Origin of the sequence: Pseudoxanthomonas sp. Root65 (assembly GCF_001427635.1) — a bacterium.
GTDB lineage: Bacteria > Pseudomonadota > Gammaproteobacteria > Xanthomonadales > Xanthomonadaceae > Pseudoxanthomonas_A.
Genome location: NZ_LMHA01000001.1, coordinates 1 through 230,686, shown reverse-complemented (window position 1 = coordinate 230,686; position 230,686 = coordinate 1). Strand labels below are relative to the sequence as shown.

Here is a 230,686-nt window from a genome sequence, read left to right as displayed (position 1 = left end):
GCGCGCTGCAGGATGTTCTTGGTCAGTCCGGCCCACTCGGCCGCCTTCTGCTGCAGCGGATCGACGAACTCGGTCATCGACGCATCGTCCTTGTGCTGCTGCACGAAGGCGTGCACGTCGGCCAGGAACAGCTTGAGCCCGGCGGCCTGCGTGGCGGCGGTCTTGCGACCCATCAGGTCGAGCGCCTGGATGCCGGTGGTGCCTTCGTACAGCGTGGTGATACGGGCATCGCGCGCGAGCTGTTCCATGCCGTGCTCGTGGATGTAGCCATGGCCGCCGAAGCACTGCAGCGCGTGGTACGTGTTCTCGATGCCCCATTCGGTCTGGCACGCCTTCGAGATGGGTGTGAGGAAGCTCACCAGCGTGTCGGCGCGCTCGCGTTCGGCAGGATCCTCGGCGTGGGTGGCCACATCGATCAGGCTGCCCGCATGCAGCGCCAGCAGGCGGCTGCCTTCGATCAGCGACTTCATCGTCAGCAGCATGCGGCGCACGTCGGGATGCACGATGATCGGGTCGGCCGGCTTGTCGGGGTACTTCGGGCCGCTGAGCGCGCGCGTCTGCAGGCGCTCGCGCGCGTAGCGCAACGCGTTCTGGTAGGCGCGCTCGCTCAGGCCCACACCCTGCAGACCCACGCCGAGGCGTGCGGTATTCATCATGGTGAACATCGCCTGCAGGCCCTTGTGCGGCTGCCCGACCAGATAGCCCTGCGCGCCGTCGAAGTTCATCACGCAGGTGACAGAGGCCTTGATGCCCATCTTGTGCTCGATCGAGCCGCAGGCCAGCGCGTTGCGCTCACCGACCGTGCCGTCGCGGGCGACCTTGAACTTCGGCGTGACGAACAGCGAGATGCCCTTCGCGCCGGGTGGCGCGTCGGGCAGCTTGGCCAGTACCAGATGCACGATGTTGTCGGTCAGGTCGTGCTCGCCGGCGGTGATGAAGATCTTGGTGCCGGTGATGGCGTAGCTGCCGTCGGCATTCGGTTCGGCCTTGGTCTTCAGCAGGCCGAGGTCGGTGCCGCAATGCGGTTCGGTCAGGCACATGGTGCCCGTCCAGCGGCCGTCGACCAGCGGCTTGAGGAAGACCTCCTGCTGCCAAGCCTCGCCATGGTGCTTGAGCGCTTCCACCGCGCCGTGCGACAGCAGCGGGAAGTTGCCCCAGGCCAGGTTGCTGGCGTTGACCAGTTCGTTGAGCGGCACGCCCATGGTGTGCGGCAGGCCCTGGCCGCCGAAGTCGGGCGACGAGGTCAGGCCGGTCCAGCCGCCTTCCACGAACTGCGCATACGCGGCCTTGAAGCCGGGCGGCGTGGTGACCTCGCCGGTCGCCTTGTCGAGCTGGCTGCCGATCTCGTCGCCCACGCTGTTGAGGGGCGCGAGCACGGTTTCGGTGAAGCGCGCTGCCTCATCGAGTACGGCGTCGAGGATGTCGCGGGTGGCCTCGGTGTAACCGAGGCGCTGGAACAAGGCTTCGACGCCCAGCACGTCGTAGAGCGCGAAGCGGAGATCGGTCAGGGGAGCTTTGTAGGACGCGGGCATGCGGGTTCTCGGAAACGCGGATGAGGGGAAGCGCTGCGCTCAGCGCAGCACGCCGTCCAGGCCGGGGACGGGGTTGAGGGTGTTGCGGGTATCGATGTCGAAGGTGCGCTGCTTGGCTTCTTCCGGGGTCGCCCCGGCGCTGCCCTTCAACGTGTACGGCAGGGTACGGCGACTGGCGAGCGCGTCCGCCACCGCGATGCGGCCGGCGCTGGTGGGCGAGAAGGCGACCGTGACCACGTCCGCCGACTCCGGGCCGACCGACAGGCCGGGCGAGGCGCGCAGCTTGCCGGCCTCCTGCTCGCCGACCTGCACGTCGACCTCCACGGTGTCGAAGCGCATCGGGATGCTGCTGTAGTTCTGCAGGCGCAGGTCTACCGCCCACTGGCCATCGGCCTTCACGGTCAGCTGCTGCACGCTCACCGCGGGATCGGAGACCCGCCGGACCATGCCATCGCCGCAACCGGCCAGCAGGGCCGTCGCCGCCAGAAGTGCCAGCAGGGAAGTACGTCGCATCATGCCGCTGCTCCATAGGGGATGCGGCAGGATACTACGGCGTATGGCAGCCGGAATGGTGCGTCGGGGGAGGAATCGTCACGCAGGAGGATGTTGCGATGCAGCGAATCCGATAGGCCGCGGTGAGCCTCGATCCCGCCAATCCGGCACTACCCTCGCCGACGCGGCGCCTGGAACGGGAATCTGGTTGACACCCCTCCGTGGCTTGGATATGACAGCGCTGTCAACTAAGTGGGGCCGGGCAGGTCTGCACGCGGTTGTCGGTGTCGCCGACTCGGACCGAGGGGTTGCAGAAGGTCTTTGTCGGCGCCGGAGCGCGCGTGGAGATGCACGCGCCCGGCATCCATCAGGTGTGCTACGCGAAGATGCGAGGTGCGCCGTCATCCAAGGGAGAAGTGAGTGAATCCGATCCGAGTGACCCTGCTGGGGGCCAGCCTGCTGGCCTGCCTGTCGTGTAGCGCCCAGAAGGAACCCGAACAGGCGTCCGCCGCTGCGGCCACGCGCGATGCCGCGGAACTGAAGGACTGGCCGGCGCTGAAGAGCAGCTTCGCGCGGGATCCTGCCGTCGAAGCGCGCGCCGCCGAGATCCTCGCCAGCATGACGCTGGAACAGAAAATCGGTCAGATGGTGCAGCCGGAGATCAAGTCGATCACGCCGGCCGAGGTGCGCACGTACTACATCGGTTCGGTGCTCAACGGTGGCGGTTCGTGGCCGGCGATGAACAAGCGCGCCAAGGTCGAAGACTGGGTGAAGCTGGCCGATGCCTACTACGACGCGTCGATGTCCACCGATGCGAAGATCCCGGTGCCGGTGATCTGGGGCACGGACGCCGTGCACGGGCACAGCAATGTGTACGGCGCGACGATCTTCCCGCACAACATCGGTCTGGGCGCCGCGCACGACGTCGAGCTGATCGAGCGCATCGCCGAAGCCACCGGGCAGTCCACCCGTGCCACCGGTGTGTCGTGGACGTTCGCGCCCACGGTCGCGGTGGCGCAGGATGCGCGCTGGGGCCGCACGTACGAAAGCTATTCCTCGCAGCCGGCGCTGATCCGCGAATACGCCGCCGCCTACGTCAAGGGCATGCAGGGCCTGCTGGACAAGGACGGCAACGTCGTCGCCACCGCCAAGCATTTCATCGGCGACGGCGCCACCGACGGCGGCAAGGACCAGGGCAATGCCACGGTCACCCAGTCCACGATGATCAACGTCCACGGCCAGGGCTACTACGGCGCGATCGAAGCCGGCGTGCAGACCGTCATGGCGTCCTTCAACAGCTGGAACGACGTGGCCGCCGGCAAGGACTACGGCAAGATGCACGGCACACGCGATCTGCTCACGGTCGCGCTGAAGGAGAAGATGGGCTTCGACGGCTTCGTCGTTTCCGACTGGAACGGCATCGGCCAGGTCACCGGCTGCAGCGACGACCGCTGTGCGCAGGCGATCAACGCCGGCATCGACATGGTGATGGTGCCGGACAAGTGGAAGTCCTTCATCACCAACACGATCGCCCAGGTGAAGTCCGGCGAGATTCCGCAGGCCCGCATCGACGACGCAGTCATGCGCATCCTGCGCGTCAAGCTGCGCGCCGGCCTGTGGGAACACAAGCCGTCGGCCAGCCAGCATGCCGGCAAGCCGGAGGCGTTGGTGCATCGCGACCTGGCGCGGCGCGCCGTGCGCGAATCGCTGGTGCTGCTGAAGAACGACGGTGGCGCACTGCCGTTGAAGAAAGGGCAGCGCGTGCTGCTGGTCGGCAAGAGCGCCGACAGCATTTCCAACCAGACCGGCGGCTGGTCGCTGACCTGGCAGGGTACCGACAACACCAACGCCGACTTCCCCAACGCCGACAGCATCGCCGCCGGCCTGCGCGAGCAGCTGGGTGAGGCGAACGTGCAGTTGCGCGACAGTGCCGAAGGCGTGGATCCGACCACGTATGACGTCATCGTGGCCGCGATCGGCGAAACGCCATATGCGGAAACCAATGGCGACATCGTGCCGTCCGACACCGTGGCGCACAGCCGTCGCCATCCGGAAGATCTGGCCACGCTGAAGGCGGCGGCCGCGACCGGCAAGCCGGTCGTCACCGTGTTCCTGTCCGGCCGCCCGCTCTACGCCAACGACCTGATCAACCTGTCCAGCAGCTTCGTTGCTGCCTGGTTGCCAGGCACGGAAGGCAAGGGCGTCACCGACGTGCTGGTGGCCGGTGCCGATGGCAAGCCGGCGCACGATTTCCGCGGCAAGCTGACGTTCCCGTGGCCGGCCGTGGCCTGTCCGAAGGCCGACAGCACGCCACAGTTCGCGCTGGACGTTGGCCTGCGTTACGGCGACAGCAGCAACGTCGGCAAGCTGCCGGAAGACAGCACGGCCAGCTGCGGTGATGCCACTGCGATGGGCGTGTTCAACCAGTCGGACATCGCGCCCTTCACCCTGCAGATGGCCGCTGGCAGTCAGGAGCAGGCGGTGGGCGCCGACATGAACGCCATGCACCGCTGGCCCCAGGCCAAGCCCGCGCTGCAGGTCACCACGGTGCAGGTCAACACGCAGCAGGACGCCAAGGAAGTGACCTGGCTGGCGCCGGCGCGCTTCTTCGCCCGCAACCCGTCGAAGAACAACTTCACCTCGATGGCGACCGCGCGCGGTGCCGTGCAGTTCGACGTGATCGTCAGGCAGGCGCCTACCCAGCCGGTGCAGTTCACCGTCGGCTGCGGGGCGAACTGCGGCGCCAGCCTGGACCTGACCGCGACGTTCTCCGGCGACGCTGTCGGCAGGAAGCAGACGGTCAAGGTGCCGCTGGCCTGCTTCGGCAAGCGGGGCGCCGACCTGAGTGGCGTGGATACGCCTTTCAGCATCACCGCCGACGCCCCGTTCGCCGCCGCCTTCACCAACATCCAGGTGGTGGCCGGCGCGGCCGACGCCGCCGATGCAGTGAAGTGCGCCCAGTAAGTTCGTTCGCACAGCGCCCCGTGGAATTCCCGCGGGGCACTGACGCAGTGCAAGTTGCAATCGCGCGGCGGCTCCGTAGGCTGGCCGTTCCGTCCGGATCCCATACCAGCAGGCATACCAATCCATGACCACCCAAACGACCCGATGGTCGCAGTTCGGCGTGCTGATCACCGTGTTCTTCTTCTGGGGTTTCGTTGCCGCCAGCAACGACATCCTGATCCCGGTGTTCAAGAAAGCCTTCAACCTGACGCAGGCGCAGAGCCAGTACGTCGCCGTCGCGTTCTACGTGGCGTACACCGTGGGCTCGCTGATCTACGTGGCGGTCTCCAAGATCATCGGTCTCGATCTGCTCAACAAGATCGGCTACAAGAACGGCATCTGCCTGGGTCTGGTGATCTCGGCGCTCGGCACGCTGCTGTTCTATCCGGCGGCCAACTCGGGCTCTTTCAGCCTCATGCTGTCGGGTCTGTTCATCGTCGGCTTGGGTTTCTCGCTGCAGCAGATCGCGGCCAACCCGCTGGCTATCGTCATCGGTGATCCCAAGACCGGCGCGCAGCGGCTGACGCTGGCGGGCGGCATCAACAACTTCGGCACCACCATCGGCCCGCTGCTGGTGAGCGTGGCGATCTTCGGCAGCGTGCTGTCGGGCGGCACCGAAGCCAGCATCGAAAGCGTCAAGACGCCCTACCTGGTGCTGGGCGTGGCCTTCATCCTGGTGGCGATCTTCCTGAAGTTCTCGTCGGTGCCCAATCACATTGATCTGGAGAAGCTGTCCGAGTCCGAAGCGCAGGACACGAGCAAGCTGATTCACAAGAAATCGGCGCTGGGCTATCCGCAGCTGGTGTTGGGCATGATCGCCATCTTCGTCTACGTGGGCGTGGAAGTGTCGACCATCAGCAACCTGCCGGCCTACCTGGAATCGCCGGAAGGCCTGGGCCTGGAGACCTCGCAGATCGCGCCGTTCGTGTCGCTGTACTGGGCCAGCCTGATGATCGGGCGCTGGGGCGGCGCGGCCGGTGCGTTCAACGTCGGTGCCGGCGCCAAGCGCTGGCTGACGCTGCTGCTGCCGTATGTGGCATTCGGCGTGTTCCTGGCCGTCAACGCGATCATGAAACACGAGGTGTCGCAGTTCTTCGGCTACGCCGCCGTCATCGTGCTGATGATCCTGGCGACGCTGGCGAGCAAGGGTAATCCTGCGCGCATGCTGCTGTATTTCGCCATCTGCGGCATCGCCGCGCTGCTGATCGGCATGTTCACCACCGGCTGGACCAGCGTGGTGGCGTTCATCAGCGTGGGTCTGTTCTGCAGCACGATGTGGCCTTGCATCTTCGCGCTGGCCATCACCGGCCTGGGCAACAAGACCAACCAGGGCAGCAGCCTGCTGATCATGATGATCATGGGCGGCGGCTTCGTCAGCCTGGCGCAGGGCGCACTGGCGGACCAGGTGGGCGTGCATTTCAGCTTCATCGTCGGCGTGGCGTGTTTCGCTTACCTGGCGTTCTATGCCATCGCCGCTACCCGCACGTTGCGCAAGCAGGGCATCGACCTGGACAAGCTCGCCGCCGGCAGCGGCCACTGAGTGCGGTGCGCGCCGGAGAGAGGCCGGCGCGCATCCTACAAGCCATCGGGCCACTCTCCGGCCCGGTGGCTTTTCTTTTGCCGGGCGGCAGGTGTAAAACTCGCCAGGGCACAGAGGCTCCTGGACGAGGGAGGCTGAGATGGCGACGTCGAAGCAGGGCGGAACAGGGCGTCGCTGGACGCTGCGCATGCTGCTCGGCCTGACCGTGCTGGGAGTCGGCACCTGGGCGGCGTTCCAGTTGAGTCCTTGGCCATCCGTCCTGCTGATCCGCTGGGCGTTCGACAAGGGCGCGACCGAGGCGTCGGACGCCTTGCGCAAGCATGTGCCTGCCGGGGTCACTGAGCGGCGTGGCCTGGTATACGACCGGGCGGAGCCGGATGCGTTGTTAGACGTCTACTTTCCCGCGCACGTGCAGGGTAGCGCCCAGCGGTTGACCACGGTGGTCTGGATACACGGCGGCGGCTTCGTTTCGGGGCGTCGTGGCGACATCGCCAATTACCTGCGCATCCTGGCTGCACGCGGCTTCGTGGTGGTTAATGTGGACTACGCCATCGCGCCGGGGGCGACTTGGCCCACGCCTGCGCGTCAGGTCAATTCCGCGCTCGGCTATCTGCAGGCGAACGCGGACGAACTGAACATCGACACCCGCCGCATTGTGCTGGCCGGCGATTCGGCAGGGGCACAGATCGCGGCAGAAGTGGCCAACGCCACCACCTCGCCGACGCACGCCGAACGCGTCGGGCTGGTACCTGCATTGCGCCCCGGCCAGCTTGTCGGCACGGTCCTGTTCTGTGGCCCCTACGATGCCGCTCTCGTGCAATGGGACAGCCCCTTTGCCGCTTTCATGCGTACCGTGCTGTGGTCGTACCTCGGCCGCAAGGACTTCCACGACGACCCTCGGCTGGATGCGTTTTCGGTCGCGCGCCATGTCACCCCTGCGTTTCCTCCTTCCTTCATCAGCGCAGGCAATGCTGATCCGCTTGAACCGCATTCGCGCGCGCTTGCCGCTGCGCTCGAGGCGAAGGGGGTGAGGGTGGATGCGCTGTTATTCCCGAAGGACTACATGCCTGCACTTCCGCACGAATACCAGTTCAACCTGGACACCGAGGCGGGGCGCCGGGCCATGGAGCGCAGCGTCGCTTTCCTGCAGGGACTGGCGCAGGACCCTGCTTCCGCAAAGTGAGCGGGGATCAGCTGGCCAATGCCAGCCCGGCGGGCGCCACCCCTGCGGTACGCCGGCGGTCGGCGTAGCGGCACAGCAACCCGGCACGCTGCCGGGCCCACTGCGTGGCCCAGCCGATCGCGCGCTCCTCGCAGCGCACCGCCATCTCGAACGGGGCGATGTCGCCCATGTCGACGCATACGCGCAGCATCAGGCCTGCGTTGACGGGGCGAATCTCGGCGATCAGCGTGTCGTCCACATACAGGTCGTGGCCGGCGTCCGTGCGGAGCCAGGTGAAGCGATCGGGGAGCACATGTGCGGACGTCTTCATGACGATGTTCACTCGGGAATTCCGGGCAAGGGAGGTGTGCAGCGACCTTGCGACAGGCTGCGTGGAAGCGACGTCAAGACCCGGGGCTGCGTCCCCTTGGCGGGCGCGGCATTCAGCGCCCGGTGGCCCGCGTCGCAGCGACGTGACGGATGGGACATGGCGAGCGGAACATGTGGCGCAAGACTGCGGTTCCGACCTGAGGTGCCCGACATGATCCGCCTGACGTCCTGCCTGCTGCTCTGCCTGGCCGCACCGGTCATCCATGCGCAGGACGCGCCGACGCGCGAGCACTTCGCTCCGCCCGGTCACGAGGCCGCCTACCACGACTGGCACTACACGCCGGTCGTGAAGGTGGGCGACATGGTGATCGTTTCCGGTATTCCGGCGGCCGGCCCGGGCACCTACGAGGAGAAAGTGAGGCGCATGTTCGAGGCGCTGGGCAAGCAGTTGGCGCAGGCGGGCGCCACCTATGCCGACGTGGTGGAACTGACCACCTTCCACACCGGGCCCACCGATCCGCAGGGCTTCCAGGCGGAATTCGCCCGCTTCGCGCCGATCCACCACGCGTTCTTCCCGACGCATTACCCCGCATGGAGCGCCGTGGGTACCAGTGCGCTGCTGGCGCCGGGGGCGGTGGTGGAAATGCGCGCGGTGGCGATGATCGGTTCCGGTCGCGCCCCGAAGGCGGACATACCGAAACCGGCACCACGAGCGGCGACCCCCTGAGTGTCCTGTAGCGTCAGTGGCCGGTATCGCGCTTGGCCAGCATCATTTCGATCAGATCCAGGATCTCGGCCAGCGGTATGCCGTAGGAGCCGGCATGACCGGCGTCGAAGGCCTGCTTCCATTGGTGGTAGCCGTCCAGGTAGGCTGGGTCGGGCATGCCCTGGCCGACCAGTTCCGCATCGCTGCGCTCCAGTACCTGGCCGATGATCGGAAGGTGGGCGAAGGTGGTGATGACGCCGTTGCGCAGGCCGGGATGGCGGATGTGCGCATTGGTCACGCTCACGTGCAGGATCTCGCCGCCGAGCGGATGTTGATCGATGCGGTTGATGGTCAGTACCGGCGTTTCGGCCGCATGGCGCCCGAGGCAGCGCCAGCGTTGGCCAATCGCGTAGGAAGTGGAGACGTGCGTCATGGGCAGCCTGCAGGGATGGATCCCGAAGGATAGGCAGCGGCAGGCGTGGTGTCCGCGAGAGCAGTCCTGTGAAACGCGACTCGCCTGATGCGGCAAAGTGCGGCGGCCCGCGAATGGACCGTCCCCGCGATTCCGTCTGTCGGTCCGTCGCGCCCGCCGTTGTCCGGATTGATGCACGCGCGGCGATATCACATGTCGACTCCAGCCCATGCACATCCTGTGCAGTCGCGGGCGCAGATCCGCCACAACGAGCGTTCCATCATGCCGCTTGATTCAAATTCCCGATCCATCCTCGGGTGGTGCGTCGTGGCCGTCGTGCTGCTGGCCACCTGGCTCCATGGCAATGGCAAAGGCCTGGACCAGGGTCGGTCAGGCTGTGAACGGAAGCTCGTGTCGGTCCACGAAACGCACGACTGCTCGGTCTGCCATCAGGACGCGGCATCGCGTGACGCCGCGATGAGGGGGGAAGATGTGGCGCCGCGCGCGACCCGCAGCGTTGCCGTTGCGCCAGGCAGTTAATCCGGCGGACAACGTCCGGCCGCCTGCTCGGCTTTCGCCGCCTCCAGCGCTGCATTGGCGGCGGCCGATTCAGTCGCGGCTTCCGACAGCTTCTGCTGGTTCTTTTCGGTAGGCGATGTCACCGTGCGCTGGCGGATCTCTTCGTAGGCTTCGTCCACGTTCTCGGCGGCGCGCTGCTTGGCGGCAACACTGGCGCAGGTGGGTGCATCGCCGCCACGCGCAGCGCCACCGCTACCGCAGGCAGTGAGCAGGAAGACGCACAACAGGGTGGGAAGTCGCATGGCCGATCCTCGGAAAACCTGCGGCCAGCCTAGTCGTCATATGTGGACAGGCATGTGAAGCGGCGTGGCGCGCGCGTGGGCAGTCGTTCCAGGCTTTGACCGCTTGCGGACTCTCCTGCGGACGGCGGATACGTTTGCCGTTGACGGCCTAGAAGCGCGTACCGGTCGGCAGGTAGCGCCATTGCCCGACGGGCATCTTGGACAGGGCGACACGCCCCACTCGCAGGCGCCGGATCGACACCACGTCCAGTCCACCTTCCCGGCAACGGTGGCGCAGCTCGCCGGGCTGCACGTCCTTGATCGCGAAGCGCAGCCGCACCTCGTTCTGCCAGCTGACCTTGCAGGGCGCCAGGCCGCGTCCCTGGTAGGTGGGTACGTGGCCGATGCGGCTCAGCGTATAGGGACCGGTCTCGCCGCGGATCTCCACCACGAATTCCTGCTCGATCTGCGCGTAGTCCTCGGTCAGGCGTCGCCACACGCGTCCATCCTGGCTGAGCACCATCAGCCCGCTCGCCTCCGTGTCCAACGGCATCAGCGCGGTCAGCCGCTGCAGATGGCGCTTCAGCGGGCGAACGCCACTGTCGTCGTCCGCGATGTGCGTGGCCGGCACGGCCAGGGCGGCGGCGTCCTGCCAGGCGATGCCTTCGGGCTTGTGCAGCAGGAGCGTGGCGGGTTCGGTGGCGGTGAGTTTCGCGGCGGGATCGATTTCCACGCGTTCGTCGGTGACCGGGTGCTGGGGGGCTTCCACCGTCTCACCGTCAACCGTGACCCAGCCGCCTTCGATGTACTGGTCGGCTTCGGCGCGCGAGCAGCCCGTCAGTTCGGCAACACGCTTGGCAAGGCGGATGGGTTCGGGCATGGGCGACACCGGTGCTCCTGGCGGGCACGAAAAAGGCCTGCATCGCTGCAGGCCTTCCGTAAACGATATGGTGGCCCGGGGCGGATTCGAACCACCGACACGCGGATTTTCAATCCGCTGCTCTACCAACTGAGCTACCAGGCCATGGTCTTGCGCGGTACAGGCGTACGGCAGAAGAGGCGCAATGATACGGACCCCCCGGGGCGATGGCAAGCCGGACAAGCGCTGAATGGCGGGCCTTCGAGCCGCCGCCGGCCCGCCGGGACGGGGGCATCATGCATGCGGGAGTGCGCCCCTCCACGCACCGACAGGCAAACACCATGAAACACGTGACGCTTCTTGCCCTGCTGATGGCGACGACGCTGGCCGCCTGCGCCACCGGCCCCCAGCAGACGGACGCAGAAAAGCTGGCCTTCTACCGCAGCCACGCCGGCGAGCCGGTCAAGGACTTCCGCTATTTCGGCACCATCAATGGCTGGTCCCCCCTGGGCGATGGCGCGCTGGCGGTGTGGACCAAGCCCAGCGAGGCCTTCCTGCTGGAGCTGTCCGGTCCCTGCCAGGACCTCGACTATGCCATGGCGATCCGCATCACGAATTTCGGTAGCCGGGTCTCGGCGCGCTTCGACGACGTGATTCCGCTGGGGGCGGGCACGTCCAGCATCAAGCTTCCCTGTCGTATCCAGACCATCCGCCCATTGGACGTGAAAGCCCTGCGCGCCAGCCAGAAGGAGCTGCGCGAAGCCGCCGCGGTGGAGCGCGAAGCGAAGACCTGAGAAGGAAGCCGGTCGGAGTTACGGCGTGGGCAGGTAACCGGCCGGCTTGTCCGCGCCGCCGCCGAACAGGAACTTCTCCAGTTCGGTCTCCAGGAATGCGCGGTGCTTGGGATCGCGCGGCGACAGCCGGTTTTCGTTGATCAGCATGGTCTGGTGCGCCAGCCATGCCGCCCAGGCAGGCTTGCCGATGTCGGCGTAGATGCGCTTGCCCAGCTCGCCGGGGTAGGGGACGAAGTCGAGCCCTTCCGTTTCGCGTTGTTCGTACTGGCAGAAGACGGTGCGCGGCATCGGTCAATTCCCTAGCAGTTTGCGGATCGGCGCCGGCAGGCCCAGCGCGGCCAGATCGCCACGCGCCACCCAGCGCAGACCGTCATTGTCGCGCACCACGTCGCGCAGGGCGATCTTGCGCAGGCGCTGCAGCTGTAGATGCAGGCGGTAGTGGCTGAAGGTGTGCACGATGACGGGCAGTTCTTCCGCGGCGTCGTAGTTTCCCTTGACCTCGCGCGCGAACCACTCGCGCATGCCCGCATCGGTGTCGGCCTGCGGCAGCGTCCACAGCGAGGCCCAGATGCCGGTCTCCGGCCGCCGCTGCAGCAGGATGTCGCCGTCTGCGTTCTCCAGCCACAGCGCCACGGCCTCGCGTTCGGGCAACACCTTGGATGGCTTGGAGGTGGGCAGCGCGGCGGTAAGACCGTCGCGACGCGCCCCGCAGTCTTCCTGCAACGGGCACACCACGCAGGCCGGCTTGGCGCGCGTGCACAGGGTGGCGCCGAAATCCATCTGCGCCTGCGTGTAGTCGGCCAGTCGGCCGTCGGGCACATCGCGCAGATGCTGCTCCGCCAGCATCCACAGCTGCTTCTCCACCGCCGGCAAGCCGGGCCAGCCGGCAATGCCGTGGAAGCGCGTCAGCACGCGCTTGACGTTGCCATCGAGGATGGGGAAGCGGTCGTTCCACGCCTGCGACAGGATCGCACCTGCCGTGCTGCGGCCGATGCCGGGCAGTGCGTGCAGGGCGTCGAAATCGCGCGGCAGTTCGCCGCCGTGCGCGGCGACGCAGGCTTTCGCTGCAGCATGCAGGTTGCGTGCGCGGGCGTAGTAGCCCAGCCCGGCCCAGTGCGCCATCACGTCGTCGGTGGATGCGACGGCCAAGTCGGGCAAGGTCGGGAAGCGCTCGACGAAGCGCAGGAAGTACGGGATGACGGTGGCCACCTGTGTCTGCTGCAGCATGATTTCCGACAGCCACACGCGATACGGCGTGCGCGGGTGCTGCCAGGGGAGGTCGTGGCGGCCGTGATCGTCGAACCAAGCGAGCAGGCGATGGGGGAAGGAGTCAGCGCTCACGTACAGCATCCTGTGGGAGCGACGTCAGTCGCGATCAACCCCCGCGATGGCGTCATCGCGACTGACGTCGCTCCCACAACAGCAGATGCTGCGATGTCAGCTGCCACCCAGCGCTTCCGGCAGCAGCGCATCGACGAACGATTCCGCATCGAACACGCGCAGGTCTTCCACGCGCTCGCCGATGCCGGCGTAGCGGATCGGGATGCCGAACTCGCGTGCCAGCGCGAACACCACGCCGCCCTTGGCCGTGCCGTCGAGCTTGGTGACTACCAAGCCGGTGACGCCGACGGCGGCGTGAAACTGGCGCAGCTGCGAGAGCGCGTTCTGGCCGGTGGTACCGTCGATCACCATCAGCACCTCGTGCGGCGCCTCGGGATCGATCTTGCCGAGCACGCGGCGGATCTTACCGAGTTCGTTCATCAGCCCGGTCTGCGTGTGCAGGCGGCCGGCGGTGTCGGCGATCAGCACGTCGGTGCCGCGCGACTTGGCCGACTGCAGGGCATCGAACGCGACCGACGCGGCATCCGCATCCTGCCCCTGCGCGACCACGGGCACGCCGTTGCGTTCGCCCCAGGTCTGCAACTGCGCGACGGCGGCGGCGCGGAACGTATCGCCGGCGGCCAGCATCAGGCTATGGCCGTCCTGTTTGAAGCGGCGCGCCAGTTTGCCGATGGTGGTGGTCTTGCCGACGCCGTTGACCCCAACGGTCAGCACGACGAAGGGCTTGCGGCTGGCATCGATGGCGAGCGGCTTGGCGACCGGCGCGATCAGCGCGATCAGGTCGGCGCGCAGCGCCTTCAGCAGCGCCTGGGCGTCGGCGAATTCGCGCGCCTTCATCCGCTTGCGCAGGTCTTCGATGATGGCGGTGGTCGCCGGCACGCCGACGTCGGCGGTCAGCAGCGCGGTCTCGATTTCGTCCAGCAGATCGTCGTCCAGGCGCGGGTTGCGCGTGAACAGGCCGGCCAGGCCCAGCGCGGCGCTGGTGCGGCGCAGACGATCGCGCCAGCCGGGCTTGCCGGCCGCGGCAGCGGGGGCGCCTTCAGGTTCGCTCTCCGGTGTTGGCATGGGAGCGGCCTGGGATGCGGGGACAGCCGTCGCCGCTTCCGTCTGCACGACGACCTGGCTTTCTCCTCCATCCGCCTTCGACAACGTCTCCTCCGCGGAGGGGGGAGAAGAGGGGGCATCGTCCGCCGGCAACGGCTCGCTGGGCGCACGCGGGAAGGCGGCGGCGAGTTCCTCGATGCTGGGACGGGTCTGGGCGGTGTCGGCACCGTCCTGGGGCTTCTTGCGGCGGAAAAAACCGATCATTGCAGGGGGTATCTCGAAGAGGGCGACATGCTACCACCCGGCTGTCGGGCGCTTGGACACAGGACTCAAGTGGGGCCGGGGGTGGCCGATATCGAGGGCGGAGAACCCGGAGTCCCCGCATGAACGCCATCGCCGGCATCGCCACCTCGGGCCTGCGCGCCGCCTCGCTCGGCATGCAGGCTGCGGCGCACAACATCGCCAACCTGGCCACGCCCGAGGCCACGCGGCAGTCTGTGGCGCTGTCGGCCGAGGCGGGTGGTGTGTCCGCGCGCGTGGTCGAGGCGCCCGCCGATCCCGGCGCCCCGGTCGAAGACCTCGCCGCGATGCTGACCTACAAGGCGATGGCCGGCGCCAACCTGTTCGTGCTGAAGGTGGCGGACCAGACGCTGGGTGGATTGCTGGACGTCAGGGCCTGAACTGCACCCCGTAGCCCGGGTAGAGTGCAGCGAAACCCGGGGGCTGTTCGCGTGGACGGTTTCGGTGCCGCACCGGAGATCGCGTGGTCCCGGGTTTCGCCTGTGGCTCTAACCGGGCTACGGATCAGGAGCGTACCGTCTCCGTTCGCCCCTCACCCGCCTTCGGCACCCTCTCCCCGTTGCACGGGGAGAGGGGACTGCAAGGAGGGTTCTACTACGTGGACAGTTCCAGCAGCAGTGAATTGAGCCGCTTCACGTAGCCGGCCGGGTCCTTGAGGCTTTCGCCGGCGGCCAGCGCGGCCTGGTCGAACAGCACGCGGGTGAGGCTGTTGAAGCGGTTCGCGTCGCTTTCGGCGTCGAGCTTGGCGATCAGCGGGTGGTCGGGGTTGTACTCGAACACCGGCTTGCTCTCCGGCACCTGCTGGCCGCTGGCTTCCAGCAGCTGGCGCATCTGCAGGCCCAGATCGCCCTGGCCGATGGCGAGGATGGCGGGCGAATCGGTCAGGCGGTGCGAGACGCGCACGTCGGCAACGTCCAGGCCCAGCACGGTCTTGATGCGGCTGGTCAGCGCTTCCTTCGCCTTGGCGCTTTCTTCCTGCGCCTTCTTGTCGTCCTCGCTGTCCAGCGCGCCCAGGTCCAGGTCGCCGCGGGCCACGTCGGCGAAGGACTTGCCGTTGAACTCGGTCAGGTAGCCCATCAGCCATTCGTCGATGCGGTCGGTGAGCAGCAGCACTTCGATGCCCTTCTTGCGGAAGATTTCCAGGTGCGGGCTGTCCTTGATCTGCGCGTGCGTGTCGCCGGTCAGGTAGTACAGCTTGTCCTGGCCTTCCTTCATGCGGCCCACGTAGTCGGCGAGGGCGACGCTGGGCTCGCCGGAGGCGTCGTGGGTGGAGGCGAAGCGCAGCAGCCCGGCGATCTTCTCGCGGTTGGCGTAGTCCTCGGCCGGGCCTTCCTTCAGCACCTGGCCGAAGTGGGTCCAGAACGCCTTGTAGTCCTCGGGCTTGTCCTTCGCCAGCTTCTCCAGCATGTCGAGCGCGCGCTTGGTCAGCGCCGAGCGCATCGAGTCCACCACCGGGCCCGACTGCAGGATCTCGCGCGAGACATTGAGCGACAGGTCGGACGAATCCACCACGCCGCGCAGGAAGCGCAGGTACAGCGGCAGGAACTGTTCGGCCTGATCCATGATGAAGACGCGCTGCACGTACAGCTTGAGGCCCTTGGCGCCGTCGCGGTGGTACAGGTCGAACGGCGCGCGACCGGGCACGTACAGCAGGGAGGTGTATTCCAGCTTGCCTTCGACCTTGTTGTGGCTCCACGCCACCGGGTCGGTGAAGTCGTGGGCGATGTGCTTGTAGAACTCGGTGTATTCCTCGTCCTTGATCTCGGACTTCGCACGCGTCCACAGCGCGCTGGCCTTGTTGACCGCTTCCCATTCGGGAGCTGCGGGCGCGTCTTCGCCGTGATGCTCCTTCGGCATCTCGATCGGCAGGCCGACGTGGTCGGAATACTTCTTGATGATGCCGCGCAGCTTCCAGCCGTCGGCGAAGCCTTCCTCGCCGTCCTTCAGGTGCAGCACGATGCGGGTGCCGCGCTCGGGCTTGTCGACGGTGGCGACCTCGAAATCGCCTTCGCCGGCGCTGGACCAGTGCACGCCCTCGCCGGCGGGCAGGCCGGCGCGACGGCTGAACACGTCCACGCGGTCGGCCACGATGAAGGCGCTGTAGAAACCCACGCCGAACTGGCCGATCAGGTTGGCGTCCTTCTTCTGGTCGCCGGACATCGCGCGCAGGAACTCGCCGGTACCTGACTTGGCGATGGTGCCGAGGTGGGCGACGGCTTCGTCGCGGCTCATGCCGATGCCGTTGTCGTCGATGGTCACCGTGCGCGCGGCGGCATCGAAGCCGATACGGATGCGCAGGGTGGGGTCTTCCTCCAGCAGCTTCGGGTCCTTCAGCGCCTCGAAGCGCAGCTTGTCGGCGGCGTCGGCGGCGTTGGAGACCAGCTCGCGCAGGAAGATCTCCTTGTTCGAATACAGCGAGTGGATCATCAGCTGCAGCAGCTGCTTCACTTCGGCCTGGAAGCCCAGTGTTTCCTTGCGGGTTTCGGTGGTCATCGTGGACGTGCTCCTTGGATCGTCATGCGGGCCGCCGGCGCGGCCGATGGCTCCCGGTGTATGGGTGGGGCGGCCGATTTCAACCCGCGAGGTCCTGCAGGAGGGGCGCGCCGGGGTCGTATCATGCGGAGCCTTCCCCTCCCGGTTTCCCGATGCCCCGCAACGCTCGTCGCCCCCCTGCCGCTCCCGCCGCCGCCCTGCGCGGCATCGGGCAGGTGCGGATCATCGGCGGGCGCTGGCGCGGCACGAAGCTGGCGGTGCCGGAGCGTCCCGGCCTGCGGCCCAGCAGCGACCGCGTGCGCGAGACCCTGTTCAACTGGCTGATGCCGGCCCTGCCGGGGGCGCGCGTGCTCGACCTGTTCGCCGGCACCGGCGTGCTGGGGCTCGAAGCCCTGTCGCGCGGGGCCGCGCGGGCGGTGCTGGTGGAACGCGACCCCGGCCTCGCCACCGCGCTGCGCGAAGTGGTGGCGAAGCTGTCCGCGCCGGCCGAGGTGCATGCGGCGGATGCGCTGGCCTGGCTGGGTGGCCGCCACGAGGCCTTCGATCTGGTGTTCCTGGACCCGCCGTTCGCGGACGCCCTGTGGGGCCGCGCACTGGAGGCGCTGGTGCCGCGGCTGGCGCCCGGGGCCTGGATCTACGTGGAATCGCCGGCGGACATCGTGCCGGCGGTTCCACCGGCCTGGGCCCTGCACCGGGAGGGTCGCACGCGCGAGGTCCGCTACGCGCTGTATCGCGCCCCGGGCCATCACGCCGCTGTTACACTTCGGCCCGACGACCCGCCGGCGACGACTGAATGACTGTGGCGCGCACCCGGACGGCCGTGTACCCCGGCACGTTCGACCCCATCACCAATGGCCATATCGACCTGATCGACCGGGCCGCGCCGCTGTTCGAGCGCGTGATCATCGGCGTGGCCGAAAGCCCGGGCAAGGGACCGGCGCTGCCGCTGGCGCAGCGGGTCGCGCTGGCCCGCGAGGCCGTGGCCCGGCACCCGCATGTGGAAGTGCAGGGCTTCGACGGCCTGCTGGCGCACTTCGTCAAGGCGGTCGGTGGCGGCGTGCTGCTGCGCGGCCTGCGCGCGGTGTCCGACTTCGAATACGAATTCCAGCTGGCCAGCATGAACCGCCACCTGATCCCGGAGGTCGAGACGCTGTTCCTGACCCCGGCCGAGCAGTACGGCTTCATTTCCTCGTCGCTGGTGCGCGAGATCGCCCGGCTGGGCGGCGACGTCTCCGGCTTCGTGCCGCCGGCGGTCACCGCGGCGCTCAAGGCGCAATGGCAGCAAGACAAGCAGGGCGCCTGAGCGCCCCACCGTTTCGACAACCGTTTCACCAGGAGGGGGATTACCCATGAAGAAGATCGCAATCCGCATGCTGCTCACCGCCTGCCTCGTGCTGCCGTTCGCGGCGTGCAAGAAGCAGGACGAAGCCCCGGCCGAGCCGGCCGAAGTCGCGCTGGTCGCGCCGACCACCGCCGAAGACGGTCCGTGGAAGGAATACCTGAGCAAGGTGGTCGACGCCAACATGGGCACGATCACCAGCACGCCGTATGTGTACTACCTGCCGGCCGAGACCGACCCGGAGTTCGACGCCAAGTACGGCCGCCAGCTGGAGCAGGCCAAGGGCGCCGTGGCGCGTGGCGTGAGCAGCGGCAACCTGATCGCGTTCGGCTCGCCGAACAGCGCCAAGATCGCCGACCTGGCCGTGGCCGCGTTCGAAGGCGCCGCCGTCGACTCGTTCAAGGGCGTGCGCGTGCTGTTCATCGGCAAGGCCGAGGACAGCGAGCGGGTCAAGGCCGCCGTCACCCCGAGCAGCGCCGAATACGTCTTCGTCGAAGCCAAGTGACCTTCCGGCGCGTGGCCGMCATACGGCGGCCACGCCTCTGCCGGAAGGTCATCCCCGCGCAGGCGGGGATCCAGTGACTTCTAGCCGTCACTGAGTCCCGTTTCGACGGGAGCAATGGAAGTCATGTCCCTCAAGATCAACGAACTCTGCGTCAACTGTGATGTCTGCGAGCCCGCCTGTCCCAACCAGGCCATCTCGATGGGCGAGACGATCTATGTGATCGATCCGGCGCGCTGCACCGAATGCGTCGGCCATCATGACGAGCCGCAATGCGTCGTCGTGTGCCCGGTGGAATGCATCGACCCCGATCCGGCGTATCCTGAGACCCACGAAGCACTGCTGGCGAAGATGCTCCGGCTGCAGGCCGGCTGACTCCGCCACGGCGCGTGCTTCGTCCCGGTATCCGTCCAGGAGAAGTCGTGATCCATCGCCGTCTGTTCGCCCTGTTGTTCGTTGTTGCGTTTGCGCCTGCCGCGCTGGCGGCCGACGCCGTCCGCACCCCTGCATTCCCTTCGCATCCGCCCGGTGCCGCCATCGCCAGCGCGCATTCGCTCGCCACGCAGGCGGGACTGGATGTCATCGCGCAGGGCGGCAACGCCTTCGACGCGGCCATCGCGGTGTCGTCGACGCTGTCGGTGGTGGAGCCGATCAGTTCCGGACTGGGCGGTGGCGGCTTCTTCCTGCTGCACGACGGCAAGACCGGCAAGGAGGTCTTCATCGATGCGCGCGAGACCGCGCCCGCTGCGGCCACGCCGGACAAGTACCTGTTGGCGAACGGCGACTTCAACCGCGACCGTGCCGAGAACGGTCCGTGGGCGGCCGGCATTCCGGGCCTGCCGGCGGCGTTCGTCCATCTGGCGGAGAAGTACGGCAAGCTGCCGCTGAAGACCTCGCTGGCGCCGGCGATCCGGGTGGCGCGCGACGGGTTTCCGGTCTATGCGCGCATGGCCCGCGGTTACCAGGCGCGTCGCGAGGTGATGGAGCGCTACAAGGGCACGCGTTCGGTGTTCCTGGTCAATGGCCAGCCGATCAAGGAAGGCGACATCTTCAAGCAGCCGGACCTGGCAAGCACGCTGGAGCGGCTGGCGGCGCAGGGTTTCGACGGCTTCTACCGCGGCGAGACCGCGAAGCTGTTGCTGGCCGGCGTGAAAGCCGAAGGCGGCCAATGGACGGCGAAGGAACTGGCCGGCTACAGCGTGCGTGAGCGCGAACCGCTGACGTTCAAGTACAACGAGTGGCAGGTGACCACCGCACCGCCGCCGTCGTCCGGCGGCGTGGCACTGGCGCAGATGCTGCAGATCCTCGACGCCTACGATCTGTCGAAGCTGGACGAGGCGCAGCGCACGCATCTGGTGGTGGAAGCGATGCGCCGCGCCTTCCGTGACCGCACGTTCTACCTGGGCGATCCCGACTTCGTCGATATCCCGATGAAGACGCTGACCAGTCCGTACTACGCGGCCGGCCTGCGCGCGACGATCAATCCGGACAAGGCCACGCCGAGCGACCAGCTGTCGGGCCGGCAGACGCCGCTGGAAGACGAAGAAACCACGCACTTCTCGATCATCGATGCCGAGGGCAACCGCGTGGCCGGCACCCAGACGGTCAATCTGTTGTTCGGCTCGGGTCTGGTGCCGCCGGGCACCGGGGTGCTGCTCAACAACGAGATGGACGACTTCGCGTTGAAGCCGGGGACGCCGAATGCGTTCGGCGTGATGGGCTACGAGGCCAATGCGCCGCAGCCGGGCAAGCGCATGCTCAGCTCGATGACGCCGACCTTCCTGGCATCGCCGGACAAGGTCGCGGTGCTGGGCACGCCGGGTGGCAGCCGCATCATCACCATGGTGCTGCTGGGCGTGCTGGGTTACGACGCCGGCCTGGATCCGCAGGCGGTCGCGGCACTGCCGCGCTTCCACCACCAGTGGATGCCCGACCTGATCGAAATGGAGACCGACGCGCTGACGCCTGCGTCGCAACAGGCGCTGGAAGCCATGGGCCACGCGTTCAAGGTACGCGGCAACAGCGCGCAGGGCGGGCGCGGCTCCAGCCACGTCTGGGGCAACCTGCAGACGGTGGAGTGGGACAGGACCACCAATACGCTGCGGGGTGGGAGCGATCCGCGCAATTCGGTGGGGGCGGCGAAGGTGGTTGAATCCGCTGCGAAGCCCTGAAATCTGTCTTGTGGGAGCGACGTGAGTCGCGAAAGGCTTCCCGGGAGCGTCATCGCGACTGACGTCGCTCCCACACAGAACGGGGCGTAGAATCGGCCTCATGAAACTCTGGTCGCTGCTGGGCAATTCCCAGAAACTCGATGGGGGCGCGATGTTCGGCAACGCGCCGCGCGCCATGTGGGAAAAGTGGTCGCCGCCGGATGCGGAGAACCGCATCGAACTGGCCTGCCGTGCGCTGCTGGCGCAGCCGTTGAACGGCAAGACCGTGCTGTTCGAGACCGGCATCGGTGCGTTCTTCGAGCCGAAGATGCGCGCGCGCTTCGGCGTGCAGGAAGATCGCCACGTACTGCTCGATTCGCTGCAGGCGGCCGGTTTCTCGCACGAGGACATCGACGTGGTGGTGCTCAGCCATCTGCACTTCGACCATGCCGGCGGCCTGTTGGCGCCATGGCAGGAGGGCAGGGCGCCGGAACTGCTGTTCCCCAACGCGACCTTCGTCGTCGGCGCCGACCACTGGCAGCGTGCACTGACACCGCATCCCCGCGATCGCGCGAGCTTTATTCCCGAACTGCAGCCCTTGCTGGAAGCCAGCGGGCGACTGGAACTCGTGTCCGGCGACCATTCAACCGTGCTTGGCGAGTCCGTGCGCTTCAGCTTCAGCGACGGCCACACGCCGGGCCTGATGCTGGCAGAGATCGTCGGCCCCGAGCGCATCGATGGTCAGCCGCACGGCGGCGTGGTGTTCTGCGCCGACCTGATCCCCGGTCGTTCCTGGGTGCACGTGCCCATCACCATGGGTTACGACCGCAATGCGGAACTGCTGATCGACGAGAAGCGCGCCTTCCTCGACGACAAGCTCGCCCGCAACGTCCATCTGTTCTTCACCCACGACCCGGGCTGCGCACTGGCGCAAGTCACCCGCGACGGGAAGGGCAGGTTCGGCGTGGTCCACGAGGTCGCGGAACTGCACGCGCGTCCGTTGGCGGCGTGACGCGTCTGATTCAAGTCGTGGGAGCGACGTAAGTCGCGACAGGGCCAATGTCTTCGCGACTTACGTCGCTCCCGCAGCAAGAAACTTCGCTACGACAGGAAACGCCTCACCCCACCCGCGTGCCGAAAATACGGTCACCGGCATCGCCCAAGCCGGGCAGGATGTAGCCCTTGTCATTGAGGTGTTGGTCGATGGCGGCGGTATAGACCTCGACATCGGGGTGTGCGGCTTCCAGTGCTTTCAGCCCTTCCGGTGCGGCGACCAGGAAGATGCCCTTGATCCGCTTCGCGCCGGCGCGCTTGAGCATGTCGATGGTAGCGATCAGGGTGCCGCCGGTGGCCAGCATCGGATCCAGGATCAGGGCGTCGCGCTCTTCCAGCCGGCCGGTCAGCTTCTCGAAGTACGGCACCGGCTGCAGCGTTTCCTCGTCGCGCTGCAGGCCGACCACGCTGACGCGCGCAGTGGGGATCAGCGCCAGCACGCCGGGCAGCATGCCCAGGCCGGCGCGCAGGATGGGCACCAGGGTGATCTTGGCGCCGGCGATCTTCTTCACCTCCACCGGCCCCGCCCAGCCCGCCATCGTTTCGCTCGTCAGTTCCAGGTCCGCCGTGGCCTCGTAGGCGAGCAGCGTGCCCAACTCGGTGACGAGTTCGCGGAAGTCCTTGGTGTTGAGGCTGGCGTTGCGCAGCAGGCCGATCTTGTGCTGCACGAGGGGGTGGCGGACTTCGACGGTCTTCATGGCGGGTCACGGCGAGGGGAGATGCGGGAAGTCTGCATCAAACCCCGGGGTCCCACAAAGCAGGAAGCCGGCATGCGCCGGCTTCCCGCGTGGAGCATGGCGATGGCGTCGATCAGAAGGCCCAGCGCATCACCACCTGGTAGCTCGGACCGGCTTCTTCGGTCTCCAGCTCGTACTCGTCGTAGTCGCGGTCGATCTGGTCCTGCAGGGTGTTGAACTTGTCGAAGAACTCGTCCTTGCTGGCGTCCAGCAGGTTGTTGGCGCTCAGGCGTACCGACACGTTGGTGCCGAAGCGCTTCTCGACGAAGACATCCAGTTCGCCGCCGTAGCGGATCATGACTTCCTCGGCCAGCAGGCGCGTGTAGGCGTCGCCCTGCTTGCGGTAGGTCGCACCGAAGCTCGCGCCCCAGCTCGGGATGTCGTGGATGAAGCCGATGTTGTAGACCGACTTGGCCTGGTCGTTGAAGCGGCGTTCGCCCAGGAAGTCATCGACCTTGGACTTCACCCACGAGTAGTTGGCGAACACGCCGGTGTTGTCCAGGCCGATGGCCGACAGCGGCGTGGAGACGTCGAACTCGAGGCCGTAGACCTTGCCGTCGCCGACATTGGCCGAGGTGTACAGGAAGCTCGAGGCCGGTTCCTGCGCCATCGCATCGGCCAGGTCGACCGCGTCGCCGTCCTCGATCAGCTCGTCCCAGACGTCCTGCATCTCTTCGCTGGGCTCGCCGGTGTTGACGATCTCGATGAGGTCCTTGACGTCGCGATAGAAGAAGTTCAGCCCGACCACGCCCTTGCGGCCCAGGCGGTGCTCGAAGCCGAGATCCAGGCCGTTGGCGGTCTCCGGGTCCAGCTCGGGATTGCCGATGTAGTCGTTGTCGCCGAACTCGCCGTCCAGCAGGGCGGGCAGCAGCTCGTTGAAGTTCGGGCGCTTGATGGTCTTGGCCAGCGACAGGCTGATGCGATCGGCGTCGCCCAGGTTCCAGCGCAGGTTCACCGACGGCAGCAGTTCGTTGTAGTCCTTGCTGACGCGGCCTTCGCTCTCCTCGTCCTCCAGGTATTCCACGTCGGACTTGGTGGTCTCGTAACGCAGGCCGGCTTCCCACGAGAAGGCCTCGCCCTTGCTGCTGAGCATCACGTAGGGATCCAGGCGTTTTTCCTCGATCACCGAGGCGACGCTGCCATCCAGCGCGTAGTCCGCCAGCGAGTTCGGGGCGTCGCCTTCCTCTTCGGCTTCCCACTCGTAGCTGACGAGCAGGCCCTCGCGCTTCTTGGTGCGGTAGTCCACACCGAACTCCAGTTCGGCGCCGCCCACCGGGCGCGCATGGCTCAGCCTGAAGCCGGTCTCCGCATCCTTGGCGGTCACGGATTCGGCGCTGTAGACGGTTTCGTCCCACTCCGCATCGGCCGGGATGCTCCAGGTGTCGTCCCAGTTCTCCGCGCCGCTGACGTAGACCTGTTCGCCCTCGGTGGTGGCCTGCGAATTCTCGAAGCGCGCGTGGTCCACGCTCACCTCGGTGGTGCCGCCGCCCATGTCGAACCTGTATTCGGCACCGATGCCGTAGTTCTTCTGGTCGTACGGGTCCCGGCCGGGGACGAGCACGTTGATGGTTTCGTCGTCGTCGAGCTCCTCCTCGAACGACACTTCGGTCACGTCGCGATCGGTCTTGACGTAGAAGGCGTCGACGCTGAAGCGGCCAGCGTCGCCCACATCAGCGGTGTAGGACAGGTTGGCCGAGTAGTCGCGGCCGTCCTTCACCTCGGTCTGGTCTTCCCAGCTGACCTTCTCTTCCTGGGTGCTGTCGGTGAAACGGTCGGAACGCTTGGTCTTGGCGCGGTAGCGGTCCTGCACGTTGATGCCGGCCAGCAGGCGGCCACCGAGCGCCTCGAACGAGGTCACCGCGCCGAAAGTCGGGTTGACCTCGCCATCGTCCCAGCGGTTCACGCCGACGCGGATGTAGCTGCCAGTGAACTCGTAGGCATCGCGCAGTACGATGTTGATGGCGCCGGCCATGGCGTCGCCGCTGCGGTTGGCGCTGGCGCTGCGCTTGATCTCGATGTGGTCGACCATCTCGGCCGGGATGCGGTCGACGTAGAACGAGCGGTCGTCGCCGGCGCCCGGCACCTTCTTGCCGTTGATCAGCACCTGGGTGTAGCCGCCGCCGAGGCCGCGCAGCTGCACGCCGTCGTATTCCATGATGTCCGAGCCGACGAAGCCCACGCCCGGTACGCGCTTGAGCATGTCGCCCACCGTGTTGGGCTCGAAGCGCTGGAAGTATTCCAAGTCGTAGACCAGCGTGGGCGCGATGTCGTCGGTGCGGTCGCGGTAGGCGATCTCGGCCTGCACCACCACGGTGTCCAGTTGCTTGGGATCGCCGGCGGCGCCGGCGTCCGGCGCCTGGTTCTGGGCGGTGGCGGCGAGGCTGGCCGGCAGCAGGGCTGCGCAGAACAGCACCTGCGAGAGCGAGGCGGCCAAGGCATTGCGTTTCATCGTGTGTCGTCCCCGTGACGAAAGTAAACGGCACTTTGTAAGCACGTCACATGGCGGCAACATGACAGCGAGGTTCCCGTGCGGTGACAGGTATTCGCGTGCAGTGCGCTGACACGAAAATGTCATGCCGGCTGCGTAGAACATGGCAGTTTGTTGACGCCTTCATGTCATGGGGAACCCGGTGAAACCACGCCTTGCCTTGCTTGCGATTCCTTTCCTGCTCGCCGCCTGCGGCGGCAAACCCGATGCGCCTGCGCCGTCTGCCGCCGTGGCGGAGACACCTGTGCGCGAGAAAGAGCCCGACGAGAACGTCGAGAAGGATCCGCTGCTGAGCGAGGCGAAGATCGCCCACGTGGTAGTGCCGGAAGCGTTCATCACCGCCGCGACGCCGGCCGAGAACGTCGATTCGCCCGCCAGCTGGCGCTCGCCCGATGGCACGCGCTGGCTGATCGCCACGGCCAAGGACACGCACCGGCTGGTGGTGTACGACGGCAGCACCGGCAAGCAACTGCGCACCGTCGCCGGTCCCGGCAGCGAACTGGGACAGATGCAGCGGCCGAACGGCATCGCCGTGATCGACGACCTGGTGCTGGTGGTCGAGCGCGACAACCGCCGCGTGCAGGTCTTCCAGTTGCCGGACTTCAAGCCGCTGCTGGTGTTCGGCGCCGACGCGCTGAAGCAGCCGTACGGCCTGTGGGTGCGTCCGCAGAAGGATGCATACGAGGTCATCGTCAGCGACAACTACATGTCGCCGCAGAACGAAGACGCGCCACCGCCGCTGGCCGAACTGGGCCAGCGCTTCAAACGCTATCACCTGCAGCGTGCCGAGGGCGGCTGGAAGGCCACGTCGGCCGGCACCTTCGGCGACACCGGCGAGGCAGGGGCGATCCGCATCGCCGAATCCGTGTTCGGCGATGCGGCGAACGACCGACTGCTGTTGGCCGAAGAGGATGTCGCCGTCGGCACGCGCCTGCGCGAGTACGGACTGGACGGCACGTATCGCGGGCGCGACATCGGCGCGGATCTGTTCAAGGCGCAGGCCGAGGGCATGGCACTGGCGCAGTGCGCGGGCGGCAGCGGTTACTGGATCGCGACCGACCAGTTCAAGGACCGCAGCGTGTTCCACGTGTTCGACCGCCTGACGCTGGACTACAAGGGTGCGTTCGCCGGCAACCGGACCGCGAACACCGACGGCGTGTGGCTGGACCAGAGCGCCGATGCGCGCTTCCCGCAGGGTGCGTTCTACGCGGTCGACGACGACCAGGCCGTGGCGGCGTTCGACTGGCGCGACATCGCCAAGGCCCTGTCGCTGCCGGAGTGTCGCGTCGAATGAAGCATGCAGGGGATGCGGTGATGAGGGGGATGCTGGTCGCGCTGTTGCTGGGGACCTGCGCGACGACACTCGCGCAGGAAGCGACAGCGCGCCAGCATGAGCCGAACACACGCGTGCCGCAGGGCGTAGTGCGCTATGCGCCGAGCGGTTTTCCGGACCGCATCGTGGCCTCGCCGGCGCAGGATGCGGCGACCGGCTTTTCGGTCGCATGGCGCACCGGTACCGTCGTCCAATCGCCCAGGCTGGAGATCGTGGTCGCGGGCGATTCGCCCGACATGGGCGAGCCACGCACGGTCGGCGCGACCAGCAGGCCGCTGAAGACCGAGAACGGCGAAGCCCATCACCATCGTGCGGACGTCGACGGGCTGCAGCCGGACACGCTGTACGCGTGGCGCGTGCAGGGCGACCGCACCTGGAGCGCGTGGCACCACACGCGCACGGCACCGTCTGCGGGTTCGCCGTTGACGCTGCTGTACTTCGGCGACACCCAGAACAAGAACGTCAGCCTGACCACGCGCGTGGTGCGCGAAGCGATGCGGCATGCGCCGGACGCGCGGCTCGCGCTGTATGCCGGCGACCTGGTCAGCGGCGGCGATGGCGAGGACGACAACGAGTGGGGCGAGTGGTTCGAGGCGAACGAAGGGCTGCCGACCTCGCTGGTCGTCGCGCCGGCACCGGGCAACCACGAGTATTTCGAAGAGTTCGAGGACACCCCGCAGGAACGCCGCGTGCTGGGCGCGCACTGGCCGGTGACGTTCGCGCTGCCGGGCAACGGGGTGGCGCAGGCGAAGCGGACCACGTACTGGTTCGACTACCAGGACGTGCGCGTGGTGGTGATCGACGGCACCTCGGCGCTCGATCTGGGTACGGCGAAGGCGCAGGCGGGATGGCTGGACGACGTGCTCGCCGCCAATCCGAAGCGCTGGAGCATCGTGCTGACCCACCAGCCGTTCTTCTCGCCGCGCGAAGGGCGCGACAACGTGCTGCTGCGCCAGCACCTGCTGCCGGTGATCCGCAAGCGCAAGGTCGATCTGGTATTGCAGGGACATGACCACGTCTATGGCCGCCTGAAGAACGACGCGCCGACGCCGGTCTTCGTGGTGTCGGTTACCGGTGCCAAGCAGTACCGGCTCTCGGACGAAGCGCGCAAGACCATGCGGCCGGTCGCCGAGGACACGCAGCTGTTCCAGGTGGTGCGCTTCGATGGCCCGCGCCTGCGTTACGAAGCGCGCACGGCGACGGGGCGTTTGTACGACGCGTTCGACCTGGTCGATGACGGCCCGGCGGGCAAGCAGCTGGTCGAGCACGCGGAAGGCCGCATCGACGAACGCACGTGTACGCGTGCCGAAACCCTCAAGGGCCGCACCGACCGCTGCTGGGAATAAGTCCTTCGTTGCAGAGCCGAGCTTGCTCGGCTGCTTTTCTCGCGCCGCCAACCCGTTACAGAAGCAGCGGAGCAAGCTCCGCTCTACGCAGGAGTTCCCTATGAAGCGTGTTTTCGCCATCGCGTTGCTCCTCGTCTGCATCACGGCACATGCTCGCGAGTCCCATATCCGCCATCCGTTCCTCGCCCAGCAGCCGAAAGCTGCGCCGGAAGAGGTGCTGCTGGCGGTCGAGATCCCGGCCGGCAGCATGATCAAGTACGAGATCAACGAGGAAGGTCTGGTCTTCGTCGACCGCTTCCAGTCGATGCCGGTGGCGTACCCCGCCAACTATGGTTCGATGCCGCGCACGCTGGCCGGCGACGGTGATCCGCTGGACGCGCTCGTGCTGACGCGCGAGCCGCTGCATCCGGGTGTACTGGTGAAGTTCCGGCCGATCGGCGTGCTGCGGATGCTCGATGATGGCAAGCACGACGAGAAGATCATCGGCGTGCCCACCGACAAGGTCGACCCGACCTATGCCGGCATCCGCGACCTGGCCGATCTGCCGCAGATCGAACGGGATCGCATCGAGGCCTTCTTCCGGGTCTACAAGGATCTGCCGAAGGGCCGCAATCCGGTGCAGCTCAATGGCTACGGCGATGCGAAGGAAGCGAGGGCGCTGATCCGCGAATCGCTGGAGCGCTTCACACCACCGTAGGGTGGGCCTTGGCCCACCGGCGGTATCCAGACGGCGGGCCAGGGCCCGCCCTACGGAAAAGAAAAAAGGCGAGCCGAGGCTCGCCTTTTTCATGAAGCATCTGCGTAGGTCAGGCCGCCGCGGCCTGGCTGATCCGCGGACCCTCGCGCAGCGCCTTGCCCACCATGGCGACCAGCAGGTCCAGTTCCTCGCCGTCGATGGCGAAGTGCGGCGTGAAGCGCAGCGAGTTGGCGCCGCCGTGGATGACGTTCAGGCCCTGCTGGCGCAGCCATTCCTCGGTGGAACCGGTGCCGTAGCACTTGAACGCCGGCGACAGTTCGCACGAGAACAGCAGGCCGGTGCCCTGCACGTTGGTGATCATGCCGCCGAGTTCGCCCTGCAGCTGCTGCAGTTTCTGCACCGCCTCGGCGCCGCGCTTGCGGATGTTCTGGCGCACCTGCGGGGTAAGCTGGGCCAGCGTCGCGCAGGCCACGTCCAGCGCGCGCGGGTTGGTGGTCATGGTGTTGCCGTACACGCCCTTGCGGTACAGGCCGGCGGCGCGCTCGTTCACGGCAAGCACCGACAGCGGGTACTGCGCCGCGTTCAGCGCCTTGGAGTAGGTCTCCATGTCCGGCGCATCCAGGCCCTCGAAGCCCGGATAGTCGACGATGGACAGCACGCCGTGCGCGCGCAGGCCGGCCTGGATGGAGTCGACCAGGAACAGGCTGCCGTGACTGCGGGTCAGTTCGCGCGCGGCGGCGTAGAACGCCGGCGGCACCGAGCGGCCCGGGTCGCCTTCGCCCATCACCGGTTCCAGGAACACGGCCTCGACGAACCAGCCCTTGGTCTCCGCATCGGCGAAGGCCTGCTTCAGTGCGTCCACGTCGTACGGCGGGATGGCGATGACCGAGTCCTCGCCACGGTAGCTGGCCAGGTGCTGCTGGTAGGACTTGCGGGACGAATCCGAGTACAGCGCAGGGCGCTCGGTGCGGCCATGGAAGCTGCCTTTCACCACGATCCGCTTGATGGTGCGGCCGGCGTGGCGGCCATCGGGATCGGTCATCAGCTTGCTGTTGATGTCGGCGATGCGGGCGGCCAGGCCCACGGACTCCGAACCGGAGTTCAGGCACAGGAACTTCGCGAACGGACAGCCGCCGCGGGTGTGGCCGATTTCCTTGCGCAGGGCGCGGTCGAAGCGCAGCTGCGACAGGCTGGGAGTCATGATGTTGGCCATCACCTGCGGGCGCGCCATCGCCTCCAGCACGGCGGCCGGCGTATGGCCGAAGCCGAGCATGCCGTAGCCACCGGCGTCGTACAGCACGGCGCCCTTGAGCGTGACCACCCACGGGCCGCGCGCGGCGAGCGCGATGTAGGGGTTGATGGCGTCGTCGGCGTAGAAGTTGACGTAGCCGGATTGCACCACGCGCAGCTGCTCGGCTTCGTCCATCGCCAGCAGCTCGGAGAACTCGTCCTGCAGGCGCGCGTGCTCGGCGGCGGCAGCTTCGATCACGGCGACCAGGTCCGGATGGCCCTTCGCCAGTCGTTCGATGGCGGTGTCGTCCAGGCCGCGGGTCAGGCGCTGGCCCGGATGGGCGCGCAACGGGGCGAGATGGTCGATCAGGGCCATGGCAATCCTCCGGCAGGAATCGGCAAACCCGTATTATCGGGATTAATTCGTCGTTTGACAGTTGTGAACTGCGCGGATTTGGAGGATATTTCGTCGATTCGACGAATCGTGCCCGTTCAATGAAGCTCACCGACGCCGACCAGCAACTGCTCTCAATGCTCCGTGAGAACGCACGGGCCTCCACCGCCCAGATCGCTCGTCGTCTGAACCTGTCGCGGACCACGGTGCAGAGCCGCATCGAGCGGCTGGAGCGCGAGGGCGTGATCAGCGGCTACACGGTGCGCGTGCACGACGAATACGACCGCAGCCACCTGCGTGCGCACATCATGATCGCCGTGCATCCCAAGCAGATGACCTCGGTGGTCGCCGCCCTGCGCGCGATGCCGGAACTGCGCGTGCTGCACTCGGTCAGCGGCAGCCACGACCTGATCGCGGTCGGCGCGGTGCCCACCGTCGGCGACATGGACGTGCTGACCGACCGTATCGGTGCGCTTGAAGGCGTGGAGCGCACCACGTCGTCGATCGTGCTCTCGACCAAGTTCGAGCGCTGACCACGGAGCGCACCGGCGGGCTCCCGTACAATGCACGCCCCCGCAAGGCCCCGACCGTGAAGAAGTCCGACTTCCATTTCGACCTGCCCGAGGCGCTGATCGCCCAGGCGCCGCTGCCGGAGCGCTCCGCCAGCCGGCTGCTGGTGGTGCCGCCGGGCGCTGAGCCGTTCGTCGATCGCCACGTGCGCGACCTGCCGGAATGGCTGCAGCCGGGCGACCTGCTGGTGTTCAACGACACCCGCGTGATCCCGGCGCGGCTGTTCGGGCAGAAGGAAAGCGGTGGCCGGGTGGAGATCCTGATCGAGCGCCTGCTGCCTGAAAATGCCGCGCGTGCGCAGGTCGGCGCCAGCAAGTCGCCGAAGCCGGGCAGCCGCATCCAGCTGGATGCCGGCGGCGAGGCGGAGGTGATCGGGCGCGATGGCGAGTTCTACCAGCTGCGCTTCCATGTGCCCGGCGCGCTGGAAAGCTGGTTGCAGAAGGCCGGCCGGTTGCCGTTGCCGCCGTACATCCAGCGTGCGCCGGGGCAGGACGACGACGAGCGTTACCAGACCGTGTTCGCGCGCGAACTGGGTGCGGTGGCGGCGCCGACCGCTGGCCTTCATTTCGACGACGCGCTGTTGGCGACCTTGCGCGATCGCGGCGTGGACTTCGGCCACGTGACCCTGCACGTCGGCGCCGGCACCTTCCAGCCTATGCGCGTGGACGACATCCACGAGCACCGCATGCACAGCGAATGGCTCAACGTGGGTGCCGCATTGGTCGAGCAGGTGCGTGCGGCGCGCGCGCGTGGCGGGCGCGTGATCGCGGTGGGCACGACGGTCGTGCGCGCGCTTGAATCGGCGATGCGCGATGGCGAGCTGCAACCGTTCGCAGGCGAGACGCAGATCTTCATCTTCCCCGGCTACCGCATCCGCAGCGTCGATGCGATGGTCACCAACTTCCACCTGCCGGAAAGCACGTTGCTGATGCTGGTCAGCGCGTTCGCCGGCAAGGACCGGATCATGGCCGCCTACGCGCACGCGGTGCGCGCGCAGTACCGGTTCTTTTCCTATGGGGACGCGATGCTGTTGTTTCCGGAGGAAGCCAAGTGAGTCGTGCCCGTGTCGCGCCAGGAATCGGATCGTCATTCCGGCGGAAGCCGGAAACCATTTTGATTTTGGCTTTCAGCCGCAACACCAACAGCAAAATAGATTCCGGCTTTCGCCGGAATGACGGGGATGGGTCGCGCGGCAGGGTGGTCGCATGAGCCGCATGTCCTTCGACCTGTTGACTACCGACGGCGCCGCGCGCCGCGGACGGTTGACGTTCCCGCGTGGCACCATCGAAACGCCGGCGTTCATGCCGGTGGGCACCTACGGCTCGGTGAAGGGCATCCTGCCGGAACACGTCGAGGACCTGGGTGCCGAGATCATCCTTGGCAACACCTTCCATCTGTACCTGCGGCCCGGCCTGAACGTGATCGGTGCGCATGGCGGCTTGCACGGGTTCGCGCGTTGGGACAAGCCCATCCTCACCGACTCCGGCGGCTTCCAGGTGTTCTCGCTGGCGCACCGGCGCAAGATCACCGAGCAGGGCGTGACGTTCGCCTCGCCGGTGGACGGCAGCAAGGTGTTCCTCGGTCCCGAGGAAAGCATGAACATCCAGCGTGTGCTGGGATCGGACATCGTCATGATCTTCGACGAATGTCCGCCGGTGAACCTCGATGGCAAGCCGGTCGACCCGCGCGTCATCGAACGATCGATGGAACTGTCGCTGCGCTGGGCCGAGCGCTCCAGGCGCGCGCACGAAGGCAACGACGCCGCCCTGTTCGGCATCGTGCAGGGGGGCGTGCACCACGACCTGCGCACGCGCTCGGCGGAGGGGTTGAGGGCGATCGGTTTCGACGGCTACGCGATCGGTGGCCTGGCGGTCGGCGAGACCGAGCAGGAGCGCAACACCACGCTCGAACACACCTGCCCGCAGCTGCCTGCCGACCAGCCGCGCTACCTGATGGGCGTGGGCCGGCCCGAAGACCTGGTGGAAGCGGTGGCGCGCGGCGTGGACATGTTCGACTGCGTCATGCCGACCCGCAACGCCCGCAACGGCCACTACTTCACCTCGGCCGGCACGGTGCGCATCCGCAACGCGAAGTACGAACACGACCTGCAGCCGATCGAGCCCGGCTGCGGCTGCTACGCCTGCCGCAACGGCTTCACCCGCAGCTACCTGCGCCACCTGGACCGCTGCAACGAGATGCTCGCGCCGATGCTGGGCACGCTGCACAACCTCTGGTACTACCAGCAGGTGATGGCGCAGATGCGCGCGGCCATCGCGGAAGGGCGGTTCGCCGATTTCCGGGCCGCCTTCTATGCGGCCCGGGGTGTGGCCCCCGCGCCCCTGTAGGCGATCGGACCTCCTTCGGTCCGTTCCCTCGGTGGGAGCGGGCCACGCCCGCGATGCCCTCCTTGGGTCGCCCGAAGGGCATCGCGCCAATGGGGCGCTCCTACAGGCTTAGCGGGCAAGGCGGAGCCCCCGAGGTGGAGCCGCGTGGGACCACCGGCCGGGAACCATCCGGCGCCGATGCGGTCTTTTCCGGTCCGGGCCGGTGGAGAAGCCCGGGCGGGGCTTCCCGACGCGTGGCATAATCCCCGGCTGCTTTTCATACCCAATGGACAAGTCCATGAATCTGCTTGATTTCTTCGTTGCCCCCGTGTTCGCCCAGGCCGCACCGGCCCAGCAGGGCATGGGCGGCTTCGGCCTGCTGATGCCGATCGCGCTGATCGCCATCATGTACTTCCTGATGATCCGCCCGCAGATGAAGCGCGCCAAGGAGCACCGCTCCATGCTGGACAAGCTGTCCAAGGGCGACGAAGTCATCACCTCCGGCGGCATTGCCGGCACCGTCACCGACATCGGCGACAACTTCGTGACCCTGGAAGTGGCCGACAACGTGCGCGTGCGCGTGCAGAAGGCCGCCGTGGGCAACGTGCTGCCGAAGGGCACGCTGAAGTCCGCCTGATCCGCCTCCTCCGTGCCGCTGCCCAGGTGGCGGTGCGGATTCCGTTGTTTCCGAACCATTGTTGAGCGCATGCCCGGGAAGGGCCTGCGCGGGTCGCCACGATGCTTGAATTCCCTCGCTGGAAATACGTCCTGATCCTGATCGTCGTGTTGGCGAGCGCGCTGTATGCGCTGCCCAACCTGTACCCGCAGGATCCCTCCGTGCAGATCACCGCCAACCGCGGCTTCGCCATCGACGCCGCCCTGCGCGGACGCGTCGACGCCGCGCTGAAGGACGCGGGCGTGCAGGCCAAGGAGGTCGACACCGAGGCCGCCAGCATGCTGGTGCGCCTGCCCAGTCTGGACGCGCAGACCACGGCCAACGACGCACTGCGCAAGGCGCTGGGCGACGACTATCTGGTCGCGCTGAGCCTGGCGTCCACCGTGCCGGACTGGCTGGGCACGACCGGTGCCCGGCCGATGGTGCAGGGCCTGGACCTGCAGGGCGGCGTGCACTTCGTGCTGCAGGTCGACCAGAAGGCGGCGCTGGACAAGCGCGTGGACGGCTACCTGGAAGACACCCGCGTCACCCTGCGCGACAAGCGCATCCGTTACACCTCGGTCGAACGTCGTCCGAACAACAGCATCGTGGTGACGCTGGCCGACGGCGAGGACGTGGCGGCGGCGCAGCAGGCGCTTGCGCAGACGCTCAGTTCGCGCGGCAACAATGCCGGCACGCTGGCCACGGGGTCCGGCCTGACCTACCAGGCCACCGGACAGCAGATCACCATCGGCCTGCCGCAGGCGGAGCTGGAGCAGATCGCCAGCGAGGCGATCGAGCAGAACCTCACCACGCTGCGCAACCGCATCAACGAGATCGGCGTGGCCGAACCGATCATCCAGCGCCAGGGCGACGACCGCGTGGTGGTGCAGCTGCCCGGCGTGCAGGACACCGCCGAGGCCAAGCGCCTGATCGGCGCGACCGCGACGCTGGAATTCCGCGCCGTGGTGGAAGGCAATGCCGCCGACGCCGTGGCCAGCGGCCGCATCCCGCCGGAGGCCAAGGTCTACCAGTTGCGCGACAACGCGGGCCCGGTGCTGCTCAACAAGCGCGTGCTGGCGTCCGGCGACGAGATGGTCAATGCCCGCGTGGGCGTGGACAACAACGGCCTGCCGGCGGTCGACGTGACCCTCAACAACATCGCCGGCCAGCGCATGTTCGACTACACCAGCGCCAATGTCGGCAAGCTGATGTCGGTGGTGTACATCGAGCGCGTGCCGACCGTGACCATGGTCGACGGCAAGGAAGTGCGCAGCGTGCGCGTGCGCGAAGAGGCGCTGTCGCCGACGCGCATCGCCGGCGTGTTCGGCAAGAACTTCCAGACCACCGGCCTGGAGAAGACCGAAGCCGACAACCTGGCCAAGCTGCTGCGCGCCGGTTCGCTGGCCGCGCCGATGGATTTCATCGAAGAGCGCGTGGTCGGCCCCAGCCTGGGCAAGGAAAACGTGGAGCGCGGCACCAAGGCGGTGGTGTTCTCCTTCATCTTCGCGCTGGCGTTCTTCCTGGTGTACTACCGCATGTTCGGCCTGATCACCTGCATCGCGCTGCTGCTCAACCTGGTGATGGTGGTGGCGGTGATGTCGCTGTTCGGCGCAACGATGACCTTGCCCGGCTTCGCCGGCCTGGCGCTGACCATCGGCATGTCGGTGGACGCCAACGTGCTGATCAACGAACGCATACGCGAGGAACTGCGGGCCGGCGTGCCGCCGCAGGCGGCCATCGCGACCGGTTACGACAAGGCGTCGGGCACCATCTTCGACTCCAACATGACCGCACTGCTGGCGGGCGTGGCGCTGTATGCCTTCGGCACCGGCCCGTTGAAGGGCTTCGCAGTGACCATGGTCATCGGCATCCTGACCTCCGTGTTCACCGCCGTCACCGTGTCGCGCGGCATCGCCACCCTGATCTACGGCGGCCGCCGCAAGATCAAGTCCATCGCCATCTGACGGGAGACAGAAGATGAGCCTTTTCCCGTTGCGGCTGATTCCGCACACCACCAACTTCAACTTCATGCGCGTGCGCTGGGTGTCGATCGGCATCGCGGCGCTGCTGGCGATCGCCGCGATCGGCGCCATCGCGTTCAAGAGCTTCAACTTCGCGCTGGACTTCACCGGCGGCACCGTGGTCGAACTGCGCTTCCAGACGCCGCCCGACGTGGATGCCGTGCGCGAGCGCCTGCAGGCCGGTGGCTACGGCAGCGCGCAGGTGCAGACCTTCGGCACCGGTAGCGATCTGCTGGTGCGCCTGCAGCCCCGCGAGGACGCCGGTACGGCCGCCGACGCCGAGGCCAGCAACCGTACGGCGGCCGATGTGCTGCGCCTGGCGTCGAGCGAGGGCAACGCGGCGACCGTGATGCGCAGCGAGTTCGTCGGCCCGCAGGTCGGCAAGGAGCTCGCGCTCAACGGCCTGTATACGCTGCTGTTCGTGGTGGTCGGCTTCCTGATCTACATCGCGGTGCGCTTCGAGTGGAAGTTCGCGGTCTCGGCCATCGTCACGACCCTGGCTGACGTGCTGATCGTGGCCGGCTTCTTCGCCGCCAGCGGCATCGAGTTCGACCTGACCATCCTGGCCGGCCTGCTGTCGGTGATGGGCTTCTCGATCAACGACAAGATCGTGGTGTTCGACCGCGTGCGCGAGAACTTCCGCAACCTGCGCGCCGAGCCGATGGAGATCCTGAACCGCTCGATCAACCAGACGCTGTCGCGCACGATCATCACCTCGTTCGTCGCGTTCCTGACCGTGTTCGCCCTGTACCTGTACGGCGGCGGTTCGCTGGAAGGCATGGCGCTGTCGCAGATGATCGGCATCGTGCTGGGCACGGTCTCGTCGATCTTCGTGGCCTGCCCGCTGCTGACCATCGGCTTCCTGACGGTCACCAAGCAGGACCTGATGCCGAAGGCGAAGGACGAAGCGCTGCTGGCGCGTCGTCCGTAAGCTCCGGCAGCCAGGGATCGAAAAAGGCCACGCAATGCGTGGCCTTTTTTGTGGGCGCCGGATGTGGGGATGTGGAGATGTGGGTGTGGGAGCGACGTAAGTCGCGATCAACGACCTGCACGTCCCCGTGGGAGTACGCCGGGCCGGGGTCGGTCCAGAGGCGCTTGCGGGCATCTCGGGCAGCGAGGATTGCCGTTTCGCGACTTACGTCGCTCCCGCATCCAAAACAGCGGCGGTCAGCCGTTGAACGAAGCGGCGTAACCCGACGACACGATCGTCTTCTGCAACGCTTCGGCGACCTTGAGGTTGCCGGCGACGATCTGGCGGGGCAGGGCAGTGCGGCCGTCGATCTTGCCGAGCGCGGCGCCGCGGAAGTCGCAGACCTTGCCGCCGGCCTCGCGCACCAGCAGCACGCCGGCGGCGATGTCCCAGTCCTTCACGCCGGCCTCGAAATACGCATCGACGCGGCCGCAGGCCACGTAGGCCAGGTCCAGCGCCGCCGAACCGGTCCGGCGGATGTCCTCGGCGTGCACCAGCAGTTCGCGCACGCATTCCAGCTGCGCGCCGGCGCGGGCGCGCTCGCGCGGCGGGAAGCCGGTGGTGACGACGGTGCCGGCCAGGTCCTTGCGGTCGGCCACGCGGATGCGGCGCTCGTTGAGCTGGGCGCCCGCGCCGCGGCTGGCGGTGAACAGGTCGTTGCGCAGCGGATCGAAGATCACCGCGTCGGTCGGTTCGCCGTTGTCCACCAGGGCGATGGAAACGCAGTAGTGCGGGAAGCCGCGCAGGTAGTTGCTGGTGCCGTCCAGCGGGTCGATCACGAAGGTGTAGCGGCCGTTGATCTGGGCGCCGCTTTCCTCGCCCACGAACCCGTAATCCGGGTAGGCGCGGCGCAGTTCCTTGATGATGACCTTCTCGGCATCGGCATCGACTTCGCTCGCGTAGTCCATCCGCTCCTTCTGCACCACGTTCAGCGCATCCAGCTTGTTGATGCTGCGCAACAGCACGTTGCCGGCGAGGCGGGCGGCCTTGGTCATGACGGTGACGACGGGCTTCTGCATGCGAACGAACCTCGGACAGGCGTGGGGTAGGGCGAACAAGTGGAAAAGAGCGGCACGGCGCGGAGGCCGGCCTGCGCAGTTTACCATTTGCCCCCATGAACACGCCCGTTTCCGTTACCGATTCCCTTTCCCCGGCCACCGCCGCCCGACTGCGCGTGGTGCTGGTCGGCACCCAGCATCCCGGCAACATCGGTGCCGCCGCGCGCGCCCTGAAGACGATGGGGCTGGCCCGACTGGTGCTGGTGGCCCCCGAGGACTATCCCGCCGAAGAGGCCTTCCGGCGTGCGGCCGGTGCCGACGACCTGCTCGGCGACGCGCCCGTGGTGGCCACCCTGGCCGAGGCGGTGGCGGACTGCCACCTGGTGCTCGGATGCACGGCGCGCAGCCGCCGCGTCCAACTGGAGGAACATGCGCCACGCCAGGCCGCCGCACTGGCCGTGGCGCGGGCCGCGGCGGGCGGCGAAGTGGCGCTGGTGTTCGGTCGCGAGCGTACCGGCCTGAGCAACGAGGAACTGCAGCTCTGCCACGCCGCCGTGCATATCCCGGCGAATCCCGAATACAGCTCCTTGAACCTGGCCGCCGCCGTACAGGTACTGGCCTACGAGCTGAGGCTCGCGTTGCTGGAAGGTGTCGCGCCGGCGCACACGGAGCCGGTCCCTCCGGACGAGGCGCCGGCCAGCCATGCGCACATGGAAGGCTTCTTCGCCCAGTTGGGCGACACGTTGGACGCGATCGACTTCCACAAGGGACGCACGCCGGACTCGGCCATGCGCAAGTTGCGGCGGCTGTTCGCCAAGGCCGACCTGAACGAACAGGAAGTGCGGCTGCTGCGCGGCATCCTCGCCGATGCCCAGCGCATGGCCCGGCTGGCGGGCAGTCGCGGGGACGGATCACTGTCTTGAGCTCACGTTTTCCGATAGGCTGCCGCCATCGTTCTGGCGGGCGCCTATCGTTGCGTACAACCTGGTTCCGCCTTGCGCTGCTCGCCCTCGGGGCCGCCCTGCTTGCCGCCGCCGTCGCGCCGGCCAGCGCCGCCGGCGATGAACGCGTCCTGGTCCTCGGCCGCATCAGCGACGACCCCAAGGCGCACTACGAACAGCTCAAGCCGCTGCTGGACTACGTGGTTCCGCGGATGCGCGATGTCGGCATCACCGAAGGCCGCATCCTGATGGCGCGCGACGCGCAGCAGATGACCAGCTACCTGCGCCGCGGCCGGGTGGACTGGGTCACCGAGACCGCCGGCACCGGCATGCGGCTGCAGGAACGCGCCGGCGCACGTCCCCTGCTGCTGACCGAGCGCGGCGGCGTGAGTCGCTACCACGGCGTGTTCTTCGTCCGCCGCGACAGTGGCCTGGAGCGGCTGGCCGACCTGAAGGGGCGGACGGTGGCGTTCCAGAACACGGCCTCGACCAGCGCCTACTTCGCGCCGTCGGTGGCGTTGCTGGACGCCGGCCAGCGGATGGAGATCCTGCTGTCGCCGATGGACCGGCCGTCGGCCGATTCGGTGGGCTACGTGTTCGCCCGTTCCGAGCTCAATATCGCCGCCTGGGTGCACAAGCGCCTGGTCGATGCCGGTGTGGTGAGCAACCTGGACTGGGACGACGTGCGCCGCATGCCGCCGGCCTTCCGTCGCGACTTCCGCGTGATCCACGAGACGCAGGATTTCCCGCGTGCGCTGGAGATGGTGCGCGGCGATCTCGACCCGAGGATCGAGGCACGCCTGCGCGAGGTGCTGATGGAGGCCGCCGGCGATCCCGCCGCGCGCGATGCGCTGAACGTGTTCTTCCGCACCACCCGCTTCCTGCCGGTGGATCCGGCGTCGCAGCAGGCGCTGGATGACCTGCGCCGCGGCGTGATCCGCGTCCGGGAGCAGGTCGAATGAAGCCGATGCGCTTCGGCCTGCAGGCCCGCTTCCTGGCGGCGATGGCGCTGATGCTGGTGGTGGTGATCGCGCTGCTGGGCACGCTGCTGCACCGGCAGAAGGTGATGCAGCAGGAGGTCGCCGACCTCGGCCGCGACGCCATGCACGGGATGGTCGAGGACAGCCTGCGCCGCCACGGCGAAGCCACCGTGGACCAGTTGGGTGACGCGCTGGCCAATCCGCTGTACTACTTCGATCTCGACACGATCGGCAGCATCGTGCGTTCGGCGCAGAAGGAGCCCGACGTCAGCTACGTGCTGGTGTACGACAACCAGGGCCGGATCATCCACGACGGCACCGCCGACATCGCGGTGTACGGCCAGACCATGACCGATCCGCTGGCGTACGAAGCGGTCAACGCGCGCAGCATGCATACGCAGTGGTCGGCGCAGATCGTGGATGTGTCCGAACCGATCATGATCGGCAGCGAGCGCATCGGCGGCGTGCGCGTGGGGTATTCGGTGGCGTCGGTGCGTGCCTACGAAGAGAAGGCGGTCACCGAGGCCCGCGAGCGCCTCAACGAACTGGGTGCGCGCCACTTGGGCTGGATCGCGCTGCTGCTGGCGGCGCTGGTGGCGGTCTGCGTGGCGATCATGCTGTACGCGCAGCGCACGCTGGTCCGGCCGATCCGCCAGCTCGCCCGCGCGGCGCACGATATCGAAGTGGGCAATTACAACGGCGAACGCATGTCCAGCGAGCGCCAGGACGAAGTCGGCGAATTGGTACGCGCGTTCGGCACCATGAGCGACAGCATCGCGCGGCACGACCGCGACGTGCGGCGCATGGCCTACACCGATTCGCTGACCGGCCTGACCAACCGCCTGGCGTTCCGCGAGAGCCTGGACCACCGCCTGATGATGTTGCGCGGCGCCGGCCGCCAGCTGGCGCTGCTGTTCGCCGACATCGACGACTTCAAGCGCGTCAACGACACGCTGGGCCATGAAGCGGGCGACGAAGTGCTGCAGCAGTTCGCGCACCGCATCCGCGACGCGGTCGAACTGATGGGCGGCGACGATGCCTTGCTGGCGCGCTTCGGCGGCGACGAGTTCGTCATCCTCATCCAGGACGGCGACGTGCGCGGCAGCGCCACCCGCCTGGCGGAAAAGCTGGTGGCCGAGCTGGGGCGTCCCATCGTCGTGCAGGACCGCCAGGTGTTCCTGGGTACGTCCATCGGTATCACCCTGTTCCCGGAGGATGCCTCCGGCGCGACGGCGCTGATGAAGAACGGCGACATCGCGATGTACCAGGCCAAGGTGGCAGGCAAGAACTGCTACCGCTTCTACAGCCGCGCGATGGACCAGGCCGTCGAGCGCCGCGTGCGCATGGAGCAGGAACTGCGCGGCGCCTGGGAGCGCGGCGAACTGAGCCTGATGTACCAGCCGGTATTCCGCATGGCCGACAGCCGCATCGTCGGCGCCGAAGCGCTGCTGCGCTGGCAGCATCCGGAGCTGGGCATGGTGGCGCCGTCGGTGTTCATCGACGTGGCCGAGCAGAGCGGATTGATCGAGAGCATCGGGCCGCGCGTGCTGCGGGCGGCGTGCACGGCGGCCGCGCGCTGGGGCACGGATCGCGACGCGCTCGATCCGCTGTTCGTGTCGGTCAACGTGTCGCCGCGCCAGCTGCGCAGCGGCGACCTGCCGGACGTGGTCGCCGAGTGCCTGCGCGACACCGGGCTGGCCGCCTCGCGCTTGCACCTGGAGCTCACCGAAACCGCCGTCATCAGCGACGAGGCGCATGCCAGCGCGCTGCTCGCCACGCTGCACCGCACCGGCGTGAAAGTGTGGCTGGACGATTTCGGCACCGGCTTCTCGGGCCTCAGCCACCTGCGCCGCGTGCCGGTGGACGGGGTGAAGATCGACCGTAGTTTCATCGCCGACATGCTGCGCGACCCCGACGACCTGGCGCTGACCACCGCGATCATCGCGATGGCGCACTCGCTGGGCATCACCGTCGTGGCCGAGGGCGTGGAGAAGGAAGGCCAGTTCAACCTGCTGCGCGAGCGCGGCTGCGACCTGGCGCAGGGCTACTGGCTGGGATATCCGGTCACCGCGGCGGAGTTCGCGCAGCTGGTGGCCTGAAACATCCGGGATGCTGTCTGTGGGAGCGATGTAAGTCGCGAGCTTTTACCGGCATCCGCAGACAATCGCGACTCACGTCGCTCCCACACCCGACATTCCTGCCGACGCCGGACGCGGGGGCTTAGAACCACCGCGCAATCAGCGCACTCGTCGCTTCCACCAGGTTGCCGGACAGGAACCCGAACACCACCACGGCAATACCGCCGGCGATCCATGCCACCAGCAGCAGCGCGCCGTCGCGCTCCAGCAGCGCCAGTGCGAACAGCAGCAGCAGGAAGCCGAACACATAGTTGGTGAACGGGATCGGCAGCGCCAGCAGGATGCCCAGCAGGACCAGCAGCAGGCCGGTGAAGCTGAGCGCGATGCGGTTGTCGAGGAAGCCCGCCATGCGCGGCCGCACCAGCTTCTCCAGCCGGCGCAGCCACGGCGCCATCCGCTGGCGGAAGCGGATCATGGAGCTGCGATGCGGACCGCGCCGGGCGAGGAACCGGGGCAGCCAGACCTTGCGCATGCCGAGCAGCAACTGCACGCCCACCAGCACCACCATCGGGCCACCGATCGCGCCGCCGACGCCGGGCACCGGGATGAAGGCCGGCAGCACGCCGATGAAGAGCAGCATGCCGAAGGCCGCGGGGCCGAAATCCTTCAGCAGGTCGCCGATCCGCAGCACTTCGTCCGGATCGCCGGCCGCGAAGCCGTCGAGCAGCGCGGCGGTGCTGGTGTGGTGGGGTGTTTCGTCGACAGGCATGTCAGACCGCCAGGTCTTCGCCGTCGGTCTCGGGCAGCTTCTGCAGCAGCAGCTTGTCGATGCGGGCACCGTCCAGATCGACGACTTCGAAGCGCCAGCCCGCCCAGTCCACGCGCTCGCCGACATGCGGGATGCGGCCGAAACGCTCGATCATCATGCCGGCGACAGTGTTGTATTCGTCATCGTCCGGCAGCGCCACGCCACCCAGCAGTTCGCGCAGGTCGTCGTTGGGCAGCGAGCCATCGACCAGCAGCGAGCCGTCCTCGCGCACCACCACCAGCGGCGCGTCCTCGGTGTTCTCGCTGGCCTGCAGGCGGCCGACGACGGCGCCCATCAGGTCGCTCAGCGTCACCAGTCCCTGGATCTCGCCGTACTCGTCGACCACCAGCGCCAGCGACTGCTGTTCTTCGCGGAAGATCTCCAGCAGCTTCATCGCGTGAGTGGATTCGGACACGAACAGGGGCTCGCGCAGGTCGCGGAAGATTTCCGGCGACGGATCGGCGAAGCGGTCCAGCAGCGTCTTCACCTCCAGCACGCCGACCACGTCCTGGTCGCTGCCGCGGTAGACGGGGAATCGCGAGAACTGCGATTCGCGCATCGTTTCCAGATTCTCGCTGTAGCTGGCGGCCACATCCAGCCAGGTGATCTTCTTGCGCGGCGTCATCAGGCTGTCGGCGGTGCGGTCGCCCAGGCTCAACACGCGGTTCATCATGTTGCGCTCGTCGACGTCGATCACGCCCTGCTCGTGGCTCTCGGTCACCAGCATGCGGATTTCTTCTTCGGTGACGGCATTGCGGTTGTCGTCGCGGATGCCGAGCATGCGCAGCACGCCGCGGTTGATCGCGCCCAGCACGAACACCACCGGCCGCGCGATGCGCGACAGCCAGTCCAGCGGAATGGCCACCGCCGACGCGATGACCTCGGCATTGGTCAGCGCCAGGCGCTTGGGGATCAGTTCGCCGAAGATCACCGAACTGGCGGTGATCAGCGTGACCGCCGATGCGGTACCGATGGCCGTGGTGTAGCGCTGCGCGTCGGGCCAGATGCCGGACAGCCAGGTCGCGATCATCTGGCCGATGGCGTCGCCACCGAACATGCCGGTCAGGATGCCCAGGCCGGTGATGCCCACCTGCACGGTCGACAGCAGGTTGTCCGGGTGCTCGGCCAGGTGCAGAGCGACGCGGGCGCCGCGGCTTTCCTGCGCCATCTGTTTCAGTTTGAGCTTGCGCGACGTCATCAGGGCCATCTCCGACAGGGCGAAGAAGGCGTTGATGACGATCAGGAAGGCAACGATCAGCAGCTCAAGCACGGGAGCCTCCGTTCATGGCAGGGAGGGCCGGCAAGGCGGGCGGGGTCTGTCGCGGGGGACAGTGGGGGGAAGTAGGGTCGTCGTCCATAAGGTGCACCCGGAGGCGCGGGGCGAGTTTAGCAAAGGGCCACCGGGCCGAGGCGTGAAGCTGAACGCGGCATTCGGCCGGGGCCGGCCCGGGTCGCAGGCCCTGGCACCGGACGGGCTGTCCGGGACCGTCATGAAACCGTCATAATTCCGCCCCTAGAAGCCGTCCATCCCGTGACGGTGAGACCGCCCGATGTTCTCCCTCCAGACGATCTTCGGCTCCGGCCAGCAGTTCTACACGCTGTTGGACGAGGCCGCCCAGGCTGCCCACGACAGCACCAAGGCCCTGCACACCATGATGAAGGCCACCGACCGCCAGCCGGCGCTCGATGCCTTCAAGCTGGCGCGCCTGCGCGAGCGCGCGGCCTCGGACAAGATCGGCAAGGCGCTGGTGGACAGCTTCATCACCCCCATCGAGCGCGAGGACATCGAGGCGCTGGGTTCGGCGCTGTACAAGATCCCCAAGCAGGTCGAGAAGTTCGCCGACCGCTATTCGCTGGCCATCCAGCACCTGGACGGCATCGACTTCGCGCCGCGCGCGGCGATGCTGGAACAGGCCGCCAGCGTGGTGGTCGAGATGGTCCACGAGATCAAGAAAATGAACATCGATCGCATGACCTCGCTCAACGACAAGCTGCGCGCGATCGAGAACGAGGCCGACCGGCTGATGCTGGAGCTGTACCGCGACATCTATTCCGGCCGCTTGGACCACCTGCAGATGTTCCTGCTGAAGGAGTTCTTCGAGATCCTGGAAAAGGCCATCGACCGCTGCCGCGAGGCCGGCGTGGTGGCGTACCAGATCGTCCTCAAGAACAGCTGACGGGTCGCGTCCATGCTTACCCTTGTTCTGGTGGTGATCTTCGCCGCGCTCGTCTTCGAGTTCATCAACGGCTTCCACGACACCGCCAACTCCATTGCGACCGTGGTCGCCACCAAGGTGCTGTCGCCCGGCCAGGCAGTGATGCTGGCGGCCGGCATGAACCTGATCGGCGCACTGATGGGCACGGCCGTGGCCAAGACCATCGCCTCCGGCCTGGTCAACACCGACGTGGTGCAGGTGACCTCGCAGGTCATCCTGTGCGCGCTGCTGGGCGGCATCGTCTGGAACCTGATCACCTGGTGGAAGGGCCTGCCGTCGTCGTCGTCGCACGCGCTGATCGGCGGCCTCTGCGGCGCCGCGCTGGCCGCCGCGCACAACGACTGGGCCGCGTTGATCTGGTCCGAATCGCTGGGCGACTGGACCAAGAACAAGGGCATCCTGTGGAAGGTGGTGCTGCCGATGGTCACCTCGCCGCTGGCGGGCTTCCTGCTCGGCATCCTGGTGATGGTGGCGCTGTGGGGACTGATCGCGTTGCTGTCGCGTGCCGGCGGTTGGCTGGGCCGGCTGGCGCGCCCGCACTTCGTCAACAAGTTCTTCGGCAAGGCGCAGATCCTGTCGGCGGCCTACATGGGCTATGCGCACGGACACAACGACGCGCAGAAGACCATGGGCATCATCGCGCTGACCCTTTTCGGTGCCGAAGCGAGCGGCGCGCTGGACGACCTGCCGGGCTGGCTGGCCTTCCTGCACCCCGGTGCGGCGGGCGAGCAGGACATCGCCATGTGGATCGTCATCACCTGCGCCATCGTGATGGCGCTGGGCACGGCGTCGGGCGGCTGGAAGATCATTAAGACGCTGGGCCACAAGATGGTGAAGCTGCATCCGATCAACGGCTTCGCCGCGGAAACCAGCTCGGCCACCATCCTCACCGTGGCCGCGCATTTCGGCATGCCGGTCTCCACCACGCACAGTATTTCCACCGCCATCATGGGCGTGGGCTTCGCCAAGAATCCGCGCGCGCTGAAGTTCAGCGTGATCGAGCGGATCCTGTGGGCATGGGTACTGACGATTCCCGCCGCGGGCGGCATCGCCTATGGCCTGCTGCGGCTGCTTGAGGCGATCGGGTGGGCTTGAGAGGCCGGGATTCGGGAATCGGGATTGGGGATTCGCAGGATCAAGAGCAAAAGAAAGGGCGCGTCTTCGACGCGCCCTTTCTTTTTGGGGTCCAAGGTTCCGGTGGCGCGGCGGAGCGCTTGCGAATCCCCAATCCCGATTCCCGAATCCCGGCCTTAAAGCAGATCCCCTTCCGCGGAAAGCGCGCGCTCCATGCTGTCGCCCAGGCCGCCGATCTCCAGCACCAGGCGGTCGACTTCGGCGGGACTGAGGCTTTCGTAGGGGCGGTTTTCGCAGAGTTGCAGATAGGGCACGCCGTCCAGTTCGCCGATCGCCAGGTAACCCACGCTGCTCTGCCAGTTGAATTTCAGCGCACGCTTGGCGTCGATGCCGGTCATCGGTGCGATCACCGTGCTCACGCGCAGGTAGCCGCGTTCGTCGTCGTTGCCCAGTTCGGACAGGTAGATGGTCTGGTGGCGTTTGCCGTTGCCCAGCGAGAGTTCCACGCAGGCGACGTACGGGTCGTGCATGGTCACCTTGTAGCCGGAAGAATTCAGGTGGCCGCGGACCTGCTCGAAGTTCTGCATGGGATGCTCCCCTGTGACCGATGCGATGCCGCTATGCTAATCCCGCATGAGCGCCAAGTCTCCCGAAGATCGCATCCTGGCCGCGATCCGTGCCATACCGCACGGTCAGGTCGCCGGTTATGGCGAAGTGGCGCATCGCGCCGGCCTGCCGGGCCGCGCGCGACTGGCCGCGCGCATCCTCAGCCAAAACGACGATCCGGCGTTGCCCTGGCACCGCGTGCTGCGCTCGGACGGACGCATCGCGTTCCCGCAGGGATCGAAAGCCTTCCGCGAGCAGAGCCAGCGCCTGCGTGCGGAGGGCGTGAAGGTGGAGAACGGACGCGTGAAGCGCCCGCGCAAGGCGGACGACCTGGATGCGGCACTGTGGGGTCCCGGCGCACGCTGACGCACTGCCCGTATGATGTGGGGCGACTGTTCCGAGGTTTGCCATGTTTCCCCGACTTCTTCCCGTCACCCGCAATCTGCTGATTGCCAACGTCGCGGTCTATCTTCTCCAACTGACGCTGGGCGCCGCGTTCGAGGCCTGGTTCGCGTTGTGGCCGGTCGGCCATGGCTTCATGCCGTGGCAGTTGCTGAGCTATGGATTCCTGCATGACACCAGCGGGTTCGCTCACCTGGGTTTCAACATGCTGGCGCTGTGGATGTTCGGATCGCCGCTCGAACAGACCTGGGGCACGAAGCGTTTCCTGACGTTCTATCTGGTCTGCGTTGCCGGCGCCGGCCTGCTGCAGCTCGCCGTGGGCTGGTGGATGGTGGCGGGCGGTGCGCTGCCGTACCCCACCGTCGGTGCATCCGGCGGCGTGTTCGGCCTGCTGCTCGGCTACGGCATGCTGTTCCCGAACCATCGCATGATCGTGTTTCCGCTGCCGATGGAGATCAAGGCACGCACGCTGGTGATCTTCTATGCGTTGCTTGCGCTGGTGCTCGGCTTCACCGGCCTGCAGCCGGGCGTGGCGCACTTCGCGCACCTGGGCGGCATGGTGTTCGGGTGGTTGATGATCCGTTACTGGCGCGGGCAGCCGCCGTTCCGCAGGGGACCGCGCAAGCCCAAGCCGCCGCATCTGCGCAGCGTCAAGTAACGCGGTAGGGCATGCGAAGAAAAACGGCGCGGAATTCCGCGCCGTTTTCATGGGGCCTGCGTCAGGCTCAGCGCCAGATCTTGATCTGATCCGCGTCCTTGGCCTGCATCGGTTGGCCAGCCTTGCAGGTGAAGGCCTGGGCGAACGAGGGCTGCTGCACCAGCGGGCCGTTGGCGCGCCACTGGCCGGGGGCGTGCACGTCGACGGCGGCGCGCTGGGCGGCTTCGGTTTCCGACAGATTCTGCGCCCACAGCGTGGCCCAGGCCTTGTAGAACGACTGCTTCGCGGCGGCGTTGGCCTGCGGTTCGGCGGTGGTGAAGGCATCCCATGCCAGTTCCACGCCGGCCAGGTCGGCCAGGTTCTCGTCGCGCGTCAATGCACCATTGACCTTGACATTCTTCAGACCGGGGAAGGCATAGCCGTTGTACTGCGCGACCACCTTGTCGCCCAGCGCATTCCACGCCGCCACATCGGCGGGCGTCCACCAGTCGCGCAGCTGACCCTTGGCGTCGACCATGCGGCCCTTCACGTCGAAGCCGCGGCTCAGTTCGTGGCCGACCAGCGCGCCGAACGCACCGTACTGCACGGCCGCGGGCTGGTTGGCGTCGAAGATCTCTTCCTGCAGCACGGCGGCGGTGACGATCAGACGGTTCTGCGCCAGGTCGTAGGCCAGCGCGGGCTGCTGTGGCAGCACGTCCCAGCGACGGTCGGCGTTGCCCTTGCCGATCCGCTTCATTTCTTCGCGATGGCGCCAGGTCGAGGCGATCAGCATGTTGCCGCCGAAGCTGCCACGGCCCATCGGCTGCACGCTGTAGTCCAGGTCGCGGCGGGGCGTGCTGACTTCGATCTTCAGCTTGTCCAGCTTGGCCTTGGCTTCGGCCTTGGCGGCATCGCTCAGCCAGGTGTTGCGCTCGATGCCGCGGCCCAGTGCATCGCGCACCTGCCCGGCGATCTGTTCGGCGCGGCGCTTGTGCTCGGCCGACACGTAACGCTCGGCGTACTCCTTGCCCAGCATCGGGCCGGCGGCCAGGTTGATGGCGTCCAGCACGTGGCGCCAGCGCGGCGCCGGTGTGGTTTCACCGCGCAGCACGCGGCCGCGGAAATCGAACTCGGCATCGCGGAACGGCTTGGCCAGGTGCGGCGCCATGGCATCGCCCACGCGCCAGCGCAGGTAGGCCTTCCACTGGTCGGGCTTGAGGCTGCCCACCAGCCCGTCGAGGCGCTTGAACAGGGCCGGGTCGGCCATCGACACGGTGTCGTCGTTGACGCCCTGTGCCTTGAGGAAGGCGTCGAGCTGCAGGTTGCGGTACTGCTTGCCCAGGTCCTTGGTCGGCACCGGCGCGTAGTTGGCGAACGGACTGCGCAGGTCGACCAGCGGCTTGGACACCTGCGCCAGCCGGGTTTCCACGTCGATGACCAGAGCCGATTCGGCATCCAGCCTGTTGGCCGGTGTGCCGGTCAGCGCCAGCACCTGCTTGACGTAGGTGCGGTAGCGGCCGAGCAGTTCGCGCGTGTCGGCGTCGGTGCGGGTGTAGTACGCCGGGTCGGGCAGGCCCAGGCCGCCCTGCATGAAGTAGCCGATGTGGCGGTCCAGCGCCTGCAGGTCCACGTCGGGGCCGAAGTTGAAGGCCACCGGGATGCCGACCTGGTGCAGCGCGGCGATCGCCGGCGCCACGTCCTTCGGCTTCTTGATGGCGTTGATGCGGTCGAGCAGCGGCGCGATGGGCTTGGCGCCGTCGGCGTCCACGGCGGCTTCGTCCAGGCCGCTGGCCCAGAAGTCGCCCAGCAGCTTCTGCACATTGCCCTGCGGTGCGCGCATGGCGCCGTCGAGCAGGGCGCGCTGCTGTTCCAGCGTGCGTTCGCGGAAGGCGCCCAGCACGCTCACCGCACCCTGTTCGGTCGAGGCGGGGTTCTTCTTCAGCCAGTCCGCGTTGGTGGCGCCGTAGAAGTCCGCGCACTGCGCGCTGACGGCCGGTGCGGCGGGGGCGCGCTTCCTGCGTTGGGCTTCGGCATCCGGCGCGCCCAGGGCGATGACGAGGGCGAAGGCGATCAGGGTGGGACGGCCGAGAGCGTGGCGCGGGCTGGGCATCAGGAAGATCCAGGAGTTCGGGGGACGGGCGATTCTAGCAAGCGCGTCGCGCGCGCTCCGTCATCGTTCCCCACATCTGCCGGTGGCCTTGGCGGCCGATCCATGCACTGCGTCACAGAGCGCGGCGATGAGCATGGGCGGCCCGGCGAGGGGCCGCCCATCCCGGGCTCACAGCATCAGCTGTCCCTTGTCGACGATCACCTTGCCATCCAGCGTCACCGTGCTGCCGGGCAGGAAGAAGTTCATGCCGTAGGTGATGGCGTTGTCGCCGCCGGCCCACAGGTTGTTGCCCAGGCCCAGCGTGACGGTGCCGGCGGGCACCCAGTTGCCCACCTGGCTGTCCGCCGGCAGCCTGACGTTCGGATTGATGCCCAGGTCGAAGAAGGAGACCTCGTTCTTGCGGGCGTCGGCCACCGCATCGAAGTCGGCCTTCATCGGCGCGAAGCCCGGGCCGGTGCCGGTGAGCGCGGTGACCTTGCCGCCGGCGATGGTCACGCTGAGGTCGTCGATGGGCTGGCCGCGGAAGTAGTCGCGCGTGGCGACGATCCGGCCTTCGCCGCTGCCGGGCAGCGGCGTGGTGTAGACCTCGCCGGCGGGCAGAAACACCTGCAGGGCCGGGCCGCCGGCTTTCAGATCGTCCGCCCCGATGGTGCCATCGCTGACCAGGATCGGCCGCCCCTGGATCCGCATCCGGTAATCGGTGCCGTTGGGATGGGTGATGTGCAGTTCGCTGCCGGCGGCCAGCGCGCCCTTGACCGACTGGCCGCGCGTCTGCAGCGCGGCGTAGTCGACGTTGACGCCCTCCCAGAACGTCTTTGCCAGGTCGGCTTCGGACAGGCCGAGGCGCTTTGCGCGCCACGGCGTGGGATACAGCCCGTTGCCCAGTTCGAGCTGCCGCACGTTGCGCTTCATGAAGGCCTGCCCGACGGCTTCGCCGGCCTTGCCGCGCGCGGCCACGCGCTGCGGGTCCGCGCCCTCGAACAGGTTCTCCGAGGTGCCGTTGTTCAATGCGATGACCACATCGAAGACCTCCGACAGCGCCAGATCCATCGCCGGCGTCTGGCTGTCGTACTGCGCGGGCACGTCGAAGAACAGCCGCCGCGCGAGCCGGTCGCTGTTGTATTCGATCAGCGGGAACGCGCCCGCACGCCGCACCTGCACGGCGATGTCCTCGAGCAGTTCGGCGTCGTGCATGCGCCCGGTGATGGCCACGGCGTCGCCTTCCTTCACGGCGGCGGCGGCGACCAGGCGCTGGGCGAGCTGTTCGAAGTCGACGGGTGCGGGGCCGGGTGCGGCAGGGGTATCGGTGGCGGGGGCGGGCGCGGTCGGTGCGGTCGCGGCGGGCGGGCTTTCCTGCTGCTGGCAGGCGGCGAGCAGGGCGCAGGCGATCGCGATGCCGAGCGCGGGCACGGTGAGACGGGTCATGGCAGTCCTCCTTCGATGGGTGGATGCTCGGCCTGGCGACGCCCCCTTGCGGTCCGGCTGGCACAGGGGGCACGCCCTCCGCAGCGGCCAGCGGCCGACCGCCGGGCGGACCGTAATGGCCATGCGCAAAGAAAAGGCCCGGACATGCCGGGCCTTTCCTCCTCACCACGTGGCGCGTGGGGTTACCAGATCACCACCTGCTGGTCGCCGCCACGCACCATGGGGTCGCCGGCCTTGCACGAGAACGCGGCCGCGAAGGTCGGCAGGTTGGACGGCGCGCCGATGGCACGGAACTGCGCCGGGGCGTGCTCGTCGGTGGCGATGCGGTTCTTCAGCTCTTCCGGGGTGAAGTTGCGGCGCCACACCGTGGCCCAGTTGAGGAAGAAGCGCTGGTCGCGGGTCAGGCCGTCGGTCTTCGGGTCCGGCGTATCGCCGGCGGCGGCCTTCATCGCGTCGTAGGCCGTGGCCAGGCCGCCGAGGTCGGCGATGTTCTCGCCCAGCGTGTGCTTGCCGTTGATCGCCTGGCCTGCATCGGTGCGATAGGCGTTGAACTGCGCGATCAGCTTGTCCGTGCGCGAGGAGAAGCCCTTGGCGTCGGCCGGGGTCCACCAGTTCTCGAACTTGCCGGTGGCACCGAAGCGGCTGCCCTGGTCGTCGTAACCATGCGTCATCTCGTGGCCGATCACCGCGCCGATGCCGCCGTAGTTCATTTCATCCGGGGCGTTGGGGTCGAAGAACGGCGGCTGCAGGATGGCGGCCGGGAACACGATCTCGTTCTGCAGCGGGTTGTAGTACGCGTTGACCATCTGCGGCGGCATGCCCCATTCGGTGCGGTCGACCGGCTTGCCGATCTTGCCCAGGTTCCACTTGTAGTTGAATTCCTGCGCGGCCATCACGTTGCCGTAGTAGCTGTCGCGGCCGGTGGACAGGCCGGACCAGTCGCGCCACTTGTCGGGGTAGCCGATCTTGGTGGTGAACGCGGCCTGCTTCTCCATCGCCTTGGCCTTGGTCTCGTCGCTCATCCACGCCAGGTTCTGGATGCGGGCCTTCAGCGCGGTGCCCAGGTTGGCCACCAGCGTTTCCATCTTCGCCTTCGATTCCGGCGTGAAGGCGACCTTGACGTACATCTGGCCCAGCGCTTCGCCGCTCTGCGCTTCGATGGTGGACAGCACGCGCTTCCAGCGCGGCTGGATTTCCTTCTGTCCGCGCAGGGTCTTGCTGTAGAAGTTGAAGCTCTCGTTGGCGAAGGCGTCGCTCAGGTACGGCGAGGCGCCATCGATCGTATGGAAGCGCAGGTAGGCGCGCCACGCGGCCGGGTCGGTGTCGCCCAGCATCGTGCTGACTTCCTGGTGGAAGGCGGGCACGGCCAGCGAGAACGTCTCCTGCGGCGCCACGCCCTGCGAGGCGAAGAATGTTGTCCACGAGAAGTTCGGCGTCAGCTTGTCGGCGTCGGCCAGCGTCACCGGGTTGTAGTACAGGGACACGTCGCGCGACATCTCCTCGTTCGACTTCGACACCTTGGCCAGGCGCGTCTCGAACGTGAGGATGTCGCCGGCCTGCTTCTGCGCCTCCGCCGCGGCAACGCCGGACAGTTCCAGCACCTTGGCGATGTGCGCCACGTAGGCGTCGCGGATGGCCTTCTTGTCGGCGTCGAAGTAGAAGTTCTTGTCCGGCAGTCCCAGGCCGCCCTGGAAGGCGTAGGCCATGTTGGTGTCGGGCTTGTTGAAGTCGGCCTCGGCGCCGAAGCCGAACAGGAACGCCTGGCCCTTGGCGGCGCTGTCGTTGAGGTAGGCGACGATGGCGTCCTTGTTCTGCAGGCCGTCGATGGTCTTCAGCACGGGCGCGATCGGCGCGATGCCCTGCGCGTTGGCCTTGGCTTCGTCCATGCCGGTGGCCCACAGGTCGCCGACGATCTTCTCCACGCCGGTGGCGTCGGCATGCGCGGCGGCCTGTTCGGCCAGCTGTTTCTGGATGGCGGTGGAACGCTCGGCCAGCATCTCGAACGCGCCCCAGCTGGTGCGGTCGCTGGGAATCGCGTTGGCCGCCAGCCACTTGCCGTTGGCGTAACCGGCGAAGTCGGTGCAGGCGTTCTTGCTGGTGTCCAGGTCGCTGAGCTGGAAGCGGTTGACGCCCGGCAGGCTGCTTTCGTCCAGCTTGAGTTCCAGCGCCGCGGGCGCCTTCGCGGCCGTGTCGGCGGCCGGGGCGGCGTCTTCCTTCTTGGCGCAGGCGGCCAGCGCGGCGGCCACGGCGAGCGAAAGCATCAGGATCTGGGGTTTGCGGGCAATCACGATCTACTCCTGCCCCGCAGAGGGCATTGGAAAAAAGGAACCCCCTGGGCGGGGGCGTGGCGGGGACTCTACGCCTGTCCCCGCAGGGGCAGGTGTGTCGAAGGTCATGCCTGCGGGGGCGCCAGCGGCCATACTGGGCGTCCAGGCAAGGAGGTTCCCATGCAGGTGCATTTCCATGGCGCGGCAGGCGAGGTCACCGGTTCGATGCACCTGGTCGAGGCCGCTGGCAAGCGGATCCTGCTGGACTGCGGGCTGATCCAGGGCGGCCGCGACGCCGAGGCGCGCAACGCCGAGCCGTTCCCGTTCGACCCCACCACGCTCGATGCGGTGGTGCTGAGCCATGCCCACATCGACCACATCGGCCGGCTGCCGCTGCTGGTCAAGCGCGGCTTCCACGGCCCCATCCACACCCACGGCGCCAGCGCCGAGCTGCTGCCGATCATGCTGCTGGACACCGCCTCGCTGTCCGACGCCGAGGCCGAGCGCGCCAACCGCCATCGCCGCCATGGCGCGCCCGAGGTGCAGCCGCTGTTCGGCGACGAGGACGTGCATGCCACCATGAAGCAGGTGCGCCCGATGCCGTACGACGAGCGCACGACGATCCTGCCCGGTGTTGACATCGCGCTGCGCGATGCCGGCCACATCCTCGGCTCGGCCATCGTCGAACTGTGGGCGGACGGCCGCAAGCTGGTGTTCTCGGGCGACCTGGGGCCGAAAGGCACGCCCATCCTGCGCGATCCCGCGGTGGTGCAGCAGGCCGACCTGCTGCTGATGGAATCCACTTACGGCGACCGCAACCATCGCGACCGCCCAGAAACCATCCGCGAACTCGGCGAGATCTTCGATCACGCGTGGCGCGACCGCGGCAACGTGCTGATCCCGGCGTTCGCGGTCGGCCGTACGCAGGAACTGCTGTACTGGTTCGCGCGCCACTGGGAGGCGTGGAAGCTGTCGCGCTGGCGGATCTTCCTCGACAGCCCGATGGCCGCCAAGGTCGTCAACATCTACGCGCGCCACCATGGGCTGTTCGACGAGGACGCGCGCCGCGTGTGGGCGCAGTCGCCCAATCCGTTCCGCCTGCCCAACCTGCACGTGGCGGAGACCACGCAGCAGTCGATGGCGATCAACCAGATCGAGAACGGCGCGATCATCATCGCCGGTTCCGGCATGGCCAACGGCGGGCGCATCCAGCATCACCTGCGCTACAACCTGGGGCGGCGCAACGCGCATGTCGTGTTCGTCGGCTACCAGGCCGAAGGCACGCTGGGCCGGCGGTTGGTGGATGGCGCGCAGTGGGTGCGCATCCACGGTCGCGACTACCGCGTCAACGCGCAGCGGCACACCGTGGGCGGCCTGTCGGCGCACACCGACCAGCAGGGCCTGCTGGCGTGGTACGGCAATTTCCATCCGTCGCCGCCGCTGGTGCTGGCGCACGGCGAGGACCGGGCGCGCGAAGCGCTGGCGGGCGAGATCGGCGAGCGCCATGGCGTGCCGGTGGAACTGGCGCGGCCGGGCATGATGTTGGACGTGTAGCAGGCGCCGCGCGCCGCCGCATCACACCCGGTGCGGAGAAACCTCGACCGCCTCGTGTTCGCCGGTGTGGCTGAAGCTGCGGTTGCGGCCGGCCTGCTTGGCGCGGTACAGCGCGGCATCGGCGCGGTCGAAGACGTCCTCCGGTCCCGCCTCGTCGCCGGACAGGTAGGTGTGGATGCCGACGCTGGCGGTGAACGGCGGCGGCGTGCTGGCGGTGGCGCCGTGCGGCTTGCGGCCGTGGTGGGCGAGGTCCACGTGGATGGTGGTGGCGATGGTCGCAGCCGCCTGCGCGGATGTTTCCGGCAGCAGGACCGCGAACTCGTCGCCGCCGAGGCGGGCGACCAGATCGCGCGGGCGGCGCGCGCGACTGCGCAGGATGCGGCCCAGCGCCTTCAGCGCGGCATCGCCGGCGGCATGGCCCTGGGTGTCGTTGAGCTGTTTGAAGTGGTCGATGTCCATCACCAGCAGCGACAGCGGCTGGCCGCTGCGGCGCGCGATGCGCAGCTCCTGGTCCAGCGCGTGGTCGAAGCGGCTGCGGTTGGCCAGCCCGGTCAGGGCATCCGACTGCGCCTGCCGCTGCGTGCGCCGCAGCAGTCGGTAGACCCACAGCGACGCGCCCAGCGCCAGCACCAGCAGCGCCGGCACCGGCGAGAACCAGAGATGGCCGTAACGCAGCATCAGCATGGACAGCACCACCGTGCCGGCCATCGTCAGCACGGTCGGGCGCCAGATGCGACGCAGCACGGGCAACAGGGACAGCAGCAGCGGCAGTGCCGAAAGCACCGCCGCCAGCACGGCCTGCCAGCCTTCCGACACCGGTGTGATCGCCGCGCGCTTGATCAGCATGTTCAGCAGGTTGGCCTGGTAGTCGGTCCCGCTCATGCTGGTGGTCGGCGGCTGTCCCGGTGCGCGCGCCAGCGGTCCCATGCCCGTCGCGCTGACCCCCACCACCACCCAGTTGCCGCGCAGCAGCGTGGCCGGAATGCGCTGGTTGAGGACGTCGGTGTACGAGACGTGGCGGAAGGCGTTCGGCGGCGAGGTGAACGGCACCCGCACTTCGTAGTCGCGCACCCAGTCATAGGGCGAAGCGGGTTCCAGGCCGGTGGTCACCCGCCGGCGTCCGGGCAGGTCGCCGTTGCTGCCCGGCGGCTGGTCCAGCTGCAGCAGCGCCAGCGCCAGCGCGGGCCAGTGCGGCGAGCCAAGCCCTGCGCGCAGGTAGGCGCTGCGCGCCACGCCATCGTCGTCCAGTGCCATTTCGGCATGGCCCAGCGAGGCGGCGGACGCGGCGAATTCGGGGATCGGCATCAGCTCGACGGTCGAACCGTTGAGCTGCACGGGCTCGGCCAGCACCGGCAGGACCACCCGGCCGCTGCGGCTGATCGCGCGGGCCAGCAGCGCATCGCCTTCCGGATCGAACAGCGCGGGCTCCGACAGCAGCACGTTGAAGGCGATGCCCTTCACCTCGGTCAGCCGCAGGCGGTCGACCAGTTGCGCATGCGTGCGCCGCGACCAGGGCCAGCGGCCCAGTTCGGCCAGGCTCTTCTGGTCGATGTCGACCACCACGATGCGCGGATCGGCGTCCGGCGCGGCGCCGAGCACCAGCCGGTCGTAGACCCACGCGTCGAGCGGCGCGGTCACGCCGGACAGGGTCACCAGGATCGCCAGCGCAGCCGCGCCCACCGCCGTGAGCAGGCGCGGTTTCCACTTGGGCGTGGGCGAGGGGAGGTTCACAGGGCCAGCATTATGAGCAATGCGCCCGCTCCGGCGCCAACCTTGCACCAGCGGCACGGCACTTCGACGGTCTGTGGTGCCGGGAACGGCCCCTCGAAGCCATCCACGTCGATGGTCTGGGCGCGCAGGTACCAGGTGCCCGAACGCAGGCGGGGCAGGGTGATCTCGGCACGGTCGACGATCTCGTCGACGTGCGGCGCGCCGAAATCCGGCGTGCGCGACATCTGGAACCGGTAGCGCTGGCCCGGCTGGCCCGCCGGCCAGCGGAACGTCACCTCGCGGGTGTTGCCGGCGGCGGCGGCCAAACCGTCGATCTCGGTGACCTCCGCGAGCGGCCGCAAGGTGAACGGCACGCCGTCGCCGTAGGGGCCGGTCTTGCCGGCGGCGTCCACACTGCGGATGCGCCAGACGTAATCGCCGGGCGGCAGTGGTGCAGGCAGGCGTGCGGTGGTTTCGCCTTCGACGCGGGCACCGGCCACGGGCTGGGTCGCATCGGCGGTGGCGGCGACCTCGTACTGGTAGGCCGCGGCGCCCGGCGCCTGCGTCCAGCTCAGTGCCAGTTCCGGCGTGCGGACGACGCTGCCGGCGGCAGGCGCGATCGAATACGGCGGCGCCGGCTGATCGTCGATGCGCAGTTCAATGACGGCATCACGGCCCTCCAGTCCATTGGCGGCGATCGCACGGACGCGGACGAAGTACGTCCCGGCCTCCAGTGCCGGCAACGTATGACGGGGCGCATCGCTTTCCGCGTCGACCCGCAGACTGTCGAACGTGCGCTGCGCGCTAACCTGGATGCGGTACTGGCGTGCACCTTCGACGGCGGGCCAGGCCAAGGTGGGGCGGGCGCTCTGCGACATGGGCGGAATGCGCGACAGGTCGGGCGCCGGCAGCAGCGGCAGCGGCGACACCGCGGCCTGGCCGGCCGCGACCACCGCGCCGAACCCGGGACGCAGCAGCGCGCCGCGCTGGCGGGGCGCATTCACCGACACGCGCCCTTCCAGCACCTCCGTCTGCGAATAGGCTTCGCCCGCTTCCACGCGGAACGTGGTGCCACGCACGGCCGAGGAGGCGGTCGGGGTTTCGACGATGAAGTTCGCCGCCGGACCGCGCAGGCGGCGCACGTCGTTGCCGATCCTGCCACGCTGCAGGCGCAGCCGGGTATCGGCCATGCCGGAGCGCCCGAAGCGGGTCAGCCGATCGAGCAGCAATTCGCTGTCGCCCAGCAGTTGCAGGCGCGAGCCGTCGGCGAACTGCAGGCTGAGCGAGGCGTCGGGCGATGTCTTCAGGCTCGCGCCACTGCCCAGCGACATGCCGCTGGTCACCGACGACTCCTGCCCGGCCGGTGTGCGCGCAACGGCTTCGCCTTCCAGCGCGATCACCCGCGCTTTCGCGGGCTGGCGGTCCAGCCACTGCAGCGGGATCCGCAGCGTGCTGCCGGGCGGGAGCTGGTACGGGTTGGCGATACGGTTGTGTTCCTGCAGTCGCTGCCACGGGATCGAGGGCTTGAGGTACGCGCCGGTCACGTCCCACAGGGTGTCGCCGGGCCGGACGCGGTAGACCCACTCCTGTGCCTGGACTGACCAAGAGACCAGCCACAGCATCACCAGCCCCCAGAGCGGCCATCCCTTGCGTCGAGTCCCTTTCCGCATCGCCTGCCCCTGCCCCATGCCGGTTCGAAATGTTGCACCGGTCACAATTATAAGCTTGCATGGGATCGTGCTGGCCGGTTCCAGGCGCCTTTTCCGTCACCTCACACTGAGCCGTAGGCGTGCTTACGGGCGCCGATGACGGATGCGCCGGCCACATTCCGTGCTCGCCGTGTCATCGCGCTCGGCGCGCTGGTTCAGTCGAGGGCGGCTTCGGCGCGCAGCTGGTGCTCGCGTTCGTGGCCCAGATAGTGGCGGATGGCGTGCCGCATCAGGTACAGCATCGGGATCAGCGCGATCGCCGCCAGCATCTTGTAGGCGTAGTTGACCGTGCTGACCGCCAGGAACAGCGAGGTCGGCCACTTCTGCGGCCCCAGCACGAAGGCGATGTAGATCACCACGAAGCTGTCCACCAGCTGCGAGATCGCGGTCGAGCCGGTCGCGCGCAGCCACACCCAGCGCTCGCCGGTGGCGTTGCGGATGCGGTGGAACACCGAGACGTCGATCAGCTGGCCGGCGAGGAAGGCCACCACCGACCCGGCGATGGTCCACATGCCCTGGCCGAAGATCGCCGCGAAGGCCTTCTGGTAGTCCGGCACGCCCTGCGCCTGCGCCGCCTCCACCCACCAGCCGGCCGGTGCCAGCGCGATGGCGGCGAAGGCGAACAGGAAGCCGTAGACGATCAGCGCTACCGCCAGCCACGAGATGAAGCGCACGCCGCGCTTGCCGAAGAACTCGTTGATGGTGTCGGTCAGCACGAACACGAACGGCCACAACAGCGTGCCGGCGGTAAAGCTGAGCGAGCCGGTCTGGCCGAACAGGTTCCACTCCAGCGGCGCGATGCCCAGCGTGTCTTCCAGCGCGAAGATCTTGACGCCGATGAACTCGGCCAGCACCGCATTGGCGCAGAACACCGCCGCCAGCACGATGAAAAGCCGCACCGCGCGGTCATCCAGGGTGCGCGGCGCGTGCATGGCTCAGCGGTCTCCGGCGCGGGTGAAGGGCATGGTCTCGGGCGCGACCGCGCCGCCGGAAATGATGAAGCTCATCGCCTGGTCCACGGTCCAGTCGGTCGGCGTCAGCAGTTCGACCGGCACGATTTCGAGATAGCCCGAGGTGGGATTGGGCGTGGTGGGCACGTAGACGGCCGCCAGCTCGCGGCCGCTGCCTTCCTCGCGGATCACCCGCGTCACCAGGCCGACCGACTTCATGTCCCGGTGCGGGAAGTCGATCAGCACCACGCGCTGCGTGCTGCCGGGCTTGGTCTCCAGCATGTCCAGCAGCTTGCGCGCGCTGGTGTAGATGACGTTGGCCAGCGGCACGCGCGCGATCAACGCCTCGAACCAGTGCAGCAGCCGCTGGCCGACCACGCGCCGCGTCATCGCGCCCACCGCGACGATGACGAACAGCGTGGCGACCATGGCGATGGTGTTCTGCACCCACAGCCCGTTGAACCAGCCCAGCGACTGCGGGAAGTTGGCGGCGATCTGGTGCGACAGCGGCTCCACCCACGGCTTGCTGATGCCGGACAGCAGCACGAACACGAACTTGATGACCACCCAGGTCAGCCAGATCGGCAACAGGGTCAGCAGGCCGGTGATGAAGAGCTTCTGCACCGAAACGCGGTGCGCGGGATGGTCGGGGGGCATGGCGTCATTGTAGGCCGACGCGGTGTGTCGGCTATATAGTCGCGTACAGGACGTTGTGGCAGGGGGAATGGAATGCAGGGGTTCTTCAAGTGGTCCGGACTGGTCGTCTTCGGCACGGTGGTGCTGGTCGTCGCGGCGTACTGCGTCAGCCGGTGGATACCGATGCCGACGGAAGACGAAAAGGCGCTGGCATGGCTGGACGCTCCCCGGCCCCTGGCGGGCACGAATGGATTCGCCGCACTGTGGTCGCTGCCGTTCGATATTCCCGTCGCCGATGCGGAGCGCCTGCTGAAGGAGGAAACCGTGCGGCTCCAGGCGTTGCCGCTCTGGTCCGGGGAAGGCGCAGCACCGGTCCACACGTCTCCGCTGACGACGTATCCGCGCGTGGATGACACACGCGATGACAAGACGCTCTGCAAGGCCGGTCAGCCGCATTGCCTGGCCCAGGTTCGGGCCAGGCTGCAGGAACTGACGCCGCTGATGGCGTCCCGCGCCGCGATCACCGCGCGCATCGCCGCGCTCGACGACTACGATCATTTCCGAAGCCCGTTTCCCGCGCGGCCGGACATGCCGATGCCGTCCTATCGTCCGCTGATGCAGGGTCTGGTCGCGCATGCGTACACGTTCGCGCGTGGCGATCGTGAAGCGGGGCTGCGCGGCGTCTGCCGGATGGGCTCGATCGCGCGCAAGCTGGTGGGCAGCGGCGACATGCTGGTGGGTGGCGTGATGGGAGCGGTGTTGATGGACGCCTCGGGCGCGCTGTTCGTCGACATGCTGGCCGAACTGCCCGGCGACCATCCCCTGCCTGACGCGTGCACGGGGATCTTCGAGCCCGATGGCGGCATGGTCGCCGGGATCTGCACGACCATGACAGGCGAGGCGCGATACATCGCCGACGGATTCCGCGCGCTGAACGTTGCCGGTGCTGAGTCGTGGCACCGCAAAGTCGTCGCGGATCTGTTCCTCGACCAGCGCAAGACGATCGCACGCGGTGCGCGGCGCCACGCCTGGTTCTGCGGCGCGGAAGCCGATGCGCTCATCCGCGCGGATACGCCGCTGAGCCGGCATGCGCCGCTGTCCGGGGGGTGGACATTCTCCTGCCTCGCGAACGCGACCGGTTGCATTCTCGACAACATCGCCGCGCCCGCGCTGGCGGGCTGTGCGGAGCGCTTCCAGGATGCGGAGGCGCGGCTGCGGCTGGTGGCAGCGTGGCGCTGGTTGCGGGAGGCGGGCGATGATGCGCGCCCTGTCGAACAGCGCATCGCCGCGTGGCAGCAGCTGCACCGCGAAGGCCGCGCGATCCGTGTCACTGCCGATGGGGACGGTCTCGAGATCGACCTGTTCCACGATGCGCAGATCCCGACCTTCACGCTGCCGCTGCCGCCCCGCAGCGCGGCCCCGCCGGCGCCCTGATCACCCCGCCCGACGCGCCTCGGGCTTCAGCCGCACATAGATCTGCTTGCGCACGCGGGCGACGACTTCGTTCTGCGCGTTGAAGACGTCGGCCGGCATCCAGCGCAGGTACTTCTGCCCGTTGGCAGCTTCGGCGCGGATTTCGTCCAGCACGAATGCATCCAGCCGGAATTCGGCATGCAGCGTGCCCTTGCCGGGTTTGACGAATTCGATCTCCGCCGCCTTGTCCCAGACGTAGTAATCGCGGCCCAGCCGCTCCTTGGCCAGGATCATCCAGAACGGATCGGTCATCGCGAACAGGCTGCCACCGAAATGGGTGCCCACGTAGTTGCGGTTCCATGGGCGCATGCGCAGTTCGACGCGCGCGAAGCTCCAGTCGTGGGCCATCTCGGTGACGTGGATGCCGCTGAGCAGGAAGGGCGGCCACACATTGAAGATGTGCCGCAGGGTGCCAGGTTTCATGCAGGACTGTTTCGTGCGTTGTGCTGGGTGACGGGGAAGGATTCGCGGCTTAGAACAGCAGCGAGGACATCTTCCTGCGGTACTGGCTCACCAGCGCGTCGTCCTCGATCACGCGGAAGGCGTCGATCAGGCTCTTGCGTGCCAGGCCATCCTCGAAGGCGCGGTCGCGCTTGAGCATGTCGAGGAACTGCTCCAGCGCGGCTTCGGAGTCGCCAGCGATCAAGGCATGCACGCCCAGCAGGTGGCGCGCGCGCAGGTCGTCCGCATTCGCCGCCACGGCCGCGCGCAGTGCATCGGGCGAGGGGGCGTCCTTGAGCGCCGACGCAAAGCCCAACCGAGCGCGTGCCTTGACGGCACGGTCGTCGGTGGCGAGGTAGGCGGGCAGGGCGTCGAGCAGGCGCTCGGATTCGGGCGCTTCGCCGGTCTTCAGCAGCGCGAGCACCAGGTCGAGCTTGAGCTCGTCCTTGTCCGGCTCGGCGGCCACGGCCTCGCGCAGCGCGGCCACCTGCGCGGTCGGATCGAGCGGTGCGGCTTCGACGGCCTCGGCGGCGGCTTCCGCCGGTTGCACGCCGTGCGACGCCAGGAATTCGCGCAGCTGGCCTTCCGGCAGCGCGCCGGGAAAGCCGTCCACCAGCTGTCCGTCCTTGACCAGGAACACGGTGGGCACCGAGCGGATCTGGAAGGCCGCGGCGATCTGCTGCTCCTTGTCGACGTCGACCTTGGCCAGCAGGAAGGCGCCGTTGTACTCGCCGGCCAGCTTCTCGAGGATCGGCCCCAGCGTCTTGCAGGGCCCGCACCAGGTCGCCCAGAAGTCGACCAGCACCGGCACTTCCAGCGACTTGCGCAGGACCTCGGCCTCGAAGGTGTCGGTGGTGGCGTCGAATACGTGGGGCAGATCGGTCATCGGCTCGCTCATGGCGGATGGGGGCGTGGCGGTCAGATGGTGCCGCGGGCGGGAGGATACAAGATGATGTAAAAAAGGTTTGACATTGGAGGATCGAAATGTAATGTATGAATTACATATTGTCTCTTGGAGCGGACATCATGGCACGGCAGCGGGTGGGCTGGCTGGGGTTGCTGGTGGCGGGCTTGTTGGCGTTCTGGGCCCTGCTGGCGGGCCCGGATGTGCTGGCGGGCGTGGATCTGGGCAAGTGGGGCACGGCCTTGCTGGTCACGGTGGCATGGGTGTCGCTGTATGCGATCTCGCGCACGCCGCTGGGTGATGCCGAGCGCGGCGTGTCGCCCGGCGAGTGGAAGGCGTGGGTGGGCGTGGTCTTCATGCTGGTGGCGGTGGCTTACTTCCTGGCCAAGGCCCACGTGTTCGCCCAGGGGGCCGTCTGGGACAACCACGGGGCGCGCGCGGTGGGCCGCAACCTAGTGTTGCTGCTGGTCGCGTGGGCGGTGCTGACCCATGTGCTTGGCGCGCGCTGGAAAGGGCGCGTGCAGGAAGACGAACGCGACCTTCGCATCGAACAGCAGGCGGCCGGCTGGGGCCGTAGCGGATTGACGTTCTGCCTGATCGGCCTGGCGGTGATGCTGGCGTTTTCGCCGGCCGAGCGGCTGGCGTGGGCGACCCCGTTCATGGTCGCCAACCTGCTGGTGTTGGCGCTGATGTGCGGCTGGCTGTGCGAATACGCCGCGACGGCGGCGATGTACTGGCGCGACCGCCGATGACCGGTACGCCGATCGCCAACGACATCCGCCGCCTGCGCTTCGGACGCGGGGAAATGACCCAGCAGGCGCTGGCCGATGCCTGTGGTGTCACCCGGCAGACCATCATCGCGCTGGAAGCGGGGCGCTATGCGCCGTCGCTGGAATTGGCGTTCCGCATCGCGCGGGCGTTCAGCGTAGGGATCGAGGAGGTGTTCCGGTGGGAGGACGCATGAGCGCTGCATGGCGGTGGAGCGGGCCGGCGGCGGCGATGGTGTTCGTCGCGGCGCTGGTCGGGTTCGGCCTGGCGTTGTCCGGGTATTCGCAGGTGTTCCATCCGGTCGCCGTCCTCGGGGCGAAGGGGGTGCCGCATGCGCTGGGTTTCAATGTGCTGGGATTCGTCCTGACCGGCGTGCTGGCGGCTGCGGCGACGCTCGATCTCCGTCGTCGTCTGCCGGCAGACGCGGGCTGGTCGCTGCGCGTGGGCGCGCAACTGACCCTGCTGTCGGCACTGGGTTTCGCCGCGATGGGGCTGTTGCCGCTCGATCCCGAGGACCTGGACAACCCGGCCAGCAGCCTGCACGCCACCGCGTGGATGCTGTGGTGGGTGGCGTTCGTGCCGGGCGCGCTGCTGGTCGCGGTGGGATTGCGCGGACGTGCCTCCTGGCGCCTGCTGGCGCGTGCGAGTGCCGCAACGGCGCTGCTGGTGTTGTTCGTCGCGTTGCTGGCGGTGGAGCTGATGCCGGCCGGCGTCGCGCAGCGGTTGGGCTATGCGGCGTGGCTGGGCTGGCTGTGGATGGTCTCGCGCAGTCCGGGTGCGTAGGGCGGCGCTTGCTCCGCTGCGCTTCGATACGCAAACGACGAGCTGGATCCAGGAGCCGCCAGGCAAACCCGGCGCCACTTCTTCCGCAGGCGTGCATTCCGGGAATGTCGTTCGTGGTGAGCCTGTCGAGCCACGCTTGTCATTGCGAAGCGTGGAGGTCGCGACGCGTCGGCCCGTCGCAAGCAGCGTGGTTCGACAGGCTCACCACGAAAGGGGTTCGGCCCACCGCCGGTGGTGTGATCAACCGGCGTCGTTTAGCGCGCAGGGAGGTGAAGGCCTCCGCCGCGCGAGCGTTGCCTGACGCCTGCCCTTCCGCAAAATGGCGCGCTGCGGCGCGTTCGTCATCGCGTCATCGGGCGGGGTCGTCGAGGCGCGGCTGGCGATACACCTTGCCGTCCTTCATCACGAAGTCGACCTTCATCACCGCGGTGATGTCGGCCACCGGGTCGCCAGGCATGGCCACGATGTCGGCGCGCTTGCCGGTTTCGATCACGCCTTGGTCGTCCACCCCCAGCACTTCCGCAGCAAGGATGGTCGCCGATTGCAGCGCGATGTTGGCGGGAATGCCGGCTTCGACCATGTAGAGGAACTCGCGCGCATTGTCGCCGTGCGGGCCTACGCCCATATCGGTGCCGAAGGCGATCTTGACGCCGTTGCGGTAGGCGTTGCCGGCGGTCTCCTGGATCAAGGCGCCGATGCGCTGGGCCTTCGGCCGCACCACCGGCGGAAAGTAGCCATCGATCTTCGCCTTCTCCGCCACGAAGCGGCCCGCGTAGATCGTCGGCACGTACCAGGTGCCGTGCTGCTTCATCAGCCGCATGATCTCGTCGTCCATGTAGGTGCCGTGCTCGATGCTGGTCACGCCACCGAGGATGGCGCGCTTCATGCCCTCCTTGCCGTGCGCGTGCGCGGCCACGCGGAAGCCGTAGTCGCGCGCGGTGTCGACGACGGCCTTCACCTCGTCCACGACGAACTGCGGCGCGTCGCCGGACTTGGCATAGCTCAGCACGCCGCCGGTGGCGGTGATCTTGATGACGTCGCTGCCGTCCTTGTAGCGCTGGCGGACCGCCTGGCGGGCTTCTTCCGGCGAGTTGATCACGCCGTCGGTGGGCCCCGGCGGGCCGAGCAGGTGCGACAGCCGGTCGTTGTAGCCATTGGTCGGATCGGCATGGCCGCCGGTGGTGGCGATCGACTTGCCGGCCGCGAAGATGCGCGGCCCTTTCACCAGCCCCTGATTGACCGCATCGCGCAGGTGCGGCGCCACTTCGCCACCCAGGTCGCGCACGCTGGTGAAGCCGGCCAGCAGGGTCTTTTCGGCGTAGCCCACGGAACGGAAGGCGTAGTCCACCGGATCCAGGCGGAAGCCCTCGGAATAGCTCTGCGGGCTGGATTCACTGCCGAGATGCACATGCAGGTCGGTCCAGCCGGGCGTGCAGGTGCGGTCGGCCAGGACGATGGACTCGGCATCGGCGAGCTTGGCGCGGCCCGGGATGACCTCGGCGATCCGGCCGTCCCGCACCAGGACCGTGTGTTCGCCCAGCACCTTGCCGCTGCGGGCGTCGAACAGGCGCTCGCAGTGCAGGGCCAGGGTGGTGGCCGGCGTGGCGGCTTCGGCGGCGAAGGCCGGCACGCCGACGGCGGCCAGGGCTAGGGCGAGCAAGGTCTTGGTCATGGAGGTCCCCGGTTTCGACCCGTCCATGCTAACCGCTGGCGTGGCGGGCCATGGTGCGCTGCGGTACCCTTGGCCGCTTTGCCGTCGCCGTTGCCGCACACCACCATGTCCACTGTTGCCGAACCCGCTTCCTACGATCCGAAATCCGTCGAATCCCAGGCCCAGTCCTTCTGGGAGGCCCGGCGTGCCTTCGAGGTCGACGAGCAGTCGGACAAGCCAAAGTTCTACTGCCTGTCGATGCTGCCGTACCCGTCGGGCGCGCTGCACATGGGCCACGTGCGCAATTACACCATCGGCGACGTGATCAGCCGCTACAAGCGCATGACCGGCCACAACGTGTTGCAGCCGATGGGCTGGGACGCCTTCGGCCTGCCGGCCGAGAACGCCGCGATCAAGAACAGGACCGCGCCGGCCAAGTGGACCTACGCCAACATCGAGCACATGCGCACCCAGCTGAAGTCGCTGGGCTACGCCATCGACTGGTCGCGCGAGTTCGCCACCTGCCGCCCCGACTACTACGTGCACGAGCAGCGCATGTTCACCCGCCTGCTGCGCAAGGGCCTGGCCTACCGCAAGAACTCGGTGGTGAACTGGGATCCGGTCGACCAGACCGTGCTGGCCAACGAGCAGGTCATCGACGGCCGCGGCTGGCGCAGTGGCGCGCTGGTCGAGAAGCGCGAGATTCCGCAGTGGTTCCTGCGCATCACCGACTACGCCCAGGAACTGCTGGACGGCCTGGACAACCTGCCGGGCTGGCCGGACGCGGTCAAGACCATGCAGCGCAACTGGATCGGCCGCTCTGAAGGCCTGGAAATCCAGTTCGTCGTCGAAGGCCAGGACCCGCTGACGGTATTCACCACGCGACCGGACACGCTGATGGGCGTGACCTTCGTGTCGATCGCCGGCGAGCATCCGCTGGCACTGAAGGCGGCGGCCTCGAATCCCGCGCTGGCCGCGTTCCTGGAAGAACTGAAGCACGGTGGCGTGTCCGAGGCCGAACTGGAGACGCAGGAAAAACGCGGCATGGACACCGGCTTGCGCGCGGTGCACCCGGTGACCGGGGACAAGGTGCCGGTATGGGTCGCCAATTTCGTGCTGATGGGCTACGGCACCGGCGCGGTGATGGCCGTGCCCGGCCACGACCAGCGCGACTTCGAGTTCGCCACCAAGTACGCGCTGCCGATCCAGCAGGTCATCGCGCTGAAGGCGCCAAAGAACGATGATGAAAAGACGTACGACGCGACCACCTGGCGCGACTGGTACGGCGACAAGACGCGCGAGGACATGGAACTGGTCAATTCCGGCGAGTTCGACGGACTGGATTATCGCGGTGCATTCGAGGCCTTCGCCGAGCGCTTCGAGCGCAAGGGCCAGGGCCAGCGCCGGGTGAACTACCGCCTGCGCGACTGGGGCGTCAGCCGCCAGCGCTACTGGGGTTGCCCGATTCCCGTCATCTACTGCCCGGGCTGCGGCGCGGTGCCGGTGCCCGACTCGGACCTGCCGATCGTGCTGCCTGAGAACGTCACCCTCGACGGCGTCAAGTCGCCGATCAAGGCCGATCCCGAATGGCGCAAGACCAAGTGCCCGCAATGCGGCGGCGCCGCCGAGCGCGAGACCGACACGTTCGACACCTTCATGGAGTCGAGCTGGTACTACGCGCGCTATACCTCGCCGGGTGCGAAGGAGATGGTCGACAAGCGCGGCAACTACTGGTTGCCGGTGGACCAGTACATCGGCGGCATCGAGCACGCGATCCTGCACCTGATGTATTTCCGCTTCTACCACAAGCTGTTGCGCGACGCGCGCATGGTGGACAGTGACGAACCGGCCACCAACCTGCTGACGCAGGGCATGGTGATCGCCGAGACGTTCTACCGCGACAACGCCGATGGTTCCAAGGACTGGATCAATCCGGTCGATGTCGAGATCCAGCGCGACGACAAGGCGCGCGTGGTCGGCGCCACGCTGAAGGCCGACGGCCAGCCGGTGAAGATCGGCCCGGTCGAGAAGATGTCGAAGTCGAAGAACAACGGCGTCGACCCGCAGTCGATGGTCGACAAGTTCGGCGCCGATACCGTGCGCCTGTTCTCCATGTTCGCCGCGCCGCCCGAGCAGTCGCTGGAGTGGAACGAAGCGGGCGTGGAGGGCATGGCGCGCTTCCTGCGCCGCCTGTGGACGCAGGTGCAGAAGCATGTCGCCGACGGCGCCACGTCCGTGCTGGACACCGCCAGCCTGACGGCGGAGCAGAAGGCGGTCCGCCGCAAGACCCACGAGACCATCGACAAGGTCGGCCACGACTACGGCAAGCGCCACAGCTTCAACACCGCCATCGCCGCGGTGATGGAACTGTCCAACCTGCTGGGCAAGTTCGACGACGCCTCGCCGCAGGGCCGGGCCGTGCGCCAGGAAGCACTGGAAGCGGCGGTCCTGCTGCTCAATCCCATCACCCCGCATAGCAGCCACGCGCTGTGGCAGGCGCTGGGCCACGAGGAGACGCTCATCGAGGACCTGGCGTTCCCGCAGGTCGACGCCGATGCGCTGGTACGCGATTCGGTGACGCTGGCGGTGCAGGTCAACGGCAAGCTGCGCGGCACCATCGAGGTGGCGGCCGACGCGCCGCGGGATCGCGTGGAGGCCCTGGCGAAGGCGGAACCCAATACGGCCAAGTTCCTCGAAGGCCTGAGCATCAGGAAGGTGATCGTGGTGCCGGGCAAGATCGTCAACATCGTGGCGGCTTGAGGGTGAAGAACGGCTTGCCCTGGCGTTCACCTGCGGTCGGGCTACGCTATTGCCGCCCATGACAGGCTCGTCCAGACTTCGCCCATGATCCGATTCCGCCTGCCCCTCCTCGTTCTCACCCTGGTCCTGCTGGCCGGGTGCGGCTTCCATCTGCGCAACAAGATCGCATTGCCGTCCGACCTGGGTCCGGTTCGCGTCACCGCGTCGTCCACGTCGTACAGCGCGCTGGTGACCAGCCTATCGCGTGGCCTGCAGGCTGCGGGTGCCACGCTGGCGGCGCAGATTGGAGAAGAAGACAGCACGGCGTCGAGCGACACGCAGGTCGCGACGCTGAGTGTCGTCTCCGAGCGCTGGGGCGATCTGCCGATCGCGATCGACCAGTTCGGGCGTGCGCAGGAATTCAGCCTCCGCTATGCGGTGGTGTTCTCCTTCAAGAAGGCCGACGGCACCGACCTGGTGCCACAGCAGGTCGTCGAGCTGTCGCGCGACTACGTGTCGCCGCCAGAGGACGCGACGGGTACCGCCACCGAGCGTGAAGTGCTTGCCGACGAACTGCGCCGCGAGATGGCCGCTTCGATCCTGCGCCGCATCGATGGTGTGGTGCGCTCGGGTCAGGTGAACGCGGCCCCCTGATGGAACTCAAGCCGGAACAGCTGGCGGCGCGCGGAACCTCCGAGCCGCTGCTGCCGGTCTATCTGATCGCCGGGCCGGAGCCGCTGCGCGTGCTCGAGGCCGCCGATGCCGTACGCGCCCATGCGCGTGCCCAGGGTATCGGTGAGCGCGAGGTCTTCGACGCCGACGGCCGCGATTTCGACTGGGGCCAGTTGGAAGCGAGCTTCAATGCGCCCAGCCTGTTCAGTGCCCGGCGGCTGGTCGAAGTCCGCCTTCCGGGCGGCAAGCCGGGCAAGGAGGGCGCGGAAGTGATCACCGCGTTCTGCGCCAATCCGCCTCCCGACGTGGTGCTGCTGATCACCTCGGGCGAGTGGGGCAAGGCCTACCAGGGCAAGTGGAGCGATGCGGTCACGCGCGTCGGCGTACTGGCGGTGGCCTGGGCCATCAAACCGCACGAGCTGCCGGGCTGGATCGAAAGCCGCCTGCGCAGCAAGGGCCTGCGCGCCGAACGCGATGCCGTGCAGCTGCTGGCCGATCGCGTGGAAGGCAACCTGCTTGCCGCCGCGCAGGAAATCGACAAGCTGGCGTTGCTCAGCGATGGCCAGACGCTGGATGTCGAACGCATGGAGTCGCTGGTCGCCAATGCGGCGCGTTACGACGTGTTCCGCCTGACCGATGTCGTGCTGGCGGGGCAGGGCGCGCAGGTGTCGCGCATCCTCGCCGGCCTGCGCGCCGAGGGCGACGTGGTGGCCGGGCTGATGCCGATGATCGTGAAGGAACTGCTGCGCACGGCGACGCTGGCGCGCGTGCAGGCCAACGGCGGCAACCTGGCCGCCGAGATGAAGTCGCAGGGCATCTGGGAAGCCAAGCAGGCGCCGTTCAAGCGTGCGCTGCAGCGCCATGCCGCGCCCGCGCGCTGGGACCGCTTCGTCGCCGAGGCGTCGAAGATCGACCGCATCGCCAAGGGCCGCGGCGACGGCGATGCATGGGTGGTGCTGGAGCGTCTGCTGCTGGCCATCGCGGACGCGAAGGCCGTGCGCCTGCTGGTCGCCTGACCGGCGATGCTGCAGGTCTTCTACGGCGGCACTTTCGACCCCGTCCACAACGGACACTTGGCCATCGCCTGTGCCGCGCGCGACGCGTTCGGTGTGCCGGTGCATCTGATGCCGGCGGCGGATCCTCCGCATCGGGCGGCGCCCGGCGCCTCGGCGGCCCAGCGCGCCCACCTGCTGGATCTCGCCGTCGAGCACATGCCGGGCCTCTGCGTCGACCGGCGCGAACTCCTGCGCGCCCAACGGGATCCGGTCGGCCGCTCGTACACCATCGATACGTTGCGGGAACTGCGGGCCGACCTGGGTGAGGCGGTGCCGCTCGCACTGCTGATCGGCGCGGACAGCCTGCTGGGCCTGCCGACATGGCGGGCGTGGCAGACGCTGTTCGAGCTGGCGCATTTCATCGTCGCCGATCGCCCCGGCAGCGGCCTCGATGCCGGCCTCGCGCCGGTCCTGGCCGCCATGCTGGAGGGGCGCTGGACCGCGCGGCCCGACGACCTGCATCGTGCGCCCGCCGGCCGCGTTTTCCGCTTGAACCAGCCACTGCAGCCGGAATCGGCCACCGAGATCCGCCGTCGCATCGCCGCGGATGGGCCCTGGCGTCAGCTCGTACCGTCGGCGGTCGCGGACGCCATTGCCGACGAAAGGCTGTACCTGTCACGGGTCGCCGACGCGGGTCCGCTATAATCACTGCCGAGTTCCCTGAGCCTCCACGCCTTTGTCCAGCCAAGCCCACGTCATCAAGACCCGCCTCCCCAGCCCGCCGCCGGCCCTGCCGGACCTGCTCGCCACGGTACATGCCGCGGTGCAGGAGCTGAAAGCCAAGGATGTCGTCGAGATCGACGTGCGCGGCAAGTCCAGCGTCGCCGACTATCTGGTGATCGCCTCGGGCACCTCCACCCGCCACGTCAAGTCGATCGCCGACGAAGTGGTGCGGTTCGCCAAGAAGCTCGATGTCATGCCGCTGGGCGTGGAAGGCGAGCGCGAAGCCGAATGGGTGCTGGTGGACCTGGGCGATGTCATCGTCCACGTCATGCTGCCGCGCGTGCGCGAGTTCTACGCGCTGGAGCGCCTGTGGACCGTCGGGGACCAGCCGCCGGAAGATGTCGAGACCGCCGACGAATCGCGCCTTTGACAGGTGCGCTCATGGCCAGGGAAGGTCGTTGGAATTTCTACGCACTCCGGGTGGATGACCAGCCCGCGTCGATTTACCTGGACCTGAGCCTAGCCGATGAAGTGCAGGCGGACGAGTACCCGGTCATGGCGTGGTTGCGCGTGGAGATGCGTGAACCCCGTGAGGACGGGCTGTCCAGTCAGCAGGAGTTCGACGCGCTGGTAGCGCTGGAAGACCGGGTGGTTCCGCTGCTGACGGCCGCCGGTCGGGCTGTTTACGCGGGGCGCAACACCTCCTCGGGTTGCCGCGATTTTTACTTCTACTTGGCGCAGGGCGAAGCCTGGGACGAGCAGGTTGAGCAGGCCATGCGCGCGGCGTCCGAGTATCGCTACCAGTCCGGACATCGCCCTGATCCGACATGGAGCACGTATCACGAGTTCCTCTATCCCGACCCGCGCACGCGGGAGTCGATGGAGAACCGTGATGTCTGCGCTGTCCTAGAAGACCGGGGCGACGAGCTGCGGCAGCCGCGGGACATCGATCACTGGGCCTACTTTCCCAGCCCGGATGCACGCGACGAGTTCCTGCGCAAGGCCGCCGCGATCGGGTTCGAGAACCGCACACCGAATCGCGACGATGACGAGGAGCAGGAGTGGGGTGCACAGGTGTTCCGCCGCGATGTGCCCGCGTATGGTGCCATCGACGATATCTGCCTGCCGCTGTACGACCTCGCGCACGAATGCGGTGGCCGCTACGACGGCTGGGAGTGCGAAGTGGTCATCCAGCCTTCCTAGCAGTACCCGTGGCCCGGTGCGGCGCTGTGCCTTGTGCCGTTAACATGCACGCATGAAATGCCGTCTCATCGCCACTGGCGAGCGTGCGCCGACCTGGGTCGCGCAGGGCTTCGCCGAGTACCAGAAGCGCCTGTCGCACTGGCTGCCGTTCGAGCTGATCGAAATCGAACCGGGCCTGCGCGGGAAGGGTCGCGATCCGCAGCGCGCGATCGAGGACGAAGGCAAGCGCGTGCTGGCGGCGTTGCCGAAGAGCGCACATGTCGTAGCGCTCGAAGTGACCGGCAAACCCTATTCTTCCGAACAGCTCGCGCAGCGGTTGGAGCATTGGCGGACACTGGGCCGCGATATCGCGCTGCTGATCGGCGGGCCGGAAGGCCATGCTCCGGACGTGCTGGCGGCTGCACACGAGAAGTGGTCGCTAAGTCCGCTGACCCTCCCGCACATGCTGGTGCGGCTGGTGGTGGCCGAACAGATCTACCGTGCCGCGGCCATGCTGGCGAACCACCCGTACCATCGCGCCTGAGCTGCACAGATCTTTGTGGGAGCGACGTGAGTCGCGAACGGAAGGCATGCGCTCCACGGATGGTCGAGGTAGAGAGTCCGCGACCCGCCGCGAGGTTGCCGGTACCCTCCGGTCCGCGGTCGCGACTCGCGTCGCTCCTACAGGGAACAACGAAAAAGCCCGCCTTCCGGCGGGCTTCTGCTTTCAGATCGGATGCATCACTGCAGGTTGAACGCGATCGGCACCAGGCCGTAGGCCTGTACCGCCTGCCCGTTCTGCATGGCGGGTTTGAAGCGCCAGGTCTTCAACACGTGCTGCAGGGCCGAGCGGTCGAGGTTGCGGTTGCCGCTGCTGGTCTCGATACTTACGTCGAGGGGCTTGCCGTCGATGTCGACCAGTACGCGCAGCACCACCGTACCTTCCACGCCGTTCTTCAACTCGCTGATCGGATAGCGCGGCGATGTGGCACGCACGTACTCCAGCGCGGCAGAAGGCAGGGGCCCCGTGCCCTGGGATGTGCCGCCGATCTCGCTGCTGTCGATCGCAGGAATGTCGATGACGCGCTCGCTGCCCTGCTCCACGAAGACGGGAACATCCACCGTGGGCGTCGTAGACGTCACCGTCGGCGTCGGCGTGGCCGGGCGCGGCTCTTCCCGCTTGACGACGGTCTGCTGCTCCACGATCGGCACGACGATGGGGATGGGATCCTCCTTCTGGATCCAGCGTACTTCCGGCTTCGGCTTGGCCGCAGGCGCGAGGGGCGGCGCTGCCATCGGGATGAGCAGCATCAGCAGGGCGGCGGCGTGAAGGGCGATGGCGGCCGCGATGGCGGCGATGCGGCCGATGTCGATGCGGGTATCGGAACCGTGGGGTAGTGCGCGAACCATGATCCACCTCCTTGAGGGCTGTGAACGGAACAACGCTCGGTCGCGGGGAGTGGGGTTGCAACGTCCCGGCGCCGCACGTCCAGACTGTACTCCGGCGGAGGGCGTCCGCAAGGGGGCGGGCGTTCGACCTTCGGCGTAGTCCGGTGATCCGGTCGCGCAACGAAAACGGCGCCCCTTGGGGCGCCGTCGTCGGGTAGGGGTCCGCAGCTCTTACTTGCCCAGTTCGAACACCACGTCCAGGTTGATCGAGACGGTGCTTTCGCCCGGCGAGACCGGCGGCGCGCCACTGGCATCGCGGGCTTCCATCTTGGCCATCGCCATCATCGGCATCGGGCGGAAGCCGCCGTTGCCTTCGGAGATGCTGACGATGCGGCGCACCTTCAGGCCCAACGACGTCGCGTAGGTCTCGGCACGGGCCTGGGCCTTCTTCAGCGCCGCCAGACGGGCCTCGTCGTAGACCGGCTCCGGGTTGTCGATCTCGAAGCTGGGACCGTTGATCTGGTTGGCACCCACGCCGGCCAGGGCGTCCAGCACCTTGCCCAACTTGGCGATGTCGCGGACCTTGATGCTGACCGTGTTGTTGGCCTGGTAGCCGGTGATCTTGGGGGCTTCGTTCTCGGCGTAACGGTACTGCGGGTTGAGGCTGATGCCGCTGGTCTGCACGTCCTTGTCGGCGATGCCGGCGGCCTTGATGGCGGACACGACCTTGGCCATCTGCTCGCTGTTCTGGCGCATGGCGGTATTGCCGTCGACGGCCTGGGTGACGACGCCGGCCGAGATCGTGGCGATGTCCGGGACGCGCGAGGCCTCGGCCTGCGCCGACACGTTGAGCAGGGTGCCGTCGGATGGGATCGCGTAGGCAGGGGTGGTCTGGGCGGACGAAGTCATGGCGGCGGTGGTTCCGAGGGACAGGGTCAGGGCGAGTAGCAGGGGGCGGATCAGGGTCGGACGCATGGGATCTCCTATCGTGGTTCGAGTGGCGTGCACCCGGGTCGTCGTCGACGCGCAAGGGTGTTCACGATGACATGAACGGGCTGTGATCTGCGGCGGGGTTGCGCGTTCCGGCCGATATCAGCGGCCATTCAGTCAGGCGGCGCGGGTTATTCTTCCGCGATGCTCTATCTGGCCTCCCAATCCCCCCGCCGTGCCGAACTGCTGACCCGCCTGGGGTTGACCTTCGGACGCATCGATCTCGATATCCCCGAGCACCGCCATCCCAACGAGCCCGCCACCGACTATGTCCGCCGCGTTGCCCGCGAGAAGGCCGGCGCCGGATTGCTCAAGGTCGTCGCAACCCCCGGTGCGGTGGTACTGGGCGCCGATACCGAGGTCATCCTGGAGGACGAAGTCTTCGGCAAGCCGGTCGATGCTGCCGACGCGGCGGCCATGCTGCGTCGCCTGTCCGGCCGTACGCATCAGGCGGTGTCCGCCGTCTCGGTGGTCAGCGCTTCGCGCGAGGCGCAGGCGCTGGTCATCACCGACGTCAGCTTCGCCGAACTGGACGAGGACGAGATCGCCGCCTACGTCGCCAGCGGCGAGGCGATGGGCAAGGCCGGCGCCTACGGTATCCAGGGGCGGGCCGAACAGTTCGTCACCCGGCTGGCCGGCAGCTACTCGGCGGTGATGGGGCTGCCGCTGCATGAAACGGCCAAGTTGCTGCGCGACTTCGGCATCCATCCCACGGCATCCGCCGCCATCGCGTCAGCCTGAGGAAGGATCCCCATGTCGGAAGAAATCCTGGTCAACGTCACCCCGCGCGAGACCCGCGTCGCGGTGATCGAAAACGGCATGCTGCAGGAACTGCACATCGAGCGAGGCTGGCGTCGCGGTGTGGTCGGCAACATCTACAAGGGCAAGGTGCAGCGGGTGATGCCGGGCATGCAGGCCGCCTTCGTCGAAGTCGGTCTGGATCGGGCCGCCTTCCTGCACGCGAACGACATCGTGCGTTCGTCGCCGGGCGCGGTGGTCGAGGGTGAGGATGCGCCGCTGCCAACGCCACCGGCCGCGCCGATCATGGACCTGCTGCGCGACGGCCAGGACATCGTGGTGCAGGTGGTGAAGGATCCCATCGGCAGCAAGGGCGCGCGCCTCACCACGCAGATCAGCATTCCCTCGCGCTACCTGGTGCTGCTGCCGCAGTCGAAGGTGATCGGCGTGTCGGCGCGCATCGAGGACGAGGCCGAGCGCCATCGGCTCAAGCAGGTCGTCACCGAACTGGCCGGCCTGCACGGCGGTCACGGCTACATCATCCGCACCAACGCGGAAGGGCAGCCTGCCGAGGCGCTCGCCGAGGACATCGCCTACCTGTCGCGCGTCTGGAATGTGGTGGAGCGGCGCGGTCGCGAGTCGCCCTCGTGCAGCATCCTGTACGAAGACCTCAGCCTGCCGCTGCGCGCGGTACGCGACCTGATCCGCAAGGACGTGGAAAAGGTCAAGGTCGACTCCAAGGAAACCCACGAGCGCCTGCAGGCGTTCGTGGCCAAGTACATGCCGGTGCTGGCCGAGCGCATCGAACTGTATTCGGGCGAGCGTCCGATCTTCGACCTGTACGGCGTCGAGGACGAGATCGCGCGTGCGCTGGACAAGCAGGTCCCGTTGAAGTCGGGCGGCTACCTGGTGATCGACCAGACCGAGGCGATGACGACGGTCGACGTGAACACAGGTTCGTTCCTCGGCCAGCGCAACCTGGAAGAGACCGTCTACCGCACCAACCTGGAGGCCGCGCAGGCGGTCGCGCGCCAGCTGCGGCTGCGCAACCTGGGCGGCATCATCATCATCGACTTCATCGACATGGACGATCCGGAGCACCGCCGCCAGGTACTGCGCACCCTGGAGAAGTCGCTCGCGAAGGACCACGCCAAGACGACGGTGTACGAGTTCTCGCCGTTGGGCCTGGTGGAGATGACGCGCAAGCGCACCGTGGAAAGCCTGGCACGCCAGTTGTCCGAACCCTGCCCCGAGTGCAGCGGCCGCGGCAGCATCAAGACCACGGAGACGGTGACCTACGAGATCTTCCGCGAGATCACCCGCGCCGTGCGCCAGTTCGAGGCCGCGCGCCTGCTGGTGATCGCCTCGCCCAAGGTCGTGGCCCGCATCACCGACGAGGAGTCGACCGCCGTCGCCGAACTGGAAGAATTCCTCGGCAAGTCGATCCGCTTCCAGGCCGACGAGCAGTACCTGCAGGAGCAGTTCGATGTCGTGCTGCTTTGAGGCCGGGATTGGAGAGTGGGGATTCGGGATTCGCAGCCTGCGCCGCGGCCCGCTTTTCCGAATCTCAAATCCCCATTGCCGAATCCCGGCGAGCGCAGCGAGCTGATGCCCACGCCGATGCGCCGCCGTCTGCGCCTGGCCCGCCGGGGTGCCGTATATGGCATCGCGGTGGTGCTGGTGTGCATGGCGGTGGTGCTTGGTGTCGCCAGCCAGGTGTTGCCGTTGGCCGAGCGGCATCCCGACCGCATCGCCGCCTGGCTTAGCGAGCGGGCCGGCCGGCCGGTGGCCTTCGATACGGTGAAGACGCAGTGGACGCGGCGCGGGCCGCTGTTGCAGCTGGACGGGTTGCGCCTGGGTGAGGGCGACGGCGGCGTGCGCATCGGCCAGGCCGAGGTGCTGGTGTCGATGTATGGCGGCCTGCTGCCGGGGCGTTCCTTCACCGAACTGCGACTGCGCGGCCTGTCGCTGACGTTGCAGCGCGGCGACGACGGCAAGTGGGCGGTGCGCGGCCTGCCGGGGCAGTCGCAGTCCACCGAAGATCCGCTGCGGAGCCTGGAAGGCCTGGGCGAACTGCAGGTGATCGACGGCAAGCTGGCCATCATCGCGCCGTCGCTGGGCTGGGATATCCGCCTGCCGGAGATCGACCTGCGGCTGCGGGTGCAGGGCGACCGCGTGCGTGCGGGAACGCGCGCCTGGATCCGCCGGGATGCCGCGCCGCTGCATGTCACGGTGGATTTCGACCGCAAGGCCGGCGATGGACGCGCCTACCTGGACGTCTCCGCGGAGGACATCGGTGCCTGGTCGCCGCTGCTGCGCTACGCCGGCGTGGTCGCCGAGCGCGGCAACGGGCGCGTGCAGGCCTGGACGGAGCTGCGCAAGCACCGCGTGGTGCTGGTGACGGCGGATGCACGCCTGCGTCAGATCGCGCTGCGGGGCGCGCCGCTGCCGGCGTCTGCCGCGCCGACACGCATCGCCTTCGAGCAGATGGAAGCGCGCATGCGCTGGCGGCTGGTGTCCGGCGGCTGGCGCCTCGATGCGCCACGCCTGCGGGTGGGTACGGCACCCGCCGTGCAGACACTCGATGGCCTGGTGGTGGCCGGTGGCGACCGCTACGCGCTGCTGGCCGACCAGGTGGATGCGGCGCCCTTGTTCGCCGTGCTGGGACTCAGCGACCGGGTCGATGCCGGCCTCCGCCGCTGGCTGGTGCAGGCGCAGCCCGGTGCGCGCCTCGCGCGCCTGAACCTGGCCGGCCGCAGGCATGGCGCACTGCGTGCGGAGGGGCAGCTGCGCGACATCGCGTTCAAGGCGGTCGGCGATGCGCCCGGGCTCAGCGGCCTGGCGGGCGATTTCGAGGGCGATGCCGATGGCTTCCGGCTGCGGCTGGATCCGTCCTCGACGATGCGCTTCGACTGGCCCAGCGGATTCGCCGTGGTGCACGACGTGCGCCTGCGGGGCGACATGCTGGGCTGGCGCGAAGGAAACGGCTGGCGCGTGGGCACCACGGCGCTGCAGGTGCAGGGCAAGGACTATGCGGCCGATCTGCGTGGCGGCCTGTGGTTCCAGGGCGACGGCACGCGGCCCTGGATCGATCTGGCGGCGGACCTGGCCGACGCGCCGGTGCCAGTGGCGAAGCGCTTCTGGGTCCACCACAAGATGTCGAAGACGGCAGTCGACTGGCTGGATGCGGCCCTGGTCGGCGGCACGGTGCGCAATGGTCGCGCCCTCGTCAGCGGCGATCTGGACGACTGGCCGTTCACCCGCCAGAACGGTCGGTTCGAAGCGGTCGCGCAGATCCAGCATGGCCAGTTCAAATTCCAGCCCGAGTGGCCGCAACTCGAACAGGTCGACGCCGACATCGCCTTCATCGGCAACGGCTTCGAGCTGAAGGGGCGCGGCGCGCTGGCGGAGGTGGACATTCCCGCCTTCCAGGCCGGCATCGCCGATTTCCGCGAAGGCGACCTGAAGATCACCGCGCGCACCGACACCGATTCGGCCCGCCTGCTTGCGCTGCTCCGGGAGAGTCCGCTCCGCAAGACCTACGGCGAAACCCTGGACCATCTGCAGGCCAAGGGCCCGGTGGCGGCGACCTTCGACCTGCTGCAGCCTCTGCGCGCCGAGCGGCAGGCGCGCAAGAAGCTGGCGGGCACGGTAGAGCTGAAAGGCGCGCAGTTGTCGGAGACGCGCTGGGACCTGGTGTTCGACAACATGCGCGGCAAGGCGACGTACGACGATGGCGGGTTCGCCTCGGGGCCGTTGCAGGTCGTGCACGACGGCCTGCCGGGCGTACTGGGCCTGCGCGCCGGCAGCGGCACGCGCGATCGCAGGCAGGCCTTCGAGGCCGATCTGTCCGCTGTGGTGGACGCGGACCGCCTGCTCGATCGCGCCCCCGAGATGGCATGGCTGAAGCCATACATGGACGGCCGTTCGCCATGGACCGTCGGGGTGGCGATTCCACGCACAGCGGCGGGCGCCGTGGCCGCGCCCACCCAGCTCAGCCTGACTTCGGATCTGGTGGGCACCGCGATGAGCCTGCCGGCGCCGATGCGCAAGGCGCCGGCGACGCCGCTGGCAACGACGGTGCGCGCGCCGCTGCCGATCGGCAGTGGTGAGATCGATGTCGCCTTCGGCGATGTGCTGGCGTTGCGTGCCCGCAATGCCAACGGCCAGACGGGTGTGCGTGTCGTCCTGGGCAGCGACCGGGTGAACGAGGCGCCGCCGTCGTCGGGCTTGGTAGCCACCGGCCGCACCGGTGCGCTGGATGCGATGGAGTGGATCGCCGTCGCGCGCGGCGGCGGCGGCGGTGGCGGTGAAGGCGATGGCCTGCCCCTGCGCCATATCGATGTCACCGCCGAACGGCTGCTGATGCTCGGATCGGTCTTCCCCGACACGCGCCTGCAGCTCGCGCCGGCGCAGCAGGCGTTGGCGGTGTCGCTGGATGGCGAAGCCCTGTCCGGCGCGCTGCTGGTGCCCGACGCGAAGGGCGCTCCCATCGCTGGCAAGCTCGCGCGCGTGCACTGGCGCAAGGCGCCTGCGCTTGGCGCATCGGCCCCCGGTGCGGGCGGGCGCGGCGCGACCGACGACATCGATCCTGCCGCGGTGCCGCCGCTGTCGCTGGAGGTCGAGGACCTGCGGTTCGGCGATGCGCGGCTGGGCACGGCCAAGCTTCGCACGCGCCAGCAGGCGGACGGCATGTACGTGGACCAGCTGCAGTTGCGCTCGCCCGGCCAGCAGATCGATGTGCGCGGCCAATGGACCGGCACCGGCAACGCGGCGCGCACGCGGTTCGCCGCCGACGTGAAGAGCGAGAACTTCGGCGTGCTGTTCGATGACGTGGGCGTCGGCGACCGCGTCGGAGGCGGCCACGGCCAGATCACCGCCGACGCCGGCTGGTCGGGCAGCCCGGCGGCGTTCCGCCTGGCGGCGCTGGAAGGCAGCGTGACGCTCGCCGTGCGCGACGGCCATCTGCTCGAAGTGGAACCGGGTGCGGGCCGCGTACTCGGCCTGCTGAGCGTCGCCGAAGTTCGCCGCCGCCTGATGCTCGATTTCAGCGATTTCTTCTCCAAGGGCTTCGCGTTCAACCGCATCGACGGCAACATCCGTCTCGATGGCGGACTGGCGCGCAGCGACAACCTGATGATCGACGGCCCGGCGGCCGAAATCGTGATCCGCGGCGACACCGACCTGCGCAGCGAGCGGTTCGACCAGACCGTGGACGTGAAGCCGAAATCCGCCAACGTGCTGACCGCCGTCGGTGCCGTCGCCGGTGGTCCCATTGGCGCTGCCGTGGGCGCGGTGGCCAATGCGGTGCTGAAGAAGCCACTGGCCGAGATGGGCGCCAAGACCTACCGCGTCACCGGCCCGTGGAAATCGCCCAAGGTCGAGGTGGTGGGACGCGAGCAATCACGTGCCCGCACCAACGAACGCACCGGCAGTGCCGACGCGCCCTGAGTCCCGGCGGGTCGTGGCCGCTTGCCGCGGCTGTCCTCCGCCCCCATGGTAACGACATGACTTTACCCATCCCGCTCGCCGAAACCCGCCTTCTCCTGCCTGCCGGCCTGGATCCGTCCGGCCTCGACCGCGCCTTCGGCACGTTGCTGGGGCCCGGCATCGATTTCGGTGACCTCTATTTCCAGCACGCGCGGCGCGAAAGCTGGACGGTCGAAGACGGCATCGTCAAGGACGGGGCGCATTCGATCGAACAGGGCGTCGGCGTGCGCGCCATCTCCGGCGAGAAGACCGGCTTCGCCTACTCCGACGACATCAACGCGCAGGCCCTGATCGACGCATCGAAGTCCGCGCGTGCCATCGCCCGCGACGGCGCCGCGCACGCGCCGCGCACGCTTGTGCGCAGCGGCGGCCGCGCGCTGTATGCCGGCGACGATCCGATCGACGCGATGGGCAACGATGCCAAGGTCGAGGCCCTGCGTGCGGTCGACCGTTTCCTTCGCGCCGCCGATCCGCGCGTGCAGCAGGTCACCGTCAGCCTGTCCGGCGGCATCGACACGGTGCTGGTCGCGCGCAGCGACGGCGTGCTCGCCTCCGACGTGCGCCCGCTGGTGCGCCTGAACGTGCAGGTGATCGTCGAACAGAGTGGCCGCCGCGAATCGGGCTATGCCGGCATGGGTGGCCGTTACGGTTATGCCGAACTGTTCGCCGATGGCAAGCCGGAGGATCTCGCGCGCGAGGCGCTGCGCCAGGCGCTGGTGAACCTGGACGCCATCGATGCGCCGGCCGGCGTGATGCCGGTGGTGCTGGGCAGCGGCTGGCCGGGCGTGCTGCTGCACGAAGCGGTCGGCCACGGTCTGGAAGGCGACTTCAACCGCAAGGGCACCAGCGTGTATGCCGGCCGCATCGGCCAGCAGGTCGCCGCCAGGGGCGTGACCATCGTCGACGACGGCACGCTGCCCGGCCGCCGCGGCTCGCTCAACATCGACGACGAAGGCACGCCGACGAACTGCACCACACTGATCGAGGACGGCGTGCTGGTGGGCTACATGCAGGACACCCACAACGCACGCCTGATGGGCGTGGCACCCACCGGCAACGGTCGCCGCGAATCGTTCGCGCACCTGCCCATGCCGCGCATGACCAACACCTACATGTTGGCCGGGCAGGACGATCCGGAGGACATGATCCGCTCGGTCAAGAAAGGCCTGTACGCGGTCAATTTCGGTGGTGGCCAGGTCGACATCACCAGCGGCAAGTACGTGTTCTCCGCCACCGAGGCCTACCTGATCGAGGACGGCCGCATCACCGCGCCGGTGAAGGGCGCCACGCTGATCGGCAACGGCCCGGAAACGATGCAGAAGGTGAAGATGGTCGGCCATGACCTGGCGCTGGACCAGGGCGTCGGCGTCTGCGGCAAGGACGGCCAGAGCGTACCGGTCGGCGTGGGCCAGCCGTCACTGCTGATCGAAGGCCTGACGGTGGGTGGGACGAAGGCGTGATGCGTCCTGGCCTGTCCCTTCTCCCATCGGGAGAAGGTGCCCCGCAGGGGCGGATGAGGGTGCGGCGGAATCCATGACGCCTGCGCTGCATGGACTTCGCCGGACCCTCTCCCCAACCCCTCTCCCGAGGGGAGAGGGGCTACATCGCGTCGTCTTCACGGATCCCCCGCGCTGCGCCGGTATCCGCCAGCAGATCACGCAGCTCGCGGAAAACCAGGCGTCCTTGCCTGTCCCTTCTCCCATCGGGAGAAGGTGCCCCGCAGGGACGGATGAGGGTGCGGTGGAATCCATGACGCCTGTGTCACATGGACTTCGCCTTACCCTCTCCCCAACCCCTCTCCCGGAGGGAGAGGGGCTACATCGCGTCTTTGTCGTGGTGGATGGCGTCGCCGCCGGCATCCGTCAGCACATCGCGCAGCTCGCGGAACACCATGCGTCCTTGTCTGTCCCTTCTCCCATCGGGAGAAGGTGCCCCGCAGGGGCGGATGAGGGTGCGGCGGAATCCATGACGCCTGCGCTGCATGGACGTCGCCGGACCCTCTCCCCAACCCCTCTCTCCCGCAGGGACTTCCTTCGGTCGCCGAGGGGAGAGGGGCTAGAGCGCGGTATCTCAGTCTTGATCTTCGTCCGCGACGTCGCCGCCGGCATCCGCCAGTACATCGCGCAGTTCGCGGAACAGTTCGCGGAACGCACGCGGGGGTTTATTCTTCGCCTTTTCTTCGGCCGCGTTGCGCACCAGCTGGCGCAGCTTCTGCCGGTCCGCGGTGGGGAACTCATCCAGCAATGCCGCCAGGGCGTCGTCGCCTCCGGCCAGCAGGCGGTCGCGCCACTGCTCGGCACGGTGCAGCAGGGCGGTTTCGCGACGCGCGGCGTCGCCGCCTTCGTCCATCGCATCGCGGATCGCTTCCAGCACCTCGTCGTCCTCGCGCCGCATCTGCTTGGCCAGGAACTGCAGCTGGCGCTTGTGCGCGATGTGCGAGGTGATGCGCTGGGTCTCGACGATGTGCGGCATCAGGTCGTCGGGAATCGGCAGGCGCGCCAGCTGCGCGGCGGGCAAGGCCACCAGTTTTTCGGCCAGGCTGCGGATCTCAAGCGCCTCGCCCCGTTGCTGGGTGCGGCTGGGGCTCAGGAATTCGCCGGTCTCGGGGTCGCGTCCGCGCATGCTGCTGCCTCTCTCTCGCGTCCGCCGCATCGTGCGGGCGCCTGGATACATTCGATCCGACGCTCCGGGCGCGGATCACAGGACACAAGGATAAAGCATTGAACGCCACCCCCCTGACTTCCCCCGACGACAGCCTGGCCCGGCTGGAACGCCTGCAGTCGCTGTCGCAGCGCCTGCTGGAGCGCGCGCGCGCGCATGGCGCCACCCAGGCCGAAGTGAGCTGCAGCGAGGAAACCGGCCTGAACGTCAACGTGCGCCTTGGCGACGTGGAGACCGTGGAGTCGACCCGCGACCGCGGCATCGGCGTGACCGTGTACTTCGGCCAGCGCAAGGGCAGTGCCAGCACCGCCGACCTGCGCGAGGAGAGCCTAGAAGCCACGGTGGCGCAGGCCTGTGCCATCGCGCGTTACACCGAGGACGACGAGGCCGCCGGTCTTGCCGATGCGGCACTGATGGCCCGCGACTTCCCGGATCTCGATGTCTGGCATCCATGGGCCCTCGACATGGATCGTGCGGTGGACCTGGCGCTCGCCTGCGAGGTGGCCGGGCGCGACGCCGATGCGCGCATCGAGAATTCCGATGGCGCTTCGGTCGGCAGTGGCGAGAGTCTGTCGGTGTACGCCAACTCGCACGGTTTCATCGGCCACGAGCGCGACACCCAGCACACGATCGGCTGCGCACTGATCGCCGGGCAGGGTGACGGCATGCAGCGCGATGGCTGGTACAGCACGGCGTTGTCGCACATGGAGCTGGAGGATCCGGCGGCCATCGGTCGCAAGGCCGCCGAACGCACGCTGTCGCGGCTGCAGCCGCGCTCGCTGGCCACCGGCGAGCATCGCGTGCTGTTCTCGGCCGAGGTCGCGCGCTCGCTGGTCGGCCATCTGCTGGGCGCGGTCTCCGGCGGCGCGCTGTACCGCAAGGCCAGCTTCCTGCTGGACCACGTGGGCCAGCGCATTTTCCCGGACTGGTTCGCCATCGAGGAGCTGCCGCTGCTGCCGCATGGCCTGCGCTCGTCGGCGTTCGACGCCGAAGGCGTGGCGACGAAGCGTTCGCACCTGATCTGCGACGGCGTGCTGGAGCGTTACGTGCTGGGCAGCTATTCGGCGCGCAAGCTCGGCCTGCAGACCACGGGCAACGCGGGCGGCGTCCACAACCTGCAGGTCAAGGCCAATGCGGGCGGTTTCGAAGAACTGCTCGCGGGCATGGGGACCGGCCTGCTGGTGACCGAGCTGATGGGACAGGGCGTCAATGGCGTGACGGGCGACTACTCGCGGGGCGCAGCCGGTTTCTGGGTCGAGCAGGGCGCGTTGGCCTACCCGGTGGACGGCATCACCATCGCGGGCAACCTCAAGGGCATCTTCGCCGGCATCGAAGCGGTGGGCAGCGACGTGGACCGCCGCTCGCACGTCGGCGTCGGTTCCATCCTGGTGGGCCGGATGACCGTCGCCGGCGAATAGTCGCGGCGTCGACGCGCGCCCGTGGCCGACGGCGACGTGTTTACCCGTTATGCTTGGCGTGCGGAGGGCTGCGGGGGAACGCAGCGCTCGACCGCCCACCACATTACTTTCGGGGATCCACACGATGAGCGAATTCGACAACGTCACCGCACCGCCGCCGCCGGCCACCGGTGATGCGCCGCAGGACCAGCGCACCATGTCGCTGCTGGCGCACCTGCTGGGCATCATCACCGGCCCGATCGGTGCGCTGATCATCTGGTTGGTCAGCAAGGACGACGCGTCCAAGGGTTTCGTCGTCGACCAGTCCAAGGAAGCGCTGAACTTCCAGATCACGGTGTTCATCGCCATCGTGATTTCGTGGATCCTCGCCTTCGTGCTGATCGGCCTGCTGCTGATGCCGCTGGTCGGCATCGCCAACCTGGTGCTGTGCATCATCGCCGGCATCAAGGCCAACAACGGCGAAAGCTACCGCTATCCGTTCGCCCTGCGCCTGATCAAGTAATCGATCCCGGCGGAACGAAAAAAGCCCGGCATGGCCGGGCTTTTTTCATGTCTGCGCTCAATGCGCACGATGGATGGCCAAGTCGCCGAGCGCGCGCAGGGCATCGGCATCGCCGTCGTACGGCGCCAGCGCTTCGCGCATCCGCCCATCGAGCTCGGCGAGCTTGACCTTCGCGCCGTCCATGCCCAGCAGCGCCGGATACGTCGACTTGGCCTGGGCCACGTCCTTGCCGGCGGTCTTGCCCAGTTGTTCGGAACTGGCTTCGATGTCGAGGATGTCGTCGCGCACCTGGAAGGCCAGGCCCAGCGCCGTGGCGAAATCATCCAGGCGCGCCAGCGTCGCGGTGTCGGCGCCGCCGGCCAGCGCGCCCATGCGCACCGCAGCGCGGATCAGCGCGCCGGTCTTGAGCGCATGCATGCGTTGCAGTTGGTCCAGCGTCTGCCGCGTGCCGGTCGCGTCGATGTCCAGTGCCTGCCCGCCGCACATGCCGGCCGCACCGGACGCCTGCGCCAGCGTTGCCAGCCAGTCCACGCGCAACGTGGCGTCGACAGCCGCCGCGGCCAGTTGCTCGAACGCACGCGTCTGCAGCGCATCGCCGGCGAGGATGGCGGTGGCTTCGTCGAAGGCGATGTGCACGGTGGGCTTGCCGCGGCGCAGGTCGTCGTCGTCCATCGCCGGCAGGTCGTCGTGCACCAGCGAATAAGCGTGGATCAGTTCCACCGCGATGGCGGGCGCGTGCAGCGTGGCCTCGTCCGTCTGCAGCAGCGTGCCGCTGGCATAGACGAGCAGGGCACGCATGCGCTTGCCGCCTCCCAGGACGGCGTGGCGCATGGCGGCATGCAATCGCTGCGGTGCCCGGTCGGCCGGAGGCAGTGCCCGCTCCAGATGGTCTTCCAGTCCCGCCGCCCAGTTGGCGAAGCGGGGATCAGCGGCCATCGGGCGCAGGCGCGAAGGGCTCGCCGTTCTCGGGCTGTTCCGGGTCGCTGAGCAGGCGCACGCGCAGTTCGGCCTGTTCGAGCGCCGTCTGGCATTGCCGGTACAGGCCCACCCCGCGTTCGTACGCGGCGAGCGAGGCTTCCAGGCTCAGGTCGCCGTGTTCCATCTTCTCGACCAGTTGCTCCAGTTCATCGAGCGACTGTTCGAAATGGGCGACCGGCGAGGCGTCTGCGGGGGGTTTCTTTGCCATGCGGCAAGTGTGGGGATCGGCTGCAGTCAGGTCAAACGCCGCGCGGATTCGCCGGCGGCGTCAGGTCAGCCGCGACGCCAGGTCAGCCGCGACGCCAGGTCAGGCGCGTGACGCGCGCGCGCAGCCAGGCGTCGCAGTCGGCCGACAGCACCAGGTCGCCGGCGGCCCAGAGCGCATCGCCGCGCCAGAGCAGCGGCAACTGGCGCCGTTCCCACGGCGGCACGCCCAGCGACTGCAGCACGTCCTTGAGGGCATGCCGGTGCGGGCGGCCGGGCAGGGCGATGCGCTCGCCGCCACGACGGGCCGCCAGTCGTAGCGGCGTCTCGAACGGCTCGCCTTCGTCCTGCAGCGCCAGCACGCCGCCATCCGGCAGCTGGAACGGTGCGGTGCCATCCCAGTCGGCCTGCCAGTCATCCGGCAAGGCGGGGCGCAGGCGTTCGGCGTGCAGCAGGCCGCGCCAGCGCCGCACCACCGCACCCTGCCAGGCGAACTCGGCCTGCGCGTCGGCGCGTGCGTCCAGCAGGTCCTCGTCGATGCGGGCCACGCCTTCGGCGGGCAGCGGTGGCAGGCGAAGCCCTTCGATCCAGCATCGCAACGCACGTGCGCGCGACGCGGCGGAGGCATGGCGCAGGGGCGCCACCGCCAGCGCGGCCGGGTCCAGCGTGGCGGCGAGGGCGAGCAGTTCGCGGTCCTGCCGTGACAGCAGGTCGGCCGCTTCGGCACTCAGTGCGGCGCTGCGCGCGAAGGCGGCGTCCGCCTGCGGCCAACGCTGCCGCAGCAACGGCAACACCTCGTGGCGCAGGAAATTGCGGTCGAACGTCGTGCCGGCATTGCTGGGGTCTTCGATCCACGCCAGCGATGCCGCGCGCGCATACGCCTCCAGCGCGGAGCGCGGTACGTCCAGCAGTGGACGCCATGCCCACCCCGCGCCGAACGCGCGCCACGGCCGCATCGCCGCCAGGCCATCCGGGCCGGACGCGCGCAGTGCGCGCAGCAGGAAGGTTTCCGCCTGGTCATCGCGATGATGGGCGAGAGCGAGGATGTCGCCGGCCTGCATGACGTCGGAGAAGGCCGCGTGGCGCGCACGTCGCGCCGCCGCTTCCACGCCCTCGCCCCGCGTCGTGTCCACGTGGACGCGACGGATCTGCAGCGGTACGTCGAGCGTCGCGCACAGGGCCTTGCAATGCGCGGCCCAGGCATCGGCGTCGGCATGCAGTCCGTGGTGCACGTGGATGGCATCCAGTCCGTGCCGGCGCGCGACCGGATCGTGCGCCAGCCGGTGCAACAGCACGGTCGAATCGAGTCCACCGCTGAAGGCCACCCGGACGCGCCCCGTCGCCAGGGGCGGTGACAGGATGGGAATGGGCGCGTCGGGACGGGACATGCCGCCATGCTAGCGGCGATGCGCATGCTGCGCAGCCGGTCGCCGCTGCAATGCGCGCGCCGTTGACAGGTTCTGAACCGACCAGCGGCGACCATGGCAGGTGCCATCGACACGAAGGAGAACGCATGACGGCTTCGACCGCCTCCCCGGTTGCGCAGGAAACCCGCCGCCAGCACGCCCTCGACCGCTACCACGTGGTCGACAGCCTGCCGGCCACCGTCTATGACGACCTGGTGAACGTGGCTGCCGCCCTGTGTGGTACGCCGATCGCCGTGGTCTCGCTGATCGACCGCGACCGGCAGTGGTTCAAGGCCCGCATCGGACTGGACGAACACCAGACCACGCGGGACACCGCCGTCTGCGACCACGCGATCCGCCAGCCGGACGAATTGTTGGAAGTGCAGGATCTCAACGAGGATGCGCGCTTCAACTATTTCCCCATCGTCACGGGCGAGGTCAAGGCACGCTTTTACGCCGGCATGCCGTTGGTGACGGACAAGGGTGAGGCCATCGGCACCGTGTGCGTGGTCGACACGCAACCACGCCGCCTCAACAGCCAGCAGAAAGCCTCGTTGCGCGCGCTGGCGCGGGTGACGATGGCGCTACTAGATGCGCACCGCGCTCATCACGATGCACGGGCAATCGCTGCGCTGCAGCCGGAGATCTCCCCCGTCGTTGCGACGCCCAGTGCACCGGCACCTTCACCATGCCCTGCGTATGCGGTGGCCATCATCGAGCTGCAGGGCATGGCCGACGCCGCGCGCCGGATAGGCGAACGCACGCTGGAGCGGCAGCTGCAGGGCATGGCGCCGGAGTTCGATGCCTGTGTGGCGGCGGAGCTGGGCGACCACGTCAGTCGCGTCACCGACAGTCCGGAATACGTCGCTCTCCTGCACGGCGACGGCGTGGAGTCGCGCATCCAGGCGCTGCGTACGGTCGCGCGTGACGCCGGCAGGCGCGAAGGCCTGTCGCTGCTCGTAGGTACGGCGACCGCCGCCTCGGGCGAGGCCCTGCATCGGGTCTATGCGAGGGCTGAAGAAGACCTCAGCCTGCAGAAGGATGCGGCAGCTAACGACCGCGCGGCTGCTTAACTGCGCGCCAGTGCGGCCAGCTCCCGCTTGGCAACCTCGATCCAGTCGCGTTGCTCGCGCTGGTAGTAGCGGGGCGCGGCGTCGGAGCGGTCGAGGATTTCCTGGAACACGCTGCGCGCGCGGGCGTGATCGCCCTGCCGCTTCAACAGCAGGCCGAAGCGGGCGCGGGCTTCCTCGCCCGGGTAGCCCTGCACGACGGCTTCGTATTCGTGTATGGCGGCCGCCGCGTCGGCGGTGTCCTCGACGGCGCGCGCATACAACAGATGGCCGTCGGCGGAGCGGAACCCGGGATTGGCGGCGATCAGCGCGTCCAGCGTGGCGCGTGCCTTAGCCGAGTCGCCCAGGCCGAACTGCGACTTCGCCAGTCCCAGCATCAGGTCCGGGTCGGTCGCATACAGGCCTTTCAGCGCCTGCTCGTAGAGTTCGCAGGCCTGCGCGTAGTCGCCGCTGCGCAGGCTTTCCTCGGCCAGCCGGCGCCGGTTCTCGGGCGTGTCCGAGGCCTTGAGCAGTCGCGCGGCATCGCGCCGGTCGCGATCCGGATCGATGCGGTCTCGCACCGAGCGCACCGTGCGCCGCGCCGAGGGGCTATGGCGCAGGTCGGGCAGGATTTCGGCGATGAAGTAGATGATCACCGCGAGGAACGAGAACACCAGCAGGATGAAGACCCAGTACAGCGGGCGCCCGGTGCGCACCACGTGCACGCAGCAGGCGATCTGCAGGGCGAAGGAAAGCAGGAGGAGTGGGCTCATGGGCGGCCTTGGGGCAGGGGCACGGACGGCTTGCGTGCGATCAGTGCGATCGAGTCATCCACGGTATCGTCCACGATGCGTCGCCCGCTGAGGTCGTAGGCCTCGGCATCGGCCTCGAAGCCCGCGTCCACCAGTTGCTGGCGCTGCTTTGCCAAGGTCAGGTAGTACAGCAGGGTGCTGTAGTGGTGGCAGACATCGTTGATGACCGAGTAGTCGTCGGCGTGCACTTCGTGCGGATGGTGGCGCCTGCGATTGCGCATGCGCAGCACGGTTTCACCGGTGAAGCGCAGCGACCGTACCGCCAGGCGCAGCGGGTTGAATGACCAGTCGAACGGTGGGAACAGGAATCCACGCCGGCACTCGGGCGAGTTGCGATTGTGGGTGGAGAACACGAAGAAGCCACCGGGGAGCAGCACGCGCTGGACTTCGCGCAGGATCAGCAGGCGGTCGGCGTGCGACACCATGCCGATGCCATTGCAGCTGAAGACGGCGAGGAAGATCGACGCATCGGCCACGTCCGACAGTGCGCGCGCATCGGCGAGCTCGAAACGTGCGTCCGGGAACCGTTGCCGGCAGGCGTCCACCATGCCCTGGCTGTAATCGATGCCCAGGTAGTCGTGGCTGATGCGGCGCAGGGCGGCCACCGTGCGCCCGCCGCCGACGCCGATGTCCAGGATGGGCTGGTCCTTCGCCTGCGCGGCCACCCGCTCGAACGTGGCCTGTTCGGCCTTGCTGAGGTCCCAGGGACGCGCGTAGTGGGTGACCACCGACGCGGTGGTCATGGTCTTCCTGTTGATGCGGTCGATCGACTCGCTCATTCCCCCTTCCCCCTGTGGCGCCTCATCAGTGCCGCCTCATTCCATCCCCATGGAACATCGCGGTGCCGGTGGACCGGCGCAAGCCGATCCCGCCGTACGTCGGCTCAGGCCGCCTCGTACGCGCCGTAACCGCGCAGGCGCTCGTAGCGCTTCTGCAGCAACTCCTCGACCGGCAGTTGTTCCAGCGCGTCCAGTTCGTTGAGCAGCACGGCCTTGAGGCGGACCGCCATCTGGCGCGGGTTGCGATGCGCGCCGCCGATGGGTTCGCGCACGACCTTGTCGACCAGGCCCAGGCCATGCAGACGCTTGGCGGTCAGGCCGAGCTGCTCGGCGGCGTCTTTGGCCTTGGCGGCGTCCTTCCACAGGATCGAGGCGCAGCCTTCCGGCGAGATCACCGAATAGGTGCCGTACTCCAGCATCAGCGTGCGGTCGCCGACACCGATGGCCAGCGCGCCGCCGCTGCCGCCTTCGCCGATCACCGTGCAGATGATCGGGATCTTCAGTTCGGCCATTTCCATCAGATTGCGGGCGATGGCCTCGGACTGTCCACGCTCTTCCGCACCCACGCCCGGATAGGCGCCCGGGGTGTCGATGAAGGTCAGCAGCGGCAGCTTGAAACGCTCGGCCATCTTCATCAGCCGCAGCGCCTTGCGGTAGCCCTCGGGGCGCGGCATGCCGAAGTTGCGCGCGATCTTGCTCTTGGTGTCGCGGCCCTTCTGGTGGCCGATGATCATCACGCTGCGGCCATCGATGCGGCCCAGGCCGCCGACGATGGCGGCATCGTCGGCGAAGGCGCGGTCGCCGGCCAGTTCCTGGAACTCGTCGCAGAACACCTTGATGTAGTCCAGCGTGTACGGGCGCGCCGGGTGGCGGGCCAGCTGCGAGACCTGCCACGGCGACAGGTCGCGGAAGATCTGCGCCGTGCGCACCCGCAGCTTGTCCTGCAGGGCATGCACCTCGGCATCGACATTCACCGCCGGGCCCGTGCTGGCGGCGCGCAGATCCTGGATCCTGGCTTCCAGATCGGCGATGGGCTGTTCGAAATCGAGGTAGTTCGGATTCATCTGCGGGCCATGGGCCGGAAAGGGGGAAAGTGTAGCCGAAGCGCTCCGGCGGTCACGTACGGGGGGGTAGGGCCGTGACGCCGCGCACGCGGTGCGTCAGTTCGCCCACGGGCGATGGAACGCGGGCTTGGCCGCGCGCACGCCGGGCATCGAACGCAGCGCGTCGAGCAGTTCCGCGTCCACGCGCACGGCCTTCTGGCCGTTGAGGTCCAGCATGCCGGCGATGGCCGAGGTGCCGGTGGCCATCAGCAGGTCCAGGCGCAGCGGCGTGCCGCCGGGACGGTGCCGCGACAGCAGGGCATCGACCCGTTCCCACAAGCCCGGCACGCGCAGGTCCAGCCGCAGCTGCAGGCGGTGCGCGTGCTGCTGGCAGAGCTGGGCGTAATCCCACACCTGGCGGATGCGCAGGCTGTAGCCGCCGCTGAATTCGTCCTCGCGCAGGCCACCCTTGATGACCAGCACGCGGTCGCGCGTCATCAGCGCCCCGAACTCGGCCAGCGCATCGGAGAACGCGCTGCATTCGATGCGGCCGCGGCCGTCCTCCAGTTGCACGAAGACCTGGCTGTCGCCCTTACGGCGGATGCCGACCACCTGGCCTGCGACGATCGCGTTGACCTCCGGTCGCCAACCCTTCTTGTCGCCGCCGGAGGAGCTGGACCAGATACGGTCGAGTTCGCTCAGGTCGTTGCCGACCAGCGAGCGCAGGTCGTCGCGGTACGGGTCCATCGGATGGCCACTGAGGTAGTGACCCAGCGTCTCGCGCTCGCCATGCAGCACCTGCATCAGCGGCCATTCGTCCGTATCCGGCAGTTCCACATGGATGTCGTCGCCGCCGTTGCTGGAGCCGAACATGTCGACGATGCCCGCATTGCGGTTCTTGCTGATCTGGTCGATGGCCTTCAGCACCTCCGGCAGCTGCAGCGCCAGCGAGGCGCGGTTGCGGCCAAGCGCGTCGAGCGCGCCGGCGTTGATCAGCGCTTCCAGTGCGCGCTTGTTGAGCTTGGACGAGTCGACCCGCTTGCAGAAATCGAACAGGTCGCGGAAGTCGCCGCCTTCCCTGCGCGCCTCGACGATGCTCTCGCACACGCCCTGACCGACGCCCTTCACTGCGCCCAGGCCGTAGCGGACGGTATTGGCATCCGTGGCCACGAACATGAAGTCCGAATGGTTCACGTCCGGCGGCCGCACGTTTAGGCCCAGGCCGCGCGCTTCGTCGAGGAAGCCGACCACCTTCTCGGTCTTGTCCATGTCGGACGACAGCGTGGCGGCCATGAACTCGGCCGGGTAGTGCTTCTTCAGCCAGGCCGTCTGGTAGGCGACCAGCGAGTACGCGGCGGCGTGCGACTTGTTGAAGCCGTAGCCGGCAAACTTCTCCATCAGGTCGAAGATTTCGTCGGCCTTGCGCTCGTCCACGCCACCCTTGGCGGCGCCCTCGCGGAAGATCTCGCGGTGCTTGGCCATTTCGGCCGGCACCTTCTTGCCCATCGCGCGGCGCAGCAGGTCGGCGCCGCCCAGCGAGTAGCCGCCGACGATCTGCGCCATCTGCATGACCTGCTCCTGGTAGACCATGATGCCGTAGGTCTCTTCCAGCATGGTCCGCGTGCGCGGGTCGGGATACTCGAATTCCTCGCGGCCGTGCTTGCGCTCGACGAACGACGGAATCATGTCCATCGGGCCGGGGCGGTAAAGCGCGTTCAGCGCGATCAGGTCCTCGAAGCGGTCGGGCTTGGCTTCCTTCAGCGCACGCCGCATGCCGGTGGATTCGAACTGGAACACCGAGCCGGTGTTGCCGTTGGCGAATACGTCGCGGTACACGCTGGCATCGTCCAGCGGGATGGTGGTGATGTCCACCGGCGGTACGCCGGCGCGCGCGTGGCGTTCGTTGATCGCCTTCACCGCCCAGTCGATGATGGTCAGTGTGCGCAGGCCGAGGAAGTCGAACTTCACCAGGCCGACGGCTTCCACGTCGTCCTTGTCGAACTGGGTGACCGGATTCTTGCCGCGGCCGCCTTCGTCGTGTTCGGCGAACAGCGGGCAGAAGTCCGACAGCGGCGAGGGCGCGATGACCACGCCGCCGGCGTGCTTGCCGGCGTTGCGGGTGAGGTCTTCGAGCTGGCGCGCCAGGTCGATCAGGTCGCGGACGTCGTCCTCGTCGCGGTAGCGGTCGATCAGCTCCTGCGAGGCGGCCTCGCTGCTGCCTTCGCCCATCGCGTCCTTCAGCGAGACGCCCAGGATGTTGGGGATCAGCTTGGCCACGCCGTCGACCAGGCCGTACGGGAAGCCCAGCACGCGGCCGGCATCGCGCACCACCGCCTTGGCCGCCATCGTGCCGTAGGTGATGATCTGGCTGACGCGGTCGCGGCCGTACTTGCGCGCGACGTAGTCGATCACCTCGTCGCGCCGGTCCATGCAGAAATCGATGTCGAAGTCGGGCATCGACACGCGTTCCGGGTTGAGGAAGCGCTCGAACAGCAGCCCGTACGGCAGCGGGTCCAGGTCGGTGATCTGCAGCGCCCACGCCACCAGCGAGCCGGCACCGGAACCGCGGCCGGGACCGATCGGGATGCCGTGGTTCTTGCCCCACTGGATGAAGTCGGCCACGATCAGGAAGTAGCCAGGGAAGCCCATCTTGCAGATGGTGTCCAGCTCGAAATCCAGCCGCTGCTCGTAATCCTCGCGGGTATGGCCCGGCGCCAGCGGATTCTTTTCAAGCCGCGCCTTCAGGCCGTCGTGCGACTGGCGGCGGATCCAGCTGTCCAGCGTCTCGTCGTCGGGCACCGGATAGGCGGGCAGGAAGTACGTGCCCAGCCGCATCTCGATGTTGCAGCGCTGCGCCAGCGCCAGCGTGTTGTCGATCGCGTCCGGCACGTCGGCGAACAGCGCCGCCATCTGTTCGCCCGACTTCATGTACTGCTCGGCGCTGTACTCCTTCGGACGCTTGGGATCGTCCAGCACACGACCGGAGGCGATGCAGACGCGCGCCTCGTGCGCGTCGAAGTCGTCCGGCGACAGGAAGCGCACGTCGTTGCTGGCGATCACCGGCAGCCCGCGCGCGCCGGCGGCATGCAGGGCGAAGGCGTTGAACGCTTCTTCGCCGTCGCGCTGCGTGCGGGTCAGTTCCAGGTGCAGGTCGTCGCCGAAAGCGCGTTGCCAGTCGGCCAGATGCTGTTCGGCCAGGTCGTGGCGACCGGTCAGCGCGAGGCGTCCGGCCAGGCTCTGGCGGCCCATGATCGCGAACAGGCCCTGGTGGTCGGTGCGCAGCCACTCCGGGTCGATGGCGACGCCGTCGGTGCGATGGCCCTCCAGCCAGGCGCGCGACAGCACGCGCGACAGCGACAGGTAGCCTTCGCGGTCACGGCACAGCAGCGTCACCGGCCACGGGGCTTCGTTGCCCTCGGCGACCATCACGTCGGCGCCGGCGATGGGCTTGATGCCGACCCCTTCGGCGGCCTTGTAGAACTTCACCAGCGCGAACAGGTTGTTGCGGTCGGTGACCGCCAGCGCGGGCATGCCCAGTTCCACCGCCCGGCTCAGCAGGTTGGCCTGTTTGGCCTTCTTCGGGTCGGCATGATCCGGTTTCTCGGGCACGCGGATGATCGAATCCGCGAGCGAAAACTCGGTGTGCAGGTGGAGGTGGACGAAACGGGAAGACATGCCGGCTCGGGGTACTGTCGGGGCAGCGTACCGGCGGGGGTGGGGTGCGGCAAGGCTTGACATTCCGGCGTCGCGGAACGGACCTGTCGGGACGAAAAAAAAGCCGCCCGGGGAAAGGCGGCATTGGGGAAACCCGAGGGCTCGGGGTGGGGTGGGCGCGACGGCATGGGCCGCGCCATGAGTCAGTGGATACGGAACATCGGCACCGCTTCGGGGGCGTAACTGCCCAGCCGGACCTGCCGCAGGTGCGATTCCAGCGCGGCTTCGGCCATGCGGGCGGCTTCCCAGTCGGCGCGGGTGTACTGCAGCGCTTCGGGCGGGCATCCGCGCAGCTGCGCTTCGAGGTTCCGCAGGCGGCGGAAGTCGAGGTAGCGCGCTGTTTCGTCGGCGACCAGCAGCCAGGTGGCTTCGTCGAGGGCGCCGCCGCCGGGCGCACTCAGCAGCGCCAGCGCCTGCTGCAGGGGCTGGCGCAGGACGGAGGCCTGCGACCAGTCGCGGTCAGCCAGCAGGCTGCGCAGCAGCTGCACGCGCGCGTCGTCGAAGGGAGGTGGGACGGTGGACGGGGAGGGGATGACGGTGTTCAGCAGTGGCATGGCGCACCTCGTGGGGGAAGAGGGCTCCCGTGCGGGATCGGGCGCGGGATGCAGGGCCATGGTGCCCGTGCGGCACAAGCGGCGCGCCTGCTGGAAGCCATCGTGACCATGGGCACCGTGCCGATGGTCATCCGCCGCGTCAGCGCCGGTCGAGCACCTTGCGTACGGGCGCAAAACTGCGGCGGTGATGCGCACAGGGGCCATGCGCCGCCAGTGCGGACAGATGCGCGGGCGTGGGATATCCCTTGTGCACGTCGAACCCGTACTGCGGAAACGCCGCGTGCAGTCGCACCATCAGGCGATCGCGCGACACTTTCGCCAGGATCGAGGCGGCCATGATCGCCGGCTCGATGGCATCGCCGCCGACCAGCGTCTCCGCCATGCAGTCGAGTCCCTTCGGCGCGCGGTTGCCGTCGATCCGCACCAGCTCCGGAAACGGCTGCAACGCCATGACGGCACGACGCATGCCTTCCAGCGTGGCCTGCAGGATGTTGAGGCGGTCGATCTCGTCGGGCTCGACGAACACGACGTGCCAGGCGAGCGCGCGCTCCTGGATCAGTGGAAACAGCGCCTCACGCTTCGCCTCGCTGAGTTGCTTGGAGTCGTTCAAACCGTCGATGGGGCGCGATGCGTCCAGGATCACCGCTCCGACGGCGACCGGGCCGGCGAGAGGGCCGCGCCCTGCTTCGTCCACACCGGCAACGAGGCGGACGACAGGATCGGGGAACAGCGACGCCGAGGTCATCGCGGCGCGCCTTCTGTAGGAGCGACGTGAGTCGCGACCGCGCAAAGGATGTGCACGCGGCGACGAGTTGGGACGCGAACGCGAAGTTCCGGAGCAGACGAAGAAGGATTGACGTGCATGGCGTGCCGTCGCGACTTACGTCGCTCCTACAGAAGCCGAGACCAGCTCCGCCACCGCATCGGCGGCGCTCGCCGAGGCATCCTGGCGCAACTGCTCATGCAGCCGCCGGTAGGTCGGTTGCAGGGCCGCAGCGGCCTCCGGCTCGCGGAACCAGTGGAGGACAGCCGCCGACAGAAGTTCCGGCGTGCAGTCGTCCTGCATCAGCTCAGGCGCGATGTCTTCGCCGGCCAGCACGTTCGGCAGCGCGTAACGCTCCACCTTCAGCATCCCCAGGCCCTTGACGATGCGGTAGGTCAGCGGCGCGATGCGGTAGCCCACCACCATCGGCCGCTTGCACAGCATGGCTTCCAGCGTCGCCGTGCCCGAGGCGAGCAGCACCACATCGCTGGCGATCATCGCCTCGCGCGCGCGGCCATCCAGCAGGTGCCAGGCCGCATCGGCACCGTGGGCAGCGAACTGCGATGCCAGCGCCTGGCGGCAGGCGGCATTGGCGGCGGGCACCACGATCTGCAGTCCGGGCATCTGTGCAGCCACGCGGCTTGCCGCGTCGAAAAAGGCCGGCGCCAGCCGGCCGATCTCGCCGAGCCGGCTGCCGGGCAGTACGGCGAGTATCGGTGCATCGGCTGCCAGTCCAAGCGCCATGCGAGCCGCTGCACGATCCGGTTGCAAGGGAATCTCGTCCGCCATCGGATGGCCGACGAAGCGCGCATCGGTGCCATGCTTGGCATAGATCGGCGGTTCCATCGGGAACAGGCAGAGCACGCGGTCGGCGCTGTGGCCGATCTTTTCGGCGCGCTTCTCGCGCCATGCCCAGACCGACGGACTGACGTAGTGCACGGTGCGCACGCCGCGCGCTTTCAGCCAGCGCTCGATCCCCAGGTTGAAGTCGGGCGCATCGATGCCGACGTAGACGTCGGGCTTCCAGTCCAGCACGCGCTGGCGGAACGCCTTGCGCAGGCGTAGCAGCCGCGGCAGGTGGCGCAGCACTTCGGCCAGGCCCATCACGGCCAGTTCGTTCGCCTCGAACCACGTGTCGCAGCCCGCGGCACGCATCGCATCGCCGCCGATGCCGGCGAATTCGGCGTGGGGGAACCGCGCACGCAGCGCAGCAATCAATCCTGCGCCGAGGCCATCACCGGACGCCTCGCCGGCGCACAGCGCGATGCGTACACCACGGTTGGCGGGAATCGGGAAGGGGGAATGACTGAGGGAGGAGGCGAGGGGCGCGGACGGAGAGCCGGCCTGCCCGTTCCCGAATCCCGAATCCCGATTCCCGGCACTCACCGCTGCAACGGCCGGTCGCCGCTTTCGATGAACTGCAGCAGCGCCTTCACGTCATCGCTGGCCTGCGCCTGTTCGGCCAACTGCTGCTTGGCTTCCGCCAGCGGCAGGCCGGCGACGTACAGCGTGCGGTAGGCGCGCTTGATGGCGGCGATGCGGTCGGCGTCGAAGCCGCGCCGCTTGAGGCCTTCGCTGTTGATGCCGCGCGGCCGGCCGGCCGCGTCGCCGGCGACCATGGTGAACGGCGGCACGTCGCCGCTCAGCAGCACACCCATGCCGATGAACGCATGCGCGCCCACGCGGCAGAACTGGTGCACGCCGGCGAAACCGCTCATGATCACCCAGTCCTCCACGGTCACGTGGCCGGCCAGCGTGGAGTTGTTGGAGAACACGCAGTGGTTGCCGACGATGCAGTCGTGCGCCACGTGCGTGTAGGCGAGCAGCATGTTGTCGCTGCCCACGCGGGTGATGCCGCCACCGCTGCCGGTGCCGCGGTTGAGAGTGACGAACTCGCGCACCTGGTTGCGGTCGCCGATGACCAGTTCGACGCGCTCGCCCTTGAACTTCTTGTCCTGCGGATCGCCGCCGATGGCGGCATGGCCGACGAACACGTTGTCGCGTCCGATGCGCGTGGGGCCGGTGACCGTGCAGTGCGGACCGATCACCGTGCCGTCACCGATCTCGACCTCCGGCCCGACATAGGCGAACGGCCCGACGCGCACGCCTTCGCCCAGCACCGCACCGGGGTCGACGACCGCGCTGGGATGGATGGCGGTGGGGGCGCTCATCTCAGCGGGTGTCCTCGGCGCACAGCACGTCGGCGCAGGCGACCTGCTCGCCATTGACCGAGGCTACGCCGGTGTAGAAGGCCATGTTGCGGATCAGGCGCTTCAGCGTGACGTCCAGGTCCAGGCGGTCGCCGGGCACCACCATGCGGGTGAAGCGCGCGTTCTCCACCTTCACCATGTAGAACATGCGGCCTGCGGTATCGCCCTGGTGCGACAGCTGGGTCAGCAGGCCGCCGGCCTGCGCCAGCGCCTCGATGATTAGCACGCCCGGCATGATCGGACGGTCCGGGAAGTGGCCGGTGAAGAACGGCTCGTTCTGGGTGATGTTCTTGTAGGCCAGCACGCGCTTGTCCTTCTCGAACTCCACCACGCGGTCCACCAGCAGGAACGGGTAGCGGTGCGGCAGCAGCTTGCGGATGGTGGCCGCGTCGACGGGCAGTTGCAGGTCCAGGGTCATCAGGTTTCCTTGTCGGCCGCCAGCACGCGTCGTGCCAAGGCGTCCAGTTGCTTGAAGCGGGCGGCGTTCTTGCGCCAGGTACGGTTGTCGGTCAGCGGTGTGCCGCTGGAATACTCGCCGGGCTCGGTGATCGAGCTGGTCACCAGCGACATGGCGGTGATCACCACGCGGTCGCAGATCTCCAGGTGGCCCAGCACCCCGGCGGCGCCACCGATCAGGCAGTAGCGGCCGATGCGCGCACTGCCGGCGGCGGCGCTGCAGCCGGCCATCGCCGTGTGCGCGCCGATGCGCACGTTGTGGCCGATCTGGATCTGGTTGTCGAGGCGGACGTCTTCTTCCAGCACCGTGTCGTCCAGCGCGCCGCGGTCGATGGTCGTGTTGGCGCCGATCTCGCAGTCGTCGCCGATCACCACGCCACCCAGCTGCGGCACCTTGATCCAGTGGCCGCTGTCCATCGCCAGGCCGAAGCCGTCGGCGCCGATCACGGCCCCCGGATGCACCAGCACGCGCTGGCCCAGCCGCACGCGCGTGACCAGGGTGACGCGCGCGACCAGTTCGCAGCCCTCGCCGACCACGCAATCGTCGCCGATCACGCAGCCCGGCCCGAGCACGCTGCCCTCGCCGATGACGCTGCGTGCCCCCACCATGACGAACGGGCCCACATGGGCGCCTGGCGCGACGCGCGCGCTCGGATCGATGACAGCGCTCGGGTGGATGCCGGCTTCGCGGAGCGGCTTGCGTTCGAACAGCGCCGCCATCTTGGCGAACGCGGTGTAGGGATCCTTCGCGACCAGCACGGCGCCGGTCGCATCGGCGGCATCCTCGGCGCGCAGCACCACCAGGCTGGCGCGACTGTCCGCCAGCTGGGCGCGGTAGCGGCTGTTGGCGAGGAAGGCGAGCTGCCCCGGTTCGGCACGCGCCAGCGTGGCCACGCCGTCGATGCGCAGGCCTGCATCGCCGCGCAGGTCCAGGCCGAAGCGGTCGGCGAGTTCGCCGGAGGTGAAGGAAGGAGGGGTCATAGGCCGCGTAGTTTAGCCCCTGACGTTCCAGAACCGCTTCCACGGGGGCGTATGGTGGACAGCAGAAGGGGGGCTTCCGCCCCCCTTCTTGCCACCCGGGTCGCGCAGCGCTGCGGTCAGAAACCGCCGCCGAAGGTGAACTGCAGGCGTTCGACCTCGTCGTCGTCTTCCTTCTTGAGCGGGAAGGCGTAGCTGATCGAGATCGGGCCGACCGGCGCGCGCCACAGCAACGCCACGCCCGCAGACGCGCGCAGCTCGCCGGCGTCGAAGTTGTCCACGCCGTCGAACACGTTGCCGAAGTCGAAGAACGCAGAGACGCGGGCCGCGTTGGAATCGAACAGCTTCGGGAAGATCAACTCCACCGACCCGGTGGTCTTCAGCGAGCCGCCCAGCGGCTGGCCGCGGAAGCCGGAGATGACTTCCGAGCGCGGACCCAGCGTGTTGTCGCGGAAGCCGCGCACCGAGCGCGTGCCACCGGCATAGAAGTTCTCGAAGAACGGCAGGCCGGTGGCCACCAGCGTCCGGTCCAGCGTGCCGCCGTCGGCGCAGGTGCCATCCGCCGAAGGTGTGGTGGGCGGCTGGCCGGGGATCTGCGGATCGGAGCCGTTCACTCGGCAGATGTAGCGGTAGATGTCCGAGCCGTAGCTGTCGCCGTAGCCGAGTTCGGCACGGGTGTTCAGCACGAACGCCGGGCTGAGCGACCAGTACTTGGAGAACTCGTAGTTGAGCTTGTAGTACTGCACGGTGGAGCCGGGCAGCGCGACCTCGGCGGAGACGCGCTGGTAGGTGCCGCCGGTCGGCATGAAGTAGTCGTTGCGGGTGTCGCGCGCCCAGCCCACTTCGGCACGCCAGGCGTGGAACGTGCGCTGGCCGACGGCATCGATGTAATCGATGATCGTCTGCGGCGTGGAGCCGCCGAAGGTCAGGATCTCGTTGCTGTCGACGCCGAACAGCAGCGAGACGGTATCGTTCTCGGTGATCGGCAGGCCCAGGATGCCCTGCGCGGCCGCGCTGGTGGTGGAGTACTGGGCGGTGTTGAAGTCCGAGTAGTCGAACTCGCGCCACCACAGGTTGTAGCCCAGCGACATGCCTTCGTCGGTGAAGAACGGATTGGTGTACGAGAACGAATAGCGCTGCAGGTAATCGCTGCGCTGCGCTTCGACCGACACGCGGTTGCCGCCGCCCAGGAAGTTGTTCTGCGACAGCTGGATCGACGTGGTCAGGCCCGACAGCTGCGAGTAGCCCAGGCCGAACACGAAGCTGCCCGAGGTGGTTTCCTTGACGTTGAAGACCACGTCGACCTGGTCGTTGGTGCCGGGGACCGGCGTGGTTTCCACGTCGACCGTCTCGAAATAGCCCAGACGGCGCAGACGCACCCGCGAGCGGTCCACGGCGACCTGCGAGAACCAGCTGCCCTCGAACTGGCGCATCTCGCGGCGCAGGACCTCGTCGGAGGTGCGCGTGTTGCCCTTGAACAGGATGCGGCGCACGTTGACGCGCGGACCCGGCACCACCTGCAGGTTGATCGCGACGGTGCGGTTCTCGCGGTCGACCGTGGGGATCGGGTTGACCTGCGCGAAGGCGTGGCCGATGTTGCCGAGCGTGGCGGTGATCGAGTCGGCCGTCATTTCCAGCAGGATGCGCGAGAACGTCTGCTCCGGCTTAACGATCACCAGCTTCTCGATCTCTTCCTTCGGCAGCACCGTGTCGCCGGTGACCTTGACGTCGGAAATCTTGTACTGCTCGCCTTCGGTGATGCCCGCGGTGATGAACATGTCGCGCTTGTCGGGACTGATCGACACCTGGGTGGAGTCGATGTTGAAGTCCACGTAGCCGCGGTCGAGGTACCAGGAATTCAGGCGCTCCATGTCGCCGGAGAGCTTTTCCTTCGAGTACTGGTCGTCGCGGCGGTACCACGACAGCCAGCTGGATTCCTTGGACTCCCAGTTCTCCAGCAGGTCTTCGGTCTCGAACTTCTCGGCACCGACGACATTGACGTGCTTGATCTTGGCGGCCTTGCCTTCCTTGACCGCGATGGTGACGTCCACGCGGTTGCGGTCCAGCGGGCTGACGGTGGGCGTGATCTCGACGTTGTACTTGCCGCGGTTGTTGTACTGGCGCACCAGTTCCTGCGTCACCCGGTCCAGGCTGAGGCGGTCGAAGGTCTCGCCCTCGGCCAGGCCGATGTCCTTCAGGCCGGACATCAGGTCTTCGGTCTTGATGTCCTTGTTGCCGGTCAGGGTCAGCTTGTTGATCGCCGGGCGCTCGGTGACCGTGACCACGAGGATGTCGCCCTGGCGGTCGAGCTTCACGTCCTCGAAGAAGCCGGTCTTGTACAGCGCGCGGATGGATTCGCCCACGCTGGCCGGCGTGACGACGTCACCGCGCTCGATCGGCAGGTAGGTGAGGGCGGTACCCGTCGAGATGCGCTGCAGGCCATCGATGCGGATGTCGGTCGCTGTGAACGAGGCGTTGCTCAGCGGCGCGGCGGCCACGGGCGCGGCAGCGGGTTCCGTCGTCTGGGCCAGTGCCGGCATGGCGATGGCCGAAGCCAGGGCGAGGGCAAGCAGGCGGCGGGAAGGCAGTCGCGTCATCATTACATCCGGTTGGGGTGGTTCCTGCAGCGCAGGAGTGGACCGCAGGGCAGCGGTCCGGGGTGTCGCAAGGGGAGGGGCGGCCACCTTGGAGCGGGCCGGCCCGTGGAAGTTCAGGGGCATCAGGTCACCAGACGCGTCATCAGACGCAGGATGTCGTTGTAGAACGCCAGTCCCATCAGGCCCGCCAGTGCCGCCAGGCCCACGTATTGTCCGGCCACCATGTGGCGCTCGCTCAAGGGGCTGCCCTTGACCAATTCGATAAGGTAATACAGCAGGTGGCCGCCGTCCAAGACGGGGATCGGCAGCAGGTTGATGATGGCCAGGCTCAGGGACATCGCCGCCAGGAACCAGAGGAACCAGTCCGGCCCCCGCTGGGCCGAGACATTGGCGACCTGGGCGATGGTGATCGGGCCGGACACGTTCTTCAGCGAGGCATCGCCGGTCAGCATGCGGCGGATCATGCCCAGCGAGTCCGAGGTCAGCTTGCCGGTCTCGCGCAGGGCGGCCGGGACTGCGGCCAGCGGGCCGAAGTGGAGCTGGGCGTCGTAGGCCGGCATCTGGATCTTGTCGGGGGGAGCCAGGCCCAGCGCCCAGTAGTGACCCTTGCCGGCCTCGGGGTGCTGGGTCCAGCGCGGCGCCAGTTCGAAGGCGAGCCGCTCGCCGGCACGGTCCACCTCGACCATGGCTGCGCCGCCGCGCTTGCCCAGCGCATCGACCTGGCGGGCGATGTCGTCGAACCCGTGCACCCGCTGGCCGTCCACGGCGGTCACCGTGTCGCCGACCTTCAGCACGCCATCGGCGACCGAGTCGGGCGTGACCTTGCCGATGACCGCCGGCGTGACCCAGTGCTGCCAGACCAGCCCGCTGAGGCCGATGGCGTTCTCCTGGTCAAAGCCGGCCGGCAGCCGGGACAGCGCCAGGGTGCGGGTCACGATCGCGCCCGACGCGGTCTCGACCTGCACGGGCAGGTCGTCGCCATCGATCGCGGCCTTGGTCAGCACAATGGAGGCATCGGTCCAGGTGTCGATCGCGCGGTCGCCGACCCGGACGATGCGGTCGCCGCGCTGGAAACCGGCATCGGCGGCGATACCCGAGACGCTGCCCAGCGTGGCCGAGTAGTCCTGCTTGCCGATCACGAACATCGCCCACAGCAGGATTACGCACAGCAGGATGTTCGCCAGCGGGCCGGCCGCGACCACGGCGATGCGCTGCCAGACGGACTTGCGGTTGAAGGCCTCGTCTAGTTGCGCCGCCGGGACCTCGCCCTCGGCCTCGTCCAGCATCTTCACGTAGCCCCCCAACGGGATGGCGGCGACCGCAAACTCGGTGCCATGGCGGTCGCGGCGCGACCACAGCGGCTTGCCGAAGCCCACCGAAAAGCGCAGCACCTTCACGCCACAGCGGCGCGCCACCCAGTAGTGGCCGAATTCGTGGAACGTGACCAGCACGCCCAGCGCCACGATCATCCACAAGATTGAGCCCAGCACTTCACTCATCGGATGTCGGCGCTCATGCGGAGAGGTGGCTTGCGAGATTGCGCGTGGTCAGCCGGCGTGCCTCGGCGTCGGCTGCCAGCAGCACGTCCAGCGAATCCGCCGGCGCCGCGGGCAGCGCGGTGAGGGCATCCTCGACCAGCGCGGGGATGGATAGGAAACCGATCTGGCCCTGAAGAAAGGCTGAAACTGCGACTTCGTTCGCAGCGTTCAGCACGGCCGGCGCGGTTCCGCCCGCGGCCATGGCGTCCCAGGCCAACTGCAGGCAGGGGAAGGCGTCGGTGTCCGGCGCCTCGAAATCCAGTCGCGCGTGCTTCAGCAGGTCCAGTCCGCCCACGCCCGAGCCGATCCGTTCCGGCCACCCCAGGCCGACCGCCAGCGAGGTGCGCATGTCGGGCAGGCCGAGCTGCGCCAGCGTGGAGCCGTCGACGAATTCCACCAGCGAATGCACCAGGCTCTGCGGATGCACCAGCACGTCCAGCCGTTCGCGGCCGACGCCGAACAGATGGTGGGCTTCGATCAGCTCCAGCCCCTTGTTCATCAGCGTGGCCGAATCCACAGAGATCTTCGGACCCATCGACCATTTGGGGTGGGCGACGGCCTGCTCGCGCGTGACCTGCGCCAGGTCGGCCCGGCTGCAACCGCGGAACGGACCGCCCGACGCGGTCAGCACGATGCGGCTGACGTCGGCCTGAGCCTGTCGTGAACGCAGGCACTGGAAGATGGCGTTGTGTTCGCTGTCGATCGGGATGATCTCGGCGCCTGCGGCGTCGGCGGCGGCGGTCACCAGCTCGCCGGCGAGCACCAGCGACTCCTTGTTGGCCAGCAGCAGGCGCTTGCCCGCGCGCGCGGCGGCCAGCGTGGACGACAGCCCGGCGGCCCCGACGATGGCGGCCACCACGATGTCGCATTCCGGCGCCGCCACCAGCGTGTCGAGTGCGGCCATGCCGGCATGGGCACGCGTGGGCAGGCCGGCCTCGGACAGGCCGTCGCGCAGCCGCGCATACAGGGCTTCGTCGGCAATCACGGCATCCGCGGGGCGATGCGCGACGCACAGGGCGAGCAGTGCCTCCACGTTGCCCCCGGCCGCCAGCACGCTGGCGCGATAGCGATCCGGATGGCGCGCGATGACGTCCAGCGCCGACGCGCCAATCGAGCCCGTCGCGCCCAGGACCGCCACGTTGCGGAGAGCAGGCGCGGTCATGCTCAGAATCCGAAGACTTCCTTGCCCAACACGAAGATGGGCAGGGCGGCCAGCACGCCGTCGATGCGGTCGAGCACGCCGCCGTGGCCCGGGATCAGGTCGCCCGAGTCCTTGGCGCCGACATGCCGCTTCAACAGGCTCTCGAACAGATCGCCCACCACCGAGAACAGCACCGTGAACACGGCCACCACCAGCACACCGGGGAGCTGGCCGGCGCCGGCACCCGCGATCAACCCGCCAACGGCGGCCACCAGCATGCCGGCAGCCAGGCCGCCCAGCAGGCCTTCCAGGGTCTTGTTGGGACTGATCCGCGGGGCCAGCTTGCGGCCCTTGAACCAGCGCCCGCCGAAGTGTCGCCCCGCGAAGTAGGCACCGCTGTCGGCGGCCCACACGATGGCCAGCGCGACGAACAGCCAGGCGGGCCCGTTGGGCTCGTTGTTGTTGTAATGGATCAGCCCCAGCGCGCACCAGGCCGGCACCACCGCGAGCGTTCCCGCCGCCAGCTTGAACACGCGGGCCCAGGTCTCGTGGTCGGACGCGAAGCTGAAGAAACGCAGCCACAGCAGCGCGAGCAGCCACCAGACCACCCCGGCCAGCGCCATCAGGCGCAGCGGCACCAGGTCGGTGGCATCGCCGGAGCCGCGCGATGCCCACACCAGGGCCACCATCACCAGCAGGTTGGCGGTCAGCAGCACCGTGCGCTGCAGGGTATCGTCGATTTCGGCGAGCTTGAACCATTCCCACAGCCCGACCAGGAACACCAGCGCCGCCAGCATCGCCAACCAGCTCGTGGGCAGCAGCAGGATGGCGCCGATGGCGAACGGCGCCATGACGAGCGCGGCGATGACACGGGTACGGGTCGCGCTCATGCGGGGCTCGCTTTCATGCGGGGCTGTGCTCGGTGGCGCTGCCGGTGACTTGGGCGCTGGTCAGGCCGAAGCGGCGCTCGCGCTGCGCGAAGTCGTCCAGCGCGCGCTGCAGCAGCGTGGCATCCAGGTCGGGCCACAGCACGTCGGTGAACCAGAGTTCGGTGTACGCCAGCTGCCACAGCAGGAAATTGCTGATGCGGTGGTCGCCGCCGGTACGGATGAACAGATCGGGCGGCGGCAGGTCGGCCAGCGCGACGTGCGCGCCAAGCGCGGCTTCGTCGATGTCCTCCGGCCGCAGTCGGCCGGCGGCGACCTCTGCCGCCAGCGCGCGCGCTGCCTGCGCGATGTCCTGGCGTCCGCCGTAACTGGCGGCGATGACCAGGTGCAGGCGCAGGTTGTCTCGGGTCAGCGCCTCGGCGGCGTCCATGCGTGCGCGGATGTCGGGCGAGAACCGCGTGCGGTCGCCGATGAAGCGTACCCGCACCTGGCGCCGGTGCAGTTCGTCGACCTCGCGGTCCAGCGCGTTGAGGAACAGCTTCATCAGCGCGCCGACTTCCTCCTCGGGCCGGCCCCAGTTCTCGCTGGAGAACGCGAACAGGGTCAGCGCGCCGATGCCGCGCTCCAGGCAGAAGTCGATGCAGGTGTTGACCGCGCGCGCGCCGGCGCGGTGGCCGATCACGCGGGGGCGGCGACGGCGTTCGGCCCAGCGCCCGTTGCCGTCCATGATGACGGCCAGGTGGCGGGGCGCGGACGCGGGAACGGCAGGGGACATGGCAGTCCTCAGACCGCCATCAGTTCCTGCTCCTTGGCCTTGACCACGTCATCGACGTCCTTGATGGACTTGTCGGTGAGCTTCTGGATCTCTTCTTCGGTCCGGCGCTCTTCGTCTTCGGTGATCTGCTTGTCCTTCAGCAGGTCTTTGACCTGCTGGTTGGCATCGCGACGGATGTTGCGGATGGCGACCTTGGCATCCTCGCCTTCGCCATGGACCACCTTGGACAGTTCCTTGCGGCGCTCCTCGGTGAGGGCGGGCAGGTTCAGGCGGATGGTGGTGCCGGCGGTGTTCGGGGTCAGGCCCAGGTCGGAGGCCAGGATGGCCTTCTCGACCGCGCCGACGATCTGCTTTTCCCACGGGGTGATGGTCAGCGAACGGGAGTCGGACACCGACACTGTCGCCACCTGGCTCAGCGGCACGTCGGAGCCGTAGTAGTTGACCTTCAGGTGCTCGACCAGGGCCGTCGACGCGCGGCCGGTGCGGACCTTCACCAGCGTGTGGCGGAGCGCCTCGATGCTCTTGGTCATGCGCGCCTGCGCGTCTTTCTTGATGTCGTTGAGCATCGCCCTTTCCGTTGCAAAGCCTGTAAACGACCGATTATAGGGCGATTCGGGGCCGTTGCCGACCTTCGGCGGACCGTTCAGTGCGAATGATGCGGCGCCGCATCGTGCCGGTCGTGGCCGCAGCCGGTCCCGCGTTCGATCTGCAGGGTGGCGTGATTGACGCCGAAGCGGTCGTCCAGCGCGTGCACGGTGGCATCGAGGAAGGCGTCGTGGTCGTCCTCCCGCGCGCGCACCAGGTGCGCGGTCAGGGCGATCTCGTTGGCGCCCAGCGGCCAGATGTGCAGGTGATGCACCGCGGACACGCCGGGCTGGTCCTGCAGGAATGCGCGGACTTCCTCCGGATCCACGCTGCCGGGCACGGCGTCCATCGCGGCGTCGAAACTGTCCCGCAGCAATCCCCACGAGCCCACGGCCACCACCACCGCGATCAGCAGCGCCGTGGCCGGGTCCAGCCATGCCCAGCCCAGCGTGGCCATGCCGATGCCGGCCAGCACGGCAGCCAGCGACACGGCGGCGTCGGCCAGCAGGTGGAGGAAGGCTCCGCGCATGTTGAGGTCGTGCGCATGGCCGTCCTTCACCAGCCAGGCGGCGCCCAGGTTGACCAGGATGCCCAGCGAGGCGATCACGATGACGGGCGTGGCGGGGATCTCGGGCGGCGCGCTGAAGCGCCGGAAGGCCTCCCAACCCAACGCGCCGGAAAAGACCATCAGCAGCACGGCGTTGGCCAGTGGCGACAGCAGGGTGGCGCGACGCCAGCCGTAGGTGTGCCGGCCGCGCGGTGGCCTGCCGGCGAGGGCGGCCGCGCCCCAGGCCAGCGCGAGGCCCAGCACGTCGCCCAGGTTGTGCAGCGCGTCCGACAGCAGCGCCAGCGAATTGGTGTGGAAGCCGTAGCCCGCCTCGACGACGGTATAGGCCAGGTTGATCAGCGTGACCCACGCGAACGTGCGCGTCGCCGATGCCTGCGGATGCGCATGCGCGCCGTGGCCGTGGTGGTGTCCGTGTCCCATCGCGGGCTAGGGTGCCTGTGGCAGTAGGCGAACACTATTACAGGGCGAAAGCGGGCACACGAAACCCCTGTCGCCTAACGACCGTCTGTAGACGCGGGCCATGCCCGCGATGCTTTTCCGCACCCTGATCGAACAGCGTCGCCCCGCGATATCCCGTCAGGGCGTGGACGGCCCCTCGGCGGGAGAAGGCGCGTCTTGCGTCAGCCGCGGCCTTTCACCAGCGTGCCCACGTGTTCGCCACGCAGGATGCGCATCAGGTTGCCGGGCACCGACAGGTCGTAGATGCGCAGCGGCACGTCGCTGTCGCGGCACAGCGCGAACGCGGCCGTGTCCATCACCTGCAGATCGCGGGCGAGCACCTCGTCGTAGGTCAGCTGGTCGAAGCGGACCGCGTCGGCGTGCTTGCTGGGATCCTTGTCGTAGACGCCGTCCACCTTGGTCGCCTTCAGCAGCAGGTCCGCGCCGATCTCGATGGCGCGCAGGGCGGCGCCGGAGTCGGTGGTGAAGAACGGGTTGCCGGTGCCTGCCGCGAAGATCGCGATGCGGCCCTTTTCCAGATGGCGGATGGCGCGGCGGCGGATGTAGTCCTCGCACACGTCGTTGATCTTGATCGCGCTCATCACGCGGCACTTGGCGCCGAGCTTTTCCAGCGCGTCCTGCATGGCCAGTGCGTTGATGACCGTGGCCAGCATGCCCATCTGGTCGCCGGTGACGCGGTCCATGCCGCCGGCCGCCAGGCCGGCGCCGCGGAAGATGTTGCCGCCGCCGATCACCAGGCCCACCTCGGCCCCGGCGTCGCGCGCCTCGATGATCTCGCGGGCGATGCGGGTGATGACGGCCGGGTCGATGCCGTAATCCTCGGCCCCCATCAGCGCCTCGCCGGACAGTTTGAGCAGGATGCGGCGATAGGCAAGGGGAGCGGGCATGGGGGGTCTCGGCGTGGGGGCAAACGCGGCAATTCTAGCCGAGCGCGCCGCCTCAGTCGCCGGGTTCGTAGATCGCGTAGAGCTTGCGCGCGGCTTCCAGCACGTCCCACGTGCCGCTGAAACCGGCCGGCACTACGAAGCTCTGGCCGGCCTCCAGCACCACCACCTCATCGCCGGCGTCATCGCGCAGGCGCACACGGCCGCTGAGCAGGTGGCAGAACTCGTGCTCGGTGTAGTGCACGCGCCAGGCGCCCACGTCGCCCTCCCAGACGCCGCAATGGAACCGCGCGTCCTGCGACGAGTAGGCGTTGCCGACCGCCTGCGTCGGCTGTCCGGCCACCAGGCGATAGGCGGCGACCGGCGCGCGCGTGGCGGCGTCGGGCGTGTGTGGCACGGGAACGATGCGCGGCATGGGCGGGACCTCGGGTCGGGGCCGCTATCATGGCCGTCCCCATCGGCAGCCATCAAGGAACGGTCATGAGCGTGCGCACCCTGCAGGAATTCCTCGCCTCCTCCCGCGAAAAGGACGCCAGCCCGGAAGCCTTCGAGCTGGAAAGCCCGCACTTGCTCGAAGTCCGGTTGAACGGACTGGTCTGGGCCAAGGCCGGCGCGATGGTGGCGCGCAAGGGGGCGGTGAAGTTCACCCGCCAGGGTGTGCTGGAACAGGGCCTGGGCAACCTGCTGAAGAAGGCGGTCAGCGGCGAGGGCATGCAGCTGATGAAGATCGAAGGCCAGGGCCGCGTCTACCTGGCCGACGCCGGTAAGCGGATCACGCTGCTGCGGCTGGCCGGCGAGGCCATCTTCGTCAACGGCAACGACGTGCTGGCGACCGAGTCGGGCATCGAAAGCCGCATCACGATGATGCGCAAGGTCGCCGGCATGCTGTCGGGCGGCCTGTTCAACGTGCGCCTGAGCGGGCATGGCATCGTCGCCATCACCTCGCACTACGAGCCGCTGACGCTGCCGGTGAATGCACAGACCGGGCCGGTGTTCACCGATCCGAACGCCACCGTGGCGTGGTCGGGCGGCCTGACGCCGGAAATCATCACCGACATTTCGCTGGGCACGCTGCTGGGCCGTGGATCCGGCGAAAGCATCCAGCTGCGGTTCGCGGGCGACGGCTGGGTGGTCGTGCAGCCGTACGAAGAAGTCGCGCTGCAACCGCGGCAGTAACCGCCGCGCAGGTCAGGTGCCGACGGCACCCGCCGAGACGCGGTTGCGGCCTTGCCGCTTGGCGCCATACAGGGCTTCGTCGGCGGCCCGCAGCAGGTCGTCGACGTGGCGGAACTGTTCCAGCGCGCCCTGCGTGGCCAGGCCGGCGGAGAACGTGATGTGCAGCGGCTGGCCGTTGACGTGGGCCATGGCGGCGCCAGCGACCTCGGACAGGATGCGGCGCACCACGTGGACCGCGGCGTCTTCGTTGATGCCCGGCAGCACGACCAGGAATTCCTCGCCGCCATAGCGGGCCACGACGTCGCTGCTGCGCACATGCCGCATCAGCGACTTGGCGAAATTGCGCAGCACTTCGTCGCCGACCAGGTGGCCCCAGCGGTCGTTGACCTGCTTGAAATCGTCCAGGTCGATGAAGGCGATCGACAGCGGCCAGCCGTGGCGGGTGGCGGCGTCGAATTCCTTCTCCAGCACTTCTTCCAGCTGGCTGCGGTTGTAGGCGCCGGTCAGGGGATCGCGGCGGACTTCTTCGGCCAGGCGGCGCGCGCGGTCCTCGTGTTCGTCGGCGTCCTTGCGCGCGCGTGCGGCCTCCTGGATCTCGCGCAGGTTGCGCACCACCAGCAGCTCGCGCGCCTGGTCCAGCAGCGCCTGGATGCGCGCGGGCGGCGCGGGCGGGACGTCGAACATCGCGCATACCTCGGGCAGTGCGGCGATCATGTCCTCGGTCAGCGCCAGGAAAGCGGCGTAGTCCATGCCCAGCCGCGTGGCGACCTGTAGGGCGGCCTTGCGATGGGCCTCTTCGGTGCGCGCTTCGTCGGTGCCGGCGATCCAGATGTCGGCGACGTGGCCGGACACCGCGACGCAGGCATTGAAGGTGGTGTCCGACGCGGGCGCCTCGCTTTCCAGGATCGCTTCGCGCAGCAGGGCCGGCAGGTTCCACTGCCGCGCCAGCCAGCCGCCCACCGCGGCGTGGTCGCAGCCCAGCCACTCGCGTTCGGCCGCGAGCAGGGCGGCATTGTCCTGGGTGCGCTCGACCAGGTGCGCATACTCGTCGCCCAGCACTTCCAGCAGGGCCAGCATGCCGATGTCCTGCAGCAGGCCGGCCAGCATCAGTTCCTCGGCCTTGCGCATGCCGGCGTGCTGGCCCAGCAGGCGGCAGGCCAGCGCGGCGATCACGCTGCGGCGCCAGACGCGCTCCTGCGCGGCCGGATGGGTGCCGGTGCCGCAGCGCGCCAGCGAAAATCCCAGCGCCAGTGTCAGCGTGGCGTTCAGGCCGAGCACGGTCAGCGCCTGCGACAGGTTCTCGACCCGCCGACGGCTGGCGTAGAGCGGGGAATTGGCGATGCGCAGCATGCGCGCGCTCAGGGCGGCGTCCAGGCCGATCGTATCGGCGGCGGTCGCCATCACCACCTCGGGATCCTGCGCCAGTTCGATGATGCGCAATGCCACGCCCGGCGGGCTTGGCAGGTTGCGGCAATTCGACAACTGGGATTCGAGTTCGGGACGCATCCGAGGGCGGTACGCAGGAAGTGGGCGGGCAGGATGCCAGCAAGGCGTGACGGAGTGTCAGCTTTGTAGAAAGTTTCGGCGCGGAGAGCGCGAACTTTAATGAGCGGCGACGAACGGTCGCGGCAGGTGCATCGCCTTGTTGCGTCGCATGCGGTGCCGGAAACAGGAAAGCCGCGGTTTCCCGCGGCTTTCCCGGTGCAGCGCAGGGCGCGTTGGCTTACGCCAGGCCGGCCTGTTTCATCACTTCGGCGGCGTAGTCTTCGACCACCTTCTCGATGCCTTCGCCGACCACCAGGCGCTGGAAGCCGACCACGTCGGCGCCGGCGGCCTTGACCACCTGCTCGACCGACTTGTCGCTGTCCAGCACGTACGGCTGGCCGTACAGGGTGACTTCGTTGACGATCTTGTTGATCTTGCCGGAGATGATCTTCTCCAGGATGTCGGCCGGCTTGGCCTTGTCCTTGTCGGACATCTTGGCCAGCTCGATTTCCTTCTCCTTCGCCACGAACTCGGCCGGCACGTCGGAAGCCTTGTTGTGCGGGGGGTTCATCGCGGCGATGTGCATCGCCAGGCCGCGGGCCAGTTCGGCGTCGCCGCCCTTGACCTCGACCAGCACGCCGATCTTGCCACCGTGCACGTACGCGGCCACGTTGTGGGCGCTGTCGATGGCGACCAGGCGACGGATCTGCATGTTCTCGCCCAGCTTGGCGATGGCGGCGGCGCGGGCTTCCTCGACGGTCTCGCCCGAGGCCAGCTTGGCGCTCTTCAGCGCTTCCACATCGGCGGCGCCGGACGTCAGCGCGGCCTGCGCGATGGCGTCGGTGAAGGCGATGAAGTTGGCGTCCTTGGCGACAAAGTCGGTCTCGGAGTTGATCTCGACCAGCACGGCCTTGCCGCCGTCCTGGGCCACGGCCACGCGGCCTTCGGCGGTGACGCGGTCGGCCTTCTTGTCGGCCTTGGCCAGGCCCGACTTGCGCAGCCACTCGGCGGCGGCGTCGATGTCGGCGTTGTTCTCGGTGAGCGCCTTCTTGCACTCCATCATGCCGGCGCCGGTGCGCTCGCGCAGTTCCTTGACCAGGGAAGCGGTGATTTCCACGGGATTACCTCTATTTGGATTGGCAGAGCCCCTCTCCCATCGGGAGAGGAGTTGGGGCGAGGGTGCGGCGGAGTCGCGATGCATGCAGCGTCGACGTGCTCCGTACCCTCATCCGCCCTTCGGGCACCTTCTCCCGATGGGAGAAGGCGGAACATGGGCCGCCGCGCAGCATGGCGCGGCGGCATTGCAGCCGGATTACTCGGCGGCGGCTTCGTCGGACTTCTTGCCGGCGGCCTTCTTGGCCGGGGCGCGACGCGCACCCTTGTCGTCGCCGCCTTCGGCGAACTCGTCCTCGCGCACGGTGGCGGCGTTCGGCTGGGCGGCCTTGCCTTCCAGCACGGCGTCGGCGGCGGCACGGGCGTACAGCTGCACGGCACGGATGGCGTCGTCGTTGCCGGGGATGGCGTAGTCGACCAGGGCCGGGTCGTAGTTCGAGTCGACCACCGCGATCACCGGGATGCCGAGCTTCTTGGCTTCCTTGATGGCGATGTCTTCATGGCCGATGTCGATGACGAACAGGGCGTCCGGCAGGCGGTTCATTTCCTTGATGCCGCCCAGCGAGGCCAGCAGCTTCTCGCGCTCGCGGCGCAGGCCCAGCACTTCGTGCTTGACCAGCTTCTCGAACGTGCCGTCGGTTTCGGCGGCTTCCAGTTCCTTCAGGCGGGCAACCGACTTCTTCACGGTGGCGAAGTTGGTCAGCGTGCCGCCCAGCCAGCGCTGGGTCATGAACGGCATGCCGCAACGCTCGGCTTCTTCCTTCACGGCCTCGCGCGCGCTGCGCTTGGTGCCCAGGAACAGGATGGTGCCGCGCTTCTGCGCGACGCCCGAGATGAAGTTCATCGCGTCGTTGAACAGCGGAACGGTCTTCTCGAGGTTGATGATGTGGATCTTGCCGCGGGCACCGAAGATGTACGGCGCCATCTTGGGGTTCCAGTAGCGGGTCTGGTGGCCGAAATGGACGCCGGCTTCCAGCATCTGGCGCATGGTGACTTGGGGCATTGCAGTGACTCCATCGAATGGGAACCCACCGTCCGGGTCAATGGAGGACGGCGCCGGTGAGGGCGGGGTTCCGGGGTTGGGCCTCCCTGCGGCTTCCGTGTCCGAACCCTTCAGCGAAGGGCACCCCGGCACGGGTTGGGGCAGCAGGTGTGGATTCGTCGGTGTCGCCCGACGTGGGCGGTCCGGCCGGGAGGACCCGGGCACGAAGCCGCGGGAGTATAGCGGTCCTGCCCACCCTGCCGCAAACCGGGCCTGCCCGGCCGGACCGGGCGCCGGGTCCGGGCCGTTCAGCCCGGGCGCCAAATGGGGGATAATCGGCCAATGGCCATCCAGCTCAAGACCCCCGAAGACCTCGCCCAGATGCGCATCGCCGGCCGCCTGGCCGCCGAAGTGCTGCAGGTGGTCGCCCCGCACGTGAAGCCGGGTGTGACCACCGCCGAACTGGACCGCATCTGCCACGATCACATCGTCAACGTGCAGAAGGCGATCCCCGCCAACGTGGGCTACAAGGGCTTCCCGGCCACCGTCTGCACCTCGGTCAACAACGTCATCTGCCACGGCATCCCCAGCGAGGCGAAGGTGCTGAAGGACGGCGACATCCTCAACATCGACGTCACCGTCATCAAGGACGGCTGGCACGGCGACACCAGCCGCATGTACCTGGTCGGTACGCCGTCGGTGATGGCGAAGCGGCTGGTGGACACGACCCGCGAGGCGATGTTCCGCGGCATCCGCGCGGTGAAGCCGGGCGCCACCCTGGGCGATGTGGGCCATGCGATCCAGCAGTACGCCGAGGCCGAGCGCTTCAGCGTGGTGCGCGAGTACTGCGGTCACGGTATCGGCAAGGTCTACCACGACGAGCCGCAGGTGCTGCATTACGGCCGTCCCGGCGACGGCGTGGTGCTGAAGCCGGGCATGACCTTCACCATCGAGCCGATGATCAACGAAGGCGCGCGCCACACCCGGGTGCTGCCCGACGGCTGGACCGTGGTGACCAAGGACCGCAAGCTGTCCGCGCAGTGGGAGCACACCGTGGCGGTGACCGAGGACGGCGTCGAGATCCTGACCCGCGTGCCGGGCGACGACAACGACCTGTGAGCGCCACGACAGCCGCGAACGGACAGGCGACGCGGCTTCCGGATATCGGCCCGGACGTCGCCGATGATGCGGACTGGGCGGCGGCGGCGCGCGCGTCGCTGGCCAACACCGACGCACGGCTGGACAAGCGCTTCGACCAGGACGACGGCATGGACCGCATCCTCGCGCTGCGCGCGCGGGCGGTCGACCACCTGCTGAAGGACGCGTGGCTGCGCTGCATCCCGGCCGACGCGCCGATGGCGCTGTTCGCGGTGGGCGGCTACGGCCGCGGCGAACTGTTCCCGCATTCCGACGTCGATGTGCTGGTGCTGGCGGCGCCGGACGTGCAGCAGGCCCATCACGGCGCGGTGGCGCGGCTGTTCGCCCTGCTGTGGGATGCGGGGCTGCCGATCAGCCACAGCGTGCGTTCGGCGGGCCAGTGCACGGCGGCCGCGGCGGCCGACCAGAGCGTGCTGACCGCGCTGATCGAGGAACGGCTGATCGTCGGCGAGCCGGTCGACGAAGCCCTGCTGATCGACGCCATCGGCGCGACGCGGGTCTGGCCGCCGCGGGATTTCTTCGTCGCCAAGCGCGAGGAACTGCGCATCCGCCATGCGCGGTTCGGCGACACCTCGGACAACCTGGAACCCAACATCAAGGAAGGCCCCGGCGGCCTGCGCGATCTGCACACGCTGGGCTGGATGGCGCTGCGCACGTTCGGCGTGCGCGACCTGGAAGCGCTGGTCGGCCTGGGCCACCTGGGGCATGACGAAGCCGCTGCGCTGGCGCGCGAACGGCGTGCACTGGGGCGTCTGCGCTACGGCCTGCACCGGGTGGCGAACCGGCCCGAAGAGCGCCTGCGGTTCGACTACCAGAAGACGCTGGCGCAACGGCTGGGCTTCGCCGACGACGCCGAGAGCCTGGGTGTCGAGAAGATGATGCAGGGCTTCTACCGCAGCGCGGCCATCGTGCGGCGGATCAGCGACCGCCTGCTGCAGCGCTTCGAGGAGCAGTTCGACGGCGAAGCGCTGGCCGAACCGCTCGATGACCAGTTCGCCTCGCGCCGCGGCTATCTGGCCGCCCGCCACGGCGACTGGCCGGCGAACGATGTCGGTCAGGTGTTCGCGCTGTTCGCGGTCTGGGCGGCCCATCCGCAGATGCGCGGCCTGCATTCGCGCACCGCGCGCGCGCTGGCCGAATCGCTGCCCAAGCTCTCGCCGTATCCCGATGCCACGCATGCGCAGCGCGATGCCTTCATGGCCCTGTTGCGCGGTCCGCGTGCGGTGGAAACCCTCACCCGCATGGCACGCCTGGGGGTGCTGGGGCAGTGGATCCCGGCATTCGCGCGGGTATCCGGGCGCATGCAGTTCGACCTGTTCCATGTCTACACCGTCGACCAGCACACGTTGATGGTGCTGCGGAACATCGCCGCGTTCGCCGGCGGCCGTGCCGATGAGCGCTTCTCCATCGCGCATGAGGTGTGGCCGCGCCTGCGCAAGCCGGAACTGCTGCTGCTGGCCGGTCTGTTCCACGACATCGCCAAGGGCCGCGGCGGCGACCATTCGGAACTGGGTGCGGTGGATGCGCGCGAGTTCTGCGCCGCGCATGCGCTCAGCGAGGGCGACACCGCGCTGGTGGCCTGGTTGGTGGAACAGCACCTGCGCATGTCGGTGACGGCGCAGAAGCAGGACATCGCCGACCCCGAGGTCATCCACCGCTTCGCCGCCCTGGTGGGCGATCGCGAGCGTCTCGACTATCTGTACCTGCTGACGTGCGCGGATATCGCCGGCACCAGCCCCAAACTGTGGAACGCGTGGAAGGACCGCCTGCTGGCCGACCTCTATTTCGCCGCGCGCCGCGTGTTGCGCGAGGGGCTGGAGAATCCGGTGGCGGTCGAGGAGCGACTCGACGAGGCGCGCGGCAGCGTGCGCGCGCTGCTGGAACTGCAAGGCATGACGGCCGCGCAGGCCGACGCGCTGTTCACGGCGATGCCGGAGGAAAGCTTCCTGCGTTTCCGCCCGGAACAACTGGCTTGGCAAGCGCAGGCCATCCGCGGTGCCGCCCCTGGTGAAACGCGGGTGCGTGCACGGCGCATCGCCGACGATGCCGATGCCATCGAGGTGTTCGTGCATTCGCCCGACCGTGATGGCCTGTTCGCCGCCATCCTCGCCACCCTCGACCGCATGGGCTTCGCCATCCATCAGGCGCGCGTGCTGGTCGGCCCGCAGGGCGCGATCTTCGATACGTTCGAACTGTTGCCGGCCGATACCTATGCGCCGCGCGACCCGGACGAGATCGCACGCACGCTCGACGCGGCGCTGTCACGACCGCTCGACAGCGTGCGCACCTCGCGCCGCGCCGTGCCGCGCCAGCTCAGGCATTTCCGGTTCGCGCCCCGTATCGAGTTCGGCACCACGCCCGACGGGCGGCGCACCATCCTCGGCCTGGTCGCCCCCGACCGTCCCGGCCTGCTGTCGGACGTGGCCCAGGTGCTGCGCCGGCAGGGCCTGCGCGTGCACGATGCGCGCATCGCCACCTTCGGCGAACGCGCGGAGGACGTGTTCCAGATCACCGACGAACACGACCAGCCACTGACCGACCCCTCCCTGCAGGACGCGCTGCGCGATGCGCTGCGCGCCGGCCTCGACACTCCCCCCTGATCAGATCCGGCAGAACGTTTGATGACCCGCAAAGCCAGCAAGACCGAAGAACTGAAGTCCACCATCGAGAGCGCGTTCGAGCGCCGTGCCGAACTGACAACGTCGGAAATCGAAGGATCCACCCGCACCGCCGTCGAACTGGCCATCGAAGGTCTGGAGAGCGGCAAGCTGCGCGTGGCCGAGCCCGACGGCCAGGGCGGCTGGAAGGTCAACGAGTGGTTGAAGAAGGCGGTGCTGCTGTACTTCCGCGTCAACGAGATGGAACTGGTCGAAGCCTATCCCGCGCCGTTCTGGGACAAGGTCGAGGCCCGCTTCGGCGCCTTCGACGAGAACGACTTCCGCAAGCTCGGCGTGCGCGTCGTGCCGGGCGCCATCGCGCGCCGCGGCACGTACTTCGGCAAGGACGTGGTGCTGATGCCGAGCTTCGTCAACATCGGCGCCCATGTCGGCGAGGGCACGATGGTGGACACCTGGGCAACCGTCGGCTCGTGCGCGCAGATCGGCAAGCACTGCCACCTGTCCGGCGGCGCCGGCATCGGCGGCGTGCTGGAGCCGCTGCAGGCCAGCCCGACCATCATCGAGGACCATTGCTTCATCGGCGCCCGCTCGGAGGTCGTCGAAGGCGTGGTGGTCGGGCATCACAGCGTGATCGGCATGGGCGTATTCATCGGCCAGTCGACCCGCATCTACAACCGCGCCACGAAAGAGATCACCTACGGTTACGTACCGCCGGGCAGCGTGGTGGTGTCCGGCTCGCTGCCCGCCGCCGATGGTTCGCATTCGCTGTACTGCGCGGTGATCGTCAAGCAAGTCGACGAGAAGACACGCAGCAAGACCAGCGTCAACGAACTGCTGCGTGGATTGGCCGACTGACCTGGCGATCGCCGCATGGACGCCGGCACGCCCCTAGACCAGGCATCCCGCTATCAGCACCCACGCCAAGGCGCGGTGGGTCGTTGGGTGGCCGGCGTTGTCGGTTGCTCTGTTTGGCGGTGCTGGCGTCGCCGATTCATGGCTGCAGTCCCTATGCCTGTCCTGGCAAGCGACGTCGAAGGTGTTGCGTATCTGAACTGGTGGGTCGACGTCCAGGCACTACCTCTGCCACCAGCCGGTTATCGCTATTGGACGCGGAATGGCCGGACGCCTTTCACCATTCTCAGCTATCGTCATCGTCATTTCGGCCCTGCATTCCTCGGACCGTTGCGTGGCCTGTTTCCTTCGCCACTGCAGAGCAACTGGCGCTGGTACGTAATACGTAACGATGAGGCCGTCGATGCGATGCCCACGGTGCTATTCGCACGCAATATTATGGACAGCTTGCTCCACGTGATCGGAGCCCGGTTGTGGAGCGACGCAATGCAACCGCAGCTCGCTCACCGGATGCGTCATCGCGTCGAGGACCGCAACGTATGGACGGTAATCGACGGTGGCGCTGGCCCGGTGCCAACCTTGTCTGCCACGCTGGAGCTAGGAGCAGCGGTGATGCCGAGTCCTGCCTGGCCGGGTTGTTTCCCGTCCCATGCCGAGGCCATGCGTTTCCTTGCCTGCCAGGACGCGGCCATCGCCGTGGCGCCAGATGGAAGGGTGGCGCACACCACGATCTCGCTGCCGATAGACCTCGACGCCATCGTCCCGCTTCACGCGATCGACATCAAGTGTCCCATGGTGTCGCAGATGGGCTCCGCGCCAGCGGACGCGTTCTGTTTCCTGGTCCCGAAGGTGCCGTTCCGAGTCGTCTCGGAGCGCCTGCTGTAACATCCAAGCCCGGACTCTTTCCTGCGCTGCGATGACCACGACTCTCTACGGTTTGAAGAACTGCGACACCTGCAAGAAGGCGACGAAGTGGCTGGACCGCTTCGGTGTTGCCTACACTTTCGTCGACTACCGCGACAACCGGCAGTCGCCCGAGACGCTGAAGGACTGGGCGGCGAAGGCCGGTGGCTGGGATACGCTGATCAACAAGTCGTCGACGACCTGGCGGCAGCTGCCGGAGAACCGCAAGACGCCGGGGTCGGAAGCGGAATGGAAACTGCTGCTGAAGGAGTATCCGCAACTGATCCGCCGCCCGGTGGTGATCACCGGTGAAAGCGGGTTTTCACAGGGCTTCAGCGACAATGGCTTCAAGAAGATCTTCGGAGCCGGCGCGTGAGCGATGTCGTCGAACTGTCCTGCGAATTGGTCCGTCGCCATTCGGTGACGCCGGATGACGCCGGTTGCCAGCAGGTGCTGGCGACGCGGCTGACGCAGTGGGGCTTCCACTGCGAGCACCTGCGCTTCGGCGATACCGACAACCTGTGGGCCACGCATGGCAGCGGCTCGCCGGTGCTGGTGCTGCTCGGCCACACGGACGTGGTGCCGCCGGGTCCATTGTCGGAATGGACCAGTGATCCCTTCGTGCCGACGGTACGCGACGGCTTGCTGTACGGTCGCGGCACCGCCGACATGAAGTGCAGCGTGGCGGCGTGCACGATCGCGCTGGAACGGTTCGTCGACGCGCATCCTGACCATCCCGGCACCGTCGCGCTGCTGGTGACCTCGGACGAGGAGGGCGACGCGCACGATGGCGTGAAGAAGGTCGCGGCCCTGTTCCGCGAACGTGGCCAGACGATCGACTGGTGCATCACCGGCGAGCCGTCGTCGAAAGAGCAACTGGGCGATCTGCTGCGCGTGGGCCGGCGCGGCACGCTGACCGCCACGCTCAGCGTGCGGGGCGTGCAGGGTCACGTGGCCTATCCGCACAAGGCACTCAATCCGATCCACAAGGCGCTGCCGGCACTGGACGAACTCGCGGCGCGGCAGTGGGACGAGGGCTACGAGACGTTCCCGCCGACCAGCCTGCAGATCTCCAACATCCATTCCGGCACCGGCGCCAGCAACGTCATCCCTAGCGAATTGCAGGTGGTGTTCAACCTGCGCTTCAACCCGTCGTGGACGGCGGAGAAGCTGGAGCGGGAGATCGAGGCGGTCTTCCAGCGGCACGGCCTGGACTACAGCGTGCACTGGCATCGCGGTGGTGAGCCGTTCTACACCCCGGAAGGGCATCTGCGCGCGACGGCGCGCGCGGTGCTGGGCGAGTTCGCCGGTGCGCCGCCCGAGGAGAGCACCGCGGGGGGCACCTCCGATGCGCGCTTCATCGCACCGCTGGGCGCGGAGTGCATCGAAGTCGGGCCGGTCAACGCCAGCATCCACAAGGTCGACGAGCACGTGCGCGTGACGGACCTGGAGGCGCTGCCGGGCCTGTACCAGGCGTTGGTCGAGCGGCTGATGCTGCCGGTTCGCGGGTCCTGAGGCGCCCGCGCAGGCCGGTTCGCTTTCGGATGAAACAGTTGCCAAGCCCCGGCGCCACCGGTTACGGTCGTCCCATGCCCTGCCGCACCGCCATCAACAACAACCGCAATAACCTGCGTCCGAACAATGGGACGCGGGCGATGCGGCTCTGCGACTAGGCAAGGAAAGACCTGCCGGATACCAGAAACCCGCATCGCGAGATGCGGGTTTCTTCGTTTCGGGCTTCCGCCATCGACCCCACCAGGAGCTTCCACCCATGTGTTCCATCTTCGGCATCTTCGGGCTGCAGCCCGGCGACGACGTCCAGGCCCTGCGACGGCAGTCGCTGGAACTTTCGCAGAAGCAGCGCCACCGTGGCCCCGACTGGAGCGGCGTGTACCACGACGATGGCGCCATCCTGGTGCACGAACGCCTGGCCATCGTCGATCCGGCCGGCGGCTCGCAGCCGCTGCGCTCGGCGGACGGCGAGCTGGTGCTGGCGGTCAATGGCGAGATCTACAACCACCGCGAACTGAAGGCGGAACTGGCGCAGGACTACGCGTTCCAGACGGGCTCGGACTGCGAGGTCATCAATGCGCTCTATCGCGAGGACGAACCTGCCTCCTTCCTCAACCGCCTCAACGGCATCTTCGCCTTCGCGCTATGGGATCGGGCGAAGGGACAGGCCCTGATCGCGCGCGATCCGCTCGGCGTCTGCCCGCTGTACTGGGGACATGATCGCGAAGGCCGTCTGTGCGTGGCATCGGAGATGAAGGCGCTGGCGCCGATCTGCGCCGACGTGGCGCAGTTTCCGCCGGGCCACTATTACGACACCACCACCAGGACGCTGGTGAAGTACTACGAAAAACCGTGGCGCGACTACGCCGCGGTGGAAGGTGTGGAAGTGGCGAAGCAGGACCTGCGTGAGGCCTTCGAGCGCGCCGTGCATCGCCAGCTGATGACCGACGTGCCCTACGGCGTGCTGCTGTCCGGTGGCCTGGACTCCTCGCTGGTCGCGGCCGTCGCCGCGCGTTATGCGCGGCATCGCATCGAGGACAACGACACCACCGAAGCCTGGTGGCCGCGGCTGCACTCGTTCGCCATCGGCCTGGAGGGTTCGCCCGACCTGGCGGCGGCCGAGGTTGCGGCGAAGGCGTTGGGCACGGTGCATCACGGCTTCACCTATACCTTCCAGGAAGGGTTGGACGCGATTCCCGAAGTGATCCGGCACATCGAGACCTATGACGTCACCACCATCCGCGCCTCCACGCCGATGTACTTGCTCGCGCGCCGCATCAAGGCGATGGGTGTGAAGATGGTGCTGTCGGGCGAGGGCAGCGACGAGATCTTCGGTGGCTACCTGTACTTCCACAAGGCACCGAACGCGCGCGAATTCCACGAGGAACTGGTGCGCAAGCTGGATGCGCTCCACAACTACGACTGCCTGCGCGCCAACAAGTCGATGATGGCGTGGGGCGTGGAGCCGCGCGTGCCGTTCCTCGACGTCGAGTTCCTCGACGTGGCGATGAAGATGGATGCCCTGCACAAGATGATCGACAAGGGCGCCGCCGGTGCGCAGCGGATGGAGAAGGGCGTGCTGCGCGCGGCCTTCGACGGCTACCTGCCGGAATCGATCCTGTGGCGGCAGAAGGAGCAGTTCAGCGACGGCGTCGGTTATGGCTGGATCGACGGGCTGAAGGCCCATGCCGAGGCGCAGGTCAGCGACCGCGAACTGGCGGCGGCCGACAAGCGTTTCCCGGTCAACCCGCCGCAGACCAAGGAGGCGTACTTCTACCGCACGCTGTTCGAGCAGCACTATCCGGGGCAGGCCTGCGCGGAGACGGTGCCGGGCGGCAAGTCCATCGCCTGCTCGTCGCCGGCGGCGATCGCCTGGGACGCCAGCTTCGCGAAGATGGCGGATCCGTCTGGGCGTGCTGTCGCGGGCGTGCATGCATCTGCGCTGGAGGCGACGGTGACATGATGCCGTCCGATGTGGTGCGTGAATGGGTACGCCTGTTCAACGCGGCCGATGTCGACGGTCTGGTGGCGCTCTATGCGGAGGATGCGGTCAACCATCAGGTAGTCGCCGATCCGCTACGCGGGCGCGAGGCGATCGCGAGCCTGTTCCGCACCGAATTCGCACGAGCGACGATGGTGTGCGAGGTGGAGCAGATCCTCGAGGACGGCGAGTGGGCCATCCTCGAGTGGCGCGATCCGCTCGGCCTGCGTGGCTGTGGGTTCTTCCACGTGCGCGACGGACGCATCGTGTTCCAGCGCGGCTACTTCGACCAGCTGAGCTTCTTCCGCCAGCAAGGGCTGGCGGTGCCGGACCATTATCTCGGCTGAGTAGTGGCGGGCCGCAGCGTCAGCGTGTGCCGTGCATCGCCTGGCAGGAACGGCGTCGGCCTTCCATGCACCCAGTCGTCATGGCCGGCGCCCCAGAACGGCGACATCGGGTGGCCGCTCTGGCCACCCGGCATGTGGATGATGCCGTCGGCTTCGTGCCCGGGCGACACCACCATGCGTTCCGAGGCGCCGAACGCCGGACCCTGCACGCGCGGCATCGCGCCATCGCCCGCCAGTGGTTCGCCCGGCATGCACAGCTTCGGTTTGAGGACGGCGGGCAGGGCGTTGGCCAGCGGATGGCAGATCTTCGCGGTATTGCGCTCACCCCAGCGACGCTCGTTGAGCGGGCCTTGCCCGGCCAGGTCGTCGCGCACTTCCTTTGCCGCATCTTCCAGCAATGCGTCCCAGGTCTCGTAGCGGCGCGACAGCAGATGCGGCGGACGCTGTTCCAGCAGCGGCCACACGACGCCTTCCAGCTGCGGCAGGTCGGGCATGACGAAGTCCTTGCCCTGCGCCGCCTGTGCGGGCGCGGTCAGGCCGTCGGCGATGCGCGCGTGCACGGCCAGGCGCCAGGCACGCACCAGGCGATAGCTCACCGAATCGACACTGGCGACGCCTTCCCAGGTCTTGCCGGCCTCGGCGAGCGCCTTGATCGATGCGTTGGCGGGCTGCCGTTTCGCTTCGTCCTGCAGCAGACGCCACCAGCGTTCGAGAAACAGCGCACGGTCATCGAGCTGGACGGCAAGCAGGTCCTTCTCGGTGAACTGCTCCTTCGCCAGCAGGCCGTCACGGATCTGCTTCGCGCGCGCGCCCAGCGCATAGCCGCCATCGCCGACGCGTGCGAGCGCCGCACCGTCCAGCACGCGGGCGTTCGCCGTCCACAGGCGATGGTTGGCCGGCGAGGTGAGCACCGGCGAGAGCTGGCTGGAAATCACCCAGGGTGTGCAACCGCCGGGCGGCTGCGGCGCCGCATCGTCTGCAGGTGCGGACGGCGCCAGTTCCAGCGTATGGGGGCACGAGGCGGCGCGCGATGGCAGCGGGCCGAGGATGCGCCAGGCGATGCGGCCGTTGTGGTCGGCGATCACCAGGTTCTGCGCCGGCGTGGCCGTTCGTTGGGCCACCGACAGCGCGGCAGAGAGATCGCCGGCGGAGGCGAAATCCGACAGGCCGAAGTTCAGCGCGCCCGGCTGGTGCGCCACCCAGCGCAGCGCCAGTGCAGGCTGTTTATCACGCGCCGGGTGGATGATGGGTCCGTAGCGGGTGTCCTGCACATCCAGCGTCACCGGGTCCGCGCCGGCGACACGGATCGTTTCCGTATGGTGTTCGACGGCATCGCAGGTTTCGCTCGTGTCGTTCTTGCCGCAGGGCTTCACCGGATACCAGTCCGCGGTGTCCGCATAGCTGTTGGTGAAGCCCCACGCCAGGTGGCCGTTGCTGCCCACGATAATCGCCGGCAGGCCGGGCAGGCTGAAGCCGGAGACATCGACCTTGCCGCCGGGCGCGTGCGGGTCCGGGTAACGCAGGCGCACGCGGAACCAGATGTTGGGCGCGCGCAGGCCCAGGTGCATGTCGTCGGCGACGATGGCCCGGCCATCCGCCGTCAGTGCGCCGGCCACCGCCCAGTTGTTGCTGCCCGGGGTGCCCTTGTCGGCCAGGCGCTGGTGCGTGTCGCTCTTCGGCATGGGCAGCGTGCGCAGGTCGACCTGGTTGGCGGTCGGCAAGGCGGCGTTGCCGCGCGGCTCGCCCTGCAGGGGCGCATCCCATTCGGTGCCGTCGTGGGCCAGCAGCGCGTACAGCGCTGGCGGCACCTGGCGACGGATCTTCCACAGGCCGAGCTCGCGTACGTTGTCGGCGTCCTGCAGGTCGAAGTACATGGCGTAGCCGGCCAGTGCGGAGTCGGCGACCTCCCACGGACGCGGCGATTGCCGCAGCAGCAGGTACGGCCAGGGGCGGGTCTTCAGCGCACCCAGCCCGTCGTTGACGCCGTTGGCGTAAGCCTGCAGCTGCGGCATGCGGTCGCCGGCGAATCCGTCGAGCGACGCCATCGCGCGTGCGCGCATGCGGTGCATCCGGCGCGCCTTGTCCATGCCCACCGCCACGGAGCCGAACAGCTCGGACAGCTCGCCGGCGGAGCTGCGCCGCATCAGGTCCATCTCGAAATAGCGTTCCTGTGCGTGCACGAAGCCGAGCGCGCGCACCGCATCGGTTTCGCTGGCCGCATCGATGGTCACCACGCCGAGCGCATCGCGCTGGACGGTGACCGGTGCGGACAGGCCCGGCAGCGGCTGCTCGCCGTCCAGGGCCGCCAGGCTGCCCCGCATCGACCACCATGCCACCAGCAATGCCACGACAACCAGGGCCAACAGCAGCAGCGCGATGCGCCGGGTCCACTTCAGCATTGCGGGATCCTTGCGGTGAGGTGCGTGGCGGGTGGCCGGATTATTCCACGGAAGCCATGACCGTCACTGCCGCGCCGCAACGACGAACGAGACTGATTCCGATTCGGTCACGCCGCGATCCGTTCGGGCATCCTGTGCGCCTCGCCACCGGAGCCCACCCCATGAAAGGCCATCCCGACGTCGTCGACTACCTCAAGTTCCTGCTGCGCGGCGAACTGGCCGCCCGCGACCAGTATTTCATCCATTCGCGCCGCTACGAGGACCAGGGACTGATGGCCCTGTTCCACCGCATCGACCACGAGATGCAGGAAGAAACCCAGCATGCCGACGCGCTGCTGCGCCGCATCCTGTTCCTGGAAGGCGACCCGGACATGCGCCCGGAGGCGTTCGTGGCGGGGAAGACGGTCGAGGAGATGCTGCAGCGGGACCTCGAGGTCGAGTACGCGGTGCGGGCCAACCTGGCCAACGGCGTCGGCATCTGCGAACAGCATGGCGACTATGTCAGCCGCGAGATCCTGCTGGCGCAGCTGAAGGACACCGAGGAAGACCATGCGCACTGGCTGGAACAGCAGCTGGGGCTGATCAAGCGCCTGGGTATCGAGCTTTATCTGACCTCGAAGCTCGACGGCAAACCTGCCGCCGAATAACCGCTTCCCGTAGAGACGAGCTTGTCCGGCTCCGCTATCTGTTCACGCGGGGACAGGACCGAAAAGCAGCGGAGCGAACTCCGCTCTACGAACGGTGGAGACGATACACCGCGGTCTCCAGCGCGCTCAGGCCTTCTTCGCGGAAGCGCGGCTCCTGGTCGAGGATGTCGCGACGCTCCAGCAGCGTGTGCTGCCATGGCGCCGCGAACAGCGCATCGACGTCCGGTGCTTCCACCGAGAACGGCGGCCCGGCCTTCTCGGCCTGCGGATACTCCAGCGTGATCAGCACTCCCTGGCAGCCGGTCGGCAGGCCCGCATAGACGGTGTCGCGATAGCGCAGCCGTAGGTCGGGTGGCAAGGCGATCAGGGCGGCGCGGTCGTAGACGCCGGCCACGTCCGCCAGCAGGGTCTTGTCCAGGCCGAACGCGTCGCCGAGGATGATCTCGATGGGTCCGGCGCTGAAATGTTCGCCGTAGCGACTGGTCGTCCGCACGGGGTCGAGGCCGGCCTCATCGAAGAACTGTGCCACTGCCAGCGGCGACAGCTCCACGCCCAGCACGCGATGCCCCTGCGCGGCCAGCCAGTGCATGTCGAGCGACTTGCCGCACAGCGGCACCAGCACGCGCGAGGCTTCCGGCAGCTGCAGCGATGGCCAGTGCTTCTGCAGCAGCGGCATTACGTCATGGCGATGGAAGCCGATCTGGCCTTCCTGCCATTTCTGCAACCAGAAACCGGCGTCCATCAGCGCTCACTCCGCAAGAAAAAGAAGGGTGAAACCCAGGCGTAGAGTCGAGCTTGCTCGACTCCGGCAGTCCATGATGCCGTGCGATGCGGCGGAGCAACCTCCGCTCTACGGCTTCTTGTGGCAAGCCGGTGGCGAAAACGCTGCGCTGAACGTGCGCCTTGCACGTCCCGTTACTGCACCTGCGGTCCATCCACCTTCTGCCGCGCCCCCTGGAAAGCAGGTCGTGGCGATGACGAACGCGCCGCAGCGCGCCCAACCGGTGAACTATTGGATGTCGAGTCCATCCACCTTCTGCCGCGCCCCCTGGGAAGCAGGCGGTGGCGATGATGAACGCGCCGCAGCGCGCCCGGTCGGCGAACTACTGGACCTCCAGTCCATCCACCTTCTGCCACCCCCGCGGCAACAGTCCACCCCGCGTCGCCCGCGCACCGACATACGCATCCAGGTCCTTGAACGACAGGCTCATCGTGCGCTGGCCGCTCTTGACCAGCAGCGTGGCGCCGGGCGACACGGCGGCGATGGCGACGACATGCTCGGTGCCGAGCTTGGCCTTGGGGATCTCGATGATCTTGTTGCCTTTGCCCTTGTCCAGTTCCGGCAGTTCGCTGACCGGGAAGGCCAGCAGATGACCGGCACTGGTGACCGCGACGATGCGGTCAGTGTCCGTATTCGGTACCGCCGCCGGCTGCAGCACGTTCGCGCCCGCGGTCAGGTTGAGCATGGCCTTGCCCGCTTTCTGGCGGCCGGTGAGGTTCTCGAAACGGGTCACGAAGCCGTACCCGTGCGAGGACGCCAGCACGAAGCGGCTGTCGTTGTCGCCACTGGCCAACGCCTGGAACGACGCGCCTGCCGCCGGCGAGAAGCGGCCGGTCAGCGGTTCGCCATTGCCGCGCGCCGAGGGCAGCGTGTGCACGGCGGTGGAATAGCTGCGGCCTTCCGAATCGAGGAAGGCCACCTGCTGCGTGCTGCGCGAGCGCACCGCCCCCAGCAGCCCGTCGCCATCGCGATACGACAGGGTGGAGGCATCCACGTCATGGCCCTTGGCCGCGCGGATCCAGCCTTTCGCCGACAGCACCACGGTCATCGGTTCGCTGGCGACCAGTTCGGTTTCGTCCAGCGCCTGCGCGGCGTCGCGCTGCACCAGCGGCGACAGGCGGGCGTCGCCGAACTTCTTCGCGTCGGCCGCCAGTTCGTCCTTGATCAGTTTCTTCAGCTTGGCCTTCGAGTCCAGGATGCCGGCGATCTTCTCGCGCTCGGCCAGCAGTTCGTCCTGCTCGCCGCGGATCTTCATTTCCTCCAGGCGGGCGAGCTGTTTCAGCTTGGTGTCGAGGATGTAGTCGGCCTGTTCCTCGCTCAGCTGGAAGCGGGCGATCAGTGCGGCCTTCGGTTCGTCCTCGGTGCGGATGATGCGGATGACTTCATCCAGGTTGAGGAACGCGACCAGCAGGCCTTCCAACAGGTGCAGCCGGCGATCGACCTTGTCCAGCCGATGTTTCAGGCGGCGGGTGACGGTATCGCTGCGGAACGCCAGCCACTCGGTCAGCAGCATCTTCAGGTTCTTGACCTGAGGACGGCCATCCAGCCCGATGATGTTGAGGTTGACCCGGTAACTCTTCTCCAGGTCGGTGGTGGCGAACAGGTGGCCCATCAGCTGTTCGGCATCCACGCGGTTGGAGCGCGGGATCAGCACCACGCGCACCGGATTGGCGTGGTCGGATTCGTCGCGGATGTCCTCCAGCCACGGCAGCTTCTTGGCGCGCATCTGCGCGGCGATCTGCTCGATCACCTTCGACGGCGACACCTGGTAGGGCAGGGCGTCGATGACGATGTTGGCGTTGTCCTTACGCCAGGTGGCGCGCGCACGGACGCTGCCATGCCCCGTTTCGTACATCGTGCGCAGGTCGGACGCCGCGGTGATGATCTCGGCGGTGGTCGGATAGTCGGGGCCGCGCACGTGTTCGCACAGGTCGGCGACGGTGGCGTCCGGATCGTCGATCAGGCGGATGCAGGCGCTGACGATCTCGTTGAGGTTGTGCGGCGGGACGTCGGTCGCCATGCCCACGGCGATGCCCGTGGTGCCGTTGAGCAGCAGGTGCGGCAGGCGCGCCGGCAGCCAGGTCGGCTCCTCAAGCGTGCCGTCGAAGTTGGGCGTCCAGTCCACCGTGCCCTGGCCCAGTTCGCCCAGCAGCACTTCGGCGATGGGCGTGAGCTTGGATTCGGTGTAGCGCATGGCCGCGAACGACTTGGGGTCGTCCGGCGAACCGAAGTTGCCCTGGCCTTCGATCAGCGGATAGCGGTACGAGAACGGCTGCGCCATCAACACCAGCGCTTCGTAGCAGGCGCTGTCGCCGTGCGGGTGGTATTTGCCGATGACGTCGCCGACGGTGCGCGCGGACTTCTTCGGCTTGGCGCTGGCGTTCAGGCCGAGCTCGCTCATCGAATACACGATGCGCCGCTGCACCGGCTTCAGTCCGTCGCCGATGAAGGGCAGTGCGCGGTCCAGCACCACATACATCGAATAGTCGAGGTAGGCGCGCTCGGCGTACTCGCGCAGCGGGATCTGTTCGAAACCGTGGAAGGTGGGGCGGATCGTTTCGGTCATTGCGGGCGCACGGTCTACGGGTCGGAAAACCCGCCCATTCTACCCGTCGGCCCGTCTCAGCCGCCGATACTCGGCAGCAGCGGCCCGTCCAGCCACAGCCAGCGCGCCAGCCAGGCGGTGGTGAGTGCGATGGCGACAGTCAGCGGCACGCCGACCCGGAGGAAATCGCCGAAGGTGTAGCGCCCGGGGTTGAGGATCAACAGGTTGCCGTGATGGCCGATGGGGGTCAGGAACGAGGCCACCGCGCCCATCGCCGTGCAGACGACGAAGGGCACCGGGTTCAGGTCCAGCCCGGTGGCCAGCGCCAGGGCGATGGGGGCGAGCAACACCGTGGTGGCGGCGTCGGACAGGATCTGGGTGAGCAGCGCGGCGGTGGCGAACATCACCAGCAGCAACACCAGCGGCGACCAGTGCGATGCATGGTTCAACAGCAGGTCGGCCACCAGGGCCGCGGTACCGGTCTTCTCCATGGCGATGCCCAGCGGGATCACGCCGCCGATCATCACGAAGATGCGCACGTCGATCTCCTGGTAGGCGCGTTCGATGTCCACGCAGCGCGTCAGCACCATGGCCACCGCGCCGGCGAGGAAGGCGATGTGCGGCGCCAGCGTCTCGGTCGCGGCCGCCGCCACTGCCGCGGCCATGATCGCCAGCGCGAGCGGTGCGCGCCGCCGTGGCTTTTCCTGGCCGCCGAACGGCATCAGCATGAGGAAACCGTGATGGGTCGCCAGCGGTTCCAGATTCTGCTGTTGGCCCCAAAGCACCAGCAGATCCCCTTCCTGCAGCGCTGTTTCCGACAGCTCACCGTGCAGCCAGCCTTCGCGGCGCCACAGGCCGACCACCACCACGCCGAGGTTCCGCAGGAAGTCGATGTCGGACACGCTGCGGCCGATGAACTCGGAGTGTGGCGCGACCACCGCCTGCACCAGTTGTTCCTCGCCGAGCGTCTCGCTCTTGCCGTCCTCCCGCTTCTCGCCGTACTTGGCCACCGCGTGCAGGGCCAGGCCGGGCTCGTTGCGGATGGAGGCGATCTCGTCCGGCGACGCGCGCACCAGCAGCACATCGCTGGCGGCCAGCGTGCTGTCGAGGCGCTGGTTGCGGCGGCGCATGCCGTGGCGAAGCCAGTCCACCACCTGCAGCCGGTCGTCGAACGTCTTCTCGAAGTCGCCGCGCGACTTGCCGATCCACGGCGAAGCCTCTTCCACCAGCAGCTCAGTGTAGTAACGGTCCAGCTTCAGGTAATCGCCCTGCGGCGTTTCGCCTTCGCGCTTGGGCACCAGCCAGCGCCCCAGCAGCATGTACACGGTGCCCAGCACCACCAGTGCGATGCCGATGGGCGTCACGGCGAAGATATCGAGTGCGGGCAGGCCGGCGCGCTTGATCAGGTCGTTCGACAACAGGAAGGCGGGCGCACTGAAGAGGGTCAGCGTGGTGCCCAGCGAGGCGGCCAGCGACATCGGCATCAGCAGGCGCGACGCGGCCAGCTTCTGCTCGCGCGCGATGCGCATCAGGATGGGCAGCATCATCGCGGTGACCATGACGTGGTGCGAGAACGCAGCCAATGCCGCCGTCGCCGGCATGACCACGGCGATGGTGCGCCATTCGCTACCGCCCGCCGCGCGTCCGATGCCGGCGCCGATCCGCTCGGTGATACCGGTGGCGGACAAGCCGGCCGACAGCACGAACACGGCGGCGACAATGATCGCCGGCTCGCTGGCGAAGCCGGACAACGCCTCCTTCGGCCCCAAGATGCCGGTCAGCGACAGCGCCAGCAGGCAGAGCAGGGCCACCAGGTCGACACGGAGCTTCTCGCTGATGAACAGCCCCAGCGTGATCGCCAGGATGATCAGGAAGAGGATCTGTTGGAACTCCATGCGCGCCCCGTGTCGAGAAGTACCGTGTTGCCCGTGCGCAACAGCCTACTGCGGCCGTGTGCAGTGATGTGTGAGGCGCCCCGACACGGCGTGCTGGTGCCGGAAAACGAAAAACCCCCGCTTTCGCGAGGGTCTTCGTTGTGCGTGGTGCCCAGGAGAGGACTCGAACCTCCACGGTTTTACCCGCTAGTACCTGAAACTAGTGCGTCTACCAATTCCGCCACCTGGGCAGGTAAGCGAGGCGCGCATTTTGTGGGGAGCGCCGGGGATTGTCAACGGTTCCTTCGCCGGGCGCGGTTCAGACGGGGTGTACCATCGGCGCATGACCAAGAAGACCCCACGCAGCGGCGGCAAGACGCCCGCAGGAAAAGAAAGCGCATCGGCCGGCAAGGCCTCCACCCGCACGCCAGGCAAGCCGGCCAAGCCCAAGAAGGCCCTGCCGCCCTGGATGCCGGAGCAGCCCGCCTCGCCGGGCCGGCGGCCCGGCGGCCCGCCCCAGCGCGGCGGCGGCCGCACGTCACCGCCACGCACGGGCGGTCGCTTCGTCGATCCGCATGCGCAGCGCGAAGCGCAGCGCTACGAGCAGCCGATCGCCAGCCGCGAAGCCATCCTCGGCTTCCTCGAAGCCGCCGAGGGCCCGCAGACGGCGGAGGAGATCGCCGGTCCGCTGGGGCTGGACGCGCCCGACCGCTTCGACGCGCTGACCAAGCGCTTGGGCGCGATGGTCCGCGACGGCCAACTGGTGCAGAACCGCCGCGGCGGCTTCGCACCGGTGCAGCAGACCGACCTGATCGCCGGCACGGTGATCGCCAATCCCGACGGCTTCGGCTTCCTGCGCCCGGACACGGGCGGTGGCGACGACCTGTTCCTGCCGCCCTACGAGATGCGCAAGGTCATGCATGGCGACCGCGCACTGGCCAATGTCACCGGCATCGATCGTCGCGGCCGCCGCGAGGGCAGCATCGCGCGCGTGCTGGAGCGCGGCGTCACCCGCCTGATCGGCCGGTTCGGCTTCGAAGTCGGCATCGCCTACGTGGCACCGGACGACAAGCGCATCCAGCGCAACGTGCAGATACCGCAGGACGCCACCGGCGGCGCACGCGATGGCCAGCTCGTGGTGGTCGAACTGACCCAGGCCCCGGATGCCCGCCGTCCGCCGATCGGCAAGGTCATCGCGGTGCTGGGCGACAGACTGACCCCGTCGCTGGTGGTCGAGGCCGCGATCCACGGCCACAACCTGCCGCACGAGTTCCCGCAGGAGGTGCTGGACGAAGCCACGGCGGTGCCGCTGGTGGTCGAGCCGGCGATGGTCGGCAACCGCGTCGACCTGCGCGCGATGCCGCTGGTGACCATCGACGGCGCCGACGCGAAGGACTTCGACGATGCGGTGTATTGCGAGAGCAATCGCCAGGGCCTGCGCATGAAGAACCGCAGTGGCTACCGCCTGGTGGTGGCCATCGCCGACGTGTCGCACTACGTCCGCCCCGGCACGCCGCTGGACGACGAAGCGCAGAAGCGCGCGACGTCGGTGTATTTCCCCGGGTTCGTGGTGCCCATGCTGCCGGAGACGCTGTCCAACGGCATCTGTTCGTTGAATCCGAACGTCGACCGCATGTGTTTCGTCTGCGACATGCAGGTCAACAGCGAGGGCGAAGTCACCCAGTCGAAGTTCTACGAGGCGGTGATGCGCTCGCACGCCCGCCTGACCTACGACCAGGTGTGGAAGGCCGTGGGCGAGAACGACGCCGAGTCGCGCGCATCGATCGGTGCGCTGCTGCCGCACGTCGAGCGCCTGCACGAGCTGTACGGCCTGCTGGCCAAGGCGCGCGAGAAGCGGGGTGCGATCGAGTTCGAGACCTCCGAAGTCCGCTTCGAGCTCGACAACCGGGGCGAAGTCACCCAGGCCGGCATGCTGCAGCGTAACGACGCGCACAAGCTGATCGAGGAATGCATGATCGCGGCCAACGTCGAGGCGGCGCGCTACCTGCTGGGCGCGCATGTGCCGGCGCCGTATCGCGTGCACGACCGTCCGCCGGAGTCGAAGTATGCCGACCTGCTGGAGTTCCTGAAGGAGTTCAAGCTGAGCCTGCCGGCCTGGTCGAAGGTGCAGCCGCGCGATTTCACCCAGTTGCTGAAGAAGATCCGCGAGCGTCCCGATGTCGCGCTGCTGGAGTCCGTGGTGCTGCGCAGCCAGAGCCTGGCGGTGTATTCGCCGGACAATGCGGGCCACTTCGGCCTGGCGCTGGACGCTTACGCGCACTTCACTTCGCCGATCCGCCGCTATCCGGACCTGCTGGTGCACCGCGCCATCAAGTACGCGCTGACCAAGGGCAAGCCGGAGAAATTCCTGTACTCCGGGCATGAGATGGCGGCGCTGTCGCTGCAGTGTTCCGAGCGCGCGCGTCGTGCCGACGAGGCCGAGCGCGAGGTCGACGAACGCTACCGTGCGGCATGGATGGAGCAGCATGTCGGCGGGCAGTTCGATGGCGTCATCAGCGGCGTCACCAGCTTCGGCCTGTTCGTGGAGCTGGACCAGTCCAAGGTCAACGGACTGGTGCACGTGACCCAGTTGCCGCAGGACTACTACCACTTCGATCCGCTGCGCAAGATGCTGTCCGGCGAACGCCGTGGCCTGACGTTCCGGCTGGGCGACCGCGTGCGCATCATCGTGCTGAAGGCCAGCCTGGAAGATCGCAAGATCGACTTCCGCTTGGTCGACGACAAGGGCAGGGACAGCGGGCCGCCGCCTTCCTCGCCGCGCGGCCAGCCGGCCAAGCGGCCGAAGCGGAAGTACTGATTTAATGCCGTCATCCCGGCGAAAGCCGGGACCCAGCGACTTGCGTGCGGTTGCACTGATATCCGCATGCGGGCGGCTGGGTGTTTGGAGCTGAAGGCACTGGGTCCCGGCCTGCGCCGGGATGACGGACAAGAGCGATGCCGTCGTCCCAGCGCAAGCTGGGACCCATCTTGATTTTCTTGAGCACATCGCCCCAGCGGGGAAGAGAAGAGCACGATCAAGATCAACGTGGATCCCGGCTTTCACCGGGATGACGAACAGGATCGTGGTGTTTCCCCTTGATTGACCCGGAGTGCCTATGCCCCCCGACATCCACACCGGCGGCTGCCAATGCGGCGCGGTCCGCTTCCGCATCACCGGCGAGCTGAGGGACGCGTCGATCTGCCATTGCCGGATGTGCCAGAAGGCGTTCGGGGCGTACTACGCGCCGCTGGTCTCCACGCGTGGCGCGCTGCTGGAATGGACGCGCGGTGAGCCGAAGCGGTTCCGGTCGTCCAACGTGGTGCGGCGCGGCTTCTGCGGCGACTGCGGCACGCCGCTGACCTACGAGGCGCCCGACGGCGTGGCGGTGGCGGCCGGTGCCTTCGACGACCCGTCCGGGCTTGCGCCATGGGTCCAGTACGGCGTGGAAGGCAAGCTGCCGTACGTGGACACGCTGCCGGCCTTGCCGCAGCGGCGCACCGAGCAGGACGAAGCCGCGGCGGCCTTTCTCGCTGATGTCGTCTCCTGCCAGCATCCAGACCACGACACCGCGGTCTGGCCGCCACGCTGAGCAACCGGTCGGTGCGATAATGCCGGCCTTTCCAACGCGGCCGTACAGCGCATGAGCAAGCAGAACCAGTGGATCGTCGGCGTCAACGCGGTCGCCTCGGCCGTCGAGAACGACGCCGACAACGTGCGCGAGATCTTGGTCGAAGGCGGCAGCAAGAACGCGCGCCTGACCGAGATCGAGGAGAACGCACGCCGCAAGGGCATCGACGTGCGTCGCGTCACCGGGCAGGCGCTGGATGGCGTGGCCGGTTCGCTTCGCCACCAGGGCGTGGCCGCGCGCTATGCCGCTGCGCCGACCTGGGACGAGAACGAACTGCAGGGCCTGGTGGAAGCCGCCGAAGGCAAGGCGCTGCTTCTGGTGCTCGATGGCGTGCAGGACCCGCACAACCTTGGCGCCTGCCTGCGCAGCGCGGCCGCCGCCGGCGTCACCGCGGTGATCATTCCCAAGGACAAGTCGGTCGGCGTCAACGCCACCGTGCGCAAGACCTCGGCCGGTGCCGCCGACCGCATCCCGGTGGTGCAGGTCACCAACCTGTCGCGCTGCCTGCGCGACCTGCAGCAGCTCGGCGTGTGGATCTATGGCCTGGCCGGTGAGGCCACGGCGTCGCTGTACGCCACCGACCTGCGCGGCAACGTGGCGCTGGCGCTGGGCGGCGAAGCCGACGGCCTGCGCCGCCTGACCCGCGAACACTGCGACGGGCTGGTGAAGATTCCCATGCCCGGCGACATCGAAAGCCTCAACGTGTCGGTCGCGGCCGGCATCACGCTGTTCGAGGCCGTCCGTCAGCGTCAGTAAGCAGGGAACTCCGCATGAGCAAGGAACGCTGCACGATCTTCCGCCGCCTGGTCGCCCTGTCACTGGTGGCGTGGTCGTTCTCCGCCATGGCGCAGGGCGAGGCGCGTGTCCGTGCGCGCGACCTCGGTGTCGCGCCCGGCATCTTCACGCCCGGCGCGCACAACGCCATCACCGATGTCGCCGGTGTACGCGTCGGCCAGGTGACCCTGAAGGAAGGCGATACCGTGCGCACCGGCGTCACCGCCATCCTGCCGCACGCGGGCAACGTCTATCGCTCGCGTGTGCCGGCCGCGGTGCATGTGGGCAACGGTTTCGGCAAGTTCATTGGCAGTACCCAGGTCAACGAACTGGGCGAGCTGGAAACGCCCATCCTGCTGACCTGCACGCTGTGCGTGTGGAAGGCCGCCGATGCGATGGCGGACTGGCTGCTGGCGCAGCCGGACATGCAGCAGGTGCGCTCGCTCAATGTGGTGGTGGGCGAAACCAACGACGGTGGACTCAACGACATCCGCGCACGCCCCATCACCGCCGAGGCCGTGCGCCGCGCGCTGGCATCCGCGACGGGCGGCGCCGTGCAGGAGGGCAGCATAGGCGCGGGCACCGGCACGGTGGCGTTTGGCTGGAAGGGCGGCATCGGCACCTCGTCGCGCACGCTGCCTGCATCGCTGGGTGGCTGGACGGTGGGCGTGCTGGTGCAGAGCAACTTCGGCGGCGTGCTGCAGGTCTCGGGCGCGCCGGTCGGACGCGAGCTGGACCGGTATGCGTTCCAGAACGCCGTCGCCGCGCAGGCCGAGGGTCGCCGTGGCGCAGCGGACGATCGTGGCGATGGCTCGATCATCATCGTCATCGCCACCGATGCGCCGTTGGGCGACCGCAACCTGCGTCGCGTGGCCTCCCGCGCCATGATGGGCCTGGGGCGCACCGGCAGTTCCGCCTCCAACGGCAGCGGCGACTACGTGCTCGCGTTCTCCACCGCGGAATCGGTGCGGCGTGCCTTCGATGCGCCACGGGTGCAGACCGCCGAACTCGCCAACGAGCAGATGAGCGCGGTGTTCCAGGCCAGCGTCGAGGCGGTGGAAGAGGCGATCTACAACTCGATCTTCATGGCCACCACGGTCAGTGGCAATGGCGAGACCGTCGAGGCCATTCCGCTGGATCGCGTGCGCGACATCCTGCAACGGCACGGCATCGCACCGCCGACGAAGTGATCCTCCGGAGTCAGTGCACGACGTTGCGGATGAAGCGCAACGGCGTGGCGCCGTCGTTGCGGTAGGCGTAGTCGCGGTCACTCGGGAACACGAAGAAATCGCCTGCGGCGACGACGTGGTCGCCGCCCGGCAGTTCGACCACCAGATCGCCTTCGATGACGAAGAACATCTCGTGCCACCCGGCCGGGTCCGCCGCCGACGTGTAGCGGTCGCCCGGCATCAGCGTCCACGCCCACAATTCCACGTCGTGGGTGGCCGGCGCGGTGGCCAGCAGCACGCCCTGCGAGCCCGGCGTGCGTCCGCTCCAGGCCAGCGCCTGGATGCGGTCCAGGCCCGGCGCGCTGGGCGGTTTCACCAGGTCCGCGAACGTCACCTTGAGCGCTTCGGCGATGCGGTCCAGCGTGTTGAGGCTGACGTTGGCATCGCCGGATTCGATGCCGACCAGCATGCGGCGGCTGACCGCCGAGGCTTCCGCCAACGCCTGCTGGCTGAGGCCGGCGTCGGTGCGCAGGCGGCGGACGTTGTCGGCGACGTGTTCCAGCACGCTCATCGGCAGGGGTTGCGCAACATATTGCACATCCGGTAGGCTTCGGTCTGCGCAATATAGTGCGCAGGCTCCCACATCCTCAAGCGCAGGCCCCGCAGCGTCTGCTGGTACCGTCGCCATGCCGTCTTCCCACGTCCACGCCGCCGTCCGCTGGCAGCCCATTGCACTGCTGCTCGTCGCCATGCTGTCGATCCAGGCCGGCGCCTCGATGGCGAAGAGCCTGTTCCCGGCGGTCGGCGCGACCGGCGCCACCGCGCTGCGACTGGCACTGGCCACGCTGATCCTGGTGGCGGTGTTCCGGCCATGGCGCACGCGCGTCAGCCGCGCGCAATGGCCGCTGTTGCTGCTTTACGGCGCCTCGCTGGGACTGATGAACCTGCTGTTCTACAAGGCGCTGGAAACCGTGCCGCTGGGCATCGCCGTGGCGCTGGAGTTCACCGGTCCGCTGGCGGTGGCGTTGTTCGGTTCGCGCCACCTGCGTGACGTGGTCTGGGTGGCGCTGGCGGTCATGGGGCTGGTGCTGCTGGTGCCGGAGCAGGGAGCCCGAAACGTGGATCTCGTGGGTGCGGCCTATGCGCTCGGCGCGGGTGCGTGCTGGGCGATGTACATCGTGTTCGGCCAGAGGGCCGGCAACGCGCATGGACCGCAGACGGTCGCGATCGGCAGCTGCATCGCCGCGGCGGTGGCGGTGCCGTTCGGTGTGGCGCACGCCGGCGCTGCGTTGCTGGCGCCCGCGCTGCTGCCGGTCGCGCTGGCGGTGGCGCTGCTGTCCACCGCGATTCCCTACAGCCTGGAAATGGTGGCGCTGACGAAGATGCCCACCCGCACCTTCGGCATGCTGATGAGCCTGGAGCCGGCCATCGCCGCCGTGTGCGGCCTGCTGTTCCTGCACGAACGCCTCTCGCCGCTGCAGTGGCTGGCCATCGCCGCCATCATCATTGCATCCGCCGGTGCGGCGATGACCTCGCGCCCGCCCGTGCAGACGGCGGCCAACGGTGAAGCGTAGTCAGGCGAGCAAGGCCTGGTAGGTCGCCAGGTCGTCGCCGGAGAAACAGCAGAAAATCACGTCCGGCGGTCCGGGCGCTGCAGACAAGGTCGCGCGCACCGTGTCGATCGCGAGACGCGAGGCAGCGTCCGGGGGATAACCGAAGATGCCGGTGCTGATGCACGGAAACGCAATGCTGCGCAGGCCGTGCTTCTCCGCCAGCGCCAGGCTGTTGCGATAGCACGCGGCGAGCAGTTCCGGCTCGCCCTGGTCACCGCCACGCCAGACCGGGCCGACGGTGTGGATCACATGGCGTGCCAGCAGGCGATACCCTTTCGTGATCTTCGCTTCGCCGGTCTTGCAGCCGCCGAGCAGTCGGCATTCGTGCACCAGGTCCGGGCCGGCCGCGCGATGGATCGCGCCGTCCACGCCACCGCCACCCAGCAGCGAACTGTTCGCCGCGTTGACGATGGCGTCGACGTCGAGCGTGGTGATGTCGGCCCGTATAGCAGTCAATCGCATGACGCCGTCCTGATGCAGGATGTCAGCCCAGCGGCTTCGGCCACATGTTCACGATGTTGCAGAACAGGCGCGCGGTCTGTTCGGCGTCGTAGACGGCCGAATGCGCGTCGTCGGCGTTCCAGTCGAAGCCGGCCGCCTGTACCGCACGCGCGAGCACGGTCTGGCCGTAGGCCACGCCGGCCAGCGTCACCGTGTCGAACACGCTGAAGGGATGGAACGGATTGCGCTTGTGCGCCACGCGGTTGACCGCCGCGTTGAGGAAGTTGAGATCGAAGTGCGCGTTGTGCCCGACCAGGATGGCGCGCTGGCAACCGTGCTTCTTCACGGCCGCGCGCACCGCGGCGAACACATGGTCCAGCGCGTCCTTCTCATGCTTGGCGAAGCGGAACGGGTGGTCCAGGTCGATGCCGGTGACTTCCAGCGATTTCGGGTCGATCTCGGTGCCCGGCGCCGGGTGCAGGTGCACGCTGGAGGTGGTGCCGCAGACCAGCAGGCCGTTCTCGTCCAAGTCCAGCGGCACCGCGGCCAGTTCCAGCAGTGCGTGCCGGTTCCAGTCGAAGCCGCCCGTTTCCACGTCCACCACCACGGGCAGATAGCCGCGGAAGCGTTGGGCCATCGGGGTGATGCGGACGGGTTCGGCGGTGCTTTCCATGCGGGAAAGGGTAGCAGGTCCCCGCGACCCGACCCCGACTGGAGGTGGAATCATGTTTGTGGGAGCGACGTAAGTCGCGATGGGCAGACGCGGTAAGGCGGTCGCGACTTACGTCGCTCCCCCAGGGGTAAAGGACACTCGGCGGGTACCGAGCAGGGTGCCTTCCTCGCGCATGCGCGTCAGCATGGCGGCGCCCTGATCCACGAAGGCGGACAGAGTCTCCACGCCGGCTTCCGCCGCCAGCAGCCGTAGTGCAACGTCACCGCTGCGGCCGCCTTCGCCCAGCACTTCGATCAGGCGGTAAACGAGCGGCGAGATGGACGCGAAGCGCACCTGATGCGCTGCGTCGCGACGCACCAGCAGCAGGGTGGACTCGTCGGGCGGGACGTCGGGACGGAAACCCGGACCGATGCGGTGCACCGGCCACTGGTAGGCCAGCGCCCAGGCGAAGGGCGATACCACCGGTTCGCCCGTGAGCAGGTCGCCGTCCGGGTCATGCGGTGGCACGGTGTCGTCGGCGATCTGCAGCGCCAGTTCCACCCATTCGTAATGCGCCAGTTCGCGCAGCCAGGGCGGAAGGTCGTCGTCCCGGCGGGATTCAAGATAGCGGATGAACTCGCGTGCGATTTCCGGGAAAAGCGGCGTCTGGCTGCGGTGCCCGGCATAGAACTCCCGCACAAGGGCGCGCCACGCGTCGTCTCCCAATGTCTTGCGGATCACCGGAAAGTTGCCCGCGAGCAGGCCTTCGATGTTGTTGAAGAACAGGTCGCGGTAGATCGCCAGCCGCCGTTCCTCGACACCGGTCGGCGGCGGGTGCGACGACGGATCGCGCAGGTGGCGCGCCAGGGCGAACTGCTGGTCGCGCAGCGTGTCAGCCACGCGCGGCCTGCGCTGCGGCATCTGCGTGGTGCACCGCCTGCAGCTGGCGGATGCGCTGCAGTTCGGCGCACAGGTCGGCCAGGGGCGGGAAGTTGAAGTCGCGCTCCAGCAGCGTGGGGCGCACGCCATGCGTGGCATAAGCCTGCGACAGCAGCGACCACACATCATCCTTCACCGGCGCGCCATGCGTATCGACCTTCAGGTCGTCGGCTTCGTCGTAATGGCCGGCGACATGGTACGACGCGATCCGTGCCGACGGCATGCGGGCCAGGAAGGCGCGTGCATCGTAGCCATGGTTGATCGCGTTGACGAAGATGTTGTTGACGTCCAGCAGCAGGTCGCAGTCCGCTTCCTCCAGCACGGCGGTGACGAAGTCGGCTTCGTCCATGGCCTGGTACGGGGCGGCGTAGTAGGAGACGTTCTCCACGGCGATCCGCCGGCCCAGGGCGTCCTGTGCATGGCGGATGCGTGCGGCGACATGGTGCACGGCGTCCTCGGTGAACGGGATGGGCATCAGGTCGTACAGATGGCCATCGTCGGCGCAGTAGCTCAGGTGTTCGCTGTAGAGCGACACATCGTACTGGTCGAGGAAGCGTCGGGTGCGGGCGAGGAAGGTGTCGTCCAGCGGCGCCACGCCGCCCAGCGACAGCGACAGCCCATGGCAGGTGAGCGGATGACGCGAAGACAGCGTCTGCAGGGCCTCGCCATAGCGGCCGCCCACGCCGATCCAGTTGTCCGGTGCGCATTCGAGGAAGTCGAAGGCGCCCGCGGGCGCGTCCAGCAGCTCCTCCAGCAGGGCGCGGCGCAGGCCCAGGCCGGCGGTGGAGGGCAGAAGGGCAGTCTTCATGCGGAGGCGGGCGCGGGTCCCGGCGCGGTGCCGGGACCCGCGCAAGGACTCACTTGGTTTCGCCAGCCTTCTTGGCGCCGCCGCACTTGCCCTCGCCACACTTGCCTTCACCGCACTTGCCCTCGGCGCCCTTGGTGCCGGCGTGGGCCTTGTGCTCGGCGGCGTCGATGAAGCCGTCCTTGTTGGTGTCGATCTCGGCGAATTTCGCCGCCTTGTCGGGATGGGCGGCGGTGAACTCGGCCTGCGAGACCTTGCCGTCCTTGTCGGTGTCGGCCTTGGCCATGCCGCACTTGCCTTCGCCGCACTTGCCCTCACCGGCCTTGGCGGTTTCGCCGGCGGCCAGCAGGTAGCCCTGCGCCAGCGGCTCCATCGCGAACGCGGAACCGGTCAGGGCGAGGCCGCCGGCCAGGGCGATGGCGACCGCGGTGGGCTTGTTGGTCTTGGACATCGTCATGCTCTCCAGTGAGGTGCGGCGGGGGCCGCACGGGAAGTGGCGACAGTGTAGACGCAGTCCGTTAGCCGGCCGTATGCAGGCCCCCAAACGCCCGCGCCCCGCGTGGAAGCGGGGCGCGGGGAGTGTTGCAGTGCGGAAGAAGCCCCGCGTCAGACCACGCCGGTAGTGCTGGTCTCGTCTCGCTTGTCGCGCGGCGGCAACGGCTGTTCGCCATGCACCAGGAACCAGATGTTCTCGGCGATGTTGGTGGCGTGGTCGCCGATACGCTCCAGGTTCTTGGCCATGAACAGCAGGTGCGTGCAGGGCGTGATGTTGCGCGGGTCTTCCATCATGTAGGTCAGCAGCTCACGGAACAGCGCGGTGTAGTGCGCGTCCAGTTCGGCATCGCGCTCGCGCACCTGCACGGCCTGTTCGGCATCGCCGTTCTGGTAGGCGACCAGCACGTCGCGCACCTGGCGCGCCGCCAGCTTGCCCAGCGCCCGCAGACCGGTGATCTGCGGCATCGGCGGCGAGACGTTGAGGGCGATCGAACGCTTGGCGACGTTGGCCGCGTAGTCGCCGATGCGCTCGATGTCGGCCGGAATGCGCAGCCCGGCGAGGATCTCGCGCAGGTCGCGCGCCAACGGACCGCGCAGCGCCAGGTGCATCACGTCATGGCTGACCTGGTGCTCGATGGCGTCGATCGCTTCGTCGTTGGCGATGATGCGCTGGGCGGCCTTGTCGTCGCGGCGCTCCACCACGTCCAGCGCGGCTTCCAACTGCGCCACGGCGGTCTCGCCCATGCGCACGATCTCCGCCACGATGCGGCGCTGTTCTTCGTCGTAGCTCTTCACGATATGGTCGTTCGGTTGGGTGTTCATGGGGAGGCCGTGATTAGTGATTAGGGATTGGTGATTCGTGATGGGATGAACCGGTGCCGTTTCATGCTGGGGTGCTCGCGTTTGCGAATCACCAATCCCCAATCACGAATCACGGGTTCCTGCATCAGCCGAACCTGCCCGTAATGTAGTCTTCCGTCTGCTGCTTGCCGGGGTTGGAGAAGATCGTCGAGGTGACGTCGTGCTCAACCAGCTCGCCCAGGTACATGAAGGCGGTGTAGTCGGACACGCGCGCGGCCTGCTGCATGTTGTGGGTGACGATGGCGATGGTGTACTGGTGCTTCAGTTCCTCGATCAGCTGTTCGATCTTGCTGGTCGAGATGGGGTCCAGCGCCGAGGTCGGTTCGTCCAGCAGGATCACGTCCGGGCGCAGCGCCACCGCACGCGCGATGCACAGGCGCTGCTGCTGGCCGCCCGACAGGCCCAGCGCGCTCTGCTTCAACTTGTCCTTGGCCTCGTCCCACAACGCGGCCTGGCGCAGCGCCTGTTCCACGCGCACGTCCATGTCGGCCTTGTTGAGTCGCTCGTGGTGGCGGATGCCGTAGGCGACGTTCTCGAAGATGGTCATCGGGAACGGCACCGGCTTCTGGAACACCATGCCCACCTTGCTGCGCAGGCGGTTCATCGGGTACTTGGCGTCGAGGATGTTCTCGCCGTCCAGCAGGACGTCGCCGGTGGCGCGCAGCTTCGGGTAGAGCGAGTAGATGCGGTTGAACACGCGCAGCAGGGTGGACTTGCCGCAGCCGGAGGGACCGATCAGCGCGGTGACGCGCTTTTCCGGGATCTCCAGGTTGATGTTCTTCAGCGCGTGGTAGTCGCCGTAGTAGAAGTCCAGGCCCTTGGCGGCCAGTTTCACGCTGGCGTTCGCGGCGAGGTCATCCTGGCGCTGCGGCGTCACCACGGCAATGCGGGCGGCGTCATTCATGGGTCACCTTGTTTCGAAGAAGGATGGTTCGGGCGATCAGGCTGAGCACCAGCACCATGCCGGTGACGAGGAAGGCGCCGGCCCAGGCCAGCGAATTCCACGAGTCGTAGGGGCTCATGGCGTACTGGAAGATCACCATCGGCAGGTTGGCCATCGACTGGTTGAGGTCGGTGCTCCAGAACTGGTTGTTGAAGGCGGTGAACAGCAGCGGTGCGGTCTCGCCGCTGATGCGCGCCAGCGCCAGCAGCACGCCGGTGACGATGCCCGGCAGCGCCGAGCGCATCAGCACCTGGGTGGTCACCTTCCACTGCGGCACGCCGAGCGACAGCGCGGCTTCGCGCATCTGCTGCGGCACCAGCCGCAGCATTTCATCGGTGGTGCGCACGATCACCGGCAGGGCGATGAACGCCAGCGCCACCGCACCGGCCCATGCCGAGTAGTGGCCCATCTGCGCCACCATCACGGTGTAGATGAAGAGGCCCAGCACGATGGACGGCGCCGACAGCAGGATGTCGTTGACGAAGCGGACGGTTTCGCCCAGCCAGTGCTTGTTGGCGTATTCGGCCAGGTAGGTGCCGGCGGCCACGCCGACCGGCGTGCCCAGCAGGATCGCCAGCAGGCTCATCACCACGCTGCCGAACAGCGCGTTGGCCAGGCCGCCGGGTTCGTTCGGCGGCGGCGTCATCTGGGTGAACAGGTCCAGGTTGAGGCTGCTCATGCCCTTGGTGATCGTGGTCCAGAGGATCCAGACCAGCCACATCAGGCCGAAGATCGCGGCCGCGATGGACAGCGTCAGCGCGACGGCGTTCTTGACCTTGCGGTAGGTGTACAGGGACGAGGACATCAGTTGCCCTCCCGCTTGGCCAGTTGGCGCAGCATCAGGCGGGCGATGGCCAGCACGATGAAGGTCAGCAGGAACAGGGTGAAGCCGAGCAGCAGCAGCGAACCCTTGTGCAGCGGATCGGTGGCTTCGGCGAACTCGTTGGCGATGGTGGAGGCGATGGACGTGCCCGGCTCCAGCAGGGCCGCGCTGATCGTGTAGGCGTTGCCGATCACGAAGGTCACCGCCATGGTTTCGCCGAGCGCGCGACCCAGGCCGAGGAACACGCCGCCGATCACCGCCGAGCGCGTGTACGGCAGCACCACGTCCCACACCACTTCCCACTTGGTGGAACCCAGCGCGTAGGCCGACTCCTTCAGTCGGCCCGGCACGGTCAGGAAGACCTCGCGCATCACCGACGATACGAACGGGATCACCATGATCGCCAGCACCAGGCCGGCCGTCAGCATGCCGATGCCCAGCGGCGGCCCGGACAGCACGGCGCCGATCAGCGGCAGCTGGCCCAGGTTGTCGTTGATCCACGGGTAGACGTGTTCGCTCAGCTGCGGCGCCAGCACGAACAGGCCCCACATGCCGTAGATGATCGAGGGAATGCCGGCCAGCAGTTCGATCGCCATGCCGACCGGACCGCGCATCCAGGCGGGCGCCACTTCGGTCAGGAACACCGCGATCCCGAAGCTCACCGGCACCGCGATCAGCATGGCAAGGCCGGCGCTGACCAGGGTGCCGAACACCGGTACCAGGGCGCCGAACTCGCGCGTGCCGACATTCCACTCGGTGCTGGTGAAAAAGCCCAGGCCGAAGGTCTGCAGGGCCTCGCGACCGCCCCACAGCATCGACACGGCGGCGGCGATCAGCGAAATCAGGACGAACATGCCGGCGCCGGTCAGCGTCAGCCGGAACAACCGGTCGGCGCGCGCGTCTTTGGCAGTGCGCACGTCCGTCAGTGAAGCGGGGAGGGCGGTGGCGTTCATGCAACCCGGGAAGTGGGGAAGGGGCGGGTGACGCGGGAGGCGCTAGTGCACGGTGGTGCGGTTACCGCGTGATGACAGCGGGCCGCCCCTGTGGACGGCCCGCGGATGGCGCCGGGATCAGAGCTTGATCTCGGTGCTCCAGTACTGCTCGATCTGGCCGACCAGTTCCGGCGGCAGCGGCACGTAGTCCAGTTCGTTGGCCTGCGCCTGACCCTGCTCGTAGGCCCACTTGAAGAAGTCCAGCGTGTGCTTGGCCTTGGCCGCGTCCTTGGGCTGCTTGTAGACCAGGATGAAGTTGGTCGCGGTGATCGGCCACGCCGTTTCGCCCGGGGCGTTGGTGATGACCAGGTTGAAGTCCTTCGTGTTCGCCCAGTCGGCGCTGGCCGCCGCGGCGGCGAAGCTTTCGGGGGTGGGCTGCACGAACTGGCCGGCCGCGTTCTGCAGCGATGCGTACGACATGTTGTTCTGCTCGGCATAGGCCAGTTCGACATAGCCGATCGAGCCCTTCAGCTGGCGCACGTAGGCGGCGACGCCTTCGTTGCCCTTGCCACCCACGCCGCCCGGCCAGTTGACCGAGGTGCCTTCGCCGACCTTGGACTTCCACTCCGGGCTGACCTTGGACAGGTAGTTGACGAAGTTGAAGGTGGTGCCCGAGCCGTCGGAGCGGTGCACGGTGTTGATCTTGCCGGTGGGCAGGGTCACGCCCGGGTTCAGCGCGGCGATGGCCGGATCGTTCCAGGTGGTGATCTTGTGCAGGAAGATGTCGGCCAGCACGGTGCCGCTGAGCTTCAGCTGGCCCGGCTGCAGGCCTTCGACGTTGATGACCGGCACCACGCCACCGATCACCGACGGGAACTGGGCCAGACCGGCCTGGGCCAGTTCTTCCGACGACAGGGGCTTGTCGGAGGAGCCGAAATCGACCGTGGCGGCCTTGATCTGCGCGATGCCGCCGCCCGAACCGATGGACTGGTAGTTGATCTTGGCGCCGGTGGACTTGTTGTAGTCGGTCGACCAGCGCGCCATCAGCGGATAGATGAACGAGGCGCCGGCGCCGGTCAGTTCGGCGGAGATCTGCTGGGCGCCGGCCGCGGCGGGAGCGGCGGCGTCGCCGGCAGTCGCGGCGGCGGGGGCGTCGGTCTTGCCGCCGCAGGCAGCGGCGAAGAAAGCGGCGGCCACGGCCAGTGTGGCCAGGCGGGCGGTGCGGATGCGCATGGAGTCTCCAGACGGGTCGTGTGTGATCCGCGCTATGAAATGATGTTTTTGTTACAACGTGATGACATCGTCGTCTCGCGCTGTCATGCGACGGCTGTCGTTGCCCTCACCAAACAAAAAGGGCGGGCCCGAAGGCCCGCCCGGTGATGTCGGCGCGGGAGGAACGCCGCATCGGTGCCGGCAAGGGGAGAGACCGTGCCGGCGGGTGCGATCAGTACTTCAGGTTGGCCTTCCAGTAGGTCTCGATCTGCTGCACCAGCGCCGGCGGTAGCGGCACATAGTCGAGCGACTTGGCCTGGGCGTCGCCGTTGGCGTAGACCCAGCGGAAGAAGTCGCGCGCGTCCTTGTTGCCCTTCTTCGGCGCCTTGTACATCAGGATGAAGTTGGTGGCGGTGATCGGCCAGGAGTTGGCGCCCGGCGCGTTGGTCATGACCAGGTAGAAGTCCTTGGACTTGCCCCACTCGGCGCTGGCGGCCGCGGCGGCGAAGGTCTCGTCGCTGGGCTGCACGTAGGCGCCGGCGGCGTTCTTCAGGCTGGCATAGGACATCTTGTTCTGCAGCGCATAGGACAGTTCGACATAGCCGATGCCGCCCTTGATCTGCTTCACGTAGGCGGCCACGCCCTCGTTGCCCTTGCCGCCCACGCCGGTCGGCCACTGCACGGTGGTGCCTTCACCGACCTTGGCCTTCCACTCCGGGCTGACCTTGGACAGGTAGTTGACGAAGTTGAAGGTGGTGCCCGAGCCGTCCGAACGACGGACCACGGTAATGCGCTGCGACGGCAGGGTCACGCCCGGGTTGAGCGCGGCGATGGCCGGGTCGTTCCAGGTCTTGATGGTGCCCAGGAAGATGTTGGCCAGGGTCGGGCCGTCCAGCTTCAGCTGGCCCGGCTTCAGGCCGGCCACGTTCAGCACCGGCACCACGCCGCCGATCACCGACGGGAACTGCGCCAGGCCGTACTTGGCCAGTTCTTCCGGCTTCAGGGGGGCGTCGGACGAACCGAAATCGACCGTGCCGGCCTTGATCTGCGCGATACCGCCGCCCGAACCGATCGACTGGTAGTTGACGCGGTTGTTGGTGGCCTTGGCGTAGTCGGCGGACCACTTGGTCATCACCGGATACACGAACGACGCACCGGCGCCGGTCACGTCGGCGGCGAATGCCTGCGCCGAGAAGGCCGAGGCGAGCGCCAGCAGCGCCACGCGGGATTTGATCGAGTTCAACACGGAAATCTCCTGGGAGAAGGCAGGGTGGAAGGCACGGGCGTGCCCGTTGGGTGGCCATTCCACGACGTTTGTGTGACAGCCCCGTGTCGGCATTGCGACAGTCCGGTGACGTCGACGGGCGCGAGCGCGACCGGCACACCGTGTCTCCGGCGCTGGCCGCCGCGCCGTGTCCTCATCGCGCGGGCAAGCGAGGATCGCGCTCCGCACATATATATGGTGTCGTCCCGCGTAAGTACCGGGAGCAAAGGCGTGCCGTCCGCCCTTGTCACACATTGGTCATGAAACTCACATGTGACTGCAAGATTTCACTCCCATCCTTTAGCGCATCTTTGACGGGCGCTTAATGATTTCCGAAGGGTTTTCGGGATCGAAGCAAGGCGCCCACGAAGCTCGCGCTCTTACTTCCAATTCCACTCGGAGAGTCACCATGCGTTATTCCCTCCTGGCTGCCGCGCTTGCCGTCGCCATGGGCAGCACCAGCTTTTCGGCCGCCGCCGCCGACAACCGTGACCAGCAGATCGCCGAACTGAGGGCGCAGCTGGAAGCCATGCAGACCAAACTGATGGAACTGGAAGAGCGCACCGACGCGCAGTCCGACGTCAACCTGGACACGGCCGCGCAGCTGGACAAGCTCAACACCGGCTCGCCGAAGATCGACACCAAGGGTGGCATCAAGGTGACGTCGGCCGACGGCAAGTTCGAGGCGACCGTCGGTGGTCGCATCCACTTCGACACCTACGCCTTCGACCGCGACATCGCCAGCACCACCGGCACCACCGAATTCCGCCGCGCCCGCCTGACCCTGGGCGGCAAGGCCTACGGCTGGGAATACAAGCTGGAGCAGGACTTCGGCGCCGGCACCAACCTCGACGGCCTGCGTGATGCCTACATCGCCAAGTCGGCGCTGGGCGGCAAGTTCACCATCGGTCACTTCAAGCCCTACCGCGCGATGGAAGAACTGACCAGTTCCAACGAACTGCTGATGATGGAGCGTCCGTTCGCCTCGGCGACCGGCCTGTTCTCCAACCGCCAGTTCCAGCAGGGCGTGGGCTACCAGCGTGCGGGCGAGAACTACACCGCCGGCCTGAGCGTGTTCAACCTGCGCGGCGCCGCTGCGGCCCGCAACGAAGGCATGGGCTACGCCGGTCGCGTCACCTGGGCGCCGATCAACACTGACAACAGCACGCTGCACCTGGGCGGCTGGTACAGCTACGAGAACGCCAACAACGGGTCGGCCGACCTGGTCGCCACGTCCAACTACGCCGGCCGTCGCGGTCCGTCGCAGACCATCGCCACCACCACCGGTGCCAGCCGCAACGAAGTCAGCGTGTACGCGCTGGAAGCCGCCGGTTCGTTCGGCCCGGCCTTCTTCCAGGCCGAGTACGCCGACGCCACCTTCGGCCAGCCGCTCGGCCGCGATCAGGATGTGACCAGCTACTACGTGCAGGGCAGCTTCATGCTCAACGGCGGCCACAAGGGCTACAAGGCCGCGACCGGCGTGTTCGCCTCGCCGAAGTACGTGGACAAGGGCCTGTGGGAACTGACCGCGCGCTACGACTACGCCGAAAACGAAACGCTGAACCGCGAAGTCACCAGCTGGATCCTCGGCATGAACTACTACGTCAACGCCAACCTGCGCTTCATGTTCAACTACACGCAGGGCGACAACGAAGTCACCGGCGACGAAACCGCCCAGTACGCGCTGCGCACGCAGTTCGCCTGGTAAGCCACGCCGCGGCCCGGAGGTAACGGGCACGGATCGCAGGGGGACATGCCACGGCATGTCCTTCTGCGTTTCGGGGGCCTACTCGTCCTCGTCGAACGGCATCAGCCGGAACGCTGCGCGCGGGGCGGCTTCGGGCTGCTTCCACCGGGCGTACACCGGGCGCCCCTGACGGGCGAAAAACCAGTGCCGGCGCAGCAAGGCCTTCTCGTCATCGAGCAGGCAGCCTTCCAGCGACATCGCGCGGCAGCCCAGCCGATAGGCGCTGTCCGCCAGTACGGCCAGGCTGCGCGATGGATCGCCTGCCGGATCGATCCTGAAGTCCACGATGCGCAGTGTCTCGCCCTCGTGCTGGCAGACGAACCACGCGCAGGGCAGCGCGTCGCCGTCGCGCTGCACGTAGAGGAAGCGGAAGCTCGCCAGCGGACAGCGGGCGAAGCGCCATGCCAGCGCGTCGCGATCGTGCACGCCTTCCAGCGTGCCGGGACGGGTCCAGGCCTGTGCGTGCACGGTCTCGTGTGGCGCATCACGCCAGTCGGCGCGCAGACGGCGGCCGGTCAGCCGATGCAGTCGGTCGCGCAGCCGCACCACGTGGTCGATGCACCCGCCCAGCAGGCGGGCGAGGCTGGCAGGCAACCGGCGCGCGACATAAGGCGCGTGCCGCACCGCGCGCACGTAGGTGGTCATGTCGCCGACGTGGACATAGCCCAGCCGCTTCACCACCGGTACCGCATTGGCGTTGGGAAACCCGTAGACCAGATCGCCCTGCTGCAGGGCGACCTCGCAGGCGGTGCGCTGCAGCAGCAGCGCCGGTCCCAGCATGCGATGACCGGCCATGACCGCCATGTCGGCAAGCAGTCCACCCTGAAGTTCTTTGCCATCCAACCGCATCCGTCGCCAGCCGACCCCGGCGGTGCCGACGATGCTCTGGCTGGGCTGGTGCACCAGCACTTGCAGCAGCGCCGCATGCGGCGCCTCCCGGTAGAACCAGTCCAGCTTCAGCGCGCGCGCCTGGCCTGCATGCAGGCTGGCGCGCCAGACGTCGACCACGGCATCACGATCACGCACGAAATCGGCGGGCGCGACGGCATACGGGTTGTCGTCGGCGAGCAGGGCCGTCATGCGGCGCGTTCACCCGCCGTGTCGCCGACCGAAACCGTGCCCAGCAGGACGGGACGCAGGTGCAGGGGTGCGGTGCTGCGGCGCTTCCTCAGGATGTCGGCATAGACCGCCTCGGCCTGTTCCACCGTTGTTTCCAGCACGTGCGCAAGGTGCACCGCCGGTACATCGTGTTCCAGCGCCCACAGCGCCAGGTCCATCGCGCGGTAGGGCAGGGCGAAATAGAACTCGTCCTGGCCCTGTTCCAGGCTGTAGGTGTCGGTGGTCGGCTGCGCGTTGCACAACCGCTCCGGCAGGCCGAGGTGGCGGGCCATGCCGTAGACCTGCGACTTGTAGAGATGCGCGATCGGCTTGATGTCGGCCGAGCCGTCGCCGTTCTTGACGAAGAAACCCTGGTCGTACTCCAGCCGGTTCGGCGTACCCAGCACCGCGTAGTGCAGGCGGTCGGCATGGAAATACTCGATGGTCTTGCGCAGCCGTTGCTTGTAGCTGGTGGCCGCCACGATGGTCAGATACTCGTGCAGGCGCAGTTCGCGCTCGTGCATCACGCCATCGGGCGACTGCGCGATCAGCCGGAAGCGGTTGATCGCGCCCTCGCTGCCGCCGGCGATGGCCAGCTTCATCTTCCAGTCGTCGCGGTAGTCGGGCAGCACGGTGCGCACGGCGTTGTCGCGCGCGGCGTAGGCACCGATCGCCTCCAGCGCCGGCGCGATGTCGAACGTGTCCACGCCCACGCGCAGGGTTTCGGCCAGCAGGCCAGCGCGCGCGGCGCTATCCGGGTCGGAGTCGCGCTCGGGCAGGATGAGGCAATGCACGCGCTCGCTGCCGAGGGCGCGCACCGCCAGCGCGGCACAGACCGAACTGTCGATGCCGCCCGAAATGGCCACCACCAGCCCCCGCCTGCGCAGCGATTGCGCGACGGTCTCGCGCAGGCGCGCGCAGATGCGTTCGGCTTCCTGTTCGTAATCGATGTCCAGCGCTTCCCAGCCGAATCCGCTCATCCGTTGTCTCCGGTTACATGGTTCGAGCGTCGCGCAAGCACGGCGCGCACGGCGCCCTCGTCATCCGCAAGTTCGCGCACCTCGTCCCAGGCGTCGTCGTTGCGCAGGCGGCGGGCCATCGCCGGTCCCTGGCCCAGCCCGACCTCGAACGCGAGCCAGCCGCCGGTGCGCACGAAGCGCCGGCTGTCCTGCATCAGCCGCGCCAGCAGCGACACACCCAGCGGTCCGCCGTCGAACGCCAGCCTGGGCTCGTGCGCGGAGATCGCGTCCGGCATCGCTTCCACCTTGCTGCTGCTGATGTACGGAGGATTGCAGAGCAACAGGTCAACGGTGCCATGGAAGGCGGCCTCGTCGTACGGGGCGAGCAGGTCGCCGGCGCGGAACGTCACCCGATCCGCCAGCGCCAGCCGTTCGGCGTTGCGGCGGGCCAGCGCCACGGCATCCTCGCTGAGATCGGCAGCGAACACGCGCAGTCCCGGCACATGGTTGGCCAGCGCGACGGCCAGGTTGCCGGAGCCGGTACATACGTCGACCGCGATGACGTCCCGTCCCTCCGCACCGGCGATGCGCGCGAGTTCGATCGCCGCGTGCCCCAGCAGTTCGGTTTCGCGGCGCGGAATGAGGGCTTCCGGACCGGCCAGCAGATCGATGCCGAGGAAATGCTGGCGCCCGGTGAGGTGCGCCAGCGGCACGCCGGCCAGCCGCTGCGACAGCAGGTCATCCAGCCGTCGCATCGCATCGGCGTCCAGCGCGGGCAGTGCGATGCCGTCCGCCGCGACGGCCGATAACGGGGTGCCCGCTGCCGTCGCCCACAGGGCGCGCAAGGTGTTCTCCGGCGTTTCTTCCGGCTTGTCGTGGGCGGCCTTCCAATGCGCCTGGAGCGTCCGCAGTCGTTGCTCGACCGTTGTGGTCATGCCGCCTTCGAGCGCATGACGAACGACACGATCCTGTCCACCGAGTCGAAGTTCTCCGGCACCATCGCCGAGTCCTTCACCTGCATGGCGAAGTTCTCCTCGATGACCAGCACCAGCTCCAATACGCCGGTCGAATCGATCACGCCCAGGTCCAGCAGCGAGGCGTCGTCCGCCAACCTGGTTTGGTCGTTGGTGAACATGAGGTTGTTGAGGATGTGGCCGCGGATCTTCTCGCGGATGGCGACGTCGGTCATGGTCATACCGTTTCGGTGGCAGGCAGGGGAATGGTCTGGGGGACGCGATGGCGGATGAAGCCATCGTGCAGCAGCATCGTCGACAGGATGCCGACGAAGGCCTGGTTGTCGGCGAATCCGACGGCGCGTCCGTGACGGCACTTGTCGAACAGCAGGCGGACCTTGCCGGCGTCGAAGCAGCCGGCGTCGCGGATACGCTCGCTCGACAGCAGTTCTTCCACGTAGTCCGCCGGTCGGCCGTCGCTGAAGAAGCTGCTGGCGTCCGGCGCGCGGTAAGGCTGCTTGGGACGCGTCGCGATCTCCACCGGCAGCAGCGGCGCCAGCGCCTTGCGCAGGATGTGCTTCTCGGTCAGGCCGCGCAGCTTCCACTGCGCCGGCAGGCGGCTGGCGAATTCGATCAGGCGATGGTCGAGGAACGGGAAGCGGCCTTCGATGGAGTTGGCCATCGCCACGCGGTCTCCCTGCGAGGAAAGCAGGTAGGCGGCCATCAGCGATTTCGCTTCCACGTACTGGTCGCGCGCCAGCGGCGACCAGGTGTTGATGGCGGCGGGCAGTCGCTGTTCGTAGAAGGCGAACGGATCGAATCCGGCGCCAAGCGCCTGCAGTTCCGGCGCGAGGAAGGCGAGCGCGCGCCGCGATGTCGTCCAGCGCGGCGCGTGTGCGAACACCGGTCGGGCCAGATGCTCCATGCCCTGGCCGAAGAACGTACGCGCGAATCCCGGCGCGCCCACCGGCGAATGTTTCAGGTAGCCGTACAGTCGACCGAGCAGCAGGTGGCGCCATTGCGAATCGGGATTGCGTGCGCAGAAGCGGCGCACCTTGGCTTCCTTGAACAGGTCGTAGCCGCCGAACACTTCGTCGGCGCCCTCGCCGGTCAGCACCACCTTGTAGCCGGACCGGCGCACCTGCGCGGACAGCAGCATCAGCGGTACCGGCGCGGTGCGCAGAACGGGTGCTTCGGTATGCCGGATCAAGGTGGGAAAGGCGTCGGCGATGTCGCGGCGCGTGCAGTGCAGGGTGGTATGGTCGGTGCCGAGGTGGCGCACCATCGCCTGCTGCTGCTCGCGTTCGTCGAATTCGACGTCCTCGAACGTCACCGAGAATGTGCGCACGGCGGCAATGCCGGCCTGCTTGACCAGCGCAACGATGCCGGACGAATCCAGGCCGCCGCTCAAGTAGGCGCCGACCGGCACGTCCGCGCGCAGTTGCAGGCGCACCGCATCGCCGAGCAGGTCGCGCAGCTCGTGCACGGCGTCGTCGAAGGAGGCGAACGGCGGCGCGTCGCCGGTGCGGGGGAACGTCCAGTCCCAGTACTGGCTGAGGGTTTGCGTGCCGTCGGCTTCCACCGTCATCAGGTGGCCGGGAGGCAGGCTGTCGACACCGGCGAACAGGGTATCGGGATCGCACGGCCCCCAGAAGGTGAAGGCCTGCGCCAAGCCGTCCGGATTGATCGTGGCGCATTCCGGCAGTACCGCCAGCAGCGCCTTCACTTCGGAGCCGAACCAGACGCGACCGCGCGCCGTCGCGTGGTACAGCGGACGGATGCCGGCGCGGTCGCGTGCCAGCAGCAGCCGGCGCCGCTGCGCGTCCCACAGCGCGATCGCGAACTGGCCGTTGAGCCTGTCGACGAAGCGATCGCCGTCGCGGTGGTACAGGTGGACGATGACCTCGGTGTCGGACCGGGTGCGGAAGTGGTAACCCTGCCTCTCCAACTCGTCGCGCAGTTCGACGTAGTTGAAGATCTCGCCGTTGAACACAGTCCAGACGGTTTCATGGCCATCGTGCAGCGGCTGCTGGCCGGTAGCCAGGTCGATGATAGCGAGGCGCGCATGCGCCAGTCCCACGCCGGGCGCCACATGGAAGCCGTGGCCATCCGGCCCGCGGTGATGCAGCGTGCCGATCATGCGCTGCAGCGCCGCGCGGTCCTCAAGCGCGCCCTGTCCTGCACCCGCAAAGCCTGCGATTCCGCACATCGCTCAGGTCCGGTCGTTGGCCGAGACGGCAGGGGCCATCCGGGGCAGGCACGGGTGCGCGTACGGTCGAGGCAATGGCATGGCGTCGTGCGCTCTCCGGGCGCGCCATCGGCGACGTCCCAAGATGAAAGGGGAAAGAGTCCAAGCAGTGCGTGCGCCCCGTGCCACGTCTGCTTTCAGGGGTTTCAACGGATGTCGGCTCACATTCCGGACAGCGATGCGCGCCCAGTGAGGGTCCGCGTGCGGGGATCGAAGCGCGTCCCTCGCTCGTCGTACCCCCTTGGCCGATGCGGTGTCCGTTCTACGTCGCGGGCTTTCCGGTTCGTGCGGGAACGGAGTGGCGGCCATGCAGGATCAACCCGCCCGCAACCGCCACTGTGCGTCCGATGAAACGAGGCCGCGCCGGCGGCGGGTGATGCTGCCGCGTCAGGCGGTGGTCTTGTCCTTGAACCGGCACAGGTCGCGGATCACGCACTGCGGGCAGTCCGGTTTGCGCGCCTTGCATACGTAGCGGCCATGCAGGATCAACCAATGATGCGCATCCAGCAGAAACTCCGCCGGCACCACCTTCAGCAGCCGCTCCTCCACCGCGCGCACATCCTTGCCCGGTGCCAGCCCGGTACGGTTGGAGACGCGGAAGATATGCGTATCCACCGCGATGGTCGGTTCGCCGAAGGCGGTATTCATCACCACGTTCGCCGTCTTGCGGCCCACACCCGGCAGGGCTTCGAGCGCGTCGCGCGAACGCGGCACGTCTCCGTCATGCTCATCGATGAGGATGCGGCAGGTAGCGATGACGTTCTTCGCCTTCGCGTTGAACAGGCCGATGGTCGAGATGTAGTTCTTCAGCCCGTCCTCGCCCAGCGCGAGCACGGCGGCCGGCGTGTTGGCCACCGGGAACAGGCGGCGCGTCGCCTTGTTGACGCCGACGTCGGTGGCCTGCGCCGACAGCGTCACCGCGACCAGCAGTTCGAACGGCGTGCGGTACTCCAGTTCGGTGGTCGGTTTCGGGTTGAGTTCGCGCAGCCGGGAGAACAGTTCGACGACCTCGGCACGCGTCAGCGTGGCGCCGCGTCGTGGCGCAGGCGTCATCGCTTCATCCTCTCGGCCGCCTTGGCCTTCGCACGCGCCAGGATGGCCGCGGCGCCCGTGGGTAGCGCAGGGCGCGGTACTTCCGTGGCGCCGGTCACCTCGGCGACTTTCAGCCTGCGCGCGTCGCGCTCCGCGGCGCGGCGTGCCAGTCGGATCTGGCGCTGCCGGTAGCGCGCGCGTGCATCCCAGGCCATGCGCAGGCGCTGCTGGGCCTGCATCACCGGGACGGCATCGTCTCCCGCACACACGCACGGCTGGAATGCCATCAGGCCCGCCGCGATCGCAGCGTCGATGTCGTCGGCCGCGAGGTGCGCGCGCAGCGAACGCGCGTGGTCGCAGCAGGGGCAGGGAGAGGCATGCATGCCGACGGCTGGCGGTCAGCGGCCGGTGAACGCCGGCTTGCGGCGTTCGACGAAGGCGCGCGTGCCTTCGCGCATGTCGTCGGTCGCGAACATCAGGCCGAACTGTGCGCTTTCGTACTGCAGGCCTTCCTCGATGCCGCACTCGCCGCCGATGTTGACCACGTCGAGCGTGGCACGCAGGGCGAGCGGGGCCGAGGCGGCCAGTTGGGCCGCGATCTTCAGCGTCTCCGTTTCGAGGTCCGCCGCTGGCACCACGCGGGTGACGATGCCGAGCTGCAGGGCGCGCTCGGCCGTGACCGGCGCACCGAGCAGGCACAGCTCCAGCGTGGCCGACCGCCCCGCCAGCCGCAGCAGGCGCTGGCTGCCGCCGAAGCCGGGGATCAGCCCCAGGTTGATCTCGGGCTGGCCGACCTTGGCGGTGTCCGCGGCGATGCGCAGGTGGCAGCCCATCGCCAGTTCCAGGCCGCCGCCGAGCGCGAAGCCGTTGACCATCGCGATCACCGGCTTGGGCAGCGTCTCGATGGTGCGCATCAGCTTCTGCCCACGCAGCGAAAAGTCGCGGCCCTCGGTGGCGCGCAGATCGGCCATCTCGGCGATGTCCGCGCCCGCGACGAAGGCCTTCGGCCCCGCACCGGTCAGCACCACGACCCGCACGGTCGCATCGCGTGCCGCGTCGTCGAAGGCGACCTGCAGGGCGTCCAGCGTCGCTGCATTGAGGGCATTCAGTTTGTCGGGACGATTGACCGTGAGGCGACGGATGCCGGCGTCATCGGCGATCAGGACGAGGGGTTCGGACATGGGTTTTCCGCAGGAATTTGTAAAATTTGAGTGAAAGTGGAACTCCGCCCGCGAGGCCCGGTCAGACCAGCCTGTCGTCAGTGGCGGTTAAGCGCCCCGGCGGCTATCCTAGCGCGTCCATTCCAGGCGGTATGCTTCCGCCGCCATATCTCGGAGAGTGTGTTGATGAAGTTGCGTTCGATTGCGGTCGCTGTTGCGGCATTCGCCATGGCCGGTAGCGCCCTGGCCCAGGACGTCTCGTCCGAGAAAGGCAAGCTGAGCTACTACTTCGGTTACGACTATGGCAACAACCTTGCCGAGTTGACCGGCCGTGGCGAGCAGCTCGACATCAACGCGGTGGTGAAGGGTCTGCAGGACGCCTACGCCAAGAAGCAGCCCGCCCTGACGGCCGACCAGCTGAAGCCCGCCCTGGAAGCCTTCCAGAAGCGCGAGCAGACCCGCGCCCAGCAGGCGAAGGCCGAGTACGACAAGGTCGCCGGCGAGAACAAGACCAAGAGCGACCAGTTCATCGCCACCTTCAAGGGCCAGCCGGGCGCGAAGACGCTGGCCAGCGGCGTCGCCTACAAGGTGCTCGAGAACGGTACCGGCGCCAAGCCGACCCAGGCGAGCACGGTGGAACTGCTGGTCTCCGGCCCGTATCCGTTCGGCCAGCGTCCGGCCGAAGCCCGTCCGCCGCAGCCGATGAAGGACCTGAAGGTCAGCGCCGTCGAAATGCCGGCGATGCGCGAAGCGCTGCTGCAGATGCCGGCCGGCGCCAAGTGGGAAGTCGCCCTGCCGCCGGACAAGGCCTACGGCGCCGATCCGCGCACCGGCTTCCCGCCCAACGTGGCCGTCGTGTTCGAAATCAAGCTCGTCAGCGTCAAGTGACGCAATGACCCGTCCGCGCACCGCGCGGACGGCTTTGTCATTGCGTCATCCCCGCGGTTTTCAACAGCCGAATGGCTGGTCAAGCGGGGATCCAGCGCCTTGGCTCTTGCTTCATCCCCGCGAAAACGGGGATCCAGCGATGCTCAACAACGTTCCCTCTGCGCCGGCCTCGTGCCGGCGCAGTGCTTTTCCGCGCAGGGCGGCGCTTCCGCGCTACCCTCCGCAGGTGCCAGAAGACATGAACACCGCATTCCGCGCCGTACTCAGCCCGTGCGTCGGCGTCTGTACGCTGGACGACGACGGGCTGTGCGAGGGCTGCCTCCGCACCACGTCCGAGATCGCGCGCTGGTCGCAGATGAACGATGACGAACGCCTGCGTCTGATGGAACACGTGCTGCCTGCGCGCGAACGCACGCGCTCGCCGCTGGAGCAGCGGTTGCGCGAAGGCGGCGCGCTGCGTCGCGCCCTGCATCCCCTGGATACCGCACCGGGCGCGGCCGGATGGAACCACGACGACCTGATCGACCTGCTGCCGCCGGGGCCGCTGGCCGAGGCGGCGGTACTGGCCGGCCTTGTTCCGCGGGAGCAGGGCACGCAAGTACTGCTGACCCGCCGCACCGACGGCCTGAGGCACCATGGGGGGCAGGTGAGTTTTCCCGGCGGTCGCATCGAACCGTCCGATGCCGATGCCGTCGCGGCGGCCCTGCGCGAAAGCCACGAGGAAATCGCATTGCCGGCGTCGCAGGTCACGCCCCTGGGCTTTCTCGACCCGTTCACCACCATCAGCGGCTTCCGCGTGGTGCCGGTGGTGGCGCTGATCGACCCGAGCTTCGTGCCCGTGCCCGAGCCGAACGAAGTGGCGGACGTGTTCGAGGTTCCGCTGGACTATCTGTTGTCGCCGGACAACCTGCGTCGCGTCGAAGTCGATTACCGCGGGCGTCGACGCGTGGTACTCGAGTACGCGTGGCCGGGGCAGCGCATCTGGGGCGCGACCGCCGCCATCCTGTTCAACCTGCGGCAACGCCTGGAGCAACTCGGATGAACTGGACCACCCTCGTCGATGCCTCCGCACTGTCTGCTGCCCTGGGCGATCCGGGGTTGCGGCTGGTCGATGCGCGTTTCGTGATGCTCAACGCAGCACCGGACGCGGGTCGCCAAGCCTACTCGGAAGGCCACCTGCCAGGTGCTGTGTACGCAGACCTGAATCTGGATCTGTCGGACCTGTCGAAGGTCGGCGAGGGTCGGCATCCCATGCCGGACAGCGACGCGTTCGTTCGCAAACTGGGCGAGTGGGGCATCGGACCCTCGCATCAGGTGGTGGCGTACGACGCCGTCGACGGCAGCATGGCGGCGGCGCGCCTGTGGTGGTTGTTGAAACTGCTAGGACATGCGCGCGTGGCCGTGCTCGATGGCGGCCTGGCGGCGTGGCGTGCCGCAGGCGGGGCGGAGACCGCGGAGGTTTCCGTGCCGTTGCCCGTGGCGGCGTATCCGTCGCATTTCGATGCCGCGCAACTCGTCAGCGCCGAGGACATCCTCCGTCGGTGGCACGAAGACAGCGGCTGGCTGTTCGATGCGCGCGCTGCCGAGCGCTTCCGTGGCGATGTCGAGCCGATCGATCCGATTGCCGGCCACGTGCCGGGCGCGCTCAATCGTCCGTTCGCGCATAACCTGCGCGATGGCCGCTTCAAGCCGGCCGATGAACTGCATGCAGCGCTGTCGCCGTTGCTGGGCACGCATGCGCCGACGGATGTGGTGTTGATGTGCGGCTCCGGCGTGACCGCCTGCCATCTGTTGCTGGCCTTCGAACACGCCGGCCTGCATGGCGCACGCGTGTATCCCGGTTCCTGGAGCGGCTGGATCAGCGATCCGTCGCGTCCGGTCGCGCGCGGCGACTGACCCGACCCGGCTCTACTTCTTCAGCTTGTCCACCAGGGCCCGCAACGCGACCTGCGTATCCGGCGCATGCCAGGCATCGACGAAGCGTTCCAACTGGATCAACGCCGGGTCGAGCGCTTCGACCAGATCGCGACGGGCGAGGGTGCGTGTCTGCAGCATCGGCTGGTGCGGCAGGCGCAGCAACTGTTGCAGCCACGCAATGCTGCGGGCGCTCACGGCCTCCTGGTCGACCAGTTCGTCCACCAGCCCGATCTCCAGCGCGTGCTCGGCGGGCACCATCTCACCGGCCACCAGCAGGCGCTCGGCCCGGTAGGCGCCCACCACGCGGCGCATCAAGCGCTGAATGCCCTCCGGCACCACCAGCCCCACCTGCGTCTCGTTGAGGCCCAGCGCGAACGGCCGCGCCGGATCCGGGCTGCGTGCCATCACCCGGTAGTCGCAGCACAGCGCCAGCACGCAGCCACCGGCGGGCGCGTGGCCGGTGATCGCGGCCACCACCGGCACGCGCGACTCAGCCAAGGTGCGCGCAGCGCCAAAGAAGGCCTGCCACGCATCCAGCAGTGCATGGCGGTCGTCGCCGAGCGACAGCAGGTACGGCACGTCCATGCCGGCGGAGAAGATCTTCGGGTTGCCGGCCAGCACGATGCCGCGCACGCCCTGGTCCAGCGCCGTGTTGAGCGCGTCGATCAGCGCCCGGCACAGTTCGGTATTGAGGGCATTGACCGGCGGGCGCGCCAACCGGATCTCGCGGATGTCGCCATGGTCGATGGTGTCGATGAGTCCGGTCATACATCCGCTCCCTGAAGTCAGGCCGGTATCATAGGCGCATGAACCGCCGCATCGAAATGCTCTGCCTGTCTGCCCTGTTGTGGTCGTCCGTGGGCGCCGCGCAGGCCGCCGAGTGTCTGCCTGTCGCCAAGGCCGCATGGGTGCGCCTGCCGCCGGTCGCGATGCCGATGATGGCCGGCTTCGCCCGCATCGAGAATCCGTGCAAGGCGCCGGTCAGCATCGTCAGCGCGGAGAGTCTCGCCTTCGAGGACGTTTCCCTGCACGAAACGCGCGAAGCGAACGGCGTCAGCCGCATGCGCGAAGTGGCGGCGCTGCCCATCGCGTCCGGCAAGGCGGCCGATCTGAAGCCGGGTGGCCTGCACCTGATGCTGCACGGCCCTTACCAGCCGTTAGCCATCGGCGAAAAAGTCGTGATCACGCTGAAGCTGGCCGATGGCCGCTCGTTGCCGGTCGTGTTCGAGGTGCGCAAGAGCGCACCCTGATGTCCGCGGACTGTGATGTGGGAGCGACGTAAGTCGCGAGCTTTTTTCCGAGGCTGAAAGAAGAACTCGCGACTTACGTCGCTCCCACGACGCTCTCGGTGGCTACTCCGAGACCGCCCTGATCGCCGCCGGCAGCGGCGCGCTGTGGCCGGTCTGTGTGTCCATCCACACCACCACCACGTTGCCGTCCGAATACAGCACGCCATCGTCCTTGGCCGACACGATGCGGTGGCCGATGGTGACGCTGCTGGTGCCCAGCCGGTCGACGTAGAGTTCCACCACCACATCGTTGGGCCAGGTCAGCGGGCGCTTGTAGTTGATGTTGTTGGCGGCGACGACGGGTGCGATGCGGTCGGTCATCGACACCTCCGGCACCGTCAGCATCCAACGCACGCGCGCCTCTTCCAGGTACGAAATGTACTTGGCGTTATTGACGTGGCCCATGCTGTCCATGTCGCGCCAGCGCACGCTGATCGGGATCTTCGCCAGCAGCTTGCGGCCGGCGGCGTGGGCGTCGTGCGTGGAACTCATCGTGCGGCCTTCTTCGTCGTGGTCTTGGTGGTTTTCTTGGTGGCGGACTTGCGCGGAGGCAGCACGTCGGGCTTGGCGACCGCCGCAGGCTTGCTGGCCTTGGGCGTCTTCGATTCCGGCAGCAGCTTGGCCAGGAAGCGGCCGGTATGCGAATCCGGATGCGCGGCGATGTCCTCCGGCGTGCCGGTGGCCAGGATCCGGCCGCCGCGGTGGCCGCCTTCCGGTCCCAGGTCCACCACCCAGTCCGCGGTCTTGATGACGTCCAGGTTGTGCTCGATCACCACGATGGTGTTGCCGTCGTCGCGCAGCTTGTGCAGCACGGCCAGCAGGTGCTCGATGTCGTGGAAGTGCAGGCCGGTGGTGGGCTCGTCCAGGATGTACAGCGTGCGGCCGGTGTCGCGGCGCGACAGTTCCTTCGACAGCTTCACGCGTTGCGCTTCGCCGCCGGACAGCGTGGTCGCGCTTTGGCCCAGCTTGATGTAGCTCAGGCCCACGTCCATCAGCGTTTCCAGCTTGCGCGAGATCGACGGCACCGGCTCGAACAGGGTCAGCGCATCCTCGACCGTCATCTCCAGCACGTCGTTGATGTTGTAGCCCTTGTAGAGGATCTCCAGCGTCTCGCGGTTGTAGCGCTTGCCGTGGCAGACGTCGCAGGGCACGTACACATCGGGCAGGAAGTGCATCTCCACCTTGATCATGCCGTCGCCCTGGCAGGCCTCGCAGCGGCCGCCACGGACGTTGAAGCTGAAACGTCCCGGCGAGTAGCCGCGCGCGCGCGACTCCGGCACCTGCGCATACAGTTCGCGCAGCGGCGTGAACAGGCCGGTGTAGGTCGCCGGATTGGAGCGTGGCGTGCGACCGATCGGCGACTGGTCGATATCGACGACCTTGTCGAACAGGTCCAGGCCGGTCACTTCGCGGTACGGCGCCGGTTTGTGCAACGCGCCGTTGATCTCGTTGGCGGCCAACGAGTACAGCGTGTCGTTGATCAGCGTCGACTTGCCCGAACCGGATACACCGGTGATGCAGGTGAACAGGCCGGAGGGAATATCCAGGTCGACGTCTTTCAGGTTGTTGCCGGTGGCGCCGCGCAGGTGCAGCGTCATCTTCGGGTTGGCCTTGTGGCGCGCCTTCGGCACCTCGATACGGCGCTTGCCGGAGAGGTATTGGCCGGTCAGCGAGCGCGGCGCGTCCAGCAGGTCCTGCAACGTGCCCTGGCCGACGATCTCGCCGCCATGCACGCCGGCGCCGGGTCCGATGTCGAGTACGTAATCCGCCAGGCGGATCGCGTCCTCGTCATGCTCGACCACGATCACCGTGTTGCCCAGGTCGCGCAGGCGCGTCAGCGTGCCGAGCAGGCGCTCGTTGTCGCGCTGGTGCAGGCCGATGCTGGGCTCGTCGAGCACGTACATCACGCCCACCAGGCCGGCGCCGATCTGCGAGGCCAGTCGGATGCGCTGCGCTTCGCCGCCGGACAGCGTGTCGGCCTTGCGCTCCAGCGTCAGGTAATCCAGGCCGACATCGACCAGGAAGCCAAGGCGTTCGGCGATTTCCTTGACGATCTTCGTCGCGATCTCACCGCGCCAGCCGGGCAGGTCCAGGCCGCGGAAGAATGCCAGTGCTTCGTCCACGGGCAGCACCACCAGCGACGGCAGCGCACGGTCGGCGACGAAGACATTGCGCGCGGACTTGTTGAGTCGCGCACCCTGGCATTCGGGGCAGGGCCGGTCGCTGATGTACTTCGCCAGTTCCTCGCGCACGGCCGGCGATTCGGTCTCGCGGTAGCGGCGCTCCAGGTTGGGCACGATGCCCTCGAAGCGATGCTTGCGCTGGGTGCGGCCGCCGGATTCGGTGAGGTAGGTGAAGGTGATGACCTCTTCGCCGCTGCCGTAGAGCACGGCCTGGCGCACCTTTTCCGGCAACGATTGCCAGGGTGCGTCGGTGTCGAACTGGTAGTGCTTGGCCAGCGAGGCGATCAACTGGAAGTAGTACGCATTGCGGCGGTCCCAACCGCGCACCGCGCCGGCGGCCAGCGACAGTTCCGGATGCACGACCACACGTGCCGGATCGAAGAACTGCGCGACGCCCAGGCCGTCGCAGGTGGGGCAGGCGCCGACCGGCGAGTTGAACGAGAACAGGCGCGGCTCCAGCTCCGGCAGCGAGTAGTCGCAGACCGGGCAGGAGTACTTCGACGAAAACAGCAGCGGCGCCGTCTCGGGCTGGTCCAGCGACATCACCTGCGCCATGCCGTCGCCGAGCTTGAGCGCGGTCTCGAAGCTTTCGGCCAGGCGCTGCTTGAGGTCTTCGCGCGGACGGAAGCGGTCGATGACCGCCTCGATGGTGTGCTTCTGGCGCAGCGCCAGCGGCGGCACCGCGTCGATCTCGTGCAGTTCGCCGTCGACGCGCACGCGCACGAAACCCTGCGCGCGCAATTGGTCGAACACCTGCGCGTGCTCGCCCTTGCGCTCGCGGATCACCGGCGCCAGCAGCATGTAGCGCTGCTCGCCATCGAGTGCCAGCACCTGGTCGACCATCTGGCTGACCGTCTGCGCTTCCAGCGGATAACCGTGGTCGGGGCAGCGCGGCAGGCCCACCCGCGCGTACAGCAGGCGCAGGTAGTCGTAGATCTCGGTGATGGTGCCGACGGTCGAGCGCGGGTTGTGGCTGGTCGACTTCTGTTCGATCGAGATCGCCGGCGACAGGCCCTCGATGTGGTCGACATCGGGCTTCTCCATCACGCTCAGGAACTGCCGCGCGTACGCCGACAGCGACTCCACGTAGCGGCGCTGGCCCTCGGCGTAGATGGTGTCGAACGCCAGCGACGACTTGCCGGAACCGGACAGGCCGGTGATCACGATCAGCTTGTCGCGCGGCAGGTCGAGATCGATGTTCTTGAGGTTGTGGGTACGGGCTCCGCGGATGCGGATGAAGTCCATGGCCATCGGGTGGGGGATCCGGAAAGCGAACAAGGAAGCGTAGCGATCTGCCTAGGTGGGGGCAAATAGCGCCAATGCCAGCGAAGTGGCGGGTTCGGGTGGGTCGTCAGTCAGCGGGCGCGACGGCCCGGATGGCGTCCTGGGCCTGGCCGCCGCCGGGCCCGCGGCCGCGGTCGGCAAGCCGGCACCCGGCAAGCGATCCATCCAAGTCATTGATCTACAATGGTCCGTCCCGTTGCGGGCGGGACTTGCGACCGCCTCCAAGCGGCAGTCTGCGTGCAGATGCGGACAATTTCTGTCCGTGAAGGTGGGCCCCGGGGAGTCGGTGACGATTCCGCGCAGGGGGCGGGTTGACCGTAACTCGCTGAATCCACTAAAATTCCGCTTCTGTCCGCCCTCGATGGCAGGCAGGCTCCAGAAAATAACTACAGAAACCAAGGAATCCACATGTACGCAGTCGTAGTCACGGGCGGTAAGCAGTACCGCGTGATGAAGGGCGAGACGCTCCGCGTCGAGAAGCTCGAAGCCGAAGCCGGCAACGAGCTCACCTTCGACAACATCCTGATGCTGGGCGATGGCGAGACCATCAGCCTGGGCGACGCCCTGAAGGGCGCCACCGTCACCGCGAAGGTCGTCGGCCATGGCCGCGCCGACAAGGTGCGCATCATCAAGTTCCGCCGCCGCAAGCACCACATGAAGCGCCAGGGTCACCGGCAGCATTACACCGAAATCGAAATCACCGGCATCAACAAGTAAGGAGAAGCAGTCATGGCACATAAAAAGGGCGTAGGCTCATCGCGCAACGGCCGCGACTCCAACCCGAAGATGCTGGGCGTCAAGGTCTTTGGTGGTCAGGCGATCGATGCCGGCAACATCATCATCCGCCAGCGCGGCACCCAGTTCCATCCGGGTCCGGGCGTCGGCCTGGGCCGCGACCACACGCTGTTCGCGCTGGTCGACGGCAAGGTCGAGTTCTCGGTCAAGGGCGCCAAGAAGCGCCGTACCGTGAGCGTGGTGACGGAAGCCTGAGGCTTTCCGCACAGGCTGAGCGAAGGGCCCCGCCGCGAGCGGGGCTTTTCGTTTCGAAGCCTGTAATAACCGTGCAGCGCGCCTGCTTCTTCGATTCCCCACTCCCGAATCCCCACTCCCGGCTCTTATGAAACTCGTAGACGAAGCAGAAATCCAGGTTGGCGCCGGCAATGGCGGCAACGGTTGCGTGGGATTCCGCCGCGAGAAGTTCATTCCGCTGGGCGGCCCGGACGGCGGTGACGGCGGCAATGGCGGCAGCGTCTGGCTGCAGGCCGACGAGAACCTCAACACCCTGGTCGACTTCCGCCACCAGACCCAGTTCCGCGCCCAGCGTGGCGAGAACGGCATGGGCCGGCAGATGTACGGCAAGGCCGGCGAAGACCTGACCATCACGGTGCCGGTGGGCACGGTGGTGACCAACGTCAGCACCGATGAGGTGATCGGCGACCTGACCCAGCACGGCGACCGCCTGCTGGTGGCCAAGGGCGGCAAGGGCGGCCTGGGCAACATGCATTTCAAGAGCTCGATCACCCGCGCGCCGCGCAAGGCCACGCCGGGCGAAGAGGGCGAGGAGCGCCTGCTGAAGCTGGAGCTGAAGCTGCTGGCCGACGTCGGCCTGCTCGGCTTCCCCAACGCCGGCAAGAGCACCTTCATCCGCGCCGTGTCGGCGGCCACGCCGAAGGTGGCCGACTATCCGTTCACCACGCTGTATCCCAACCTGGGCGTGGTCAGCGTGGAAGCGCACCGCAGCTTCGTGATCGCCGACATCCCGGGCCTGATCGAAGGCGCCGCCGACGGCGCCGGCCTGGGCGCGACCTTCCTGCGCCACCTGCAACGCACCCGCATCCTGCTGCACCTGGTGGACATGGCGCCGATGGAAGGCGGCGTGGAGGACGTCGATCCGGTCGAGCAGGTCCGTGCCATCGAGCGTGAGCTGGAGAAGCACGACCCCGAACTGCTGCAGAAGCCACGCTGGCTGGTGCTCAACAAGGCCGACCTGATGTTCGAGGACGAGGCGAAGGAGCGCGCGGAGCAGATCATCGCCGACCTTGGCTGGACGCACCCGTGGTACCAGGTCTCGGCCATCTCTCGCGAAGGCACCTGGCCGATCATGAAGGACGTCATGGCCTTCTTCGACCGCCAGAAGGAAGAGGCCGACGAAGCCGCCCGCGAGGGCTGAGACACGAAAAACCCGCCGGATGGCGGGTTTTTCACGTGGCCCGTTCCGCCATCGCCGGCGCACAGGCAAAAAGAAACCCGCCTTGCGGCGGGCTTCCGTGTCTTCGCGTTGCGTACCGCCGTGAATCAGGCCGCTTGCAGGGCCTTGATACGGGCGTTCAGGCGGCTCTTGTGGCGGGCAGCCTTGTTGCGGTGGATCAGGCCGCGCGAGCTCAGGCGGTCGAGGATCGGCTGGGCCGAGACGAACGCGGCCTGGGCGCCGGCGGCGTCGTTGGCGTCCAGTGCCTTCAGCACTTTCTTGACGGCGGTGCGCAGCATCGAACGCTGACCGGCATTGCGCGCATTGCGCACGACGGTCTGCTTGGCGCGCTTCTTGGCGGACTTGATATTGGCCACAGTGGGATTCCTGGTGAATACCTGAGAGAATTCAGGGGGTGAACGGAAGACGGGTAATAGAGCCGGAAATTATGGGGCATTCAATAGGTTGCGTCAACCTGGGTCGTCCCCGGGCAGGGGAGGGGCGATGAGCGGCAACCGGCTCCTGCGTTCCACCGCCATCTTTAGCTCCATGACCTTCCTGTCGCGGGTGTCCGGGCTGGTCCGGGACCAGGTCTACGCCATCGTGTTCGGCGCCAACCCGGCCATGGACGTGTTCATCGCCGCTTTCCGCATTCCGAACTTCATGCGGCGGCTGTCGGCCGAGGGCTCGTTCTCGATGGCCTTCGTGCCGGTGCTGGCCGAATACAAGGAGAAGCACGGTCAGGACGCCGTCCGGGAGCTGGTCGACCGGGTGGCGGGCACCCTGCTGGCGGCCTTGCTGGTCGTCACGGCGGTGGTCCTGCTTGCCGCGCCCTGGTTGACCCGGGTCATCGCACCCGGCTTCGAGGTGGGAAGCGACAAGCACGCGCTGTTCATCGAGATGCTGCGCATCACCTTCCCGTATGCGCTCTTCATCTCGCTGGCCTCGCTGGCGGGCAGCATCCTCAACAGCTACCAGCGGTTCGCCATTCCGGCACTGTCGCCGGTGCTGCTGAACCTGGCGATGATCGCCGCGGCGCTGGGACTGGCGCCGCTGATGGGGAACTCGGTCAAGGCGCTGGCGTGGGGCGTGTTCGCCGCCGGCATCCTGCAGTTGTGCTTCCAGCTGCCTGCGCTGGCCAAGTTGGGATTGCTGCCGCGTCCCAAACTCGATTTCGCCCACACCGGCGTCCGCAAGATCCTGACTCTGATGGTGCCCACGCTGTTCGGCTCGTCGGTGGTGCAGTTCAACCTGCTGTTCAACACCATGGCGGCGTCGTACCTGATCGACAGCAGCATCACCTGGCTGTATTACAGCGACCGCCTGCTGGAATTCCCGCTGGGCATGTTCGGCGTGGCGATCGGCACGGTGATCCTGCCGCACCTGTCCAGCCGGCACGCCGCCACCGATCCTGATGGCTACTCGAAGGGGCTCGACTGGGGCTTCCGGCTCTGCCTGATGATCGGCCTGCCGGCCTGCGCGGGCCTGATCCTGTGCGCGGGGCCGCTGATGTCGACCTTGTTCCAGTACCGCAGCTTTACCGTGCAGGACGCGCAGATGAGCAGCTGGAGCCTGATCGCGCAGTCCACGGCCGTGCCCGCCTTCCTGCTGGTGAAAGTGCTGGCGCCGGCGTTCTATTCGCGGCAGGACACCCGCACGCCGGTGAAGGCGGCGGTCGTGGCGGTGCTGACGAATGCCCTCTGTACGATCGGCCTGTTCGCGGCGCTGCTGTACGCCACGCCGACCGGGCAGGCCGCGCTGCAGGCGGCAGGGGGAAGCTGGACGCAGGCACTGGCCACCATCCCCGGCGCGCACGCGCTGCTTGCGCTCGCCATCGCCATCGCCGGCTGGGTCAATGCGCTGCAACTGGCCTGGCTGCTGCGCAAGGCGGGCGTGTACCGCCGTCAGCCGGGATGGGGTCGCTTCCTGCGCCAGATCGGGGTCGCCACGCTGGCCATGACGCTGGCGGTGCTGGCGTTCCGGTTGCTGTGGGTGGACTGGTCCGCCTGGGCGTGGTGGGAACGCGGCCTGCGCCTGGCCGCGATGGTCGGCGCCGGCGGTGCGCTGTATGGCGGCCTGCTGTACCTGCAGGGCATCCGCCCGCGTGACCTGCGTGGGCATTGAGGTTGACGCGGGCGGCTATACTTCAAGGTCTTGCACCATCCCGGATCCGCCGTCGGCGCATCCGTTCTGACAGGAATCCATGAGCAGGCTGTTCCGTGACGTCGATGGCGGGTCTCTGTGCCCGCACGGTAGCGTGGTCTGCATCGGCGCCTTCGATGGCCTGCATTCGGGCCACCGTGCGCTGGTGCGGCATGCCGCCGCCCGTGCCCGCGCGCTGGGCGTGCCGGCCGTGGTGGTGACCTTCGAGCCGCTGCCGCGGGAGTTCTTCGCCCGCGACAATCCGCCGCCGCGGCTGACCCTGGCGCGGGCCAAGGTGGAAGGCCTGCTGGACCTGGGCGCCGACCATGTCGGCCTGCTGCGCTTCGACGCCACGCTGTCGGCCCGCTCCGCCGAGGACTTCGTCCGCACGCTGCTGGTCGGTCGCCTCTCGGCCCGCGAGGTCTGGATCGGCCCGGAGTTCCGCTTCGGCCACCGTCGTGGTGGCGACCTCGCCCTGTTGCAGGCGATGGGGGGCGAACTGGGCTTCAGCGCCGGCGAGATCGAGCCCGTCCATGCCCAGGGCGACCGCGTCTCCAGCACCCGCATCCGCGAAGCGCTGAAGGCCGGGGACTTCGCCACCGCCACGCGTCTGCTCGGTCGGCCGTACGCCATCGGTGGCCGCGTCGTGCGCGGCAAACAGCTCGGCCGCACGCTCGGGTTTCCCACCGCCAACCTGCGCTTCCCCAAGACGCCCGCGCTGTCCGGCATCTATGCCACCTGGGTGCACGGCGTCGGCGACCGGCCGTGGCCGTCGGTGTCCAGCTTCGGCACGCGTCCCACGGTCGAGGGCGTGGAGCCGCTGCTCGAAGCCCACCTGTTCGATTTCGCCGGCGACCTTTACGGGCGCCACCTCGAAGTCGAATTCGTCGCCAAGCTGCGCGACGAACTGAAATTCCCCGATCTGCCCAGCCTCACCGAGCAGATGCACCGCGATGCGGACGACGCGCGCGGGATCCTTTCCGAACATCAACGACGAGCGACGGCGTGAGCCAGGACTACAAAGCCACCCTCCACCTGCCCGCCACGGATTTCCCGATGCGCGGCGACCTGCCCAAGCGCGAGCCCGACACGCTGGCCCGCTGGGAAAGCCAGGGCCTGTACGCGCAGCTGCGCGACAACGCCAGGGGCCGCCCGCTGTTCGTGCTGCACGACGGCCCGCCGTACGCCAACGGCGCCATCCACCTGGGTCATGCGGTCAACAAGATCCTCAAGGACATCATCGTCAAGTCGAAGTACCTGGCCGGCTTCGATGCGCCCTACATCCCGGGCTGGGACTGCCACGGATTGCCGATCGAGATCGCCATCGAGAAGAAGTTCGGCAAGGTCGGCGTGAAGCTGGATGCGGTCGAGTTCCGGCAGAAGTGCCGCGAATACGCCGAGTCGCAGATCGACATCCAGCGCAAGGACTTCAAGCGCCTGGGCGTGATCGGCGACTGGGACAATCCGTACAAGACGCTCGACTTCCGCTTCGAGGCCAACGAGATCCGTGCGCTGGCCAAGATCGTCGCCAACGGCCATCTGACGCGCGGCGTGAAGCCGGTGCACTGGTGCTTCGACTGCGGCTCGGCGCTGGCCGAGGCCGAGATCGAATACGCCGACAAGGTGTCGCCAGCCGTCGACGTCGCCTACGCCGCGCGCGACACGCAGACGGTGGCGAAGGCGTTCGGCGTCGACGTGCCGGCCGATGTCGAGGTCGCGCTGCCGATCTGGACCACCACGCCGTGGACGCTGCCGGCCTCGCTGGCCATCTCGGTCGGCGCGGATCTCGAGTACGCGCTGGTCGAAGGCCCGGCGCATGACGGCAAGCGTCGCTGGCTGGTGCTGGCCGACGCGCTCGCTCCGCGCGCGCTGCAACGCTACGGCGTCACCGATCTCGCCGTGCATGGCCGAGCGAAGGGCAGTGCGCTGGAAGGCGCGCTGTTCGCGCATCCGTTCTACGACGAGCGCGACATCCCCGTGCTGCTGGGCGACCACGTGTCGGCCGAAGACGGTACCGGCGCGGTGCACACCGCGCCCGGCCATGGCCAGGAAGACTATGTCGTCAGCAAGCAGTACGGCCTGCTGGACAAGTACACCGCCGCGCAGCTCAATCCGGTCGATGGTCGCGGCGTGTACCTGCCGTCCACGCCGGCCGCGCATGGCGTCGAACTGGCCGGCCTGCATATCTGGAAGGCCAACGACACGATCATCGAGGTGCTGAAGCAGAGCGGCGCACTGCTCGCCTTCAGCAAGCTCGAACACAGTTACCCGCATTGCTGGCGGCACAAGACGCCCATCGCGTTCCGCGCCACCCCGCAGTGGTTCATCTCGATGGAACAGGCCCACCTGCGCGCCGATGCGCTCGCCGCGATCAAGCAGGTGGGCTGGTTCCCGCAGTGGGGCGAAGCCCGCATCGCCGGCATGGTCGATGGCCGTCCGGACTGGACCATCTCGCGCCAGCGCACCTGGGGAGTGCCGATCGCGCTGTTCGTGCACCGCGAAACCGGCGAGCCGCATCCGCGCAGCGTCGAGCTGATGCGCGCGGTCGCCGACCGGGTGGAGCAGGGCGGGGTCGACGTCTGGTACACCTTGGACGCGGCCGAACTGCTGGGCGACGAGGCGAAGGACTACGACAAGATCACCGACATCCTCGATGTCTGGTTCGACTCCGGCGTGACCCACGAAGGCGTGCTGCTGGAGCGTGGTCTCGGCAAGCCGGCCGACCTCTATCTGGAAGGCTCGGACCAGCACCGCGGCTGGTTCCAGTCCTCGCTGCTGACCGGCGTGGCGATCGACAAGGCCGCGCCCTACAGGCAGTGCCTCACCCACGGCTTCACCGTGGACGAGCACGGCCGCAAGATGTCCAAGTCGCTGGGCAACGGCATCGAGCCGCAGGACATCATGAAGACCCTCGGCGCGGACATCCTGCGCCTGTGGATCGCCAGCGCCGACTACAGCAACGAGATGTCGCTGTCGCAGGAAATCCTCAAGCGCAACGCTGACGCCTACCGTCGGCTGCGCAACACCGCGCGCTTCCTGCTCAGCAACCTCAACGGCTTCGACCCCGCGCACGACCTGCTGGCGCCGTCCGACATGGTGGCGCTGGACCGCTGGATCGTGCACCGTGCCTATGAAGTGCAGGAGAAGATCAAGGCGGCCTACGACCGCTACGACTTCGCTGAGATCGTGCAGGCGCTGCTGAACTTCTGCAGCGTCGACCTGGGCTCGCTGTACCTGGACGTCACCAAGGACCGCCTGTACACCATGCGCGAGGATTCGCGCGGTCGTCGCAGCGCGCAGAGCGCGATGTTCCATATCGCCGAAGCCTTCGTGCGCTGGATCGCGCCGGTGCTCAGCTTCACCGCGGACGAAATGTGGGGCTATCTGCCGGGCGAGCGTACCGGCAACGTGCTGTTCGCCACCTGGTACGACGGCCTGGCGCCGCTGCCGGAAGGCGCGGCGCTGAACGCCGCCGACTTCGACCAGCTGCTGGCCCTGCGCGAGCAGGTCGCCAAGGTGCTGGAGCCGATGCGCGCCAATGGCCTGATCGGTGCCGCGCTGGAAGCGGAGATCGCCGTGTCGGTGAACGCGCTGACCGCCGCCAAGTGGCAGCCGCTGGCCGAGGAACTGCGCTTCTTCTTCATCAGCGGCGACGTCACCGTGTCCGAAGTCAGCGCCGACGAAGTGTTCGTGCTGGCCACGCCGACCACCAAGACCAAGTGCGTGCGCTGCTGGCACCATCGCGCCGATGTCGGCCAGCACGCCGCGCATCCGGAGCTGTGCGGCCGCTGCGTCGATAACATCGACGGAGCCGGCGAAAACCGGGTGTGGTTCTGATGGCCATCAAGCCGAAACCCAACGCCCTGGTCTGGCTGCTGCTGTCGGTCGTCGTCATCGTGCTGGACCAGTGGTCGAAGGCGTGGGTGCTGGCCTCGCTGCCGGAATACACCGCCATCCCGGTGATCGAGGGCTTCTGGAACTGGTACCGCACCTACAACACCGGCGCGGCCTTCAGCTTCCTGGCCGATGCCGGTGGCTGGCAGTTGTGGTTCTTCACCGTACTGGCCGTGGGCATCAGCGGCCTGCTGGGCTTCTGGCTGTCGCGCACGGCGCGCGGCGACTGGCGCCAGGCGCTGCCGTACGCGCTGGTGATCGGCGGCGCGCTGGGCAACGTCATCGACCGGCAGATCCACGGCCACGTGATCGACTTCATCCAGTGGCACTGGCGCGACCATTACTGGCCGGCGTTCAACATCGCCGACTGCGCGGTGGTGGGCGGCGCCATCGGGATTGCGCTGTTCGGCCTGTTCGAGGGCAAGAAGAAGGCCGCCTGACCCGACTGCGTCTCCGCGCGATCGTAGGGTGGGCCTTGGCCCACCGCTCGGTGACGCGTGAAGGCGGTGGGCCAGGGCCCACCCTGCGAAGCGCACTGCACCTCGCATGCGGTCATCCCGGCGAAAGCCGGGACCCCGTGTCTTGTGCTCCTCCAGCCGGTCTCCCGTGCCCCGTCGCTGGGTCCCGGCTTTCGCCGGGAGGACGGCGGAAACGCCATCCGACGGATTCCTCCTTTCACCGTTCGACCTCCGGTAAAATCGGGCCCATGGACGTCCTGCTCGCCAATCCCCGTGGTTTCTGTGCCGGCGTCGACCGCGCCATCGAGATCGTCAAGCGCGCCATCGAAACACTGGGCGCGCCGATCTACGTGCGCCACGAGGTGGTGCACAACCGCTTCGTGGTGGACGACCTGAAACAGCGCGGCGCGGTGTTCGTGGAAGAACTGGACGAAGTGCCCGATGACGCCACCGTCATCTTCAGCGCGCACGGCGTCTCCAAGGCGGTGCGCCACGAAGCCGAGCGCCGCGGCCTGAAGGTATTCGACGCGACCTGTCCGCTGGTCACCAAGGTGCACTTCGAAGTGGCCCGACACTGCCGCGCCGGCCGCGACGTGGTGCTGATCGGCCATGCCGGCCACCCCGAGGTAGAAGGCACGATGGGTCAGTGGAGCCGCGAGGGCGGGGTGGGCAACATCTACCTGGTGGAAGACATCGATGGCGTCGCCACGCTCGACGTCAGCCAGCCCGACAATCTTTTCTACACCACCCAGACCACGCTGTCGGTCGACGATACGGTGGGCATCATCCACGCGCTGCAGCAGCGCTTCCCGGGCATCCACGGGCCGAAGAACGACGACATCTGCTACGCCACCCAGAACCGCCAGGACGCCGTGCGCGACCTGGCCAAGCAGTGCGACCTGGTGCTGGTGGTCGGCTCGCCCAACAGCTCCAACTCCAACCGCCTGCGCGAGCTGGCCGAGCGCGACGGCGTGGAGTCGTATCTGATCGACGGCGCGCACGAGATCGACCCGCGCTGGATCGAAGGCAAGCAGCGCGTCGGCGTCACCGCCGGCGCCTCCGCCCCCGACGTGCTGATCGACGGCGTCATCCAGCGCCTGCGAGATCTGGGCGCCGGCGGCGTCAGCGAACTCGATGGCGAACCGGAAAACATGGTGTTCGCGCTGCCGAAGGAATTGCGGCTGCAGCTGGTCAGCTGAGTCGGGACAGCCTGCAAAGTGGGCACCCCACGCTGCCCGCTGTTCCCGCCAAGAACCCCGGCCCTGGCCGGGGTTTTTTGTGTCGGATCCAGACGTGAACGCCATGGCGCCGATGCGGACAGGCATCCAGTCGTGTCACGCGACGGGTCTGCCAAGGCAAATTTCCTCGACGTCGAGCCTCCGAGCCTCGACGCCGCACCAACGTGGCGCGACGCCAAGGGAAAAAGCCTTGCGGTCGAAGCGGAAAGTGTCGGCGACAAGGCAAATTGCCTCGCCGTCATGGCTCAAAGCATCCCGATGCCGAGGCAAATTGCCTTGCCGTCTCACCTTTGAGGTTCGCGGCCAAGGCAATTTGCCTTGGCGCCGTCCCGAAATGCCTTGGCGCCGTCCCGGGAATGCCTTGGCGTCGAGGAAAAAAGCCTCGTCGTCTCACCTCAAAGCCTTGCGCTCGCACCGTTCCGGGGCGATTTCTCACAGTAATGGCCTGCGGGGCAGGGTTGGCGATGTCAGCGCAAGGTGTCAGAGAGCGCTTTCCACCCGATGGCCTTCTCCGTCCACGAGCCGCGCGGCATCCACGGCATCGAAGCTCAGCCTAACGACAGGAGCAACCCGTCGTCGCCCGGCCTCCATGGCGCGTTCGACATGCCGCGTGTGTCATGCCGTATCACGCCGTGCGACCACCGCCTGCCATCGTGTCCGCCGTCGAATCGAGGGGGATGGCCGATGACCCGCATGCACCGGATTGCGTTGCGTATCTACTTGCCCACGCTGGCCTGCCTGTTGCTGGCGTTTGCGTCCACTTGGGTGTTGTCCGGTGCTGCGCCGCAACCCCAGGGCGGCGAGTTCTTCAATGCGCTACGGTGGCTGCCGCATGCGCTGACGGGCGTCGCCCTCGTGCTGGGTACCGTGGCCAGCCTGCGGTTGCGCCGCTGGGAAGCGGGCGATGCCTTGATCTGCGCCTGCGGCGGACTACTGGGCAGCGAGCGGGACGGACGCTTCGGCAGGTATCGAACCTGCGTCGCGTGCGGCCGCCATCATGTGGTGGACCGATAGGCAGACCAGACCATAGGTTGGGGTGAGCTTGCGAGCCCCAACCTGCGGAAAGATGATGGGCCATGGACTATCGGCGTATCCGCCAGGAAGGCGGCACCTACTTCTTCACGGTCAATCTTGCGGATCGCTCCGGCACCTTGCTGGTGGATCGTATCGACGATCTCCGAAGCGCTGTGCGGGTCGTCAAGCAGCGGCATCCGTTCGATATCGTTGCCTGGGTGGTTCTACCCGATCATATGCACGTGGTCTGGACGCTCCCCACACACGACGGCGACTGCGCTACGCGCTGGATGCTGATCAAGGCGGCTCTCTCGCGGGCGGTGCCCAAAGGCGAGCGCTGAATCTGGCAGCGTCGCTTCTGGGAGCACCTGATTACCGACGAGGTCGACCTTCGGCGGCATGTGGATTATGTGCATATCAACCGGGTGAAACATGGCTGCGTCGCGCGTGCGGTGCATTGGCCGTACAGTTCGATACATCGCGACATCGGATTGGGCGTGGTGCCGTCAGATTGGGCAGCGGCGCCCGAGGGTGATGTCTGTGCTGGGGATGGCTGAGGCTGTTGGGTTTCGCTGCGCTCACCCTAACCTATGGTCCTGCCGAAGGAATTGCGGCTGCAACTGTTGGGTTGAGTTCCTCCACCTCGCTTCTCCCACGCAGCTGGCCACGACCTGTCCGCGCGCGGCTCTGGTGCAGGAAGCGGGGAGACCGTTGCGCTGCCGCTGAATAACACCGTGAGTGGACCATGTGCCCGCCCTCGTTCCGGCGCCCGTCGGGATAGAGGGGCATGGCGGCACTGAATAATGCCGACGACTGCGGATACCTGTGACGGCCGACACGATGCCGCAAGGGCGGGCATCACAGGACTTCGCGTGGGCATGCCTGCACACAGGGAGCATGGAGTTGGCCATGGTGCCGACGACTGATTTCGTCATTGCTGTCCGGCGTGCGGTATGTCCGGGATGCCATCTCGCCCGCGAGTATCAAGATGGAATGCGCATCTTCCGACGCAGGTGCGCGCACCGACGGGCAAGTCCTTGGCGAGCGATGGATGGCAATGCGTACAGCTCGTGTAGGTAACCGGAGGTAGCGGTTCGAGAGGGGACATGCGTGCATGTGCAAGTCGCGGCACGACGCGCCGCTCAGGCTTGCCGCACACGCTGCACGCACTTGTCGCGATCTTCGCGTGCATGCCGATTCCCTGAGGGCTAGCGATACATGTCGGCGAAGGAGCCCTCCGCTTCGTGAAGTCGGAGGGCGAAGAAGCGACCGGGGAACGATATGTGGCGATCCGATGAGGCTTCGCATCTGCGCGCAAGAAGGTCCTTCACGTCGGCGGAGGAATGCCTGTCACGCGGATTCCTTTCTGTGCGCGCTGACGCTGAAGCGCTTCGTGATGTAGCGTCGCCCACCTCCGATGCGTCGGCAGAACCCGCGCGTGCTACAGAGGAAGGTGCAAGGAAGGTGCCCACGACGCGCAGGCGTTTCTGTCCGCCACCTAGTGCACTACAGGCGGTCTGGTTGCTGGCGTCACTGTGGGCCGCTCCGGCCTTGGCTCAGGTCGTGCTGGAATCGGTAACCAACACGACCGTTGCCAACAGCGGACCCACCGGCGACGGGCCGTCTCCCGAGCCCCAGACGATGACCCCGCGCCACAACAGCAACAATCCCGCCGGCGACACCATGCTCGTGCGCACGCCGGTCGTGACCGTCACCTTCTCCCTGACTAACCAGCAGTTCACCGGCTTGACCTCTGGCCAGGGCTACCCGGGCGGGACCGGCGGCAATGCCGTGTTCTTCGGCGGCAACGCCTCGTCCAGTGGCAGCACGGTCGTTGCGGGGCCGCTCTATGTGAACCTGGGGAGCATCGGAGAAGGCGTGGCGTCGCAGTTCACTTCGGTAAATCCGACGGCGGGGCAGGGCATCTCGACCGCCATAAACGCGGGGATGCGCATGTCGGTATCCGCCAAAGCGATTGCCCTCCAGACCCCAGCCACACCTACCACGGCGCGCGTACGCATGGCCGACCTGGTAGTGAGCTTCAGCGCGCCGGTGACCGATCCCATCCTGCATCTCGCAGGACTGGGCGCTTTCTCCTCCTCGGACGACGAGGCTTTGGGTTTCAGCACGGAGTTCGACTTGGTCACCCCGGGACTGACCCTGACCCGCCTGTCGGGCGGAAACAGTTTCGTAGTTTCCGGCAACCAGATCAGCAACGGTTCCTCCTCCCTCAACGCCAGCTGCGTTACCGGGGGCGGCGGCGCCTGTGGCTCGGTGAGGGTGAACGGCACGGGCTTCGGCAGCCTAATCTTGCGCGTCTTCCTGCGCGGCGACGGCGGGGCGACGAACTGGGGGTTATCTTCAACCAACTTCCCTTCGGACGTGAGTCTGGTGGGCGTCTCCGTGGCCGAGCCCACGCCGATGCTCACCGTCCGCAAGACCAGCGAGGGCGGCACCGGCACCTTCGACTTCACCGGCACCAACGGCTACACCGCCACGGCGGTGACCACCACCGTGGCCGGCACGCCAGTGGCGGGCACCACGCGGACACTGACCACGGCTGGCGTCGCCACCACGATCACCGAGGCGGCGATCGCCGGCTACCGGCTGACCAATATCAGCTGTACAGGCTTGGGAGCGGGAGGCACGGCCACGCCCACGTATACCAACAACGCCACCGTGGCTGGCAGCGTGGTACTCGATGCTGCGGCCACGGCGCTGGGCAGTAACATCCAGTGCACCTTTACCAACACACGCAACGCCGCCATCCGCCTGCGGAAGGCATTGCCGGGCGGTCGGGTGATCACCGGAAACCAGTTCGGGCTTGAAATCCGCGAAGGCTCCACCGTGCTGGCGACTGCCACGACGACGGGCGCCAGTACCACGCCCGCCGAAGTGGCAACGCTGACCTCGGCGGTGGCGGGGACCCCCTACAACCTGCGCGAAGTGGCAGCGGGCAGCCCGCAGACGGTGCTGGCCGACTACGTGGTCAGCTATGCCTGCACCAATACCCGGGTGGGCGGGCAGACGCCCAGCGGCAGCGGCATCACCTTCTTCGACATCACGCCTGTTGCCGGCGATGACCTGACCTGTACGTTCACCAACCAGCCCAGGGCCACGCTGCGGCTGCGCAAGACGCTGCCCGGCGGCCGGGCGGTGGCCGGAAACCAGTTCCAGCTGGAAATTCGCGAGGGCAGCACCGTGCTGGCCACCGCCACCACCACTGGCACCGGCACCACGCCTACGGAAGTGGCAACGCTGACCTCTGCGGTGGCGGGGACCACCTACAACCTGCGCGAAGTGGCGGCGGGCAGCCCGCCGGCGGTGCTGGCGGACTATGTGGTCAGCTACACCTGCACCAATACCCGGGCGGGCGGGCAGACGCCCAGCGGCAGCGGCATCACCTTCTTCGACATCACGCCTGTTGCCGGCGATAACCTGACCTGCACCATCGAGAACGCACTCAGGGGCAGCATCACCATCGTCAAGGACGCAGTGCCCAACAACGCGCAGGACTTCGCCTTCACCACCACCGGCACCGGCCTGAGCAGCTTCAGCTTGGATGATGACGCGGACGCCACGCTGTCCAGCACACGCACGTTCTCGAACCTGGCACCGGGCAGCTACAGCGTGACGGAGACGGCGCTGCCGGGCTGGACCCTGACCGGGCTGACCTGCACGGACCCGGACGGTGGCAGCACGGTGAACGTGGCGGGCCGTGCCGCCAACATCGATCTGGATGCGGGCGAAAACATTACCTGCACCTACACCAATACCCTGCAGCAGGCCGACGTGCGCGTGCAGAAGACGGCCACGCCAAACCCGGCGCTGAGCGGGGGCGTGGTGACGTACACGATCACGGTGACGAATGCGGGACCCGCGGCGGCGAATGGGACGGTGCTCACCGATAGCCCCGGCGCTGGACTGAACTGCAGTACGCCCAGCACCACTGCGGCGTGCACAGCGACCGGCGGTGCGGCATGCCCTGCTACGGTTCCGGTGTCGACCTTGACGGGAAGCGGCATGACGATTGCGACGCTGCCGGCCGGTGGCCAAGTGGCATTGACATTGCAGTGCACGGTCACGGCGACCGGACTGCCCTGAGGCAGGGAGGCGGAAGCGATGTCTCCGTCTTCTGCTGCGCACCGCCGCCTGCGGAATGAGCCCGATTGTTCACGGCAAGGGCAGACGTGGGCACGGCCGTGGTCGTCAGAGCGTATCCCGTCCGGCGACCTCGACTTCGGCTCCCGCAGCACCAGCGGACCAAAGACGCCGAGTAGGGAGAATGGGATTCGGGTCCGCGCGTCACCATGCAACGTCGTGTACGTCCCGACATCCATGTCGCGTCCGTCCGTCGCGTAGCGTCACCGCATGCCGAACAGCATGGGCACGCTGTCAATGCCGAGCATGAAGTGCGTGGATGTCGGCAGCGACACGACACTGGTCGCAAGGAGTGGAAGTCCTAGAACGGCGCTCGACGCCTTGCTCCTAGCGCGCCGAAGTGGGGGCTCGCCCGGATGCACTCCATATAGGTGCGGCAGCTGACCAGACCCGATCAGCCAAGTACATACGCTTACCTGTTGCCCCGACTTCCCAAGCCTCTTGCCCCCGATGTAGCTTCCACCGCAAGGGGTGTCCCGCCGGGGTGGCGGACGCATGGACTCTGGCCTGCAATGGGCCGGAAGGGAGCGAAGGATGCAATCGTTTGCGACAGCGCTTTGTGCAGTGTTCACCACGGTCAAGGACAGCGGTTGGAAACCATCGCTCGGCTTGGTCCGAACGGCTTCCTTCATGCTGCTGCTGGCTTCCTTGCCAGCGTTAGCGATCGAGCCGTACCAGAACTACGACCGCAAGCTCAAGACTGCGGAGCGTGTGGCACCGTTGGGCGATGATCTGTTCGGGGACGAAGTAAGTCTCTACAACGGCAGTACCACATTTACGCAAGTGGACATGTCGCTGCCCGGCAACAGCGCGTTGCCTGTTGAACTTCGCCGCACCTTCTCGATTTCGCCGCAAGGTCTACTGCCAGAGAACATAGGCGCAATGGCGAACTGGGACGTCGCCGTGCCTCATATACATGGCGAATTCGGACCTGCGGGCTGGGTTGCAGGCGACGGGACCAATTTGCGTTGCAGCAAGACGACCGCTCCGCCTGGCTCGGGATACTTCAATACCGACGAACTGTGGTCGGGCAATCGGCTTTCCCTGCCCGGAGAAGGCAGCAAGATCATGATGGTCGCTCCCAGCGCAAAGCTTCCGGCGCCAACTGCGCCTGGCACTTGGCCGTGGATCACACAAGGCAACTATCGAATCGGTTGTCTAGCCTCGACAGCCAATGGTTACGCGGGTGAAGGCTTCCTTGTGCTCGCCCCCAATGGGTTGAAGTACTTCATGAACTGGATGGTGCAACGCGATGCCTCCAGCATGACCAAGCCGCTTCCAGGGACCGGACAACAGACAAGCGCGTCGAGGAAGACCTACTACCTGCTGGCTACGAGGGTAGAAGATCGCTTCGGCAATTGGGTCACTTATCAGTACACCGGCGACAAGCTGACACGCATTGAATCCAACGATGGGCGCTGGATCAACCTTTCCTACAATGGAGCGCTTGTCTCGTCAGTCACGTCATCGGCCGGTACCTACAGCTATCAGTATCAGTCCGCGAACTACCGGAGCGGCGGCACCAGTAGTTCCTACCTGAGTGGCGTTACCCGGCCTGATGGTTCGACCTGGACGTTCGCCATCAGTGGCTGGCTCTACCAGAAGTACAACCCGACGTTGTCGCCGGTTCCGGACTTCAGTGAGCCCGCGGACCAGATGGATTGCCCTGAGCCGGGCGAGCCTCATGGAACCTTCGGCTTGGTCGTCAAACATCCCTCGGGGGCAACAGGGACGTTTTCCTTCGGCTACCAACGTCATTATCGGACGCGGGTTCCCAAGCAGTGTTCGGCATGGGCGACAGGGCCCACAACGGGGTACTACCAGCTCAAGATCCCGAATTTCTTCGATATCTACAGCCTTCAGTCGAAGCAGATCACGGGTCCGGGGCTGCCCAGCATGACCTGGTCTTACAACTACGATCAGGTCTGGACTTTGGGTTTCTGCCGGACCAACGGCTTCTGCATGGATTTCCCGCCGTGTCCGACGTGCGCGCCCGCCGGACAAAAGTTCGTTACGGTGAGTAACCCGGATGGCAGCTTGAGCCGACACTCGTTCGGCGTGCAGTACGGCATCAATGAAGGTCGCCTGTTCAAGGCCGAGACGCTGTCCGGGGGCGCCGTAATGCGGGCAACGGAGAACGTGTACCACACGCCTGTCGCGGCAGACCTGGTGCCTGCTTCAATGGCGTCGCAGCTGAGCTCGGCCAGCTTCGATCCACTGGCTGACAAAGTCATACCTGTGCGTAGTACGGTGATCACGCAGGATGGCACTACGTTCTCGCGCAATGTCGTCGCCGGATGCCAAGGAGCAGGGACCTATTGTTTCGATGCACTGGCGCGTCCGACGGCAACCACGAAGTTCAGTTCGCTGGGTTACACGCGCACCGAAACGAGCGAATATCACGACAACACCTACTACTGGGTGCTGGGGCAGGGGGCGCGCGTCAGGTGTACTGCGCCGTCTTCGCCGCTGCCGACGGGGTGCGGCCCGACGGGTACCACGGTATCCCAGACCACTTACGATGCCCTTGCGCGACCAATAAGCCAGTCTTCCTTCGGGATGCTGAAGCAGACGCTTGGCTACTACACGGATGGCACCGTTGCGACGGTGAAGGATGGCAACAACAACGTCATAACGTTGTCCAGCTGGTACCGAGGCATACCAAGGTCCATTTCTTACCCCGATAGCACCGCGCAGTCTGCGACGGTCAATGATGTTGGTTGGATCACGTCGGTAACCGACCAGAACGGGTATGTGACTGGCTACGGCTACGACGCCATGGGTCGCCTGGCGAGTGTGGTGTATCCGACCGGCGACACCACCGTCTGGAACACCACGACCCAAGTCTTTGAGCAAGTCGCGGGGACTGAGTACGGCATCCCCACGGGCCATTGGCGCCAAACGGTCACTACGGGCAATGCCCGCAAGATCACCTACTACGACGCGATGTGGCGCCCGCTGGTGACGCGTGAGTACGACGCCGCCAACGAAACGGCGACTAAGCGGTTCCAGCGCTTCACCTACGATCACGCGGGCCGGACGACCTTTGCTTCTTATCCCGGCATTACGGATGCCCTGACGACAGGCAACTGGACCGCATACGACGCACTGGGACGTCCTACTTCAACCAGCCAAGACAGCGAGTTGTCACCAAGTCTGCTGACGACCACGATCCAGTATCTGACTGGCTTCCAGCAGCAAGTGACGAACCCGCGTGGCTTCTCGACGGTGACGCAGTATCAGGTCTTCGACGTTCCTACGACGGACTATCCCAATGGGATCACACAGCTGGCTGGGGCGGAAACTTCAGCGACAGAAATCTATCGGGACATCTTCGGCAAGCCGCAGCGCATTCGTAAGCGGAATGCCAGTGGGAGCCTCTTTGTTGATAGGCATTACGTCTATCAGGCCGATCAGCAACTTTGCAAGGTTATCGAACCTGAGACGGGTGCAACTGTGTTCGGTTATGACTGGGCTGGCAACATGACGCACAGTGCCGCGGGTCTGTACGGTTATGGAGATACCGGGGCCTGCAATCAGTCAGAGGCATGGGCAAGCGGGCGCGCCGTCGTTCGGACGTACAACAACATGAATCGACTTACGGCGCTTGCATTTCCGGGTGGTAGCGGAAATCAGTCATGGGAGTACTGGCCGGATGGCCTGCCTTACAAGATCACAACGCACAATGATGGGTTAAACGCTGGCATTGTGGAGAACACATACGCTTACAACAAGCGCAGGATGCTTACCGGTGAGAGCTCGACTCAGCTGGGTTGGTACACGTGGGGTCTTGGCTACGCTTACGATGCCAACGGCAGTCTGTCCACGCAGACTTATCCGGCCGGTCTTGCAATCAGCTACGCGCCGAATGCGTTGGGTCAGCCGACAGAGGTTCGTGATCAGTCTACCTACGCATATGCGACAGGGGTTAACTACTACCCGAACGGTGCTATCAAGCAATTCACCTATGGAAACGGGATCGTGCATTCGATGGCGCAGAATGCGCGTCAGTTGCCACAGAGAGTGCTGAGTTCTGGCATTGCAGACCTTCGATACGACTACGACCAGAATGGCAACGTCACGGTAATCGGTGACGAAACACCGGGCAGGAACAATGGCGTCTACAGTCGTTGGATGACCTACGATGGGTTGGATCGCCTTACCGCAGCCGGTTCTTGCATGTTTGGTGGCGACTGCTGGCATCGCTTCACCTACGATGCTTTGGACAACATGAAGTCGTGGAAGCTACCTGGCGTCAAAGACTATGCAGAGTATGTGTATGACGTCCACAACCGGCTCGGGAACATCAAGAATAGCGGTGGCGCAACCGTCGTCGGTTTCGAGTATGACCCACAGGGTAACCTCGCGAACAAGAGCGGCCAAGCGTATCAGTTCGACTATGGAAATCGATTGCGGTCAGTCATAGGAAAGGAGAACTATCGCTACGACGGTCATGGTCGTCGCGTACTTGCCTGGGATGTGGCATCCACGCACAGCATCTTGTCCATGTACTCCAATGGTGGGCAGGTTATGTACCAGGAGGACTACAAGAACGCTAAGAACCAGGAGAACATCTATCTTGCGGGTAGCCTCATTGCTATCCGAGAGTGGGCTCACTCTAACGTCCTCTCGGTCAAATTCCAGCATACCGACGCTTTGGGTAGTCCCATTGCGGTCACTAACCAGGCTGGTGTTGTCATCGAGCGTAACGACTACGAACCCTATGGCGCCATCATCGGCAAGCCCAATTACCAGGGTATTGGCTACACGGGGCATGTGCAGGATGCAGCTACCGGGCTGACGTACATGCAGCAGCGATACTACGATCCGACGGTGGGGCGGTTCTTGTCGGTGGATCCGGTGACGGCGTTGAGTAGTCCAGTTGGCATGTTCAATCGCTACAAGTACGCGGCGAACAATCCGTATCGGTTTGTTGATCCGGATGGCAGGAAGGATAAAGAAAGGGTTACCGGGTCCAACATTCCAGGAAACTCTGTCGCGCAGGCTCGTATTACCACTACCGCGAGTGGAATTGGAACTGGTGAAAACAAGCAAGCTCGTGACGCCGCTGCTTCCAATCCGGCTCTTCCATTGCCGGTGGGCGGCACAACAACCGGCGGCGGGACCTCGGTAAACTGGTTGGCAGCGATCAGAGGTTTCCTACTTCGCAGTATTATCGCGACGCCTCTGGTGATGCCTGGCGATTCAAGACGGCAAGATGGGCAGAATATTTTTAGAGTCGTTGGACCCGAAGAGCGTGCAAGCATAGCTGCGTCGGGAGGCTATTCACTTGCTCCGAATGGTTTCACGGTGAAGCAGTTCTGGCTAAGTTTGGGGGATGCACAGCGTTTCGGACGAATAGAGGCCGCTGCAGGACTTCCCGGAACTGATGTGACCAGATACATCGTTACGAGTTGGATTTCTAATGAAACTTCTCGATTAAGTCCGCCAATGATGCTGGACAGTATGGGAGCAAAATCTTTTGATGCAGTTTCGCTTGGAGCAGTGAATGCCGATGCCGCGAGGTCGGGGGGCATAAGAACCGTTGAAACTTTGGAGCCTTAGCATGAGCGGCTGGAATACAGTTGCGGAAATTGAATGTTTCGCTGCGGACGGCCTGCAGGATTTCGAGTATGAGATTCCTATGGCTCGCGCCAAGCCGGTAGTTAGGCTGCAGAGCAATCTTTATGTGTGCGGAATTATTGCTGGCCAATCTTTCGTGAAAGAAGGTCGGAATGGGGTCAAGTTGACTATTAGAGCGGTGGGTACGCAGAAGTTGGTGGATGATCTGTCGTCTACTCGAACACTTGAGTTACTTGACGGCCTTTCAGTTTTCGCAACTTGCGAGATATTGGGCGTTAGTTTGACGAGGCTGGAATCAGATCTTTGACCGCTAATTGGGGTCTTAGGTTGGTGTGAGCTTGCGAACCCCAGCATGCGTGAAGCTGGCGAGCTGGAGGTCCCCCTTTGCCTAGCGTCCCCCGGCTTCCCAACGGCTTACCACCCGCCCCCAACACCCCCACATTGACCCGCCCCCGCCCCAGCCCCTAAAATTCGCGGCTCCGCCGGAATAGCTCAGTTGGTAGAGCGGCGCATTCGTAATGCGTAGGTCGTAGGTTCGATTCCTATTTCCGGCACCAGACGTACCAGAAGGGCCGCCCGCAGGGGCGGCCCTTCTGCTTTCAGCTCACGCCACGGCCCGCCGGCTCAGTCCCTGATCGGGTTGATCTCGTCCACGAAGGTCAGCAGGTCGGCCATGGTGTACTTGCCTGCGGCCGTGGGCGTTGTGCCGGGCTTGAAGAGGCTGGGCTCGAACAGCGGGTTCTGCCGGCGGAACGACAGCGCATCGCTGTCCAGCAGGCCGATGAACGTCTCCGCCACGATCCGGCTGCCCACCTGACCCAGGCGGTCGCCGTTCTGCTGTACCTGGGCTTCCTTCAGCAGGTAATACCAGAGCGGAGTGTTGCTCCCCAGCCCCTGCGCGATGAGCACCTGGCCGTCCGGCCCGCTGCCCAGCTCCTGCGGGGTCAGCGGGGTCAGCTGCATGGTCGCCGCCACCGCCTGGCCCGAGGGCAGGCCCATCCGCACGCCGCGCATCAGGTTGCGGACGGGCAGGGAGCCGGCGCCGTTGGGCAGGCCATGCAGTTCCTCGGCCAGCAGCGGATCGATCTTCCGCGTGGCGTCGGGAGTGACGCCACCGCCGGGCAGGTCGTAGAAGCGACGCCAGTCGATGATCCAGTCGCTCGGCACCGGAATGTCGGTGGCCGCGCCACCGCCGGAAACCCCGCTGAAGCGGAACAGCAGCGCGAGCGTCGCCGGAGTGACGCCGCCGAAACGGAACACCCGGTTGTAGTTGTAGGCATTGCGCACCTGCGAATGTCCGAAGCGGTACGCCGCCACCGAAAACTCCACCGGCATGAACGCCTCGCCGGAAAAGTCGAAGAACGAGCGTCCGTTCTGCACGACGTCGGCCAGCACGGCGGGATCGCACAGCCGGGCCAGGAAGTCGTCGATCACCATGCGCTGGTAATGCCAGGTCACCAGCTTGCGCGCCTCCGTGAACAGGCCGGTCTGCGGAAAGCCTTCGGCTTCCAGCTTGTCGACGCATTTGTTGTGCAGCTTGATGAAGGCGAGATGGGTCTGCGCGACCACCAGGTTTTCGTCGTTGCGCGGATCGCCGATCACGGCGGTGCCATTGAGCCGCAGCAGATCGTGGGGCAGGCCGGCCGGGATGGTCGCGTCGCCCCCGCCGGTCTGGGTGGCACCCACGCGCAGCTTGCGGCGGCCGGGTTCGTACAGATAGGGCTGGGTGGAGGGGCCGGTGCCGTAGACCGAGTCGAGGTCGAGCTTGGGCGTGCGGAAATTGAAGACCGCCTGCGGATCCACCAGCACTTCCGGCATCGACGTAGGATCGAAGGTGATGTCGTGGTCGATGAACTGGCCCAGGTAGGTGAAGCCCGAGGGAATGCCGGGGTTGTCGCGGATGGGATCGGCGCCCGAAGGGTCGCGCATGGCATTGCCCAGTGCGGTCAGCGCGGCATCGTCGACTACCAGGCCGGGCAGGTTGGGGAACATGCGACCGAACCGGCCTGGATCGAACACCGGGCCCTTGGGCGGGGGTGTTTCGTTGCGGGGGTCGTAGCCATGCTGCGGCCAACTGGCGGGGGAGGCGCCGTAGCTGTAGCTGCACTTGCCGTAGGCATGTCCCGAATCGGGGCCTGGCTTCTTGCCGGGATTTCCGGGGGCAGCCTTCGTGGCAGGGGCGGACGCATGCTTTGCGGGGGTCTTCTTCACGGCCATGGTGAATCTCCTGATTCCTTGAGTGGAACGCCGGGGGACAGGCAGGGGCTGCAATCCCCGGCGTCGCGTGCGACCCGTGTCTGCATGCAACGCAGTGGTTGCAAGGTGTCGCGTAAGAGGCAACGCGCGCCTGCCGTTGCGACGGACAACCGTACGTCGCACGGGAAGCCTGCTTTCCTGCGGTTTTTCTTCATGCGGTGGGCAAGAGCGCGTCAGCGATGTGCGCGGTCAATGCCTGTGATGCATGGCGTCTTTCAATCGGAGCGCGCAATCCAATCGCGACGGCAGTACATCGATCGCGCAACGCATGCCGGACAGTACCCATGACGTGCGCGCGATGGCAGGGCGTCTCGCCATGCGCGACACCGGCCGGATACAGTGGGCGTCCCTGATCGTCGAGATGCCCGTGGCCAAGACCTCCGCCAAGTCGCGTACCGCCTACGTCTGCACCGAATGCGGCGCCGACCACAGCAAATGGCAGGGCCAGTGCGCCGACTGCGGCGCGTGGAATTCGCTCAGCGAGATCGTGCTGGAAACCGCCGTCGGCGCGCCCGCCGCCGCCCGCCGCAGTGGCTGGGCCGGCAAGGCCGAGGCGCCGAAGATCACCGCGCTGAAGGACGTGCGCCACAGCGAAGAAGCACGCGTGAGCACCGGCATCGGCGAGTTCGACCGCGTGCTGGGCGGCGGCCTGGTGGAAGGCGCCGTGGTGCTGGTCGGCGGCGATCCCGGCATCGGCAAATCGACCCTGCTGCTGCAGGCCGTGGCCCGCATGTCGGCCCATCTGCCGGCGCTGTACGTCACCGGTGAGGAATCGCTGGCCCAAGTCGCCGGCCGCGCCGTGCGCCTGGACCTGCCGCTGGACAACCTGCAGGCACTGGCCGAAACCGGCATCGAAACCATCCTGCAGCATGCCTCGGTCGCACGTCCCAAGCTGATCGTCGCCGACTCCGTGCAGACCCTATGGACCGAATCGCTGACCGCCGCGCCCGGCTCGGTCAGCCAGGTGCGCGAGAGCGCCGCCCGGCTGGTGCGCTACGCCAAGGAGACCGGCACCGCCGTGTTCCTGGTCGGCCACGTCACCAAGGAGGGCGGCATCGCCGGCCCGCGCGTGCTCGAGCACATGGTCGACGCGGTGCTGTATTTCGAAGGCGAGAGCGGCAGCCGCTTCCGTGTGCTGCGGGCTTTCAAGAACCGCTTCGGCGCGGTCAACGAGCTCGGTGTGTTCGCGATGGGCGAAAAGGGTCTGAAGGAAGTGCCCAATCCGTCGGCGATCTTCCTGTCCGGCAGCGCCCAACAGCCGGGCAGCTGCGTCATGGTCACCCGCGAGGGTACGCGTCCGCTGCTGGTGGAAGTACAGGCGCTGGTCGACAGCTCACCCTTGTCCAACCCGCGCCGCGTGGCCGTGGGCCTGGAGCAGAACCGCCTGGCCATGCTGCTGGCCGTGCTGCACCGGCACGGCGGCGTGGTGGTGGGCGACCAGGACGTGTTCGTCAACGTGGTCGGCGGCATCCGCGTGCAGGAAACCGCGGCCGACCTGCCCGTGCTGCTGGCGGTGCTTTCTTCGCTGCGCGACCGTCCGCTGGCCGAGAAGACGGTGGCGTTCGGCGAAGTGGGCCTGTCCGGCGAGATCCGCCCCGTGCCCAACGGCGAGGAGCGCCTGCGCGAAGCCGCCACCCACGGCTTCAAGCGCGCCATCGTGCCCAAGGGCAACGCACCGAAGTCCGGGACGTTCAAGGGGCTGGAGGTGGTCGCCGTGGAACGGCTGTCGCAGGCGCTGGAAGCAGCGGCGGAGTAGGGCGCCAGACAACGTTGTGGGAGCGACGTGAGTCGCGACTGTAGGATCGAGTCCGCCGGGAACAGTGTCGCGCGTGCCAGTCGTGCGATCGCGACTGACGTCGCTCCCACATTGAAAGCAGGCGGTTAGGCCCGCCTCAACACCATTTCATACACGAACTTGCTGCCGAAGAACGCCAGCAGCAACAGTGCCATGGCGGTGAGCGTCCAGTGCACGGCCTTGGCGCCGCGCCAGCCGTAGCGCCAGCGGCCGACCAGCAGGCCGCCGAAGACCAGCCACGACATCACGCTCAGCACGGTCTTGTGGCTGAGCTTCTGGGCCAGGAAGTTTTCGACGAACAGCACGCCGGTCAGCAGCGTGGCGGTCAGCAGGATGAAGCCGACCGTGATGGTGCGGAACAGCAGGTCTTCCAGTTCGGTCAGCGGCGGTAGCGCGCGCAGCCAGAGATGGAATTCGCGCCGGCGCAGGGCGCGCTCCTGCGCCCACAGCATCACCGCCAGCAGCGCAGCGATCGCCAGCGCGGCGTAGGCCAGCAGTGCCAGCCAGGCATGCAGCTGCAGGCGCCAGTCCAGTCCGTTCGTAGCCTGGTGGCCGTAGACGTGGTACGTGGTCAGCAACACGGCGGCCAGTGGGAACGCGATCACCCCGAGCGCGGCCATGCGGCCCTGGATCGCCACCAGCAGCGTCATCACCGCCATGCCCAGCGACACCAGCGACAGCGCCGCGAAGAAGTGCATGTCTGGCCCACCAGGCGTCCGCCACGCCACCAGCAAGTGGTAAGCGCCGTGCAGCAGCACGGCGCCCAGCGCAGGCCACAGCCAGGCGCGGATGCCTTCTCCCGGCTCGCGGCCCACGGAGCGGACCAGCAGGCCGGCAGCCAGCAGGTAAAGCGCGACGGCGATGAGAATGACTGTCATCGGAGGAGTGTCGCACAGCGGGCCGGTCGGCAGCACGGGCGCCCGGGGCGCGACCGCTTATAATTCCTGTCCGTTTTCCCTGGTCCTGCCTGCCTCATGTTCGAATCCCTGACCCAGCGACTCTCCGGCACCATCGAGCGCCTGCGCGGCCGCGGCCGCCTGAGCGAGGAGAATATCCGCGAGGCCACCCGCGAGGTCCGCATCGCCCTGCTGGAAGCCGACGTGGCCCTGCCGGTGGTGCAGGCGCTGATCGAGCGCATCAAGGTGCGCGCGGTCGGCCAGGAAGTGCTGAAGTCGCTGACGCCCGGCCAAGCGCTGATCAAGGTCGTCCGGGATGAACTGACCGCGGTGATGGGCTCGCAGGCCAGCGACCTGAACCTCAACGTGCCGGCGCCGGCGGTCATCCTGATGGCTGGCTTGCAGGGCGCGGGCAAGACCACGACCGTCGGCAAGCTGGCCAAGCACCTGCGCGAGAAGCGCAAGAAGAAGGTGATGGTGGTCAGCGCGGACGTCTATCGCCCCGCCGCCATCGAGCAGCTGAAGACGCTGGCGCAGCAGGTGGACGTGCTGTTCTTCCCATCCGATGCCGAGCAGAAGCCGGAAGCCATCGTCCGTGCCGCCATCGACGACGCGCGCAAGTCCTTCGTCGACGTGCTGATCGTCGATACCGCCGGCCGACTGGCGATCGACGAAGCGATGATGGCCGAGATCAAGGCGCTGCACGCGGCGGTCAAGCCGGTGGAGACGCTGTTCGTGGTCGACGCCATGACCGGCCAGGACGCGGCCAACACCGCCAAGGCCTTCAGCGAGGCGCTGCCGCTGACCGGCGTGGTGCTGACCAAGACCGACGGCGACGCGCGCGGCGGTGCGGCGCTGTCGGTGCGCTACATCACCGGCAAGCCGGTCAAGTTCATCGGCGTGGGCGAGAAGCCCGACGGCCTGGACGTGTTCCACCCCGAGCGCGTGGCTGCGCGCATCCTCGACATGGGCGACGTGCTGTCGCTGGTCGAGCAGGTCGAGCAGAACGTCGACCGAGAAAAGGCCGAAAAGCTGGCCGCCAAGGTCATCAAGGGCAAGAAGTTCGACTTGAACGACATGCGCGACCAGTTGGAGCAGATGCAGAACATGGGCGGCATCGGCGGCCTGATGGACAAGCTGCCGGGCATGGGCCAGATCCCCGAGCACGTGAAGCAGCAGGTGCAGCAGGGCAAGGAAGTGCCGCGCATGATCGCCATCATCAACTCGATGACCAAGAAGGAGCGCCGCAACCCCGCGCTGCTCAACGGCTCGCGCCGTTCACGTATCGCCAAGGGCGCGGGACTGACGCCGGCCGACGTCAACAAGCTGATGAAGCAGTACCAGCAGATGGAAAAAATGATGGGCAAGCTGGCCGGCGGTGGCATGAAGGGCCTGATGCGCAACATGAAGGGCATGATGGGCGGGCGTGGCGGGATGCCGTTCCGGTGAGTCGGTGAAGCACTGTAGGAGCGACGTCAGTCGCGACCGGATACCGCCGGCCTCCGTGGCGCTTTCTTTCGCTCGGTCGCGACTCACGTCGCTCCTACATTGAAAGACTCAGGCGCCGCATGACCTCCGCCTTCCTCAACGGACGTCCCGCCACCGCCGACGAACTGCGCGCCCTCGCGCTGGTCAACTACGGCCACTTCACCTCGATGCAGGTGCGCGATGGCGCCGTGCAGGGGCGGGCGTTGCATCGGCAGCGGCTGGAAGAGGCGACGCAGGGGCTGTTCGGCACGCGGCTCGACGGCGACGATGCGCTGAAGCAGGCCGCACGCGCGCTGCCCGAGGCCGGTCTTCGCGATGCCTCCGTGCGCATCACCGTGTTCTCCTCCCGTTTCGACTACCGCGATGCCGCGCGCGTCATCTCGCCCGACGTGCTGGTGACCCTGTCACCTGCCTCCTCACCAGAGAAGCCGGCGCTGCGCGTGAAGACCTACCCGTTCGTGCGCCCGCTGCCGCAGTACAAGCATGTAGGGACGTTCCCCCTGTTCCACTACCGTCGGCAGGCGTTGGCCGAGGGCTTCGACGACGCGCTGTTCGTCGATCCGGCAGGGCAGGTGGTCGAGGGCTCGATCTGGAACCTGGGCCTGTGGGATGGCGAGTCGATTGTCTGGCCCGAGGGGCCGGCCCTGCGTGGCACCGCGGAGCGGCTGTTGCAGCAGGCGCTGGACCGGGCGGGTATCCCGCAGCGGCACGGGCCGGTCGTGCGGGGGGAACTGGATCGCTACCGGGCGGGCTTCGCCTGCAATGCCAGTGGCGTGCAGCCGGTGGTCGCGGTGGATGCTGTCGCATGGGGTGCTGATACCGCCTTGATGGCGACACTGGCGGACGCCCTGGCATCCGTGCCGTGGGAGCCGCTGGCCTGACCTGTGCGGTCACTGGCAGGGGCGGGGTTTTCCTGACGGATTCAATGGCTTAGAATAGCCGGCTTACCTCGCCATTCTGGCGACTGGGCAACACTGGAAAACACCATGGTCAAGATCCGTCTCACCCGCGGCGGCGCGAAGAAGCGCCCCTTCTACCACATCATCGTCACCGACTCGCGCAGCGCGCGCGACGGCCGCAACATCGAGCGCGTGGGCTTCTACAACCCGGTCGCCGCTGGCGCCGAGAAGCGCGTCGAACTCGACATCGCCCGTGTGGACCATTGGGTCGGCAACGGTGCGCAGCTGACCGAAAAGGTCCGCAACCTGTACAAGGAAGTCAAGACCGCTCCGGCGGCCTGATGGCTTCGGCCGCGCAGACCGCGCGGCCTTCCTCACGCATGGACACCGAGCGCCCACCGACCCCGCAGAAGATGATTCTGCTGGGAAGGCTAATGGGCGCTTTTGGTGTGCGCGGCCAGATCAAGATCGAATCCTGGACCGAGCCGCGCGACGCCATCTTCCGCTACCAGCCGTGGACGCTGCGCGACGCCAGCGGCGGCGAGCGCGCGTTCAGCGGTGCGCGTGGCAAGGCCTCGGGCAAGCATCTGGTGGCGACGCTGCCGGGCGTTGAAGACCGCGATGAAGTGGAGGCGATGCGCGGGCTGGAGATCTTCGTCCCCCGTTCCGCACTGCCGCCGCCGAGCGCCGGCGAGTTCTATTGGGTCGATCTGGAAGGCCTGCGCGTGGTCAATGCCGACGGCACCGATTTCGGTACCGTCTCGCACCTGTTCTCCACCGGCGCCAACGACGTGCTGGTGGCGCGCGGCGACCGCGAGCGCCTGATCCCGTTCGTCGAACCCGACTATGTCCGCTCGGTGGATTTCGAGGCGGGCGTGGTCACCGTGGACTGGGATCCGGCGTTTTAGGAGTGAGTGGAGAGGAGTGAGGAGTGAGTGGGGGCGCTGCCGTCCTTGCAGTGCCTCGCCGTCATCTTTCCGCGTCGCCTTCCCCCGTGCGCTGTATCCGCTTTCGCTCACTCCTCACTCCTCACTCCTCACTCCTCACTCCTCACTCCTCACTCCTCTCCACTCACTCCTAGCCCCATGCGCATCGACGTCATGACCCTGTTCCCCGAATTCATCGCCCAGGCGGCGGCCGTGGGCGTGGTCGGGCGGGCGCAGGAGCGGGGATTGCTGTCGCTGCACGGCTGGAATCCGCGCGACTATGCCAGCGGCGGCTACCGCCGCGTGGACGACCGTCCGTTCGGTGGCGGTCCCGGCATGGTGATGATGATCGAGCCGCTGCAGGCCTGCCTGGCCGCGGTCCGCGCTGCCGATCCCGCGCCGGCCCCGCTGATCTACCTGAGCCCGCAGGGCGCGCCGCTGACGCAGAAGAAGGCGCGCGAACTGGCCGCGCTGCCGCGGATGATCCTGCTGTGCGGGCGCTACGAGGGCGTGGATGAGCGTTTCCTCGACGCCGAGGTGGACGAGGAGATCTCCATCGGCGACTACGTGCTGTCCGGTGGCGAACTGGCGGCGGCGGTGGTCATCGATGCGGTCGGCCGCCTGCAGGAGGGCGCGCTGAACGACGCCGATTCGGCCGTGCAGGACAGCTTCGAGGGCGATGGCCTGCTCGATTGCCCCCATTTCACCCACCCATCCAGTCACCCGTGGGGTGACGTCCCGGCGGTGCTGCGCTCCGGCGACCATGCCGCGATCGCCCGCTGGCGGCGCCAGCAGGCCCTGGGCCGGACCTGGCTGCGGCGGCCGGACCTGCTGGACGAAACCGCCCTGTCCAAGGCCGACCAGGCCCTGCTGGCGGCCTTCCGTGCCGGCCTGGCGGGCACGGACGGGGCAGGGTAGCCAGCCCGTCCGGGAATCCGGTAGAATGCGCGACCCTTGGGCGGTTCTCGCCCCCGGATCCCATAACAATATCGTGCAGCGCAATCCGGCGACTGCATCAGTTTCCGCTGTCGCAAGACACGATCACGCATACAAGCATTGGTGCCAACATGAGCAAGCTCCTCCAGGAATTCGAAGCCTCCCAGATCACGCGCGAGCTGCCCGCGTTCGGCCCCGGTGACACCGTGGTGGTCAACGTGAAGGTCAAGGAAGGCAACCGCGAGCGCGTGCAGGCGTACGAAGGCGTCGTCATCGCCAAGAAGAACGCCGGCCTGAACTCCGCCTTCACCGTCCGCAAGATCTCGCACGGCTATGGCGTCGAGCGCGTCTTCCAGACCCACAGCGCCTCCATCGACTCGGTCGAAGTGAAGCGTCGCGGCAAGGTCCGCGCCGGCAAGCTGTACTACCTGCGCGAACTGGAAGGCAAGGCTGCCCGCATCAAGGAAGACCTGGCCGCGAACGCCGCCGCCAAGGTGGCCCGTCAGGCCGCTGCCGCCGCTGCCGCCGAGTAATTCCGGCCCACGCGCGTCGCACGGACGGCCACCCTCGGGTGGCCGTTCGCGTTTCCGCCCGGCGCGTTTCGGTGCAGACTTGCGCCAACCGCGATGGAGAGGAGAAGGCCATGCGTGTGACGCGAATCCTGTTGCCCCTGTTGTCGGCCCTGCTGCTGCCGGCATGCGCAAGCGATCCGATGGCGGCCAACGACCCGTACACCGCCGCGCCTTTCGCCTGGTGTGCCGATGAAGCCCGCGCCGCCGCGTCGCAGCCGATGCCGAAGGACGCCAGCCCCACCCAACGACAGGCGGCCCGCGACTTCCACATGTCCAAGGCCTGCCAGCGCGCCTACGAGCACAAGGCCGAGCTTCCGTTTCCCGTCGTCCCGTCACGCCTGCCCTGAGGCCACTGTTTCCGTCTTCCGATGACCGAATCCGCCGATGCGTCCGTCCGCCTGGATCTGTGGCTGTGGGCGGCGCGCTTCTTCAAGACCCGCAGCCTGGCCAAGCAGGCCATCGAAACCGGCAAGGTCGATGCCGCCGGGCAACGCGCGAAGTCGTCGCGCGCCGTGCGCGTGGGTGACACGCTGGTGGTGACGCGGGGCGACGACGTGTTCGAGATCGAAGTGCGAGCGCTCAGCGACAAGCGGGGTCCGGCGGCGCTGGCGCAGCAGCTGTATCTCGAGTCGGAAGATGCGCGTGCGCGGCGGTTGGCGGCGCTGGCGGCACGGCAGGCCGAGCGCGCCGGCTACCAGGCACCGCAGTCGCGTCCGGACAAGCGGGCACGCCGGCTGATCCGTGCGTTGGGCGACATCGACGCGCTGTAGCGCGCCCACATGAAGAAGGGCGCCAGTGGAGCCCTTCTTCGTTACCGTCCCGGCGTGCGTACGTGGATCAGCGTCCGCCGCCCAGCATGCCGCTGCCGATCTTGAGGATGTCGCCCAAGCCCAGTTGGCCGTCGCCGTCCTGATCCAGCACGGCGCCCAGCAGGCCGCCGCCCAGTCCGCCCTGTTGCTGCGCGACCTGCCGCTCCTGTCCGAGCACCTGGCCGAGCGCGCTCGGATTCGCATTGCCCTGACCCAGGAAACGCTGGGCCAGGAACGACAGCACGATCGGCGCGAGGATCTTCATCAGCATCGCCGACTTGTCGCCGCCCAAGCCGGTGGCCTGGCCCAGGCTGGCTTCGGCGCGGGGCTGCGCGCCGCCGAAGATGTGACCGAGGATGGCGCCACCATCCGTCTGCCGGCTGGGCGCCGAGCCGCCGCCCAGCACCGCACCGAGCACGCTGCCCAGGTCCAGGCCGGCGTGGTCCTTCTGCAGCGCGCCGAACAGGGCTTCGGCGCCCTGCGGCTGCGCGGCGTTCTTGCCCAGCGCACCCAGCAGCAACGGCAGGGCCGCAGCGACCGCACCGGAGGCCTGCATCTGCCCCACGCCGAGCTGTTGCGACACCTGCTGCAACGGTGCGCCCTGCAGTTGGGCGAAGAGTTCTTCTGCGAGTGACTGGTTGCTCATCGTGCGGCCGTCCTCCTGGACGAGTGTGATAGTGGCGTAGGCCATCCTAGCGCCAAATTATGTGATCGCCGCCTCACAATAACGGCCGCCGACCGGCGGGCCTGGCACGTGGTCCGCCAGCCAGGCCGGCCAGCGGACCTCCGCCATCCCGCGGGACATCACGCCAGGTCGAAGCGATCCAGTTCCATCACCTTGGTCCAGGCGGCGACGAAATCGCCGACGAACTTCGCCTGGCCATCCTGGCTGGCATAGACCTCCGACAGCGCACGCAGCACCGAGTTGGAGCCGAACACCAGATCCGCGCGCGTGCCGGTCCACTTCACCGCACCGGTCTTGCGGTCGCGGCCTTCATAGCCGTTGGCGCCGGTGGCCTTCCATTCCGTGCCCATGTCGAGCAGGTTGACGAAGAAGTCGGTGCTCAGCGTGCCCGGCTTGTCGGTCAGCACGCCATGCGCGCTGCCATCCGCATTCGCGCCAAGCACGCGCAGGCCGCCGACCAGCACGGTCATTTCCGGCGCAGTGAGCGTCAGCAACTGCGCGCGATCCACCAGCAGGTGTTCGGCGGGCACGGCGGAGCGTCCCTTGAGGTAGTTGCGGAAGCCGTCGGCGAACGGCTCCAGCACCGCGAACGATTCCACGTCGGTCTGGTCGGCGCGCGCATCGGTGCGGCCGGGGCGGAACGGCACGCTGATGTCGTGGCCGCCGGCCTTCGCCGCCTGCTCGATGCCGACGCCGCCGGCCAGCACGATCAGGTCGGCCAGCGAAACCTTCTTGCCGCCGGACGCGTCCAGGTTGAATTCCATCTGGATGCGTTCCAGTGCCTTCAGCACCTTCGCAAGCTGCGCGGGCTGGTTGACGTCCCAGTCCTTCTGCGGCGCCAGTCGGATGCGCGCGCCGTTCGCGCCACCGCGCTTGTCGCCGCCACGGAACGTGGAGGCCGATGCCCATGCGGTGGAGACCAGTTCGGCCACGGACAGGCCCGAGTCCGCAATCTTCCGCTTCAGCGCCTCGATATCGCCGGCGTCGATGGTCGCGTAATCCGCCTTCGGCAGCGGGTCCTGCCAGACCAGTTCTTCCTTGGGCACTTCCGGGCCCAGGTAGCGCGCGCGCGGACCCATGTCGCGATGGGTCAGCTTGAACCAGGCGCGGGCGAAGGCTTCGGCGAAGGCCTGCGGATTTTCGAGGAAGCGCTTGGAGATCGGCCCGTAGATCGGATCGAAGCGCAGCGAAAGGTCGGTGGTCAGCATCTTGGGACGCTGCTTTTTGGTCTTGTCGTGCGCGTGCGGCACGTCCTCGGGCGCGTCCTTGGCGACCCACTGGTGCGCGCCGGCCGGCGACTTCTCCAGTTCCCACTCGAAGCCGAACAGGTTCTCGAAGAACTTGTTGCTCCACAGCGTCGGCGTCTGCGTCCAGGTCACCTCGATGCCCGAGGTAATGGTGTCGCCGCCGCGACCGCTGCCGAACTTGTTGTGCCAGCCGAAGCCCTGCGCCTCCAGTTCGTCGGCCTCGGGCTCGGCGCCGACGTTGTCGGCCGGGCCGGCACCGTGGGTCTTGCCGAAGGTGTGGCCGCCGGCGATCAGGGCGACGGTTTCCTCGTCGTCCATCGCCATGCGCGCGAAGGTGTCGCGGATGTCCTTGGCCGCCAGCAGCGGATCGGGATTGCCGTCCGGACCCTCCGGATTCACGTAGATCAGACCCATCTGCACCGCGGCCAGCGGATTCTCCAGGCGCCGCGAATGCACATCGCCGTCGGCGTTGTCGTCGGAAACCAGTACGCCCTTGTCGCCCGGCTTCTCGACGCCCTCCGAACCGTGCGCATAGCGGATGTCGCCGCCGAGCCACGTGGTCTCTCGGCCCCAGTACACGTCCTGGTCCGGTTCCCACACGTCCTCGCGGCCGCCGCCGAAGCCGAACGTGCGGAAGCCCATCGTCTCCAGCGCCACGTTGCCGGTGAGGATCATCAGGTCGGCCCAGGAAATGCCCTGGCCGTACTTCTGCTTGATCGGCCACAGCAGCCGGCGCGCCTTGTCCAGGCTGACGTTGTCCGGCCAGCTGTTGAGCGGCGCGAAGCGCTGCTGCCCGCGGCCGCCGCCGCCACGTCCGTCCTGGATGCGGTAGGTGCCCGCGCTATGCCAGGCCATGCGGATGAAGAGACCGCCGTAATGACCGAAGTCGGCCGGCCACCAGTCCTGCGAATCGGTCATCAGGTCGCGCAGGTCCTTCTTCAGTGCGTGGTAGTCCAGCTTGTTGAAGGCCTCGGCATAGTTGAAGTCGGGCGCCAGCGGGTTGGAGCGCGACGAATGTTGGTTCAACAGGTCCACGCGCAACTGGTTGGGCCACCAGTCGCGGTTGCCGGTGCCGCCGCCGGCGGTCTGGTGGAACGGGCACTTCGATTCGGTGGTCATGGACAGGTTTCCTTGGGCGGTCGGATGTGGAGGGCAGGGCGGGTCGAACGGAGGGACTGCAATGCGATACGGCGCGACGCGACGTCAGGCGCGCGCGGGTGTAGGGAAGGATGGGAGATGCCGGCAACGGCACAGCGGAAGCACTGACATGGCTCACGTCCTTGCAGGGCGTTGGCGGATGGCGACCAGACTAGGCAGTGCGAACGATCAATGAAAATCGTTTGTGACGAAGAGTTCGATAGCGGCTTTCAATGGTGCGTTGCGCCATCCGGAAACTCCTTTCGTGCGCGCCACAATACCCCGGGCACGTTACGCCGATGTTGTAGATGCGTGCGCAGGACGCGACCCTGCCGCACAGCGACGCAGACGTCAGAGCAGTGCCTTGAGGCGGTAGAGGGATTCCAGCGCCTGCTTCGGGGTCAGTTCGTCCGGGTCGATCGCGGCCAGTGCTTCCTGCGCCGCCGAAGGCGCAGCGAACAGGCCGAACTGCTGTGGCGCATCGAGTGCCTGCGGGGCCATGTCGGAGGCGTGCGTTTCGCGGCCGCGCTGCTCCAGTTCCGCCAGCCGACGACGCGCCTGTTGCAGCGTGGTCTTGGGCAGTCCGGCCAGCGCCGCGACCTGCAGGCCGAAACTGCGGTCGGCGGCACCGTCCTTCACGGCGTGCATGAAGACCAGCGTGTCGCCGTGCTCCACCGCGTCGAGATGGACATTGGCGATGCCGCTGCCGGGTTCGCTGGCCAGCGCAGTCAGCTCGAAGTAGTGGGTGGCGAACAGCGTGTAGCAGCGGTTGACCGACGCCAGGTGGCGCGCCACGGCATCGGCCAGCGCCAGGCCGTCGTAGGTGGAGGTGCCGCGACCGATCTCGTCCATCAGCACCAGCGACTGCGCGCTGGCGTGGTGCAGGATGTAGCTGGTCTCGGCCATTTCCACCATGAAGGTGGACTGCCCGCGCGCCAGGTCGTCGCCGGCGCCGATGCGGGTGAGGATGCGGTCGATCGGGCCGATCACCGCACGCGAGGCAGGCACGAAGCTGCCGATGTGCGCGAGCAGCACGATCAGCGCGTTCTGACGCATGTAGGTGCTCTTGCCGCCCATGTTCGGACCGGTGATCACCAGCATGCGGGGTTCGACAGGCTCACCCTGCGCGGCATTGCCAAGGCGCAGGTCGTTCGGTTCGAACGGCTCCTTGCGCACCGCCTCGACCACCGGATGGCGACCGCGATCAATGCGCAGGCCGGGCGCTTCGACGAGTTCCGGCTGCGCCCACTCCAGTTCCTGCGCGCGTTCGGCGAAGGCGGCCAGCACATCGAGTTCGCTCAGCGCGCCCGCGCAGCGCTTCAGGGGTTCCAGACGCGCGTTGAGCGTGTCCAGCAGCGCGTCGTACAGGAGCTTCTCGCGAGACAGCGAGCGCTCGCGCGCCGACAGCACCTTGTCCTCGAACTGCTTGAGTTCCTCGGTGATGTAGCGCTCGGCGCCGGTCAGCGTCTGCCGTCGGGTGTAGTGCACCGGCGCCTTGTCGGCCTGGCCCTTGCTGATTTCGATGTAGTAGCCGTGCACGCGGTTGTAGCCGACCTTGAGGGTGGCGATGCCGCTGCTCGCGCGCTCGCGTGCCTCCAGATCGACCAGGAACTGGTCGGCGTTGGTGCTGAGCCGGCGCAGTTCGTCTAGTTCGGCGTCGTAACCGTCGGCCAGCACGCCGCCGTCGGTGAGCTTGAGCGGCGGTTGCGGCGCAATGGCCGCCAGCAGCAGCGCGGCGGTGTCGTCGTGCTCTCCCAGTTCGGCGGCGAGCGCCTGCAGGCGCGGCGAATCGAGTGGCTGCAGGTGCTGGCGCACGTCAGGCAGCAGCGCCAGGCCGTCGCGCAGCGTGGACAGGTCGCGCGGGCGCGCCGAGCGCAGCGCCACGCGGGTGAGGATGCGCTCCAGGTCGCCGAGCGCGCGGAAGCCGGTCCGCAGGTCGCGGTCCGTCCCCTGGCCGATCAGCGTGGCCACGGCGTGGTGGCGTTGGCCGAGCAGCGTGCGGTCGCGCAGCGGGCGGTGCAGCCAGCGGCGCAACAGGCGGCCACCCATCGGGGTGACGGTGGTGTCCAGCACGCCGAGCAAGGTGTGCCGGGTATCGCCGTCGACGCGGGTGTCCAGTTCCAGGTGCCGGCGCGTGGCCGCGTTCATGGCGATGGCGTCGCTGGCGGACTCGAGCGCGATCGCGGTCAGGTGGGGCAGGCGCTGCTTCTGGGTTTCCTCGACATAGCCGAGCAGCGCGCCGGCGGCACCGGTGGCCAGCGCCTTGTCGTCGATGCCGAAGCCGGTCAGATCATGCAGGCCGAAGAAGGCCAGCAACTGGCGGCGCCCGCTGTCGGGATCGAACAGCCACGGCGCGCGCCGACGGATGCCGGTGCGCTGCTGCAGGAAGGCGGGCAGGCCTTCTTCGTCGGGCACCAGCAGTTCGGCCGGTTCCAGCCGGGCCAGCTCGGCTTCGAGTGCATCGTCGCTGTCGACCTCGTTGACCATGAAGCGGCCACCGGCCAGGTCGGCCCAGGCCAATCCGTAGCCCGAGCGGCCCCGGCTGACCGTCATCAGCAACGTATCGCGGCGCTCGTTGAGCAGGGCCTCGTCGGTCACCGTGCCGGGGGTGACCACGCGCACCACCTTGCGTTCCACCAGGCCCTTCGCCAACGCCGGGTCGCCGATCTGCTCGCAGATCGCCACCGATTCGCCCAGCGCCACCAGCCGCGCCAGATAACCTTCGCAGGCATGCACCGGCACGCCTGCCATCGGGATCGGTGCGCCACCGGAACTGCCGCGCTGGGTCAGCGTGATGTCGAGCAGCCGCGCGGCCTTGCGCGCATCGTCGTAGAACAGCTCGTAGAAGTCCCCCATCCGGAAGAACACCAGCAAGTCCGGATACTCCGCCTTGGCGGCGAAGAACTGCTTCATCAGGGGCGTGTGTTCCGACTTGTCTTTGCTCACGAGGCCAGCGGGGAGGGGGAGGCAAAAGGGCGTTGATTGTAGCGGCTGGGCGCAGGCGTCCGCCGCGCGCAGGGAGGCGGTCGCGTGGCCGCAGCCCTCTCTTCCGGCGTGCATGCCGCCATGCCATCGGGTCGTGGGCGTAATCGGAGTTCCGCACGATCGTTCGGAAAATCAGGGGCTTATCCGTGCCAAAGTGCTGGCCTGCGTATCGACGCAGTGCAGAATGCCGAGCTGTGAAGCGGGTGTTAATTTCGCGTTGACGCAAGGGGAGTTGCGTTCGTCATCGGCGGCACGACCGCTTGTCACACAAGAAACATCACAGGCACTCATCGCCAGCACATGACCCTTGGGAGGGGAGAACATGGTCAACGCATCGCCGAGGCACAAAGCGCTTTCGCTCGCCGTCTTCACCGCGCTCTGCGCCAGCTCGCATGCGTACGCGCAGCAGGCCGCCGCACCCGCCGGTGAGGAGGAGCCCACCACGCTCGCCACCATGACGGTCACCGCGCAGAAGCGCGAGGAAGCGCTGCAGGACGTGCCGATCGCGGTCACGGCCATTTCCGAACAGCTGCTGCAGGACACCGGCGTGCGCGACATCAAGGACCTGCAGGTCCTGGTGCCCGGCCTGACCGTGACCAGCACGCAGAGCGAGGCCATCACCACCGCGCGCATCCGCGGCATCGGCACGGTCGGCGACAACGTCGGCCTGGAGTCCTCGGTCGGCGTGGTGATCGACGGCGTCTACCGTCCGCGCAACAGCGTCGGCTTCGGCGACCTGGGCCAGCTGGAGCGCATCGAAGTGCTGAAGGGGCCGCAGGGCACGGTGTTCGGCAAGAACACCTCCGCCGGCGTGATCAACGTGGTCACGCGCCGCCCCAGCTACACGCAGAGCGCGGAAGGCGAGGTCACGGTGGGCAACTACAACGCCCTGGGGGTGTCGGGTGCCTACAACGATGCGCTGGGTGAAGTGGGCGCGTTCAACATCTACGCCGCCAAGCGCAAGCGCGACGGATGGATGGACGTGCGCAGGGGCAGCGGCCCGCGCCGCGAGACCGACGACAACGACCAGAACTTCCACACCGTGCGCGGCAGGGTGCTGCTGGAGCCGACCGAGAACCTCGAAATCATGGTATCGGGCGATTTCACCAGCCGCGAGGAGAACTGCTGCGCGGCGGTGCAGACCACCGTCGGTGCCACCGCAGCGATCCTCAACGCGCTGACGGGTGGCCAAGCGGTCGCGGCGCCGGGCGACAATCCGTTCGACCGCGTCGCCTACAGCAACCGCCCGACCACCCAGGACATCAAGGAGAACGGTGTGGCGCTGGAGGTGAACTGGGATTCGTCCTGGTTCGGCGGCGCCACCCTGACCTCCATCACCGCGCAGCGCGAGTGGGAGGCCATCAACGGCCTGGACTACGATTTCAGCACGGCCGACATCCTGTACCGCGTGGCGGACGAGGACGAGTCGTTCACCGGCTTCAAGACCTTCAGCCAGGAATTCCGGCTGACCGGCGCGACCGACCGCGTCGACTGGATGGTCGGCGCGTTCTACACCGACGAAGACCTGGACCGCACCGAAACCTATCGCATCGGGTCGCACTACGAGCCCTACCTGTCGGTGGCCCTGCTGTCGATCATCAATCCGGCCCTGGGCACCTCGCCGACCGCCCCGCTGTTCCTGTCGCAGGCGTCCGGCCGGCCGTTCGGTACGGTGTTCGCCGGCCTGGGCGCGCTGGACACGTACGAGCAGAGCGCCAAGAGCACGGCGTTGTTCACCAACAATACCTGGCACGCCACCGACGCCCTGGACCTGACCTTGGGCCTGCGCTACACCCGCGAGAAGAAGACGCTGGTGTCGAACTACAGCAACCCCAACGGTGGCGCCGGCTGTGGCGCGATGCTCGCCAATCCGGCGCAGGTCGTCGCCGCACTGGTCGCACGTGGCCTGTCGGTGGCGCAGGCCAGCGCCGCAGCGCCGACCGTGGTCGGCTACGGCTGCCTGCCGTGGGCCAACCCGCTGCACAACGCGCCCACGCGCGACACCGTGCAGTCGCGTGAAGAGAAGGAATGGTCCGGCACGGTCAAGGCGGCGTACCGCTGGAACGACAACGTGATGACCTACGGGTCGTTCGCGCGCGGCTACAAGGGCGGCGGCTTCAATCTCGACCGCGTGCAGTCCTCCAACGGCCTAAGCAGCGGCAGTGCGAACGGCATCCTGCCGGTCCTCGACACCTCGTTCGCGGGCGAGTTCGTGGACAGCTACGAGCTGGGTGCCAAGACCACCTGGCTGGACGGCAACCTGCTGCTTAACGCCACCCTTTTCCACCAGGAGTACGAGAACTTCCAGCTCAACAGCTTCCTGGGCACCAGCTTCGTGGTGCGCTCGATTCCCGAAGTCACCTCGCAGGGCCTGGACGCCGAACTGATGTGGCAGCCCAAGTCGATCCGCGGCCTGATGCTGCAAAGCGGTCTGATGTATGCCGATACCACCTATGGCGACACCATCCCGGGCGGCGATTTCGTCTCGCCGACCGGCGCGCTGTACAAGCTGCCCGGTGGGCAGATGAGCTTCGCGCCGAAATGGTCCGGCTCCGCCTCGATCACCTACGAATGGGACGTGGGCAGCCTGCTGGCGCGCTTCAACATCGGCGCCAAGTACGTGTCCGAGTACAACACCGGCTCCGACCTCGATCCGGAGAAGATGCAGGGCGCCTACACGGTGGCCAACGCCCGCTTCGGCATCGGCGCGCAGGACCAGCGCTGGATGCTGGAGTTCTGGGGCAGCAACATCACCGACGAGGAGTACGTGCAGGTCGGCTTCGATGGCCCGCTGCAGAACGTGTCGCCGGCGCCGAACAACCCGTTCAACACCTTCAACGCGTTCCTCGGCGCGCCGCGCATGTACGGCATGACCCTGCGCGTCCGTTACTGATCCCCTTCGGACGATGTCGCGAACGGCCCGCCCTCCAGGCGGGCCGTTTTCTTTCCGGCTTCCGGCAGGGCGACAGCACGCGGCAAATCGGCTACAACAGCGGCGAATCCCTGTCGGAACCGATGATGTCCGTGCCCACCGATGAAGCGCTGCGCGTCCTGGCCCACCATGTCGGCGAACGCCTGCGGCAGGGGCGCGAGCACCTGGTCACGGCCGAGAGCTGTACCGGCGGCTGGATCGCCAAGTGCGTGACCGACATCGCGGGCTCGTCGGACTGGTTCGACTGCGGCCTGGCGGCCTACAGCTACGAAGCCAAGCAGGCCCTGCTGGGCGTGCGGCCGCAGACGCTGGAGACGCATGGCGCGGTCAGCCGCGAAACCGTCATCGAAATGGTCTCGGGCGCGCTGGTGAGTTCCGGCGCCAGCGTCGCGGTGGCGGTCACCGGCATCGCCGGCCCGGGTGGCGGCAGTCCCGACAAGCCGGTGGGAACGGTGTGGATCGGCTGGAAGCGGCGCGGCGGCTACGCGCGGGCCGAGGTCTTCCTGTTCGATGGCGACCGCGATGCCGTGCGCAGGCAGACGGTCGAGACGGCATTGAAGGGGCTGGAGCAGCTCTGAGGTGATGTTGTCCCTGTCGTGAGGTGGCATTCGGCGACCTGCCGGATTTGTTTGCCAGGTCAACGCAAGCGGAATCCGCTGCCCTGGATATCCACGACGGGCCGGCCGATCGAGGCGGTAGTCGACAACCGGTTGCCAGACGCTCGAGTTAGTAGTATTACTACTAACCATGGACCTGACCGATACCCAGCACGCCATCCTCGCCCTGATCGCCGAACGGCTCGAAGCCGAGGGCATGCCGCCGTCGCAGGCGGAAATCGCCAAGGCCTTCGGCTTCAAGGGCGTCCGCGCCGCCCAGTACCATCTGGAAGCCCTGGAGCAGGCGGGCGTCATCGAACGCGTCCCCGGGCGTGCCCGCGGTATCCGCCTGTTGAAGGTACCGCCCTCTGCGCAGCCCGATCTGGCGTTCCCGCCGGCCAACGACGATGGGCTGCGCGTGCCCGTGCTCGGACAGGTGGCGGCGGGTGCGCCGATCGGTGCGGACGCAGGCCACCACGACTATGTGTTGCTGGACCGCGCCTTCTTCGCCCCCGCGCCGGATTACCTGCTCAAGGTGAAAGGCGACTCGATGCGCGACGAGGGCATCTTCGATGGCGACCTGATCGGCGTGCACCGCACGCGCGACGCCCGTTCCGGGCAGATCGTGGTGGCCCGTGTCGACGACGCCATCACTGTCAAGCTGCTGAAGATTGGCAAGGACCGCATCCGCCTGCTGCCGCGCAACCCCGACTACGCCCCCATCGACGTGCTGCCCGACCAGGATTTCGCCATCGAGGGGCTGTACTGCGGCCTGGTGAGGCCGAACCGGTGACGCCCGCGAGCGTATCCGACCTTCCCGGGCGGTGTTTTCCGATGCCCGCGCGCGGCACCGGCCGATTCCTGCGGATCGCATCGACGACTAATTTCACGCCCACGCCCTCCGTCGCAGCCTGTGCGATGGGCGCCCACCACACTGATCGCACCTGACCACCTTGATGAGGACCACGACGATGGACGAGAACAAGAAGCGCGCCCTTTCCGCCGCACTGACCCAGATCGAACGCCAGTTCGGCAAAGGCTCAGTGATGCGCATGGGCGACCGGGTCATCGAACCGGTCGAGATCATTCCCACCGGCTCGCTGATGCTGGACATCGCCCTCGGCATCGGTGGCCTGCCGCGTGGCCGCGTCGTGGAAATCTATGGTCCGGAGTCTTCGGGCAAGACCACGCTGACCCTGCAGGCCATCGCCCAGTGCCAGAAGCAGGGCGGCACCGCCGCGTTCATCGACGCCGAACATGCTCTGGACCCGATCTACGCCGCCAAGCTGGGCGTGAACGTGGACGACCTTCTGCTGTCGCAGCCGGATACCGGCGAGCAGGCACTGGAGATCGCCGACATGCTGGTCCGCTCGGGCTCGATCGACATCGTGGTTATCGACTCGGTGGCCGCGCTCACGCCGAAGGCCGAAATCGAAGGCGAGATGGGTGACCAGCTGCCGGGCCTGCAGGCCCGGCTGATGAGCCAGGCGCTGCGCAAGCTCACCGGCAACATCAAGCGCTCCAATACCACCGTCATCTTCATCAACCAGTTGCGGATGAAGATCGGCGTGATGATGCCCGGCCAGAGCCCTGAAGTGACGACCGGCGGCAATGCGCTCAAGTTCTATGCCTCGGTTCGCCTGGACATCCGTCGCATCGGCGCCATCAAGAAGGGCGACGAGATCATCGGCAACCAGACCAAGATCAAGGTCGTCAAGAACAAGCTGGCGCCCCCGTTCAAGCAGGTGGTCACCGAGATCCTGTACGGCGAAGGCATCAGTCGCGAGGGTGAACTGATCGACATGGGCGTGGAAGCCAAGCTGGTCGAGAAGGCGGGTGCTTGGTACAGCTACGGCAGCGAGCGTATCGGCCAGGGCAAGGACAATTCCCGCACCTTCCTGCGCGAGAACCCGGCGATCGCCGCGCAACTGGAGGCCGAACTGCGCGAGAAGTTCCAGCCGGCCGAAGCGTCGCGCGATGAAAAAGCCGACGACGACGGCGAGTAAGAGTGGGGCGGTGCGGGATGTCGGCCGAGGACGGGCAGGCGGGGGCACGGGCGGGACGCCGTCGTAAGCCCGTTGAGCAGACCGCGCTGCAACGCGCGCTGGGCCTGCTGACCCGGCGCGAACATTCCCGCCGGGAACTGTCCCGGAAGCTGACGTCCCGGGGTGTGGATGCGGCCGATGTGCGATCGGCCGTGGACCGGTTGGCGGATGAAGGCTGGCAGAGCGACACGCGCTTTGCCGAAGCCCTGGTCCGTAGCCGGGTGTCGGGTGGTTATGGACCGCTGCGCATCAAGGTCGAGCTGTCCACCCATGGGCTGGACCGCGAGGCGGTCGCGGCGGCCATGGCCACCTTCGATGGCGACTGGACCGAAGCGGCGTGCGACCTCGTCCGCCGCCGTTTCGGTCCAGTCCGCCGGATCGAGCCGGCGCAGGCCCGCAAGATCGCGGATTTCCTGATCCGGCGCGGCTTCGATGCGGCGGCGGTCCGCGCCGCCAGCCACTCGGAGCCGGAGGACTGGGAAGGGACGGCCTGATAATCTAGCGTATTGGGTTGCCTCCCCCGGGCGCGTCCGCCTTTGGCGCATGGCGCGGGGCGACGGGGCGCCTTCCCGCCAATGCCTGCCAGATGACCACTCCCAAGATCCCCAGCACCCGCCAGATCCGCCAGGATTTCCTCGATTTCTTTGCCGGCAAGGGCCATACCATCGTGCCGTCCGCCTCACTGGTGCCCGGCAAAGATCCCACGTTGCTGTTCACCAACTCCGGCATGGTGCAGTTCAAGGATGTGTTCCTGGGTGCGGAAAAGCGCAGCTACGTGCGTGCGGCCGACGTGCAGCGCTGCCTGCGTGCGGGCGGCAAGCACAACGACCTCGATTCGGTCGGTTATACCGCGCGCCACCATACCTTCTTCGAAATGCTGGGCAACTGGTCCTTCGGCGACTATTTCAAGAAGGAGGCCATCGCTTGGTCGTGGGAGTTGCTGACGGACGTGTGGGGACTGGCACCGGAACGGCTCTTGGTTACCGTCTATCACACCGACGACGAGTCCTACGACTTGTGGAACAAGATGATCGGCCTGCCGCCCGAGCGGATCGTCCGCATCGGCGACAACAAGGGCGCCCCTTACGCCTCGGACAATTTCTGGCAGATGGCCGACACCGGTCCCTGCGGCCCGTGCACGGAGATCTTCTACGACCATGGCGACCATATCGCCGGCGGCCCGCCCGGTTCCCCCGATGAGGACGGCGATCGCTACATCGAGATCTGGAACAACGTCTTCATGCAGTTCGATCGCCAGCCCGACGGCACGCTGGTGCCGCTGCCGGCGCCGTGCGTCGACACTGGCATGGGGCTGGAGCGTCTGGCCGCGGTCCTGCAGCATGTCCACACCAATTACGAGATCGACCTGTTCCAGGGCCTGATCCGCAAGGCTGCGGAGTTGACCGGTACGCCCGACCTCGAGAACAAGTCGCTGCGCGTGATCGCGGACCACATCCGCGCCTGTAGCTTCCTGATCGTCGATGGCGTCTTGCCGTCGAACGAGGGCAGGGGCTATGTGCTGCGCCGTATCATTCGCCGCGCGCTGCGCCATGGCTGGATGCTGGGGGTGCGCCAGCCCTTCTTCCACAAGATGGTGGGTACGCTGTCCGAGCTGATGGGCGATGCCTATCCGGAACTGCCGGCTGCCCGCGAACTGGTGGAGCGTGCGCTCAAGGCCGAGGAAGAGCGCTTCGCCGAGACGCTGGATTCGGGCATGCGCATCTTCGACGACGTTGCCTCGCGCGTGGCCGATGGCGTGATCCCGGGTGGCGATGCGTTCCGGCTCTACGACACCTACGGCTTCCCGGTCGACCTGACCGCCGACATCGCGCGCGAGCGAGGGTTGACGGTGGACATGGCCGGCTTCGATGCCGCCATGGAGGAGCAGAAGCGTCGCGCCCGCGATGCCGGCAAGTTCACCTCCACCACGGGCTTGCCTGCCGACCTCGTGGCCCAGCTTTCGCCGACCGTGTTCCTGGGGTACGACCAGTTGGATGCCGGCGGCCTGCAGGTCGTGGCGCTGTTGAAGGAGGGCCGGCCGGTGCCGTCGGTGGAGGCCGGCGACGAGGCAGTGGTCATCTTGGACCGTACCCCCTTCTACGCCGAATCCGGTGGCCAGGTCGGCGATACCGGCGTGCTGGCGGAACAGGGCGTCCAGTTCGATATCGCGGATACGCTCAAGTTCGCCGGCCAGTTCCATGGACATGCGGGCCGCGTCGCCAAGGGCACGTTGAAGCTAGGCGATCACGTGGTGGCCTCGGTGGACGCCGCGCGTCGCGCCAGCACCATCCTCAACCACTCCGCCACCCATCTGCTGCACGCGGCCTTGCGCGAAGTGCTGGGCACACATGTCCAGCAGAAGGGTTCGCTGGTCGCGCCGGATCGCCTGCGCTTCGATTTTTCCCATTTCCAGCCGATGACGGCTGCGGAACTGGCGGAGATCGAGCGCCGCGTCAACGCGCAGATCCGCGCCAACAGCGCCGCCGAAGTGCACCACATGGGCATGCAGGAAGCGCTGGATTTCGGCGCCATGGCGCTGTTCGGCGAGAAGTACGGCGAGCACGTGCGCGTGCTGAAGATGGGCGACTACTCCACCGAGCTCTGTGGCGGTACCCATGTCGGCCGCACCGGCGACATCGGCCTGTTCAAGCTGGTGGGAGAAAGTGGCGTCTCCGCCGGCGTCCGGCGCATCGAGGCGGTGACCGGGCAGGGCGCTCTGGACTACGTGGCGGACGAAGAGCGCCGCCTGGCCGAGGCGGCCAGTCTGCTTGGTGGCAATGCCGGCGAGGTGGTCGACAAGATCCGTGCACTCGCCGATCGGCAGAAGAAGCTTGAGCGCGAACTGGAATCGCTGAAGGCGAAGGCGGCTTCCACGGCCACCTCCGATCTGGGCGGTGCGGCCGTCGATGTGGGGGGGATTCGCGTCCTTGCCACGCGGCTGGAAGGCTTCGACGCCAAGGCCCTGCGCGATGCAGTGGACCGCCTGAAGCAGCAGCTCGGCGACGCAGTAATCGTCCTGGCCGGGACCGCAGACGGCAAGGCCGCGCTCGTCGCCGGTGTGAACGGCGCAGCAACCGGCCGGGTTAAGGCGGGGGAACTCCTCTCACATATCGCGGGTCAGATCGGTGGCAAGGGCGGTGGCCGCCCGGACCTCGCCCAGGGTGGTGGTGAGGACGGGCCCGCCCTTGCGACTGCCCTGCAGGGCGTTCCGGGGTGGGTCCAGCAGCGTCTTGCCTGACCCCCGTCTTGGCCCAATCGGTGCTTGCGGCCGCATGCCCCCGGCCGCTAACATGCTTTAAGTTCATGAATGTACCAGGAAGCCGACGGCCCATTTTCACGGAGCCAGCGCGCCCCCGGCACTATCCTTTGCCGGATTACGGAGAAGAAACATGTTGATCTTGACCCGCCGTGTCGGCGAAACCCTGATGATCGGCGATTCGGTCACGGTGACCGTGCTCGGCGTCAAAGGCAACCAGGTTCGCATCGGCATCACCGCGCCCAAGGACGTGGCGGTGCATCGCGAAGAAATCTATCAGCGCATCCAGCGCGGCGAAGAGATTTCCTCGCCGTCCTCGTCGGAGAACGTCACGTCCGAGTGATTTTGTTTGCCGCCTGCGCGGTGAGCCGCTATCCTATGCGGCCGCTGCAGCTTGCCTGCAACGTGCGTCAAACCGGAGTGATGCCCGAGCGGCTGAAGGGGCTCCCCTGCTAAGGGAGTATAGGGTCAAAAGCCTTATCGAGGGTTCGAATCCCTCTCACTCCGCCAGTTTGAAGCCTGTCCCGGAGCCTCCTTGAAGAGGCCTGCATTCGGGTAGCGGTATCGGCGTTGCAGGAAAGTTCTGCTCATGCCGTGTTCTCCGAAAGCGCTCTGCCAAGACGCCGTAGGATGCAGAAAGAAGTAGAAAAAAGATTGACGAGTGGAAAAAGCTTCACGCATAATTCCGCTCCTCACGCGCCCGTAGCTCAGCTGGATAGAGTACCTGGCTACGAACCAGGCGGTCGGGAGTTCGAATCTCTCCGGGCGCGCCATTACAACGCAAAGAGCCAGCGGCCATCCGCTGGCTCTTTGCGTTTCCGCGTCTGCATCGCGAACCCGAATTCCGCGGGTGGCCTGTTCCTGTCGCTGCGTGCGTGATGCAGGTATCGCGCCCCGTCGGCGCTCGTGACCCGGCATGTCGTTCGTCGCTGCGCAACTTCCCCATCGCGTCCAGCCCCCGTTGAAGATGCCCTTGGCGTCCGCGTTTCCGCAAGGGTTCGGCAGCGGGTGTTTTTCGGAGTTGCTTCGGCAGAACGCCTTGGTGGCGGTGTTCGCGTTGAATGACTGGCGCGCTTGGACGGTCGATTCGTTGGGCATCCTCGATGCGCACGAGCACGAACGCGTGCGACGTCAGCGGCGCGAGAGGGACCGCGACCGCTTGGCGCTCGCGTATGCGCTGCATCGCCTGTTGCTCGCACAGGCCCTGGGCCTGGTGCCGGCGCGTGTGCCCCTCGCGCGCGACGCGCACGGACGCCCGCTACTCGAGGGCCTGCAGGTGGACACCAGCCTGAGTCATTCGGACGGCCATGTCGCGGTGGCAGTGAGCCTGCACGGCCCCATCGGGGTGGACATCGAGCCGGTCCAGCGCGTCGATGCCATGGCCGACATCGCCGAACGGATTTGCCATGGCGATGAGCGAACGCGTATCGCCGGGCGCCGTGATGCTGGGCGCGGCGCCGCGCTGCTCGACCTGTGGGTGCGCAAGGAGGCGTTCCTCAAGGCCGCAGGAGTCGGGCTGGCGCGGGAAATGGATACGTTCGCCTTGCCTGAGGGGGAGCCGACAGCCTTGCATCCCGGCCGATTCATGCGGGTGCGCACCGATCTGCTGGATCTGGGACCCGATGTCGTGTGCGCCGTGTCGTGCAGGCCCGACATCGTATGCGTCGCTGGCCGGCCGTGGCCGATGGGCGAGAGCGCGCAGCCATAACGCCGAAGCATCGTGTCCGGATGCGTGGCGTTTTGCGTTCTTGTGGTGGAGAAGGGCGTCAGAGGCAGGGCTGTTCGGTCGGGCGGCAGGCTGAGTCAGCGACGAACAGCGCAGCCAGGCGCACACACAGGGGAAGCAATGAAATCGACCCATGCCAGTCAGAAGTCCAGGGCCATCCGGTTCCTGTGGCTGCTGGAAGTAGTGATCATCGTGCTTGCCGTGCTGGGCTCGGCCTGGTTGCGCTTCCTCAATGATCATGAGACCCACCTGGAGTTCGTCGAGCACGCGCCGGCGCGTGCGCTGCTGGTGGCACTATGCCTCACGGGTGCCATGGCCGCGTTCGGCCTGTACCAGGTGCACATGCGGCACAGCCGCATGGACTTCTTCCTGCGGTTCCTGTTGTCGTTCGTCCTCGGCGGCGTTGCGCTGGTGGTGCTGTACTACGTCGTGCCGCAGGCCTACATCGGTCGCGGCGTGCTGGCGCTGTCGCTGGCGATCTCGGCGGTCGCCATCGTGGCGGTGCGGATGCTGTCGGTCAGCCTGTTCCGCACCGACGTGCTGAAGCAGCGCCTGCTGGTGCTGGGCGCGGGCAACAACGCGGACCTGATCAACAGTCGGATGCGGCGCAAGGCGGATCGCCGCAGCTTCATGATCGTCGGCTTCGTGCCGGTTGACGGACAGCCGGTGGTCGTGCGGGAGGAGTTGTTGCTCAAGCCCGAGAGCACGCTGGCCGATCTGGTGGAAGAACTGCAGATCGACGAGTTGGTGATCGCACCGGACGAACGTCGCGGCGGTTTGCCGATGGAAGACATGCTGCAGTGCGTGCAGCAAGGTGTGAACGTGATCGACCTGTCGACGTTCTTCGAGCGCGAAGCCGGCATGGTGCAGCTGAACATCGTCGACCCGTCATGGCTGGTGTTCTCCGGTGGTTTCGACTACTCCACGCCGCGGCGGCTCAGCAAGCGGTTCTTCGACCTGCTGGCGGCTGGCGCGCTGCTGCTGCTTGCCTGGCCACTGATGCTGCTGACCGCGCTGGCCGTATGGCTGGAATCGGGGGGGCCGGTGCTGTACAGCCAGATCCGCGTGGGCGAGCGCGGCAACCACTTCAAGCTGACCAAGTTCCGCAGCATGCGAACGGACGCGGAGAAGGGCGGTGTCGCGGTCTGGGCGAGCAAGGACGACGACCGGACGACGCGCGTCGGCCGTTTCATCCGCAAGACGCGGCTCGACGAGTTGCCGCAGCTGTTCGCGGTACTGCGCGGCGACATGAGCTTCGTGGGGCCGCGGCCCGAGCGGCCGCAGTTCGTCGACATGCTGAACGATGAGGTCCGCTACTACCGCGTCCGTCATTGCGTGAAACCGGGCCTGACTGGTTGGGCGCAGCTGCGATATCCGTACGGCGCCTCGGTGAAGGATGCCGAGGAGAAGCTGAAGTTTGACCTCTTCTACGTCAAGAACCACGGTCTCGTCTTCGACATGATGATCCTGTTGCAGACGGTGGAAGTGGTGCTGTTCGGTCGCGGCGCGCGCTGAGCCGGTCCCTCCGCTGCGGCGCGCAGCGGACCTGATGGGAACACGCCTCGGCGGGGCGAACCGCCGGCTCGGATTTACCTGCGGCACTCCGCACTCAAGCGTGAAGACGAACGATCGCTTGACGGATTCGTCCCTTGATTCCATCGCGGCCATTGGCCTCATCCCGTCGCGGCGTACGTTGATGGGTGTGAACAGGGAATGCCAGCAATGGCAGGGTGGGGATCGGTGGGTACTTACGCTGACAGCGCCAGCTACTGGCAGGAGGTCCTGTCGGGTACGGTCGCTTATCCGGACATGCCTTGGCGCCAGCCATCGACCGGTGAGGGCATACGGATCGAGGCGGCGCTGCCGCCGTCTCTTGCGACCGTATCAGGTCGGATCCCGGCCGACGCTGGCGATGTCGCCAGCGTGCTGTGGGCACTGCTGTTGGCACGCCTGACGAACCAGAGTGCTGTCGTACTGGTCACCTCTATCGAAGGCGACGGCGACGTGGGTCTGCTCGCATTGCGCTTCGATGTCGATGACGGTACGACGATCACCTCCGCGCTGACGCAGCTGCGGACGCAGCGTGCCGCCGAAGAGGCGCTTGTCGGCCTGACGTCCGAACGACTGGCCGATCTGAGCGGGTTGGCAGATGAGGAGCGGCAACGCCCCTTCCTTGCCGGCGTCAACAGCCACGCGCCGGAGACAGTGGAACTCGACCTGGCGATCACTGCCGACACGGTGGTCATGCGCAGCTCGACCGGCGCGTTCTCTTCGCAGGCGCTGCAACAGATGCTGGAGGCCTGGTCGAACCTGCTGGACGGGCTCTCTTCCGATGCGAGTCAGCCGCTGTGTCGGCTACCGTTGCTGTCGTCTGTGCAGGCGCGGGCAACGATCGAGCAAGGGAACGCGACCGCCATGCCCCGCGATCCGGTGGCGGCCGTGCATCGTCTATTCGAGGCGCAGGTGGCACGGACCCCGGAGGCCATTGCGCTTGTCCATGGCGCCCACCGTCTTGGCTATGCCGAGTTGAACGCGCGTGCCAACCAACTCGCGCGACACCTGCAGCACCTGGGCGTCGGGCTCGACGACCGTGTGGCGATCTACCTGGATCGCGGGATGGAGATGGTGGTCGGCTTGCTCGCCGTGCTGAAGGCGGGCGCAGCCTATGTGCCCCTGGATCCGACGTATCCGTCCGAGCGTCTTGCCTTTACGCTGTCCGACAGCACCCCGCGCGTGCTGTTGACGATGACGGGCATGGAGCAGCCGGTCGAGGCGGTCTTCGGTCAGTTGCCGGCCTCGCTGGCGGTCGTGGAACTGGGAACGGACGAGGCCGCGTGGCGCCAGCAGCCATCGCATGATCTGGACGGGACTAACGCGGCGTCGTCGGCCAACCTGGCCTACGTGCTCTACACCTCCGGTTCGACAGGCAAGCCCAAGGGCGTGGCGATGCCGCACGGGCCGCTGGTCAATCTGATCCAGTGGCAGGCGCGTGAGTCGGGCAATAGCATGCCGCTGCGCACATTGCAGTTCGCCGCGCTCGGCTTCGATGTCGCCTTCCAGGAAGTGTTCGCCACGCTGTCCACGGGCGGCACGCTGATCGCCATCGACCAGGACACCCGCATGAGCACGGGCAAGCTGTTCGACTACATCGTCGAACAGCGCGTGGAGCGCATGTTCCTGCCGTATTTCGCGCTGCAGATGCTGGCCGAAGGGCTGGAAGGGCATCTTGCCGCGCTGCCGCCCGGCGAGCGTCCGGACTGCGTGCTGCGCGAGATCATCACCGCGGGCGAGCAACTGCGCATCGAACCGAAGATCGTGCGCTTCTTCGAGCAGCTGCCCGGTTGCCGCCTGCACAATCACTACGGGCCGACGGAGACGCACGTGGTTACGGCGCTGACGTTGCCGGAAGATCCGCGTGCATGGCCGCGCCTGCCGACCATCGGAAAGCCGATCGCCAACGCGCGCGTCTACGTGCTCGATGCGCACGGACAGCCGCTGCCGTGCGGGGTGGTGGGCGAGCTCTACCTCGCGGGCCCGGTGGTCGCGCGAGGCTATCTGCAGCGCGACGATCTGACGGCCGAGCGGTTCCTGCCGGATCCGTTCGTGGCGGCCGACGGTGCGCGCATGTACCGGACCGGCGACCTGGGACGCTGGCTACCGGACGGGACCATCGAATACCTGGGGCGCCAGGACTTCCAGGTGAAGATCCGTGGCTTCCGCGTGGAACTGGGCGAGATCGAGGCGCAGATGATGGCGTTCCCCGGCGTGCGCGAGGCCGGCGTGCTCGCCCGCGAGGACACCCCGGGCTTGAAGCGTCTTGTCGCCTATGTATCGCCGCAGGAACGCGCCGCGCCCGTGGATGTCGAACGCCTGCGCCAGCACCTGGTCGATGCGCTGCCCGACTACATGGTGCCGGTGGCCTACGTGCAGCTGGATGCGTTGCCGCTGTCGCCCAACGGCAAACTGGATCGCCACAAACTGCCGCGTCCTGGCCGGCAGCGGCCCGCGTGGGCAGGCGCGTACGACGCGCCACGCGATGCGAAGGAGGCCGCACTCTGCCGCATTTTTGCCGAGGTCCTGGACCTGGAAGACCTGGGGCGCGACGACAACTTCTTCGATCTCGGCGGGACGTCGCTGCTGGCGATCCGCGTGCTGGAGGCTGCGCGCCGCGAGCGCCTGGGTGACGTGTCGGCGATGGCCCTGTTCCGCGCACCAACGCCGGCACAGCTTGCCGCCACGCTGGCGGACGGACAGCGCGAGCCGCTGGACCGTTCGCGTCTGTCGCTGCGTGGCGAAACGTCGGCGCACGAGCCCATCGCCATCATCGGCATGGCCGGACGCTTCCCCGGCGCAGCCACGGTGGAGGCATTCTGGGACAACCTGTGCGCCGGTCGCGACAGCGTCAGTCGGTTCGCCGCCGACGAACTGGACCTGGACATCCCGGAGGAACAGCGTGCGCATCCGGCTTACGTGCCCGCGCGCGGTGTCTTCGATGACGTGGACAGGTTCGACGCCGCGTTCTTCGGCATCTCGCCGAAGGAAGCCGAGCTCATGGACCCGCAGCAGCGCATCTTCCTGGAGCTATGCTGGGAATGCATGGAGCGCTCCGGCCACGTGCCGGACGCCAGCGAGGTCCCGGTCGGTGTGTTCGCCGGCATGTACAACGCCAGCTACTACCAGCGCAACGTGCTGGCGCACCCGGACCTGATCGACAAGCTCGGCGCTTTTCAGGTGATGCTGGGCAACGAGAAGGACTACATCGCCACGCGCGTGGCGCACAAGTTGAACCTGACCGGCCCGGCCGTCAGCGTGCACACCGCGTGCTCCACGTCGCTGGTCGCGATCAGCCAGGCAGTCGACAGCCTGCGTGCCGGCCGCTGCGGCATGGCGCTGGCCGGTGGCATCGCCGTGACCTGCCCGGTGCGTAGCGGACACGTGTACCAGGAAGGCGGCATGCTGTCCGCCGACGGCCATACGCGCAGTTTCGATGCCGAGGCCAGCGGCACGGTGTTCAGCAATGGCGCGGCCGTGGTGTTGCTGAAGCGCCTGTCCGACGCCATCGCCGACGGCAATCCCATCCATGCCGTGGTGCGTGGCGCGGCGATCAACAACGACGGCGGCCAGAAGGCCAGCTTCACCGCGCCGAGCAGCGAAGGGCAGGCGGCCGTGATCGCGATGGCGCACGCCGACGCGGGCGTGGATGCGCGCAGCATCGGCTACGTGGAGGCGCACGGCACGGCGACGCCGATGGGGGATCCCATCGAGATCGAGGGCCTGACGCGTGCCTTCCGACAAGCCACCGACGATACCGGCTTCTGCGTGGTCGGTTCGGTGAAGAGCAATGTCGGCCACCTGCTGATGGCGGCCGGTGCGGCTGGCGTGATCAAGACCGCCTATGCGTTGCGCCACCACTGCCTGCCGCCGACCGCGCATTTTCGCCAGGCGAATCCGGTGATCGACTTCGCGCGCACGCCGTTCCGCGTGAGTGGCGAACTGCAGCCGTGGGAAGCGGTCGATGGCCAGCCGCGCCGCGCGGGCGTCAGTTCCTTCGGCGTGGGAGGCACCAATGCGCACGTGGTCATGGAGGAAGCGCCTGCCGTCGCACCCTCGGAACCGGCGGAGGGCGCCCAACTGCTGACCCTCTCGGCGCGAACGCCCGATGCACTGGTGGAAGCCGCCGCACGGTTGGCCGAGCATCTGGAGAACGCGCCCGATGCCAACCTTGCCGACGTGGCATGGACGCTGGCCGTGGGGCGCAAGGTGTTTCCGCACCGCATCGCCGTGGCGGCTGACAGTGCCGCCGGCGCGGTCACGCAGCTGCGCAGCGCGGACCTGTCGGCGGCGGCTGCGAAGTCGCGACCGGCACAGGCGGGGGACGTGGTGTTCATGTTCCCCGGTCAGGGCTGCCAGTACGCCGGCATGGGCCGCACGCTGTATGCGCGCGAGCCGGCGTTCCGTGCCGCGTTCGACGACTGCGCACGCGTGCTCGATGCCGAGCTCGGCCAAGACCTGCGTGCGCTGGTGTTCGGCGACGACGGCGACGCATTGCTTCCGACTGCCATCATGCAGCCGGCGATCTTCAGCATCGAATACTCGCTGGCCCGCTGGTGGATGTCGCATGGCGTGGTGCCGGCGGTCATGGTCGGCCACAGCGTCGGTGAGTTCGTGGCCGCCACCCTGGCGGGCGTGTTCGCGCTGCCGGACGCGCTGCGCCTGGTCGCACGTCGCGGTCGCCTGATGCAGGCGCAGCCGGCCGGCGCGATGCTCTCGGTGCGCCTGTCGCTGGATGCACTGCTGCCGCGCCTGCCCGACGCCTTGTCGTTGGCGGCCGAGAATGCGCCGGGTGCCTGCGTCGTGGCCGGTCCGCACGAGGCCATCGCCGCTTTCCAGCAGCAACTGGAGGGCGAGGGCGTGGCCTGCCGCGCATTGAAGACCTCGCACGCGTTCCACTCTTCGATGATGGATGCCGTGGTACCCGTGTTCCGCGCCGAGGTGGAAGCACTGGCGCGCAACGCGCCGTCACTGCCCATCCTGTCCACCGCGACCGGTGCCTGGCTGGACGACCATCAGGCGGTGTCTTCCGACTACTGGTCGCGCCACCTGCGCGAGCCCGTCCGCTTCTCCTCCGCCATTGCCCAGCTGCTGGACCGCCCCGGCCGTGTGCTGCTCGAGATCGGTCCCCGCAACACGCTGGCCACGCTCTCGCGCCAGCAGCCGCAGCTGCAGAAGCAGCGGATCGCGGCGGTGGCCTCGCTGGCCGACAACGTGGAAGGTGAGCAGGCCGCGCTGCTCGGCGCCTTCGGCCAGCTGTGGTCGCACGGTATCGCGGTGAGCGCAGCGGCCCTGGATCGCCGGGACCGGCGCTTGCGCCTGCGGCTGCCGACCTATCCGTTCGAGAAAAAGCGTTATTGGGTGGAGGCACACGAGGTGGTGCCCCGCACTGTCGTTCCCCATCCCAGCATGGCCGCACCCGCGGTCCCGGAGCCGCTGATGTCCGTTGTCACCGAACTCGCACCGCCCGCCCCCGACCGTCGTCCCCGCATCGCCGCACAGCTGCGCGAGGTCTTCGAGGACGTGGCCGGCTTCGAGCTGTCCGATGCGGATGGCGATGCGAACTTCATCGAACTGGGCCTGGACAGCCTGATGCTGACCCAGGTAGCGCTGCAATTGCAGAAGACCTTCCCGGTGCGCATCACCTTCCGCCAGTTGATGGGGGAATACGCCAGCCTCGATCGCCTGACCCAGGGCCTGGATGCGCAGTTGCCGGCGGAAGCGGCGCCTGCGCCGGTCGCGGTCACGACGGTCGTCCAGGCGGTTGAGCAGACCACCACGGCGATGCCGGCGATGCCCGCATCGCTGCCGGCGGCTCCGCTGGCGCCGGCGCCGATCCAGGCGCTGGCGAACGGCGATGCCCTGAGCCAGCTGATCGCCCAGCAAATGCAGCTGATGTCGCAGCAGCTGGCCTTGCTCGCCGGTACTTCCCCGGCGCCGCTTGCCGTCGCGCCCATTGCCACGCCTCCGGCGGTGGCCGCGGCCGTTGCAGCGCCTGTCCCCACGCCGGCCCTCGCCCCGGTGCGTTCGGACGTCGCCGCGGTTGCCGATGAGGAAGCGGCGCTCGCGCACACGCGCTACGACGTCAAGAAGGCCTTCGGCGCCATCGCCCGCATCGACGCCCACAACGGCACCGAACTGAATCCCCATCAGCGCGAGCGGCTGGATGGCTTCATCCGTCGTTACACCGCGCGCACGCCCAAGTCGAAGGCGTACACGCAGCAGCATCGCGCCCACATGGCCGATCCACGCGTGGTGACCGGCTTCCGCCCGCTGACCAAGGAGATCGTCTACCAGATCGTGGTGGAGCGCTCGAAGGGTTCGCACGTGTGGGACATCGACGGGCATGAGTACGTCGACGCGCTCAACGGATTCGGCACCAGCCTGTTCGGCTGGCAACCTGACTTCGTGGTGCAGGCGGTCAAGCAGCAGATCGATGACGGCTACGAGATCGGCCCCATGCATCCGCTGGCCGGCGAAGTGTCGCAGCTGGTCTGCGAACTGACCGGGCACGACCGTGCCGCGCTGTGCAACACCGGCTCCGAAGCCGTGCTCGGCGCGATGCGCATCGCGCGCACCGCGACCGGCCGCGAGACCATCGTGGTGTTCTCGGGCTCGTACCACGGCATCAACGACGAAGTGATCGTGCGCGGGACGAAAAAGCTGCGGGCTGTGCCGGCGGCGCCGGGCATCCTGCGCAATACGGCCGAGAAGGTACTGGTGCTGGATTACGGCACGCCCGAAACATTGCAGATCATCCGCGAGCGTGCGCACGAGCTGGCGGCCGTGCTGGTGGAGCCGGTGCAGAGCCGTCGTCCCGACTTCCAGCCGGTCGAATTCCTGAAGGAGGTCCGCAAGATCACCGCCGACGCCGGCGCTGTGCTGATCTTCGATGAGGTGATCACCGGCTTCCGCTCGCATCCGGGTGGCGCGCAGGCGCTGTTCGATATCAGGGCGGATCTCTGCACCTACGGCAAGGTGGTCGGCGGCGGGTATCCGATCGGCGTGATGGCCGGCAAGCGTGAATACATGGATGCGCTGGACGGCGGTTACTGGCAGTACGGAGACGATTCCACACCGCCAGCGGGCGTGACCTACTTCGCCGGCACGTTCGTGCGCCATCCGCTGACGCTGGCGGCGGCGAAAGCCTCGCTGCTGCACATGAAGGAGCACGGCGCAGCGCTGCAGCAGCGCCTCAACGAGCGGACCGCCGCGATGGCCGCCGAATTGAATGCCTTCTCGGCCAGCGTCGGGGCACCGGTGAGGATCAAGCACTTCGCCTCGTTGTGGCGCACCCACTTCGACGAAGAGCATCCGCTGCAGGACCTGCTGTTCGCGATGATGCGCAGCCGTGGCATCCACATCCTCGACAACTTCCCGTGCTTCTTCACCACCGCGCACAGCGAGGCGGATTTCCAGGCCATCGCGAAGGCGTGGAAGGAGGCGGTGCTGGAGTTGCAGGAGGCGCAGCTGTTGCCGCGCAGCGTACTGATGCCGCTCACCGTCATGGATGCCGACAAGCCCATTGTGCCCGGCGCGCGCTTGGGGCGCGACCACGAGGGCCGTCCCGCCTGGTATGTGGAGAATCCGGAGGTGCCCGGTCAGTACATGAGGGTGAGCGCGTGAGCAGCGTGATGCCGGTGGCGCCGTTCGGGTCCGTCGTCGTCGACTACGATCCCTTCGCTGGCGGCGCCCTTGCGCGCGTGGTGCCGACCACGGAGCCGCAGCGCGAAGTATGGCTGGCATCGCAATTGGGCCAGGAAGCGTCGCTGGCCTACAACGAGTCGGTGTCCCTGCGCCTGCGAGGCACGCTGGATGCAGAGCGCCTCCAGCATGCGCTGCAGACCGTGGTGGCGCGTCACGACGCGCTGCGTGCCAGCATCGGTCCGGACGGCGAGACGTTCTGCGTGCTTGAGCACGCCCCGTTGCTGCTGTCCTTCACTGATCTGTCGCGTCTGGATGCTTCGCAACGCGAAGCCATCTTGTCCGATCGTCGCCGTCTTGGGGTGGAGACGCCGTTCGTGTTGGAACAGGGGCGACTGTTCCGTGCGGAACTGCTGCAACTGGACGCCCAGGACCACGTGCTGCTGATGCATGCGCACCACATCGTCTGCGACGGCTGGTCATGGTGGGTCATCGTCCGCGAACTGGGTGCGGCCTACGCCGGAGGCGACGAGGGCATGCCGGCGGTGCCGAACGACAGCTACGCCGACTATGCGTTGGCGGAGGCCCTGCATCCGGTTGGACCGCAGTTCCGCGAGGACGAGAGCTACTGGATGTTGCAGTTCGCCGGCGAGCCGCCGGTACTGGAGCTTCCGACCGATCGTCCGCGCCCGGCCCGCCGCACGTTCGCGTCACGACGCGAGGATCATTTGCTGGATGCGGAACTGGTGACGGCGCTGCGTCGCCTGGGCGCGCGCCGCGGCGCCAGCCTGTTCGCGACGCTGCTGGGTGGATTCGCCACGCTGATGTCGCGCATCGCAGGGCAGGATGATGTGGTGGTCGGCATTCCTGCGGCCGGGCAGTCCGTCGATGGGCATGACCATCTGGTGGGCCACTGCGTCGACCTTTTGCCGCTCAGGTTCGACCTGCAGCCCGAACAGGGTTTCACCCAGGTGCTGGCGGGCGCGCAGGCGACCTTGCTGGATGCGATCGAGCACCAGCGCTACACCTTCGGCACGCTGCTGAAGAAGCTGCGTATCACGCGCGATCCCGCCCGCCTGCCGCTGGTCAGCGTGATGTTCAACATCGACCAGGCGTTGGACCAGGAGAAGTCCGGTTTCCCGGGGCTGGCGCTCGACTTCACCACCAATGCCCGGAGCTGCGAGAACTTCGAGTTGTCCATCAATGCCGTGCAGGTCGACGGCATGCTGCGGCTGGAGACGCAGTACAACACCGACCTGTTCGACGCGCAGACGGTGCGGCGCTGGCTTGCCGCGTACGAAACCCTGTTGCGAGGCGCCTGCGACGCGCCGGACGAGCGGATTTCCCGATTGCCGCTGGTAGGCCCGGGTGCGCTGGCCGAGCTGTTTGAACGGCGACCGGCCCCGGTCGTGTTCGACCGGCAATGCCTGATGCACCAGCATGTCGAGCGCCAGTGCGATCGAGCACCGGACCGCATCGCCGTGCGTGCGGATGACGGCGAACTGACGTATCGGCAGCTCGAGTCCCGCGCCAACCGCATCGCGCGCCTGCTGCGTGCGCAGGGCGTGCACAAGGGAGCGCTTGTCGGTCTGGCGCTGGATCGCGGCACGGAAATGCTGGCGGCCCTCCTGGGCATCCTGAAAGCCGGTGCCGGGTATGTGCCACTCGATCCGCAGTTTCCCGCCGAGCGACTGGCTTACATGGCCGGCGACGCGGGGCTGGCGGCGCTGGTCACCCAGCAGCAGCACGCGGCGAATTTCGATCTGCGCGGGCGTCCGGTGCTGGCGCTGGATGCGCTGGCGACCGAACTGGAAGCCATTGGGGATGCGCGCCTGCCGCATGACGCGGGTGCTGCCGATCCGGAATCGCCGGCCTACGTGATCTACACCTCCGGGTCCACCGGTCGCCCGAAGGGCGTGCAGGTACCGCACCGCGCGGTGTCCAATTTCATCGCCGGCATGCAGGCAGAGCCGGGACTGGCGATCGACGACCGCCTGGTGGCCGTCACCACGCTGTCCTTCGACATCGCCGTGCTTGAATTGCTGTTGCCGCTCAGCGTGGGTGCCCAGGTCATCGTGGCGGGCAAGCATACGGTGATCGACGGCGCCGCATTGTCGACGCTGCTGCAGACCACGCAGGCCACCGCCATGCAGGCGACGCCGGCCAGCTGGCGCCTGCTGCTGGAGGCCGGATGGGAAGGGCATGCGGGCTTCAAGGCCATGTGCGGAGGCGAACCCCTCCCGCCGGACCTGGCGCAGGCCTTGCTGGCGCGCTGTGGTGAGCTCTGGAATCTCTACGGACCGACGGAGACCACGGTGTGGTCGACCGTGATGCGCGTGCAGGCTCCTGTTGCCGGTGCGCCCGACATCCATATTGGCCACCCGATCGCCAACACTCAGGTCTGGATCCTGGATGCCGCGGGACAACCATTGCCGTTGGGCGTGCCGGGCGAGATCAGCATCGGCGGCGAAGGCGTGACCCTCGGCTATCTGGGGCGTCCCGAACTGACCGCCGACCGTTTCCTGCCCGACGTGTTCGCCGACACCGCCCACGGCTTCGGTACCGGTATTCCGTCTCCCATGCTCTATCGCACGGGTGATCGCGGCCGCTGGCGCGCCGATGGCCACCTCGAGCATATGGGGCGGCTGGATTTCCAGGTGAAGGTGCGTGGCTTCCGCATCGAACTGGGGGAAATCGAGAGCCAACTGCTGGCGCACCGCGGCGTCACCCGCGCCGTGGCGATGGCGCGTGAAGACCGTCCCGGTGACGTACGGCTGGTCGCCTACGTGGTGTTGGCCGAGGGCATCGACCTGGACGACGCTGCCCTGGTCGCCCACCTCAAGCGCCATCTGCCCGACTACATGGTGCCGCAGCACTTCGTCCGCCTGACGGCGATCCCGTTGCTGCCCAACGGCAAGGTCAACCGCGGCGCGCTGCCGGTCCCGGACCTGGCTGTCGCGCACGCCGGCGACTTCACTCCGCCGCGTACCGAGCTCGAGCGCAAGGTGGCCGTGATCATGGCCAGCGTGCTGGGCCTGCCGGAGGTGGGCGTACACGACAACTTCTTCGCCAATGGCGGACATTCGCTGTTGGCGGCGCAACTAACCTCGCGCCTCAACCGCGAACTGTCGTTGGGCCTGTCGCTGCGGACGCTGTTCGACGCGCCGACCGTGGAGAAGCTGGCCGCGACCATCGACAGCGCTTCGCCGGATGCGTTGCCGCCGCGTCCGCCGATCCTGCACCGCACGGACCAGCGTGAGGCACCTTTGTCCTTGATCCAGGAGCGTCTCAAGCTGCTGGAGGACTTCAACCCCGGCCAGCTGACCTACAACACGCCGTCCGCGCACTGGTTGATCGGCGCGCTGGACCTGCTGAAGTTCGAGCAGGCGTTCCAGGTCGTCATGCAGCGGCAGGCGGTGCTGCGCACCACCATCGAAGAGCGTGGCGGCGACAGCGTGCAGGTCGTCCACGACAGGATGGACAGCGGCCTGCTGGATGTCGAGGACCTGCGCGCGATACCGCTTGCGGAGCGCGAGCGTGTCCTCGCGCAGCGCCTGAAGAACATGATCGAAACGCCCTTCGACCTGGTCGGTGCGCCGCTGTTCCGCGCGCGCCTGTTCAAGGTCGACGAGGGGCGTCATGCGCTGATGTTCATGACCCACCACATCATCTGGGACGGCTGGTCGTTCGACCTGCTCTACCGCGACCTCGCGGAGTCCTACGCTGCACTGCTCGAAGACCGTGCGCCCGCCTTGCCGGCCCTGCCGGTCACCTACGGCGACTTCTCGGTGTGGCATCGCGAGTGGGTGGCCAGCGAGGGGTATGCGCGGCAGCGCGAGTTCTGGCGCAACAAGCTGGGCGAACCCTACGAGTCGGGGGAGGGCGGTGTCCTCGATCTGTCGCGCGGGCGCAGCAAGCGCGGCACGGCCTCCGGGCGCGGCCTGTCGCAGGGCTTCCACATCGACAAGGCGCTTGGCGACCGGCTCCGCAAGGTGGGGCTGGCCATGGATGCCACGCTGTTCGTCGTGTTGCTGGCGGCCTACTTCGTGCTGCTCAACCGGGTCACCGGCCGCAAGGACATGGTGATCGCCACACCCGTGCGGGGTCGCAACAGCGCCGAGGTCGAAGAGCTGATGGGCTACTTCACCAACCTGCTGCCGCTGCGCGTGAGGATAGATCCCGCGCTGCCGTTCTCCGATGCCGTCAAGCGCGTCAAGGACGTGGTGCTGGACAGTTTCGCGAACCCCGATATCCGTCTGGAGGAAGTCGCGCAGGAGCTCAGTTCACGTGGCGGGCAGCGCATGTCCGCGCTGTACCAGACACTGTTCTCGATGCAGGACATCCGCCAGCGCGTGACGCGCTGGGGCAATCTGGAACACCAGCGGCTGGAGGTCTTCCAGCCCGGGGCGACGGAAGATCTGGGCCTGTGGATCCTGGAGCGCGAGGACGGGATCATCGCGAGCATGGTCTACAACGCCGATGTGCTTCTCGAAGACGATGTCGCCGCGCTGCGGGGTCACTATGTCGCCCTGTTGGAGGGTATCGCCACGGCACCGCACGGACGCATCGATGGGTTTGGCGACTTCACCCTGCCTCCCGTCGTGCTCCACGAGACCGCGGATGCACCCGAAGCTGTGCAGGGCGGCGACAGCCCGCCGGCCAGGGTGCGTGTACCGGGACAGGATCCGCGCATCACCTATCTCGCCGGCGTGTGGTCCGAGATGCTGGAGACCTCCGTCTCGCCCGGCGACAACTTCTTCGATCTGGGCGGCCATTCGATGGTGGCCGTGCAGATGGCGAGCCGTGTCGCCAAGGACACCGGCGCCAAGTTGAAGCTGATGCCGCTGGCGACCCAGACCCTGGCGCAGCTGGCCATGGAGCTGCCTTCTTCGATGTTCGCGTCGGACGAGCAAGACGTCCCCTCGTCGGGCGAGGAAAGCACGGGAACCGAGGCCGGCGCGGATGTGGGTGCGGCATTCTTCTTCGGTCCGGAACAGCGCCGCCTGTTCGGCATGCGCCACCAGCGCGGCAGGCTTTCGGAGGTCTCGGTGCCTGGCCTGCTGTGCGTCGCTCCGTTGTTGCAGGAAGGCATCATGAGCCAGCGCGCCCTGTGGACGCTGTGCGAGGCCTTGGCCAGCCAGCAGGGCATGGCGTTGCGCTTCGACTGGTTCGGCACGGGCGACTCCGCAGGCGATACGTCGCAGCTGGGCCTCGAGGGCATGCAGCGGGATCTGCAGATCGCGTTCGAGCAGGTGACAACGGGTGCGCTCGCGCCGCGCACGCTGGCCTTGCGCAGTGCCTGCCTGCCGGTGCTGCTGGCCGCGAGCGCCGGTGCGGCTCCGGTCGATCTGGTGCTGTGGGATCCGGTCGTGCGCGGCGGTCCGCTGGTCGATCGCTGGCGCCGCCAGCACCAGGAGCAGCTCAAGGACGTGGGGCGTTACATCACGCGTCGCCGCCGGGTGACGGCGGAGGACGAACTGCTGGGCTTCGACGTGGCACCCACGTTCCTCAAGGGCCTGTCCGAGCTCGATTTCCGCGCACGCCCGTTGCCTGCGGGCAGCCGCGTGCACGTCGTCGCGTGGAATGTCGACGCCGACGTGCAGGCCTTCATCGATGCACAACAGCATGCCGGCGTGGCGGTGCAGGTCACGCACCTGGCGACGGACGACAGGCCGCCGTGGGACGACCCCATGCAGTTCGAGAACCAGGCGCTGCCACGTCGCAGCGTGATCCAGCTCGCCACCCTGTTGATGGAGGCACGGGAATGACCACCATGGCACTGGACATGGGACAGGCACGGGACGCGGAGCGCGCGCCGGGCATCCTGGAAACGGCCCATACCTTCGGCGAAGGGCTCGTTGGTGTGCTGACGCGTCCTGCGGGTCAGCCGAACGCCACGGCCGTGGTGCTGTTGAATGCCGGGCTGGTGCAGCGGGTCGGACCGTTCCGCATGTATGTGCAACTGGCGCGTGCATTGGCGGCCGAGGGTTTCGTCGTGTTCCGCTTCGATCAGTCGGGGCTGGGCGACAGCCCGGTGTCTTCGCACGCGGGTGAAGGCCGCAAGCGCAGGGAAGCCGCCGCCGCGATGGACCTGGTGGCGCGTGAGACCGGTGTGCGCCAGTACGTGCTGGGTGGACTGTGTTCGGCGGCGGACGACGCCTTCAACATCGCACCCGATGAGAAGCGCGTTACCGGACTATTGCTGCTGGATGGCGTGGCCTACACCACGTTCGGGTATCGCGTGCGCTATTACCTGCCGCGCCTGTTGCATCCCGGCAAGGTCCTGCGTGCGATCGGCAGGTTGCTGCGGCGGCGCACCTCGGCCGGGAGCGATGGCATCGACGCGAACAGCTTCCGCGATTTTCCGACCCAGCCGGAAGCGGTGCAGCGACTGCAGGCGCTGGATGCGCGGGGTGCCAGCGTGTTCATGCTTTACACCGGCGGCATCGAGCGCTACTACAACCACAAGCGGCAAGCGAGGGAGTGCTTTGGCGACGTCATGCGCTCGCCGCGCATGATCACCGACTACTGGGTCGATTGCGACCACACGTTCTATGCGCGCCACCATCGCCAGCGGCTGATGACGGCCGTGGTCGGATGGATGAAGGCGCGGTACACGGGCTGATCGGGTACCTCGTCGTCATCCGGCGTTCCTGCCGGCCGTCAGCCTCCACACCCTGCCCATACGGGCGTGCCACGTCGAAGAGGAAAGGCGTGCGCCGAGCACATCGCGCGGCGCCCGGGTGTTCCTGTGCGAGATGCGCCCGGTCTTTCCCGGGGCGGTGCCCGCCTTGCAGGTGTCGTGCATCCTGATGGCGTTGCCGACCGTGCCGAAGCCCGCAGGCTGCCCCTGTTTCAGCAGGGATGGCTTGCCCCGGCCTGGCAATGGATCCGGCCGGGTACGCTCTCCACTGCCGGTCGTCTACTGCTCCAGCACGTCGATCAACACGATGCGGAGCCACCTGGGTCATTGACCGCGTTGCAGCCACCTCTCTGGCCGCATCCGTGCGGGTAGGCACACGTTGTGCAGCTATCGGATTGCCGGCGCCGTCGGCCGTGACCCGCTGCACCTGTGCCCCTGAGGCCCTTGCCCGTTCGTCGGCAGCAACGCCACGCGAATGGCAAAACGATGAACGCACCACACTCCGGCCACCGTCTGTCGCTCGCAATGTCAGCTCCGCGTGCTAGAATCCCGTTTGAAATCGATCATAAATGATTGATTTTGAATGGTTTTTCAAAAACGATCACGGCGCAACAGGGGGCGCTGTCACGGTTTAACGGAGCTTTCATGGCCATCGCCCCCCTGTGTCACCGATCTTTGTCCCCGTTGCTGCTGCTTGCCGCCGGTCTCGCCTTCAGCGCCCCGGCCCTCGCGGCCGAGCTGTACGTCTCGACGTCCGGCAACGACAGCAGCGGCACCGGTACGCTGCAAAATCCGTACCGCACGGTCAAGCGTGCGATCAGCGCCGGACGNCCCCGGCCCTCGCGGCCGAGCTGTACGTCTCGACGTCCGGCAACGACAGCAGCGGCACCGGTACGCTGCAAAATCCGTACCGCACGGTCAAGCGTGCGATCAGCGCCGGACGTGCAGGGGACACCATCACCCTGCGGGCCCCGGCCAACAACCGCACCTACAACGAATGCGACGTGCGCCTGCGGCAGAGGATGACGCTGCAGACCTACGCCGGCGAAGGCAAGGCGCGCATCCATTGCGCGATCACCACGGCCGACACGGTGACCATCCAGATCGACCCGGCGGCCTCGGGCAGCCGGCTGTCGAACCTGGAGATCAGCGGGGGCTACTACTACGGGATCATGCTGCAGACCAACTGGTACCAGGGCGGTCCGGCCAGCGATACCGGCGCCAGCGACGTGGTGCTGGAGGACCTGCTGATCCACAGCACAGGCCGTGACGGGATCAAGATCACGCCCAAGTCGAACCGGGCGACGATCCGTCGGGTGGAGATCCACACCACCGGCGCGCGCGACAGCAGCAATGCCGACGGTATCGACAACGTCAATGCCGACGGGATGGTGGTGGAGGACAGCTACATCCACGACACGGCGACCACAGGCATGTACTTCAAGGGTGGCGCGCGGGACGTGGTGGTGCAGCGCAACCGGGTGGAGAACACGGGCGATGCGGGCATCCTGGTGGGATTCGACACCAGCGTGGAGTTCTTCGACCTGAGCGTGAATCCGCAGTACTACGAATCGATCCGCGGGATCGTGCGCAACAACGTGGTGCGCAACACGGGGTATTCGGGCATCGGCATGTATGCGTCCAAGGACGCGGTGGTGGCCAACAACACCATCATCAATGC

At 67.4% G+C, this 230,686-nt stretch carries 188 protein-coding genes, 5 tRNA genes and 1 pseudogene (1 of these 194 cut by a window edge); 104 read left to right on the top strand and 90 right to left on the bottom strand.

Translation table 11 applies throughout. The annotated features are described in order from the left end of the window. Together ASD77_RS00970 and ASD77_RS00965 are read right to left on the bottom strand one after the other, a co-directional pair. Positions 1 to 1,532, bottom strand: partial view of an acyl-CoA dehydrogenase C-terminal domain-containing protein gene (locus ASD77_RS00970; RefSeq protein WP_055936046.1) — the 5' portion only. The gene continues 265 nt to the left of window position 1, outside the view; 1,532 of the gene's 1,797 nt are visible here — the first part of the coding sequence; it begins with the start codon at positions 1,530 to 1,532; its stop codon lies off the left edge, out of view. 39 nt (positions 1,533 to 1,571) lie between these two features. Next, positions 1,572 to 2,045, bottom strand: coding sequence for an LEA type 2 family protein (locus ASD77_RS00965; protein WP_055940818.1), 474 nt, complete (start codon positions 2,043 to 2,045; stop codon positions 1,572 to 1,574). Between the two features lie 399 nt (positions 2,046 to 2,444). Between ASD77_RS00965 and ASD77_RS00960 the strand changes: the two genes are divergently transcribed. From ASD77_RS00960 to ASD77_RS00950, 3 genes are all read left to right on the top strand, one after another. Further along, complete coding sequence (locus tag ASD77_RS00960; RefSeq protein WP_235578443.1) at positions 2,445 to 4,988, top strand: glycoside hydrolase family 3 protein; 2,544 nt, start codon at positions 2,445 to 2,447, stop codon at positions 4,986 to 4,988. A 124-nt stretch (positions 4,989 to 5,112) separates the two neighbouring features. Beyond that, positions 5,113 to 6,567, top strand: coding sequence for an MFS transporter (locus ASD77_RS00955; protein WP_055936043.1), 1,455 nt, complete (start codon positions 5,113 to 5,115; stop codon positions 6,565 to 6,567). 139 nt (positions 6,568 to 6,706) lie between these two features. After that, positions 6,707 to 7,750 (top strand): alpha/beta hydrolase, encoded by a 1,044-nt coding sequence (locus ASD77_RS00950; protein ID WP_055936040.1) that lies wholly within the window; start codon positions 6,707 to 6,709, stop codon positions 7,748 to 7,750. 7 nt (positions 7,751 to 7,757) lie between these two features. On the opposite strand, the gene ASD77_RS00945 is transcribed toward ASD77_RS00950, so the two are convergent. Continuing rightward, positions 7,758 to 8,060, bottom strand: a complete 303-nt coding sequence (locus tag ASD77_RS00945; RefSeq protein WP_082563053.1) for a hypothetical protein — start codon at positions 8,058 to 8,060, stop codon at positions 7,758 to 7,760. A gap of 210 nt (positions 8,061 to 8,270) precedes the next feature. Here ASD77_RS00945 and ASD77_RS00940 point away from each other — a divergent pair, with 210 nt between their 5' ends. Beyond that, the gene (locus tag ASD77_RS00940) at positions 8,271 to 8,786 is read left to right on the top strand and encodes a Rid family hydrolase (protein ID WP_055936034.1); all 516 of its coding nucleotides are present in this window, start codon (positions 8,271 to 8,273) and stop codon (positions 8,784 to 8,786) included. Positions 8,787 to 8,799: 13 nt separating this feature from the next. Here ASD77_RS00940 and ASD77_RS00935 read toward each other — a convergent pair whose 3' ends face one another. The 4 genes from ASD77_RS00935 to ASD77_RS00920 form a co-directional block, all read right to left on the bottom strand. Then, positions 8,800 to 9,198: a hypothetical protein gene (locus tag ASD77_RS00935; RefSeq protein WP_055936031.1), complete on the bottom strand. Its 399-nt coding sequence runs from the start codon at positions 9,196 to 9,198 to the stop codon at positions 8,800 to 8,802. 515 nt (positions 9,199 to 9,713) lie between these two features. After that, entirely contained in the window at positions 9,714 to 9,998 is a 285-nt protein-coding gene (locus ASD77_RS00930; protein ID WP_055936029.1) for a hypothetical protein, read from the bottom strand. Between the two features lie 148 nt (positions 9,999 to 10,146). Then, positions 10,147 to 10,857: an rRNA pseudouridine synthase gene (locus ASD77_RS00925; RefSeq protein ID WP_055940813.1), complete on the bottom strand. Its 711-nt coding sequence runs from the start codon at positions 10,855 to 10,857 to the stop codon at positions 10,147 to 10,149. Between the two features lie 68 nt (positions 10,858 to 10,925). Next, a tRNA-Phe gene (locus ASD77_RS00920) sits at positions 10,926 to 11,001 on the bottom strand. 176 nt (positions 11,002 to 11,177) lie between these two features. Here ASD77_RS00920 and ASD77_RS00915 point away from each other — a divergent pair. Further along, positions 11,178 to 11,630 (top strand): DUF6491 family protein, encoded by a 453-nt coding sequence (locus tag ASD77_RS00915; RefSeq protein ID WP_055936027.1) that lies wholly within the window; start codon positions 11,178 to 11,180, stop codon positions 11,628 to 11,630. Between the two features lie 18 nt (positions 11,631 to 11,648). Here ASD77_RS00915 and ASD77_RS00910 read toward each other — a convergent pair whose 3' ends face one another. The 3 genes from ASD77_RS00910 to ftsY form a co-directional block, all read right to left on the bottom strand. Continuing rightward, complete coding sequence (locus ASD77_RS00910; protein WP_055936025.1) at positions 11,649 to 11,918, bottom strand: oxidative damage protection protein; 270 nt, start codon at positions 11,916 to 11,918, stop codon at positions 11,649 to 11,651. 3 nt (positions 11,919 to 11,921) lie between these two features. Next, positions 11,922 to 12,980: an A/G-specific adenine glycosylase gene (gene mutY, locus ASD77_RS00905; protein ID WP_055936023.1), complete on the bottom strand. Its 1,059-nt coding sequence runs from the start codon at positions 12,978 to 12,980 to the stop codon at positions 11,922 to 11,924. A gap of 87 nt (positions 12,981 to 13,067) precedes the next feature. Then, the gene (ftsY, locus tag ASD77_RS00900; protein WP_055936020.1) at positions 13,068 to 14,279 is read right to left on the bottom strand and encodes a signal recognition particle-docking protein FtsY; all 1,212 of its coding nucleotides are present in this window, start codon (positions 14,277 to 14,279) and stop codon (positions 13,068 to 13,070) included. Between the two features lie 119 nt (positions 14,280 to 14,398). On the opposite strand from ftsY, the gene ASD77_RS00895 reads away from it, so the two are divergent. Then, positions 14,399 to 14,695, top strand: coding sequence for a hypothetical protein (locus ASD77_RS00895; protein WP_055936017.1), 297 nt, complete (start codon positions 14,399 to 14,401; stop codon positions 14,693 to 14,695). A gap of 214 nt (positions 14,696 to 14,909) precedes the next feature. On the opposite strand, the gene htpG is transcribed toward ASD77_RS00895, so the two are convergent. Then, on the bottom strand, positions 14,910 to 16,808 hold the full coding sequence (gene htpG / locus ASD77_RS00890; protein ID WP_055936015.1) for a molecular chaperone HtpG: 1,899 nt from the start codon (positions 16,806 to 16,808) through the stop codon (positions 14,910 to 14,912). A 152-nt stretch (positions 16,809 to 16,960) separates the two neighbouring features. Between htpG and rsmD the strand changes: the two genes are divergently transcribed. From rsmD to ASD77_RS00860, 6 genes and pseudogenes are all read left to right on the top strand, one after another. Further along, on the top strand, positions 16,961 to 17,605 hold the full coding sequence (rsmD, locus tag ASD77_RS00885; protein ID WP_055936011.1) for a 16S rRNA (guanine(966)-N(2))-methyltransferase RsmD: 645 nt from the start codon (positions 16,961 to 16,963) through the stop codon (positions 17,603 to 17,605). Then, the gene (gene coaD / locus ASD77_RS00880; protein ID WP_055936008.1) at positions 17,602 to 18,111 is read left to right on the top strand and encodes a pantetheine-phosphate adenylyltransferase; all 510 of its coding nucleotides are present in this window, start codon (positions 17,602 to 17,604) and stop codon (positions 18,109 to 18,111) included. Before rsmD ends, coaD begins: the two co-directional genes overlap by 4 nt. 46 nt (positions 18,112 to 18,157) lie before the next feature. After that, complete coding sequence (locus tag ASD77_RS00875) at positions 18,158 to 18,652, top strand: hypothetical protein (protein WP_055936004.1); 495 nt, start codon at positions 18,158 to 18,160, stop codon at positions 18,650 to 18,652. Between the two features lie 123 nt (positions 18,653 to 18,775). Continuing rightward, a complete protein-coding gene (locus ASD77_RS00870) occupies positions 18,776 to 19,024 on the top strand; it encodes a YfhL family 4Fe-4S dicluster ferredoxin (protein ID WP_055940809.1) in 249 nt (82 codons plus the stop codon). A 140-nt stretch (positions 19,025 to 19,164) separates the two neighbouring features. Then, positions 19,165 to 20,820: pseudogene (ggt, locus tag ASD77_RS00865) on the top strand (gamma-glutamyltransferase); the annotation flags it as partial. A 100-nt stretch (positions 20,821 to 20,920) separates the two neighbouring features. Next, positions 20,921 to 21,811: an MBL fold metallo-hydrolase gene (locus ASD77_RS00860; RefSeq protein WP_055936002.1), complete on the top strand. Its 891-nt coding sequence runs from the start codon at positions 20,921 to 20,923 to the stop codon at positions 21,809 to 21,811. Positions 21,812 to 21,917: 106 nt separating this feature from the next. Here the strand turns inward: ASD77_RS00860 and upp are convergent, their stop codons facing one another. After that, positions 21,918 to 22,550 carry a uracil phosphoribosyltransferase gene (upp, locus tag ASD77_RS00855; protein ID WP_055935999.1) on the bottom strand — a complete coding sequence of 211 codons (633 nt, stop codon included), beginning with the start codon at positions 22,548 to 22,550 and terminating at the stop codon, positions 21,918 to 21,920. Positions 22,551 to 22,662: 112 nt separating this feature from the next. Continuing rightward, positions 22,663 to 25,038 (bottom strand): TonB-dependent receptor, encoded by a 2,376-nt coding sequence (locus tag ASD77_RS00850; RefSeq protein ID WP_055935996.1) that lies wholly within the window; start codon positions 25,036 to 25,038, stop codon positions 22,663 to 22,665. A 268-nt stretch (positions 25,039 to 25,306) separates the two neighbouring features. Between ASD77_RS00850 and ASD77_RS00845 the strand changes: the two genes are divergently transcribed. The 3 genes from ASD77_RS00845 (at position 25,307) to ASD77_RS00835 (ending at position 28,453) form a co-directional block, all read left to right on the top strand. Next, on the top strand, positions 25,307 to 26,371 hold the full coding sequence (locus ASD77_RS00845) for a phytase (RefSeq protein ID WP_055940803.1): 1,065 nt from the start codon (positions 25,307 to 25,309) through the stop codon (positions 26,369 to 26,371). Positions 26,372 to 26,391: 20 nt separating this feature from the next. Then, a complete protein-coding gene (locus ASD77_RS00840; RefSeq protein ID WP_156383418.1) occupies positions 26,392 to 27,756 on the top strand; it encodes a metallophosphoesterase family protein in 1,365 nt (454 codons plus the stop codon). 100 nt (positions 27,757 to 27,856) lie between these two features. Next, the gene (locus ASD77_RS00835; RefSeq protein ID WP_055935993.1) at positions 27,857 to 28,453 is read left to right on the top strand and encodes an inorganic diphosphatase; all 597 of its coding nucleotides are present in this window, start codon (positions 27,857 to 27,859) and stop codon (positions 28,451 to 28,453) included. Between the two features lie 109 nt (positions 28,454 to 28,562). On the opposite strand, the gene ASD77_RS00830 is transcribed toward ASD77_RS00835, so the two are convergent. Next, positions 28,563 to 30,059, bottom strand: a complete 1,497-nt coding sequence (locus tag ASD77_RS00830) for an aminotransferase class III-fold pyridoxal phosphate-dependent enzyme (protein WP_055935991.1) — start codon at positions 30,057 to 30,059, stop codon at positions 28,563 to 28,565. A 119-nt stretch (positions 30,060 to 30,178) separates the two neighbouring features. On the opposite strand from ASD77_RS00830, the gene ASD77_RS00825 reads away from it, so the two are divergent. From ASD77_RS00825 to secF, 6 genes are all read left to right on the top strand, one after another. Beyond that, positions 30,179 to 30,610 carry an Lrp/AsnC family transcriptional regulator gene (locus ASD77_RS00825; RefSeq protein ID WP_055935988.1) on the top strand — a complete coding sequence of 144 codons (432 nt, stop codon included), beginning with the start codon at positions 30,179 to 30,181 and terminating at the stop codon, positions 30,608 to 30,610. 56 nt (positions 30,611 to 30,666) lie between these two features. Continuing rightward, a complete protein-coding gene (gene queA / locus ASD77_RS00820) occupies positions 30,667 to 31,701 on the top strand; it encodes a tRNA preQ1(34) S-adenosylmethionine ribosyltransferase-isomerase QueA (RefSeq protein WP_055935985.1) in 1,035 nt (344 codons plus the stop codon). A 151-nt stretch (positions 31,702 to 31,852) separates the two neighbouring features. Further along, positions 31,853 to 32,992 (top strand): tRNA guanosine(34) transglycosylase Tgt, encoded by a 1,140-nt coding sequence (gene tgt, locus ASD77_RS00815; protein ID WP_055935982.1) that lies wholly within the window; start codon positions 31,853 to 31,855, stop codon positions 32,990 to 32,992. A 277-nt stretch (positions 32,993 to 33,269) separates the two neighbouring features. Further along, a complete protein-coding gene (gene yajC / locus ASD77_RS00810; protein ID WP_055940797.1) occupies positions 33,270 to 33,608 on the top strand; it encodes a preprotein translocase subunit YajC in 339 nt (112 codons plus the stop codon). 101 nt (positions 33,609 to 33,709) lie between these two features. Continuing rightward, positions 33,710 to 35,593 (top strand): protein translocase subunit SecD, encoded by a 1,884-nt coding sequence (gene secD / locus ASD77_RS00805; RefSeq protein ID WP_055935980.1) that lies wholly within the window; start codon positions 33,710 to 33,712, stop codon positions 35,591 to 35,593. Positions 35,594 to 35,606: 13 nt separating this feature from the next. After that, complete coding sequence (secF, locus tag ASD77_RS00800) at positions 35,607 to 36,581, top strand: protein translocase subunit SecF (protein ID WP_055935975.1); 975 nt, start codon at positions 35,607 to 35,609, stop codon at positions 36,579 to 36,581. 236 nt (positions 36,582 to 36,817) lie between these two features. Here the strand turns inward: secF and ASD77_RS00795 are convergent, their stop codons facing one another. Beyond that, on the bottom strand, positions 36,818 to 37,639 hold the full coding sequence (locus tag ASD77_RS00795; protein WP_055935972.1) for an inositol monophosphatase family protein: 822 nt from the start codon (positions 37,637 to 37,639) through the stop codon (positions 36,818 to 36,820). A gap of 95 nt (positions 37,640 to 37,734) precedes the next feature. On the opposite strand from ASD77_RS00795, the gene ASD77_RS00790 reads away from it, so the two are divergent. The 3 genes from ASD77_RS00790 (at position 37,735) to ASD77_RS00780 (ending at position 41,638) form a co-directional block, all read left to right on the top strand. Next, positions 37,735 to 38,541, top strand: coding sequence for an RNA methyltransferase (locus ASD77_RS00790; RefSeq protein ID WP_055935970.1), 807 nt, complete (start codon positions 37,735 to 37,737; stop codon positions 38,539 to 38,541). Between the two features lie 98 nt (positions 38,542 to 38,639). Further along, a complete protein-coding gene (locus tag ASD77_RS00785) occupies positions 38,640 to 39,521 on the top strand; it encodes a phosphate/phosphite/phosphonate ABC transporter substrate-binding protein (RefSeq protein WP_055940794.1) in 882 nt (293 codons plus the stop codon). Then, positions 39,518 to 41,638 carry a GGDEF domain-containing protein gene (locus tag ASD77_RS00780; RefSeq protein WP_055935968.1) on the top strand — a complete coding sequence of 707 codons (2,121 nt, stop codon included), beginning with the start codon at positions 39,518 to 39,520 and terminating at the stop codon, positions 41,636 to 41,638. Before ASD77_RS00785 ends, ASD77_RS00780 begins: the two co-directional genes overlap by 4 nt. Before the next feature lie 121 nt (positions 41,639 to 41,759). Here the strand turns inward: ASD77_RS00780 and ASD77_RS00775 are convergent, their stop codons facing one another. Both ASD77_RS00775 and ASD77_RS00770 read right to left on the bottom strand, forming a co-directional pair. Continuing rightward, positions 41,760 to 42,386 (bottom strand): exopolysaccharide biosynthesis protein, encoded by a 627-nt coding sequence (locus ASD77_RS00775; protein WP_055935965.1) that lies wholly within the window; start codon positions 42,384 to 42,386, stop codon positions 41,760 to 41,762. A 1-nt stretch (position 42,387) separates the two neighbouring features. Continuing rightward, positions 42,388 to 43,695, bottom strand: a complete 1,308-nt coding sequence (locus ASD77_RS00770) for a hemolysin family protein (RefSeq protein ID WP_055935962.1) — start codon at positions 43,693 to 43,695, stop codon at positions 42,388 to 42,390. Between the two features lie 280 nt (positions 43,696 to 43,975). On the opposite strand from ASD77_RS00770, the gene ASD77_RS00765 reads away from it, so the two are divergent. Continuing rightward, positions 43,976 to 44,602, top strand: a complete 627-nt coding sequence (locus ASD77_RS00765) for a DUF47 family protein (RefSeq protein ID WP_055935960.1) — start codon at positions 43,976 to 43,978, stop codon at positions 44,600 to 44,602. A gap of 12 nt (positions 44,603 to 44,614) precedes the next feature. After that, positions 44,615 to 45,736: an inorganic phosphate transporter gene (locus tag ASD77_RS00760; RefSeq protein ID WP_055935957.1), complete on the top strand. Its 1,122-nt coding sequence runs from the start codon at positions 44,615 to 44,617 to the stop codon at positions 45,734 to 45,736. A gap of 155 nt (positions 45,737 to 45,891) precedes the next feature. Here ASD77_RS00760 and ASD77_RS00755 read toward each other — a convergent pair whose 3' ends face one another. Continuing rightward, on the bottom strand, positions 45,892 to 46,302 hold the full coding sequence (locus ASD77_RS00755; protein ID WP_055935954.1) for a hypothetical protein: 411 nt from the start codon (positions 46,300 to 46,302) through the stop codon (positions 45,892 to 45,894). Positions 46,303 to 46,348: 46 nt separating this feature from the next. On the opposite strand from ASD77_RS00755, the gene ASD77_RS00750 reads away from it, so the two are divergent. Both ASD77_RS00750 and ASD77_RS00745 read left to right on the top strand, forming a co-directional pair. Further along, entirely contained in the window at positions 46,349 to 46,687 is a 339-nt protein-coding gene (locus tag ASD77_RS00750; RefSeq protein WP_055935951.1) for an MGMT family protein, read from the top strand. 43 nt (positions 46,688 to 46,730) lie between these two features. Further along, entirely contained in the window at positions 46,731 to 47,381 is a 651-nt protein-coding gene (locus ASD77_RS00745) for a rhomboid family intramembrane serine protease (protein WP_055935948.1), read from the top strand. A gap of 67 nt (positions 47,382 to 47,448) precedes the next feature. On the opposite strand, the gene ASD77_RS00740 is transcribed toward ASD77_RS00745, so the two are convergent. The 3 genes from ASD77_RS00740 to ASD77_RS00730 all read right to left on the bottom strand — a co-directional run bounded on the left by ASD77_RS00740 (position 47,449) and on the right by ASD77_RS00730 (position 53,159). Continuing rightward, the gene (locus ASD77_RS00740; RefSeq protein WP_055935945.1) at positions 47,449 to 49,470 is read right to left on the bottom strand and encodes a M13 family metallopeptidase; all 2,022 of its coding nucleotides are present in this window, start codon (positions 49,468 to 49,470) and stop codon (positions 47,449 to 47,451) included. Between the two features lie 168 nt (positions 49,471 to 49,638). Further along, on the bottom strand, positions 49,639 to 50,895 hold the full coding sequence (locus tag ASD77_RS00735; protein WP_055935942.1) for an aminopeptidase: 1,257 nt from the start codon (positions 50,893 to 50,895) through the stop codon (positions 49,639 to 49,641). Positions 50,896 to 51,077: 182 nt separating this feature from the next. Beyond that, positions 51,078 to 53,159 carry a M13-type metalloendopeptidase gene (locus tag ASD77_RS00730; RefSeq protein WP_055940791.1) on the bottom strand — a complete coding sequence of 694 codons (2,082 nt, stop codon included), beginning with the start codon at positions 53,157 to 53,159 and terminating at the stop codon, positions 51,078 to 51,080. Between the two features lie 183 nt (positions 53,160 to 53,342). Between ASD77_RS00730 and ASD77_RS00725 the strand changes: the two genes are divergently transcribed. Further along, positions 53,343 to 54,716 carry an MBL fold metallo-hydrolase gene (locus ASD77_RS00725; RefSeq protein ID WP_055935939.1) on the top strand — a complete coding sequence of 458 codons (1,374 nt, stop codon included), beginning with the start codon at positions 53,343 to 53,345 and terminating at the stop codon, positions 54,714 to 54,716. Between the two features lie 21 nt (positions 54,717 to 54,737). On the opposite strand, the gene ASD77_RS00720 is transcribed toward ASD77_RS00725, so the two are convergent. The 4 genes from ASD77_RS00720 to ASD77_RS00705 form a co-directional block, all read right to left on the bottom strand. After that, entirely contained in the window at positions 54,738 to 56,447 is a 1,710-nt protein-coding gene (locus ASD77_RS00720) for a CHASE2 domain-containing protein (RefSeq protein WP_055935936.1), read from the bottom strand. After that, entirely contained in the window at positions 56,444 to 58,096 is a 1,653-nt protein-coding gene (locus ASD77_RS00715; RefSeq protein ID WP_162247571.1) for a FecR domain-containing protein, read from the bottom strand. The genes ASD77_RS00720 and ASD77_RS00715 overlap by 4 nt, the downstream gene beginning before the upstream one ends. A gap of 194 nt (positions 58,097 to 58,290) precedes the next feature. Then, positions 58,291 to 59,067 carry a queuosine precursor transporter gene (locus tag ASD77_RS00710; protein WP_055935930.1) on the bottom strand — a complete coding sequence of 259 codons (777 nt, stop codon included), beginning with the start codon at positions 59,065 to 59,067 and terminating at the stop codon, positions 58,291 to 58,293. 3 nt (positions 59,068 to 59,070) lie between these two features. After that, positions 59,071 to 59,742 (bottom strand): DUF502 domain-containing protein, encoded by a 672-nt coding sequence (locus ASD77_RS00705; RefSeq protein WP_055935926.1) that lies wholly within the window; start codon positions 59,740 to 59,742, stop codon positions 59,071 to 59,073. A 72-nt stretch (positions 59,743 to 59,814) separates the two neighbouring features. On the opposite strand from ASD77_RS00705, the gene ASD77_RS00700 reads away from it, so the two are divergent. Continuing rightward, positions 59,815 to 61,155, top strand: a complete 1,341-nt coding sequence (locus ASD77_RS00700) for a hypothetical protein (protein WP_055935923.1) — start codon at positions 59,815 to 59,817, stop codon at positions 61,153 to 61,155. On the opposite strand, the gene ASD77_RS00695 is transcribed toward ASD77_RS00700, so the two are convergent. After that, complete coding sequence (locus tag ASD77_RS00695) at positions 61,156 to 61,617, bottom strand: DUF4442 domain-containing protein (RefSeq protein ID WP_055935920.1); 462 nt, start codon at positions 61,615 to 61,617, stop codon at positions 61,156 to 61,158. Between the two features lie 49 nt (positions 61,618 to 61,666). After that, complete coding sequence (gene trxA, locus ASD77_RS00690; RefSeq protein WP_055940787.1) at positions 61,667 to 62,521, bottom strand: thioredoxin; 855 nt, start codon at positions 62,519 to 62,521, stop codon at positions 61,667 to 61,669. Positions 62,522 to 62,661: 140 nt separating this feature from the next. Here trxA and ASD77_RS00685 point away from each other — a divergent pair, with 140 nt between their 5' ends. The 3 genes from ASD77_RS00685 to ASD77_RS00675 are packed head-to-tail and all read left to right on the top strand — an operon-like array spanning position 62,662 to position 64,090. Next, complete coding sequence (locus ASD77_RS00685) at positions 62,662 to 63,291, top strand: hypothetical protein (protein WP_055935917.1); 630 nt, start codon at positions 62,662 to 62,664, stop codon at positions 63,289 to 63,291. Next, positions 63,288 to 63,503, top strand: a complete 216-nt coding sequence (locus tag ASD77_RS00680; protein WP_055935915.1) for a helix-turn-helix transcriptional regulator — start codon at positions 63,288 to 63,290, stop codon at positions 63,501 to 63,503. Before ASD77_RS00685 ends, ASD77_RS00680 begins: the two co-directional genes overlap by 4 nt. Then, the gene (locus ASD77_RS00675) at positions 63,500 to 64,090 is read left to right on the top strand and encodes a DUF998 domain-containing protein (protein ID WP_055935913.1); all 591 of its coding nucleotides are present in this window, start codon (positions 63,500 to 63,502) and stop codon (positions 64,088 to 64,090) included. Before ASD77_RS00680 ends, ASD77_RS00675 begins: the two co-directional genes overlap by 4 nt. Positions 64,091 to 64,439: 349 nt before the next feature. Here ASD77_RS00675 and ASD77_RS00670 read toward each other — a convergent pair whose 3' ends face one another. Further along, positions 64,440 to 65,762: an amidohydrolase family protein gene (locus ASD77_RS00670; protein ID WP_055935910.1), complete on the bottom strand. Its 1,323-nt coding sequence runs from the start codon at positions 65,760 to 65,762 to the stop codon at positions 64,440 to 64,442. Between the two features lie 105 nt (positions 65,763 to 65,867). Here ASD77_RS00670 and leuS point away from each other — a divergent pair, with 105 nt between their 5' ends. The 7 genes from leuS to rlmH all read left to right on the top strand — a co-directional run bounded on the left by leuS (position 65,868) and on the right by rlmH (position 72,596). Then, on the top strand, positions 65,868 to 68,501 hold the full coding sequence (leuS, locus tag ASD77_RS00665; protein WP_055940784.1) for a leucine--tRNA ligase: 2,634 nt from the start codon (positions 65,868 to 65,870) through the stop codon (positions 68,499 to 68,501). Positions 68,502 to 68,585: 84 nt separating this feature from the next. Next, positions 68,586 to 69,134, top strand: coding sequence for an LPS assembly lipoprotein LptE (gene lptE, locus ASD77_RS00660; protein ID WP_055935907.1), 549 nt, complete (start codon positions 68,586 to 68,588; stop codon positions 69,132 to 69,134). After that, complete coding sequence (gene holA / locus ASD77_RS00655; protein WP_055935904.1) at positions 69,134 to 70,168, top strand: DNA polymerase III subunit delta; 1,035 nt, start codon at positions 69,134 to 69,136, stop codon at positions 70,166 to 70,168. Before lptE ends, holA begins: the two co-directional genes overlap by 1 nt. A 6-nt stretch (positions 70,169 to 70,174) precedes the next feature. Then, entirely contained in the window at positions 70,175 to 70,852 is a 678-nt protein-coding gene (gene nadD / locus ASD77_RS00650; protein ID WP_055935901.1) for a nicotinate-nucleotide adenylyltransferase, read from the top strand. Between the two features lie 31 nt (positions 70,853 to 70,883). Next, a complete protein-coding gene (rsfS, locus tag ASD77_RS00645; RefSeq protein ID WP_055935896.1) occupies positions 70,884 to 71,300 on the top strand; it encodes a ribosome silencing factor in 417 nt (138 codons plus the stop codon). An 11-nt stretch (positions 71,301 to 71,311) separates the two neighbouring features. Then, entirely contained in the window at positions 71,312 to 72,073 is a 762-nt protein-coding gene (locus tag ASD77_RS00640) for a DUF695 domain-containing protein (RefSeq protein ID WP_055935894.1), read from the top strand. Positions 72,074 to 72,125: 52 nt separating this feature from the next. After that, positions 72,126 to 72,596, top strand: a complete 471-nt coding sequence (gene rlmH, locus ASD77_RS00635) for a 23S rRNA (pseudouridine(1915)-N(3))-methyltransferase RlmH (protein WP_055935892.1) — start codon at positions 72,126 to 72,128, stop codon at positions 72,594 to 72,596. Positions 72,597 to 72,793: 197 nt separating this feature from the next. Here the strand turns inward: rlmH and ASD77_RS00630 are convergent, their stop codons facing one another. Together ASD77_RS00630 and ASD77_RS00625 are read right to left on the bottom strand one after the other, a co-directional pair. Then, entirely contained in the window at positions 72,794 to 73,462 is a 669-nt protein-coding gene (locus tag ASD77_RS00630) for an energy transducer TonB (protein ID WP_055935889.1), read from the bottom strand. A 210-nt stretch (positions 73,463 to 73,672) separates the two neighbouring features. Continuing rightward, complete coding sequence (locus ASD77_RS00625) at positions 73,673 to 74,416, bottom strand: SIMPL domain-containing protein (RefSeq protein WP_055935886.1); 744 nt, start codon at positions 74,414 to 74,416, stop codon at positions 73,673 to 73,675. A gap of 159 nt (positions 74,417 to 74,575) precedes the next feature. On the opposite strand from ASD77_RS00625, the gene ASD77_RS00620 reads away from it, so the two are divergent. The 4 genes from ASD77_RS00620 (at position 74,576) to tldD (ending at position 82,119) form a co-directional block, all read left to right on the top strand. Then, entirely contained in the window at positions 74,576 to 75,172 is a 597-nt protein-coding gene (locus ASD77_RS00620; protein ID WP_055935882.1) for a Maf family nucleotide pyrophosphatase, read from the top strand. Between the two features lie 12 nt (positions 75,173 to 75,184). After that, on the top strand, positions 75,185 to 76,672 hold the full coding sequence (gene rng, locus ASD77_RS00615) for a ribonuclease G (protein WP_055935879.1): 1,488 nt from the start codon (positions 75,185 to 75,187) through the stop codon (positions 76,670 to 76,672). A gap of 75 nt (positions 76,673 to 76,747) precedes the next feature. Beyond that, positions 76,748 to 80,620 (top strand): YhdP family protein, encoded by a 3,873-nt coding sequence (locus ASD77_RS00610; RefSeq protein ID WP_235578442.1) that lies wholly within the window; start codon positions 76,748 to 76,750, stop codon positions 80,618 to 80,620. Positions 80,621 to 80,676: 56 nt separating this feature from the next. Continuing rightward, a complete protein-coding gene (gene tldD, locus ASD77_RS00605) occupies positions 80,677 to 82,119 on the top strand; it encodes a metalloprotease TldD (RefSeq protein WP_055935877.1) in 1,443 nt (480 codons plus the stop codon). A gap of 610 nt (positions 82,120 to 82,729) precedes the next feature. On the opposite strand, the gene yjgA is transcribed toward tldD, so the two are convergent. After that, on the bottom strand, positions 82,730 to 83,281 hold the full coding sequence (gene yjgA / locus ASD77_RS00600; protein WP_055935874.1) for a ribosome biogenesis factor YjgA: 552 nt from the start codon (positions 83,279 to 83,281) through the stop codon (positions 82,730 to 82,732). Between the two features lie 98 nt (positions 83,282 to 83,379). Here yjgA and pmbA point away from each other — a divergent pair, with 98 nt between their 5' ends. Beyond that, positions 83,380 to 84,738: a metalloprotease PmbA gene (gene pmbA, locus ASD77_RS00595; RefSeq protein ID WP_055935871.1), complete on the top strand. Its 1,359-nt coding sequence runs from the start codon at positions 83,380 to 83,382 to the stop codon at positions 84,736 to 84,738. A gap of 124 nt (positions 84,739 to 84,862) precedes the next feature. After that, a complete protein-coding gene (locus ASD77_RS00590; protein ID WP_055935868.1) occupies positions 84,863 to 85,240 on the top strand; it encodes a DUF4870 domain-containing protein in 378 nt (125 codons plus the stop codon). A gap of 57 nt (positions 85,241 to 85,297) precedes the next feature. Here ASD77_RS00590 and ASD77_RS00585 read toward each other — a convergent pair whose 3' ends face one another. The 3 genes from ASD77_RS00585 to tilS form a co-directional block, all read right to left on the bottom strand. Further along, positions 85,298 to 86,176, bottom strand: coding sequence for a polyprenyl synthetase family protein (locus tag ASD77_RS00585; protein WP_055935865.1), 879 nt, complete (start codon positions 86,174 to 86,176; stop codon positions 85,298 to 85,300). Then, on the bottom strand, positions 86,166 to 86,426 hold the full coding sequence (locus ASD77_RS00580) for an exodeoxyribonuclease VII small subunit (protein ID WP_055935862.1): 261 nt from the start codon (positions 86,424 to 86,426) through the stop codon (positions 86,166 to 86,168). Before ASD77_RS00580 ends, ASD77_RS00585 begins: the two co-directional genes overlap by 11 nt. Positions 86,427 to 86,508: 82 nt before the next feature. Continuing rightward, a complete protein-coding gene (gene tilS, locus ASD77_RS00575) occupies positions 86,509 to 87,810 on the bottom strand; it encodes a tRNA lysidine(34) synthetase TilS (RefSeq protein ID WP_055935858.1) in 1,302 nt (433 codons plus the stop codon). A 125-nt stretch (positions 87,811 to 87,935) separates the two neighbouring features. Here tilS and ASD77_RS00570 point away from each other — a divergent pair, with 125 nt between their 5' ends. Then, positions 87,936 to 88,901, top strand: a complete 966-nt coding sequence (locus tag ASD77_RS00570; RefSeq protein ID WP_055935855.1) for a GAF domain-containing protein — start codon at positions 87,936 to 87,938, stop codon at positions 88,899 to 88,901. Here the strand turns inward: ASD77_RS00570 and ASD77_RS00565 are convergent. The 19 genes from ASD77_RS00565 to ASD77_RS00475 form a co-directional block, all read right to left on the bottom strand. Beyond that, positions 88,898 to 89,650 (bottom strand): tetratricopeptide repeat protein, encoded by a 753-nt coding sequence (locus ASD77_RS00565; protein ID WP_055935852.1) that lies wholly within the window; start codon positions 89,648 to 89,650, stop codon positions 88,898 to 88,900. The two genes, ASD77_RS00570 and ASD77_RS00565, sit on opposite strands and share 4 nt — an antisense overlap. Then, positions 89,647 to 90,468, bottom strand: a complete 822-nt coding sequence (locus ASD77_RS00560) for a class I SAM-dependent methyltransferase (protein ID WP_055935849.1) — start codon at positions 90,466 to 90,468, stop codon at positions 89,647 to 89,649. Before ASD77_RS00560 ends, ASD77_RS00565 begins: the two co-directional genes overlap by 4 nt. 104 nt (positions 90,469 to 90,572) lie before the next feature. Next, positions 90,573 to 91,532, bottom strand: a complete 960-nt coding sequence (locus ASD77_RS00555) for an acetyl-CoA carboxylase carboxyltransferase subunit alpha (protein ID WP_055935846.1) — start codon at positions 91,530 to 91,532, stop codon at positions 90,573 to 90,575. Positions 91,533 to 91,628: 96 nt separating this feature from the next. After that, positions 91,629 to 95,186 carry a DNA polymerase III subunit alpha gene (dnaE, locus tag ASD77_RS00550; RefSeq protein ID WP_055935843.1) on the bottom strand — a complete coding sequence of 1,186 codons (3,558 nt, stop codon included), beginning with the start codon at positions 95,184 to 95,186 and terminating at the stop codon, positions 91,629 to 91,631. A 182-nt stretch (positions 95,187 to 95,368) separates the two neighbouring features. Beyond that, positions 95,369 to 95,779, bottom strand: coding sequence for a hypothetical protein (locus tag ASD77_RS00545; RefSeq protein ID WP_055935841.1), 411 nt, complete (start codon positions 95,777 to 95,779; stop codon positions 95,369 to 95,371). A gap of 139 nt (positions 95,780 to 95,918) precedes the next feature. Then, positions 95,919 to 96,524, bottom strand: a complete 606-nt coding sequence (gene rnhB / locus ASD77_RS00540; protein WP_055935838.1) for a ribonuclease HII — start codon at positions 96,522 to 96,524, stop codon at positions 95,919 to 95,921. A gap of 135 nt (positions 96,525 to 96,659) precedes the next feature. Next, positions 96,660 to 97,928 (bottom strand): lipid-A-disaccharide synthase, encoded by a 1,269-nt coding sequence (gene lpxB / locus ASD77_RS00535; RefSeq protein ID WP_082563047.1) that lies wholly within the window; start codon positions 97,926 to 97,928, stop codon positions 96,660 to 96,662. After that, a complete protein-coding gene (gene lpxA / locus ASD77_RS00530) occupies positions 97,925 to 98,713 on the bottom strand; it encodes an acyl-ACP--UDP-N-acetylglucosamine O-acyltransferase (protein ID WP_055935835.1) in 789 nt (262 codons plus the stop codon). The genes lpxB and lpxA overlap by 4 nt, the downstream gene beginning before the upstream one ends. Position 98,714: 1 nt before the next feature. Further along, the gene (fabZ, locus tag ASD77_RS00525) at positions 98,715 to 99,170 is read right to left on the bottom strand and encodes a 3-hydroxyacyl-ACP dehydratase FabZ (protein ID WP_055935832.1); all 456 of its coding nucleotides are present in this window, start codon (positions 99,168 to 99,170) and stop codon (positions 98,715 to 98,717) included. Next, on the bottom strand, positions 99,170 to 100,189 hold the full coding sequence (lpxD, locus tag ASD77_RS00520) for a UDP-3-O-(3-hydroxymyristoyl)glucosamine N-acyltransferase (protein ID WP_055935828.1): 1,020 nt from the start codon (positions 100,187 to 100,189) through the stop codon (positions 99,170 to 99,172). The genes fabZ and lpxD overlap by 1 nt, the downstream gene beginning before the upstream one ends. Before the next feature lie 116 nt (positions 100,190 to 100,305). Further along, positions 100,306 to 102,783, bottom strand: coding sequence for an outer membrane protein assembly factor BamA (bamA, locus tag ASD77_RS00515; RefSeq protein WP_055940775.1), 2,478 nt, complete (start codon positions 102,781 to 102,783; stop codon positions 100,306 to 100,308). A 122-nt stretch (positions 102,784 to 102,905) separates the two neighbouring features. Then, on the bottom strand, positions 102,906 to 104,282 hold the full coding sequence (rseP, locus tag ASD77_RS00510) for an RIP metalloprotease RseP (protein WP_055935825.1): 1,377 nt from the start codon (positions 104,280 to 104,282) through the stop codon (positions 102,906 to 102,908). A 13-nt stretch (positions 104,283 to 104,295) separates the two neighbouring features. Further along, the gene (locus ASD77_RS00505) at positions 104,296 to 105,483 is read right to left on the bottom strand and encodes a 1-deoxy-D-xylulose-5-phosphate reductoisomerase (RefSeq protein WP_055935822.1); all 1,188 of its coding nucleotides are present in this window, start codon (positions 105,481 to 105,483) and stop codon (positions 104,296 to 104,298) included. Between the two features lie 2 nt (positions 105,484 to 105,485). Beyond that, the gene (locus ASD77_RS00500) at positions 105,486 to 106,352 is read right to left on the bottom strand and encodes a phosphatidate cytidylyltransferase (RefSeq protein WP_055935820.1); all 867 of its coding nucleotides are present in this window, start codon (positions 106,350 to 106,352) and stop codon (positions 105,486 to 105,488) included. Positions 106,353 to 106,365: 13 nt separating this feature from the next. Beyond that, positions 106,366 to 107,124: a polyprenyl diphosphate synthase gene (gene uppS / locus ASD77_RS00495; protein WP_055935817.1), complete on the bottom strand. Its 759-nt coding sequence runs from the start codon at positions 107,122 to 107,124 to the stop codon at positions 106,366 to 106,368. A gap of 8 nt (positions 107,125 to 107,132) precedes the next feature. Further along, positions 107,133 to 107,690 (bottom strand): ribosome recycling factor, encoded by a 558-nt coding sequence (gene frr / locus ASD77_RS00490; protein WP_055935814.1) that lies wholly within the window; start codon positions 107,688 to 107,690, stop codon positions 107,133 to 107,135. Between the two features lie 77 nt (positions 107,691 to 107,767). Then, positions 107,768 to 108,697, bottom strand: coding sequence for a cation diffusion facilitator family transporter (locus ASD77_RS00485; protein ID WP_055935810.1), 930 nt, complete (start codon positions 108,695 to 108,697; stop codon positions 107,768 to 107,770). A gap of 200 nt (positions 108,698 to 108,897) precedes the next feature. Then, positions 108,898 to 109,623 (bottom strand): UMP kinase, encoded by a 726-nt coding sequence (gene pyrH / locus ASD77_RS00480; protein WP_055935806.1) that lies wholly within the window; start codon positions 109,621 to 109,623, stop codon positions 108,898 to 108,900. 52 nt (positions 109,624 to 109,675) lie between these two features. Further along, positions 109,676 to 110,017, bottom strand: coding sequence for a cupin domain-containing protein (locus ASD77_RS00475; RefSeq protein WP_235578441.1), 342 nt, complete (start codon positions 110,015 to 110,017; stop codon positions 109,676 to 109,678). An 83-nt stretch (positions 110,018 to 110,100) separates the two neighbouring features. Between ASD77_RS00475 and ASD77_RS00470 the strand changes: the two genes are divergently transcribed. Continuing rightward, positions 110,101 to 110,796 carry an AIM24 family protein gene (locus ASD77_RS00470; protein WP_055935800.1) on the top strand — a complete coding sequence of 232 codons (696 nt, stop codon included), beginning with the start codon at positions 110,101 to 110,103 and terminating at the stop codon, positions 110,794 to 110,796. Positions 110,797 to 110,808: 12 nt separating this feature from the next. Here the strand turns inward: ASD77_RS00470 and ASD77_RS00465 are convergent, their stop codons facing one another. The 3 genes from ASD77_RS00465 to rpsB form a co-directional block, all read right to left on the bottom strand. Then, a complete protein-coding gene (locus ASD77_RS00465) occupies positions 110,809 to 112,302 on the bottom strand; it encodes a GGDEF domain-containing protein (RefSeq protein WP_055935797.1) in 1,494 nt (497 codons plus the stop codon). A gap of 217 nt (positions 112,303 to 112,519) precedes the next feature. After that, positions 112,520 to 113,398, bottom strand: a complete 879-nt coding sequence (gene tsf / locus ASD77_RS00460; protein ID WP_055935794.1) for a translation elongation factor Ts — start codon at positions 113,396 to 113,398, stop codon at positions 112,520 to 112,522. Between the two features lie 195 nt (positions 113,399 to 113,593). After that, on the bottom strand, positions 113,594 to 114,397 hold the full coding sequence (gene rpsB / locus ASD77_RS00455; RefSeq protein ID WP_055935790.1) for a 30S ribosomal protein S2: 804 nt from the start codon (positions 114,395 to 114,397) through the stop codon (positions 113,594 to 113,596). Positions 114,398 to 114,718: 321 nt separating this feature from the next. Here rpsB and map point away from each other — a divergent pair, with 321 nt between their 5' ends. From map to ASD77_RS00415, 8 genes are all read left to right on the top strand, one after another. Continuing rightward, positions 114,719 to 115,495: a type I methionyl aminopeptidase gene (map, locus tag ASD77_RS00450; RefSeq protein ID WP_055935787.1), complete on the top strand. Its 777-nt coding sequence runs from the start codon at positions 114,719 to 114,721 to the stop codon at positions 115,493 to 115,495. 44 nt (positions 115,496 to 115,539) lie between these two features. After that, positions 115,540 to 118,134, top strand: a complete 2,595-nt coding sequence (gene glnD, locus ASD77_RS00445) for a [protein-PII] uridylyltransferase (RefSeq protein WP_200947375.1) — start codon at positions 115,540 to 115,542, stop codon at positions 118,132 to 118,134. Between the two features lie 21 nt (positions 118,135 to 118,155). Beyond that, positions 118,156 to 119,007, top strand: a complete 852-nt coding sequence (gene dapD / locus ASD77_RS00440) for a 2,3,4,5-tetrahydropyridine-2,6-dicarboxylate N-succinyltransferase (RefSeq protein WP_055935781.1) — start codon at positions 118,156 to 118,158, stop codon at positions 119,005 to 119,007. A gap of 153 nt (positions 119,008 to 119,160) precedes the next feature. Beyond that, positions 119,161 to 119,889, top strand: coding sequence for a DUF2071 domain-containing protein (locus ASD77_RS00435; RefSeq protein WP_235578440.1), 729 nt, complete (start codon positions 119,161 to 119,163; stop codon positions 119,887 to 119,889). A 31-nt stretch (positions 119,890 to 119,920) separates the two neighbouring features. After that, complete coding sequence (locus tag ASD77_RS00430) at positions 119,921 to 120,283, top strand: arsenate reductase (protein WP_055935775.1); 363 nt, start codon at positions 119,921 to 119,923, stop codon at positions 120,281 to 120,283. Then, positions 120,280 to 121,422, top strand: coding sequence for a succinyl-diaminopimelate desuccinylase (gene dapE, locus ASD77_RS00425; protein ID WP_055935771.1), 1,143 nt, complete (start codon positions 120,280 to 120,282; stop codon positions 121,420 to 121,422). The genes ASD77_RS00430 and dapE overlap by 4 nt, the downstream gene beginning before the upstream one ends. Positions 121,423 to 121,678: 256 nt before the next feature. Then, positions 121,679 to 123,382, top strand: a complete 1,704-nt coding sequence (gene asnB / locus ASD77_RS00420) for an asparagine synthase B (protein ID WP_055935768.1) — start codon at positions 121,679 to 121,681, stop codon at positions 123,380 to 123,382. Continuing rightward, the gene (locus ASD77_RS00415) at positions 123,379 to 123,747 is read left to right on the top strand and encodes a nuclear transport factor 2 family protein (RefSeq protein ID WP_055935765.1); all 369 of its coding nucleotides are present in this window, start codon (positions 123,379 to 123,381) and stop codon (positions 123,745 to 123,747) included. Before asnB (ASD77_RS00420) ends, ASD77_RS00415 begins: the two co-directional genes overlap by 4 nt. On the opposite strand, the gene ASD77_RS00410 is transcribed toward ASD77_RS00415, so the two are convergent. After that, on the bottom strand, positions 123,735 to 126,146 hold the full coding sequence (locus tag ASD77_RS00410; RefSeq protein WP_055935762.1) for a penicillin acylase family protein: 2,412 nt from the start codon (positions 126,144 to 126,146) through the stop codon (positions 123,735 to 123,737). The genes ASD77_RS00415 and ASD77_RS00410 overlap by 13 nt on opposite strands. Before the next feature lie 161 nt (positions 126,147 to 126,307). Between ASD77_RS00410 and bfr the strand changes: the two genes are divergently transcribed. After that, positions 126,308 to 126,793, top strand: coding sequence for a bacterioferritin (gene bfr, locus ASD77_RS00405; RefSeq protein WP_055935759.1), 486 nt, complete (start codon positions 126,308 to 126,310; stop codon positions 126,791 to 126,793). 85 nt (positions 126,794 to 126,878) lie between these two features. On the opposite strand, the gene ASD77_RS00400 is transcribed toward bfr, so the two are convergent. The 4 genes from ASD77_RS00400 to ASD77_RS00385 all read right to left on the bottom strand — a co-directional run bounded on the left by ASD77_RS00400 (position 126,879) and on the right by ASD77_RS00385 (position 132,244). Beyond that, positions 126,879 to 127,535 carry a thiopurine S-methyltransferase gene (locus ASD77_RS00400; RefSeq protein WP_055935756.1) on the bottom strand — a complete coding sequence of 219 codons (657 nt, stop codon included), beginning with the start codon at positions 127,533 to 127,535 and terminating at the stop codon, positions 126,879 to 126,881. Between the two features lie 361 nt (positions 127,536 to 127,896). Further along, positions 127,897 to 130,140 carry a DNA topoisomerase IV subunit A gene (gene parC / locus ASD77_RS00395; protein WP_055935753.1) on the bottom strand — a complete coding sequence of 748 codons (2,244 nt, stop codon included), beginning with the start codon at positions 130,138 to 130,140 and terminating at the stop codon, positions 127,897 to 127,899. 56 nt (positions 130,141 to 130,196) lie between these two features. Then, positions 130,197 to 132,014: an SLC13 family permease gene (locus ASD77_RS00390; protein WP_055935751.1), complete on the bottom strand. Its 1,818-nt coding sequence runs from the start codon at positions 132,012 to 132,014 to the stop codon at positions 130,197 to 130,199. A gap of 145 nt (positions 132,015 to 132,159) precedes the next feature. After that, positions 132,160 to 132,244, bottom strand: a tRNA-Leu gene (locus ASD77_RS00385). A 92-nt stretch (positions 132,245 to 132,336) separates the two neighbouring features. On the opposite strand from ASD77_RS00385, the gene rnr reads away from it, so the two are divergent. The 4 genes from rnr (at position 132,337) to ASD77_RS00365 (ending at position 137,586) form a co-directional block, all read left to right on the top strand. After that, positions 132,337 to 134,811: a ribonuclease R gene (gene rnr, locus ASD77_RS00380; protein ID WP_055935748.1), complete on the top strand. Its 2,475-nt coding sequence runs from the start codon at positions 132,337 to 132,339 to the stop codon at positions 134,809 to 134,811. Positions 134,812 to 135,103: 292 nt separating this feature from the next. Then, positions 135,104 to 135,583, top strand: a complete 480-nt coding sequence (locus ASD77_RS00375; protein ID WP_200947344.1) for a GFA family protein — start codon at positions 135,104 to 135,106, stop codon at positions 135,581 to 135,583. 51 nt (positions 135,584 to 135,634) lie between these two features. Beyond that, positions 135,635 to 136,378 carry a 23S rRNA (guanosine(2251)-2'-O)-methyltransferase RlmB gene (gene rlmB / locus ASD77_RS00370; RefSeq protein WP_055935742.1) on the top strand — a complete coding sequence of 248 codons (744 nt, stop codon included), beginning with the start codon at positions 135,635 to 135,637 and terminating at the stop codon, positions 136,376 to 136,378. Positions 136,379 to 136,392: 14 nt separating this feature from the next. Then, positions 136,393 to 137,586: a P1 family peptidase gene (locus ASD77_RS00365; protein ID WP_200947343.1), complete on the top strand. Its 1,194-nt coding sequence runs from the start codon at positions 136,393 to 136,395 to the stop codon at positions 137,584 to 137,586. Positions 137,587 to 137,596: 10 nt separating this feature from the next. Here the strand turns inward: ASD77_RS00365 and ASD77_RS00360 are convergent, their stop codons facing one another. Then, positions 137,597 to 138,136: an XRE family transcriptional regulator gene (locus ASD77_RS00360; RefSeq protein ID WP_055935739.1), complete on the bottom strand. Its 540-nt coding sequence runs from the start codon at positions 138,134 to 138,136 to the stop codon at positions 137,597 to 137,599. 115 nt (positions 138,137 to 138,251) lie between these two features. Here ASD77_RS00360 and rhtA point away from each other — a divergent pair, with 115 nt between their 5' ends. Continuing rightward, positions 138,252 to 139,139, top strand: coding sequence for a threonine/homoserine exporter RhtA (rhtA, locus tag ASD77_RS00355; protein WP_055935737.1), 888 nt, complete (start codon positions 138,252 to 138,254; stop codon positions 139,137 to 139,139). On the opposite strand, the gene ASD77_RS00350 is transcribed toward rhtA, so the two are convergent. The 11 genes from ASD77_RS00350 to pstS (ASD77_RS00300) form a co-directional block, all read right to left on the bottom strand. Then, the gene (locus ASD77_RS00350) at positions 139,140 to 139,640 is read right to left on the bottom strand and encodes an O-acetyl-ADP-ribose deacetylase (RefSeq protein ID WP_055935734.1); all 501 of its coding nucleotides are present in this window, start codon (positions 139,638 to 139,640) and stop codon (positions 139,140 to 139,142) included. It lies immediately after the preceding gene. A gap of 22 nt (positions 139,641 to 139,662) precedes the next feature. Next, positions 139,663 to 140,292 (bottom strand): ribonuclease T, encoded by a 630-nt coding sequence (gene rnt / locus ASD77_RS00345; RefSeq protein ID WP_055935732.1) that lies wholly within the window; start codon positions 140,290 to 140,292, stop codon positions 139,663 to 139,665. Between the two features lie 108 nt (positions 140,293 to 140,400). Then, positions 140,401 to 141,171: a putative DNA-binding domain-containing protein gene (locus ASD77_RS00340; RefSeq protein WP_055940769.1), complete on the bottom strand. Its 771-nt coding sequence runs from the start codon at positions 141,169 to 141,171 to the stop codon at positions 140,401 to 140,403. After that, on the bottom strand, positions 141,164 to 142,018 hold the full coding sequence (locus tag ASD77_RS00335; RefSeq protein WP_055935729.1) for a DUF692 domain-containing protein: 855 nt from the start codon (positions 142,016 to 142,018) through the stop codon (positions 141,164 to 141,166). The genes ASD77_RS00340 and ASD77_RS00335 overlap by 8 nt, the downstream gene beginning before the upstream one ends. Positions 142,019 to 142,067: 49 nt before the next feature. Beyond that, entirely contained in the window at positions 142,068 to 142,466 is a 399-nt protein-coding gene (locus ASD77_RS00330) for a hypothetical protein (RefSeq protein ID WP_082563209.1), read from the bottom strand. Positions 142,467 to 142,621: 155 nt separating this feature from the next. Continuing rightward, on the bottom strand, positions 142,622 to 143,332 hold the full coding sequence (gene phoU, locus ASD77_RS00325) for a phosphate signaling complex protein PhoU (RefSeq protein WP_055935724.1): 711 nt from the start codon (positions 143,330 to 143,332) through the stop codon (positions 142,622 to 142,624). A 124-nt stretch (positions 143,333 to 143,456) separates the two neighbouring features. Then, complete coding sequence (gene pstB, locus ASD77_RS00320; protein ID WP_055935720.1) at positions 143,457 to 144,275, bottom strand: phosphate ABC transporter ATP-binding protein PstB; 819 nt, start codon at positions 144,273 to 144,275, stop codon at positions 143,457 to 143,459. Then, entirely contained in the window at positions 144,268 to 145,119 is an 852-nt protein-coding gene (pstA, locus tag ASD77_RS00315; protein WP_055935717.1) for a phosphate ABC transporter permease PstA, read from the bottom strand. The genes pstB and pstA overlap by 8 nt, the downstream gene beginning before the upstream one ends. Beyond that, positions 145,119 to 146,090: a phosphate ABC transporter permease subunit PstC gene (pstC, locus tag ASD77_RS00310; protein WP_055935714.1), complete on the bottom strand. Its 972-nt coding sequence runs from the start codon at positions 146,088 to 146,090 to the stop codon at positions 145,119 to 145,121. Before pstC ends, pstA begins: the two co-directional genes overlap by 1 nt. 117 nt (positions 146,091 to 146,207) lie before the next feature. Next, positions 146,208 to 147,302 carry a phosphate ABC transporter substrate-binding protein PstS gene (gene pstS, locus ASD77_RS00305; protein ID WP_055935711.1) on the bottom strand — a complete coding sequence of 365 codons (1,095 nt, stop codon included), beginning with the start codon at positions 147,300 to 147,302 and terminating at the stop codon, positions 146,208 to 146,210. Between the two features lie 211 nt (positions 147,303 to 147,513). Further along, positions 147,514 to 148,527 (bottom strand): phosphate ABC transporter substrate-binding protein PstS, encoded by a 1,014-nt coding sequence (gene pstS / locus ASD77_RS00300; RefSeq protein WP_055940768.1) that lies wholly within the window; start codon positions 148,525 to 148,527, stop codon positions 147,514 to 147,516. Between the two features lie 427 nt (positions 148,528 to 148,954). Here pstS (ASD77_RS00300) and ASD77_RS00295 point away from each other — a divergent pair, with 427 nt between their 5' ends. Next, the gene (locus tag ASD77_RS00295) at positions 148,955 to 150,253 is read left to right on the top strand and encodes a porin (protein ID WP_055935705.1); all 1,299 of its coding nucleotides are present in this window, start codon (positions 148,955 to 148,957) and stop codon (positions 150,251 to 150,253) included. A gap of 78 nt (positions 150,254 to 150,331) precedes the next feature. Here the strand turns inward: ASD77_RS00295 and ASD77_RS00290 are convergent, their stop codons facing one another. The 8 genes from ASD77_RS00290 to ASD77_RS00255 all read right to left on the bottom strand — a co-directional run bounded on the left by ASD77_RS00290 (position 150,332) and on the right by ASD77_RS00255 (position 157,763). Further along, positions 150,332 to 151,372 carry a hypothetical protein gene (locus ASD77_RS00290; protein ID WP_055935702.1) on the bottom strand — a complete coding sequence of 347 codons (1,041 nt, stop codon included), beginning with the start codon at positions 151,370 to 151,372 and terminating at the stop codon, positions 150,332 to 150,334. Next, positions 151,369 to 152,370: an NAD(+) synthase gene (gene nadE / locus ASD77_RS00285; RefSeq protein WP_055935699.1), complete on the bottom strand. Its 1,002-nt coding sequence runs from the start codon at positions 152,368 to 152,370 to the stop codon at positions 151,369 to 151,371. The genes ASD77_RS00290 and nadE overlap by 4 nt, the downstream gene beginning before the upstream one ends. After that, positions 152,367 to 153,284 (bottom strand): HemK family protein methyltransferase, encoded by a 918-nt coding sequence (locus ASD77_RS00280; RefSeq protein WP_055935696.1) that lies wholly within the window; start codon positions 153,282 to 153,284, stop codon positions 152,367 to 152,369. Before ASD77_RS00280 ends, nadE begins: the two co-directional genes overlap by 4 nt. Further along, complete coding sequence (locus ASD77_RS00275; protein WP_082563044.1) at positions 153,281 to 153,538, bottom strand: acyl carrier protein; 258 nt, start codon at positions 153,536 to 153,538, stop codon at positions 153,281 to 153,283. The genes ASD77_RS00280 and ASD77_RS00275 overlap by 4 nt, the downstream gene beginning before the upstream one ends. A gap of 2 nt (positions 153,539 to 153,540) precedes the next feature. Continuing rightward, positions 153,541 to 155,511: an asparagine synthase (glutamine-hydrolyzing) gene (asnB, locus tag ASD77_RS00270; RefSeq protein ID WP_055935690.1), complete on the bottom strand. Its 1,971-nt coding sequence runs from the start codon at positions 155,509 to 155,511 to the stop codon at positions 153,541 to 153,543. Positions 155,512 to 155,937: 426 nt separating this feature from the next. Then, positions 155,938 to 156,603, bottom strand: a complete 666-nt coding sequence (gene nth / locus ASD77_RS00265) for an endonuclease III (protein ID WP_055935687.1) — start codon at positions 156,601 to 156,603, stop codon at positions 155,938 to 155,940. Then, a complete protein-coding gene (locus ASD77_RS00260; RefSeq protein ID WP_055935684.1) occupies positions 156,600 to 156,965 on the bottom strand; it encodes a hypothetical protein in 366 nt (121 codons plus the stop codon). Before ASD77_RS00260 ends, nth begins: the two co-directional genes overlap by 4 nt. 15 nt (positions 156,966 to 156,980) lie before the next feature. Further along, entirely contained in the window at positions 156,981 to 157,763 is a 783-nt protein-coding gene (locus ASD77_RS00255) for an enoyl-CoA hydratase-related protein (protein ID WP_055935681.1), read from the bottom strand. A gap of 165 nt (positions 157,764 to 157,928) precedes the next feature. On the opposite strand from ASD77_RS00255, the gene ASD77_RS00250 reads away from it, so the two are divergent. The 3 genes from ASD77_RS00250 (at position 157,929) to ASD77_RS00240 (ending at position 160,526) form a co-directional block, all read left to right on the top strand. Beyond that, entirely contained in the window at positions 157,929 to 158,630 is a 702-nt protein-coding gene (locus ASD77_RS00250; protein ID WP_055935678.1) for an FKBP-type peptidyl-prolyl cis-trans isomerase N-terminal domain-containing protein, read from the top strand. Positions 158,631 to 158,868: 238 nt separating this feature from the next. Continuing rightward, positions 158,869 to 159,672, top strand: coding sequence for a CoA pyrophosphatase (locus ASD77_RS00245; RefSeq protein ID WP_055935675.1), 804 nt, complete (start codon positions 158,869 to 158,871; stop codon positions 159,670 to 159,672). Beyond that, entirely contained in the window at positions 159,669 to 160,526 is an 858-nt protein-coding gene (locus ASD77_RS00240) for a sulfurtransferase (protein ID WP_055935672.1), read from the top strand. The genes ASD77_RS00245 and ASD77_RS00240 overlap by 4 nt, the downstream gene beginning before the upstream one ends. A gap of 12 nt (positions 160,527 to 160,538) precedes the next feature. On the opposite strand, the gene ASD77_RS00235 is transcribed toward ASD77_RS00240, so the two are convergent. Then, positions 160,539 to 161,315 (bottom strand): enoyl-CoA hydratase/isomerase family protein, encoded by a 777-nt coding sequence (locus ASD77_RS00235; protein WP_055935669.1) that lies wholly within the window; start codon positions 161,313 to 161,315, stop codon positions 160,539 to 160,541. A 38-nt stretch (positions 161,316 to 161,353) separates the two neighbouring features. Between ASD77_RS00235 and ASD77_RS00230 the strand changes: the two genes are divergently transcribed. Then, positions 161,354 to 161,797: a copper chaperone PCu(A)C gene (locus tag ASD77_RS00230; protein WP_055935666.1), complete on the top strand. Its 444-nt coding sequence runs from the start codon at positions 161,354 to 161,356 to the stop codon at positions 161,795 to 161,797. A gap of 102 nt (positions 161,798 to 161,899) precedes the next feature. Here the strand turns inward: ASD77_RS00230 and ASD77_RS00225 are convergent, their stop codons facing one another. Together ASD77_RS00225 and uvrA are read right to left on the bottom strand one after the other, a co-directional pair. Continuing rightward, the gene (locus ASD77_RS00225) at positions 161,900 to 162,328 is read right to left on the bottom strand and encodes a thioesterase family protein (protein WP_055935663.1); all 429 of its coding nucleotides are present in this window, start codon (positions 162,326 to 162,328) and stop codon (positions 161,900 to 161,902) included. Further along, positions 162,325 to 165,270, bottom strand: a complete 2,946-nt coding sequence (gene uvrA, locus ASD77_RS00220) for an excinuclease ABC subunit UvrA (protein ID WP_055935660.1) — start codon at positions 165,268 to 165,270, stop codon at positions 162,325 to 162,327. Before uvrA ends, ASD77_RS00225 begins: the two co-directional genes overlap by 4 nt. A 441-nt stretch (positions 165,271 to 165,711) precedes the next feature. Between uvrA and rplU the strand changes: the two genes are divergently transcribed. From rplU to cgtA, 3 genes are all read left to right on the top strand, one after another. Continuing rightward, entirely contained in the window at positions 165,712 to 166,020 is a 309-nt protein-coding gene (rplU, locus tag ASD77_RS00215; RefSeq protein WP_055935657.1) for a 50S ribosomal protein L21, read from the top strand. 12 nt (positions 166,021 to 166,032) lie between these two features. Beyond that, entirely contained in the window at positions 166,033 to 166,293 is a 261-nt protein-coding gene (gene rpmA, locus ASD77_RS00210) for a 50S ribosomal protein L27 (protein WP_055935654.1), read from the top strand. Between the two features lie 127 nt (positions 166,294 to 166,420). Further along, positions 166,421 to 167,473, top strand: a complete 1,053-nt coding sequence (gene cgtA / locus ASD77_RS00205) for an Obg family GTPase CgtA (protein ID WP_055935651.1) — start codon at positions 166,421 to 166,423, stop codon at positions 167,471 to 167,473. A 125-nt stretch (positions 167,474 to 167,598) separates the two neighbouring features. On the opposite strand, the gene rpsT is transcribed toward cgtA, so the two are convergent. Beyond that, on the bottom strand, positions 167,599 to 167,868 hold the full coding sequence (gene rpsT, locus ASD77_RS00200) for a 30S ribosomal protein S20 (RefSeq protein WP_055935648.1): 270 nt from the start codon (positions 167,866 to 167,868) through the stop codon (positions 167,599 to 167,601). Between the two features lie 127 nt (positions 167,869 to 167,995). Between rpsT and murJ the strand changes: the two genes are divergently transcribed. The 11 genes from murJ to ASD77_RS00150 all read left to right on the top strand — a co-directional run bounded on the left by murJ (position 167,996) and on the right by ASD77_RS00150 (position 186,538). Further along, a complete protein-coding gene (gene murJ / locus ASD77_RS00195) occupies positions 167,996 to 169,615 on the top strand; it encodes a murein biosynthesis integral membrane protein MurJ (protein WP_055935644.1) in 1,620 nt (539 codons plus the stop codon). 79 nt (positions 169,616 to 169,694) lie between these two features. Continuing rightward, a complete protein-coding gene (locus ASD77_RS00190; RefSeq protein ID WP_055935641.1) occupies positions 169,695 to 170,642 on the top strand; it encodes a bifunctional riboflavin kinase/FAD synthetase in 948 nt (315 codons plus the stop codon). After that, a complete protein-coding gene (gene ileS, locus ASD77_RS00185; RefSeq protein WP_055935638.1) occupies positions 170,639 to 173,470 on the top strand; it encodes an isoleucine--tRNA ligase in 2,832 nt (943 codons plus the stop codon). The genes ASD77_RS00190 and ileS overlap by 4 nt, the downstream gene beginning before the upstream one ends. Continuing rightward, complete coding sequence (gene lspA, locus ASD77_RS00180) at positions 173,470 to 173,967, top strand: signal peptidase II (protein WP_055935635.1); 498 nt, start codon at positions 173,470 to 173,472, stop codon at positions 173,965 to 173,967. Before ileS ends, lspA begins: the two co-directional genes overlap by 1 nt. Before the next feature lie 266 nt (positions 173,968 to 174,233). Continuing rightward, the gene (gene ispH, locus ASD77_RS00175; protein WP_055935632.1) at positions 174,234 to 175,184 is read left to right on the top strand and encodes a 4-hydroxy-3-methylbut-2-enyl diphosphate reductase; all 951 of its coding nucleotides are present in this window, start codon (positions 174,234 to 174,236) and stop codon (positions 175,182 to 175,184) included. Positions 175,185 to 175,907: 723 nt separating this feature from the next. Continuing rightward, entirely contained in the window at positions 175,908 to 176,237 is a 330-nt protein-coding gene (locus tag ASD77_RS00170; RefSeq protein WP_055935629.1) for a hypothetical protein, read from the top strand. A gap of 62 nt (positions 176,238 to 176,299) precedes the next feature. After that, positions 176,300 to 176,578: a hypothetical protein gene (locus tag ASD77_RS18420; RefSeq protein WP_235578439.1), complete on the top strand. Its 279-nt coding sequence runs from the start codon at positions 176,300 to 176,302 to the stop codon at positions 176,576 to 176,578. A gap of 1,180 nt (positions 176,579 to 177,758) precedes the next feature. Further along, positions 177,759 to 180,341, top strand: a complete 2,583-nt coding sequence (locus ASD77_RS00160; RefSeq protein ID WP_156383415.1) for a DUF11 domain-containing protein — start codon at positions 177,759 to 177,761, stop codon at positions 180,339 to 180,341. Between the two features lie 591 nt (positions 180,342 to 180,932). Further along, positions 180,933 to 185,963, top strand: coding sequence for an RHS repeat-associated core domain-containing protein (locus ASD77_RS18350; protein WP_200947342.1), 5,031 nt, complete (start codon positions 180,933 to 180,935; stop codon positions 185,961 to 185,963). Position 185,964: 1 nt separating this feature from the next. Then, positions 185,965 to 186,288 (top strand): hypothetical protein, encoded by a 324-nt coding sequence (locus ASD77_RS17970; RefSeq protein ID WP_156383414.1) that lies wholly within the window; start codon positions 185,965 to 185,967, stop codon positions 186,286 to 186,288. 174 nt (positions 186,289 to 186,462) lie between these two features. Further along, positions 186,463 to 186,538: transfer RNA gene (locus ASD77_RS00150), tRNA-Thr, on the top strand. Positions 186,539 to 186,605: 67 nt separating this feature from the next. On the opposite strand, the gene ASD77_RS00145 is transcribed toward ASD77_RS00150, so the two are convergent. Beyond that, positions 186,606 to 188,198: a heme peroxidase family protein gene (locus ASD77_RS00145; RefSeq protein WP_055935622.1), complete on the bottom strand. Its 1,593-nt coding sequence runs from the start codon at positions 188,196 to 188,198 to the stop codon at positions 186,606 to 186,608. Between the two features lie 400 nt (positions 188,199 to 188,598). On the opposite strand from ASD77_RS00145, the gene radA reads away from it, so the two are divergent. Then, positions 188,599 to 189,993, top strand: a complete 1,395-nt coding sequence (gene radA / locus ASD77_RS00140) for a DNA repair protein RadA (protein ID WP_055940765.1) — start codon at positions 188,599 to 188,601, stop codon at positions 189,991 to 189,993. A 125-nt stretch (positions 189,994 to 190,118) separates the two neighbouring features. On the opposite strand, the gene ccsA is transcribed toward radA, so the two are convergent. Next, on the bottom strand, positions 190,119 to 190,910 hold the full coding sequence (gene ccsA, locus ASD77_RS00135; RefSeq protein WP_055940762.1) for a cytochrome c biogenesis protein CcsA: 792 nt from the start codon (positions 190,908 to 190,910) through the stop codon (positions 190,119 to 190,121). Between the two features lie 96 nt (positions 190,911 to 191,006). Between ccsA and ffh the strand changes: the two genes are divergently transcribed. The 8 genes from ffh to ASD77_RS00095 all read left to right on the top strand — a co-directional run bounded on the left by ffh (position 191,007) and on the right by ASD77_RS00095 (position 196,519). Continuing rightward, positions 191,007 to 192,377, top strand: coding sequence for a signal recognition particle protein (gene ffh / locus ASD77_RS00130; protein ID WP_055935619.1), 1,371 nt, complete (start codon positions 191,007 to 191,009; stop codon positions 192,375 to 192,377). 119 nt (positions 192,378 to 192,496) lie between these two features. After that, positions 192,497 to 193,297 (top strand): aminotransferase class IV family protein, encoded by an 801-nt coding sequence (locus tag ASD77_RS00125; RefSeq protein WP_055935616.1) that lies wholly within the window; start codon positions 192,497 to 192,499, stop codon positions 193,295 to 193,297. Positions 193,298 to 193,402: 105 nt separating this feature from the next. Continuing rightward, positions 193,403 to 193,657 (top strand): 30S ribosomal protein S16, encoded by a 255-nt coding sequence (rpsP, locus tag ASD77_RS00120; RefSeq protein ID WP_055935613.1) that lies wholly within the window; start codon positions 193,403 to 193,405, stop codon positions 193,655 to 193,657. 38 nt (positions 193,658 to 193,695) lie between these two features. After that, positions 193,696 to 194,223, top strand: a complete 528-nt coding sequence (gene rimM / locus ASD77_RS00115; RefSeq protein ID WP_055935610.1) for a ribosome maturation factor RimM — start codon at positions 193,696 to 193,698, stop codon at positions 194,221 to 194,223. 177 nt (positions 194,224 to 194,400) lie between these two features. After that, positions 194,401 to 195,159: a tRNA (guanosine(37)-N1)-methyltransferase TrmD gene (gene trmD, locus ASD77_RS00110; protein WP_055935608.1), complete on the top strand. Its 759-nt coding sequence runs from the start codon at positions 194,401 to 194,403 to the stop codon at positions 195,157 to 195,159. 149 nt (positions 195,160 to 195,308) lie between these two features. After that, positions 195,309 to 195,710: a 50S ribosomal protein L19 gene (gene rplS, locus ASD77_RS00105; protein WP_055935605.1), complete on the top strand. Its 402-nt coding sequence runs from the start codon at positions 195,309 to 195,311 to the stop codon at positions 195,708 to 195,710. A 110-nt stretch (positions 195,711 to 195,820) separates the two neighbouring features. Then, positions 195,821 to 196,096: a hypothetical protein gene (locus ASD77_RS00100; protein ID WP_055935603.1), complete on the top strand. Its 276-nt coding sequence runs from the start codon at positions 195,821 to 195,823 to the stop codon at positions 196,094 to 196,096. 21 nt (positions 196,097 to 196,117) lie between these two features. Continuing rightward, positions 196,118 to 196,519 (top strand): RNA-binding S4 domain-containing protein, encoded by a 402-nt coding sequence (locus ASD77_RS00095; RefSeq protein ID WP_055935600.1) that lies wholly within the window; start codon positions 196,118 to 196,120, stop codon positions 196,517 to 196,519. A 67-nt stretch (positions 196,520 to 196,586) separates the two neighbouring features. Here ASD77_RS00095 and ASD77_RS00090 read toward each other — a convergent pair whose 3' ends face one another. From ASD77_RS00090 to mutS, 3 genes are all read right to left on the bottom strand, one after another. Beyond that, the gene (locus ASD77_RS00090; protein WP_055940760.1) at positions 196,587 to 197,204 is read right to left on the bottom strand and encodes a DUF937 domain-containing protein; all 618 of its coding nucleotides are present in this window, start codon (positions 197,202 to 197,204) and stop codon (positions 196,587 to 196,589) included. A 158-nt stretch (positions 197,205 to 197,362) separates the two neighbouring features. Beyond that, the gene (gene katG / locus ASD77_RS00085; RefSeq protein WP_055935597.1) at positions 197,363 to 199,609 is read right to left on the bottom strand and encodes a catalase/peroxidase HPI; all 2,247 of its coding nucleotides are present in this window, start codon (positions 199,607 to 199,609) and stop codon (positions 197,363 to 197,365) included. A gap of 369 nt (positions 199,610 to 199,978) precedes the next feature. After that, positions 199,979 to 202,540, bottom strand: a complete 2,562-nt coding sequence (gene mutS / locus ASD77_RS00080; protein ID WP_055940757.1) for a DNA mismatch repair protein MutS — start codon at positions 202,538 to 202,540, stop codon at positions 199,979 to 199,981. A gap of 394 nt (positions 202,541 to 202,934) precedes the next feature. Between mutS and ASD77_RS00075 the strand changes: the two genes are divergently transcribed. From ASD77_RS00075 to ASD77_RS00010, 14 genes are all read left to right on the top strand, one after another. After that, on the top strand, positions 202,935 to 205,505 hold the full coding sequence (locus ASD77_RS00075; RefSeq protein WP_055935594.1) for a TonB-dependent receptor: 2,571 nt from the start codon (positions 202,935 to 202,937) through the stop codon (positions 205,503 to 205,505). Positions 205,506 to 205,630: 125 nt separating this feature from the next. Beyond that, positions 205,631 to 206,122 carry a CinA family protein gene (locus tag ASD77_RS00070; RefSeq protein WP_055940755.1) on the top strand — a complete coding sequence of 164 codons (492 nt, stop codon included), beginning with the start codon at positions 205,631 to 205,633 and terminating at the stop codon, positions 206,120 to 206,122. A gap of 169 nt (positions 206,123 to 206,291) precedes the next feature. Further along, positions 206,292 to 206,933 (top strand): transcriptional repressor LexA, encoded by a 642-nt coding sequence (lexA, locus tag ASD77_RS00065; protein WP_055935591.1) that lies wholly within the window; start codon positions 206,292 to 206,294, stop codon positions 206,931 to 206,933. Between the two features lie 178 nt (positions 206,934 to 207,111). Continuing rightward, entirely contained in the window at positions 207,112 to 208,146 is a 1,035-nt protein-coding gene (gene recA, locus ASD77_RS00060) for a recombinase RecA (RefSeq protein WP_055935588.1), read from the top strand. Between the two features lie 17 nt (positions 208,147 to 208,163). Continuing rightward, positions 208,164 to 208,679: a regulatory protein RecX gene (locus tag ASD77_RS00055; RefSeq protein WP_055935585.1), complete on the top strand. Its 516-nt coding sequence runs from the start codon at positions 208,164 to 208,166 to the stop codon at positions 208,677 to 208,679. A 92-nt stretch (positions 208,680 to 208,771) separates the two neighbouring features. Continuing rightward, positions 208,772 to 211,423, top strand: a complete 2,652-nt coding sequence (gene alaS, locus ASD77_RS00050; RefSeq protein ID WP_055935582.1) for an alanine--tRNA ligase — start codon at positions 208,772 to 208,774, stop codon at positions 211,421 to 211,423. A gap of 151 nt (positions 211,424 to 211,574) precedes the next feature. Next, positions 211,575 to 211,784: a carbon storage regulator CsrA gene (gene csrA, locus ASD77_RS00045; protein ID WP_055935579.1), complete on the top strand. Its 210-nt coding sequence runs from the start codon at positions 211,575 to 211,577 to the stop codon at positions 211,782 to 211,784. 74 nt (positions 211,785 to 211,858) lie between these two features. Then, positions 211,859 to 211,951, top strand: a tRNA-Ser gene (locus tag ASD77_RS00040). A 186-nt stretch (positions 211,952 to 212,137) separates the two neighbouring features. Beyond that, positions 212,138 to 212,214 (top strand) — tRNA-Arg (locus tag ASD77_RS00035). Positions 212,215 to 212,357: 143 nt separating this feature from the next. Further along, on the top strand, positions 212,358 to 213,149 hold the full coding sequence (locus tag ASD77_RS00030) for a 4'-phosphopantetheinyl transferase superfamily protein (RefSeq protein WP_055935576.1): 792 nt from the start codon (positions 212,358 to 212,360) through the stop codon (positions 213,147 to 213,149). Between the two features lie 138 nt (positions 213,150 to 213,287). After that, positions 213,288 to 214,682, top strand: a complete 1,395-nt coding sequence (locus tag ASD77_RS00025; protein WP_055935574.1) for a TIGR03013 family XrtA/PEP-CTERM system glycosyltransferase — start codon at positions 213,288 to 213,290, stop codon at positions 214,680 to 214,682. A 225-nt stretch (positions 214,683 to 214,907) separates the two neighbouring features. Beyond that, positions 214,908 to 222,344 carry a polyketide synthase gene (locus ASD77_RS00020; RefSeq protein ID WP_200947341.1) on the top strand — a complete coding sequence of 2,479 codons (7,437 nt, stop codon included), beginning with the start codon at positions 214,908 to 214,910 and terminating at the stop codon, positions 222,342 to 222,344. Beyond that, positions 222,341 to 228,130, top strand: a complete 5,790-nt coding sequence (locus ASD77_RS00015) for a non-ribosomal peptide synthetase (RefSeq protein ID WP_055935569.1) — start codon at positions 222,341 to 222,343, stop codon at positions 228,128 to 228,130. The genes ASD77_RS00020 and ASD77_RS00015 overlap by 4 nt, the downstream gene beginning before the upstream one ends. Beyond that, positions 228,127 to 228,987: a hypothetical protein gene (locus ASD77_RS00010; protein ID WP_055935566.1), complete on the top strand. Its 861-nt coding sequence runs from the start codon at positions 228,127 to 228,129 to the stop codon at positions 228,985 to 228,987. The genes ASD77_RS00015 and ASD77_RS00010 overlap by 4 nt, the downstream gene beginning before the upstream one ends. Positions 228,988 to 230,686 lie beyond the last annotated feature (1,699 nt).

Excerpts from the sequence above, each read along its gene's own strand:
- ASD77_RS00965 (WP_055940818.1), bottom strand. The coding sequence starts at position 2,045 with ATGCGACGTACTTCCCTGCTGGCACTTCTGGCGGCGACGGCCCTGCTG.
- ASD77_RS00955 (WP_055936043.1), top strand. The coding sequence starts at position 5,113 with ATGACCACCCAAACGACCCGATGGTCGCAGTTCGGCGTGCTGATCACC.
- ASD77_RS00950 (WP_055936040.1), top strand. The coding sequence starts at position 6,707 with ATGGCGACGTCGAAGCAGGGCGGAACAGGGCGTCGCTGGACGCTGCGC.
- ASD77_RS00945 (WP_082563053.1), bottom strand. The coding sequence starts at position 8,060 with ATGAAGACGTCCGCACATGTGCTCCCCGATCGCTTCACCTGGCTCCGC.
- ASD77_RS00940 (WP_055936034.1), top strand. The coding sequence starts at position 8,271 with ATGATCCGCCTGACGTCCTGCCTGCTGCTCTGCCTGGCCGCACCGGTC.
- ASD77_RS00935 (WP_055936031.1), bottom strand. The coding sequence starts at position 9,198 with ATGACGCACGTCTCCACTTCCTACGCGATTGGCCAACGCTGGCGCTGC.
- ASD77_RS00930 (WP_055936029.1), bottom strand. The coding sequence starts at position 9,998 with ATGCGACTTCCCACCCTGTTGTGCGTCTTCCTGCTCACTGCCTGCGGT.
- ASD77_RS00925 (WP_055940813.1), bottom strand. The coding sequence starts at position 10,857 with ATGCCCGAACCCATCCGCCTTGCCAAGCGTGTTGCCGAACTGACGGGC.
- ASD77_RS00915 (WP_055936027.1), top strand. The coding sequence starts at position 11,178 with ATGAAACACGTGACGCTTCTTGCCCTGCTGATGGCGACGACGCTGGCC.
- ASD77_RS00910 (WP_055936025.1), bottom strand. The coding sequence starts at position 11,918 with ATGCCGCGCACCGTCTTCTGCCAGTACGAACAACGCGAAACGGAAGGG.
- mutY (WP_055936023.1), bottom strand. The coding sequence starts at position 12,980 with ATGCTGTACGTGAGCGCTGACTCCTTCCCCCATCGCCTGCTCGCTTGG.
- ftsY (WP_055936020.1), bottom strand. The coding sequence starts at position 14,279 with ATGATCGGTTTTTTCCGCCGCAAGAAGCCCCAGGACGGTGCCGACACC.
- ASD77_RS00895 (WP_055936017.1), top strand. The coding sequence starts at position 14,399 with ATGAACGCCATCGCCGGCATCGCCACCTCGGGCCTGCGCGCCGCCTCG.
- htpG (WP_055936015.1), bottom strand. The coding sequence starts at position 16,808 with ATGACCACCGAAACCCGCAAGGAAACACTGGGCTTCCAGGCCGAAGTG.
- rsmD (WP_055936011.1), top strand. The coding sequence starts at position 16,961 with ATGCCCCGCAACGCTCGTCGCCCCCCTGCCGCTCCCGCCGCCGCCCTG.
- coaD (WP_055936008.1), top strand. The coding sequence starts at position 17,602 with ATGACTGTGGCGCGCACCCGGACGGCCGTGTACCCCGGCACGTTCGAC.
- ASD77_RS00875 (WP_055936004.1), top strand. The coding sequence starts at position 18,158 with ATGAAGAAGATCGCAATCCGCATGCTGCTCACCGCCTGCCTCGTGCTG.
- ASD77_RS00870 (WP_055940809.1), top strand. The coding sequence starts at position 18,776 with ATGTCCCTCAAGATCAACGAACTCTGCGTCAACTGTGATGTCTGCGAG.
- ASD77_RS00860 (WP_055936002.1), top strand. The coding sequence starts at position 20,921 with ATGAAACTCTGGTCGCTGCTGGGCAATTCCCAGAAACTCGATGGGGGC.
- upp (WP_055935999.1), bottom strand. The coding sequence starts at position 22,550 with ATGAAGACCGTCGAAGTCCGCCACCCCCTCGTGCAGCACAAGATCGGC.
- ASD77_RS00850 (WP_055935996.1), bottom strand. The coding sequence starts at position 25,038 with ATGAAACGCAATGCCTTGGCCGCCTCGCTCTCGCAGGTGCTGTTCTGC.
- ASD77_RS00840 (WP_156383418.1), top strand. The coding sequence starts at position 26,392 with ATGAGGGGGATGCTGGTCGCGCTGTTGCTGGGGACCTGCGCGACGACA.
- ASD77_RS00835 (WP_055935993.1), top strand. The coding sequence starts at position 27,857 with ATGAAGCGTGTTTTCGCCATCGCGTTGCTCCTCGTCTGCATCACGGCA.
- ASD77_RS00830 (WP_055935991.1), bottom strand. The coding sequence starts at position 30,059 with ATGGCCCTGATCGACCATCTCGCCCCGTTGCGCGCCCATCCGGGCCAG.
- ASD77_RS00825 (WP_055935988.1), top strand. The coding sequence starts at position 30,179 with ATGAAGCTCACCGACGCCGACCAGCAACTGCTCTCAATGCTCCGTGAG.
- tgt (WP_055935982.1), top strand. The coding sequence starts at position 31,853 with ATGAGCCGCATGTCCTTCGACCTGTTGACTACCGACGGCGCCGCGCGC.
- yajC (WP_055940797.1), top strand. The coding sequence starts at position 33,270 with ATGAATCTGCTTGATTTCTTCGTTGCCCCCGTGTTCGCCCAGGCCGCA.
- secD (WP_055935980.1), top strand. The coding sequence starts at position 33,710 with ATGCTTGAATTCCCTCGCTGGAAATACGTCCTGATCCTGATCGTCGTG.
- secF (WP_055935975.1), top strand. The coding sequence starts at position 35,607 with ATGAGCCTTTTCCCGTTGCGGCTGATTCCGCACACCACCAACTTCAAC.
- ASD77_RS00795 (WP_055935972.1), bottom strand. The coding sequence starts at position 37,639 with ATGCAGAAGCCCGTCGTCACCGTCATGACCAAGGCCGCCCGCCTCGCC.
- ASD77_RS00790 (WP_055935970.1), top strand. The coding sequence starts at position 37,735 with ATGAACACGCCCGTTTCCGTTACCGATTCCCTTTCCCCGGCCACCGCC.
- ASD77_RS00780 (WP_055935968.1), top strand. The coding sequence starts at position 39,518 with ATGAAGCCGATGCGCTTCGGCCTGCAGGCCCGCTTCCTGGCGGCGATG.
- ASD77_RS00775 (WP_055935965.1), bottom strand. The coding sequence starts at position 42,386 with ATGCCTGTCGACGAAACACCCCACCACACCAGCACCGCCGCGCTGCTC.
- ASD77_RS00765 (WP_055935960.1), top strand. The coding sequence starts at position 43,976 with ATGTTCTCCCTCCAGACGATCTTCGGCTCCGGCCAGCAGTTCTACACG.
- ASD77_RS00760 (WP_055935957.1), top strand. The coding sequence starts at position 44,615 with ATGCTTACCCTTGTTCTGGTGGTGATCTTCGCCGCGCTCGTCTTCGAG.
- ASD77_RS00755 (WP_055935954.1), bottom strand. The coding sequence starts at position 46,302 with ATGCAGAACTTCGAGCAGGTCCGCGGCCACCTGAATTCTTCCGGCTAC.
- ASD77_RS00750 (WP_055935951.1), top strand. The coding sequence starts at position 46,349 with ATGAGCGCCAAGTCTCCCGAAGATCGCATCCTGGCCGCGATCCGTGCC.
- ASD77_RS00745 (WP_055935948.1), top strand. The coding sequence starts at position 46,731 with ATGTTTCCCCGACTTCTTCCCGTCACCCGCAATCTGCTGATTGCCAAC.
- ASD77_RS00740 (WP_055935945.1), bottom strand. The coding sequence starts at position 49,470 with ATGCCCAGCCCGCGCCACGCTCTCGGCCGTCCCACCCTGATCGCCTTC.
- ASD77_RS00735 (WP_055935942.1), bottom strand. The coding sequence starts at position 50,895 with ATGACCCGTCTCACCGTGCCCGCGCTCGGCATCGCGATCGCCTGCGCC.
- ASD77_RS00725 (WP_055935939.1), top strand. The coding sequence starts at position 53,343 with ATGCAGGTGCATTTCCATGGCGCGGCAGGCGAGGTCACCGGTTCGATG.
- ASD77_RS00715 (WP_162247571.1), bottom strand. The coding sequence starts at position 58,096 with ATGCGGAAAGGGACTCGACGCAAGGGATGGCCGCTCTGGGGGCTGGTG.
- ASD77_RS00710 (WP_055935930.1), bottom strand. The coding sequence starts at position 59,067 with ATGCACGCGCCGCGCACCCTGGATGACCGCGCGGTGCGGCTTTTCATC.
- ASD77_RS00705 (WP_055935926.1), bottom strand. The coding sequence starts at position 59,742 with ATGCCCCCCGACCATCCCGCGCACCGCGTTTCGGTGCAGAAGCTCTTC.
- ASD77_RS00700 (WP_055935923.1), top strand. The coding sequence starts at position 59,815 with ATGCAGGGGTTCTTCAAGTGGTCCGGACTGGTCGTCTTCGGCACGGTG.
- ASD77_RS00695 (WP_055935920.1), bottom strand. The coding sequence starts at position 61,617 with ATGAAACCTGGCACCCTGCGGCACATCTTCAATGTGTGGCCGCCCTTC.
- trxA (WP_055940787.1), bottom strand. The coding sequence starts at position 62,521 with ATGACCGATCTGCCCCACGTATTCGACGCCACCACCGACACCTTCGAG.
- ASD77_RS00685 (WP_055935917.1), top strand. The coding sequence starts at position 62,662 with ATGGCACGGCAGCGGGTGGGCTGGCTGGGGTTGCTGGTGGCGGGCTTG.
- ASD77_RS00680 (WP_055935915.1), top strand. The coding sequence starts at position 63,288 with ATGACCGGTACGCCGATCGCCAACGACATCCGCCGCCTGCGCTTCGGA.
- ASD77_RS00675 (WP_055935913.1), top strand. The coding sequence starts at position 63,500 with ATGAGCGCTGCATGGCGGTGGAGCGGGCCGGCGGCGGCGATGGTGTTC.
- ASD77_RS00670 (WP_055935910.1), bottom strand. The coding sequence starts at position 65,762 with ATGACCAAGACCTTGCTCGCCCTAGCCCTGGCCGCCGTCGGCGTGCCG.
- leuS (WP_055940784.1), top strand. The coding sequence starts at position 65,868 with ATGTCCACTGTTGCCGAACCCGCTTCCTACGATCCGAAATCCGTCGAA.
- lptE (WP_055935907.1), top strand. The coding sequence starts at position 68,586 with ATGATCCGATTCCGCCTGCCCCTCCTCGTTCTCACCCTGGTCCTGCTG.
- holA (WP_055935904.1), top strand. The coding sequence starts at position 69,134 with ATGGAACTCAAGCCGGAACAGCTGGCGGCGCGCGGAACCTCCGAGCCG.
- nadD (WP_055935901.1), top strand. The coding sequence starts at position 70,175 with ATGCTGCAGGTCTTCTACGGCGGCACTTTCGACCCCGTCCACAACGGA.
- ASD77_RS00640 (WP_055935894.1), top strand. The coding sequence starts at position 71,312 with ATGGCCAGGGAAGGTCGTTGGAATTTCTACGCACTCCGGGTGGATGAC.
- rlmH (WP_055935892.1), top strand. The coding sequence starts at position 72,126 with ATGAAATGCCGTCTCATCGCCACTGGCGAGCGTGCGCCGACCTGGGTC.
- ASD77_RS00630 (WP_055935889.1), bottom strand. The coding sequence starts at position 73,462 with ATGGTTCGCGCACTACCCCACGGTTCCGATACCCGCATCGACATCGGC.
- ASD77_RS00625 (WP_055935886.1), bottom strand. The coding sequence starts at position 74,416 with ATGCGTCCGACCCTGATCCGCCCCCTGCTACTCGCCCTGACCCTGTCC.
- ASD77_RS00620 (WP_055935882.1), top strand. The coding sequence starts at position 74,576 with ATGCTCTATCTGGCCTCCCAATCCCCCCGCCGTGCCGAACTGCTGACC.
- rng (WP_055935879.1), top strand. The coding sequence starts at position 75,185 with ATGTCGGAAGAAATCCTGGTCAACGTCACCCCGCGCGAGACCCGCGTC.
- tldD (WP_055935877.1), top strand. The coding sequence starts at position 80,677 with ATGACTTTACCCATCCCGCTCGCCGAAACCCGCCTTCTCCTGCCTGCC.
- yjgA (WP_055935874.1), bottom strand. The coding sequence starts at position 83,281 with ATGCGCGGACGCGACCCCGAGACCGGCGAATTCCTGAGCCCCAGCCGC.
- ASD77_RS00590 (WP_055935868.1), top strand. The coding sequence starts at position 84,863 with ATGAGCGAATTCGACAACGTCACCGCACCGCCGCCGCCGGCCACCGGT.
- ASD77_RS00585 (WP_055935865.1), bottom strand. The coding sequence starts at position 86,176 with ATGGCCGCTGATCCCCGCTTCGCCAACTGGGCGGCGGGACTGGAAGAC.
- ASD77_RS00580 (WP_055935862.1), bottom strand. The coding sequence starts at position 86,426 with ATGGCAAAGAAACCCCCCGCAGACGCCTCGCCGGTCGCCCATTTCGAA.
- tilS (WP_055935858.1), bottom strand. The coding sequence starts at position 87,810 with ATGTCCCGTCCCGACGCGCCCATTCCCATCCTGTCACCGCCCCTGGCG.
- ASD77_RS00570 (WP_055935855.1), top strand. The coding sequence starts at position 87,936 with ATGACGGCTTCGACCGCCTCCCCGGTTGCGCAGGAAACCCGCCGCCAG.
- ASD77_RS00565 (WP_055935852.1), bottom strand. The coding sequence starts at position 89,650 with ATGAGCCCACTCCTCCTGCTTTCCTTCGCCCTGCAGATCGCCTGCTGC.
- ASD77_RS00560 (WP_055935849.1), bottom strand. The coding sequence starts at position 90,468 with ATGAGCGAGTCGATCGACCGCATCAACAGGAAGACCATGACCACCGCG.
- ASD77_RS00555 (WP_055935846.1), bottom strand. The coding sequence starts at position 91,532 with ATGAATCCGAACTACCTCGATTTCGAACAGCCCATCGCCGATCTGGAA.
- dnaE (WP_055935843.1), bottom strand. The coding sequence starts at position 95,186 with ATGTCTTCCCGTTTCGTCCACCTCCACCTGCACACCGAGTTTTCGCTC.
- ASD77_RS00545 (WP_055935841.1), bottom strand. The coding sequence starts at position 95,779 with ATGCCACTGCTGAACACCGTCATCCCCTCCCCGTCCACCGTCCCACCT.
- rnhB (WP_055935838.1), bottom strand. The coding sequence starts at position 96,524 with ATGACCTCGGCGTCGCTGTTCCCCGATCCTGTCGTCCGCCTCGTTGCC.
- lpxA (WP_055935835.1), bottom strand. The coding sequence starts at position 98,713 with ATGAGCGCCCCCACCGCCATCCATCCCAGCGCGGTCGTCGACCCCGGT.
- fabZ (WP_055935832.1), bottom strand. The coding sequence starts at position 99,170 with ATGACCCTGGACCTGCAACTGCCCGTCGACGCGGCCACCATCCGCAAG.
- lpxD (WP_055935828.1), bottom strand. The coding sequence starts at position 100,189 with ATGACCCCTCCTTCCTTCACCTCCGGCGAACTCGCCGACCGCTTCGGC.
- bamA (WP_055940775.1), bottom strand. The coding sequence starts at position 102,783 with ATGACGCGACTGCCTTCCCGCCGCCTGCTTGCCCTCGCCCTGGCTTCG.
- rseP (WP_055935825.1), bottom strand. The coding sequence starts at position 104,282 with ATGAGTGAAGTGCTGGGCTCAATCTTGTGGATGATCGTGGCGCTGGGC.
- ASD77_RS00505 (WP_055935822.1), bottom strand. The coding sequence starts at position 105,483 with ATGACCGCGCCTGCTCTCCGCAACGTGGCGGTCCTGGGCGCGACGGGC.
- ASD77_RS00500 (WP_055935820.1), bottom strand. The coding sequence starts at position 106,352 with ATGAGCGCGACCCGTACCCGTGTCATCGCCGCGCTCGTCATGGCGCCG.
- uppS (WP_055935817.1), bottom strand. The coding sequence starts at position 107,124 with ATGTCCCCTGCCGTTCCCGCGTCCGCGCCCCGCCACCTGGCCGTCATC.
- frr (WP_055935814.1), bottom strand. The coding sequence starts at position 107,690 with ATGCTCAACGACATCAAGAAAGACGCGCAGGCGCGCATGACCAAGAGC.
- ASD77_RS00485 (WP_055935810.1), bottom strand. The coding sequence starts at position 108,697 with ATGGGACACGGACACCACCACGGCCACGGCGCGCATGCGCATCCGCAG.
- pyrH (WP_055935806.1), bottom strand. The coding sequence starts at position 109,623 with ATGCCCGCTCCCCTTGCCTATCGCCGCATCCTGCTCAAACTGTCCGGC.
- ASD77_RS00470 (WP_055935800.1), top strand. The coding sequence starts at position 110,101 with ATGAGCGTGCGCACCCTGCAGGAATTCCTCGCCTCCTCCCGCGAAAAG.
- ASD77_RS00465 (WP_055935797.1), bottom strand. The coding sequence starts at position 112,302 with ATGCGTCCCGAACTCGAATCCCAGTTGTCGAATTGCCGCAACCTGCCA.
- rpsB (WP_055935790.1), bottom strand. The coding sequence starts at position 114,397 with ATGCCCCAAGTCACCATGCGCCAGATGCTGGAAGCCGGCGTCCATTTC.
- map (WP_055935787.1), top strand. The coding sequence starts at position 114,719 with ATGGCCATCCAGCTCAAGACCCCCGAAGACCTCGCCCAGATGCGCATC.
- dapD (WP_055935781.1), top strand. The coding sequence starts at position 118,156 with ATGACCCGCAAAGCCAGCAAGACCGAAGAACTGAAGTCCACCATCGAG.
- ASD77_RS00435 (WP_235578440.1), top strand. The coding sequence starts at position 119,161 with ATGCCTGTCCTGGCAAGCGACGTCGAAGGTGTTGCGTATCTGAACTGG.
- ASD77_RS00430 (WP_055935775.1), top strand. The coding sequence starts at position 119,921 with ATGACCACGACTCTCTACGGTTTGAAGAACTGCGACACCTGCAAGAAG.
- asnB (WP_055935768.1), top strand. The coding sequence starts at position 121,679 with ATGTGTTCCATCTTCGGCATCTTCGGGCTGCAGCCCGGCGACGACGTC.
- ASD77_RS00415 (WP_055935765.1), top strand. The coding sequence starts at position 123,379 with ATGATGCCGTCCGATGTGGTGCGTGAATGGGTACGCCTGTTCAACGCG.
- ASD77_RS00410 (WP_055935762.1), bottom strand. The coding sequence starts at position 126,146 with ATGCTGAAGTGGACCCGGCGCATCGCGCTGCTGCTGTTGGCCCTGGTT.
- bfr (WP_055935759.1), top strand. The coding sequence starts at position 126,308 with ATGAAAGGCCATCCCGACGTCGTCGACTACCTCAAGTTCCTGCTGCGC.
- ASD77_RS00400 (WP_055935756.1), bottom strand. The coding sequence starts at position 127,535 with ATGGACGCCGGTTTCTGGTTGCAGAAATGGCAGGAAGGCCAGATCGGC.
- parC (WP_055935753.1), bottom strand. The coding sequence starts at position 130,140 with ATGACCGAAACGATCCGCCCCACCTTCCACGGTTTCGAACAGATCCCG.
- ASD77_RS00390 (WP_055935751.1), bottom strand. The coding sequence starts at position 132,014 with ATGGAGTTCCAACAGATCCTCTTCCTGATCATCCTGGCGATCACGCTG.
- rnr (WP_055935748.1), top strand. The coding sequence starts at position 132,337 with ATGACCAAGAAGACCCCACGCAGCGGCGGCAAGACGCCCGCAGGAAAA.
- rlmB (WP_055935742.1), top strand. The coding sequence starts at position 135,635 with ATGAGCAAGCAGAACCAGTGGATCGTCGGCGTCAACGCGGTCGCCTCG.
- ASD77_RS00365 (WP_200947343.1), top strand. The coding sequence starts at position 136,393 with ATGAGCAAGGAACGCTGCACGATCTTCCGCCGCCTGGTCGCCCTGTCA.
- ASD77_RS00360 (WP_055935739.1), bottom strand. The coding sequence starts at position 138,136 with ATGAGCGTGCTGGAACACGTCGCCGACAACGTCCGCCGCCTGCGCACC.
- rhtA (WP_055935737.1), top strand. The coding sequence starts at position 138,252 with ATGCCGTCTTCCCACGTCCACGCCGCCGTCCGCTGGCAGCCCATTGCA.
- ASD77_RS00350 (WP_055935734.1), bottom strand. The coding sequence starts at position 139,640 with ATGCGATTGACTGCTATACGGGCCGACATCACCACGCTCGACGTCGAC.
- rnt (WP_055935732.1), bottom strand. The coding sequence starts at position 140,292 with ATGGAAAGCACCGCCGAACCCGTCCGCATCACCCCGATGGCCCAACGC.
- ASD77_RS00335 (WP_055935729.1), bottom strand. The coding sequence starts at position 142,018 with ATGAAGACTGCCCTTCTGCCCTCCACCGCCGGCCTGGGCCTGCGCCGC.
- ASD77_RS00330 (WP_082563209.1), bottom strand. The coding sequence starts at position 142,466 with ATGTCCAAGACCAACAAGCCCACCGCGGTCGCCATCGCCCTGGCCGGC.
- phoU (WP_055935724.1), bottom strand. The coding sequence starts at position 143,332 with ATGAACACCCAACCGAACGACCATATCGTGAAGAGCTACGACGAAGAA.
- pstB (WP_055935720.1), bottom strand. The coding sequence starts at position 144,275 with ATGAATGACGCCGCCCGCATTGCCGTGGTGACGCCGCAGCGCCAGGAT.
- pstA (WP_055935717.1), bottom strand. The coding sequence starts at position 145,119 with ATGTCCTCGTCCCTGTACACCTACCGCAAGGTCAAGAACGCCGTCGCG.
- pstC (WP_055935714.1), bottom strand. The coding sequence starts at position 146,090 with ATGAACGCCACCGCCCTCCCCGCTTCACTGACGGACGTGCGCACTGCC.
- pstS (WP_055935711.1), bottom strand. The coding sequence starts at position 147,302 with ATGCGCATCCGCACCGCCCGCCTGGCCACACTGGCCGTGGCCGCCGCT.
- ASD77_RS00295 (WP_055935705.1), top strand. The coding sequence starts at position 148,955 with ATGCGTTATTCCCTCCTGGCTGCCGCGCTTGCCGTCGCCATGGGCAGC.
- ASD77_RS00290 (WP_055935702.1), bottom strand. The coding sequence starts at position 151,372 with ATGACGGCCCTGCTCGCCGACGACAACCCGTATGCCGTCGCGCCCGCC.
- nadE (WP_055935699.1), bottom strand. The coding sequence starts at position 152,370 with ATGAGCGGATTCGGCTGGGAAGCGCTGGACATCGATTACGAACAGGAA.
- ASD77_RS00280 (WP_055935696.1), bottom strand. The coding sequence starts at position 153,284 with ATGACCACAACGGTCGAGCAACGACTGCGGACGCTCCAGGCGCATTGG.
- ASD77_RS00275 (WP_082563044.1), bottom strand. The coding sequence starts at position 153,538 with ATGACCGACGTCGCCATCCGCGAGAAGATCCGCGGCCACATCCTCAAC.
- asnB (WP_055935690.1), bottom strand. The coding sequence starts at position 155,511 with ATGTGCGGAATCGCAGGCTTTGCGGGTGCAGGACAGGGCGCGCTTGAG.
- nth (WP_055935687.1), bottom strand. The coding sequence starts at position 156,603 with ATGACGCCTGCGCCACGACGCGGCGCCACGCTGACGCGTGCCGAGGTC.
- ASD77_RS00260 (WP_055935684.1), bottom strand. The coding sequence starts at position 156,965 with ATGCATGCCTCTCCCTGCCCCTGCTGCGACCACGCGCGTTCGCTGCGC.
- ASD77_RS00255 (WP_055935681.1), bottom strand. The coding sequence starts at position 157,763 with ATGTCCGAACCCCTCGTCCTGATCGCCGATGACGCCGGCATCCGTCGC.
- ASD77_RS00250 (WP_055935678.1), top strand. The coding sequence starts at position 157,929 with ATGAAGTTGCGTTCGATTGCGGTCGCTGTTGCGGCATTCGCCATGGCC.
- ASD77_RS00245 (WP_055935675.1), top strand. The coding sequence starts at position 158,869 with ATGAACACCGCATTCCGCGCCGTACTCAGCCCGTGCGTCGGCGTCTGT.
- ASD77_RS00240 (WP_055935672.1), top strand. The coding sequence starts at position 159,669 with ATGAACTGGACCACCCTCGTCGATGCCTCCGCACTGTCTGCTGCCCTG.
- ASD77_RS00235 (WP_055935669.1), bottom strand. The coding sequence starts at position 161,315 with ATGACCGGACTCATCGACACCATCGACCATGGCGACATCCGCGAGATC.
- ASD77_RS00230 (WP_055935666.1), top strand. The coding sequence starts at position 161,354 with ATGAACCGCCGCATCGAAATGCTCTGCCTGTCTGCCCTGTTGTGGTCG.
- ASD77_RS00225 (WP_055935663.1), bottom strand. The coding sequence starts at position 162,328 with ATGAGTTCCACGCACGACGCCCACGCCGCCGGCCGCAAGCTGCTGGCG.
- uvrA (WP_055935660.1), bottom strand. The coding sequence starts at position 165,270 with ATGGCCATGGACTTCATCCGCATCCGCGGAGCCCGTACCCACAACCTC.
- rplU (WP_055935657.1), top strand. The coding sequence starts at position 165,712 with ATGTACGCAGTCGTAGTCACGGGCGGTAAGCAGTACCGCGTGATGAAG.
- rpmA (WP_055935654.1), top strand. The coding sequence starts at position 166,033 with ATGGCACATAAAAAGGGCGTAGGCTCATCGCGCAACGGCCGCGACTCC.
- cgtA (WP_055935651.1), top strand. The coding sequence starts at position 166,421 with ATGAAACTCGTAGACGAAGCAGAAATCCAGGTTGGCGCCGGCAATGGC.
- murJ (WP_055935644.1), top strand. The coding sequence starts at position 167,996 with ATGAGCGGCAACCGGCTCCTGCGTTCCACCGCCATCTTTAGCTCCATG.
- ASD77_RS00190 (WP_055935641.1), top strand. The coding sequence starts at position 169,695 with ATGAGCAGGCTGTTCCGTGACGTCGATGGCGGGTCTCTGTGCCCGCAC.
- lspA (WP_055935635.1), top strand. The coding sequence starts at position 173,470 with ATGGCCATCAAGCCGAAACCCAACGCCCTGGTCTGGCTGCTGCTGTCG.
- ispH (WP_055935632.1), top strand. The coding sequence starts at position 174,234 with ATGGACGTCCTGCTCGCCAATCCCCGTGGTTTCTGTGCCGGCGTCGAC.
- ASD77_RS00170 (WP_055935629.1), top strand. The coding sequence starts at position 175,908 with ATGACCCGCATGCACCGGATTGCGTTGCGTATCTACTTGCCCACGCTG.
- ASD77_RS18420 (WP_235578439.1), top strand. The coding sequence starts at position 176,300 with ATGGACTATCGGCGTATCCGCCAGGAAGGCGGCACCTACTTCTTCACG.
- ASD77_RS18350 (WP_200947342.1), top strand. The coding sequence starts at position 180,933 with ATGCAATCGTTTGCGACAGCGCTTTGTGCAGTGTTCACCACGGTCAAG.
- ASD77_RS17970 (WP_156383414.1), top strand. The coding sequence starts at position 185,965 with ATGAGCGGCTGGAATACAGTTGCGGAAATTGAATGTTTCGCTGCGGAC.
- ASD77_RS00145 (WP_055935622.1), bottom strand. The coding sequence starts at position 188,198 with ATGGCCGTGAAGAAGACCCCCGCAAAGCATGCGTCCGCCCCTGCCACG.
- radA (WP_055940765.1), top strand. The coding sequence starts at position 188,599 with ATGCCCGTGGCCAAGACCTCCGCCAAGTCGCGTACCGCCTACGTCTGC.
- ccsA (WP_055940762.1), bottom strand. The coding sequence starts at position 190,910 with ATGACAGTCATTCTCATCGCCGTCGCGCTTTACCTGCTGGCTGCCGGC.
- ffh (WP_055935619.1), top strand. The coding sequence starts at position 191,007 with ATGTTCGAATCCCTGACCCAGCGACTCTCCGGCACCATCGAGCGCCTG.
- ASD77_RS00125 (WP_055935616.1), top strand. The coding sequence starts at position 192,497 with ATGACCTCCGCCTTCCTCAACGGACGTCCCGCCACCGCCGACGAACTG.
- rpsP (WP_055935613.1), top strand. The coding sequence starts at position 193,403 with ATGGTCAAGATCCGTCTCACCCGCGGCGGCGCGAAGAAGCGCCCCTTC.
- rimM (WP_055935610.1), top strand. The coding sequence starts at position 193,696 with ATGGACACCGAGCGCCCACCGACCCCGCAGAAGATGATTCTGCTGGGA.
- trmD (WP_055935608.1), top strand. The coding sequence starts at position 194,401 with ATGCGCATCGACGTCATGACCCTGTTCCCCGAATTCATCGCCCAGGCG.
- rplS (WP_055935605.1), top strand. The coding sequence starts at position 195,309 with ATGAGCAAGCTCCTCCAGGAATTCGAAGCCTCCCAGATCACGCGCGAG.
- ASD77_RS00100 (WP_055935603.1), top strand. The coding sequence starts at position 195,821 with ATGCGTGTGACGCGAATCCTGTTGCCCCTGTTGTCGGCCCTGCTGCTG.
- ASD77_RS00095 (WP_055935600.1), top strand. The coding sequence starts at position 196,118 with ATGACCGAATCCGCCGATGCGTCCGTCCGCCTGGATCTGTGGCTGTGG.
- ASD77_RS00090 (WP_055940760.1), bottom strand. The coding sequence starts at position 197,204 with ATGAGCAACCAGTCACTCGCAGAAGAACTCTTCGCCCAACTGCAGGGC.
- katG (WP_055935597.1), bottom strand. The coding sequence starts at position 199,609 with ATGACCACCGAATCGAAGTGCCCGTTCCACCAGACCGCCGGCGGCGGC.
- mutS (WP_055940757.1), bottom strand. The coding sequence starts at position 202,540 with ATGAAGCAGTTCTTCGCCGCCAAGGCGGAGTATCCGGACTTGCTGGTG.
- ASD77_RS00075 (WP_055935594.1), top strand. The coding sequence starts at position 202,935 with ATGGTCAACGCATCGCCGAGGCACAAAGCGCTTTCGCTCGCCGTCTTC.
- ASD77_RS00070 (WP_055940755.1), top strand. The coding sequence starts at position 205,631 with ATGTCCGTGCCCACCGATGAAGCGCTGCGCGTCCTGGCCCACCATGTC.
- lexA (WP_055935591.1), top strand. The coding sequence starts at position 206,292 with ATGGACCTGACCGATACCCAGCACGCCATCCTCGCCCTGATCGCCGAA.
- recA (WP_055935588.1), top strand. The coding sequence starts at position 207,112 with ATGGACGAGAACAAGAAGCGCGCCCTTTCCGCCGCACTGACCCAGATC.
- ASD77_RS00055 (WP_055935585.1), top strand. The coding sequence starts at position 208,164 with ATGTCGGCCGAGGACGGGCAGGCGGGGGCACGGGCGGGACGCCGTCGT.
- alaS (WP_055935582.1), top strand. The coding sequence starts at position 208,772 with ATGACCACTCCCAAGATCCCCAGCACCCGCCAGATCCGCCAGGATTTC.
- csrA (WP_055935579.1), top strand. The coding sequence starts at position 211,575 with ATGTTGATCTTGACCCGCCGTGTCGGCGAAACCCTGATGATCGGCGAT.
- ASD77_RS00030 (WP_055935576.1), top strand. The coding sequence starts at position 212,358 with ATGTCGTTCGTCGCTGCGCAACTTCCCCATCGCGTCCAGCCCCCGTTG.
- ASD77_RS00025 (WP_055935574.1), top strand. The coding sequence starts at position 213,288 with ATGAAATCGACCCATGCCAGTCAGAAGTCCAGGGCCATCCGGTTCCTG.
- ASD77_RS00010 (WP_055935566.1), top strand. The coding sequence starts at position 228,127 with ATGACCACCATGGCACTGGACATGGGACAGGCACGGGACGCGGAGCGC.